Below are 207500 nucleotides of genomic sequence, written 5' to 3'. Positions count from 1 at the left end.
AATGAGAGACATTTTCCATTGTACATTTTAGTACGAGAGATAATTGAAAATTAGTTGTTAAAAGTCTTGTCCACGCCGCGAGAAAGCTACTAAGGGCGAGCGGTGGATGCCTAGGTTGGCAGAGGCGAAGAAGGACGTGCCAGGCTGCGAAAAGCCAGGGGGAGCTGTCAAGGAGCGTTGATCCCTGGATATCCGAATGGGGCAACCCGGCCAGTTGAGAGACTGGTCACCCACGTAAGTGGGGGCGAACCCGGGGAAGTGAAACATCTCAGTACCCGGAGGAGAGGAAATCAAACGAGATTCCCAAAGTAGCGGCGAGCGAAATGGGATTAGCCCGTCTTAGTGTAGCCGGTATTTTAGGGGAGTTACCTGGAAAGGTAAGCCACAGAGGGTGAAAGCCCGGTACCCAAAAAGATACCGGTGGGACTAAGCTAAGACCTTGTGAGTAGCTCGGGACACGTGTTATCCTGAGTGAAGATGGGAGGACCACCTTCCAAGGCTAAATACTCCTGTCAGACCGATAGTGCACAAGTACCGTGAGGGAAAGGTGAAAAGAACCCCAGTGAGGGGAGTGAAATAGAACCTGAAACCGTTTGCCTACAATCATTCGGAGCCCTATTGTCTTCGGACAAGGGTGACGGACTGCCTTTTGCATAATGAGCCTGCGAGTTGTGGTTACTGGCGAGGTTAACCCGAGAGGGGGAGCCGAAGCGAAAGCGAGTCTTAATAGGGCGATATAGTCAGTAGCTGCAGACCCGAAGCTGAGTGATCTATCCATGGGCAGGTTGAAGCGGGTGTAAGAGCCCGTGGAGGACCGAACCGGTAGGCGTTGAAAAGCCTTCGGATGACCTGTGGATAGGGGTGAAAGGCCAATCAAACTCAGTGATAGCTGGTTCTCTCCGAAATGCATTTAGGTGCAGCGTTAAGAGGTAGCCATAGGGGGTAGAGCACTGATAGGGCTAGGGCGGCCCACAGCTGTACCAAACCCTGTCAAACTCCGAATACCTATGGTGTAATCTTAGCAGTGAGGCGTAGGGTGATAAAATCCTATGTCGAGAGGGGAACAACCCAGACTACCGACTAAGGTCCCAAAGTTAAACTTAAGTGGAAAAGGAGGTTTTCCTGCTTAAACAACCAGGAGGTTGGCTTAGAAGCAGCCATCCTTTAAAGAAAGCGTAACAGCTCACTGGTCGAGCGGGGAGGCGCCGAAAATATAACGGGGCTAAAAGTTTACACCGAAGTCGTAGATTCTTACTTTGTAAGAGTGGTAGGAGAGCGTTGATGAGAGCGTAGAAGCCGTACCGGTAAGGAGCGGTGGAGCGTCATCAAGTGAGCATGCAGGCATGAGTAGCGATAAAATGGGTGAGAATCCCATTCGCCGAAAGCCCAAGGTTTCCTACACGATGTTCGTCAGTGTAGGGTTAGTCGGGGCCTAAGATGAGGCCGAAAGGCGTAGTCGATGGGGAAACGGTTAATATTCCGTTACCTACTAACAATGAGCCGAAGGGGGGACGCTTGGGGTTAACCGAGGTCACTGATGGAATAGTGGTTCGAAGGGTGTAGGGTGAAGAGTAGGCAAATCCGCTCTTCAATAGCCCGAGACCCGACAGGCCTCCAAAGCTCTTCGGAGCGGAGGGGGAATCGGAGATGCCCTGAGCCGAGAAAAGCCTCTAAGGCGATTGAGTTGTTAGTAGCCCGTACCGTAAACCGACACAGGTGGGCGGGATGAGTATTCTAAGGCGCGTGGAAGAACCCTCTCTAAGGAACTCGGCAAACTGACACCGTAACTTCGGGATAAGGTGTGCCCCGAGTAGGTGAAGCTCCTTGCGAGTGGAGCCGAAAGGGGTCGCAGCACAGCGCTCTTGTCGACTGTTTACCAAAAACACAGCACTCTGCTAACTCGTAAGAGGAGGTATAGGGTGTGACGCCTGCCCGGTGCCGGAAGGTTAAGGGGATCCGTTAGCCATAAGGCGAAGCGGTGAACTGAAGCCCCGGTAAACGGCGGCCGTAACTATAACGGTCCTAAGGTAGCGAAATTCCTTGTCGGTTAAATACCGACCTGCATGAATGGCGTAACGAATGAGGGGCTGTCTCAGAGAGGGATCCAGTGAAATTGTAGTGGAGGTGAAAATTCCTCCTACCCGCGGCAAGACGGAAAGACCCCGTGGACCTTTACTACAGCTTGGCATTGTAGGTGGGATATCCATGTGCAGGATAGGTGGGAGGCTGAGAAGCCAGGGCGCCAGCTCTGGTGGAGCCGATCTTGAGATACCACCCTTGGATATCCTGCCTACTAACCCGCAGGAGTAATCCTTCTGGGGGACAGTGCCTGGCGGGTAGTTTGACTGGGGCGGTCGCCTCCTAAAGAGTAACGGAGGCTCACAAAGGTTGGCTCAAGGCGGTTGGAAATCGTCTGAAGAGTGTAAAGGCACAAGCCAGCCTGACTGCGAGAGAGACACCTCGAGCAGAGACGAAAGTCGGTCTTAGTGATCCGGTGGTTCTGAGTGGAAGGGCCATCGCTCAAAGGATAAAAGGTACCCCGGGGATAACAGGCTGATCTCCCCCGAGAGCTCACATCGACGGGGAGGTTTGGCACCTCGATGTCGGCTCATCGCATCCTGGGGCTGGAGCAGGTCCCAAGGGTATGGCTGTTCGCCATTTAAAGCGGTACGCGAGCTGGGTTCAGAACGTCGTGAGACAGTTCGGTCCCTATCTGCCGTGGGCGCAGGAAGGTTGAGGAGAGCTAACCCTAGTACGAGAGGACCGGGTTGGACGAGCCACTGGTGTACCAGTTGTCCTGCCAAGGGCAGCGCTGGGTAGCCAAGCTCGGAAGGGATAACCGCTGAAAGCATCTAAGCGGGAAGCCCACTCCAAGATGAGCCTTCCCATGAGGGTGCAGGAAGACTACCTGCTTGATAGGCTGGGGGTGTAAGCCCTGCGAGGGGTTGAGCTGACCAGTACTAATAACCCGAATGGCTTTTAAGCGGACGTGAGACAAGACTTTTAACAGCTAATTTTTAATTTATAAGATAATATATTTAAGCTTAGTGGGCAAAGCGGAGGGGAAACACCCTGTCCCATTCCGAACCAGGAAGTTAAGCCCTCCAGCGCTGATGATACTGCACCCTGCGGGTGTGGGAAAGTAGGTCCCCGCTAAGCTTTAATATGTTATCTTCTTTATCGTTAATCCTTTTTTATTATTTACTATCATTTTGGGTCTGGCACCTTTGATATGCAGAGTCTAATATTCATTATCTCATTTATTTCCAACTTTCCAGGACAGTATTTTAATTTATTTATATTAATTAATTTATGTTTTATTTTCCTTTATGTTTAGGTACTGACTAAATAACAAAAAAGTTAAAATATAACAGAGTTGCGGAATTTAACAAAATTTGAGTGGTGCTTTAGCAAAATGAAGCATTGAGCTGTAATATTTTTATCTTTGAAGTTATTTTAAAATATTTACATTTAGTCAGTCCCTATGTTTATAATGATTTTATATAATTAATTAAATTTGATAAAATTCTTTAAAAAAGGACAAATTTTGGTAAATTTATTGGTAGGTTTATTTGGTCTTTATATTTTTGTAAAAATTATTATAGAAATAAAAGAAGTTTTTTATATTAAAAAAGTTTTTCCTGAAATTGTTTCATTTATGAATGTAGAAGAGTATAAAAATTCTGCATTTTATGCTATTTATAAACACACTCTTAATATTTTTAACGCATTAATAAGTATGTTTTTGGTTGTATTTTGGATGAGTGGGGGATTGTTTATTATAAATTTTTTACTTTACAAAAATACATTGCTTAGTGAACTGGAAATTTTATTTGTTTTTTTTGTGGTAAATTATCTTTTAACACTTCCTATAAATATATGGGAAAAACATATTGATAAAAAATTTGGATTTAACGTGGCTCCATGGAAACTTTTTTTTGTGGATGAAGTTAAAAAAATAGTCCTGTTTTTAATTTTAGGCGGGGCATTTTTTGCAGGGTTGATTTATTTTATAGAACATTTTAAAAACTGGTGGATTATAGGGTTTGGTTTTACATTTTTGGTAGTGATTTTAATAAATGTTTTATATCCTATATTTGCAAGTATTTTTAATAAATTTGAGCCGTTACAAGACGAAGAACTTAAAACCGATATTGAAAATATGATGGAAAAAGTCGGGTTTAAAAGCAACGGTATTTTTGTAATGGATGCAAGCAAAAGAGATACAAGACTTAATGCCTATTTTGCAGGGCTTGGCAAAAGTAAAAGAGTTGTTTTATTTGATACGCTTTTAAAAAAACTGAATAAAAATGAAATTTTGGCAGTGCTCGGGCATGAACTTGGGCATTTTAAACACAAAGATATATTAAAAAATATTGCGGTTGTCGGAGTTATGCTTTTTATAATTTTTGCAGTTTTTGGAAATTTACCTGATAATCTGTTTAAAGAGATTCATGTACCTAAAAACGGGGTAAATATAATTATTTTGGCATTGTTATTTATGGATATGATTATGTTTATATTGCAGCCTTTTGTTAATTTAATAAGCAGACAAAATGAATTTGGTGCAGATGAAATGGGAAGTGAATTGGTCAGCAAAAAAGACTTGGCAAGCGCTCTTAAAAAGCTCGTAGCAGAAAACAAACATTTTCCTCATGTAAGCAAACTATATTCATTTATTTATTATTCACATCCACCGATTTTAGAGAGGTTAGAGAAACTTGAAAAGGAAGATAAAGTATGAGTTTTTCATATAAAACTATAAAAGGTAAAATGTTTTGTGAAGATTTTTTTTCTTTATATGATAATTTTTTAAAACAAAACTATAAAAATAAATTTCAATTAATTATTACTTCTCCTCCTTTTCCTTTAAATAATAAAAAAAAGTATGGAAATTTAAAAGGGGAAAAATATTTAAATTGGTTTGAATCTCTTGCACCTATTTTTGAAGATTTGTTAAAGGAAGATGGTTCTTTAGTAATTGAAATTGGAAATTCGTGGGAAGAGAAAAGACCAGTTCATTCTTTATTACCTTTTGAAGCTTTATTAAGATTAGTAAAAAATGAAAAAGCAAATTTAAGGCTTATTCAGGAATTTATAGTATATAATCCTTCAAGATTACCATCTCCAGCACAATGGGTAACAGTAAATAGAATTCGCACTATTGATAGTTATACAAGAATTTGGTGGATAGCAAAAAGCGATTTTCCAAAAGCAGATAATAGAAAAGTTTTAAGACCTTATAGTAAAAGTATGAAAAATTTATTAAAAAGAAAAAATTATAATTCAGGAAAAAGACCATCAGAACATAATATAAGCGAAAAAAGTTTTCTTAAAAATAATGGGGGAAGTATTTCTCATAATTTGTTTGAATTAGAGCCATTGGATGAAAATAGAGAAGTTAGATTGCCTTATAATGTATTAAGTTTTTCTAATACATCGTCTAATGATTCTTTTTTAAAAAAATGTAGAGAACTTGGCATTACACCTCATCCAGCCAGAATGCATCCAGGTATAGTTTCTTTTTTTGTAGAATTTTTGACTGATGAAGAAGATTTGATATTAGATCCATTTGCAGGCAGTAATACTACAGGATTTGTAGCAGAAAAGCTTAATAGAAGATGGATAAGTTGTGAGTTAAAAAAGGAATATGTTGAGCAATCTAAACTAAGGTTTGAAAACATAATAAAGGAATAAACAATGAGTATAAGTAGTTTATTTGATAAATTAGATGAAATTGTTTCAATTGACATTTTAAAAGAGGGCAATAAAGAAGAATTTTTTGTTGGAAATCCATTTTATATAGACTATGAAACTATTAAATTATTAACTTGTGATTTTTGGAAATGTAATGTAAAAGGTATTCCAAAAGGGTGTTTTCTTTTAGCTTTTTATAAAGGTGAAGCAGAAAAAGAAAATAAAGAGGCTTTATTATTAAGAGTTATAAATCCAACAAAATTGCCGATGGATAATGATATTATCACTACTATGATAGCATATTATAAAGAAGATAAAGATATAACAGGTAGAGAAGGTTCAAAAAAAGAGAGTAAATTAGACCCATATACAAGATATGAATTAAGTTTTTCTGGTATTGAATGTCGCATATTAGGAGTTTTTTATAAAGATAAAAAAGGAAAAGTAAGATTTGGAGCTGATATTGAGAATTATTATTCTCCAAATAATTATAAAGTTTATAAAGCTAATAGTGAGATTTTAAAGTTTATAGTAAATCAAGGAATGAAAGAATTTATTTATAATGAGAGTGAATCAGGAATATTTAAAATAGGTAATGTAAGATATTCTTCTACACAAAGGTTTCAACAAGAAGAATCAAAAGTTCCTGCTTATATTTCTTCTAAGGATTTTCTTGGAACAAGAACTGCTTTATTTGGTATGACTAGAACCGGTAAGTCGAATACGGTAAAAATGATTATAAAAGCAGTAAAAGAAATTTCTGAAAAAGCTATAAATAAGTATTTACCTAATGCTCCTATAGATTTATCAAAAGATGATGCTAAATCTTTTAATAATGAAGGTAAACCAAAATATAAAGTAGGTCAAATAATTTTTGACATAAATGGAGAATATGCAAATCCTAATTTACAGGATGAAGGAACAGCAATTTATGATGTATATAAAGAAGATGTTATAAGATATAGTGTTGTTGATAAGCCAAATTTTAAAGTATTAAAAATTAACTTTTTTGAAAATGTAAGATACCGCTTCAAAATTTGTGTAAGATAAATTAGAATAAGAAAAAAATAAAATGAAAGGATATATTATGAGAAAAGAAGCGGTATTAAATAATATAGATTTTAAAGAATTAAGCAAACAATGTAAAACTCAAGAAGATATATCAAAATTAACAAAAGAATTTATGAAGAATATGATAGAGAATATGCTAAAAGCAGAGATTGAAGAGTTCGTAGAGAATAATGATATTTCAAAGAATGGTTATTACTCAAAAACAGTTCGTAGTGACAGTGGAGAGATTAGGTTAAATATTCCAAGCCTCAAGTAGTAAAAAAAGGCCAAAGGACTATCAGTGGGATAGATGATAAGATAATAGCAATGTATGCGAGAGGGATGAGTTTAAGAGATATAGAAAAACAGGTAAAAGAGATGTATGATGTAGAAATGAGTGATAGCTTAATTTCAAGAATAATAGATAAAATAACTCCTGAAATAAGAGAGTGGCAAAATAGGACATTAGACCCCATATATCCAATAGTATATATGGATGCTATGGTGTTTAAAATAAAAGATGATAACGGTTTTTATAAAAACAAAGCATTACATTTTGTAATAGGAATAAATTTAGAAGGCAAAAAAGATTTACTTGGTATGTGGATAACAGAGAATGAAGGTGCAAAATTTTGGTTAAACATTGTAACAGAGCTTAAAAACAGAGGAGTAAAAGATATTTTAATAGCTTCGGTTGATGGATTAAAAGGGTTTAGTGAAGCAATAAACTCTGTTTTTCCTCAAACTATAGTACAAAGGTGTATTATTCATCAAATTAGATATTCAATGAAATATGTTGGTTCTAAGTACCAAAAAGAGTTTATGGCTGATTTAAAAAAAGTATATAAAGCTCCAACAAAAGATGCAGCTGAAATTGCATTACTTGAACTTGAAGAAAAATGGGGAGAAAAATACCCATTAGCTGTTAATTCTTGGAAAAACAACTGGGAAGAATTATCAACTTACTTTGAGTATTCAGAACCTATTAGAAGGATTATTTACACTACCAATACTGTTGAAGGATTTAACAGACAAGTTAGAAAAATAACTAAAACGAAAGGAGGATTTAATGATGATGATTCGTTAAAAAGACTGGTATATTTAATATATAAGGATATTTCAAAAAAATGGCTAAAATCCATATCAAATTGGGCTGAAATTATCTCTCAATTTGGTATAATTTTTGAAAACAGACTAAAACCTTATTTAAAATGATTTTTATGCTTTACACAAAAAATGAAGCGGTCTCAAATGTAAAAGAGGGTTTTTCTTTAATTAAAAAATTTCTTGAAGAAAGTGGTGATAATAGTGATTATGTTAGAAGTTTTTTGTCAATAGATTTAACGAAACCAGATGATTATGATGAAAATCATAGTATAAAAACAAGATATGATAGAAAAATAGCAGCATATAAATGTATGTTGTATAAAGCAGGTTTTAAACCTTATAAAAATAAAATTAAGTTTCCAGGAAAGGAAAAAATTAATGAACTTGTAAAACCTAATAGTCCAATAAATCCATATAAAGAAATTTCATATGAAGAAGCTTGTATTTGGTTTGAAGAAGCTTGGAAAAATTATAATAAATGGGAGTTTTTTTCTAACTATAAGAAAAAAGAAGGAAAAGAATATTTTGATGAAGATATTCAATCGATTTTAAGAATGCTGACAAAGATTAATAAACCTGGTTCTAATAATTCAATTAGTGGTTTTTTAAAAATTAGACCAATGGCAAAATATCATACAAATACTTTGAAAGAATCTTTTGAATTAGAGATTCTAAAAAATCTTAGAAAAGGAAAAATAGTTATAATTGATTTATCGCAAGGAGATGAAGAAATTCAAAAAGTCTATTCTGAAAGGATTTGTGAATATATCTTTAATGATTCTATGAAAAGATTTACAGAATTAAAACCAAATAATTTTATTCAATTCTATTTTGAAGAAGCTCATAATTTGTTTCCAAAAAAAGAAGATAAAGATTTAACTCAAATTTATAATAGAATAGCAAAAGAGGGTGCTAAATTAAATCTTGGTATGATATATGCTACACAAGAAGTTAGTTCAATTAGTTCAAATATATTAAAAAATACGCAAAATTGGTTTATAGCACATTTAAATAATGAAGATGAGTTAAAAGAAATAAAAAAATTTTATGATTTTGAAGATTTTTTAAATTCTTTAAAAAAATTTAGTGTTGATACTGATAAAGGATTTGTAAGAATGAAATTATTATCTAATCCTTTTGTAATACCTGTGCAAATAGATAAATTTAAAAAAGAAAATCAAAATGGGTTATAAATGGGTTATAATAGTAGTGGAAAAAAACCTATAGAATTTGCAGGTAAAACAGGACATAGTGAATTTATAGATGAAGAAAGTAAAAAATTTTTATCACACTGTTATATACCTCAGCAAAAATTTGATTTAAATAATTTCAGTAATTTATTTAATGCTTTAGATGAAAAAGATAGCAATATAAAATATGTAATTGCAATAGATGGTGGATTGTCTTCCATAACAGCAAAAAAATTTCCAAGTTCAAAGTTAGTAGCTATAAAAATAGGGGCTTTATTTTTAGATTTAAAAAAAATTGAAAATTTAAAAGATAAAGAATTTATTTCACCAAAAGAAATAAATACCATAAAAGATGCTGCTAAATCAAAATTTATTTTACCTGTAAAGAATATAATGAATGATAATTATGAAAGTTTTACACATTTTGTTAGAAGTACAATTTTTAATTTTTTTAGTAAAGAAAATTTTAATCTTGCATCAGCTTTAAAGTGGTTAATTTTTAGAGAGTTTCGTGATATTCCTGAAAATGAGTGGAATTTAGCTACTCATCCTATAAATCCTAATATTAAAAATATAAAATTAAAAAGGTCAGAATTTGTAAATTTTGTAACAAATAATAATGGTGAAATTTATATTACAGATATTTTAAGACTTCATGAATTAATTGATGAAGATACCGGGGCGGAAGGAATTGTTAATTATCTTTTATCCGCTATTGAGCAATTATTAATGATATTTATTATTAAAGAAATATATACAAGAAATCCATCTAAGTTATCCGAATTTTTATTTATACTTGATAGACCTTTAGCATTTTTTGGACAGACTGCAAATTTACATAAACCTATGAGAGAGATGATAGTATATTTTTTATTAAAAGGAATTGAGTTAAATATTATAGGAATTGAAAAAAGTGGAGCTTTTGTTGAGCATGCAAAAATTTTAAGTGAAGAAAATGTTTTAAAAAAAGGAGAGTATATTTTACTTAGTAATGATTATATTTATAAAAATATATTGCCAAGATTATATAATGATGAAAATTTGTATGGAAGAACAACTTACTATGGAGGCAAAGTAATATTTAATTCTAAATATGAAAATATAAATGTATGTACTATACCAATTAAAAACTATGATAAAATAAAAAATCCTAATGTTGAAGATTTTGTTAATTTAAATGAGATATTGAATATAATACAAACTTTAAAATGCAATATGTATGAAAATTCAATTTTACCTATTGCATTAATAAATAATGCGGTATCAATTTCTAAATATCCTGGAGAAATTTCATTAAAAAGATTTTTTAAATCTATATTGAATTAATTTAGGGGCAAATATGAAAGTTTTAATTACAGGAATAAGTAGGGGAATTGGCGCTGGTTTAGTTAAAGAATATTTAAATAGAGGTGATGAAGTTTATGGAATTGGGAGAAGCTGCCCTTTTGACATTCCTTTTTATAAAATTGATTTAACAAATATTGAAAATTTATATAAAGCAGTTGAAGCATTTAACACTGATTTTGATTTAGTTATTTTAAATGCGGGGATATTGGGTGAAATTAAATTAATGAAAGAATGGAGTGTAAAAGAACTTAATGACATTTTCATGGTAAATGTGTGGGCTAATAAAGTTTTAATAGATTTGCTTGAAAAATGGGCTAAAAAAATTGTCATTATCAGCAGCGGTGCTGCAGTAAACGGAAATCCCGGGTGGGGAGGATACGCTCTTAGTAAGTGTGTTTTAAATATGATGGTAAGTATATATTCAAAAGAAATTAATACTCCTATTTTTGCCGTAGCTCCAGGGGTAATTGATACAGATATGGTAAGAAAAGTAATTTCAGCTGAGAGGGAAAAATTTAGCTCAGTTGAGAGAGTTGATAAAAGTAAAATTGAATTAAATGAAGGTGTGAGAAAACTTGTTAAACTTTTTGATAATTTAGATAAATTTGAAAGCGGTAGTTTTATAGATATAAGAAATGTCGAGATTGATTGATACTGCAATTTTAGGAGGAGGGGCAAGTGGTCTTTTTCTGGGAAGTCTTTTAAAAAAGAATTATTTAGTTATTGAGCATAATAAAGAAATCGGAGCTAAAATACGAATCAGCGGCGGTGGAAAATGCAATATTACCAATAAAATAGTAACCGAAAATAATTACAGAGGCGATAAAGAGTTAGTTAGAAAAGTTTTAAAAAAATTTTCAAATAAAGATTTACTTAGTTGGCTGAAAAGAAATAATTTAGAAGTAGTTGAAGCTAAAAAAAATCAATATTTTTTTAAAAGCAGTGAAATATTACTTAATTTTTTTAAAAGAAATGTAAAAAAGATACTCAAAGCAGAAATTATTGAGGTTAAATTTGAAAAGGACAGATTTAAAATTATTACTGATAAACAGTTTTTTTATGCTAAAAATGTGGTTGTAGCGACAGGGGGGATAAGCTATAAAAAACTTGGTGCAAGCGATATTGGATATAAAATAGCAAAAAATTTTGGACATACAATTACTCCTCTGCGTCCGGCGCTTGTAGGACTTACAGTGCAAAAAAGTGAAAGTTGGTTTAAGAATTTAAGCGGTATTTCATTTGAATCTGTTGTAAAAGCAAGTGAGAAAAAATTTAGGCAAAATATTCTTTTTTCCCACAGGGGAATTACCGGTCCTGCAGTATTAAATGTATCTTTATGGTGGGATAAAGGTAAAATAAGTATCGGTTTTTTAAAAAAAGATGTATTTACTTTTCTTAAAAACCCAAATAAACAAATTTCTACTCAGCTCCCACTCCCAAAGAGATTTGTAAAAGAGTTTTTAAACGCCCAAAATTTAGAAGATAAAAAAGTTAAATTATTAAGCAATGCTGAAAAAGAAAAACTTAAACTTTTAAATAATTATGAATTTGCCCCGGCCGGAACTTTTGGATTTGAGAGAGCTGAAGTTACAAAAGGTGGAGTTGATACAAATGATTTAAATGAATTTTTGGAAAGTAAATTTCAAAAAAGACTTTATTTCGTAGGGGAGGTTTTAGATGTGACAGGTGAGCTTGGGGGTTATAATTTTCAATGGGCTTTTAGCAGTGCTTACAGTGTTTATTTAAACTTAATAAAAAGGTTAACAATTGAGGATTAAAGATGTTATAAAATTTCCTGAGAGTGTTTATATTTTAGAAAAACTTTTAAACAAAGATAAAGCATGGCTTTTTTTGAATGATGATTTGAAAGTACCAGAAGAATTTTTTGAAATTCAGAAAAAAGTAAAAAACGGGTATCCGATTGAATATATTTTTGAAGAGGTTTATTTTTACGGAGATAAATTTTATATCAGTGAGGGGGTTTTAATTCCAAGGGATGATACGGAAGTTGTGGTTGATAGGGCGATAGAATTTATAAAAAGTTGCCAAGTTGCCAAGTACCGAGTACCAAGTACCAAGTTTAAAGTAATTGACTGCTGCTCTGGAAGCGGGGTAATTGCAATTGAGATTAAAAAACACACAGGGGCTGAAGTGATAGCAACTGATATAAATGAAATCGCCATAGAAATTGCTAAAAAAAATGCAAAGCTACATAATGTAGAAATTGAGTTTAAAAAATGTGATTTATTTAATGAAAAAGCCGATTTACTTATTGCTAATCCTCCTTATGTGGAAAATTCTTATCCTAAACCAAATAAATTTGAACCTGATGAGGCATTTTATGGTGGGAGTGACGGGCTTGATATTATAAAAAAACTTATTAATAAAGCAATAGAATTTAAAATCCCTTATGCAATAATTGAGACAGGGTACAATCAAAAAGAACTTTTAAGTAAATTTTTAAAAGAAAAAGGGATAAAAAAATATGAGTTTTTTAAAGATTTAGCGAGGAATATTAGAGGGGTTGAAATTATTTTAAATGTAGATAATTAGCTATTCCATCAAGTAACATTTGAACTGAAAGGGCGATTAACAACATTCCCATAAGTTTTTCTGCAGCATTAAAAAATTTATATGGAATAAATTCAGCCAAATAGGTAAAAAATATAATTATAAATGATGTTAAAGCCCATGAGATGATAGAAGCAGTAAATAAAATATGAAAATTGTAACTGTTTGATAACAATAAAAGAACGGCAAGCAGTGACGGCCCGGCAATCATCGGAATGGCAATCGGTACTATTAATAAATCGGTTTTATCCGTATTTTCTGTTTCATTTGATGGAAAAATCATTTTTAATGCTATTAAGAATAAAATTATTCCGCCTGCAATTGAAACAGACGCTTCACTGAGTCCAAAAAGCTCTAAAATTTGCTTTCCAAATAATATGAAAATAAAAATTAAAAACAGTGATATTAATAATTCTCTTATAAGAATTTTAATTTTTATTTTTTTATCATAATTTTTTAATAAAGATATTAAAACCGGTAAATTGCCAAAAGGGTCCATTATTAAAAAAAGTGTAAGGGTTATTTTTACAATCATTTTATTATTTTTTTATTTAATTTTATATATTCAGGTTTTGTTTCAACACACTGCATAGCAGGTGATGTGCTTGTATTGTCTCTGAAAATAACAATACAATGCATTTTTGGAAATCCCTGAGTGTCAAATTCATAAACTCTCGGGTTGGCGCCGGTTGTTTCAATTGTATAAGAGATAGTATTAACAGTTTTTTTAAAAACCCCTACTATTGTGTTCCAGTTTATTGCCAAGGCAAAATTTGCAAAAATAATAATAGAAATTAATTTTTTCATAAAATTCCTTTTTGATATAATTATATATAAAAAAGGTAATAATGGATATTAATAAATTCCTTAATAAAAAAGGAAAACTTTTAACTGAAATATATTTTGAACTTCAAAAATATTATGATAATTTGTATCCAAATGCCGTTGTTTTAATGGAAGTCGGAACTTTTTTTGAAACATATGAAACAGATGGAATTGGAAAAGCAAGAGAAATAGCAAATATTTTAAATATTCAACTTACAAAAAAAAATAAATCAATACCCAATATTGATGTGAAAAATCCTTTAATGGCAGGTTTTCCAAATCATGCGCTTGACAGATATTTAGAAAAATTAATAGAAGAAAATAAATACACTCTGATTCTTATAAAACAAAAAGGCACACCTCCTAATGTAAAAAGATATCTTTCTGAAATAATTTCACCAGGGGTAAATTTAGAATATTCAAAAACGTATGAAAATTATGTAACTTCCATAATTGTCGAAAAATACAATGCTTTTCATGTGGGATATGCAAATATTGATATAAATACAGGAAAAAGTTACATATACGAAAACTATTCTACAAAAGATGATGTTAGCTTTGCCCTGGATGAACTGTTTAGACTTCTTCAGACATATAAATCAAACGAAATTATTTTAACTTTAAAAAATGTTGATTGTGATGAAATTGTGAATTATTTGGAACTTGACGGTAAAAATATAATTATAAACAGAACAAGAATGAACATAAATTATCAAAATGAAATTTTTAAAAGAGTTTATAAAATACATTCGCTTTTAACTCCCATTGAAATTATGAATTTGGAAAAATATCCGTTAATTACAGAATCTTTGGGTATTTTGCTTGAATTTGTCATTTCCCACAATAAAGATTTGATTAAACACATTAAATTTCCTGAACTTATAGAAGATGAAAAATTTGTATATTTAGGAAACAATCCCATCAAACAGCTTGAAATAGGTAAAGTCTTAAAATTAATAGATAAAACTAAAACCCCAATGGGAAAAAGGCTAATTAAAGAGAGGCTTTTTAATCCCATAAAAGATGAAGAAGAATTAAAAAAAAGGTATAAAGCCGTAAATTTTATGCTTAACAGGTTTAAGAAATTTGAAGAATTACTTAAAGACATATATGATCTGGAAAAAATAGACAGAAAAATAAAATTAAAACGACTTCATCCGTTTGAGCTAAGTTTTTTAGTGAGTTCCCTCAAATCATGCAGCGAAATTTATCTTCTGCTTAAAAAGAAATCTTTAAAAATCGATAATTTTTTAAATTATATTGAAAGGCATTTTGATTTAAACAAAATAAATGTAAAAATTGAAGATATAAAAGAAAATTTTTTTAACGAGGGTATAAATAAAGAGCTTGATGAATTGAATAAAGAAAAAAAACATTATATTAATGAACTTGTAAAAATCAAAGAAGAAATAGAAAAATTGGGTGATGTAAAAGTAGAACTTTCTCAATTGGAGAAAGAAGGTTATTATTTGAGCCTGACAAAAACAAGATTTAATTTAATAAAAGATAAATTTTTAAATACGTTTACACAAATAAACGGTAAAAATGTTTTTTTTAAAGATTTTAGGATTAAAAATTTAACTAACAGTGTGAAAATTTCAGGAGAGATTATAGAAGAAATAAGTGATAAAATTATAACTCTTGATAATAAAATAATAAAAAAAACTACAAAATTATATTTAAAAAAATTGGATGAAATATCAAGGGAATTTGATGTTTTACAATCTCTTTCGGATGAAATCGCACAAATAGACGTAGCGGTCAGCAGTGCCAAGGTTGCAAAACAATTTAATTATTTTATGCCTAAAATTTCAAATATTAGACCAATTTTTAGGGATTTAAGGCATCCGTTAATAGAAGTGAATCAGGAAAACGGAATTTATATTCCAAACGATATAGATTTCAATGAATATGACGGAATGCTTTTGTATGGAATTAACAGCTCTGGAAAAAGCTCTCTTATGAAAAGTGTAGGAATAGCCATTTTTTTGGCTCAAAGCGGTTTTTTTGTCCCTGCCAAAATGGAATTTAAACCGATAAACGGAATTTTTACAAGAATTGAAGCAAAAGATAATCTCTCAAAAGGACTTTCTACATTTGCGGTAGAAATGCTTGAACTTAAAAATATTTTCAACAGAGCCGATTCTAATTCCATTGTTTTAGGTGATGAGATAGCACATGGAACAGAAACTTTATCTGCTATGTCCATTGTCGCAAGTGCTGTAATTAAGCTTGCAAAAAAGAATATAAATTTTTTATTTGCAACACATCTGCATCAGTTGATGGATTTAGAAGAAATAAAAAATTTGCCCAATGTCGTCGCCAGGCATTTGGAAGTTTATTTTGACGGTGAAAAATTAATATACGACAGAAAACTAAAAGAGGGGAGCGGTAGCAGCGTATACGGGCTTGAATTTGCAAAATCAATTTATTTGGACAGTGAATTTTTAAAAACTGCAGAAAATATAAGAAAAAAATTAAATGAAGAATACAGCGAACTTGAACTTTTAATAAAAAAAAGAAAAAGCAGATATAATAAAAAAGTAATTGTTACAACATGCGCAATATGCGGGGCACCGGTTGATGATGTACATCATATTTTCCCAAAAGAACAGGCAGAAAAAGGATTTATTGACCATGTCCCCGTAAATCATAAATTTAATTTAATTCCTCTTTGTAAAAAGCATCATAAAATGGTTCATGAAGGAAAAATAATAATAACCGGATTTGTAACCACTTCAAAAGGAATAGAACTTCATTGGGAAGAAAAAAATTAACCGTTGAAAATCTCAACGGCTTTTAGCATAAGTAAGCCTGCTTCGTTTACGCTGTTTCTTCCTAAATATTTGGCTTCTCTTGCAGCAATATATGCTTTTTCAAAGCTTTCTTTGCCAAGATTTGATTTTTTAACAGCTTCTTTTATATTTTCAGGAAGAATTCTTATTTTTTTCTCTTTTACATACATACTGCCAGTTTCAGCTATAGCTTTTACAACTCTGTAAATTGTCGGATTAATAGGCGCTCCAAATCCTTCAGGAACTGAGCTTATAGCTTCATCCATCATTTTTCCATATTCAGTTTCTATAATATGTCCATCAGGCAATACTTCAACAAATCCTTTTGCTTCTAATTTATCTATTGCTTCAAAAATTCTTGTTTTTTCTTCTTCACTTTTTCCTTTTAAAATATCTTCACATGCAATTCCGTTATTTGGAATTATTTTGAAAATATCCATTTCATATTTTGTCATAAATGGTAACTTTTTATGAGTTGCAATTTCTTCATACATCAAACCGGATTTTGTAGGTTCATATGTACCTAAAATTCTTTCACGTCTAGCCTCTTCAACCCATTCTCTGTTTGGTGCACTAAACATTTTATTTGAAATTGCCAAAGTTTTAACCGACCAGCTGTGGATCGCTCTTTCATCTTTTTGGTCTTGCAGTACTTTTTTGCCATCTTCTGTAACAAAATATACTGCTTTTCCTTTTTCATCAACACCTTCTTCTATTAATCCGAAAGCTTCCAATGAATATAAATATTCTCTTAAATCAAAATTTTCTTCAAACCATTTTTTCTCATTTTCTAAATCTGTAAATTTTTTGACAATTTCTTGTTTTTTCTTTGGCATTTCATCAAGTCTTCTGCCATATTTTTCAATCAATTTTTTATATTCTTTAATTTTTCTTTCTAATAATTGTGCTTTTATTTCATCAAATGTAGGTGTTTCTTCAGGATTTTCAGGGACTTTTTCCTCCCAGATTTTTTGAATTGTTTTTAGAGTTTGGATTTCTTCTTTTTCAATAGCAAATGTTTTTAGCGGTTTTTGAGTTTTATCTCTATAAATTCTATAAACTTTAAGTGCTTTTTCTCCAGCTTTTGTTAATTCGTCTATATTTGTAACATATCCAAGGGATTCAAGGTCTGTAAGTGAATCAATGTCAATTTCTTCGCCGTCAGCCACTTTTGCAATGTCTTCTAAAATTGATAAATCAAGTACACTTCCTTCACTTGCCCAACCACCGTAAGTTAATGTCTCTTTTACAGCCTGGCCAAGTTCTGTAAATGTAAAATATTCTCCAACTGGAATTGAATATGCTATAAGTCTCATAGCTTCAAGTAAATCTTTGTTATTCTCTTCAACAGGTAAAAAATGAGCGTCTGTTGGTCCTATAGGTGTTTTTCTGATATATTCAGCAAGTTTTGCATCTATTGCAAGTTCTGGGTTAATTACTTTGTATGCTTCATATAAATCTATTGCCTCCTGGGTTAATTCTCCGTTTTTGGCAAACCCTCTTTTTTCTAGTTCTTCATTAGTTATTTTTGTAGTTTTGTTTTTATTTTTAATACTTGCATCTATCATTGCAATTACTTCACTGCTAATCCATTTAAAATCATCTTTCCATTCATCAGTTGCTTGAATATTTTTTATTTTATTTAATACTTCAGCTACTATTGAACCTCCATATGTAAATTCTGCAACCGCCGGCATTGGAAATCTTATAATTCCGCTTAAGGTTAACTCTTTTAATGCTTCATTATTAAGTGTTTCATTTTTTATTGTTTTTGTATCTGATTTTAATAACTCTAAGATAATTTTTGCCGCATCTTTTTTATAATCATCTTTGCGCCTCCTGTTTTAATTTTTATAATTAAAGCAAATCAAAAAAACTTAGTCAATAATACTAAACTTAGATATAGATTTATACTTATGATTTTTATTAATCTAAATATTTATATGTTTTATAACTGTTTGTTTTTTTTAAATAATATTGCAGAAAAAGAAAAAAATTAATTTTCTTCTTTATAAGGATTTACAGCTTTTACTATCCAGATGGATAATCCGTAAAGAATTAAAAGAGGTGTGGCCATTGCAAGTTGGGAAAACAAGTCGGGAGGAGTTAAAACTGCCGCTACTATAAATATTATAACAACAGCATATCTGAAAAAATCCTTTAGCGTTTTATCTGTAATAAGTTCCAGTTTTGCCAGGAAATACGAAAGTACGGGAAGTTCAAACGCTATCCCAAAACCAATCATTATTTTAAGCGCGACACTCACATATTCGCTTATTTTTAGCATTGCAACAAAATTTTTACCGCCAAAATTGATTAATACCTTAAATCCGATAGGAAAAACTACAAAATATGCAAATGCAGCCCCCAAATAAAACATTATCGTACCGAATACAACAAACGGTAAAACCAGTTTTTTTTCATTGTCATAAAGTCCCGGGGCTATAAATTTCCATAATTGGTAAAGAATGACAGGTAAAGATGCAAAAAAAGCCGTATAGAGTGACACTCTTACTGCCGTCATAAATGGTTCCACCAGGTTGGTGAATATCATTTCTGAATTGCTGGAAGTATGTAAAACATCTGTTGCAGGTTTTGCCAAAATAACAAAAATATCTTTCCAAAAAAGAAAAGATAAAATAAAAAGTATGAAAAATACAACAACTATTTTAATAAGCCGGCTTCTAAGCTCAGCTATGTGAGGTGTTAATTCTTCAAGCATTTACATCTTTTTTTTCTGTTGTTTCAACCGTAGCGTCTTTAACATCAGCGTCTTTCTCTTCTATTTTTTCTACATCCTGATTTTCTTCTTTACCTTCACCTTCTTTTACCGCGTCTTTAAAATTTTTAATACCTTTGCCAAGACCGCTTGCCAGTTCCGGAATTTTTTTACCTCCAAAAAGCAGTAAAACAATTATTAAAATTACAATTATTTGCCAAGTTCCGATTCCCATAATAAATCCTTTTTGCAAAATTTTAGCATAAATTTACAAAAGTTTGATAAAATTTTGTAAAAATAAAGGAAAATTATGAAATTAGCTGTTTTTGATTTTGATTCAACATTGATGGACGGGGAAACAATAGATTTTTTGGCCGAACCGCTTGGGCTTAAAGATAAAGTGGCAGCAATTACCGAAATGGCTATGAAAGGTGAGCTTGATTTTTTTGAAAGTCTTGTAATGAGGGTAAAACTGCTTGAAGGTCTGGAAGAGCTAAAAGTTAATGAAATATGTCATAATCTTCCTTTTATGCCGGGGGCTGAAGAAACTATAAAAGCTTTAAAAAAAGACGATATTATAATAGTTGTTTTCAGCGGAGGTTTTAGAAATGCTACAAGTTATGCAAAAAAAGTTTTGGGATTTGATGCCGATTTTAGCAATACTCTTCATTCTAAAAACGGTATATTAACCGGTCTTGTTGGGGGAGAAATGATGTTTTCCCATTCAAAAGGGGAAATATTAAAGAGGATACAAAACATTTTAGGGGTTTCTTCTGATGAAACAATGGTTGTAGGGGATGGTGCGAATGATTTGAGTATGTTTAAATACGCAAAAACAAAAATTGCATTTTGTGCAAAAGAAATTTTGAAAAAAGAAGCAAATATTATAATAGAAGAAAAAGATTTAACAAAAATTTTGGAATTTATTTAAGGAGAGAATATGACGAGTATATGGGTGGATTATTTAGACAGGGAATTTTTGGAGAGTGAATTTAAAGAAATGGTTGAGAGCGGCTTGGTAAACGGTCTTACAAGCAATCCTTCGATTTTTGCAAATGCCATGAAAAAAAATATCTACAAAAATGATATAGAAAATTTAAAAGAGAACTCTTCAAAAGAAATTTATGAAGAAAACGCCGTTAAAGATATACAAAAAGCCTGCGATATATTAAAAGAAAATTTTGAAAATGATAACGACGGTTTTGCAAGTATTGAAGTTGACCCGAGACTTATTAACAATACAAAAGGCACAATAGATGAGGCTTTAAGACTGTATGATAAAATTGAGAGGGAAAATGTAATGATAAAAATTCCGGCAAATGAAACCGGATATAAAGCGATGGAAGAACTTGCAAAAAAAAATATAAATATAAACGCTACTCTTGTTTTTTCCCCGAATCAGGCGATGAGAGCTTTTGAAGCTATTGATAAAGGGAATGTAAAAGGGGTAATATCCGTTTTTGTAAGCAGATTTGACAGAAAATTAAATCCCGTTCTTGCTTCTTTAAATTTGGCGCAGGACAGAATCGGTTTTTTTAACGCTATAAAAATATATAATATGATAGAAAATGAAAAAAGTGAAAACATTAAAACACTTTTTGCATCAACAGGTGTAAAACAAAGCTATTTGCCTAAGGATTATTATGTGCAAAATTTATTTTTGCCAAATTCAGTATTAACATTGCCTCTTGATGTAATAGAAGCCATTAAGGATAAAGAACTTGAAGAATCATTTCATTTTCAGACAAAACATATAGATGCGTTTTTTGGGTTTTTGACACCTGCTGGAATTAATATGCAAAAAATTTATCAGGAATTATTTAACGAGGGTGTTGAAGCTTTTGAAAATGCATTTAATAGTATGCTTGATTCTATAAAGGAATAATATGACAAGAGAAGAACTGGTAAAATATCTTAATCTTTTGGTTTCAAAAGAAGGAAGTGATTTACATATCAAAGCGGGGGATGGGATAAGAATGAGAATTCAGGGAAAACTTGTTCCCGTTGAGAGTCCAAAACTAACAAGGGAAAGTATTGTTGAATTATTAAAAGAAATCTTAAGAAGCAGATTTGAGGAAATGGTTAGAAAAAAAGAGATAGATTTTAACTATAAATTGGATGAAAATTACCGTTTTAGGGGGAACGCTTTTTTTCAAATAGACGGACCGAGTCTTGTTTTTAGAACAATTCCAATAAATATACCGACCATTGAAGAGCTTAAACTTCCTCCTATCATAAAAAAATTTACTGAATCTGAAAGAGGTCTTGTTTTGGTAACAGGTGTTACAGGAAGCGGTAAATCCACTACACTTGCCGCAATGATAGACGAAATAAACCATAAAAAAGCAAAACATATTATTACTATAGAAGACCCTGTTGAATTTGTCCATAAAGATAAAAAATGTCTGATAAACCAAAGAAGTCTGGGTGAGGATACATTAAGCTTTTCCAATGCCCTAAGGGCTGCTTTAAGGGAAGACCCCGATATTATTTTGGTGGGGGAAATGAGGGATTTGGAAACTATGGAAATAGCACTTCATGCAGCTGAAACGGGCCATTTGGTTTTTTCGACACTTCATACACTGGATGCAAAAGAGACAATAAACAGGGTTATAGGTGTTTTTCCGCCAAGCGAACAGCATAGAATTAGAATGACGCTTGGAAGCGTACTTGAAGGGGTCATATCTCAAAGGCTTGTTCCTACTGTTGACGGAAAAAGAACGGCTGCAATGGAAATAATGATAAAAACCCCGAGGGTAAAAGAACTTATTTTCCAAGGAAGGGATGAAGAAATCAAGGACACTATTGAAGAAGGTAAAAATATTTACGGTACTCAGAGTTTTGACCAACATCTTGTTGATTTGGTTATCGAAGGAAGAGTTGATGAAAAAACGGCAATAGAATATGCATCAAGCAGGGATGATTTTCTTCTTAAACTCAGAAAAGCAAAACTTGAAAAAGGTTTAGAAGTGGTAAATGACGCGAAAATAGGTTTAAAAGATAGCAATTAATTGAATTTTTTGTTATAATTTCCCTTCAAAAAATTTAAGGAGTTAAAATGTTACAAGGAATTATCAGAGAGAGTACCTCAAAAAAAGAAACCAAAAAACTTAAGAGGGATGGTTATCTGATTGCAAACATTTATGGAAAAGGAATTGAAAACATAAATGCTGCATTCAAAATGGGTGATTTTATTAAATATATGAAAAATAAAGAACATTTAATTTTTCCTGTCAAATTAGGAGATAAAGAATTAAAAGTTGTTGTTCAGGAATATCAGAAACATCCTGTAACAGGCGAATTTTTACATGTTGATTTGTTGGTTGCGCAAGAAGGTGTAAAATCATATTACCATGTTCCTATCAAAGTAAAAGGAACACCTGTAGGTTTAAAAAACAAAGGTGTTTTAATTTATCACAGAAGAAGAATCAAAGTTAAAGCGGCACCAGAAAATTTACCGGATTTTTTTGAGCTTGATATAAGCAATCTTGATGTTGGGGACAATATTTTAATAAGAGATATTAAAATGCCTGATGGAGTTGAATGTTTCTTAAATCCTTCTATTCCGGTAGTTGGAGTTATTAAAGCCAAATAATCTTCTTCCCTTTAGGGGAATAAAAAATAAAAGAAAAGTAAAAAATGAAACTTATTGTAGGACTTGGAAATCCCGGTAAAAAATATGAGCTTAATCGTCACAATGTTGGTTTTTTGGCGGTTGATTATCTTATAAACGAATTTAACGCCTACAAAAACGGTAATTTTAAGGGTGAACTTTTTAAATCAGAAGATTTTCTTTTTTTAAAACCCGCGACATATATGAATTTAAGCGGTGAAAGCGTAGTTTTGGTTAAAAACTTTTATAAATTGGACAATAAAAATATAATTGTCGTTCATGATGATCTGGATTTGAAACTGGGTGCGCTTAAATTTAAAAGAGCCGGTGGCAACGGCGGTCATAACGGATTAAAATCCATTGATAAATTTATAGGAAATGATTATTACAGAGTAAGAATTGGTATAGGCAGGCCTGAGAGAAAAGAAGAAGTTGTAAACTACGTGCTTAGCGATTTTAAAAATGATGAAGTAGAATGTGTTAAAAAGCTTTTTCCCGTGATTAAAGAAGCCGTAAAAGATATTGAAAATGCCGCTTCAAAATATACAAGGAAATCCTGTTAATGTTTTTTTTATATATTCTGAAAAAATTTTCCAAAAATTTTTTTCTGTTTTTATTCAGTCTTTCTTTTTTGTATCTTTTACTGGATTTAATAGGTAATTTTTCAAAACTGCCTCATTCTTCAAATTTGCTGATATTATATAGCGTGTATGTTATCAGTTACTCATTTGAAAATTTTTATCCTTTGGCTCTGATTTTTTCTTTTTTATATACTGTTTATCATTTTATAAAATTCAATACATTGGTTTCTTTTTATTCTTTGGGATTTTCTAAAAATAAAATATTGTTTGTGTTTTTAATTTTTTCTTTATCTGTTTATTTTATATTTATTGCTTTAGATAATACAAATTATGTTTATTTTAATCAAAAAGCTCAAAATATTCTGTTGAATAAAAAATTAAAAAAAGAAAATCTTTTTTTAAAATATAAAAACAGTATTGTGTATATAAAAGAATTAAAACCTCTTTTGAAAAAAGCTTACTGTGTTAAAATATTTACTTTGGAGGGGACGAAAGTAAAAAAAATTATAAATATAAAAGAAGCCGAATATAAAAACAATAAATGGATGGGAAACAATGTGACAATTGAAATGTTTGATAAAAACAGACTGATTATAAAAAAAGAAAACCATTTAAATGTTTTGACAGATTTTGAACCTCTTGTATTATCAAATTTGAAAAAACTGGAATCAATTTCGATAAAAGATGCTCTCTTGGCTATGAAAATTTTCAAAAGTATAAAATTAAATAAAATAATATCAATATTAATGTTCAAAATATTGACCCCCCTCAGTTTAATACTGTTTTTGATATATTTAATGTATAGTGCGCCTGTGCATCAGAGAATTTCTTCAATTTCATTTTTTTTGATAAAATCAGTTTTCTTTTCCGTATTTTTATGGGGGGCAAATTTACTTCTTTATAAATTTGTAAAACAGGGTGTGATAAACCCTTTTATTTTGACTTTGCCTCTGTTTTTTGTGTTAGTATTGGATATTTATGTTATTAAAAAGGAGAATTAATGAATTTTAAATATTTGGCAAAAAAATATAATACACCTGTGTATGTATATGATTTTAATTATTTTGGCGAGCAGTTCAACAAATTAAAAAAAGTTTTTAAAGCAAGAAAAAGTATTATAGCCTATGCTGTTAAAGCCAATTCGAACTTAAGTGTAATAAATCATTTTGCTTCTCTTGGAAGCGGGGCGGACTGTGTCAGTATAGGCGAAGTTAAAAGAGCTTTGCTTGCGGGAATAGATAAATACAAAATAATTTTCAGCGGCGTGGGAAAAAGGGATGATGAAATTGAGGAAGCACTAAATAAAGATATTTTGATGCTCAATATTGAAAGCGAGGCGGAATTAAAAAGAATTGAACAAATAGCAAAAAAACTTGGAAAAATTGCAAGAATTTCTATAAGGGTTAATCCGAATATAGACCCCAAAACACATCCATATATATCAACCGGCCTTCATGAAAATAAATTCGGTGTAGATATAGAAAGTGCCAAAAAACTTTATCTTTATGCCAAAAAAAGCAAATATTTAAATCCTGTGGGAATTCATTTTCATATAGGAAGCCAGCTTACCGATATTAATCCCATTAAAGAAGCAGCTGTTATTGTGTCTGATTTGCTCAGAAGCCTGAAAGCCGTAAATATAGATATTAAATTTTTTGATGTTGGAGGAGGACTTGGCATAAAATATAAAAATGAAAATTTAATAGAGCCTTACGATTATGCCCAGGCGGTTCTTTCTACCCTTAGCGGACTTGATGTAACTATTATATGCGAGCCTGGAAGATTTTTAGTTGGAAACGGGGGATGGTTTTTAACAAAAGTTTTATATGAAAAAAGAAATGGGGATAAAAGATTTGTAATTGTTGACGGGGCTATGAATGATTTAATAAGACCGAGCCTGTACGGGGCATATCATAAAATTGAGGTTTTAAATGAAAATAAAGAAAAAAGCAAGGCTAACATTGTGGGCCCGATTTGTGAGAGCGGAGATTTTTTTGCAAAAGATATAGAAATTGCCAAAACGGATCCCGGGGATTTGGTTTTAATACATTCTGCCGGGGCATATGGTTTTTCAATGAGCAGTAATTACAATACAAGACCCAGAGCAGCGGAAGTTGCGGTGATTAATGGGAAAGACAGGCTTATTAGAAGAAGGGAAACTTTTGAGGATTTAATAGCATGTGAAATTGATTATTTGAAGAAGTGAAAAATAGTGAATAGTAAGTGGTGAGCCTGCCCGGCCGCTTGCAAAGCGGCGGGGTTGTGAGTTTATAAGCGGCAGTATTGCTCCTTTTGGTAACAGTGAATTTGTTAAAATAATGAAAAAAAAATTTTAAAATTGATTTTGATAATCCTGATAATGTAATTTTGGGAATAAAAGTCTATTCTTCAGATGAAATTACAGATATTATTGAATATTTGATAAGAGGGGCCAATTTAATAGGAATGCATAAAACTTCACTTTACCGTAAAAACAATAAGCGTTATCCGGGACTCGGGGCAATTTTGGAAATGCTGAAATATGCCACAAACAAAAATTATGAGGTTGTTGGAAAACCAAGTTTAAATTTTTTTGAAGCTGCAAGAATTAAAATTTCTTTAAATTATGATAAAATTACCATAATTAGTGATGATTTGATAGGGGATTTGCTGCCGGCCGGTAAACTTGGTATGAAAACGGCTTTGGTTTTAAGCAGTAAAATTAAAAAGTCAGATGAAATAAATCAAAAAGTGGATTTTATAGCCGAAAATATTGGAGAATTTTTAAAAAGGAAAGAATTTTGGACTTAAAAAAATTAAGAGAAGAAATAGATAAAATTGATGATAACGTTTTAAAACTTCTTAATAAAAGAATGGAAATTGTCAAAAAAGTGGGAGAGATTAAAAATTCTTCCAATACCCCAGTATACAGGCCGGAAAGAGAAAAGGAAATAATAGAAAGATTAAACAGATTAAGCCAAGCACAAAACGGAATATTAAAAAAAGAACATATAGAGGCGATATTTTTGGAAATTTTTGCAATAAGCAGAACGCTTGAAAGAAGTGAAAGAATTGCTTTTTTAGGCCCTGTCGGCACATATACACATCAGGCGGCGGAACATAAATTCGGGGCGAACGCCAAATACCTGCCTTTGCTTAATATAGAAGCCGTATTTAAAGCCGTTCACAATAAAGAGGCTAAATACGGGGTTGTGCCTATCGAAAACAATACAGAAGGTGTTGTGGGTATAACTCTTGATTCACTTAAAAAATATAATGTAAAAATAGTTTCAGAGGTTTGTCTTGACATTCATCACTCTTTTGCTTCTGTTCAGGACGAACTTGCAAATATAAAAAGAGTGTATTCACATCCGCAGGGTTATAATCAGTGTCTTAATTTTCTTGAAACGCACGGACTTTTGGATGTTGAATTTATTCCAACCGAGTCAACGGCAAAAGCTGCTGAACTTGCAAGCAAAGATGAAAAAAGTGCTGCTATATGTTCAAAAATAGCGGCTAAACTTTATAATGTTCCTTTACTTTTTGAAAAAATAGAAGACAATCTGGCGAACAGAACAAGATTCATAATAATAAGCGATTTTAAAACTCAAAAAAGTGGAAATGACAAAACAAGTGTAATTGCAAAAACTTCCCATAAAACAGGGGCTTTGTTTAATTTGCTTAAAAAATTTAAAGATAAGAACATAAACCTTTTAAAAATAGAAAGCAGACCTAATAAAGACGATACATTTAATACATGGTTTTATATAGATTTTGAAGGGCATATAGAAGACGAAGCTGTTAAAAAATTAATAGAAGAGGAAAATATGCTTTGGCTTGGCAGTTATCTTAAGGAATGCTAAAATAGTGAGTGGTGAGCCTGTCCGCCGCTTGCAAAGCGGCGGGGTGGTGAGTTGTGAATAGGAAATATTGATAATAAAGGAAGAAAATGTTTGAAAATTTAAATAATTTAAAAACATATGAAGCTGGAAAGCCTATAGAATTGGTGGTGAGGGAATACGGTATAAAGCCTTCGGAAATAATAAAACTTGCAAGTAATGAAAATCCGTACGGTCCTCCCCCTATGGCGATAGAAGCTGTAAAAAAGACAGCTAAAAATATGCACAGATATCCTGATGACAGTTATTATGAATTAAAAGACGCTTTATCTGAAAGATTTGATATAAAAAATGAAAATATAATTATAGGGGCAGGAAGCGATCAAATCTTGGAATTTGCAATTCATGCGATACTGCCAAAAAAAGTTTTAATGGCGGGAATTACTTTTGCGATGTATGAAATTTATTCAAAACAGTTCGGGGCTGAAATATTAAAAACAAAATCAGATAAACATAATTTAGAAGAGTTTTATGAAATCTATAAACAACAAAATCCGGAAATTATATTTCTATGTATTCCTAATAATCCTTTGGGGGAATGTATAGATGCCAAAGATGTTTTTAGTTTTATAGAAAAAATAGATGATGATACTTTAATAATAATAGACGGGGCATATCAGGAATATGCCTCTTTCAAAGATAAAAACAAAGAAATAAAACCAAAAGAAATTTTAAAATATAAAAATGTACTATACACCGGAACTTTTTCAAAAGCCTACGGACTTGGCGGTATGAGGGTTGGATACGGAATTGCCAATGAATTTATTATAAAAAATCTTCATAAATTAAGACCCCCTTTTAATATTACCACGCTTTCGCTTAAAGCTGCCATAGAAGCTTTGAAAGATAAAGAATTTGTGAAAATGGGAATTGAGCTTAATTTTGAAGAAATGAAAAGATATGAAATTTTCGCAAAAGAAAATAATTTGAATTTTATTGAAAGTTATACAAACTTTATTGTTTTATTTATAAAAAATTCTACATCAGTTGCAAATAATCTGCTAAAAAAAGGTATAATTGTAAGAGATATGGTCAGTTATGGCTTTGATGCAATAAGGATTACGATAGGTAAAAAAGAAGAAAATGAAAAAGTTTTAAATTTATTAAAAGGTTTGATTAATTGAATTTTGAAGAATTATTTAAACAAATAATTGCTTTTAGCAAAAATTTAAATAAAAAACAGAAAATTGTTATCGGTATAACAATAGGCGCTTTTGTTTTATTGATTTCTTTTTTGGTTGTTTATAATTCTTCGACTTCTTTAAAAAAAGATAATTACAGTGTTCTTTTTGAAAATTTAAAACCAAAAGACGCTGCTTTAATTGCCCAATATTTAGATAAGAAAAAAATTTCATATGTTATTCCAAGCGACGGAATTATAGAAGTTCCGAAAGACAAAGTGGAAAAACTAAGAATTGAAATTGCAGCCCAGGGTCTTCCAAAGGCAAGTAATGTAGGTTTTGAACTGTTTAATAAAAACAGTTTTGGGGCAACTGCTTTTGAAGAAAAGATTAAATATTTGAGAGCCCTTGAAGGGGAGCTTGCCAATACTGTTGAAGCAATAGATGCGGTGGAAGAGGCAAAAGTAAATATTGCACTTCCAAAAGAAAGTGTTTTTGTTTCCAAACAGACTCCTCCGAGTGCATCTGTAATGATTAAATTAAAGCCGAATATGATATTAACCCCTAAACAGATTAAAGGTATTAAATATTTAGTTGCCGCCGCAGTTCCTAAACTAAAGCCTGAAAATGTAAAAATTATAGACCAATACGGGAATTTACTTGGTGAAAATGATGAATTAAGCTCTAATAATGAGCTTTTGAGAACAGAAATATTATATAAAAAAAGACTTGAAAAAGAACTTGAAGATAAAATAACTTCCATTCTTGCCCCAATTGTGGGAGGAGATGATAAAATTGTGGCAAAAGTCAATCTGGATATTGATTTTTCCAAAGTAAAATCGCATTCGACCATTTATTCCCCGGACAATGTTGTAAGAAGCGAACAGACTGTAGATGAAGAAAAAACAGGATACGGAGAAAAAAAAGTAGGGGGAGTTCCCGGGGCAGTAAGTAATATCGGGCCGGTTCAGGGAAGTAAATCCAATCAGATCAAAAATAAATATACAAAAAGCGAAGACACAACCAATTATGAAATATCAACCACTATAAAAGACACAATAGCACCTCTTGCAAAGATAAAAAGGGTTACCGCAGCCGTAGTGGTGGACGGAAATTATAAAAAAGACAAAAACGGCAAAATTGTGTTTGTACCGTTGGATAAAATAGAACTGGCAAATATTAATAATCTGGTTAAAAATACTATAGGCTTTGATTCAAAAAGAGGGGATAGTGTAAGCGTCAGCTGTTTTCAGTTTAATCATCTGAATTCTCAAAAAAAATCATCAGTGGAAAATATAATGGACAATGTGCAAGTATATTTAGGACCCGTTGAAAATATAATAAAATATTTAATTTTGTTAATTATATTGTTTGTTTTTTATAAAAAGGTCATTGCTCCTTTTTCCCAAAAAATGTTAGAAGTCAAATCGGGAGAAGAAATTAAAAAACCTAAAAAAACACTTGAAATTGAAGAAGAGGAAGAAGAGAATACATATGATAAAATAAAAGAACTCAAAGAAAAAGTTGAAACACAGCTTGGAATATCTTCAAATGTTGATGAAGAAGAATTAAAATATGATGTTTTGCTTGAAAGAATTACAAAAATGGTGGAGGATAAAACGCAAGATGTGGCTAAAGTACTTGAAAATTTATTAAAAGAGGAAGAACATCAAAAAGGAATATAAATGGCTTTAACACCCCAGCAGCAGGCGATTTTAGATGAATTATCAATGCCAGAAAAAATAGCTATTTTATTGATTCAACTGGGCGAAGATTTAACAGCGCAGATTTTTTCTTATATGGATGTTAATTCAATTACTGAAATTAGTAAATATATAGCAACAGCGAAAGCTATTGATAAAGCAGTTGCCGCCGCTGTTTTAGAAGAATTTTATGTAATCTTTCAATCCAATCAATACATTGCAAGCGGCGGTCTTGAGTATGCAAAAGAAATTCTTTATAAAGCTTTAGGCCCTGAAGAAGCCAAAAAAGTTTTGGATAAGCTTTCCAAATCCCTTCAAAGTGAGCAGACATTTGGTTTTTTACAAAAAGTAAAACCGCAGCAGCTTGCAGATTTTATTGTAAATGAACATCCTCAGACGATTGCTTTGATTTTGGCTCATATGGATCCAACCAGTGCGGCTGAAACTCTAAGTTATTTCCCTGATGAATTAAGAGCAGAAGTATTAATCAGAATGAGTAATTTAGGTGATATTTCTCCTCAGATAATTAAAAAAGTAAGTGCTATTCTTGAAACCAAACTTGAATCGCTTACAGGATACAAAGTGGAAATCGGAGGTGTAAGGTTTGTTGCTGAAATATTCAACAGGCTCGGTCAGAAAGCGGCTAAAGAAACATTAAAATATATTGAACAGATTAATTCTGATCTGGCTGAAAAGATAAAAGAAAAAATGTTTACATTCGAAGATATACTTAAACTCGATAATACCGCTATAAGGGAAATTTTAAAAGAGGCAGATAAAAATACATTGATGATTGCCCTAAAAGGTGCACCTGAAGAGCTTAAGCAAAAATTTTTGTCCAATATGTCTCAACGTGCTTCCCAGGCTTTCGAAGAAGAGATGCAGTTTTTGGGGCCAGTCAAGGTAAAAGATGTTGAAGCAGCTCAAAGAAAAATAGTTGAAATTGTACAAAAACTTGCTGAAGAAGGTAAAATAGCAGTGGGTGCCGAGGAGGAGGTAATTGAGTAAAATAATTTCTAACGAAAATTCTAATAAACATATTGTCAAACCTTATAAATTTAAAGAATTAAATAATAATGAATCTGAAAAAACAACAATTGAAAAAAAAGATGAGCAAATTGAAAAAGAAGAAAATAATATGCAAAAAAACACGGAATCAAGCAATGAATTGATAGAAAGACTGCTCGCTAAAATTGAAGAGATGAGCAATAATATTGTAAATATTGAAAACAGTTTTCAAAATCAGTTAAATGAATGTAAAAAACAGACAGATATTGAAAAACAAAAAGCTTTTGAAGAAGGGTACAAAAAAGGAATCCAGGAGGGTAAAAAAGAGATTGAAGATACTTTTAGCGAAAAAATGAAATTATTGGAAACTTCAATCGAAAAAATAGACAAAATAAATGAAACGTTTGAAGAGAAAATAGTGTCTATTGAAAAAGAGCTTATTTCTGTAGCACTCGATATTGCAAAAGAGGTAATCCAAAAAGAAATCAGTGAAAATTCCAAAGAAATAGCATATAACTTGGCCAAATCTTTAATGGATGAGGTAAAAGATGCTACAAAAATAAAAATAAAAGTTAATCCAAAAGATGCCGAATTTCTAAAAAACAAAGATTTAAAAAATGTTGAAATTATTGAAGACCCTGCTATAAAAGAAGGCGGGGTTGTTATAATAAGCGATATAGGAAATATTGACGCAGAAATAATTAACAGGTTTAAAGCTATAAAAGAGTCGATTTTAGAGGAGAGAAACAGTGAAAATTGATGTTAAAAAAATGAGTGTAGAAGAATTGAATGAATTAGCCAAGAAAATAAGAGAGAGGATACTTGATGTTGTTTCAAGAAAAGGGGGTCATTTAAGCTCCACACTTGGGGCTGTAGATTTAATTATAGGAATGCATTATGTTTTTGACGTTGAAAAAGACCCTTTTATTTTTGATGTTTCACATCAGGCATATGCACATAAACTTTTAACCGGCAGATGGGAAGAATTTGAGAGTTTAAGGCAGTTTGGGGGAATAAGCGGGTATACAAAACCAAGAGAAAGCAGATATGATTATTTCAGTGCCGGGCATTCGTCTACATCTATTTCAGTGGCACTTGGAGCTGCAAAAGCCATAAAATTAAAAAAAGAAGAAAGAATTCCTGTAGTATTAATTGGCGACGGTGCTATGGGTGCTGGAATGGTGTATGAAGCAATGAATGAACTTGGCGATTTGAAACTTCCTGTTGTTATTATTTTAAATGACAATGAAATGAGCATAGGAAGACCTATAGGGGCAGTAAGTAAATATCTGACAAAGTTAAAAGCTAAAAAACATTATCAGAATTTTAAAGACAAATTTAAAAAAATACTCAATTTTATGCCCGAAGATGTAAAATTTACTGCTAAAAAAATGGAAGAGTTTTTCAGTGTTAACGGTATCTTTTTTGAAGAAATGGGGCTTGAATATATCGGCCCTATTGACGGGCACAATATTGAAGAAATAATAGAAACGTTAAAAATTGCAAAAGAGCTTAAAAAACCTGTTGTTGTCCATGCCAAAACGGTAAAAGGCAAGGGTTATAAACAGGCTGAAGGCTATTATGAACACTGGCACGGCGTATCTCCTTTTGATATAGCGACCGGGGAGCCTCTTAAAAAAAGCTCTCTTAACGCTACCAAGGTTTTTGCCGATGCTTTGCTTGAAATAGCCAAAAATGATGAAAAAGTGGTCGGTGTTACCGCCGCAATGCCGAGTGGGACAGGAATGAAAGAGTTAATGAAAGAATTTCCCGAAAGGTTTTGGGATGTGGGAATTGCAGAGCAGCATGCGGTAACTTCAATGGCTCCTATGGCAAAAGAAGGTTTTATTCCTTTTGTTGCAATTTATTCAACATTCTTACAAAGAGGATATGATCAGGTGATTCATGATGTTTGTCTTGATAATTATCCGGTTAGGTTCGCAATAGACAGGGCGGGAATTGTAGGAGCCGACGGGGAAACACATCAGGGTGTTTTTGATGTGGGGTATTTAAGAATAATTCCAAACATGACCCTTTTTGCACCGAGGGATTTTAATACATTAAGAAAGGCCGTGGAATTTGCCTATAAATTTAACAGCTCTCCTTGTGCGTTTAGATATCCGAGGGGGGCGTTTGAACTTGAAGATAAGATATTTGAACCGAAAGATTTTGAACTTGGAAAAGGCGAAATTCTAATAGACAGTAAAAATATTATGCTGATTGCTTATGGAAACGGTGTGGGGAAAGCTTATAGGGTTTATAAACTGTTAAAAGAAAAAGGAATAGACAGTGGAATAGTTGATTTAAGATTTGTAAAACCGTTTGATAAAGAGCTTTTAAGAAGTTTAGAAGCTAAAAAGTGGTATGTAATCAGTGATAATGCAAAAGAAGGCGGAATTGCCGAAATGCTCAGTGAATTTGTAAATGAACAAAATTTGGATGTTGAAATTGAAAGTTTTGAATATCCGGATATTTTTATTCCTCATGGGAATGTTAAAGAAGTTGAGAAATTTTTAGGTGTGGATGAAAATTCTATTGCTAATGAAATTTTAAAAAAATGTAGTATAATAAAAATGTAATATAATAAATAAAAAAAAGGAGGGATGTATGAATATTCAGGATTTAGTTAAAATTGGTATAGGAAGTGTTTTTTTGGCAAAAGAGAAAATGGAAGAATTAATTGAAGAAGCTAAAAAGAGGGGAGAACTTAGCGAAAAAGAAGCCAGTGAACTTATAAATGAGATGAAAAAAGAATCCGAGCAAAAAATGGAAGAAATAAAAAGATTGATAAAAGAAGAAGTAAAAAAAGAATTATCCGAAATCGGAGTTGCAACAAAAGAGGATATTAAAAGAATTGAAGAAAAACTTGATAATTTGAATGTTAAAAAATAGTATTTATGAATTAAAAAGAACAAAAGATATAATTTTTGTTCTTGCAAAGTATGGATTTGGAGATATAATAGAGAGTTTAGGTGTTCCTGTCCCTTTCAAAAAAAACAAGTCGAAATTATCCAGAAATGAAAGAATCAGAAAAGCAATAGAAGAGCTGGGCCCTACTTTTATAAAAATGGCCCAGCTTCTTTCTTTGCGCCCGGATTTAATACCCATAGATTTAGCCAAAGAGTTTGAAAAACTTCAGGATAATGTCTCTCCTATGCCTTTTGAAAAAATAAAAAGTGTTATTGAAGAGGCATTAAATAAAAAAATAGAAGATTATTTTATAGGAGATTTTACTTTATTAGCCAGTGCATCAATTGGTCAGGTTTATAAAGCTGCTTTAAGAACAGGTGAAATTGTAGCTGTAAAAGTATTAAAACCTGGTATTGAGGATAAAATTTTATTAGATATTGCCATTTTGCAGAGACTGGCTGAAATTATAAGAAGCCGGCTTTTAATTTATGGAATAGACAGTGTCAGAATAGTGGAAGAATTTGCAAAATCTATAAAAAAAGAACTTGATTTTAATTTAGAATCTCTTAATATGAAAAGATTCAGCGCTAATTTTAAGGGCAATAATGATATAAAGATTCCAAAGCTCTATTTTTCTTCAAAAAAACTACTCGTTATGGAATATATTGATGGAATTAAAATTTCAGATATAAAAAAATTAAAAGAATCCGGTTATGATTTAAAAGAAATTACAAAAAAAGGTTTTGATTTAATATGTGAGCAGATTTTTTTACACAGATTTTTTCATGCCGACCCGCATCCGGGAAATTTAATGGTGTATAAGAATAAAATTGTATTTTTAGATTTTGGAATTATGGGAAGGCTGAGCGTTGAGGACAGGAAATATTTTATAGAACTTATTTACTATGTAATAAAAAATGAGGAAGAAAAAGCGGCTGAATATGTTTTAAAACTCTCTAAAGTTCCAAAAGAAATTGATGTCTCATCTTTTAAAAAAGAGGCGGCTGACATAATATCCACATATTTTTATTCTTCTTTGAAAAATATAGAATTAAAATCTTTAATGGAAGATTTGCTTAGAATTATGAACAGATATAAAATTTTTTTAAAAGAAGACAATTATTTACTTTTAAAATCTTTGGTGACGATGGAGGGGGTAGGTAAAAAATTATATCCTGAATTTAACGCCGCCGAGGAAATTAAGCCGTTTGTAATAAAAACATACAAAAAAATTTTTTCTGTTTTTAATATTTTTAAAAAATCACATGAATTAAATCTTTCTATAATGGAGTTTTTCCAAAAAACCCCTTCCAATATAAATGAAATAATAGATAAAATTAAAAACGGCGAGTTAAAAATAGAATTTGAACATGTCGGTTTAGATGAAATAGAAGAGAGTATGAAGAATTCTTTCAACAGACTCTCTTTAGCAGTTATTATAGCTTCTATTTTAATAGGCTCTTCAATGCTTTTATCTTTTTATGTTCCGCCTATGATGGGACATATTTCTATTTTAGGGCTTGGAGGATTTGTTTTTGCATTTGTTTTGGGGGTATTGCTGATTCTTGCCATTATAAAACAAAAATAATTTTGAAAAGTATAAATTATTAAAATGGTACCGGCGGTGGGACTCGAACCCACATGAGCAGAGCTCATCGGATTTTGAGTCCGACGCGTCTACCAGTTCCGCCACGCCGGCTTGGAGTGAAATTATATCAAAAAAAAGAAAAAAAAGAATTATTTGTTTAATAATTCTTTTAGTTTTTTCCCTACTTTGAATTTTACAGATTTAGTTTCAGGAATTTTGATTTCTTTTCCTGTTCCCGGCACCCTTGCTGTTCTTGGAGCTCTTGTGACACTCTCAAAGCTTCCAAATCCTATAAAACTAACTTTTTTTCCAGCTTTTAACGCTTCTTCAATTGTTTGAATAGTTGAATCTATTACTGCGTTAGTATCTTTTTTGCTCAAACCTGTTTTTTCAGCAACAGCTGCGATAAGTTCTGATTTTTTCATTTTTCCTCCTTAAATTAGTCTACAAAAAAATTTTACTCTTTTTTTTTATTAAAAATCAAGTGTTTAGGGCTTTTTTTGATATAATTTTGTAAAAAAAGGTAAAAAATGCTCTCTTGTGAGTTACCTACGGCAAAAAATGCCGATAAATCTATTTGCAGTGTATTAAAAAATTCAAAGGTTATTGTTGTGGTCGGTCTTTCTCCAAAGCCTCACAGGGCTTCAAATCAGGTGGCAAAATATATGCAGGAAAACGGATATAAGATTATTCCTGTTTATCCCAGAGAAGATGAAATATTGGGAGAAAAAGTTTATAAAAGTTTGGAAGAGATAGATTTTGAGATTGATATTGTCGATATTTTCAGAAAAAGTGAAGACACCCCGCCGATAGTGGAAAAAGCCATCAAGCTTCCCGGAGTAAAATGTGTTTTTTTACAAGAAGGCATAAAAAATGAAAATTCAAAAAAAATAGCTGAGAATGCGGGAATTTTTTATGTGGAAGATAAATGTATTATGGTTGAACACAAAAGATGTAAAAATGAAGGATTATTATGATTGAACTCGGTAAAATAAAAGAAGCCCAAAAGAGGGTGAATAAGGTAATTTACAAAACGCCTTTTGCCTATGCCCCCACTCTTTCACAAAAAGTGGGAAACGAAATATATTTAAAAAAAGAAAACCTGCAAATTACAGGTGCGTTTAAGTTAAGAGGCGCATTTAATAAAATTGCCGCACTTGGGGATGAAAAGAGAAAAAAAGGAGTAATTGCCGCCAGTGCCGGGAATCATGCACAAGGGGTGGCGTATTCGGCGAGTTATTTTAATGTTCCTTCGGTTATAGTAATGCCTGAAGCCACCCCTCTTACAAAAGTCAGCGGTGTCAAAGAATACGGTGGTGAGGTTGTTTTAGCCGGAAACAATTATGATGAAGCATATGAATATGCCGTAAATTTGGCAAAAGAAAAAGGAGTTGAATTTATTCACCCGTTTGCAGATTTTGATGTAATGGCGGGTCAGGGGACAATAGCCCTTGAAATGCTTGAAGAAATTCCGGATTTGGATTATATATTGGTTCCTGTAGGAGGAGGAGGGTTAATCAGCGGTATAGCCTCTGCGGCAAAACAGATTAATCCTAAAATAAAAGTAATAGGCGTTACAGCGGCGGGTGCACCTGCCATGAGGCTCAGTTTTCTCAGCGGTTCAGTTCAGGACAGTGCTTTTGTAAAAACCATTGCAGACGGCATAGCCGTCAGAGACACTTCCCCTGTAACCTATAATATAATAAAAGAAGTGGTTGATGATATTGTGGAAGTGGATGATGAAGAAATAGCCAATGCAATTTTATTTTTGATGGAAAGACAAAAAGTAGTTGTGGAAGGTGCGGGGGCAGTCGGTGTGGCTGCATTGTTACATCATAAAATAAATTTTAGTGCTCCAAAAAAAGTCGGAGTTGTAATAAGCGGCGGAAATATTGATGTAACAATGGTTAACTTAATTATAGAAAAAGGTCTTTTAAAATCACACAGAAAAATGAAATTGATAGTTACTTTAATAGATAAACCGGGTTCACTTATGAAACTGACTGAAATCTTAACCGAGCAAAAAGCAAATATTGTTCAAATAGGATACGACAGAACAGATTTAAATCTGGCAATTGGTGATGCAAATGTGACAATAGCACTTGAAACAAGAGGATTTGAACATCAGGAAGCCATTAAAAGGGCGCTTCACAAAAATAAATATAAATTTGTAATTCAATAAGGAGAATTAATGAAATATGAAGTAGTAATAGGATTGGAAGTTCACGTGCAGTTGAATACAAAAACCAAAATTTTCTGCAGTTGTGCAACAAGTTTCGGAGATGAACCTAATATAAATACTTGCCCCGTATGTCTCGGACTTCCGGGGGCTTTGCCTGTAATGAACAAAGAAGCCGTTAAAAAGGCTGTAATGTTTGGTAAAGCTGTTAATGCGACTATTAATAAAAAAAGTATTTTTGCAAGAAAAAATTATTTTTACCCTGATTTGCCAAAAGGATACCAAATAAGCCAGTTTGAAATTCCCATTGTTGAACATGGCGAATTATTTATTGAAGCGGACGGAAAAACCAAAAGAATAGGAATAACAAGGGCTCACCTGGAAGAAGATGCAGGTAAAAACATCCATGAAGGCGAATATTCTAAAGTAGATTTAAACAGATGCTCCACACCTCTTCTTGAAATTGTAAGCGAACCGGATATGAGAAGCAGCGATGAAGCCATTGCATATCTTAAAAAACTCCATTCTGTTGTTAAATATTTAGGAATCAGCGATGCCAATATGCAAGAGGGAAGTTTCAGGTGTGATGCAAATGTATCAGTTAGACCTTTTGGGCAAAAAGAATTCGGCACAAGGGTTGAACTTAAAAATATAAACTCTTTCAGATTTGTAAAGCAGGCGATTGAATATGAAATTGATAGGCAAATAGAAGCTTATGAATATAATGAATATGAAAAAGAAGTTGTTCAGGAAACCAGGCTTTTTGATTCTAAAACTGGTAAAACAAGAAGTATGAGAGGAAAAGAGGAAAGTGCGGATTACAGATATTTTCCAGACCCTGATTTACTTCCGCTTGAAGTGCCTGATGAGTTTTTTGATATTGAAATTCCAGAACTTCCGGATGAAAAGAAAGAGCGTTATATTAAAGAATTTAACTTAAAAGAATATGATGCGGGAGTACTTACAAGTGAGCCTGAACTTGCCAAATTTTTTGAAGAAATGGTTCAAAGGGGGGTTGAACCAAATGCTGCAAACAGATGGCTTGCAATTGAACTTTTGGGAAGACTTAATAAATTAAATATATCAATTGAAAATTCTCCTGTGCCTGCCGAAAAACTTTCACTTATTGCCATTAGGGAAAAAGAAGCTGTTATCAGTGGGGCAGGGGGTAAAAAAGTGCTTGATTTGTTAATGGAAGAAGATTTGGAAGTTGACGAGGCAATTGAAAAATTGGGACTTAAACAGGTAAGTGACGAAGGCGCTATTGAAAAAATAGTGGATGATGTTTTGGGCGCCAATGAAGATAAAGTTGCTGAATATAAAGGCGGAAAAGAAAAATTATTCGGCTTTTTTGTGGGACAGGTTATGAAAGCAAGTCGCGGTAAAGCAAATCCTCAGGTTGTAAATAAATTACTAAAAAGTAAGCTTTCTTGAAGAAAGAATCTAAGATAGTAAAAGCATTAGTTGCTTTTGCTTTTTATTTAGATGGCAGTGAAAAATATATAAAATTTAAAAGAAAAATTGACAGGCTTCTTAATGACACTTCTTATATAGGTAACAGAATATTTGATATTTTTATGCTAATTATGGTAAGTTTAAGCGTTGCCATACTCCTTTATGATATAAAACACAATGTAAATCCGTTTTTTGAAAAATTTGATTTTTATGTAATTACCACTATTTTTGTAATTGAATATATTTTTAGGGTCTGGGTTTATAATGATATTCATAAAATAATTTTGGAAGAATATGAGGAATCTAATTTCTTAGGCAGAAATTTTCATTTAAAAAATGTGTTAATAAAAATTATTAAAACAAAACTTGAATATATGAGCACACCTTTTGCAATTATAGATTTACTTGCCATTTTACCTGCTTTCAGAACCCTTAGAATCCTTAGAATTTTTGTAATATTCAGACTTATTAAAATATTAAGATATACAAAAAACGTCAATATATTTTTAGATGTTTTAAGAAGTAAAAAATTTGAATTGTTAATTGTATTATTGGCTGTTGTTTTTATTGTCTTTATCGGAGGCTCGGTTATCTATGTGTTTGAAGCTCATACAAATCCTGAAATAAAAAATCTGTTTGATTCATATTATTGGGCTTTAATTACTATATCTACCGTTGGTTACGGGGACATAACGCCGGTAACAAATGAAGGTAAAACTCTTACAATGCTATTAATTATTACTGGAGTCGGTATTATTTCATTTACCACTTCTATTATTGCAAGTGCATTTACCGAGAAATTACATGAATTAAAAAGTGAAAAAGTTTTCAGGGAGATTGAGCATTTTAATGAAATTTATTTAATCTGCGGTTTTTCGGATGAAGCAGAAATTTTAGGAGAAAAATTAATAAAAGAAAAAAAAGATTTTTTAATCGTCGATACTGATGAAAGCAGGGTTGAAAAAGCTGCATTAAAAGGATATGAGGCAGTTAAAGGAGATATTACCCAAAAAATTTTTTTGAAAAATCTCCATTTTAAAAAAATTACCAAAATTTTTGTATTGACAAACTCGGATGTTACAAACACATTTATAACCCTGACTTTAAGGGCATATTCAAAAGGGGCAAAAATTATTGCCCTTGCCAATGATGAAAAAAATATTTCCAAATTGGAAAAAGTCGGGGCTGATTATGTTGTTGTCCCTACCAAGGCCACTGCACTTCTTGCAAGTGTTTATATAGGGAGCCCCATTACATTTGCCGTAATTGATGCAATTTTAAGTGAAAAGAAAAATGCAATTATTGATGAAATAAAGGTTATAGAAAATTCAATACTTGATGGAAAACTGATAGGAGAGATTGATTTTGACAAATATAAAATATTGCTTTTCGGCGTTTTAAAAGACAAAGAATCCCAAATGCTTGAAAAAACTTTTTCTTTAACTAAAGGCCATTTTTATTTTAACCCGCCTTTTGATTTAAGACTTGAAGCCGGAGACATTATTGTTGTAATGGGATACAGTGTAAGTATAAATTATTTTAGATATCATATAGAAAAGAGTAGTTTATGAAAATAGCTATTTTCGGATTTGACAAATACGGGGAAAAAATCGCAGCCACATTAAAAAAATCCAATGTTATAATTGTTGTTTTTGATGAAAATGAAGAACAAAAAGCAAAAGAAAAATTTTTTGACGTAATTAAACTTAACGAAATCAATGATGAAGAGTTGCAAAAGATAGAAAATATAGAATATGCAATTTGTACATTAAAAGATGAGGAAAAAAATCTGTTTTTGGTGTTGTCTCTTAGAGAATTGTTTCCTGAATTAAAAATTGTTGTTAAAATAAGCAATAAAGAAAACGAATATAAATATAAATTGGCCGGTGCAAATAAATTATTGAACCCTTTTGATATTATAGCAAACAGAATAATGACTATTTTGAAAAAACCTTTAACATTAAAAGTTATAGAAGAAATTATTTTTAAAGATAATAAGCTCTCTTTTGCAGAAATTGAAATTCCGGAAAATTCTTTTTTGGAAGGTAAAGCAATAAAGGATGTGTATAAAGAGATAACAAGCATATATAATTTACTGATTATTGGAATAGTGGATAAAGAAATAAGTGAAAATGTTATATTTATAGTTAGAGGTATAAATCATATTTTAAACAAAGGCGATATTTTGGTGGCTGTGGGTGATACAGATGAAATAGATAGGTTTAAAAGAGATTTGGAAATATTTAAAGGGAGACAATGATAGGAATAATAGGAGCGGGAAGCTGGGGAAGCGCTTTGTATCATGCCATAAAACAAAAATATAAAGATGCTGTAATTACTTCGAGAAGAAAAAGAAATATAGAAAACTTTGTAAATATTGAAAAAGTTTTAGAAAATGAATATATAATTATTGTTATTGCAGCGCAGGCTATAAAAGATTTTTTAAAAAAATATGATTTGAGGGGTAAAAAAATTTTAGTTGCAAGTAAGGGAATAGATAAAGATGAGCTTAAATTTTTGAATGAAATTTTCGAACAATATATTGAAACTGAAAATTTAGCGTTTATATCAGGCCCCTCATTTGCAAAAGAGGTAAAGGAAAACAAACCTACCGCCCTTGTTATTGCTTCTAAAAATTTAAATTTGGCAAATGAATTTAAAAAATTTTTTCCGGATTTTTTAAAAATTTATATTGATGATGATGTTGAAGGCGTTGAGGTTGCAGGTGCATATAAAAATGTAATAGCAATTGCCGCAGGAATCTGCGAAGGGCTCAATCTCGGAAACAATGCAAAAGCCGCATTAATCAGCAGGGGTCTTGTTGAAATGGACAGATTTGGGGAGTTTTTCGGGGCCAGAAAAGACACCTTTTTAGGCGTTGCGGGGGCTGGGGATCTGTTTTTGAGTGCAAATTCCACAATGAGCAGAAACTACAGGGTAGGGCTTAATCTTGCTAAAAATAAACTGCTTAAAGATATTTTGGATGAACTCGGAGAAGTAGCCGAAGGAGTTTACACTACCGAAGCCATTTATAAATTAGCCCAAAAACATAATATTTACACACCTATTGCGAATGAAGTTTATAAAATAATTTATACCGGTAAAAAACCGGTGGAATCTTTAAAAGATTTGCTTATTTAGCTTTTTTTGCTGCATCTAATGCAATATAAAGCATAGCCCCTGTTGCCACTACACATAATACTAAAGCCATAAATCCGCTGAATCCCATAACGTCTCCTTTTTTTGTTTTAAAAATTATAACAAATTTAATATAATTATCAAAAAGGTTTTATGTGAGAGCAGATAAATTTTTGGTTTTAAAAGGATTTGTAACCTCACGAAACAAAGCAAGGGAGTTAATCAAAAACAATAAAATCAAAATAAATGGTAAAACAGTAAATAAAACTTCTTTTGAAGTAGATGAAAAGGATAAAATTGAAATTTTGGAAGAAAAGATTTATGTAAGCAGGGCAGCCCGGAAGCTTAAAAATTATTTGGAAAAATATAATATAACGTTTGACGGAAAAACAGTTTTGGATATAGGGGCAAGTACCGGGGGGTTTAGTGAGGTAAGTTTGGAAAAAGGTGCCCGAAAAATTGTAGCGGTTGATGTCGGGAGCAATCAGCTTGATAAAAAATTAAAACAAAATCCTAAAATTATTTGTTATGAAAAAACAGATTTCAGAAATTTTGAATATCCGGAAAAATTTGATTATATTGTAAGCGATGTAAGTTTTATTTCTTTAAATAAACTTATTGATAAAATAGATAAATATGCCAAAAAAGATATTATTTTGTTATTTAAGCCCCAATTTGAAGTTGGAATAGGAATAAAAAGAGATAAAAAAGGTGTTGTTTTGGATACAATTGCAATAGAAAAAGCAAGAAGAAAATTTGAAATCAATTGTAAGAATACAGGGTGGAAATTATTAAGAAGTGAAGAGAGTTCCGTTAGGGGAAAAGAAGGAAATATTGAATATATTTACCATTTTATAAAGGAAAATAATGATTAAAAGATATCCCACAAGAAAAATAAAAATAAGAGATGTTGAAATAGGAGGAGGTGCCCCGATTAGCGTTCAGTCAATGACTTATTCAAAAACAAAAGATATAAACTCAACACTTGAGCAGATAAACAGGCTCTATTTTGCAGGGGCCGATTTGGTAAGGGTTGCAGTGCTTGATGAAGAAGATGCAAAAGCCCTTAAAACTATTGTGGAAAAATCACCGCTTCCGGTTATTGCCGATATACATTTTAATTATAAATTAGGTCTTATAGCCTCAGAATATGTGGATGCTCTCAGGATTAATCCTGGAAATATAGGGGGAAAGACAAAAATAAAAGAAATTGTAAAAGCGTGTAAGCAAAGGAATCTGCCCATAAGAATAGGGGTAAATTCCGGCTCTTTGGAAGAACATCTGGAAAAAAAATACGGACAGAGTCCTAAAGCAATGGTTGAAAGTGCGCTTTGGCATATTAAATTTTTGGAAGATTTGGATTTTTTTGATATAAAAGTTTCACTTAAAGCAAGCGATGTTATAAGAACGGTCGAGGCTTATCGAATGTTAAGACCTTTAGTGGATTATCCTTTTCATTTGGGAGTGACGGAAGCAGGGACTAAATTCCATGCTACTATTAAAAGCGCTGCGGCATTTGGAGCACTTTTACTTGAAGGAATAGGGGATACATTAAGGGTTTCCATTACGGGTGAACTTGAAGAAGAGATTAGGGTGGGCCGTGCAATTTTACAGGATTTGGGACTTATTAAAGGAGTTAATATAGTTTCATGTCCTACGTGCGGAAGAATAGAAGTTGACCTGCCTCCTATTGTCGAAGAGGTTGAAAAAGCAACGAAAAATATAAAAGTGCCTCTTAATCTCTCTGTTATGGGCTGTGTTGTAAACGCTCTCGGTGAGGCAAAAGAAGCTGATTTGGCAATAGCCTGCGGAAAAGGATACGGTCTTATACTTAAAAAAGGTGAAATAATAGGGAAATATAAAGAAAAAGAACTGCTTCCTAAATTTTTGGAGGAGATAAATAAATATGTAAAGGAATGCAAATGAATACACCCGCTTTAATTTATGCAGTCGCTTTAACTATTGTTTCTTTGGCGGTTATTTTTATGATTATGGTAATTAAACCAAATAAGGTAACTAAAGAAAAGCTTGAAAAAATATTGAAAAAAGAAATAATTGAAAAACTAAAAAATGCTGAAAATGAAAAAGAAATGAAAGAAATTATAAGAAGTTTGGACAATAAAACAAAAATGAAATTAAAAACGCTTTTTGAATCTCAGGATGTAAGAGATGTTATAAACGGTGTAAAAGAACATTTTAAGGTTTAAATTTTTTTCTAAGCTCCGGATCCATTAATACATCGGCAATTTCAATATGTAAATCTGCTTTTTGGGGATTTGTAATTTTGTATTTTTCTTCGTTTTCAGATAAAATAATACCAATTTCGACAGGATTGTTTGTTGTTTTTAACTGATGAACCAAATCTGTATCGTGGGTTTGTATATAAATATCTTTTAACTGGATTGAACCCGGTGTGTCTTTGAAAGGATATGTGATTTTTACAACCATTTATAACCTTTTTTATAATTATAACATAAGGAGTAAAATTGGATTTATATAATTTGGATATTGAGAGGGGAATATTGAGTGCTGTTATTTTTGACGGAAAAGTATATGAAGATGTGGCGGCTATTTTAAGCCCTAAAGATTTTTACCTTCCTTTTCATCAATATCTTTTCGAAGCTATGGAAGAGTTGTATCATAAAGATATGCCTATTGATGAAATTTTTTTAAGGGATGTTTTAAATAAAAAAAACAAATTTGATGAAGAGCTTTTTTTAGAAATTTTGGGAACCGCCCCGATAGAAGCGGTAGAAATTTATGCAAAAGAGATAAAAGATTTATCGGTAAAAAGAGAGCTTATACATCTTTCAACAGAAATTAAAAAAACAGTTTTGCAAGAAGACAAAAGGGCTGTTGAAGAGGTTGAAGAGATTCAAAGTAAACTTTTCAGCATCGCAACATCCAATCTTTCCGGGGATTTTAAAGATTCAAACAAAATAATAAACGAAACTTTGGATTATATTAAAAAACAGGTATCAAAGCAAAATAAAATTGTAACAGGGCTTGATACCGGATTTGTTGAACTTAACAGAAAAACAAGCGGATTCGGAGAAGGCGATTTGATAATAATTGCCGCAAGGCCTTCTATGGGTAAAACGGCTTTTGCACTGAACCTGGCATTTAATGTATTAAGGCAGGATAGGGGGGTGGCAATTTTTTCTCTTGAAATGCCGGCGGAGCAGCTGATGCTTAGAATGATAAGTTCGGCAAGCGATATTCCCCTTCAGGATTTAAGAAGGGGGAATTTAAATGATGAAGAATGGTCCAAACTTACCGAGGTAAGTGATTATTTAAGCGAAAAACCTCTTTTTGTGGATGACGAGGGAAGTGTCAATATTCATACAATAAGGGCAAAACTCAGAAAATTAAAAGCTCAAAACAGAGATATTTCCCTTGCAATTGTAGATTATCTTCAGTTGATAAATTCAGATATTAAAGAAAGGCATTTGGCTATTGCGGAAATTAGCAGAAGTCTTAAACTTTTAGCGCGCGAACTTCAAATACCCATAATTGCCCTTTCCCAGCTAAACAGGGCACTTGAAAGCAGGCCTAACAAAAGACCGATGCTGAGTGATCTTAGAGAATCAGGCGCAATAGAACAGGACGCAGATATTATAATGTTTATTTATCGTGATGACGTATATAAAGCATTGGAAGCCAGACAGAAACAAAAAGAAGCAATTCAAAAAGGAAAAGCTGCGGAAGTGACATATAATGAAAAGGAAATAGAAGATGCGGAAATAATCATCGGAAAACAGAGAAACGGACCGACTGGCACCGTTGAAATGCTGTTTCATAAAAAATACACCAAATTTAGCGATAAATTAAGTAAGGTTAAAGAAGTTGAGCATACAGAAGCTCATATTGACATTCCTGCTATTTAGTTTTTTATTGTGTTTAAGAGGGGCTTTTTCTTATATTTTATATAAAAATTTTATTTCAAAAAAAGTGGTTAAAATAGACGGGTTTGTCGCAAATCAGTATAAAAAGAAAAATTACTATGTATTGAAGATAAAATCAAAAAATTTAACTTTTTATACAATAAACAGGGATGATTTAAAAAATCTTTTGAATGAAGATGTCTCTGTTAAAATTTTTACCAAACATATCTCTTTTAAAAATTATCTTTTCGGATTTTTTGCCCCAAGTTTTGATTTGAAATTAAAAGAACCTTCAAAAATTGAAAAATATGTTGAAAATCAGCATAAAAATATAAAAATAACAAATTTATACAAAGCTTTGTATTTTGGCAAATCTATTGATTTTAGCACAAGAAAAGACCTTTCGACTCTTGGAATAAGTCATCTTTTTGCCCTTAGCGGATTGCATCTGGGGTTTTTAAGCGCAATTTTGTTTTTTATGTTAAATCCTGTTTATAAATTTTTTCAAAGCCGTTTTTTTCCGTATAGAAACAGATATTTTGATTTGGGTATTTTTATTTTAACAACAGAATTTTTATATCTTTATTTTACTAATTTTCCTTCATCGCTTGTCAGGGCTTTTGTTATGGAAACGGTTATTTTTATAAGTCTTATTTATCTGGAAAAAGAGCCTTTGAGTGTTTTAATATGGACATTTTTAATAAGTGTTTTAATATTTTTTGAAAAAGTTTTCAGTATCGGATATTTTTTAAGCTTTATGGGTGTATATTATATATTTTTATTTTTTAAATATTTTAAACCGACTTTTGTCAATTCTTTGATTTTGAGCTTTTATATGTATTTGGTTATGTTTATATTGGGGCATTATTTTTTTTATAATTTCAATTTTTATTCATTTTTTTCACCTGTTGTAAACATATTGTTTTCTGTTTTTTATCCTGTAAGTATATTTTTGCATTTAACAGGGTTTGGCGGATTGTTTGATAAAGTTTTACAGTGGTATCTTAATATGGGAGAGAAAAATTATTATGTTAATGTAGATTTTTGGATACTTTTATTTTTTTTATCTTTAAGTTTTTTTGCTTATTACAGAAAGTGGGCTTTTTATGGTATAAATTTATTTGCATTGATAGTTATTTTAATAAAAATTTAAAAAGGTTATATTAAATGAAAATAATGTATAAATTTGAAAATATTGAAGAGTATAAAAAATATTTTAGTGAGTTAATTGAAAAAGAAAGAAAAGCAGAAAAAGAATTTTATTTAAATGAAATAAAAAAACTAACGCCACAAGAGAGACAAAAAAAAGGCAGGGCACTGCTCGGGCTTAAAATGAAATATATAGGAGAGTTTTTAGATTTTAAAATATACATGTTCAACAGAAATAATATGCCCGAACACCAAATTAAAGTAGGGGATATTGTATTAGTGAGCAGGGGGGAGCCTTTAAAATTTTCCAAAGAAGCAACCGTTAGCAGTGTTGGCAAAAATTTTATAGAAGTTTATTCAAAAGAAGCAATATTCAGAAGTAAATTATACAGACTTGATTTGTATGTTAATGATATTACATTTAAAAGAATGATAAAAGCGTTAGATGAAATGAAAAATGGAAAATGTAAAATGAAAAATTGTATTGATGTATTAATAGGTAAAAAAGCCCCAAAAATTATTGAAGTTGATGAAAGAAGCGATATTTTAAATGAAAGTCAAAATGCAGCTCTTAGAAAGTGTATTAACTCAGATGTTTTTTTAATTCATGGTCCTCCGGGAACAGGAAAAACTACCACTTTGGCTGAAGTTATAAAAAAGCACATAGGAAAAAGAATTTTAGTTACGGCAGACAGTAACGTGGCGGTTGATAATGTTATGGAAAAAATGGGTGAATTTAATATTGTAAGAATCGGTCATCCTGCAAAAATTGATTCCAAACTTATGAAATTTTCTCTGGATGTAAGAATAAGAAGGGATAAAAGATATAAAGAAATTGAAAAAATTAATAAAAAAATAGATGATTTAAAACATATGCAGGAAAAAAGATGCAAAAAACCGACTCCCGGCAGAAGAAGAGGGATGAGCGATGAGGAGATTTTACAATTAGCAAAAGAAGGAAAAGCAAAAAGAGGTATTAAGGCCGAGTGGATAAAAGAGATGGCCGAATGGCTTAAACTGCAAAAAAATATCAGTAAGTTATATGACGAAAAAAATAAAAAAATAGAAATTATTATGAATGATATTTTAAATAATGCTGATATTATTTTTGCAACCAATTCAGGTACCGGCGGTGAATTTTTGGAAACAAAAGAATTTGATGTTGTTTTTATAGACGAAGCAGCCCAGGCAATGGAGCCATCAACGCTTATTCCTTTAATAAAAGCAAAGCAGGCTGTTTTTGCGGGTGACCATAAACAGTTGCCTCCAACAATTTTAAGTAATGATAAAAGGCTTATGGTTTCACTTTTTGAGAGACTTACATATTTGTATAAAGATATTTATTATACCCTGGGTATTCAATACAGAATGAATGAAAAAATAAATAATTTTTCAAGCTCGGAGTTTTATGAATGCAGGGTAAAAACATATGAAAAAATTAAAAATATAACTATAAAAGATTTAAAAATTAAAGAAAATGAAATGTATGGGGGATATGCGCCGATTGTTTTTATAGATACATTGGGTAAATTTATAGAAAAATCAAAAAGCGGAAGTTTTTCAAAATATAATCCACTTGAAGCCGAGTATGTAAAAAAAATAGTTGAAAAATTAATAAAAAACGGGGCTAAAGAAGAATATATCGGAGTAATTACCCCTTATAAAGACCATGAAGAATATATAAAAAAAATAATGAAAAACTCAGTTGAAGTGAAATCTGTGGACGGTTTTCAGGGCAGGGAAAAAGAAATAATTATTTTAAGTCTTGTTAGGGCAAATGAAAATGAAGAAATCGGGTTTTTAAAGGATATAAGAAGACTGAATGTATCAATAACACGGGCTAAAAGAAAACTTGTTATAATAGGTGATGCTAAAACATTAAGAATAAATAAAACTTATAAAAATTTGATTGAATATATAAAAAAAGAAGGGATTTATAAAACTATTTAGCGGCTTCTTTTAGTGCATTTAGAGCTGCTTCATAGTTTGGTTCTTCAGTGATTTCAGGAACTAATTCTTTATAAGTTACTTTTCCTTCTTTGTTTACTACAAATATTGCTCTAGCACTAAGACCTCTAAGTGGACCTTCAGCAATTAAAGTTCCATAATTTACACTAAAACATTTTTCTCTGTAATCACTTAATACTTGAAGATTTTCAATTCCTTCAGTTGAACAAAATCTTTTTGCAGCAAAAGGTAAATCCATACTTACTACACATACTACCGCTCCATCAACTGCAGCAGCTTGTTCATTGAATTTTCTAGTTTCAGTTGCGCAAACAGGTGTATCAAGACTTGGTACAGCAATAATTAACTGAGCTTTTCCCTGAGCTCCACCAATTGTTATTTCTTCAAGTGCGTTATTTGGCAGGGTTACAACAGGAGCTTTATCTCCAACATTTACTTGATTCCCATAAAGTGCTACATCATTTCCTTTTAATTTTGTTGTTACAGGCATATTGTCTCCTTTTTTTATTGGAGTATATCAAAAAGTATGAAAATAAAAAAGATAAAAATAGTCTTATTTTTGTAATGTAACAAAAAGTTACACATACTAAAATTAAATTTTAATATGAAATTCTTTTGGAGAAAAATTTATAGAAGGATAGTGGTGCGGCGGAGGTGCGTAGTTTTTTAGTTTTTCTCAGTTTCAGATTGTATCACTTCTTTTGAAATATTACCATAAAATCGGGATATTGTTGTTTTTATTAGTTTTAGTTTGTATCATATTAGCACAAAAAAAAGTGGGGTCAGTAGTGGGGTCGGTTTTTTAACCGCACCATATTTCATTAAAAAGGAGTTTAATATGAGTATAGTTTTAACTCAAACAGCAATTAATTCTTTTTTAATAGATGATAAAAGAAAGAAGTAATCAGATGGAATGGTAAAAGGTTTGAGACTTGTTAAAAAAAATAAAAGTATAGTTTGGGAGTTTAGATATAAAAAGATTGGAACTAAAAAAGACACAAGCCTTAAAATAGGAAATTATCCTGATATTACTTTAAAGACAGCCAGAGATATTGCAAGAGGTTATAAGGAACTTTTAGCAAAAGGTATTGACCCAGTAGAGCATAAGAGAGAAAAAGAAGAAGCCGTTAAAAGGGAGCAAGAAAAAAAAGACTTTTAAGACAATAGCTTATGAGTTTTTAGAATTAAAAAAAGGAAGTGTTAGCAATAAAAGATTTAAGAGCAATTATTTAAGAGCTTTTGAAAAATATGCTATTCCTTTTATGGGTTATAAGAAGATAGACAAAATTACAAGATATGATTTAATAGACTTTATAAAATGGATACCAAAAGTAAATCTTCCAAATGCTACCAGAACAAGAGAAAAATCTACACAGCAAAAGAAGTATTTAATTATGTAAAAAACTGCCTTGATTATGCGTTAAATTTAGGACTTATAGAATATAATCCAGCTTACGGAATAGATCCAAGCAAAATATTACCAAGAGAACAAAAAGAGAAAATGAAAGCCGTTATTAATGAAACTAAAATCAAAGAAGTATATCAAAAAATCCTCTCTTACGATTATGAAGCAAGCCGTTACATAATGCAGTTTCAAGCACTTACAGCTTTAAGAAATGTAGGACTTTACCGCTTAAAGTGGGAGTATATTGATTTTAAAAGAAAGATTATTATTTATCCTCCAAATACATATAAGGATAATAAAGAGCCTTTTAGACTTCCTTTAACGGATAACACTGCTTAATATACTTCAATACTTTAAAAAAATTGAGACATACCATTAATTTTGTGTCTGTGATATTATAACAAATATTTTTCATTCATCAACTCCATGTTCAAAATTCATAACAAACATTTGATTTAATTCATATCTTTTAGATTTAATTAAAGGGTTAATTTTCCAAGTTTTATGTAATTTATCAGTTACAATAAAAAGAGCAACATTTAAAATATCCATAGATTGAAAAAAAACACCTTTTTTAAGTCTCTGTTTTTCAAATGTAGAATGAACGGATTCCACAGCATTTGTTGAATTGATAAGTTTTCTAATAGTTTCGGGATATTTTAAAAAAGCTAAAAATTCTTCTTTTTTTGAATTAAGATATTTGATATAAGTCGGATAGTGATTTTTAAATTTTTCAATTATTTCAGTCTGAAAAATAGATAATCCTTTTTCAAAAGTATCACAAGAATATTTAATTTCTTTGATTTTTTTATTAACGAAAGAAGCATCTTCTTTTTTCATATGTTTATAAATATTTCTTGAAAGATGAACTGTGCATTTCTGAATGTCAGAATAAGGAAAATAAGCTTTTAAAGAGGGGAAAATAAAAAGACCATTAGTTACAAGACTTTTTAATGCAATGTATCAAAAAAATATCATAGCTCAAAAACTATTAGAGGAATTAAAAGCAATTGACCCAGAGTTTTTAAGCGATAAAAATTTACTTACTATTAAAGGCATTAAATATATTATCCTTCCTTAAACTCTTATCAATTTATTCTGCTTAAAAATCAATAAAGGGGGTAAACCTATTTTTACAGGGTGTAAAGACATAAACATATCAAAATCCCCTATTTATGAGAGTTTTAGAGTATTTAATAAATAATTAGGGTGTAAGTAAGTGTAAGCATTTCAAGGGTTTACACCCCAAGAAAATGCCGAAATTATGGGCTTTTCAGGGCGTTAGGGTGTATCAGTCGGCTGCCCAGTCACGAAAAAACAAAAACTAATTTCAGGGGGGTGGGGGTATGATTGCTTTTATATCCCAAATGGTGTATAATAAACAAAAAAAAAGGATTGATATGAAAACTCAAACAAGTATCAGAATTGAAAAAGAATATTTTGAAGAAGCAAAAGAGATTTTAAGACAAGTAGGTTTGAGCTATTCAGAAGCAGTTAACATTTTCACTGCAATGATAGTAAAGCATAAGGGACTTCCTTTTGAAGTAAAAATTCCAAATGAAACTACTCAAAAAGCTATTAAAGAAGCAAGAACTGGTAAAAATGTGGAAAAAACAAGTATAGATGAGCTTAAAAGATTTGCTAATGCTTAAACTCAAAAGACATAAGCAATTCATAAAAGATATGAAGAAAATTAAAATAAGTGATACTCAGTTTCAAAAATTTATCAATTATATTTCTCTGCTATTAAATAATGAAGAACTTCCAGCAGAAGCAAAAGACCATTCATTAACAGGTGAATGGAGTGATACAAGAGAATTTCATATAGGAGGCGATTTATTAGTTATATACATCAAAACAGACGAAGAATTAATCCTCGTTAGAATTGGAACTCACTCACAGCTTTTTAAATAGCAACATTTATGCAACAGGTAAAAAACTTCATTAGCTCCCTTTTACAGGTGATTTAAGAACTTGTAAAAATAAAAAAGCAACACTTTTTTTTAAAAAAATACCTTGATTTTTTTTATCACGCTAATAGAGAAAATTGAAAAGGAAACAAAAGGAAACAAGTCTTAAAAGTTTCTTTTTTGAAGTTTCTAAAAGTTTACAAGTAATTTAAAAAGTAAACAAAAGTTAACAAACTAAACAAAACTAAACAGCTTTTAAAAAGTCAACAGATAAAATTTAAAACTATATAGAAGCTTTATTAAGAGGAAAATTAATACATCTTCTTTATTACAATAAAAAAGGAAATGCTCTGTTTCAAAAGCCGGATAAAATTCTTTTAGATAATCCAAATCTCTTTAATGTTTTATGTTCAAATCAAAATAAAGGAGCAATAAGAGAATCGTTTTTTGTATCACAACTTTTTAAACATACAATCAGATATTCAAAACAGGGGGATTATATAGTGGATGAAAATTACGTATTTGAAATAGGAGGGAAAAATAAAACTAAAAGACAAATAAAAAACCTTGAAAATGCATATATTATAAAAGATGATATTGAAATAGGATTTGATGAAATTCCACTTTGGCTGTTTGGGTTTTTGTTTTGATTAAACAAAATCCCTCAAATCTATTTTTTCTTTAAAAGCTATTTGTTTTAATTTTTTAATAGCGTTGCTTTCTAACTGTCTGACTCTTTCTCTTGTAATTCCTAAAACATAGCCTATTTCTTCAAGGGTAAGCCCTTTTACTTCTCTTATATCTTCTATTATTCCTTCTTCTAACATTTTTTGGGTAGCTTTGTCATAGCTTTTATATTTATCGTAATATTGTTTTAGAATTTCAATTTTTGGGTTATGTTTTTTCATCTTTTTTTCCTTTTTTTTGAGATTATTATTAGCAAATATATTAGAGATTTTTTATATTAATAATATTTTAACACAAATACTTGATATAATAATCATAATGACAGAAAAAACTATATGAGAAATAGAAAAAACAATAAACAATAATAGAAAATCATTACAATGAAAATTTATCTCTAAGAACATTTAGAGAATATATAATAATAGAAAAGGAATTTAAAGCAGAATAAATGGAAATAATTTATTTTTGGATTGAAGAATATAAAAATATCAAAAATCAAGGTTTTAATCTCTCCTCAAAATATAACTGTAACTATAATTTTGAAAAAGAAGAATTAACAATTAAAGAAAAAACAAACTATATAAATATCTTTCCTGAAAATATAAATGTTAAGGCTATTATTGGAAAAAATGGAAGCGGGAAAAGTAATCTTGTAAAAGTAATTTTTGAGTTAATTTATTTGTATTTTTTTAAGGAAGAACAATCTGTTTGGTGTGAAAATGATAAAGCAAAAGAAGATGATATTATAAATAAAAAAACTACATTATTTATTGATAATTATATAAATCATAAATTCTTTTTAATAATAAAAGATAAAAATGAATTTTTTAAAATTGATAGTGAATATATAAAAAAATTGTTCCAAAAAAAAGGATTTAAATTTATTAATATTAAAAAATCTGGTCATTCATTGGATGAATTTAAATTAAAAAATATATCAAATTATGAGAATAAAATAACATCATTTTCAATTTATTATAATTTTTCAACGGATTCATGGTTTGATGAGCAAAGTCCTTGGGTTAACGAAATTTATCACAGAAAAGATAATTATAATATTCCATTATTAATTGAACCGTATAAAAAAGATAATAAATTAGATTTAAATTTAATAAAAACACTAACAAATCAAAGAATTTTGCTTTTTTATGCTTTGTTAAACAATAAATTAAATAAATACAAAATCACTTCATTTTTTAATCCAGATAGAATTAAAATAAAATATGCTAAAAATTTAATTAATACACAAATTTTGAATGATTTAAAGTATGAAAATGAAGATTTATGGACTGATAAGGATACCGCACAATATGCATCAAAAAATGAATCTATAATTGAAAAATTAAATACTAATTATTATAAAATAATTCATAAATATATAATTTTTTTTGAAAAATTAGCTTTTAAAGAAGATATATATTACGCAATAAATTTGGATCATTTGAATATTATCAATACTATATATAATTATTATGAAAACTATAATTATAAAAACTTAAATTTACTCTATTTATTATTTAAACTTATTGAAAAAAGAGAATATATAAAACAAAGAAAAAATTTAGGAAATGAGATAATTGATAAGATTGAAAATTTTGAAAATAAGATTAAAAATATTAAAATTGAAAAGGAATTTAAAAATTTATTAGCTGAATTTAAAGATTATATAAATGATACAAATTTTAATTTTAACGATAAAGATTATAATTTAATAAAAATTGAAATAGCTTTTGAATTTCATAAAAATAAATATTACGATAAATTAAAAAAAATTTTTAATAATGAAAAAAATGAAATTTTTTTAAATAAATTAGATAATACAGAAAATATTATCTATTATTTTCCTGGGTGGCTTGAAGCTGAATTTTTTGAAGGGGAAAAATCATTAAATTCATTAAGTAGTGGTGAAAAAATAAAATTTGAATTTTTAATAGGACTTTTATATCAATTAAATAATTTAAATACAAAAGAGTATGATTCAGTTAATATATTTTTAGATGAAATTGAATTAGGACTTCATCCAGAGTGGCAAAGAAAATATTTAAAAGATATAATTTTTACTTTTGAACAATTTAAAAAATATACAAATTTCAATAAAAAGATAAATCTATTTTTTCTTACACACTCACCTTTTTTACTTTCAGACATCCCAAAAGAAAATATTATTTTTTTAAAAGATGGGAAGAATATTAGTGATGAAGTGAATATCAATACTTTTGGTTCAAATATTCATACTTTACTTTCGCATGCATTTTTTATGGAAGATGGACTTATTGGCGATTTTGCAAAAGAAAAGATAGATGATGTAATTAAATATCTTAATAATGAAAAATCAAAAATTGATTCAGATGAAAAAGCTCAGCAAATAATTAATATAATTGGTGAGCCGATTATAAAAAAACAGCTTCAAAATATGCTTGACAGTAAAAGATTATCAAAAGTTAATGAAATAGATGAAATTAAAAAAGAAATGGAATTATTGAAACATAGATTGGAAATACTAAGGAAAAATTCTTGAAAAGAATTAAAATTACTGAGAAGATTGAAAAAGAATTTCTAAAATGTTTTATTGATGGTAAATGTAAAATCAAAAATTACTCAATATCCAATATTTTAATTGATAATGAGACAATTGTCTTCCATGAAAAGAAGTGCAAATTATTAAAGAATATAAAAGAATATTTTGAATATTTACAAAATAAAATTAATGATTCTATAGATTTTAAAGAAATCTTATTGTCTACAAATTTGGATGAAATAATAAAAAAATATTCAAAATATTTTAAAAACATAGACGATAAAAAGAAACTTACTGACATTGTAAATAAAGCTTATAATTCATTACGAAAAAAATGGGGTTATAAAATTGTTAAATTAGCTGAAGCTAATGTATGTCTTTATTGTAATAGAAATTTTACTTTAAATTTTAATGAAAAAGAAACAACTGTCGAATTAGACCATTATTATCCAAAAGAAAAATATCCTTTTTTAGCTTTAAATTTATATAATTTAGTCCCTTCATGTCATACTTGTAATCATAAAAAAAGTAATTCTGAAAAAAATCATTTACATCCTTTTTTTGATGATATAGATAAAGAAATAAAATTTTCTTTAAAATTAAAAGATACAAGTTTTTATCATTCGATAGACGGATTTAATATTGAAATAGAGACTAAGTCTTTAAAAGCACAAAATCATATAGAAGTCTTTAATTTAGAAAATTTATATAATGAACATAAAGACATAATTTTAGAACTCATCCAAAAAACATACATGTATGACGAAAGTTATCTTGATGAACTTTTCAAAAAATATGAAGGGACATTTTTTAGAAACAAAGAAGATTTGACAAGGCTTATAAGCGGTGGATATATCAGTGAAGATGAAATAAACAAACGCCCACTTTCAAAATTAATTAAAGATATGTTAGAATACTTAAATTTATATTAATTTATAACGAAGGCAATAATTGAAATTATTAGAAATTGGAGAAGTAAATTATAAACAACTAAATAATCTAATTAAAAATAGATACTTTGTTTATAGCAAAGATTGGGAATTTATAGATTATGATGATATGGATGAATATGATTTACCTACTAAAAAATATTGGTTAAAAGAAGATATTAATGATTTAAAAGAATTATCTGATAAATACCTTATTGTTAAATGCTTAAATTTTGAAAAGTTGAATTTAGATGAAAAAAATTTAATTAAATATATTCAAAATGTATTGAATTATAATTTGATTTTTTTTGATATTGATACAATTAATGGTGAAAAAAGAGCAGGAGTTCAGCCAGGAAGTCATTTATTTACTCTTGATAAATTTACTGAATTTTTAAAAAATCAAAATATAAATTTTATAGGTGGACATAATATTGTAAATTATGATATACCTCAATTACTATATAATCAAGGAAACAACACATATGAATATATTAAAAAAATAAACTTCATTGATACTTTATATTTATCAATTTTATTAAATAGAAAATCATCTCATGCCTTAGAAAAAGAATATAAAAAAGAAGAAAAACAAAATAATCCAATAAAAGATGCAGAAGAATCGTTAACTATTTTTTCAGAATTATGTACTAATTTTAAAGTATTACCTAAAAATATTAAATGCTCATTGTTTTATCTTTTAAAAAATAATGAATATTATAAAGGTTTTTTCAAATATATTGGTTTAGATTTAATTTATTGTAATGAAACAGAAATTTTTAACACAATAAATCAATGTTTTAATTTAGATAAAGATTATATAAATAAATATCCTCTTGAAATAGCAATTATTTTTTTATCAAAATATTTCAACAAGTCTGTTCCCTTATTTGCTTATAAAAATATTGAAAATTTAAAAAAAGTAAAAAATGATTTAATTTTAAAATCTAAACAAATTTCATTGAAATCATATATAAAAACCTTATCAAATAATGATGAATTTGAATTTAGAAAATTTAAGCCTTTAGAAGATGATTTATTTAATGATGATATTTCCCAAGAAGACATTATAAAATATTCATTAGACCGGGAAAATATATTAGCTATATTGCCTACAGGTGGTGGTAAAAGTCTTTGTTATCAAATACCAGCAATCTTTGATGCAGAACATTATAATCAGTTAACATTAATCATTTCTCCTTTAAGAAGTTTAATGAAAGACCAGATAGATGGATTTAATTCAAAATACAATACATCAATAAAAGCTGGAGCTTTGAGCGGTTTTTTGACTCCTAATGAAAGAATAAAACTTATAGAAGATGCAAAAAATGGGAAAGTTAGTTTATTATATATAGCACCTGAATCTTTGAGATTTAAAACAATAAGAAATATTTTAAAAAATAGAGACATATCAAGAGTAGTAATTGATGAAGCCCACTGTATATCCATGTGGGGGCATGATTTTAGGCCTGATTACAGATATATTGGAGATTTTTTAAAAGAAATGTATCAAGATGATATACCACCAATTTCTTTATTTAGTGCAACAGCATCTAAAGAAGTTATTGAAGATATTAAAACATATTTTTATGATAAATTAAAGATCAAATTTAAAGAATTTATTGCGGATAATAAAAGAAAAAATTTAATTTATAAAGTTATAAAAGTAAATGCAAATAAAAATAATGTATTTGAAGAAAAATATAAAAAACTTTTAAATCTTGTAAAACCAAAACAAATTATTTATATTCCCAATTCTATTAAAGATTGTGATGAAGTAGCTAATAAATTAAATATTGAAACTGGTTATAGGGTTGAGAGTTTTCATTCAAAAAAAGAAAATAGAGAAGAAATTTTGCAAAATTTTATTAATAATTATATTGATATTATTGTTTCTACTACTGCATTTGGTATGGGAGTTGATAAGCCTGATATTGAAAGTGTTATTCATTTTACTTCTTCTCAAAATATTGAAGATTATATGCAAGAATCTGGAAGGGCAGGAAGAGATGAAAAGATTGTTCCAAAAGCAGAGTGTATAACTCTTTATTACGAAGGAGATTTTGACAAATATTTGCATAAGTTAAAAAATAGCATTATTACTAGAGATGAAATTCAGGCTGTTTATCAAGCTTTGAAAGATTTCAAAAAAGATAAAATTTATATAACCCCAGTAGATTTAGCTATAAAATCGAAACTTAGTATTGATGTTAATAATAATGAATATAAGCATAAACTTGATGATATTATTGCTGAATTAGTCGAAGAAGGTTTAATTGAAAGAGAAACAAATAATTATACTATTTATGCAAATTCTATAGAAATTAATGATCTTCAAAAAGTTAAAGAATTATTAGAAATTAGTGATGAAAAAATAAATTTAGCTTTTGAAGTTTATAGATTTATAAAAAAGAAATCAAGAAAGTCATTAGATATATCTGAAGCTGCTTATGTATTAGGTAAAAATGAAAAAGATATTATTCAAGCTATTAGAGAATTAAAAGAAAAAGGAATAATTAGTGAAGATAAAAAAATTCATTTTCAAGTTAATAAACCAATTCAATGGATGTATTTTACTTTAGAGAGATTTTTAATTACTGAAATTATCAATAACGAGAAAGAAATATTAAAGCTTCGTGAAATTGCTGAAAAATTTAAACAATCTACAAATAAAAATTTTCAAAGATATAATAAGCAAAACAATAAAAAACTTATTGAAACTTTAGAAAGAATTTTAAATAATTGGAAAGAATTTGTAGAAGTTAAAAGATTAGATAAAAAATTAAGTTTATGGTCTATAAGAATACAAAACCTTACTTCCTTTCAAGATTTAATTAATAAAAGATTAAATAATACATATAAAATATATAAAGAATGTTTAAAGGATAAAAATGAAATAAAATTATCGGAAATACGAAATACAATTCCCGAACTGAAAGAAAAAGAAATAAATGATTATCTTGTATATATGCATTATTCAAAATTTATTACTTTAATTGATGGAGTTATAATTTATTATCCTCAATATGTTTTAAAAATTAAAAGATTTGTAAATCAATATACTAATGAGATGTATAATAAGCGTAAAAAATTATATTATGAAAATAAAAGAAAAAAAATACATATAATGAATGAATTTTTAATAAGGCAAATTAATTCTAATAATGAAGAATTTTTAAAAACTTATTTTATAATGCCAATAGATGATTTCATAAAACATTATGTTAAATTTGTAAAAAAATATATAAATTATTTTATAACAAAAACAAAATATAAAGAAATATTTGAAAATTTAACTTCAGAACAAAAAGAAATTGTTAAAAGTAAGAAAAAACAGATTTTAATTTTAGCTGGTCCTGGAAGCGGAAAGACAAAAACCCTTGTTAATAAAATAGCCAATCTAATTTTAAATAACGAAAAAGTTAATCCTGAATTGTTTTTAATGTTAACCTACACAAGAACAGCTATGATTGAGTTTAAAGATAGATTATATAATTTAATAGGGAGTGATATTTACAAATTGGATATTCATACATTTCATTCCTATTTGTATTATATTTTAGGAGAAAATAATAAAGATTTGATTAAAAATAGAGAAAGAGAAAGTGATTATATATTTGATAAATTTTTAAGTTTAGATGAACATATAAAAAAAGAAATTGTTCCTAGAAAAACAGTATTATATTTAGATGAGTATCAAGATATTACTCCTAAAACTTTTGAAATAATAAAAGAACTAATAAAATACGGAGAAATTAAAGAAATTGTTGCTGTTGGAGATGATGACCAAATGATAATGGAATTTACAGGTTCAGATTTAATTTATTTTGATGAATTTTGGAACTTGTTAAGTATAAACGAAAAAGAAAAAGTGAGTTTTACTTTAAGTAAGAATTTTAGAAGTTTTAAAAATATAGTTTATTTTGCTAATGAATTTATTAAACAATTAAAAAAAAGGAAAAAACAAATAGAAATAACTCCTGTAAAACAAGATAAAGGGATTCTTGAAATAATAAAATTTTCTTCTTCAAATCTTTATGATCCAGTAATTAAAAAAATAATAGAAATTGGGGAAATTGACAATGAAATTGCTGTTTTAACTCATAATAATGATGATGCATTAACGTTGAAAGCCTTATTAAAAAAATATGATATCGAATCAAAACTAATACTCGATATAAAAAAATTTAAATGGTATGATTTATTTGAAATTCGAGAATTTGATAATGCAATTTTAAATAATTTATTAGAGGATGATGATATTTTAACTAAGGATGTTATTAATAAAGCTTATAAAAAAATTTCATATTTATCTAAATCAAAAAATTTTTATTGTATAGAAGAATTGATAAATTATATAAGAAATAAAGAAAATTTTACTTATGAAGCTTGGAGAAGCTTATTAGATGATTTAGATGACGAGTTTTGCAATCAATCTAATTCAAAAATTATTATAAGTACTTTTCATAAATCTAAAGGAAAAGAATTTGATAATGTAATAATTATGGACAAAGAAAATAATCACAATAATATCTTAAATGAAAAATTGATAAGAAGATATTATGTAGGAATAACAAGGGCTAAAAAAAATCTATTTATTTATACAAATCATGATTATTTTTTTAATAAGTTTGCGAAAAATAATGAATTATACAAATTCAATAAAAATTCATATAAAGAGCCGAATGAAATGATTTTGGAACTAGGATTAAGTGATATAAATCTAGGTGCTTCTTTTGATTTTCAAGATAAATTAAAAGGAGTTTATTTAAAAGACAAATCATTAATTTTAAGCTATAAAAATATTATATATAATAATACTCCTATAGCTAAACTTTCAAATAAAGGATATGAAAAAGTAGTAAAAATTTTAAAAAAAGCTTATAAAATACACAATATAAAATTAAGTAATTTAGTATATTACTTTACTGAAAATTATGACACAAATAATAAAAAAGAAATATTGCAAGGTATTTTTAATATAAATTTAAAGAAAAAATAGAAACAATAATGTAACTTGAAAAATGAATTCTATTAAAAAATATTTATTTAAAACCTTGCAAAGATATTATAAACAAAGAACCAAGAGCAATTAAAAATCTTTTCAAAAAAAATAAAAATCTTATATTTTGGGATAGGAGCAAAGAACGAATTGAAAATTTTAAAGAAAGAAATTCTTTTTTATTTAAATAACAAGGATATGCTATGACCATCTATAACTACATAAAATCAAAATTCCACAATTACAAAAACAAAATAAATATTCAAAAAGCACAAGAGTGGCTCTCTAATAATATAAATAAAATTTCAGCTCTGTTTGAAGATGTAAAATTAAGAGATTTTATATTTGAACCTTTTAAAGAAGTATTTTATTATCCTGATAAAACTTTAAATAAAGATATTTATAATGTAATTACACAAGTGGCAATAATAAATGCAATTTTAGCAGGCCTTCCAGGACAGCTCGGAGTCGGGGTTTATGTATCTATTGCATTTGAGGCTTGGATGGGATATGTTATAGCAAGACATGTAGGCATAAGTATTTTAAGACCTACTGAAATTTTTAAATATATTGGAATTATAGGAAGTGGATTATTTATTTTTAAAACAATTCTCAGTTTTTCTTTTTCTCTTTTTTCTATAATTCCAGGTCTTAATCCTTTGATATTAGCAGAAATATTTACTACCAATCTTATTGGAATAGCCTTTTGGGTGGGTTTTGAAGAGGTAAAAAAAAGCGGAAGTTTTAAAATACCTAAAAGATTGTGGTTTGAAATTTTTAATAAATCAAAAAATTTGTATATTCATCAATTAAGTATTTTAAAAAATACTTTTAATACTGAAAACTTAAAAAAAGTAGCCAATAGACTTAAAATGTGGCTTAATGGCGATATTTACGACACTAAAGAAATAAGAGACGAAATTTTTGCATCAGCTGCTATGGCTTATCTTTTAAGCGGTCATTATGATAAATTACAAGGGCCTTTGGGAAAAATTTTTGAAGAGGCTATAAGACTTAGATGGTCTTCTCAATTTGATGAAAATACCCCAATTGAAGAAATTGCAAAAAAATTTTCCGAATATTCCCCAGAGCAGTTAGAAGGGGCTATCAATACAATAAAAGGTAAAATGTTTGAAATTTTAGTAACAGATTTAGAAAACAGTGATAATGATAATATTAAAGCCCATATGTTTACAAATGAATCTCATCCTGATTCTGATATAATTTTTACAAATACAGATACAGGAGAAAAAATTGCACTCTCCCTAAAAGCTACACAGAATCCAGAAATTATTGAACATGCATTATTAAATTATCCAGATACCCCCATCTTAACTACAAAAGAAATTTCAGACTATTTTGAACATAATCCTGAATATGCCCATAAAGTATTTGGGACTGATATATCAAATGAAATGCTTGAAAATATTACAAAAGAAAATGTAGATAAACTAATAGAGAGTATAGAGCCTGTAAATGAAACTGAAGTAGTAGTTTCCGGAGTTACAATGAGTTCAGTTGCATTAGTTTGGCCATTGTTAATGGCATATCACAAAAACAAAATAACATATTCTCAATTTGAAAAAGCAATGAAAAAAATATTTCAAAAACAGGGAGTTAGACTTGCTTCAAGATTAGCTTACGGAATAATGTTCGGCCCTCTTTTTGCCTGGTATTTATTGGCAAGAAGCATTAAGCTTATCAGTAATAAAGCGATGTAAAATAAAATTTAATTTTTGGACTGTTAGATGGACTATCAAAGAAACTTAATTTTAAGCTATGAATTTAAGGGATTTTATTAAAATATACTGGTGCGGCGGGGGAGCATAATCAATATATTTCAATGTGTTTCAGTATGTATCACAAAATAAAGAATTTATGGGCTTTTATAAAAATTTATTGTCTCAATCTTTCTCTTATGTTATCCTTGTAACTCATAATTTAGTGGGTAAACAAGTGGGTAAATTTTGAAAGGAGCACCGAACGTGAAAATAATATCACCTTTAACTCAAAAAGCAATTAATGCTGCAATAAAAAAGCAAAAGAAAAAAATCACCGATGGATATGTTAAGGGTTTAACTTTAATGTTAGTCAGACAAAGCTATAAATGGCGTTTAAGGTATAAACTTGGTAAAAAAGACAGTTATTATACTATTGGAGATTATCCAACTATTGGATTATCAGAAGCAAGGAAAATAGCACAAGAAATAAGAAATCTTCTTTTAAAAGGCATTGATCCAAATGAATATAAAAGACAAAAGCAAATAGAATTAAAAATAAAACAAGAAACAAAAACATTTAATCATTTTGCAAATCAATTTTTAGAATTAAAGAAAAAAGAAGTTACAGAATCAAGATTTAAACGGAATTATTTAGGGACATATATTCATTATATTCAACCATTTATAGGCAATAAAAAAATTAATGAAATAACAAGAACTGATATTATTGAAATCATTAAACAAGTCCCTAAAATTAAATTACCTAATGCAACAAGAAGCACAAATAAAACTTATAAAGCAAAAGAAGTATTACAGGTTATAAAAAAAATATTTGACTATATTATTAATTTAGGACTGCTTGAATATAATCCAGCTTTTACTATTGATGTTAAGCATTTATTACCAAAAGAAGAAAAAACAAAAATGAAAGCCATTTTAAAACCTAATAAAGCAAGAGAATTATATAAAAAGATTTTAAATATCAAAACACCTACAGTAAAGAAACTTTTGCAATTTCAAGCATTAACAGGATTAAGAAACGTAGGACTTTATCGTCTAAAATGGGATTATGTAGATTTTGAAAAAAAACTTATAATATATCCTCCAAAAACATATAAAGATAATCAAGAACCATTTAGAATGCCTTTAACTGATACTTTAATTGAAATACTTATTTATTTTAAACAAATTTATCCAGTATATACCTTTAAAGAAGAAAAATTGCAAGAAGACAGTTTTTCAAGTAAATTAAGTAAATATTACAGGGAATATTTAACCAAAGAACATAATCCCCACGGATGGAGAGCTACATTTTCAACACTTGCTTATGAAAATCAAAAACTGCATAATATATCAGTTGAAGCAATAGAACTTCAATTAAATCATAAAGTTGGTAACAAAGTAACAAGAGCTTATATGAGAAGCGATTTTTTAAAAGAGAGAAGAAAATTGCTTGAATGGTGGGAAGAGTTTTTAATTAATTTTTAATTTTGCCTTTTAAAAGGAATATTTTTATTTATGAAAAAAAATAATTTTTTTTATTTTTTTTATGTCGATTTGTCGGAAAAAGAAAAAAAAGCCCATAAATACGATGTTTTAGTGTCGACATTTCTTTTAAAAAATGTCGGCTTTTTGTAGTAAGTTTTGTCGCATCATTGACACCAAAATTACGCTTTCATAAAAAAAGTATAAATTTGTAAAATATTTCTCAAAAATTCATTTTCTCTTTTAAAGGCATTATATGTTATAATATGTATATCTAAATACACATCAAAGGTTATATTATGATAAATGTAGTTGATTTAAGAAAAAGAGGAATTAAAGCCGTTGAAGAAGAGATAAAAAAAGAAAACAAAGCTATTATTACCTTTAAAGGCAAACCAGCTTATGTAATGCTACCTATTGAAGAATATGAAAAAATTATGCTTGATAAAGCTTATAATGAACTAAAAGCAAAAAAAGAAAAAAATGAGGCTTTTGTATCTAATGCTGATGAGCTTATTAAGAGAATAGAGAATGAGTTATAAGTTAGTATATGATGATAAATTTATAAAAAAGAGTGTTAAATTTTTAAAAAAGCACCCAGATTTAAAAGAGAGGTATTATAAGATTTTATCTATTTTAGAAGAAAATCCGTTTCACCCATCTTTAAGACTTCATAAACTTCAAGGAACAGACTATCACTCAGTTTCAATTACAATGAATTACAGGATACTTTTATACTTTTTAGTAGTAGATAATGAAATATACCTGCTTGATATAGACAATCACGATAATATTTATAAACACATTTAATAATTTTTATTTTTTTGCCTTTTAAAAGGAATATTTTTATTTATGAAAAAAATAATTTTTTTTTTAAAAGTTTTTACATTTTTACATTTTAAGATTAAAATCCCCTATTTATGGGACTTTTAGTGATGTAAAATGTTTCAAGATTTTACACCTTTTTTACACCAGTTTTTACACCCCATTGACATCAAAATTAAACTTTTTCCTTTAAAAGGCAAATAAATATTAAATTTTTACAAAAATAATTTTTTAGCAAATTTTTTGCACCTTTTGCACCCTAAATTAATTAAAACCCCTAAATTACGGTATTTCTTTAAGGTGTAAAATTATTAAATTTTTTGCACCTAAAAAATAAAAAAATATAATATAAATATAAAGAAAATACCGGTAAAATGGGAATTTTCTCAAGGGTGCAAAATTTTACACCCAGTTTGCACCCAGTTCACTTAGTCTCAATGTGCTATAATTGTATTACTAAAAAACAGGAGCGTGAAAAAATGCAAGCAGTATTGAATAATAGTTTTTTTACATATCAAAGTATAAATTTAATAGACCTTTTTAAAGATTTTTTAAAAAGTGTAATTGATAATTATCAAAAAGCAAATAATTATAACCTTGAAAAAAGGATAAAAGCTATTAGAAAAAATATAAAAATACTTAATGATAATTTAGAAGAACTTATAAAAAATAAAAATTTTGAAAAATTAGAAGATGAAATAATCGAGCTTAAATTTTATATTGAAAAACTTTTAAATACTTCTTTACCTGCAAATATTAAAAAAGAGCTTAATTTATTATATGAAGATTTAGTTACATTTGACTTCAATACTTCAATGCTTGAAATGAGAAAAGAAGTTGAAGATATTAGAAACCAAAAAATTTAAAAAACTTCTTAAATATATTATAAAATCTTCTTCAATAACAAAAGAACGATACCAAGAGCTTAAAAATATTGTTAAAAAAGATATTTATTCAAATCATATTATAAGACCACATAAAATAAAATGCGGCAAAGATGAGATAATATCTCTCTCAATTCCAAATACTCAATACCGCATATTATGTTATTTAACTTGTAATCCTAAAATAGCAATTTTTGGGTGGATAGGAACTCACAGAGAATATGAAATAATTTTAAAAAATAAGAAAAATTGCAAAAATTATCTTTTTAAATGCGAAGAGTTAGAAAAATTAATTACTGATTAATCCTCTTTTATAATCCCTGCATCAGATATAAAGACCCCATTTCTTAAAGGCAAAATTATTCTTATCCGTTTATTTTAGTATCATTTAGTATAATTATTTTTAATGATTTGGAAAAGGAAAAGGATGAAAGAGATTCAAAGCAATTATAGCGAAAATATATTAAATGAAGATTTTCATTTGAAAATTAATAATATTAATAAAATCTTAAAAAATAATAATTTAAAAACAATTAATATTACATTTGAAGATAAATTAAATAATATGAAAAAAACATTAGATAATACTATAAATCTTTTAAATAGTATAGGAATAAAAACACAAGAACAGAGATTAAAAGAATTAGCAACGGAATATAATAAAAAGCACCAAGAAAAACTTAAAAATTTGATAAATATTCATACAAAATCTATAAAAAAACTTTTAAAAAATGATTTTTCATATTTTTTAAAAAGATATTTTCCAAATGAAATATTAGAAGAGCCTAAGTTAGAAATTAATAAAACAAAATATGAAACTGTAAAAAATACATTTATTAAAGAAACTTTTAAAATTGATAAAAATTTAACTTTAGAAGAAAAAATTAATTTTTTATTTAATACAGCAAAAACTATTTATGAGGAATTAGAAAATAAACTTCAAACTGAAAAAGCTAAAAATTTGCTTAATATTATTTACTACAATTTGGATTTTATGAATTGCATTAATTTAGAAGATTTTAGGATAACAAAGCCAAAAAAATTTTTTGAAGATTTAGAGCATAACTTATTAAATTTTATTGATGATGAAAAAAGGACTTATATTTTAATAGAAAAAATAATAATTAATTTTTTACTTTATTATGATAAATTTTATCAAATATACGATTTTGCACTGCAAATTAAAAATATTAAATTTAATGATATAGTTTATAGATGTAAAAATGAAGATGAATTAAAAAAAGTTTTCTATATCACAAAAAATACTCCAGCATATAATTATAAAAAATACACATTATTTAACAATTTAATTTATTTAATAACAAATGAATTTAATCTTAATTTTGATACTTTTAAAAATTTTTTTATAAATTTATTAGTAAAGCAGCAAAAGCAAAAAATATATTATGCAAAAAAACAAATAGAAATTTTTCAACCTGATAAAAATTTTAAAGAAATTTTTAAAAATTTTGACTACATAAAACACCCATAAAATCGTTATTTTTCCTTACTTTTTTATTTGGTAAAAAAAGCTATCTATGATAGAAATTTTTACCTTAATTTTTTCTTTTCCCCTCATAATTGCATTGTATCAAATTAAATCAATTAATAAAGGAGGAACACAATGCAAAACTTACAAGCAAAAACAAAGGCATTAAAAAATTTAGACACAAAAGAATATCTAAGACCAAATGAAATTTATGCAGTATTTGGAATTGATAGAGCCACTCTTTATAGATGGATAAAAGATAAAGAATTCCCAAAGCCACTTAAACCAAGTCCGAAAATAACTTTAATCAACAAAAAAGCATTTGAGGAATATTTAGCAAAAAGAACAGCAGAACTTGAAAATGGAAATTAAGTCAATGCTTGGTAAAAGTATAAAAAGAGAACTTTTACCTTTAAAAGCAGGATTGACTTATTACGAGTTAGTGCAGTTATGGATATTTGACAATACTAATTATTTCAAAGAAGCAAAAGATGAATTTTTAAAAACTGATAAAAAGATTAATTTTCAAGAAGCCAATGAGGTAAAGCCTTATAAAAGAAAAACAAGTCCATCTTCTTTTACAAGGCAATAAAAATAAAGTGATTCAATAGCATTTAAAAGGTTTAGCAATATGATTATACTTAAAATAGAAAAAAATGCAACAGCGTTAAGATATAAAAGAATTAGAGATAAAAATTTAATCGTTGGTAGTATCAGAAAAATTATTCTCACAAAGAGCTTTTTTTGCAGTTTCAAACTTTTTGGCTTTTATGTAATTTTCAATGAAAGGTTTTACCCAGCTGGGAACTTTTCTATCTATACCCCACATTTTAACAGTATTATAAGGGACTTTGCTAAGTTCAGCAAATTCTTTTCTATTAAGACCAATTTTTTGAAGCAAATTATTAAATTCTTCTTTTTCTTTTTTCATAAATTTACCTTTAATAAAATAATAATTTTAATTATATCAAAAATTATAAATGATACAAAATATTTGACAAATACTGGTATTTGATATATAATTAAATGAAATTAATATCTAAACGATAAAAAGGAGATACCAAATGAAAACAAAGAAACTAATTCCATTAAGAGAAAAAGCATTAAAAAATAAAAGACTTCAAGATTATTTAAAGGAGCATAAATTGACTTTTAGTGATGTGAATATTTTAGAACTTACAGATAAAGGCTGGGAAGTATTGCAAAAAGGTTTAGCACAGATTGAGATTTTAATCATAAGCGGAACATTAAACTTAATACTTCCACTTTAAAGGCAAAAAAAATGAAAGCAAGAGAAATACAAATAACAAAAATCAGAGACAAGGTATATCAAATTATCATTGGAAAAGTTGGAATTGTAATCAGTGCAAAAGATGAAATTGAGGCAAAAGTTAAAGCGTGCAGACTGCTTGGACTTAATTGCAGCAAATTATTTCAAAAAAGACTTTTCAATGCTTAAACAGATTAAAAATTACAAATTAAAAATAAAAAAAAGGAACTCTATTATTTCTAAAAGGCAAATTGCAAAAATAAAAAAACATTTGCAAAGGATGAAAAATGCAAATTGCAGCAATTAAACAATATTTAACCAAAGAAGAGGTTATATCAATACTTCAAGCAGTTGGATTTGAGGTAAAAACTAATCGAAATTTCAGATTAAGAGATGATGACAAAAATCCAAGTGCAAGTATATATCAGGCAAAAGACGGGAGCATTAGAATCAAAGATTTTGGAACTGGATTCAATGGAGATGTGTTTGATGTGTTAGTTGAATATGTGGGAATGAATATTAAAGAGGCCAAAAATTTTGTAATGAATCATTTAGGGTTAAGCGATAGCGAGGTAAAAATACCAAAGATTGAAATCAAAATTCAAGAGCCAGCATATAGAACACAAGAGGAATTAAGAAAAATTTGGGATTCTTTTATTCCTCTTTATGCGTTAGATAGTAAAAAAGCCAGTGAAATTATATCAAGAATTATTCCGATTGAATATTTCAAAACAGCAAGAGAGGAAGATAGAGATGAATTTTTAGAAGTAGTCAGATATGATAAAAAATTGGATGAATTAGTTGCACTCACTAAAACACCAAAAGGCGAAATTTTATCAATCAGACACAGAAGAAAAGGAGGTATAAAATGGAAAGCATTATCCAAAACACAAGCTAATAAATATTCCCAAATAAGAATCACAGATGAGAGTGACCCAGTTTTTATAATAGAAGGCACACACGATTATTTAACCGCAATATTGCTTGGAATAAACTTTATTGCATTACCAAGTAAGAATTACAAAACCTTCAAAGTGGATGAACTCTCACTTTTAAAGGGCAATAAATGGGATTTTATTGTATTACCAGATTTAGATTATAAAAACGAACAAGATGAAAGTTATAAAAAATTAAAAAAAGAACTGCAGCAAAATATCATTAATTTGATTCAGCAATTAGAGCCAGTGGGAAGAAGTATATCAGTATGGGATTTGAGAAAAAAATTTTCACATTTTAAAGATATAGAAAAAGTTAAAGATTTAAGTGATTTATGCAGTATATCAGATTTATATGACAGCGTTTATTTAAAAGTATTTCATTTATTAGCTTGCTTTATTGCTTTACAATCAAATGAAGAAGCTACACAAGATATAAAGAAAGGAGTTTAAATGATGATTTATCGAAATGAAATGAGCGATTTTGATGTTAACCTTAAAAAGATTATACCATATGAAAGCGATGTGAATCAAGTAAATGAAAAGGAAAATAATGAAAATTTAGAAAATGTTAATGCAGCAGACGAAGTAATGGAACATAAAAGCAAAGAAGACAAAATAAGCAAAGAAAAAAAAGAATTAATAAGCAGCCTTTTAGCAAATGTAGAAAAAATTAATATTATTGATTATGCAAAAGAGAAACTTGGATATATTCCAAGTTATAATAAAGATGGAGAACCATTGCCTCTTAAACAAAAACATTTAAAAGTCGCACTAATTGAATATTTCAACGATATTGCAAATTCTAATAATTGGAAAATCACAAAAGATAAAAGCGAGACAATTTATCTTTTTAATGGTGCTTATTGGATACCTTTTTATAAAGATGATATTGTTTATCTATTGAGAGAATTTATTATTAAAACAGGAATACCTCTTATTGAAGCAAAAGACGAACTTTTCAAAGAAAAACTATATAAACAATTTTTAAGCGAAATAGAGCCGTTTTATAAGAAATCTAATAATTTAAGTGTGATTAATCTTTTAAATGGAACATTAGACCTTGAAAATATGCAGTTAAAAAAATTTGATTATAAAGATTTTTTAACCTACCAGTTACCATTTGCTTATGATGAAAAAGCAGTTAATGAATTATGGCTTCAATTCCTTGATGAAGTATTACCAGATAAAGAGACGCAAAGAACACTGCAAGAAGTAATTGGAAGTATTTTTGTAAAAGGCATAAAGTTAGAGTATGCAACTTTTTTATATGGGAGCGGTGCAAATGGTAAAAGCGTAGTAATGGAAGTAATTGCGGGAGTATTGGGGCGTGAGAATGTCAGCTTTTATTCATTAGATGATTTAATGCAGGAGCATTACAGAGCACTGATAAAAGATAAATTGCTTAATTTTGGAAGTGAAAACAATACTAAAAAACTTCAAAGCGATACATTTAAAAAATTAGCAAGTGGAGAACCGATTGGGGCAAGGCAAAAATACGGCAAACCATTCACAATGGAAAATTATGCGAGGTTAATATTTGCGGTTAATCAAATGAAACTTAAAGAAATTGAATATACTGACGGCTTTTTTAGAAGATTTTTAATCATTCCTTTTAAAAGGACAATACCAAGAGAAAAAAGAGATAAAAAGCTGCATTTAAAGATTTTGCAAAATCCAGCGGGCGTGCTTAACTGGATAATAGACGGAGCTAAAAGAGTATTAATAAATGAAGATGTTTTTATTTCTAATGAATGCAAAGAAGCAAGAAAACAATTTATAAAAGATATTGACAGCGTTTTACAATTTTTAGATGAAAATAATTATAAAAAATCAGACTATTTTAGAAAATATATTAAAGATTTTTATAATGAATATAAAGAGTGGAGTTTTGAAAGTGGTATTAGACCAGTAGGGAAAAGGGAATTTTCTAAAAGACTTGAAGCATTAGGGTATATAAAAAGAAAAGATAAAAACTGGTATTTTCTTATTGAAAAAAAATAATTTTTTCTATTTTTTATGCCGAAATATTGGAAAAATAAAAAAAAGTGTCAATGAGCCGACTTTTTGTCGACTTTTTTACGACATTTCTTTTTAGAATTGTCGACACTCAAACCTCCATAAATACGGGCTTTTAATAGGGTTGTCGACAAATCGACAAAAAAAACAAAAAAAATTTTTTTTAAAACTTTTAAGGAGCAGAAATGAGTTATAAAATCAGATACAGACCTTATTTAGATATGGACGATGTGATTGTATTAGAAAGAATAAAAGAAGCAACAGGTATATCTCACGGGGCTATTTTGCAAAAATTATTATATGAATCAGAAACATTTTTAAAAATTAAAGAAATTTATAAAGATTGTGATAAAGAAACCATAAAAAAGGCCTATTTAGGACTTATAAAATGATTTTAAAAATGAGATAATTTATAAAAATTATAAAAGGAGTTTTAATGATTCACCCAGAAATTATTGATTTGTTTAATTTTATTGTGGAATATAACGGGTTTATTGCTAAAAAGAAAAAAGAGGTTAATGGGTATTTTGGGAAAAATAAAGTAAAAAGTATTGCTGATTTAAAAAGAATTTTGATTGGTGATGAATTAAATGAGTTATATCAATATTTTTCAAAATTAAATAAACTATTGATTAATTCAAAATTTGATTTTCCAATTACACTAAATATCTCTTATTGGAAAGAAATGAAAAAAATAATTAGGGATAACCCAAGAGCTGATTTACAAATTATCTCTTATGAGGCAAATGAATTGATTAATAAGATTAAAAGAGATATTGAGGTTATTGATAATGATGAATTTATCCAAGAAGTCCAAAATATAAGAAAAAAATTAATAGAATTTGAGCCTTGGAAAACAGAAGCCCCAAGTGCTTAAAAAGGAGTGGAAATGAAAAAAGAAGAAGCATTATCACTTGCAAAATTAAGATACATTGAAATGAAACAAAAAATAACAAGTAGAATTAAAAAAGATGAAAACTTCAAAGCAAAAACAAAAAAAGATTTTGAAGAATTAAAAAATTATTTAAAAAAACACAATTTAATAAAGGAGAGAAAATGAATATATATCAAGCAGTTAATATGATGTCTCAAATCACAAATAAAAGTAAAAAGGCTATAAAAGAAGAAATTAGGCCAATAATAGAAACTTTTGAGGAATTGGGACTTGATTCATTTGCAAAAAATATTCCGACAAATATTATTGATCTTTACTTATATGGTGTAGAATTAAGCAATAAAGATTATTATTTCAGTTTATTCAAAGTTAGAGAATTTTTAATGAAAGAATTCAATTTAAGAGGAATTCAAGCTGATAATATTATTTTTATGAATGGAAAAGTAGACCATTGGATATTATTGAAATTAGCGGCTTATAGAATACTTGGCGAGAAATATCCAGAAGATGAATATAATACTTTAAAGACTCTTATTAATTATTATGTCAGTAGAGAAAAAGAACAAAAAGAAAACTATTTGAATGAATATAAAAAAGCTATTGCGGCTTGGAAAGCACAAATAAAAGAATTAGAACAGTTATTAAATAAAACAAAACAAAAATATGATAAATCAAAAATATATGGATTTGATAAACAGGAAATTGACATTATAGAAAATCAAATAATCACTTTATGCGAGACAATAAAAAATTTAAATGATGATATTGCTTTTAGTAGTTTAAATACAAGATATTTTACAGTAATTATGTAACTGTATATCTAATAACGGGAGGGGCGGGTTTGAAATTTTTTAGGCAAAAGCGGTCAGTCGGCGGCCAAGTCGCAAAAAAACAAAAACTAATTTCAAACCTTTTGATTAATTTGCAAGGAGTATAAATGAGAGGTGGAGCAAGACCAGGAGCTGGAAGGGCAAAAGTTAATGACCCAAAATTAAAAAAGATTTTTAATAGAGTTAATGGATTAGCTAAATTGAATAAAATTGGTAAAAAAGAAGAGCAAAGAATTGTTAATTTATTGGAAGAAAATGGCGTATTGAGCGATTTTGATTTTGCATTGATAAGAGCTTATGCACTTGCTTTTCAAGAATGGAATGAAGCAGAAGCTGCTTTAATAGAGCAAGGAAGAGTTATTGAAAATTCAAGCGGAAATCCAATTGCAAATCCTTATCTAAGGATAAGAGATAATGCCTTTAAAAGAATGTTTGAAATTGCAAAAGAAATGGGATTTAGCATAAAAAGCCGCGAAAAAATGAAAGATTGGCTGCAAAAAGAAGAAGATGAGTTTGCTAAATTTTTATTTGATAATTAAGACTAATTATTACTTCAATTCACTTCTATTTTTCCTCTTTATAAGGCTACAAGATATTCAATAAAAAATAAATTTCCAAACCAAAACCAAACAGAACTAAACAAATAAATCTTAAAAAATTATATAAACTGATAATAAAATACATATAGTTTAATTCAGATTCAAAAAGTTATTGTTAATCAATTTAGTGGGTAAACAAGTGGGTAAATTTTAATTAAATATTTTGATAAATATTGATTTATGGGGTTTTTAGGCTATTAAGTGGTGCGGCGGGGGGGACTCGGACCCCCACGGGCTTATTCGCCCACAAGACCCTCAATCTTGCGCGTCTACCAGTTCCGCCACCGCCGCGTGGAGTGTAATTATATCAAATTTTTAGATAATTTTTAATTCTTTTTAGAGCTTTTTTTAAATCTTTTATATCTTTTGTATAAGCTATTCTTATATAATTTTTAAATTCACCGAAATCTATTCCAGGTGTAACGGCTACTTTTGCTTTTTTTAAAAGTTCATTTGCAAATTCAAAAGAATTATCTGAATATTTTGAAACATCGCACCATAAATAAAAAGCCCCGTCAGGTTTTGCTATTTTAAAAACATCTTTTAATTCATTATATAAAAAATCCCTTCTTTTTTTAAATTCAGTTTTTGTATTTTCAAGATATTCATAATTAAAAGCTTCAAGTGCGGCATACTGAGAAACAGTAGGGGCTGAAATCAGGATGTTTTGGGCGATTATTTCGGCAGTTCTTACTAAATTATCAGGCAAAATTATCCATCCGATTCTAAAGCCTGGCATACAGAAATATTTACTGAATCCATTAATAACAATTGCATTTTTATTGAATTTTAAGGCTGTTGTATAATCTTTCTCATAAACAAGTCCGTGATATAGTTCGTCGCTTATTAAAAGTTTGTTGTTATTTTCACAAAATTCACAGATTTCTTTTAGTTTTTTAGATTCAATTACGCTTCCTGTAGGATTATTTGGGCTTGAAATCATTAATGTGTCAAAGCCCATATTTTTTAATGCTTTTAAATCAATTTCATAGTTGGGAAATTTAGTAGGTATTTTTATAAATTTTTTATTTTCAAGCTTAGCAAAATTTTCATAGCAAGGATATCCGGGAGTAGGGGTTGCAATAATTTTGCTGAAATAAAAAGCAATTAAAAATGCGGTGGAAGTTCCGGTGGTAATAATTATATTTTCAGGATTTACCTCAACATTGTAAAAATATTTATAATAGTCTGCAATTTTTTCTCTTAATTTTTTTAATCCTTTAGACTCTGTATAAAAAAATTTGTTCTCCTCGATAGCTTTCAATGCGGCATTTTTAATTTTAGGTGAGGGCAGTATATCAGGCTCTCCAATTTCCAAATGAATAACATTCTCATATTTTTGGGCTTCTTTTACAATATCCATTACAATAAACGGTTTCATTTGACCTCTTTTTTTATATAATTTTATCAAAAAGGAATTTGTTGGAATATTTAATTTTAGCAAGTATTGGATTTGTTGCTGCATTAACTCCCGGACCGGATATATTTTATGTAATAAGGCAGGGACTCTGTCATGGTCTTAAAAGTTCACTAACGGCGGTTGCCGGAATACTTACAGGAAATATTGTTTATTTAACGCTTGTGGCCGTTGGGCTTAGCAGCATAGGTAAAAATATATATTTCCAAATAATTGTGGGAATATCAGGTAGTATTTATCTGTTTAGAATCTCTATAATTATTTTTAAGGAAAAAGTTCATTTAAATTTAGTCTGTAAAAATTCAAAAGATATCTATAAAGAAGCACTTTTGCTTAATCTCTCAAACCCGAAAGCTATGATATTTTTTGCGGTTATTATTACCCCTTTTATGAGTAAAAATATTATGTTAAGTTGTGGAAGTCTTTTTTTAGGAATCATTGCTGCATTTGTTTTTGGGGCAGTAATAAGCTCTAAAATTAAAATAAAAGATAAATGGCTAAATATAATAAATAAAATAGCAGCTGTATTATTTTTCTTTTTTGGAGTAAAATTATTTTTGTTTGCTTTAAAAGATTTTGAAATTATTTTATCAATTTTGAATTAACAGCAAATTTTAAAAGTATTTAAAATGTACATTATTTCAACATTTTTATCATTATAGCTGCTTTTCAAGCAGCCAGATGGGCAAAACCCATTTTACATTTTCCATTTATTGTAAAGGTGCGTGAGGCTCGGCATATTTTTGTTTTGCATTTACCTGAATAATTGAATATTTTATCTTTACACTATCTTCGATAATTGCTGCTGTGAGCTTGTTTCCATAGACGCAGCCTGTATCTATTCCAATGGCGTGTTTATTGATTTTTGGATTTAAAAAAGGATTGTGTCCATATACCACAAATCCTTCGTGTCCATTGTATGTATCTGCCCAGTATCTTGCATTTGGATTATTATTGTCTAAAGGTAAAAATTTATCGTTTTCATCCACTTCCCTTAAAAATAAAAGCAGTGTCATAATATTTAAAGGTGGATTGTTTAGATAAATTCTGTTTGTAATGCCCGCATGAAGAATTGTTAAATGATTTAATTTTAAAAAAAACGGCATAGAAGAAATAAAATCAAAATCTTTTTGTTTAAGCTTTGGATAAATTTTTTGCTGGTCTTCATCCAAATGAACTTTTCTCCCCCAAAATTTTCTTAAATGTTTGTATTCGTGGTTTCCCATAATTGTAAAAATTTTGTTTTTTTTAGCATAACGCAAAGCTTCAACAGGATAGGGACCTTTATCAAGTATGTCTCCAACACTTATTTCAAAAGCCCCTTTTGCTGTTTCTTTTCTAAGCTCTTCCCATTCTTCCAGACATCCGTGAATATCGCCGTAAATGACGTATTTCATTTTATATTGGCAATTTCTTTTAAATAATTGCATGCGTCTTTTGAATGGTTGTTGCACGCTTTTTTAAGTAAAGTTACAGCTTTGTTTAAATCTTTTTTTACACCAATTCCTTTATAATAGTAATATCCCAAAATAGTGCAACTGTCATTGTCGTTTAGGGCACATCCTTTTGTATAATAATCAATTGCGGCTTTAAGGTCTTTTTTTACCCCCAAACCTTTGTCGTAAAAATATGCAACCATTCCGCAGGCATATCCGTCATTTTCACTGCATCTTTTATCAAACATTCTAAATGCTTTTATGTAATGTCCCTGAAGTGCTTCCTGAAGGGCAGGGTCGTTAGTCTGGCCATGTTTTGCGAAGGCAAAAACAGCTATTAAAACCAATATTAATTTTTTCATTTTTCTTCCTTTTATTTGATTTTGTGAAATGTTTTGGCTTCAACGAAGCCCTGATTATCCTCCTCAGGCTATACAGCCAAATCCGTCGTCGTCTTCAAATTCTTCACGAATGTTTTCGTGTGTCTGTCCTGACAATATGCTTTCTTTAAAAGCTATGGTTTCTCCATTGTGTTTGATAGTATAATAAATTTTACTTGTATTTCGAACGGTATTTATAGTTGAACAGTATGTTTCAAGTGAACTTAATACCCATCTTCTTGCCGTCATATTATCCGCTTTTGAATTAAAACTGTAAATAAAATGAAATTCGGTAAAAATTTTGGGATAAGTTTCTTTTCTTTTATATTCAACTTCCAAAGTAAAATTTTCTATTTCTCCTTTTGCTTTTGAAAGTTCTACAACATCATATGCCGAACAGTTTGCAAGACCTGTTACAAACATATCTACAGGGGTGTATTTTTTAGGATCAATTATTATTATATCTTTTCCATTTGTGGCTTCGTAAATATGATTATTTATATGTCTAATTTTTATCATTATGCTCCTTTAAAAACTTTTCAAAATACTTAATTTGTTTTTTTACACTCTCAGGGGCTGTGCCTCCAAAACTTTTTCTGGAATTCATTGAATTTTCAAGGCTTAAATCTAAATCTTTATCTATTCTTTCATCTATTTGTTTTAATTCTTCAATACTTAAATCGCTTAAATCAACTCCCTTGCTCTCCGCTAATGCTACTGCTTTTCCTGTTATGTGGTGTGCTTCTCTAAACGGAATTCCTTTTTTTACTAAATAATCTGCTAAATCAGTGGCAGTTAAATGACCTTTTTTACACGCTTTATACATATTTCCTTTATTTACATTCATGGTTTTTAGTGTTTCTTTTAATATTTCAATAGAAATTAATGCATTTTTTACGCTGTCGAACACTCCCTCTTTATCTTCCTGGGTGTCTTTATTATATGCAAGCGGAAGCCCTTTCATAACAGTTAAAAGTGCCATTAAATTCCCATAAGCCCTTCCTGTCTTTCCTCTTATAAGTTCTGGCACATCCGGATTTTTTTTCTGTGGCATTATGGAACTTCCGGTTGAGTATTCATCGCTCAGAGTAATAAATCTAAATTCGCTTGTTGACCATAAAACCATCTCTTCGCTTATTCTGCTTGCATGCATCATAAGCATTGAAATATTAAACAATATTTCCAACGCAAAATCCCTGTCACTTACGCTGTCTAAGCAGTTAATTGTAGGTTCATCAAACCCGAGAGCTTTTGTTGTATTAAACCTGTCAATTTGATGGGGCGTACCTGCAAGTGCCGCACATCCAAGCGGGTTTTTATTATTTCTTTTGTAACTCTCAATAAACCTTTCATAATCTCTTTTAAACATAGAGGCGTATGCCAGCATATGATAAGCAAAGCTAATTGGCTGAGCGTGTTGAAGGTGTGTCATCCCGGGCATTATTGTGTCAATATTTTCTTTTGCTAATTTAATAAAAACTTCAATAAGCTCTTTTATTTTTTCAGAAAATTCTATGTTTCTTTTTAATACCCATCTTCTAAAATCAACCGCCACCTGGTCGTTTCTGCTTCTTGCAGTATGCAGTTTTTTTCCTGTATCACCAATTAATTCAATAAGTCTTTTTTCAATAGCCATATGTATATCTTCATCGGATATATCCCAGTGAAATTTACCTTCTTCTATTTCTTTTTTTATCTGAAGTAAACCTTTTTTTATTTTTTCAGCTTCATCTTGTGTAATAATTCCCTGACTTGCCAGCATTTGAGAATGTGCTATTGAGCCTTCTATATCTTCGAGATAAAGCTTTTTATCAAAAGGAAGTGATGCGTTAAATTCATCAAGTATTTTTGCAGCCTGTTTGGAAAATCTTCCGCCCCAAAGTTTCATTATTTACCTTTTTTGTGAAATTATAACAAAAGTGGTATAATAAAATTATGAATTATGAATGTTGAATACAAAAAGGAATATTATGAGAATAAATGCAAATATAAGTGCCATGAATTATTATGCAGATAAATTTAATAAAAATGCTGAAAATATTGCCAAAAATAAAGATTTAGCCAAAAATTTAATAGAAGAAAATGTAAATGCAAAAGCTTTTGAAGCCCAAAGTAAACCCATAAAAACAGAGGATGAAATGTTTAAAAGTCTGCTTGATATAAAGGCATAAAATGAATGCCGAAATTATTAGACTTATTTTTACCGCATTTACAATTGAAAGATGGAACGACCTGCCACGTCCTGTCAAATTTATTGAACTTGACAAACAGGCACACAAATTTATAATAGCTTATTTAATCAGTTTTTTTGAAAAAGATATAGATTATTACAAATTTATAAATTTAGGAATTGCCAATCTTTTATACAGGGCGGTTCTTACCGATTTAAAGTCTCCCGTTTATCATTTTTTAAGAAAAAAAAGAGGAAAAGAACTTGACGAGTTTGTAATAAATCAGCTTAGGGGAAAAATCAGTGATGAACTGATAGAATATATAAAAATTTTAAAAAAAGATGATTCAATAGAAAACAGACTTCACTCAGCCTCAAGTTTTATTGCCACAAAATGGGAATTTGACATTATTTACAACACAGCCCCTTTTATATATGGAATGGATGAGATTAAAAACAATATAGAAAACGAACTTGAGGATTTTTATGACTTAGAGGGTGTGAGGATACTTAGTCTTAAAAGAAAAAGTTATGATTTTATCTCTTTATGCGGAAATATGAGATTTCAAAAAAGATGGGCAAATACTCCGAGGGTTCCTGAAACTTCAGTTCTTGGGCATATGCTTTTTGTGGCAGTTGTTACATATTTTCTATCAAAAGAGGCCGGGCTTATTAAAGAAAAGATAATTAACAATTTCTTTACAGCCCTTTTTCATGACCTGCCGGAAGCCCTTACGAGAGATATTATTGCCCCTGTTAAACACAAGGTAAAAGGGCTTGATGAAATACTTAAAAGTTATGAGCATTTTTTAATAGATGAGAAAATTTTGCCGCTTCTTCCAAAAAATATGCAAAAAATAATGAATATCTATTTAAAAGATGAATTTAAAAATAAAATTATTAAAAATGGGTGTTATAAAATTGTTGAAAATATTGAAGAAATTAAAAATATTGCAAATTCAGTGGACGGAAATTTTATTAAAGCGGCCGATCATTTCGGAGCTTTTGTGGAAAGTTATATGAGTATTCATTATGGTATAAAATCTCATGAGCTTGAAATTGCAATAACAGAACTTGAAAAAATGTATAAAAATAAAAAAATTTACGGGATTGATTTAGGAAAATATTTTAATAAGAATTATTTTGATTAATTAAATTTAGATTTATTTTATTTTTAAATAAATGAATAATCACTCTTAGTAAAAAAAAGTTTTTTTGCTAATATTACTGAAAAAAGGTTTTTTATGAAACTGTCAAAACAATTTAAAATAGTGACATATGGAATTTTTTTTGTAACTATTTTTGTTTTTTTAATAGTTAATATTTTTCAGCAATTTAATATATACAAAGAGGAAGTCAGTAAAGAGACAAAGAAATATATTCAAATCGAAAAAAGTAAATTAAAAGAAAAAGTAGATTTATTTGCCGAACAGTTTGAATATATTTTAAATAATGTAAATGCCCCTAAAAAACATAAAATAGAAGCTTTTAAGAAAATCATAGAAAATTACAATAAACATCATTTGGACAAATATATTTTTATAGACAGTGAAAAAGGAGGGATTTTAGTTTATCCAGACAGTAAACTTTTGGGAATTAATCTTTTAAAATCAAATAATGAAAAATTAAGAAAATTAAAAGAGATGCTGATAAAAGCTTCCCATTCAAAAGAGCATTTTATTGTTTATGAATGGATAAATCCAAAAACAGGCAAAAAAGAATTAAAAATTTCTTATGTAAGGCATATTAAACATTCTCCCTATTTTATAGGCTCCGGGATATTTTTAAATGATATTAATAAAATAAAAAATGAAATAAAAAATTATTATTTAAATGAGTTTTTAGATTCAATGGTTCTGTTTTTATTATTAATTTTATTATTAACAGCTCTCTTTTATGTTTTATTGAAAAATATTGAAAATAAATTGAAAAATGATTTAACTGTTTTTGAAAAATATGTAAAAAAAGAAAAAATATATAAAAATAAAATCTATTTTGAAGAATTTAGAAATTTAGCAGTTAAAATAATAAAACTTTTAAAAGAAAAATCAAAATTATTAAAAAATATAGAATATAAAACATATTTTGATGAATTAACATCCCTTCCAAACAAGCTTAAACTTGAAAAAGATTTAAAGAAGCTAAATCCAAAAGGTTCAATGATTGTAGATATTAAAAATTTTTCTTTGATAAACGATTATTATTCAATAGAAGTTGGTGATATGGTATTAAAAAATTTAGCTAAAAATTTAAAAAATTTGCTGCCTGATAATTGTAAATTATACAGATACAGCGCGGACGAATTTATAGTATTAAATTTTGGGGAGATTTTATGTAAAGAATTGGTTGAGAAAATATTTTCTTATTTTAAATATAAAATAATTGATATTAAATATAAAAATGAGGAAATCCCCATTAATATAGAATTAATTATGGCAATAATTAAGGATGGCAACAAAGAAAATATAATTAAAAAACTTCATTTAGCTTTATTATATGCTAAAAAAAATGATTTAAATATAGTTTTTTATAATGAAAAAATGGATATTGAAGAAAAAGTAATTAAAAAATTTGAATCAATAGAAATGGTTAAAAAAGCTTTAACTGAAGACAGGATAATACCAGTATTTCAAAAAATAATTAAACCTGATAAAATCAGTTATGAATGTCTGGTTAGAATAAAAGAAAAAGATAGGTTAATAAGTCCGTTTTTCTTTTTGGATAATGTTAAAAATACCGCATTATATTTTGAAATAACTAAAACAATGATAAGAAAAAGCTGCGAAGTTTTTAAAAACAGAAGAGAAGATTTTTCAATTAATTTTTCATACAAAGATTTACATAACGATAAAATTAAACGGTATTTAAAAGAACATATTGAAAAATATAACCTGCAAGGCAGGGTAATAATAGAACTTCTTGAAACAGAGGCAATGGAAGATTTCAAAGAAGTTATCAAATTTATAAAAGAGATGAAACCGTATGGTATTAAAACAGCAATTGATGATTTTGGCACAGGTTACAGTAATTTTAGTTATTTAGCAGATATTCATCCAGATTACATAAAAATAGACGGAAGTTTGATAAAAACGATTAATAAAAACAAAAGATACTATACTATTGTAAAACATGTGAATTATTTCGCACACGACCTCGGCATAAAAACTATAGCCGAGTTTGTACACAATAAGGAAGTTTATGATGTATTGGTAGAACTCGGAATAGACGGTTTTCAGGGATATTATATTGAAGAGCCAAGAGAGGTGATATAATATGGAACTTAGAAAAAAAATAGCATTAAAATTAAAACATTCAAAAAAAGAAATAATTAAATTGTGGCTTGAGGATAAAGAAGTAAAAGAATTTTTTGATAAAAACAATTTAAGTTTAACAAAATTTAAAAAAGGATTCGCATTAGGTTTTGTAAACAATTTTATAGATTTAATAGAAAATGATGTAAGAAAATGCTCTTATTTACACCGGTTGATGGAAATAACCAAAGACAAGCTTACATTAAAAGATATTATGTTTTTGTGTTCAAAATTTAAAAATGCAGTACTTAATGTATTGGCAGTTAAAGATCTGTGGTTTAGGGAACTTTTGGATTATCCTACAAAAATAATTTTGGAATATTACGAAGAATTATATAAAAGAAAAACAAATTTTTATGAACAGTTATTAGATAATCAAACATTTGCAATTTTTGAAATAGTTGATTTTGAAATTACATATTCAAATAAACTGTTTAAAAAGATTTTTGGAAATGATTTATTTGCGAAAATAGACCAAGCTAATTGTTTTGAGGATTTATTCAAAAAAGATAAAAAAGAGTGGTTTAAGGCATTAATAGATAATAAAATATTAGAATGTATTATAAAAGTAAATAATAAAGATTTTCATCTGGTTTTAAAGATTATTGATGAGAATATAATAACCGGTTCACTTTATCCTGTAATCATTGAAAAAGTTAAAGAAAATAATTTTTATGATGCTCTTACCAATTTGTATACTGATACATTATTTAAAAATAAAGTAGAAGAATATATATCTTTGAATAAAAAATTTTTTATTGTTTGTGTTGAACTTGAAAATTTACTCTTATTAAATTATATTTACGGAAGGTCCAAGGTTGATTTTGCTATTAAAGAATTTGCGAAATTTTTACAGGAACTTAATTTTTTTGCCGCAAGGGTGGACGGAAATAAGTTTTATTTGATTATTGAAGAAAATAATTTTGAAAAGATTAAAAATTTAGCAGAAAATATTTTAAAAAACAATAAATTTTTTTATGAAAATGAACTTATCTCTTTTAAAGAAAAAATTGTAATAATAAAAAAAAGAGAAAAAGATAATTATTTAAAAATTATGCAGAGGATTGAGGATATTCTGGCAAAAGCAGATATTAATGAAATAGAAGATGACAGCGAATATATTTATTTTGAAGAAAAGAGAGAAAAAATTTTAAGAAAATTTTTTAATTCTATCGCCGTAAAAGAAAAATTAACAATAAGGGCGTATTATAATAAATTATCAATCAGTGACAAAGCGGTCATTTATAAGATTGATTATGAAAAAAATAATATTGAAATTAAAACCTCTGAAAAAATAATAAAAATAGTTGAAATTGGAAATTTTATAGATATAGAATTTGAAAATATTTTAATAAGGGGTGTTGTAAAAGATTTTGATATTGAAAACAATACTATATTTTTGACAAATTTTGATGTTGTTTTTTATAAAAAAAAGTTAATATCTTTAGAATTAAACCCTCCGTTAAAAAGTTTTTTAACATGGGATAATATAAAAATTCCAGCAATAATAAAAGAAATTTCATTAATAAATGCTACAGTTCAGACTACTTTTATATATGATTATGAAAAGGATATGGAAATAAATATCGAATTTGATTTAAATGAAAAATTTGATTTAAAATCTAAAATTACATTTGTAAAAAGAATTGTTGACGGATTTATATTATATTTGGAATTTGAAGATAAAAAGAAAGCAGAAGAAAAATTATCACATTTTATTGCCCAAAAACAGCTTGAAATTATTAAGGAAATAAAAGAGAAAATTTAATCTGTTTCAAGTTCAAGGCTCATTAAATACATATCTTCCCCGTCTATTATTTCCAGATTTCCACTGTTGCATTTTGGACAGCGGTATTCGTCTTTTTTAAGCTCTGTTTTATATCCACAATTCTTGCAGCGTACAACAACAGGCTGTATTTTCATTATAAATTCAGCTTCTTCACAGATAGTTCCTTCTTTAAAGGTTTCAAATGCCGTTTGTAATAAATCCGGTTCAACTCCGCTGAGTATTCCGATTTTTATTTCCAGTTTTGTAACTTTTTTTGCATTGTTTTTTCTTGCATGTTCATCCGCAAGCTGTAAAAGAGAATCTACAATTGAATATTCGTGCATTTTTTTACCTTTTTTGTGAAATTATATTATAATTATAAAAAAAGGCTAAAAAGTGGCAAAAGAGACTAAAAAAACTCAAATAATGAAAACAGCTTTAAAACTTTTTGCTGAACACGGTTTTTATAATACAACTATTGCAGATATTGCAAAAGAGATGGGGATGAGCGTGGGGAATATGTATAATTATTTTCCCTCTAAAGAATCGCTGGCAAAAGAGCTTCTTATTTACACCTCAAACAGATTCGGAGAAAAATTAAAAGAAATTAACGAAATGGATATTCCAGGCAAAGAAAAAATAAAAAAAATTACCGAGTTATATTTTGACATGGCCGAAAGTGAGCCGGAATTAGTGGATTATTTTATGAGGGTTTATCTTTCCAATAAAGAAATATTTGCAAACGGGTGTGAAGGAATGCTTTGTGTTAGTGCATTTGTAACGGAAATTATGATATTTTTAGAAGAGGGTGTAAGAAAAAAAGAACTTAAAAACCAGGATTTTTTCTCAGCATTCGGTCTTTTTATGGGATATTTAGGCGGTCTTGTGTTTTTAAGCAAAGAAAGAATTTTACCCAAACCTTTAAAAGAATATGTTGAAAGTGTAAGTGAGAATATTTACAATGCGCTCAAAGCTTAAAATAATATGGATAGACGCTGTAGGGTGTAACGGCTGTACACATTCTTTTATAAATTATCCGTTTTTAAATGAAATTTATAAAAAATTTGATTTTTTATACCATCCTGTTTTTGATTCTCCTCCGTTTGAATTACAAAAAAGTGACATATTAATTGTAGAAGGTGCTTTAAAAAATAATTTTTCAAGACTCGGGTTTAATCTTAAAGATTTAATAAGAAAACTCTTTTTTAAAGCAGACAAAATAATTGCACTCGGAACCTGTGCCGTATACGGCGGAGTATTTGGGGAAGGCCTGATGTTTAATAAAGAACAAAAAGGGGCTTTTTATAAATGCAGAGACAAAATAATAAATATTCCCGGATGCCCCGCTCATTACGAATGGCTTGCTTATGTGTTGAATATGCTGTATGAAAATAAAAAAATTTTATTGGATGAAGAAAACAGGCCAAAAGAAATTTTCTCATACACTTCCCATAGCGGATGCAGCAGGAATGAATATTTTGAATGGAAAATAGATGCTGATGCTTTCGGAACAAAAGAAGGGTGTCTTTTTTACGAACAGGGATGTCAGGGGCCGTATACACACAGTAACTGTAATAAAATTTTATGGAATGAAGTAAATTCAAAACCGAGAGCCGGAACTCCATGTTTTGGCTGTACAGAAAACAGTTTTCCAAAAACAGGGCTTTTTAAGACAGAAACTTTTATGGGAATTCCTGCAAAAATTCCTCTTGGAGTCAGTAAAAGGGCATATCTTACTATCAGCGGAATGGCTAAAAGTTTAAAAAACGAAAGACTTTCAAAAAAATTAATAGACGGATGTGAGAATGAAAATAACAAAAAAAATTGTTAACAAAATAGAAGGTGAAGCAAGCTTAAAAATTTACGGTGAAGAAAAAGTGGATTTTGTTGAAATAGAATTTTGGCAATACAGGAGTGTTGAAAGTTATTTAATAAACAGGCCCGTAATGGATGCTTTGGTTATTAACCCGAGAATTTGTGGGATTTGCGGCCATTCCCATCTGTTTGCCACCGTAAAAGCAATTGAGAATGCTGTAAATGCAAAAGTTTCAAAGAAAGCTGAAATTTTAAGAGATATTACTGTTGGGCTTGAAATTGTGGAAAATCATATCAAATGGTTTTATATTACACTTTTCCCAACACAGATAAAAGATAAAAAATATATTTTTAAAGCAGGCGAATTTGCCGCGTTGATTTCAAAGGCAATAGCTCTTATTGCGGGGCAGTATCCACATAATTCCTATATGGTTCCCGGAGGTGTTACCTCAGACCCCACAAATTTGGAAATAATAAAATTAAAAGATTTATTAAATAAAATTTATGAAAAATATCAAGAGAAAATTATGGATTTGAACTTAAATTCAGAGGATATTGAGCTTTTTTTTGAAAATCTGCCTAAAGATATTGGTAAAAGTATTAACAGGTTTTTGGTTTTGGGAGATAATCTTTTTTTTAAAAAAAACGGTGATGTCAATTTGGTTAAAGAAGTTGAAAATTCGTCTTTAAGCAAAAATGTTTTATATAACGGGGAGTTTGTGGAAGTAGGTCCTCTTGCAAGAAATATAAACAATGAAAATATAAGAAAAATTTATAATAATTACAAAAACAGTATATTTACGAGAATTCTTACAAGGGTATATGAAGGTTTACTCATTTTAGAATATTTAATTAATAAAATAAAAGAAATAGATATATGCGAGCCTTCATATATAAAATGTGGAATGAGTAATTCAAAAGGGATTGCCGCTGTCGAAGCGCCCAGAGGAAGCCTGATTCATGAGATAGAAATAAAAAACGGAAAAATCGCTTATTACAATATTATAGTTCCCACACAGTTTAACCTTTCCTCTTCAAAGGATAAAAATAAATTATCCGCCGCCCAGTCTGCAATGATAAATGAAAAAAAAGAATATATTGACTCCATATTTAAATGTTTTGATATTTGTGCCGTATGTGTAAGCCATTAAATTAATAAAATTTTAATAAAATTTGATAAATTTTGCTTATAACTATTGAAAATGAACATTTATTTAGTATATAATAATGTTGAACAAAAAAATTGGAGGGATAAAATGAATGAAGCAACTATCCAAAAAATTAAAGAGAGATTAGCAACTCTCAAAAAACTTCCAGGAATTGGACAAAAAAGTGTAGCTGAGGTTTTGGAAGAACATGGATTTACAAGAAGGGATTTTCTAAAATGGTCTGCAGCAATGGCTGTAATGCTCGGTCTTCCGACAAAATTTTCTCCGTTAATTGCCGAAGCGGCGGAAGTTAGCGACAGATTGCCTGTTGTTTGGCTTCATTTGGCTGAATGTACAGGATGTAGTGAAAGTTTAATCAGAACTGATTCACCTACAATTGATAATTTGATCTTTAATTATATAAATTTAGAATATCATGATACAATCATGGCTGCAGCCGGATGGCAGGCAGAAGAAAATTTTGAAGAAGCTATGAAAAAATTTGCAGGTAGATTTGTATTATGCGTTGAAGGCGGAGTGCCTACAAAAGGCGGTGGAGAAGATTTAACAATAGGTCCATTTGCAGAAACCGGGCTTGAAAAATTAAAAAGAACTGCCGATAAAGCGGCTGCAATTATCAGTGTCGGTACTTGTAGCAGTTTTGGCGGTATTCAGGCTGCCGCTCCGAATCCAACAGGGGCAAAAGGTGTTTATCAGGTAATCAACAAACCTGTAATTAATGTGCCTGGATGTCCTCCAAGTGCAAATAATATTGTTGGAACTATATTATATGTAATATTATTCGGAGCGCTTCCGGCAGTTGATAATTTCAACAGACCAAAATTTGCATACGGACTCAGAATTCACGATTTATGTGAAAGAAGAGGGCATTTTGATGCCGGTGAATTTGTTGAAGAGTTCGGTGATCACGGTGCAGAAAACGGATTTTGTTTATATAAAGTAGGTTGTAAAGGACCTTATACATTTAATAACTGTTCTCGTGAGAGATTTAACCAACATACATCTTGGCCGGTTCAGGCGGGGCACGGTTGTATAGGATGTTCTGAACCAGATTTCTGGGATTCTATGGCTCCATATGAAGAACCGCTTGCAAATCATAAATTTGCTTCAGCTACAGTAGATGCTACAGCAGATAAAATCGGTGCAACTATTTTAGTAGTGGCAGGTGTCGCAATTGTAGCTCACGCAGCACTTAGTGCAATTAAAAATCCTAAGGAGTAGAGAATGGCAAAAAGAGTAGTAATAGACCCGATTACAAGAATTGAAGGGCATTTAAGGGTAGAAGTAGTATTGGATGATAACAATGTAATTAAAGATGCTTATTCTTCTGCAACACTTTGGAGGGGAATAGAAGTTATTTTAAAAGGAAGAGATCCAAGAGATGCAGGATTTATGACACAAAGAATATGCGGTGTTTGTACATATTCTCATTATAAAGCCGGAATTATGGCTGTAGAAGATGCGTTGGGGATAGAACCTCCTCTAAATGCAAAACTTACAAGAGAATTGATGAATATAGCACTTTTTTTCCATGACCACATGGTTCATTTCTATCAATTGCACGGGCTTGACTGGGTGGATATTATAAGTGCACTTAAAGCAGATCCTAAAAAAGCAAGTGAAGAAGCGTTTAAATATGTTCCAAAAGGATATGAGCCAATTGCTACCGGTGCTGATGAATTAGCAGAAGTTCAAAAAAGAGTAGAAAAATTTGCTGAGAGGGGTGATTTGGGCCCATTTAAAAACGGATATTGGGGTCATCCTACAATGAAGTTTACACCTGAGCAAAATTTAATTGCACTTAGCCATTATTTAAAAACACTTGAAATTCAAAGAATTGCAGCTCAGGCAATGGCAATTTTCGGCGGTAAAAATCCACATCCGCAAAGTTTAACAGTCGGCGGTGTTACATGTGCTATGGATTTGGAAAATCCGAGCAGACTTGGAGAATATTTGCAAAAATTCCAAGATTTGGCTGATTATGCAAACAGGGCATATTATGCAGATATAGTAATGGCCGCTGCTGCTTTTGGAAATGAACCGAGTGTTGTTCAACCTACTAATCTTGGTAATTTTTTGACATACAGAGAACATCAGGTGGGTGCAAATGAATGGCTGTTTGATGCAAGCGGATATATTAAAAACCATGATTTAAGTAAATTTTATGAAATTGACGAAAGTAAAATAGCAGAAGACGTAACTCACAGCTGGTATAAAGATACAGGATTTTTACAACCATATAACGGAGAAACTGTTCCTAATTATACCGGATATGTTGACGGTAAATCCGTTGACGGTAAAGGTAATGAAGTTAATGTAAAAGTTGTTAATCCACAAGGAAAATATTCATGGGTTAAATCTCCAAGATATAACAGAGAACCTATGGAAGTGGGACCTCTCGCATGTATGGTGGTTAATTATGCAAAAGGAAATCCAAGGGTTAAAAAAGTAGTAGATGAATTCTTAGCTCAAACAGGACTTCCTGCTAAAGCATTGTTTACTGTTCTTGGAAGAACAGCGGCAAGAATGTTACAGACTAAAGTTATTGCAGATTATGGAATTGCGGCATTTAATAATTTGGTTGAAAATTTAAAATCTGACAAATCAACAATCACACCATATAAAATTGATACTAATAAAAAATATAAAGGAAGATACATCGGGGATGTTCCAAGAGGAATGTTAAGTCACTGGTGTAGAATTAAAGACGGAAAAATCGAAAACTGGCAGGCAGTTGTTCCATCAACCTGGAATGCTGGTCCTGTAGACGGAAACGGTAAAAAAGGCGCTTACGAAGCAAACTTAATTGGTATGAAATTGGCTGATCCAAGCAAACCTTTGGAAGTCATAAGAAGTATTCACAGCTATGACCCATGTATTGCATGTGCAGTTCATGTAATGGATGTAAAAGGTAAAAAATTAGGTGAATTTAAAGTAGACCCGCAATACGGTGCATGCTAAGGAGGCACAAATGAAATTTTTAAAAGTAATGGGAAATTATTTAGGCGGAATAGAGTTTTCCGCCGGTTATAGATGGCAACACTGGATTAGAGCCATCTCTATTTTTGTTCTTATTGCAACCGGGTTTTATATTGCTAATCCATATATAACTTATGCTGATGCTTCAGTAGATCCTACCAGGTTTACACAGGGATATTTTAGGGAATTACATATTATTTTCGGTTTTGCAATGACTGGCGCAGTTTTGTATAAAACTTTTTATTTCTTCTTTTTTAGAGAGGGAAAATATGAAAGAGCTTCATTAAAAGATGCGTTTAATATAAAAGTGGCTCTCCAACAAGTCGGATATTATTTATTGGTTTCTAAACATCCACATACAAAAGGTGTTTATAATCCATTGCAATTTTGGGCATATTTTGCACTTTATCTGTTTTTTTACGGTATTATAATTACAGGGCTTGCTTTATATGCAGAAGTTTATCATCAAGGACTTGGTGCAATGTTGTATCCATTTGCAAAATGGATTGAAACATTAGTTGGAGGACTTGCTTATGTAAGACTTTGGCATCATATATTTATGTGGGGAATTATTATTATTGTAGCTATTCATATTTATATGGCAGTATTTAACGGTGTATTTAATAAAAACGGTTCAATGGATGCAATATTCTCAGGTATGAAATGGGAAAAAGAAGAAGAATAACCTTCTTTTTCTCTTTTATATAGTAAGTAGTGAACAGAGCCCTGTTTTCTACCTACTATATTAAAAATCAAAAGGCAATAAATGAAAATATTAATTTTGGGAATAGGTAATATATTATTCGGTGATGAGGGAATCGGAGTCCATCTTACAAATTATATTGATGAAAAATATGATTTTATTGGTCCTCATGAAATTGATATAATTGACGGAGGAACGTTGGCACAAAGGCTTATTCCTATAATTGTTGAATATGACAGGGTTTTTGTATTTGACTGTGTGGATGTTGACGAGGCAAAAATAGGAGATGTTTATTTCTTTGATTTCAGAGCTGTTCCTGAATGTGTAAGCTGGCAGGGAAGCGCACATGAGGTTGAAATGCTTCAAACCCTTCAAATGATTGATATAATGGGTGATTTGCCTGAAACAAAGATAATAGGTGTTGTGCCTTATGTAATCGGTGAAGATACCACTTTTAGTATAACCCCCGAGGTTCAGGAAGCCGCAAAATTAATGGAAAAGATTTTAATTACTGAACTCAATAAATTAGGAATTGAGGCAAAAATTAAAAATCCTAATATTAAACTTACAGAAATTGCAAAAGAATCTTTTAAAAAGGGAGTGCCAGAGGAAGCTTTAAAAGGATATGAAATATGATTATAAAATTTATTTTAAAACAGAGTGGAGATTTGCTGGAGAGATTTTTTATAAGAGTTGCAAAAGAGATAAATTTATCAATCGGTATTAAAAAAGAAAATGAATATTTATATGTATATGTAAAAGGTAGTGAAAAAGAAATTGAGCAATATTCCTCAAAATTAGCCCATGAACTTCCTATGTCTATTTTTTTAAATTCTTTAAATGCGGAAGTTACAGAAGAATTTAGTGAATTTTTACCAAATGAATTTCCCAAAAGAAACCTGCCTCCGTGCCCGAGATGTTTAAGTGAGGTAAAAGATGTAAATAATAAAAATTATTATAATCCAATGCATCATTGTGAAATATGCGGATATCAGTTAAATGAAGAATTGAAAATTGATAATGAAAAATTAAATGATAAAAACGAAAGAAAAAAATATTTTGAAGAAATTGCCGAGAAACTGAAAAAAGACGGTGAAGTTTCTGTTGGTACGTTTAACGGTAAATATAAATTAACAACAAATTTAGAAAATGTTGATGCAATATTGGCGGTTGATTTAAGTGCTGTTGCAAATTATTTTATGAGCTTTGATGGAGATGCGAAGGCTTTGGCAAGTATTGAAAAGCCTTTTATTAAATTAAAAACCAATATAGATTTTAAAAAAACGTTTGGACTTTCAACTCCTGCATATTATGTAAAACTGCCTGATGATATGATACTTGAACTTTTATGCGAAGAAATTAAAAACGATATTAAACTTATAGGATTAAAAGCTGTGAAGGAAGCTGAATTTTTTAATTTTGATGTTAAAAAAGATGAAGAAATATTGGCTGTTGTAACAGATACAAAAGAGCATGTAATTATCCCTGTAAGAGGGGACAGGGGGTTGATTCCCAAATTTGAAAAATCACTTGGTAATTCTGCAGGAATTAATGATAAATATGCCGCTTATTCCACAGAAGAAAAAACTGTTTTAGATTTAAAAGTAAATTTTCCGGAAATTAAGGCAAAAGAAAATCCTAAATATCTTGCCGGTTTTTACGGTGTTGTAGATATGTGGAATTTAGAAGATAAAATTACGCTTGGATATATTTTGTATAAAAGCGATGAAAGTAAAATTTTATTAAATTCTCCAAAATTCGGACTTGTTGAATATATTTCGTTTGAGTTTAAATTTAATTCTTTTGAAGAAATTTTTGCATCAATTGCCGCAATGAACGATACAGGCAAAAAACTTGTAAAGAATTTTTCGGAAAAAAGAAATGATTTGTTTTTAAATGCAATGAAAGCAAATTTAAACACCGATAAAAAAGGGGTTTATTATTTGTGGGGCCTTATAGGTATAGTTTTGGGATTTAGTGATAATATTGACGAAGCTGCCGAAAAAATAATGGAATTTTCAAGTTCTGCTATGACTAAAAAAGGTCCAAGAATTGATTATAAAATGGATGAGAGGAATTTAAATCCTCTCTGGGCAATCAGAACCGCTATGAGCTTCAGGCTTGCCGGTGTTGACGATTACTTGTTAAGTTATGGTGTGGTTGAGAGTTTTGCGGAATTTTTGAATAATATTTATGAAACTCTAAATAAAGAAATGGTACTAAGCGGAGCTGTTTTGGCGGGTGACATGTTTGAAGGTGAATTTTTAAATAAAATTTATACTTATATTTCTAAAAACTATCCTGTTTTTGTGCCAAAAGCGCTTCCTATGAGCGGTGCAATAGAAGCATACGGAAATGCAGTTATTAATTCAAAATCTTAACGATAGTTTAATAACATTTTTGTATAATTTTATTTGTAAGTCGCTTTTTTCATTTTTTCTCCTTTTTTCTTCTTTAAATAAGGTATTTTATGAGAATAAGATATAAAATAAACGGAATAGTACAGGGTGTAGGGTTTAGACCCACAGTATATAAAATTGCTAAAAAATTAAATCTCAGAGGATATGTTTTAAACAGTTCTGACGGTGTTGTTATTGAAATAGAGGGTAATAACAAAGATAAATTTATAGATACCCTGCAAAAAAATCTACCTCCTCTTGCAAGAATTGATTCTATTCAAAAAGAAATTTTACCCATTCAAGGATATAAAAATTTTATAATAAAAGAATCAAAAGAAACAACAAAAACCACATCCATATCTCCGGACATCTGTGTATGTGACGAGTGTTTGAAAGAAATGTATGATAAAAACAACAGAAGGTTTTTGTATCCGTTTATTAACTGCACAAACTGCGGTCCTAGATATACGATTATAGAAAATATTCCTTATGACAGAAAAAACACTTCCATGAAAAAATTTAAAATGTGTGAAAAATGTTACAGGGAATATACAAATCCGATGGACAGAAGATATCATGCCCAGCCGATAAGCTGTTATGACTGCGGACCAAAATTAAGTGTAAAGTGTAAAGTTAAAAATGAAAAATATAGAGAAATTGAGTTTAATAAAGAAATAGAAAAAATCGAGTTTATTGCTAAAAAAATAAAAGAAGGGAAAATTGTTGCAATAAAAGGACTTGGAGGTTTTCATTTAGTATGTGATGCGACAAACGAAAAAGCGGTTTTGGAATTGAGAGAAAGAAAAAGAAGACCTTCCAAACCTTTTGCCATTATGTTTAAGAATATTGAATGTATAAAAAAATACTGTGAAATAAATGAAAATGATGAAAAATTAATTATTTCAAAAGAAAAACCTATAGTAATTGTAAAAAAGAAAAAAGAGCTAACCGGTATTGCCCCGGATATCGGTAAATACGGTGTGTTTTTGCCTTATACCCCCGTGCATTTTTTACTTTTTGATTTTATTGATTTTCCAATTGTGGCAACAAGTGCAAATATAAGCAACGATCCAATTATAAGAGATAGTGATGAGTTAATTAAAAAACTTGGAAATGTTGTAGATTATATACTTGATTATAACAGGGATATTGTAAACGCATGCGATGATTCGGTTGTACAAAGTGTTAAAAATAAGTTTATCACTATGAGACTCTCACGTGGATATGCTCCAAAATCATTTAGTATTAAACAAAATATAAAACCAAATATACTTGCAGTTGGAGCTAATCAGAAAAATACTATAACCCTTGCCTTTAATAATAAAATGATACTATCGCCTCATATTGGGGATTTAGGCACAATTGACAGTATTGAGTATTTTGAAAGGACAATTGAGACTTTTAGAAGACTTTATGATTTTAAAGAAGATATTATAATCTGTGATAAACATCCGTATTATGAATCTACAAAATGGGCAAAAAATCAAAAAAAAGAAATTATTCAAATTCAACATCACTTCGCACATGCATTAAGCGGGCTTTTTGAATTTGATTTAAATGAAGCTTTGGTGTTTGCATGGGACGGGACCGGATACGGAGACGACGGGGCTATTTGGGGAGGTGAAGTTTTTATAGCAAACAGAAAAAATTTTGAAAGAGTACATCATTTTAAATATTTTAAATTAATAGGGGGAGAAAAAGCTGTTAAATATCCTGCTAATATGGCGGTCAGTCTTTTAAATGATGAAATTGGAAAAAAATATTCAAATTATAAATTGGCCTCTTCCTTAAAAAACGGAAATTTTCCTCTAACTTCATCTGTAGGAAGAATATTTGATATGGTCGCATTTTTAGGCGGAATGATAGAAAGAAATGAATATGAGGGGTTTTCCGGAATGCTGATTGAAAAATATTACAATCCTTTAATAAAAGAATATATTGATTTAAAAATCAATAAAAAAATAAATTTTTATCCTTTAATTGAATTTGTGGCAAAAAACAGGGGAAATTTTGAATTAATCTCTTCTGTTTTTTTAAACTCCCTTGCCAATTTAATAAAAAAGATTTCAAAAAATTATAATCTGCCTGTATTATTGACAGGCGGTGTTTTTCAAAATAAAACCATGTTATCTTTAGTAGATGGTTTTTATTTTAATCAGAAAATTCCCGTTAACGACGGGGGTATCAGCGTTGGGCAGGCAGCATACGGAGTTTGGAATTTATAGATGAATCTCATAATTTACGAGTTCACTTACGCTTAGTTTAAAATTGTTAAATCTGAATTCGGCTTCTTTTAAATAATATATAAAATTTTTTTCCTTGATACCTTTATATTTGGTAATAAATGTTTCAAAATATTCCCAAAACTGATATATTAAAATCTGTTTTTGTATTTTAATCAACTGCGATTGCCTTAGAAGAGATTTAATTTCCTCATAACTTAAATTTTTGTATTTTTGCATATCGCTTAGCAGTATATTGTATATTTTCCCTCCATAATCGATAGTTAAAAAATTTTGCGCTTTATAAATGGAATTTTTATTTTTTCTGTTTGTTTTGGGTATATATAAATATTCATTAAACTCTTTTAAATCCTGCTTTTTTAAAAATTCCTCTTCACAAATATTTACAACTATTTTTCTTATGTTTTGTATTTCTTTTACCACCGTTGCGTATGAAATATTATATTTTTCAGCAATTTCCGTGGGATTTAATTCATCTAAAAATCCTTTTAATATTTTTGCTTTCCGCTCAATTTTTTTCGGTGAAAATTTTCTTTTGCATTTTGCGCATTTGTAATATCCGTTTTTTAATTTGTATAAAATATAATGATTACAATAGATGCAGCTCATTTTTTAGACCTTTTAACTCTTATTTAATAAAAATGAATTATAATTCACTTGAACCTTTTAGAAAGTTCCTTCTTTTTCTTCTTTTTAAAAATCTGTTCTATAATTATACAAGAAAAAAGTTTTTTTAAGTAATTTTTAAGTTTGTATTATATAATTTCTTTGACCATCTTAGAAAATTCCTCCTTTTTTTTGGTTCAATTTATTTAAAGGATTTGTTATGTTAAAAAAAATTTTATTAATTGCTGTTTGTTTTGTATCAGTTTTTGCTTTGAGTGTTAAAGATTCACTGGGTAGGGTTGTAAACGTTTCAGATAATGTGAAAAGGGTTATTGCCATAGGCCCCGGTGCTTTGAGACTGGTTGTTTATATGCAGGGCGGAGATAAAGTTGTTGGTATTGAAAAAAAAGAAAAATCTCCTTTTTATTCTAAAAAACCTTATATGTTAACACATCCTAATCTTTTAAAACTTCCGGTAATCGGAATGGGCGGGCCAAATCCTAATCCTGATTTGGAAAAAATTATTGCTTTAAAACCCGATGTTATTTTTGCAGGATATATTAACGCTTCTCAGGCTGATAACATTCAAAACAAAACAAATATTCCGGTAGTTGTATTAAGTTACGGAAAAATAGGAACATTCGCAAATGATAAACTGTTTTATTCTTTAAATCTTATCGGAAAAATTATTCATAATGAAAAAAGAGCCGAGAAGTTAAAAGAATTTTTAACTGAAACAGACAAAGATTTGAGAAAAAGGGCGTCAAAAACAGATAAAAAAATTTATATCGGAGCTGTTGCATTTAAAGGAATTCACGGTATAACCTCTACAATGCCAAAATTTCCTCCTTTTGAGTTAATCGGAATAAATAATGTAATTAAATCCAATGCAAAATCTCAGGTTTTTATTTCTAAAGAGGCTTTATATAAAGCAAATCCGGATATTATATTCTTAGACGAATCAGGTTTTAAAATTGTAAAAAAAGAAATGAGTAATTTTAAAAATTTAAAGGCTGTAAAAAATAACGAGGTTTATGGCATACTTCCGTATAATTTATATATGACAAACATAGCAACTGCATATGCAGATACTTATTATATAGGAAAAGTCGTATTTCCGGATAAATTTAAAGATGTAAATCCTGTAAAAAAAGCAGACGAATTATATAAATTTTTACTTGGAAAAGCGTGCTACAAACAAATGGCTAAATTTTTTGGCGGATTTAAAAAATTGGAGATGAATGAAAAGTAAAATTTTTTTCTTTTTTCTCCTTTTATTGGGGATAGCTTTTATATCCCTGAAAATAGGAGATTTCAGTATATCTTTAAAAGATTTATTCTTAAATAATCAAAATCATTTTATCCTTTTTAATATAAGACTTCCGAGAATTTTAAGTGCCTTGCTTTGCGGTGCAAGTTTGGGAATTGCCGGTACTGTTATGCAAACAGTTTTAAAAAACCCTTTGGCGTCTCCGTTTACTTTGGGTATTTCCCACGGGGCGCTGTTTGGGGTTAGTATAGCGGTTGTTTTCTTTAATAATATGTTTTTAATTGAAAGTGCTTTTTTGGGCGCACTGAGTGTTATGGTTTTTATACTGCTTTTTGGAATAATGAAAAATTTTGCAGCCGAATCGCTTATTTTGGCCGGTGTTGCCTTTAGTGCCCTTTTTTCTTCAGGTAGTATGTTTTTGCAGTATTTTTCCGATGAAACCCAGCTTTCTGCAATAATTAACTGGAGTTTCGGGGATTTGGGAAGAGCTAATTTTCAAGAATTAATTGTTTTAGGAACTGTGTTTTTAATTTTTTTTATATTTTTTTATTTAAAATCGTGGGATTTTAATGCTCTTAATATAAAAGAATCAGAAAATATAGGGGTTAATAAAAATAAAATATTGTTTGTTTCTTTAATTTTGGTAACAATCTTGACTTCAATATGTGTGGCATATTTTGGAATTATAGGTTTTATAGGTTTAATAGCTCCCCATATTTCAAAAATAATATTAAATAATTCGAATTTTAAATATATTTTTCCTTTGAGTGCCGTTATAGGTGCTGTTTTATTGCTTATTGCGGATGATGTTTCAAGAACAGTTCTTTCTCCTGTGATTATTCCGGTGGGAATTTTTACTTCTTTTATAGGTGCCCCTATGTTTTTATATTTGCTCTTTAAACTTCACAGGGGTTAAAATGAAATTAAAAATAAATAATCTTGAATTTTCTTATAAAAGTTCAAAAATATTACAAGATATTACTTTTGAGGCTAAAAAAGGGGAAATTGTTTCTATTTCAGGAAAGAACGGAGCAGGGAAATCCACATTGCTTAAAAATATAGCAAAAATATTAAAACCTTTAAAAGGCACTGTTTATTTAAATGAGAAAAACTTAAACAAATTAAAAATAAACGAGTTTGCCAAAACAATCGGTTATGTATCACAAAAAAACGATATTACCGATTTGAATACATATGATTATTTAATGCTTGGAAGAAAGCCTTATTTTAAGTTCTTTCCCAAAAAAGAAGATATTGATAAAGTAAATGAAATAATAGAAAAACTGAATTTAAATGAATTAAAAAATAAACAGATAAATGAAATAAGCGGAGGGGAATTTCAAAAAATTGCAATAGCGAGAGCTATTGTACAGGAGAGCAAAATATTATTGCTTGACGAGCCCACAAATAATCTTGATTTAAAAAATCAGTTGGAAATTCTTAATTTTATAAAAAAAATTACAAAAGAAAAAGAATTAATAACTATAATTATTATACATGATATAAATCTTTCTTTGAAATATTCGGATAAGCTGATATTTATGAAAAACGGAATAATTAAATATCAGTGTAAAAAGAATGAAATTAATAAAAATATTTTAAAAGATATTTATGAAATTAATATTGATATCTGTTTTTATAAAGATTATCCTGTGATTATTTATTAAATTCAGTCTTAAAAATATACAAGAATGATTGTGATTTAAGTTTCTCTTAAGTACGTGAGTTATAATTCATTTTGTATTTATATTACAAATATGAAAGGAGTATTAGTGAAAAAAATTTTAACATGTTCACTGATTTTATCTACATTATTATGCGCTAATGAATTTGATAATGCGCTTAAAAACGGGAAGTTTAAAGGTGATTTTGCTTTGCATTTTGAAAGATATCATAATAAAAATGCGCAAGACAGCGGTTACAGTATGTATTCAGTTGGTTTTATGTATAGAAGCGCAAAATTTGATAATTTTAATATTAATTTAGGTTTCAGGGCAAATGACAAAATAAACGAATTGCATGACGGAGATTTTGACAATTCTACAAAAGCTATTCTTCATACCGCAAATATTACATATTACGGTAAAAATTTTAAATTTATAGCAGGTAGAAACAAAGAAACTTACCAATGGATACACGGGTTTCAGGAAGAATTGAAACTAAGCGGAAATATTGATAATTTTCAGTATACAATATTGCATGAATTCAGACACGGCAGGGCAAACAATCATGAGGAACTGAAAGCATTTAGCACTTTAAATAACGGAAAAGGGTTGAATTTATTGGATGTAGAATGTAAACAGGATTTTTTAAATACAAATGTTTATTTTTACAATGCTCCTACATTGGCTAACTGGTATGGCGTTACTTTAAATGCCGATAAAGATATTTACAGTGGCAAATTAGTATTTTCCAAAAGTAACGAAATGACAAACAAACCAAACGGAAGTTATTTTAATATTGAAGGCGGGGTTGATTTTGAAGTTGCTGCTTTAAATATAGGGTTTATAAAAACTGATAAAAAAGGTGGGCTTGGCTCTATGAAAATAGACAGAAACGTATATGACAATATGAATCCATTAGAAGAGGGAAATCATATTTTTGATAAGGATGCAAAAACAATTTATTCCAATATTTCAGTCCCTGTTAATGACAAATTATCTTTATCAGCAAATTATGGCCATATTGATTTTCAAAATAAAAAAGCAAATGAAATTGATTTATATATAGATTATGATGTTTCAAAAGCAATGAGCACAGAAATTTGTCTGGATAAATATAACTCAGATAATAATGATGAAGATTCAAATGCCATAAAAGCACAAATTGCTTATAAATTTTAGTTCTGAAACAATACAAGAACCAATATAATTTAAGTTTTTTTTAAGATAATGAGTTATAATTCACTGTAAAAAATTAAAAGGAGATTAAAATGCATATACCTGATGGTTATCTTTCACCAACAACTGTTGCTGTGAGTTATGCGGTAATGGTGCCTTTGTGGGCATACGGATTTAAAAAATTAAAAGAAAGACTGGATGAAAAAACTCTTCCTCTGCTTGGAACATTAAGCGCTTTAAGCTTTTTAATTATGATGTTTAATGTTCCTGTGCCGGGGGGAACAAGCGGCCACGCAATAGGAACGGCCCTGATTGCTATTATGTTTGACCCGTGGATTGCCTTTATTTCTGTATCGTTTGTTTTGTTGACTCAGGCGGTAGTGTTTGGGGACGGGGGAATAAGCACCTGGGCCGTAAATTCGTTTGATATGGCTTTTATTGCCGCATTTGTTGGTTATTATGTTTTTCAATGGTTAAAAGATAAAACTAGATTTGCTCCGTTTTTAGCTGGATATATATCAATTAACGTTGCTGCTTTGTCAGATTCAATAATACTTGGGATTCAGCCAATTTTCTGGCATACTGCTAATGGACATCCATTATATTTCCCATTTGGACTTAGTGTTTCAATTCCTGCAATGATGGCTGCGCATTTGGGAGTTTTCGGTGTAGTTGACGGTGTATTTACTCAAATAGTATACAGTTTTCTTAAAAGAAGAGAAAAAAATTCTCAGGAGGTTGCGGCATGAATAAGAAAGTTAAAACTGCTTTGATTATAATGGTTATTATGATTGCGGCTGTTCCAGTTGGCTTATTAACAAGTGCACCCGCTTTTGGAGAATGGGACAATGATTATTATCAAAAAGTATTAGGATTTATTCCAAAAGGACTGGCTAATTTTCCACAGTTGGCCCATCCTCTGCTTCCGGATTATTCTCTTCCGGGGACAAATGATGTTTTGGGATATTATGTCAGTGCGGTAGTTGGAAGCGCAGTAGTTTTTATAATCTTATATTTGATAGGAAAATTTTTTGCCAAAAAAAATACTCATAGTTAGAATATTTTTTATTCTGACTTTTTTTCTTTTACTTAGTTTAAAGCATATTGAATTTATATCAGTTGGTATACTGTTCTTATGGATTGTTTCTTTCAAAAAAATTTTAAAACTTAATATAAGAGTGATAAAATCAATTATTGTTTTTAATTTAGGTGTCAGTTTGGGTTATATTATAATGGCTTTTATTAAACATCTTTCTCCATGGCACTATATTTTGTATATCAATCTTAAAGTTTATTCCCTTACATATTTTGTCTTCTGGTTTTTTGCTATAATTTCTCCCGTACAGTTTATGGCTTTTTCAAAAGATTTGGGATATTTAACGACAATTACACTCTCTCAGATTTTTTCTTATAAAAAAACATTCGAAGATTTTAAATTGGCATTTAAAAGCAGGGTTTTAAAACTCACAGACAAAGATCCGAAATTTATAACAAGAACATTTGAATTTTTTTTAAATAAAGCATTACATGATGCAAATGAAAGGACGCTGGCTATGAAAGCAAGGGGATTTTTTGATAATGGATAACGGAGAATGTAAAATGGAAAATATTATTGAACTTGAAAATGTGGAATTTTTTTATGATGAAAAAGTACTTGATAATATAAATTTAAAAATTAAAAAAAATGAAAAAATTTCTTTACTTGGATGCAACGGAAGCGGCAAATCCACACTTCTTAGAATTTTGGCTGCTCTTTATTTCCCCAAAAAAGGAAACTATTTTTTTGAAGGTAAGAAAGTAAATAAAAAATTATCCAAACAATTAAGAAAAAAAATAGGTATACTTTTTCAAAATCCGGATTCGATGATTTTTAACCCTACTGTATTTGACGAAATTTCATTTTCACTCAAAGAATTTGGATTTGAAGATATTGAAGAGAGGGTGTTTAATATTTCAAAAGAATTTGGAATAGAAAAATATCTTAAAAAACCCCCGATTAATTTAAGCGGAGGTGAAAAACAAAAAGTAATGTTGGCTTCTATTTTAGCTTACGAACCTGAAATTTTACTTTTGGACGAGCCGACAACAGCCATGGATCCAAAAACAACAGGCTGGTTTATAGATTTTTTGCTTGAAATTGATAAAACCGTTGTTTTGGCTACTCATGATTTGAGTGTGGCTTATGAAACAACCGAGAGGGCCGTGGTTATGAATGAGGAACATAAAATTATTTATGACGGAGATATGGAAGAACTTATGAAAGATTTGGATGTTTTATTAAAAGCCAATCTTATTCACAAACATAAACATAAACACAAAAATTTTGCACATTCTCATTATCATTTACATTTTTAGTCTTTTTTTTGTATAAGAAAAGTTTATTTTTACTTTTTTTTAATAAATATAAGATATAATACAACAAAATAAAATGAATTATCATTTATAAAGGAGTAAATATGTGTACAGAATGCGGATGCGGAACACATGAGCATGAACATAATCATGAGCATGAACATCATCATGAACACAGGCATGATCATAAAGAGGAATTAATAAATGAAGATATTAAAAACAATCCTCAGTTGAATCATAAAGTTAAAGTTATAGAAAAAATTTTAAGTAAAAATAATGCAATGGCTGATGAAATCAGGGAAAAATTCAATGAACATAAAATTACATGTTTTAATATGATGAGTTCCCCGGGAAGCGGTAAAACAACGACACTTGAAAATCTTTCCGATAAACTTCCTTTTAAATTTGCCGTAATTGAAGGGGATTTGGAAACAAGCAGGGATGCCGACAGAATAAGAAACAAAGGTATCTGGTCGTTCCAATTACAAACAGGAAGAGCCTGCCATTTGGACGCGGGTATGGTAAAAAACGCTATGCCCCATTTTCCATATGAAGATACAGAAATCGCTTTTATTGAAAATGTGGGGAATTTGGTCTGTCCGGCGAGTTATGATGTGGGAGCACATTATAATATGGTGTTTGTCAGCGTTCCGGAAGGTGACGATAAAATTGAAAAATACCCTGTTATGTTCAGAAGGGCCGATATTGTAGTAATTACAAAATGCGATATGCTTGATTTTTTTGATTTTGATATTGAGAAGGCAAAAGTTGCCGCCGATAAACTAAAACCGGGAGTGCCTGTAGTTCTGCTAAACAATAAAACAGGTGAAGGTCTTGATGAAATAATAAACTGGATCAGTGAAAAGAGAAAAGAGCACTTAAGTAAATTATGAATGTTAAATTATGAATGTTGAATATGAGAAAAATATAAAATGAGGAGTAAATATGTGTTTGGCAATACCGAGTAAAGTTTTAAAAGTTGATGAAAAAAATATGGCTGAGGTTGATACATTGGGGGTTAAAAGAAAAGTAAGCCTTGATTTAATCCAGGAAGAGGTAAAACCGGGCGACTATGTATTAATTCATGTCGGATATGCTATGAGTAAAATTGATGAAAAATTTGCACTTGAAAGTATTGAAGTGTATAAACAGCTGGCTGAAGCTTCGATGGGGGATGAAAATCCGATTGCACCTGAAGATTTGGTAAAAGAAGAAGGCCCGCTTTTATATAAACCGGAGGAGGCTGAGAATGAGTGAACTCAGTTTAAAAGATTTATATTTTAAATTCAGAGACCCAAACACCATAAAAGCTTTAAGTAAAGAAATCCACAGGCTTGCCAAAGATCTTGACGAGCCTATGAGGGTTATGGAAATTTGCGGAGGACATACTCATACCATCATGAAATACGGAATAAAACAGCTTTTGCCTGAAAATATAGAATTTATCCACGGTCCCGGATGCCCCGTATGTGTAATGCCAAAAGAAAGAATAGACCATGCAATCACCTTGGCAAAACAGCCGGACGTTATACTTGCAACTCTCGGGGATATGATAAGGGTTCCGGGAAGCAAATCAAGTCTTGCAAAAACAAGGGCGGAGGGTTATGATATAAGAGCACTCCATTCCACTTTTGATGTTTTAAATATTGCAAAAGAAAATCCTGATAAAAAGGTTGTTTTTTTTGCAATAGGATTTGAGACAACAACACCTATGACCGCCGCACTTATGAAAAGAGCTTTTGATGAGGGAGTTAAAAATATTTATTATCATATAAATCATGTTTTGGTTCCGCCTCCGATGAGGGTCATTATGGACAGCGGGGAAGCAAGAATTAACGCTTTTATCGGTCCCAGTCACGTAAGTGTTATAATAGGGACTAAAAGTTATCAGTTTTTAGTGGATGAATATAATACACCTGTTGTTGTTGCCGGGTTTGAACCGGTTGATGTAATGGAAAGTATTTTAATGCTGTTAAAACAAAAACTTGAAAAAAAACCCCGTGTTGAAAATCAGTATAAAAGAGCGACTACCTGGGATGGAAATGTGCTGGCTCAAAAAATGATTGATGAGTTTATGGAAGTGAGGGAAACTTTTAGATGGAGGGGGCTTGGAGACATACCTTTTTCCGCCCTTAAATTAAAAGATGAATATGCCGAGTTTGATGCTGAAAAAATATATGCGAATGTATTGCCAAATGAACCTATTGACGACCATAAATTATGTATCTGTGGAAAAATTTTAAGAGGTCTTGCAAAACCGACCGACTGTAAACTTTTCGGCAAGGCCTGTACTCCTTCAACCCCTTACGGAAGCTGTATGGTAAGTGATGAGGGCGCATGCAATGCTTATTACAGATATGCAAGATAATTAAAAATGGTGAAAATAGTGAATGGTGAGTAGTGAGTGGTGAGTGGTGAGCAGTGAGTTGTAATATTAGTATAAAGGAGATAAAAATGAATAAAATAACTCTTGCATACGGCGGAGGAGGAGAAGAAACCAATAAACTCATAAATGAACTTTTTTATAAATATTTCAATAACGATATTCTGACAAGCGCCGAAGACGCCGCTGTTTTAAATGCAGACGGAAAAATAGCTTTTACGACAGATTCTTTTACCGTCAGCCCTCTTTTTTTTAACGGAGGAAATATAGGAAAACTTGCAGTTGCCGGAACCTGTAACGACTTGGCTATGATGGGTGCGAAACCTGAATATTTAAGCTGCGGTTTTATGATAGAAGAAGGTTTAGATTTTGAAACACTCGAAAAAATTGTTAAAACAATGAGTGAAGAGTTGAACAAAATAGGGGCGAAAATAGTCTGCGGTGATACAAAAGTCGTTCCTGCCGGAAGTGTTGATAAAATTTTTATAAACACCAGCGGAGTGGGGCATATACAAAAAGAAAATATTTCAGCCCATAATCTTACACCCGGAGATATTGTATTGGTTAGCAGAGATATTGGAAAACACGGCAGTATCATTATGGCCCACAGATACGGTGTGGATACCGAAGCAAAAACCGACTGTAAAATATTATGGAATGAAATAGAATCTCTTATAAATGAAGGTATAGATATAAAAGCTTTGCGTGATGCAACAAGAGGCGGATTAAGCGCTGTTTTGAACGAATGGGCAAATGCAAGTAACATTGGTATTGAAATAAATGAGGAAAAAATCCCTGTCAGTAATGATGTTGCGGGTCTTTGTGAAATTTTTGGATTTGAACCTATGGATTTGGCAAATGAAGGAACCTTTATTGTAGCCGTAAGTGAAAAAGATGCCGAAAAAGCCGAGGAAATATTAAAAAAATTTAATCCGAACGCTTCTGTTATAGGAAAAGTAACACAGGGAAATAAAGTTGTATTAAAATCACCATGGGGTTCAAGCAGATATATTGAACTTCCAAAAGGTGAACTGCTGCCGAGAATTTGTTAAGGAGAAATTGTGCAGAAAAAAATAGTTGAAATGTTTGATTCCATCGCTCCCAAATATGATGTTGCAAACAGAATATTAAGTTTGGGGATTGATAAAAAATGGAGAAAAGAAGCGGTAAAGGAAGCTGTTAGTAAAATTGACAAAAAAAATTTAAAAATACTGGATGTTGCCTGCGGTACGGGCGATATGATTGATATATGGAAAAATACGATTAAAAATAAAAAACTGAAAATATGCGGTTTGGACCCAAGCAAAGGAATGCTTGAAGTAGCGAAAAAAAGGTTTCCGGAAATTAATTTTTATAACTCATATGCAACCGATGTTCCCTGTGAAAACAGTTCCGTTGACGTTATTTCCATTTCTTTTGGTATAAGAAATGTGCTTGAAATTGAAAAAGCCCTGAGAGAATTTAACAGAATTTTAAAAGAAAACGGCAAACTTTTAATTTTGGAATTTGTAAAATCGGATAAAGAAAAAAAATTTAGAAAATGTATAGATTTTTATACAAATAAATTTTTACCTAAAATAGGGGGAATTATTACTAAAAACAAAGAGGCGTATGAATACCTGCCTAAATCCATTGAAAATTTTTATACGGTAAATGAACTGAGTGATTTATTAAAAAAAGCAGGTTTTGAGGTTGAAAAAGTTAAATTGTTTAATTTTTCACAGGTTGCCATGATTATTGCTGAGAAAGCAGGAAAACCTGCTAATTAAAGTTCGCAGGTGTTAACTATTGCGATAATTTCTTCAACAACCTGAGGATTTTCAAGAGTTGAAGTATCCTGCGTAATTTCTTCGCCTTTTGCAATGGCTCTGAGTATTCTTCTCATAACTTTACCGCTTCTTGTTTTTGGAAGTCCCGGAACAAATGCAAAATTGTCAACTGTTGCAATTGCTCCGATTTCTCTTTTGATAATTTCATTTACTTCTTTAATGAATTCAAGCTCTTCTGCAATATTTTCAGGATTTTTAAGTACAATATATGCGAATACACTTTCACCTTTTATTTCGTCGGGTTTTCCTACAACCGCAACTTCGGCAACTTCAGGATGGAATTTAACGGCATCTTCTATTTCTGCGGTTCCGAGTCTGTGTCCTGAGACATTGATAACATCGTCCACCCTTCCTGTAATCCAGATATAACCGTCTTTATCATAAATTGCACCGTCTCCGGAGAAATATACAGCTTTTCCGTTCTTTTTGGCAGTGGAGAAATAACTTTTTACAAATCTCTCAGGATCGCCCCAGATAGTTCTTATCATACTTGGCCACGGTTTGGTTATACATAAAAGACCTTTTTCGTTTTCAGGCATTTTATTACCGTTTTCATCTATAATTTCGGCAAAAATTCCAGGAAGAGGAAATGTTGCACTTCCCGGTTTAATAGGTGTTGCCGCAGGAAGAGGGGAAATCATATGACCTCCTGTTTCCGTCTGCCACCATGTATCAACAATTGAACATCTATTATTTCCTACTACTTCATAATACCATTTCCATGCAGCAGGGTCTATCGGTTCTCCCACGGTTCCTAATATTCTAAGAGAGCTTAAATCGTATTTTTTTGGTTCATCCGCACCGATTTTGTGGAGAAGTCTTATTGCCGTAGGGGCTGTGTAAAATTGGTTGATTTTATAATTTTCTACCATTTTCCAGGCTCTTCCCGCATCCGGATAAGTGGCAACCCCCTCAAACATAACCGTTGTTGCCCCGGCCGCAAGAGGTCCGTAAACTATGTATGTATGACCTGTAATCCATCCTATATCGGCTGTACACCAGAAAGTGTCGTTATCTTTGATGTCAAATACCCATTCCATTGTAAGCTGTGAGTGGAGGATATATCCGGCCTGGGAGTGTTGTACACCTTTCGGTTTACCAGTTGAGCCTGATGTATAAAGTAAAAACAACGGATCTTCGCTGTCCATCACTTCCGGATCGCATTTGCTTGATTGATTTTGAATAAGTTCATTATAGCTTACATCTCTTCCCTCTATCCAATCTATATCTTCATTGTTTCTTTCCACTACAATTACTTTTTCTACAAAATCTATTCCTTCAAGAGCTTTGTCAACGGTAGGTTTTAACATATAAGGAGCCCCTTTTCTAAATGCCCCGTCGGCTGTTATCACTATTTTGGCATTTGCATCTATGATTCTGTCTTTCAATGCCTCTGCGGAAAATCCTCCGAACACTACGCTGTGAATTGCTCCTATTCTTGCACACGCAAGCATTGCATATGCGGCTTCCGGAATCATAGGCATATAAATTACGACCCTGTCCCCTTTTTGAACACCGAAATTTTTTAACAGATTAGCAAATTTATTAACTTCTTTATAAAGCTGAAGATATGTGATTGTTTTATTTTCTCCGTTGTCGCCTTCCCAGATAATAGCGGCTTTGTTTTTTTTATCTTCAAGGTGTCTGTCTATGCACTGAAAAGTAACATTTAATTTTCCTCCGACAAACCATTTGTAAAAAGGTGCGTTGCTTTCATCCAGAACCTGTTCAAACTCTTTAAACCATGTAATTTTTTCTTTTGCAAGTTTTGCCCATGTCCCTTCGAAATCTTTTTCAAATTTTTCCACCATTTCTCTATAATCATCCATACTTTTAAAAACAGGGTTTTTGAATAATTCTTTATGAGGATAATAAATTTCACTTGTCATTGAAACTCCTTTTTTTATTTATTGTAATGCAAATATAAATCAATGATGTTAAAATAAAAAAAAGAATAGACAAGTCAATTAAATATTGTGAAGATTGGTAACAAAAAAAGAGAAAAAGAGTTTATTTGTTATAGTTTTGGATAGCTTTATTTATAAGCTCCATCGCTTTTTCTTTTCCTTCAAAGCCTGTAACTTTAACCCATTTGCCAGGCTCAAGGTCTTTATATGTTTCAAAAAAATGTTTGATTTGATTTAGTTTAATTTCAGGCAAATCTTCCAAAGAATTAATTTTTGCCATTTGAGGGTCCAGTTTAGTAACAGGAACGGCTACTATTTTTTCATCCTGCCCGTTTTCGTCTTCCATTATTAAAACACCGATTACCTTTGATTTAATAACGCATCCCGGAACAACGCTTTCGGTTGAGAGAACCAATATATCAATCGGGTCACCGTCATCTGCAAGAGTATTGGGAATAAATCCGTAATTTGCAGGATAAAACTGGCTTCCGTAAAGAATTCTGTCTAAACATACGGCACCGCTAACTTTATCTATTTCATATTTTATATTGCTTCTTTGTGGAATTTCTATAACAGCATTTACTGCTTCATCTTCGGTTGGTTTAATTTTTGAAATATCCATAATTTCTCCTTTTTTTCTGTAATTATATCTAAATATTTAATTAAGTAAATTCCGCCTATATAGATTATCCAGTTAATATAAATCCATAAAAACACAAACATTAAAGTGGCAATGGAGCCGTAAATAGATGTATATGTTTTATTGATTAACACATAATAAATAAATGTGTTTTTAGCTGTAAAAAAGGCGATTGTTACAATAAATGAGGAAATTAGCGTTGATGTTGTTTTTTCGTTTATTAAAACTATTTTATATGATAAAAAAAATGTTATCCATATAAGTAAAAAAGGAAGAATTTTCCCTAATTTTATCCATGAGGTTAAAGTGGATTTGTCAAGAAAAAACTGAAATTTTATAGACAGATACATAGCAACTCCGAAAAGAATCGGAAAAAGCGTAATCATTGTCCAGTAAAGTTTTATTCTCTCCCAGATATTCTTTTTGTTCTGTTTAAAAATTTTTGAGACTATTTCCTCGAAGTTGTTAAAAAACAGAATGGATGTTACCACTATATAAATACCTCCGATTATTCCCATTTTGGATGAATTTGTTAAAAAATTTTGAAGATAAGATGAGATTATTTCTTTATTTGTAGGAAGCAGGTTTGAAGATATAAAACCTTCCAATTTATCATATATATCCGAAAAAAATGGAGAGCCTGCTATAAAAGAAAGAATGATAAGAAGAATAGGGACAAGAGAAAAAATTGTATAAAAACTCATAGCTGCGGCATATAGTGTAATTTCATCCAAAATATCTTCTTTTAAATGTTTAAGAAAAATATAAGAATTTTTGATAGATTTTTTTGTATCCATTTTTTATCCTTGTATAAGGGATTCTTTTTTTTCTTCGAGTTCAAGATATCTTTCCACTTTTTCATCATAAAGTTTTTTAATCTCTTCCAATTCCCCGGTTAGGTTAACAAGACCTTTTTCATTATAACAATCAGGATTGCTTAAACATTCTTCAATTTCCGCAATGCTTGCTTCAAGCTCTTCTAAAAGTACAGGCAGTTCTTCAAGCTCACGCTGTTCTTTGTAAGAAAGTTTTGTCTGTTTTCTTTTTGGCTTTTCTTTTTTTTCATTTTCTATTTTTAATTTTTCGTTTTCGATTAATTTTAGCTCTTTTTCAATTTCGAGAAAATCCGTATAAGGTATGAAACTCTCTTCCACAATACCGTTTCCTTTGAAAATAAACAGCTTTTTTGCAATTTTATCCACAAAATATCTGTCATGGCTTACAAAAATTACACTTCCTTCATAATCCATCAGATATTCTTCCAAAATATTAATAGTCGGAATATCCAAATCGTTTGTCGGTTCGTCTAAAATCAATACATTAAAATCTTTGGTAAAAAGAAGTGCAAGTGCAACTCTTGTTTTTTCACCCCCGCTTAGAACACCTATTTTTTTTGTTAGATATTCGGGCGGGAATAAAAATTCTCTTAAATATCCGTAAACATGCATATTTCTGCCTCTGACATTTACCCTGTCTCCTCCTTTCGGGCAAAAAGTTTCTATTAAATCTTTGCTGTCGTTAAGCATTGATTTTCTCTGGTCCAGATAACCTATTTTTATATTTTCCCCGATTTTTATTATTCCCTCATCGGGTGTTTCCTCTTTTGTTAGAAGCTTTAAAAACGTAGATTTTCCGCTCCCGTTTTTACCGACTATTGCAATTTTGTCTTTTTGTAAAATTCTTGTGCCAAAATCTTTTATTAATAATTTATTTCCAAGGCTTTTGCTTAAATTTTCAATTTCGAACATAACCTTTTTTTTATTGATTTTGTCTTCTTCTTTTGCCAAAAGTTCCCGCTTTAGCTGCATTTCAATCTGTCTTATTTCCATTTTGTCATATTTTACTTTCTCTTTAAGTTCCAATACCCTTTTTTTTCTCCCTTCGTTTCTTTTAAGTCTGGCTTTAACGCCTCTGCTCAGCCATTCCTCTTCTCTTTTAAGAAGTCTTATTTCGTTTTCAAATTCTTTTTCTTTTGCTTTTAGAAGTTCCTCTTTTTGTTTTAAATAACTTGCATATCCGCCTTTGAAACTTCTGAGGCGGCAGTTTTCAAGTTCTATTACCCTTGTGGCGACTCTGTCTATAAAATATCTGTCGTGGCTTACCACTAAAAAGGTATATTTTTCTTTAAGAAGCATTTCTTCCAAAAATTCAGTCATATACACATCAAGATGGTTGGTCGGTTCATCCAAAAGCAAAACATCCGGTTTTTGAAGCAAAAGACTTGCAAGCGCCACTCTCCTCTGTTCGCCCCCGCTGAGAAGTGATATATCTTTAAATTCATATTTTTTTAAATCAAATTCCTGTAAAATTCGCTCAATCCTGTCATCCAAATTCCATGCATTGTGGAAATCAAGGAATTTTGAAATTTTGTCCATTTCCATTTGAATTTGAGGGTTATCCGGGTTTTTTGCAAATGCTTGCGCAAAATGCATGTATTTTTGATAAGCTTCTTTGAATTCGGTAAGTTCATTTTCGATGGCCTCTCTCACACTAAGACCTGTGGGAAATGTTGGGGTTTGTTTTAATCTTTTTATTTTTATGCCGTTTTTTGTAATTATTTCTCCCTCATCGGCTTCTACAGTGGCGTCAATTATTTTCATAAGAGTAGATTTACCGCTTCCGTTTTTACCTATAAGCGCTACTCTTTCGCCCTCGTCAAGATGAAATTCTATATTGCATAATATTTTTTGAGCTTCAAATTTTTTGCTTATATTTAATAAATCTATTAGTGCCAATTTTGCCCTTTGTTATCTTTTTGTAATTTTACCTTGTTATCCTTTTATTGCAAAATAACAAAGGAGGTGAAAATGAAAGTAGATATTTTGGTGTTAATAGCAACATTTTTGCTTATTGCTACTTCATTGGCAATAGCTGCCGTTTAAATTTTCAATATCTTCTAAAATCTGTCTTTTTAAATCAGATAAAGTATCAAATTTTTTGTTTTCCCTTAAAAAATCAATAAATTCAATTTCTATAAATCCATTTTCACTACTCACCATTTTTACATTGTCACTTATTATGTGCGTCTCAATTGAAAAATTTCCATCGGTTGAGCGCTTTCCAATAAAAGTAAGCGATTGAAAATTATTTGTTTTGGTTATGTAAACCCCTTCTTTAGGAATTACATACGGCTTAAAGAGTTCTATATTAATTGTTGGGACCAACTCTTTTTTTCCAAGCCCCTGACCTTTTATTGGTGTTCCTTTGATTTTATAACTTCTTCCTAAAAATTTATTTGCTTTTTTTATATCGTTTTTTATAAAGTTTCTGATGATATGGGCATGCACCCCGATTTCTTCTATTTTAATCTCTTTTATTACCTCAACTTCAAAATATTTTTTTAATAAATTAATATCTCCACTTCTGTTTTTGCCGAATTTAAAATCATCACCAACCACAATTTTTTTTACATTCATTTTTTTTAATATTTTTATAAATTCAACAGGTTTTAAATGTTTTATTTTTTCCAAAAACATAAATTCACACCCTAAATTAGTATATTCGCATCTGTCAAACCCCGGTGTGATTGAGCTTCCTTTTTCTATAACAATAAAAAAATCCACTTTTTTTAAAATTTTCTGATGTGCGATGTGCATTCCGTCAAAACCTCCAATTGCCACTGTTTTCATTTTTTTCTTTATAAAAATTATATATAATCAATGCATCTTTTTTATTTAAAACCTTTTCCAAATCTTTTAAAGATGCGTTTTTAATATTTTCAAATGTTCCAAAATAGTTTATCAGTTTTGTCATTTTTGCTTTTCCTATGCCTTTGATGTTTAAAAGTTCAATCTGTGTGTCATTTTTTCTTTTGGTAATTCTGTGAAATTCTATTGCGAATCTGTGCGCTTCATCCCTTAAATTCTGCAAAAACATAAGCCTTTTGTCATTTTCGTTTAAATTAATTTTATCAATTTTCCATTTTCCGTTTTCCATTTTCCATTGAAAATAGAGTGTATCCTTTGCCTTGCCTTTGGCTCTGTGAGCTTTAGCGTCAATTTTTTCTTTTGCAATTCCTAAAATATCAATGTTTGCACCAGTTGAGTCAATTATTTCCTTTGTTATATTTATCTGGGCAGGCCCCCCGTCAATGAGCCAAAGCTCCGGCGGGGGTGTTTTATCAAAACTTTTTGCCCTTCTTGTTAAAAGCTCTCTCATTTGGGAATATTCGTCTTTTCCTTCTAAATGATAGTGTCTGTATTCAGACTTTTTGAATTTTTCATTTTCCCAAACCACCATTGCCCCGACTGTTGCCTCTCCATGCATATGGGAAGTGTCGAATACTTCTATTTTATATGGTATGTTTTGTAAATTAAACAGCTTTTTTATTTCAAATAGAATATTGTTTTCTTTTTGGTTTTTCATAATTTCATTTGCATTAATTTTAGCCAAATTTATTAAATTTTTTCTCTCTTTTGTGGTCGGTGTAACTATTGAAATTTTTTTTTTGAATTTTTCACTTAAAAATTTGCTTAAAGCAGTTCTTTCCTCAAAATCTTCACCCACTAAAATTTTTGAGGATGTAAAAGGAGTTTCTCTGTTATAAAATTCTAAAATAGCTCTTTTATAGGTTTCATTTTTATCTATTTCAGTTTGAGCATTTATTATATTGTGAGTGCCGGAGACTACTTTTCCCTCCCTTACAAATATTCTGATTATTACAGCCTTATTATTAAATGTTTCTACAACAAAAATGTCCAAATCTTCAAGTTTTGCCAAATCTACATTAGAATAAATTTCGGCATTTTCTATAGATTTTATTCTGTCTCTGATTTCAGCCGCTTCTTCAAACTGTAATTTTTTTGCAAATTTTTCCATTTTTTTATAAAGAATATTTAGAATTTTTTCTTTGTCATGGATTAGTTCAATTGCTTTATTTATATATTTTTTATATTCTTCCGGGTTAATCTTACCAACGCATGGCGCCAGACATTTTCCTATCTGATGATAAAGGCATGCTTTTTTATTTTTCAAACAGCTTTTTGACTGAACAAGGGGAATTTCTTCATATATTGTTTTTAAAATCGCACCCGCACCGCTGCTGAACGGTCCGAAATATTTTATATTTTTGCCTTTTATTATTTTTCTTGTTATTTCAAGTCTCGGGAAAAGCTCATCCATATCCACATAAATATAAGGATATGTTTTATCATCCCTTAAAAGAATATTATATTTGGGTTTTAACTGTTTAATTAAAGAATTTTCAAGTATAAGTGCGTCACTTTCACTTTCCACGACTATATAATTAAGCTCTTTTGCCTCATTTATCATTTTATATATTCTCGGGGCTAAATTATCCGCCGCTCTGAAAGGATTAAATCTAAAATAGCTTTTTACTCTTTTTTTCAGGTTTTTTGCTTTTCCCACATATAACAGTTTGCCGTTTTTATCAAAATACTGATAAACTCCCGGTTTAGGCGGTAAATTTTTTATTTTTTTTGCAATATTCTCCTTTTTGATAAAATTATACTAAAAAAGGTTAAAATGAAGCTTGAAATAGAGAGTCTGGTGGTAGTGGCATTAATAATAATTGCCGGAATTATTGCACTTGAGATTAGTTTTTCCCCCGCTATTTTTGAAATTATAGCGGGAAGTATAGCCGCTAATTTTTTCCATATGAGCGATTTAAAATGGGCGGAATTTCTGGCAAACGTGGGACTTTTGGGGCTTATGTTTTTTGCGGGGCTTGAGAGCGATTTAAAACTTCTTAAGAAAAATTTTATAAAAGCCGTTTTTATAGGGGTGTCTTCTTTTTTATTGCCGTTTGTTTCAATATTTCTGATTAGCAAATTTATTTTACTTTATTCCCTTAAAGCGTCTTTGCTAATAAGCATAGCGCTTTCCACCACCTCTCTGGCACTCGTGTATCCGCTTTTGAAAGATAAAAATATGCTTCATCTTAATTCCGGTCAGACGCTTCTGGCCGGGGCTATGATTGTGGATATAATCAGTATGTTTTCACTGAGCTTTTTGTTTGAAGGAATAAATTATCAGAATATTATTTTTTTAGGCGTACTGTTAATAGTAATGTTTGTTTTGCCTAAATTCGGTGAAAAATTATTTGCCAGATACACAGGCAATCATATAGAATTTCCTATAAGGTTTATTATTGCAATTTTAATTTCAATCGGTTTTCTCTCAAAAGAGATACATATTAACGAAGCTGTTTTAGCGTTTGCCCTGGGAATATTTTTTTCTGAATTTTTAAAAGAACATGAAATGATAGAAAAAAAATTAAGGGCTATAATATTTGGATTCGTGGCTCCTTTTTTCTTTTTTAAAGCGGGTTATTCAATTAAACTTGACGTTATTAATTTTAAGATTTTATTTTTGAGTATAATACTTGGAATTATAGCGTTTGGCACAAAATATCTGGCGACCGTAATTGCGACAAAACCGTTTTTTAAAAAAAGTGTTTATAAAATTGCCGGGCTTTTTTTTAATATGAGACTTACATTTGGAATAGTGGCGAGTGTTTTCGGACTCGAATTTAAAATTATTGATGTAAATACTTATGTTTCTCTGTTATTAATTATAATTTCAACATCTTTGGCCGCCTCTGTTTTAATGAAAAGAATGCCGAGTGAAATTACAGAGGAAGAGCTGGAAGATTTTATCCTCTAACGCCAAAAGCTTTTTTTATCGTTTTTGTGTCAGGTTTTGTAATCATTGTAACTATTATCAAAGTTATTGTTGAAAGAGGAAGGGCGATAACCATGGCATCTACAAAAGCCCATTTGCTGTGGCCCAAAATAGAATTTACACCAAAAAGCGCCTTGGCAATGCCCAAAGCTTTTGCTTCTTTGAAATGGCAAAACAACAGCCAGAATAAAGATACAAAAAATCCGGCAAACATACTTGAAATTGCCGCTGTTTTAGTGATTCTTTTTGAAAAAAGTCCAAAAATAAAAGAAGGTAAAAATACAGATGCACAAAGCGCAAAGAAAATAGCCGTACTTCTCGCAATAATTGCCGGGGCCTTTTGAAATTTAAAAGCTAAAAATACTGAAAACAGAATAACAATGACAATTCCGATTTTTGTCCATAAAGTGGTTTTGTTTTTATCAGCCCCGAGTGTTTCAAAAATGTCCCTGCCGACAGCCGTCCCCATTGTGTGAAACTGACTTGATAAAGTGGACATTGCTGCTGAGATAAGAGCAAAAAGGAAAATAAATCCAAACCAGTGCGGCATCGCCGTATTTATAAAATGGGGGATTACTTTTCCAATTGCCCCCGCCGCTTCAAGGGCGTTTTTACCTCCGTAATTTTCAAAATACCATGCATTGCTTAAACTTCCCACAACAAAAATAACACCTGTCATTGCCAAAATGAAAATCCCTCCTATTAATACAGCCCTGTTTAGTTCTTTTTTGCTTTTTACGGTCATAAATCTCACTATAAGCTGTGGCTGGGCAAGTACTCCGATCCCGACACCAAGAGTAATCGTGGTTATTACAAAAAGCCAACCAGGAGATAAAAATGACGGCATTTTATTCCAGCCCTGAAATCCCCATATCTGAGATAATTTCATCATAAAATCGCCGCTTCCCGGAACTAAATCTTTTAAACCGGTATTTGAAAGCTTGTCTATTACCGTAATTTGCCAAACGTTATCAAGTTTTGCGAATGCTTCGTTTATTCCCCCCAGTGAATAAAACACCATTACTATTAAAACAATCATAGCTAAAAACATTATTGAACCCTGAAGGGCATCGGTATACATAACCCCTTTAAGCCCGCCGGCTAAAACATAAGCAGTGATTATCAGTGAAAATATTAATAATGCTATGTGATAATCCACATGAAAATAGATACTGATAAACTGAACACCTCCGATTAGAACAGCCGTGGCATATAACGGCATAAAAAATAAAATTATAAGTGCGGCAAAAATCTGAATAAATTTTGAATCATATCTTTTGCCCAAAAACTCAGGAAAAGTGTGGGCGTCGAGCCTTAAGCCCATTTTTCTTGTGGGGTTTCCTATAAATACAAAAGCAATAAAAATTCCGACAAAAATATTTAAAAAAGTAAGCCACAAAAGCGAATTTCCAAGCCATGCCGCCACTCCGCCGAATCCGACAATTGCAGCAGTTGAGATAAATGTGGCACCGTAACTAAGAGACATTACAAACGGATGTGCCTCACGGCCCGCTAAAAGATAATCTGTTGAATTTTTTGTTTTTGAATATCCCATCCATCCAAGATATGTCAAAGCGAACAGATAAAGAATAATTAGTGCAATTTCCCAAAAGCTCATAGTAACTCCTCGTTAAGCTCTTTTTCTTCATCGGCCCATTTTTTTAGAAGCATTTCATTGCTTTCCTCATCACCTTTGTTCCAATTAATCAAACCGTAAATCACACAAAGCAGGGCACTTAGTATTGTCAGCCAAAAAGCTGAGCAGACGCCTATATCAAAATGGCTCATTTTTTTCCTTTTTTTTAAATTTTAATATAAAATTAATTGATATTTAAACTTTTTTGATATTATTATAAAAATTGATAAATAAAAGGGAAAAAATGAAACAGACATTAATGGGTAATGAGGCAATTGCATATGGACTAATGCACAGCAATACTCAAATTCTAAGCGGGTATCCCGGTACCCCCTCGAGTGAAATATTAACGACTTTTGAAAAAATTTCTAAAAATCTGCCTGTTTATGCAAAGTGGGCGACTAATGAAAAAGTGGGATTTGAAGTGGCTTTTTCCGGTGCAATAGCAGGACTGAACAGTGCTGCCACAATGAAACAGGTAGGGCTTAATGTGGCAAGTGATGCCTTAATGAGCGCAAGTTTTATAGGCAATATTGGCGGGTTTGTTTTAATTGTTGCGGACGACCCCGGCTTTCATTCATCCCAGACAGAACAGGACAGCCGTGAATTTGCTAGGTTTGCAAGAATTCCCGTTATCGATCCGGCAACCCCTGCCGAAGCATATGAATTTACCATAAAGGCAGGTGAATTATCAAAAAAATTTCAAATACCTGTGATGCTAAGAAGCGTAATGAGGGTTTCACATTCAAGGGAAATAGTGGAACTGAAAGAGCATAAATTTGAAGCGAAGGAAGGAAATTTCCAAAGGGATATACCGAGATGGGCTGCAGTCCCAAGGGCTGGAAGACTGGCTCAGGCATATGAGAGGGAAGAAAAATTAGAAAAAATTAAAAAATATAATTATGAGGTATTTATAAAACCAAAAATCAATAAGCTCAAAGGTACAAAAAATTTAATCATCTCTAGCGGAGCGGCTTTTGGATATGTAAAAGAGGTAATTGATGAATTAAATTTAGATATCGATATATTAAAAATTGAAATGCCTTATCCTCTGCCGCTAAATCAGCTTAAAGATTTAATTAAAAAATATGAAAAAGTATTGGTAATTGAAGAGACCTATCCGGTAATTGAAGAAGAAATTAGAAGCCATAATGTTTACGGAAAAATGACAAATGATGTGCATTCAATTGACGAGATGACAAAAGAGAGAGTTTTAAAGGCTTTAAAAAATGTAGGTTTATATAATGGGGAAAATATTTATAAACCTGTATTTACCCAGAATTTTGAAGTGAAGCATAGAAAACCGAATTTGTGTCCCGGATGTCCTCACAGAGATATCTTTTTTGCAATAAAAAAAGTCTTTCGGCCTAAAAAATCGATATATCCTTCAGACATAGGGTGTTATACGCTTGGAATCAATCAAAAAGCAATCGATACGGTTTTATGTATGGGGGCCAGTGTATCAATGGCGCACGGCTTCAGTATTGCCGATAAAGAAAAAACGGTAATTGCAACAATAGGTGATTCAACGTTTTTTCACTCAGGTGTTGCACCTCTTATTAATGCAGTTTATCAAAAAGCTAAATTTATACTTGTGATTTTGGATAATTCAACCGTTGCAATGACGGGAAGACAGGCTACACCCGAGAGGGCTGCCCCCGGGAAAGTTGATTTGAAAAAAGTTGCTGAGGGGTGCGGTGCTGAGGTAATGGAGTATTTTTACGAGCCTGATATTAATAAAACCATAAACTTTTTTAAAGATGTAAAGAAAAAATTTGAAAATGTTGAAGTCCCTTTGGTTGTAATTAGCAGACAATTCTGTGTGTTGGATAAAGAAAAAGCAAAAGAAAACTTAAAAGGCATTTTTGCTACAGTGGATGAAGATAAATGTGTTGCTTGTGATGTATGCACCACCCAGTTTGTATGTCCTCCAATGGCATATAATGAAAGGGGAAAAATAGAAATAGACCCGCTTTTATGTGTTGGATGCGGTGTGTGTATCAGCGGGGTTTGTCCTACGGATGCCTTCATAAGGAGAGATAAATGAAATATCAGATACTTTTAGCAGGATTTGGCGGGCAGGGCGTTGTATTTTTAGTAAAGGTACTCAGTATTTGTGCCGCTAAAAAAGGGTATAAATTTTTAGGGACGGAAAATCACGGAATGAGTCAGAGAGGCGGAAGTGTGAGTTCTCATATTAAAATAGGCGAATTTTATAACCCGTTGATTGATTACGGACAGGCTGATTTATTAATCGGGCTTGATCGGGATGAAGCACTTATAAATCTTACATATTTAAAAAAAGGCGGGGACTTGGTTGTAAATGCGCCTGATTTTCCTGAAATAGAAGCAAATGAATATATAGTTGATGCAAACAGACTGGTGGAAGTTGGTCTGTTTGATGCTAAAGGGCTTAATGTGTTTATGCTGGGAGTTGCATTAAAAAATGTTAAAAATTTTCCTTTCAGCGCTGATGAGGTAAAAGAAGCCATAAAAGATATTAATCCAAAATTTGCCAAAGCTAATTTTGAAATATTGGATAAAGCGATGAATTATGGAGAAAATTAAATTATATTTTAATGAAAATGCCGAATTTGGCAAAAATATAGGCATTGGACTAATAGATGTAAAATACGGATATGCAAAGGCAAAAATGAAAGTATCCACATTTCATTTGAATCTGGCAGGTGTTTGTCACGGAGGTGCTATTTTTACACTGGCTGATTTTGCGTTTGCCGTGGCAAGCAACTCTTTTGGGAAAATTGCCCTGGCAATCGATACGAGCATATCTTTTATAAATGCTGCAAAAGAAGGTGATGAATTAATTGCCGAGGCAAAACTTATTGCCGAGAGTAACCGTTTGGGCACATATGAAGTTAAAATAACTAATAAAGATAAAATTATTGCTTTTTTTAAAGGAACTGTTTATAAAACAAAAAAAGATTTAAAGGAGATAAAATGATTTATAATAAAATAGAAAGTGCAGGCAGGGAAGAGATCGAAAAAGTTCAGCTTAAAAGATTAAAAGAAGTGGTAAGCAGGGTTTATCATTTAAGCCCTTTTTATAAGAAAAAATTTGATGAATTAAACATAACTCCTGATGATATAAAATCACTTGAAGATATACAAAAACTTCCATTTACTAAAAAACAGGATTTAAGGGACAATTATCCGTTCGGACTTTTTACTGTGCCGATGAGTGAGGTTGTGAGAATTCATTCATCTTCCGGAACTACCGGAAAACCTACTGTTGTGGGATATACAGCTCATGATATGGATGTATGGAACGAAGTGATGATAAGATGTTATTATATGGCGGATGTCGCAAGTAAAGATATAGTTCATAACGCTTACGGATACGGGCTTTTTACAGGCGGACTCGGATTTCACGAAGCGGCTCAAAAAATCGGGGCTGCAATAGTGCCTGCAAGCGGTGGATTTACCCAAAGACAGTTAATGTTAATGCGTGATTTTGGGGCTACAATTCTTTGCGCAACTCCTAGTTTTGCTTTGCATTTGGCAGAAGAGGCCAAAAAAGAGGGGCCTGAATTTAGGAAAAATTATAAGCTTAGAGCCGGTTTTTTCGGAGCGGAACCGACAAGCAAAGGACTTAGGGAAGAAGTTGCAAAAGCGTGGCGGATAGATTATTACGAGGTTTACGGACTCAGTGAAATAATCGGGCCCGGGGTCAGCTGCAGCTGTAACATGGGAGAAGGGCTTCATATAAACGAAGACCATTTTTATCCTGAAATAATAGACCCGAAAACAGGGGAAGTCTTACCTGAGGGTGAAGAGGGCGAACTTGTTTTAACCACTCTTACCAAACATGCACTTCCGATAATAAGATACAGAACAGGCGATATTACAAGACTTGATAGAACTCCTTGTGCATGCGGCAGAACGTTTGTAAGGATGGAGAGTGTAAGGGGAAGGGCAGACGATATGCTGATAGTAAACGGCGTAAATGTGTTTCCTTCCCAGGTTGAGCATGTAATAGCAAATACTGAAGGGGTCAGTTTAAATTATCAGATAGTTGTGGATAAAAAAGGTTATTTGGATAAGTTGGAATTGATGGTTGAAGTTGATGAGCGTATTATGTTTGATGATGTTGCAAAACTTGAAAAAATTAAAAAAGAACTCCAACAGGCACTTTTGAATAATTTATACATTAATGCCATTGTTCATCTGGTTGAGCCAAAAAGCATAGAAAGAAGTATGGGTAAAGCAAAAAGAATAGTAGATAAAAGGAAATAAAATGAAACAGATTTCAGTGTTTTTGGAAAGGAAAACAGGAAGGCTTAAAGAAATTACCGAGGCTTTGGCAAAAGAGAATGTCAGTATTAAGGCTATTACACTGGTTGAAGCAAGTGATTTTGGAATACTCAGAATTTTGACAAAAGATGTTGTAAAAGCTACCGAAGCAATAGAAAAAAGCGGTTTTTCTCTAACTCTTAGCGATGTGTTAATAGTTGAAGTTGATGATGAAATAGGGGCTCTAAACAAAATTGTTTCAACATTAAATGAAAACGGTATTGATATAAATTATTGTTATACAGTTAATTCGGATAGAAAAGGTTCTTTTGCATTTAAAGTTTCGGATATAAACAAAGCGAAAAAAGTTTTAACCGGGTTTAGAGTTTATTAAATTTTTTATTTCTTCAAATTTTTTTCTTAAATTTTCTTTTTTTGCTTTTATTTTAAATTTTCCCGCCTCTTTAATATAAAATTTTATTTCTTTTGGAGGTGTTAAAGGTTTTTGGTATTTATAAAATGTAACTATTTTTTTTGGATTTATACTGTTGCACTGATTTGCCTTGTGGAGTGTTTTTATAATAGAAAAAATTATATTTTTATTATAAAAAATCTCCTGCCTTAAAGCGGGATGTGATACTTTTATATACAAAATCTCTCCTTTTAAAGAATAAGAAGTTATATATTTATTGTATTTACGGGGCATTAGTGCTATAATTTTTTTTAAACAACGTTTTTCTTGTAATTTATCATTAAAGGGATTAAATAAATGTTTAAGTATATCTTTTGCTTTTTTCATATTATAATTATATCTGTTTTTTTAGGATGTGGCTATAAGGCAGACCCTGTTTGGCCAGGTAAAGAACAAAATATAACCAAAGAAATTAATTCAAGTGAACTTAAAATTATAGAAATAAACAATACTATGGAGATAAAATGAAATTTGACGTAGTTATAATAGGAAGCGGAATCGCCGGACTTTGGGCAGCAAAATATATAAATGACTATTCTGATTTGTCAACTTTAATAATTACAAAAAAAGAAGTGTGGGATGCAAACAGTTTCTATGCACAAGGCGGAGTTACAATGGCTCTTGATAAAGAGGATGTGCCTGCTCATATAGAAGATACTATTAGGGCGGGGAGTTTTCACAACAATAAAGAAATGGTTGAAATTTTATCGCGTTCGTCTCTTAAATTAAAAGAGGATTTAAAAAATTACGGCTTTAAATTCGAAGGTGTTACAAGAGAAGCGGCACATTCAGTCCCGAGGGTTTATCATGCCGGAGGAGACGCTACAGGAAGGGAACTTCACAGGTTTTTAATAAAAAAAGACAAAAGTTATTTATTAGATAATGCAGTAGTTTTTGATTTATTAATAGAAGGTGGTGTCTGTTACGGTGTGAGTCTGCTTAAAAACAATAAAAAATATAATGTTTATGCAAATAATATAATACTTGCAAGCGGGGGAATAGGCGCTTTATATAAATATGACACAAACGCAAGAACTATTTCGGGGGATATTCAGGGAATTGCAATAGAAAAGGGAATGGAAATAAACGATATGGAATTTACACAGTTTCATCCTACTGTTTTCATAGAAAGTAAATTTTCTCAAAAACTTCTTTTAACCGAAGCTTTAAGAGGAGAAGGTGCTTATGTTGTTGATGAAAAAGGAGAGAGATTTTTATTTGAATATGATGAAAGAGGGGAGCTTGCAAGCAGAGATATTGTAAGCAGAGCTATTTTTATGCATCAGCAAAAAGGCCATAAAGTGTTTTTGGACGTAAGTATGTTTGAGGAGGAATATTTTAAAAACCGTTTTCCTACAATTTTTAACAAACTGAGGGATTATGATATAAAGGTGCCTTTTGAAAAAATTCCTATTTCTCCTGCATTTCATTATTTTATGGGTGGAATTGTGGTTGATGTGAATGCTAAAATAAAAAATTTTAAAAACCTTTATGCTGCCGGGGAAGTGGCAAATACGGGAGTTCACGGTGCTAACAGGCTTGCAAGCAATTCTACGCTTGAATGTTTTGTATTCGGCAGAAAAGCCGCAAGGGATATATTAAAAAACAGATTTAAAACTGATGAAAGAATATTCGATATAAATGATGAAATATTATTTAAAGAAAATGATAAAAAATATAAAAATATGTTAAGGGAAATAATGTGGAAAAATGTTGGTATAATTAGAACAAAAAACGGTTTAAGTGAGGCGTTGGATTTCGTTGAAAAACATATTGATAAGCTCGGGCGGCTTACAAAGTTGAGATTTCTAACGGCAAGGGAAATAATAAAAGCGGCTATTAAAAGAAAAGAGTCTCTCGGGGCTCATTACAGAAAGGATTAAAATGCATGAAGAAATTGTAAATTACACTCATACATGGGTAGGAATAGCTGTTTTGGCTATTTTTGTTGTTGGATATTATTTTATTGCAACAGAAGAAAAATTTGAAATAAATAAATCAAAACCGGCACTTTTTATAGGTACTTTTTCTTTTTTGCTTATAGGTACATATTTTTGGTTAAACCATCTTGACCCTTCACCGCTGCACGAAGAGCTTAAACATCTGATTGAAGAAATAGCGGAGATTTTCTTTTTCTTAATGGTTGCCATGACATATATAGAAAGCCTGATAGAAAGAGGTGTGTTTGACGCTTTGAAATACCGTTTGATTTCAAGAGGCTATACTTATAAAAAAATATTTTGGATAACGGGAACACTTTCATTTTGGATAAGCCCTTTTGCCGATAATTTAACTACAGCGCTTATTCTTTCAACAGTACTGATTACTATAGATAAACATAATATCAATTTTTTGGTTCCAGGTGCCATAAATATAGTGGTGGCTGCAAATGCCGGGGGTGCATGGTCTCCTTTCGGGGATATTACGACACTTATGGCTTGGACTGCAGGAAAAGGCGAAATAATAGATTTTTTAGCACTGTTTCCGGCTGTATTTATAGGATGGCTTTTAAGTGCTTGGCTTTTAAGTCTTTTTGTACCAAAAGGCAAGCCTCATTTTGATGCTTTGACCACCCCTAAAGCTGAAATAAAAAACGGTGGAAAAGTTATTATATTTTTAGGCGCTCTTACCATTGCCATTGCGGTATTTGGCCACATAGTGATGCATTTTCCGGCAATGTGGGGAATGATGTTCGGTTTGGCATTATTGGAAATTTACAGTTTTTATCATAAAAGGAAATATAAAGAAAAAATAGATGTGTTTGTTAATATGACCAAAATAGAACATGATACACTGCTTTTCTTTTTCGGTATTCTTTCGGCGGTAGGCGCGCTGTATTTTCTTGGATGGCTTTTTTATGTTACCAAACTTTATGAAATAATAGGCCCAACATGGGGAAATATCGGTGTTGGATTTATAAGTTCTATTATAGATAACGTTCCTGTAATGGCGGCTATCTTAAAAGCCGACCCTCCAATGGATGCAGCCCAGTGGATGCTTGTTACAATGACAGCCGGGATCGGTGGAAGCTTAATCAGTTTTGGAAGTGCCGCCGGTGTTGGAGTTATGGGTAGAATGAGAGGGATTTATACATTTAATACACATATAAAATATGGTTGGGCCGTATTAATCGGATATCTCCTAAGCTGTGCCATCTGGTATGTTCAGTTCGAAATTCTTCACTGGTATTAATTTTCCCTTTCTTTTTGTTACAATTTCATTAAAAAGGATATAAATGCAAGTAGAAATACTAATACTTGATTTTGGAAGTCAATATACCCAGTTAATAGCCAGAAGATTAAGGGAAGTCGGAATATACAGCGAAATAGTGCCTTATTTTGACGGATTAAAAGTAGCAAAAGAAAAAAAGCCAAAAGGAATAATTTTCAGTGGCGGGCCCGCAAGTGTTTATGATAAAGACGCTTACAGAGTAGATAAAGAAATATATGATTTAGGTTTGCCGATTCTTGGAATTTGTTATGGAATGCAGCTAATTACCGTTGATTTCGGTGGTGAGGTAGTAAGAGCTCACCATCACGAATATGGTAAAGCAGAGCTGTTTATAGATGAACCTCATAAACTTTTTAAAGATGTCAGCAATCCCACAGTTGTCTGGATGAGCCATTCAGACAGGGTTGAAAAACTGCCTAACGGATTTAAAAGAATAGCTCATACCTCAAATGCTCCATATGCTGCAATTGTAAATGAAGAAAAAGAAATTTATGCAATTCAGTTTCACCCGGAAGTAGCCCATTCAGATGAAGGAAGTAAAATTTTAAAAAATTTTGCAAAAGAAGTCTGCTCTGTAACAAGTAAATGGGATATGGCTCATTTTGCAAAAGAACAAATCAAAAAAATTAAAGAACAGGTAGGGGAAAACAAAGTAATATGTGCATTAAGCGGTGGAGTTGACAGTTCGGTTACAGCGGCACTTTTACATGAAGCCATTAAAGATAAATTAATTCCTATTTTTGTGGACACAGGTCTGCTTAGAAAAAATGAGAGAGAAGAAGTTGAACATGCTTTTAAAAATGTATTACACGTGCCTTTAATTACTGTTGATGCAAGGGAAAAGTTTTTAGGAAGGTTAAAAGGTGTAACTGACCCGGAAGAAAAAAGAAAAATTATAGGGCATACTTTTATTGAGGTTTTTGAGGAAGCGGCCAAAAAACATAAAGACGCAAAATTTTTAGCGCAGGGGACTCTGTATCCTGATGTAATTGAATCTGTTTCTGTAAAAGGGCCGTCAAAAACAATAAAATCACATCATAATGTAGGAGGACTTCCCGAGTGGATGAAATTTGAACTTATTGAACCCTTAAGAGAGCTTTTTAAAGATGAAGTCAGAAAATTAGGGTTAGAGCTTGGGCTGCCTAAAGACTTGGTATACCGTCATCCGTTTCCAGGACCGGGACTTGCTATTAGAATAATGGGTGAAGTTAATGAAAAAGATTTAGATATTTTAAGAGAAGCTGATTACATTTTAATTCAAGAGCTTAAAGCGTGGGGGCTTTATAATGAAGTTTGGCAGGCCTTTGCGGTACTTCTTAATGTAAAAAGCGTTGGGGTAATGGGAGATAACAGGACATATGACAATGCGGTTGCAATAAGATGTGTCAGCTCAACTGACGGTATGACGGCAACTTTTTCCCATTTGCCGCATGAATTTTTAGAAAAGGTTTCAACAAGAATTATCAATGAAGTCGACGGTATCAACAGAGTGGTTTATGACATTTCAAGCAAACCTCCTGCAACAATTGAGTGGGAGTAAAATCAAAAATTAAAAATGAAAAGTTAAAAGTGAAAAATTTAAGGTTACCTATTTATTTATTAAATAACGATAAATATGAAGGGGTAATAAATTATCCTGTTATAAAAATAAATTTTCTATCCTCTTCTATTTCTTTTGATGGAATTGATTATCTGATTTTTACTTCTAAAAACGGGGTTAGGGCGATAAATAAATTAACTGATAAATGGAAAAATTTTCCAAGTCTGGCAATAGGAAAAGCAACTGCAAAAGAAATAGAAAAATTAGGAGGAATTGTTGAATTTGTTTCATCTAATGCCTATGGGGATGAATTTGCAAAAGAAATAAATAAAAAATATAAAAATAAAAAATTTCTTTTTTTAAGGGCAAAAGAAATAATATCAAATATAAAAGAAATTTTTGATAAATCTGATAATTCTTTAAAAGAAATTATAGTGTATGAAACTGTTTGCGCTAAACTTGATAAATTTATTAAAAAACCGGCTATTGTAATTTTTACTTCGCCTTCCACTGTTAAATGTTTTTCAAAAATCAATGATTTTGAAAATATTTTACCGATTGCAATAGGAAATAAAACGAAAAATGCTCTTTTGGAATTTACCAAAAATTCTATTTTAACTCCGCAAAATCCTTATATTAAAGAATGCGTCCTGCTTGCAAAAAATGTAAAATTAAGATAAAATTGTAATATAACTTCTTTATTGCTTATAAAGTGCTCTTTAAAAATCTTGATTGACAAAAGCTCAAGTTTTTGTTATAATTTTAATGCCTGGGAGGAGCGCTACCCGTACATTTTGGGGCCCTACAACCTTTTTTTTAGGGGAGACGGTAGCTTCGGGGTGTGCGGCGAGATGGACTCGCCCCTAAACCGATGCTCCCATCCCCACACTGTGACTTGGCGGAGCCCAAAGTCACTACGTGAACGCCCTCTCGGGCAAAATAATGAAAAATTTAAAATGTATAATGTAGAATGAATAAATGAAAAAAGTATTTACAATTAATAATAATTTTAGTATAATAAGTGACAGACACTTATAAATCATAATTTTGAGAATAATCTAAATTTTTTAGATTGATTATTTTAGCTTTGATTTTATTTGTTAATTTTTTTTATAATAATTTTTATTAATATTTTAAATATAATCTTATATTATAACTTCTTAAATAAAAAACAATTTTCTACATATGAAAAAATATAAAAAATCCTTAATTAAAAGTCATTAATTTATTCTGTAATCACATTTTATATATGAATTTATCTATTAAAATTTAATTTAGTCCTAAATTTATATAAGAAAAATTAAATTTTAAGTTATTTTTAAGAATTAATATTATAATTTAACGAAAATTAATCTTAAAAATTTTTATGAAAGGAGTTTTTAATGAAAAAAACAGCCAAGGTTAAAATTTTTTCTCCTACAGAGAAAAATTATGTAAATATAGCAACCGGTACATACAGAGCGGGAGAATTAAAAGGTATTATTAAAATAAATTCTCAAAGCTGTGTAGGCTGCGACACCTGCAGACATGTATGTCCAGCAGATGCGATAAACGGTGCTATTGGTGTTGCCCACTCAATTGATGAAATGAAATGCATTGCTTGTGGTCAATGTTTAATTAACTGCCCATTCGGTGCAATAGAACAATTAAGTTTTGTAGAAGAGGTAATGAAAAATCTGGAAAATAAAGAAAAAACTGTTGTGGCGGTAATAGCCCCTTCGGTCCGTGTGGCAATAGCCGAAGAATTTGGAGCACCTCCCGGTACTTTAACAGTTGGAAAACTTCATAATGCATTAAAAAAAGCTGGTTTTAAAATTTATGAAAACAATTTAGCGGCCGATCAAACAATTATGGAAGAAGGAAGCGAATTTATAGCAAAAGTAAAATACTGGCTGTTAGGAGAAAGAAGCGAAAAATTAAATGAAATGGCAAATCATCCTTTACCACATTTTACATCTTGCTGTTCGGGTTGGGTTAGATATGCAGAAATATATTATCCAGAACTAATCCCTCACATATCCGGTGCAAAATCCCCTATGCAAATGGCAGGTCCTTCTGCAAAAACTTGGGCTGCTTTAGACATTTGGAAAGTGGATCCGAGAAACGTTTACACTGTCGGAATAATGCCGTGTACCGCTAAAATATTTGAAGCAAGCAGACCGGAATTCAACTCTTCTTGGAAATTTTTAAAAGAAAAAGGTTATATTCCAGAAGACACCCCTCCATTCCCTGATACAGATGCAGTGCTTACAACAAGGGATTTAGCCACATTACTTAAAATGAAAGGAATCAATCCTCTTGAGTTACCGGAAAAAGAAAATGAAACGGAAACGGAAATTTACACGGGAGCTGCCACAATATTTGGTAACAGCGGAGGCGTTACGGAAGCTGCTCTTAGAACAGTTTATTATATTCTCTCTGGAAAAGAACCGCCCAAATGGGATTTTTATGAAGTAAGGGGACATACTGACGGATTAAGAGAAGCAGAAATTCCTATTACTCTTAAATCCGGAAAAACAATTGTGGTAAAAGCCGCTGTAGTTAACGGGATAAAAAATCATCTTGATAAAATTGTTAAAGATGTAATAAAAGGCACTTCACCTTACCATATAATTGAAGTAATGAATTGTCCCGGAGGTTGTATTGACGGAGGAGGACAGCCTGTTAATCCAATGGGTACTTCATGGATAGACCCGTTATTACCTTTAAGATTAAATGCTTAAAATAAAAAAGGAGAATAAAATGAATGAAAAATTATCTTATCAATATGAAGAAAAACCTGCCACCACTTTAATAGACAGAAGAACTTTTCTTAAAGTTACAGGGGTTATAGTATCGGTTATCGCTGTTGGAGGTTATGTAATTACAGATCTTTTCAAAAAAAGGAATAAATATATAAAAATGAGGCAAACAGGTTTATATAAAGATGATATAAGATTACAGCAAAAAGGATTGGCAGCTTCTCACGAAAATCCTACTGTTCAGGAATTTTATAAAAAATTTGCGAACCATCCGATGAGTGAAATATCAGAAGAACTTTTACATACAAAAGGATATGTTGTTAGAACCAACTTAAATTTAAAAGGAGGAAAACATGCTTGCTGAAAATGAAAGGGTATTGAGATTTCCTGTTTATGAAAAAATGTTTCATAACATCAATGCAATTACATGGTATATATTGGCCTTTACCGGAATGGCTGTATATTTTAAATGGGCATCAGGTGAAAGTGCTAAGTTTTTAATGGAAGTTCACATCTGGACGGCAATTGTTTTTACTTTGAATTTTATTTCTTTTATTTTAATAGCACCGGACAGGTTTTATATTATAATGAAAAATTTATTACAATGGGATAAAGACACATTTGCATGGTTTAAAAATTTAGGCGGATATCCCAGAATGTTCGGTATTCCTTTCGGTCCTGAAAAAACTGCTCCACAAGGAAAATATAATGCTGGACAAAAAGTCGCTTATTTAATTTTTATATTTATGATTTTCGGATTGATAGTAACAGGATGGGCGCTTTATTTTGCAAAACAAGGGCTTGGCAAAGAACTTATGCTTTATTTCTTTTATTTCCATGTTTGGGGTTCTATAATAACTACAGCCCTTGTAACGTTTGTTCATTTGCCTCTTTCAATAATAAATATGGAAGATTTTAAAGCAATGTGGAGACTGGACAGCGGTTATATGCCTTTTGATGCCGCCGAACATCATTCCCCTAAATGGGTTGAAGACGATTTAGTTCAAATCAACTCTATAAAACAATAAAAAGAGCTGTTCAGCTCTTTTTATTTCAAGTAAAATCACGGAGGTTACTTAGTTGTTTAGAGAAGAAAAAGACAGTTTAGGTGTAGTAAAGATTCCATCTGATAGATATTACGGTATAAATACCGCAAGAGCCTATAATAATTTTCAAATATCCGGATATAAAGTGCCAAATGAGTTGATTAAAGCATATGCATTGGTTAAAAAAGCCTGTGCAACAACAAATGCTAAATTAAATTATCTCAGCAAAGAATATGCTAATGCAATATGTAATGCCTGTGACGAAATAATCGATGGAAAATTTCAGGAAGATTTTATAGTGGACGCATTGCAAGGTGGCGCTGGCACATCAACAAATATGAATATAAATGAAGTGATAGCTAACAGGGCAAATGAAATATTAGGATATCCAAAAGGTAAACATTATCCGATACATCCGCTTGAACATGTAAATCTTCATCAATCAACCAATGACACATATCCAAGCGCATTAAAAATAGCGGCGCTTTTTTTATTGGAAAAATTAAGCGAAGTTATAGCAGATTTTCAAAATATTCTACAAAAAAAAGAAAAAGAATTTGCTTCCATTTTAAAAATCGGGAGGACAGAACTTCAAGAAGCAGTCCCTTTTACTCTCGGCAGGGAATTTTCGGCTTTTGCCGAAGCTATATCCAGAGACAGATGGAGAATATGGAAATGCAAAGAGAGAATAAGGGTCTTAAATATTGGTTCTACTGCAATAGGAACGGGTTTAACCGCCCCTAGGGAATATATTTTTTTGGTTATTGAAATTTTAAGAGATTTAACTGGATTAAATATTTCCCGTGCTGAAAATCCTGTAAGTGTAACCGCTTTTGCAGATGATATTGTGGAAGTTGTAGGTATTCTTGATGCTTATTCTTCAAATTTATTTAAAATTTCTAATGATATCCGTCTTATGAATTTTTTAAAAGAAATAAAATTAAAGCCAGTTCAAGCCGGTTCTTCTATAATGCCTGGCAAAATAAATCCCGTAATACTTGAATCTGCAATACAAACAGCAATAAAAGTTAAATCCGATTTTAATGTAATAAGAGACTGTGTTTCTTTGTCATCTTTTCAAATTGTTGAATTTATGCCTTTAATAGCATTTAGTTTTATAGAATCTTTAAAACTGCTTTTGAATATAACTGTAAACTTGAAAGAACATATTAAAGAAATTAAAGCAAATGAAAAAATATGTAATAAATATTTTGAAGAAAGCTTTTCAATTTTAACCGTTTTACTCCCTTTGATAGGTTATGAGAAAACATTAAAAATTGTAAAAGAAATACAAAATAAAAACATAACGAATATAAAAGAATTTTTAAAAAATAGATTTGGCGAAAAAATTCTTGAATTATTTTTTCCTGAAAATCTTAATTCTCTTGGATATGATAAGAATAAATTAAAGGAGCTGTTTAATGATATCAACACCTAAAGGTTTAAGATTACATATCGGTGTTTTTGGAAGAACAAATGTCGGAAAATCGTCTTTTTTAAATATGATTACAGGACAAAATATTTCGATTGTTTCCCCTGTTGCCGGAACTACAACAGATATTGTCGAAAAAACAATGGAATTATTGCCAATAGGACCGGTTGTTTTTTTAGATACAGCTGGATTTGATGATAATTCAGTTTTGGGAAACTTAAGAATAGAAAAAACTTTAAATGTTCTTAAAAAAACTGATATTTGTTTATTAATTTTAGAGCCTGATAAATGGACTGATTATGAAGAAAATATAATTCAGATAATAAAAGAAAAAAAATTCCTTTAATTGCTGTTATTAATAAAATCGATTTACAAAAGCCTTCGGATGAATTTATAAATAAACTTGAATCAATTTTTGGAAAAAACATTATTAAAGTTTCAAGTTTAGACAGTGATAATAAAGAAAAATATATTAATGCTTTAAAAAAACACATTATTGATATTTGCCCATCTGATTTTTTACAACCGCCGGCGTTAATAGGTGATTTAATCCCCTCAGGGGGATTGGCTGTTTTGGTTGTTCCTATTGATTTAGAAGCTCCTAAAGGCAGATTGATACTTCCCCAGGTTCAAACTATAAGAGACACTTTGGATAACGATTCCATGGCACTGATTGTTAAAGAAAGAGAACTTTCATATGCAATGTCTATTTTAAATCAAAAACCCGATATTGTAGTATGTGACTCACAGGGGGTATTAAAAATGGTTGCGGATATTCCAAAAGATATAAAAGCGACAACCTTTTCGATACTTTTCTCCCGTTATAAAGGAGATTTACTGGAACAAGCCAGGGGCACCGCACATATAGATGCTCTTAAGCCGGGAGATAAAGTTTTAATAGCTGAAGCATGCACTCATCATGCTTTGGAGGATGACATAGGAAGGGTTAAAATTCCAAGATGGCTTAAACAGTATGTAGGGGGGGATTTGCAAATTGATGTTTATGCCGGAAAAGATTACCCTGATAATGTATCGGATTATAAACTTATTATCCATTGCGGCGGATGTGTATTAAATAGAAGAGGAATGCTTTCACGCATACAAATGGCAAAAGAAGTTAACGTTCCTATTACAAATTATGGTATGGCGATTTCTTTTTTACAGGGAGTTATTAAGAGAACTTTGAGCCCTTTCCCCGCTGCTTTAATGATGTTTGAAAATGAAAGAAAAAAGTTGAAAAATGATGTTAAATAAAACTGAAATTATTCTATCGTTAATAAAAAACGATAATAAAATTTTTGAAAGAGCAACAGAAATCAGAAATAAACACTGTGGTAATGAAGCTCATATAAGGGGAGTTATACATTTTTCCAATTATTGTATCAGTGATTGTTTATATTGCGGTTTAAGAAAAAGTAATAAAGAAATGAAACGTTTTAGGATGGATGAAGAAACTATAATTAAAATAGCCGGTGAAATTGCCCAAAAAGGGATAAAAACCATAGTTTTACAATCAGGGGAAGACCCTTTTTTTACAAGAGAAAAAATCTGCAGCATTATCCGACAAATCAAAAAAAATATGATGTAGCCATTACATTGAGCTTGGGAGAGTTGTCTTTTGATGATTATAAAGCATTCAAAGATGCCGGAGCCGATAGGTATTTAATGAAACATGAAACAATGAATGAAAAATTATATGAAAAAATGAGACCCGGCAGAAAATTAAAAGACAGAATAAAAGCGTTAGAATTTTTAAGAAAAACAGGTTTCCAGGTAGGAGCTGGCAATATTGTGGGTTTACCAAAACAAACTTTCAATGATTTGGCAGACGATATCCTGTTTTTTCAGGATTTTCAACCCGATATGATAAATATAGGTCCTTTTATTCCGCATCCGCAAACACCTTTAAAAAAGTTTTCTTCCGGAAATTTTAATCTTATGTTGAGAGTTTTTGCATTAACAAGAATTGTAACTAAAAACACGCATATTGCAGCCGCAAATACAGTTGCAACACTTAATCCTGAAAATGGGCAATTTTTATGTTTTACTAAAGGTGGATGTAACGTTTTGATGCCAAATTGCAACCCTTCTTTCGAAAGTAAAAATAAAAAAATTGAATTTGAATTTCAATGTGCACCTAAAAAACGTTATGTAGATATAAATGAAGCTACAAATGTAATTACAAAAGCGGGTATTAAAATTTCAAGAACTAAAGGGAATTCATTAAAAATAAAGGAATACCAATGAAAAAAATAGCAATATATGGTAAAGGCGGTATTGGAAAATCAACAATTACATCCAATTTATCCGCTGCTATTGCAACAATGGGGAAAAGGGTCATACAAATAGGCTGCGATCCAAAAGCAGATTCTACAATAAATCTTTTAGGAGGAGTGCCTCCTAAAACAATACTTAGTTATATTGAAGAAAATGGTATGCCAAAATCAATCGAAGAAATAGTAAAAACAGGTTTTGCAAATACTGTGACTTTTGAAGTTGGCGGTCCAACACCCGGCCAAGGATGCGCGGGCAGAGGTATTGTAACGGCACTCGAACTTTTAAAAGAATTGAATGCTTATGAAATATATAAACCCGAAGTTGTTTTTTATGATGTTTTGGGAGACGTTGTATGCGGCGGTTTTGCGGTTCCAATGAGAAAAGGATATGCCGAAAAAGTAATTGTAGTGACATCCGGAGAAAAACTGTCTCTTTTTGCGGCAGAAAATATTATAAAAGCTGTTAGAAATTTTAAAAACAAAGGATATGCATCTTTATTGGGAATTATTGTCAATTTAAGAAATATACCTAATGAATTGGAAAAAGTACAAAATTTTGCAAAAGAAATGAATGTTGATATATTGGGAGTTTTACCAAGGGATGAATCTATTAATAAGGCGGAACTTTTAGGAAAAACTGTAATAGAATATGACAAAAATGCTCAAATAAGTAAAAATTTTTATTCAATTGCAAAAAGGATTTTAGATGCTTATTGAACAGACAAGAGTTAAAATTTCTGAATTAAATGAAAAAAATTTTCCTTTTGCACCCCTGGAGTCCATGGGTCCGAATCTTGCAGGATGGGGAGTGGTTGAAACCACTTTACTTTTGCCTAACAGTATTTGCCTGATGGTGGGACCTTTGGCCTGTCTTAGACACTCCTCTTTTATGTCCCATGCAAGAAACTTTTACGGGCGTTTTTATATGCTGAATATTGACGAAATAGATATTATAATGGGAAAACATTTTTCAAAAGTGGAAGAAGCTATTTTAAAAATTTCAAAAAAAGAAAAGCCAGAAATACTTATATTGGCGGGAACATGTTGCGATTATTTATTAGAAAGCGATTATACAGATGTAGTTGAAAATATGAAAAAAAAATTAAATATTGAAATAATATATACAGTAATGGCACCTTTAACGATAGGATTAAAACCTTCCCCTTTTGAATTGGCATATCAATCTTTAATTGATATTTTAAAAGATAAAAAAACAGAAATAAATAAAAACAGTGTTAATATTTTAGGAACTTTTATACCATTGAAAGAAGATTCAGAATTATTGGTTTTTCTTAAAAAGTTGGGTTATGAAAATATCTATCAAATTCCTACACTTAAAAATGTCCATGATTTGTATAAATTATCTTCTGCTTCATTAAATATCGTGATTCATCCTTTAGGCTTACTTTTAGCAAAAAAAATGTATAATGAGTTAGATATTCCTTATATATTCGCACCGGTAAGTTACGATATTTTGGAAATAAAAAAACAATATTCTAAAATTGAAGAAATAACAAATAAAAAAATTAATATAAAAGAGAAAAATAATGAAAATTTAATAAGTAAAAACAAATTTATAAAAAATAAAAATATTGCTGTTGGAAGCAGTGTTTACGGCAATCCTTTGGAATTGGCACTGGCTTTAACAAAATTAGGAGGAAATGTTAAAGCAGTTTTTTTGAGAAATTCTCCAAAACTTCATGAAAAAGAATACATTAATGAATTGTCTAAAATATCCCCTGAAACCTATATTTATAACGTTTCACATCCATATTTAAATGAAAATATAAATTTTTTTAACGATATAGAATTAGCGTTTGGGGTTGATGCCGGTATATTTTGCCAAAATGCTGTCAATATCCCTCTTTCAAGATATCAACACTCTTTTTACGGATATGAAAATTTAAAAAATTTATTAGATTCAATACAAGAAAATATTAAAAATCCAATCAGCAATTATGATTGGATATATAAATATAACTATCTTATATAGGAGTAAATATGAAATTAATAGATAATCTTTTACCTCTTGCTTCAGGATATTTTGGGGTTGCTTCAGCACTATATGAACTTGGAGGATTGATGATTACATACGGTCCGGCAGGAGGTGCATGGCATATAAATATCGGAGATGAATACAGATGGTATAGAAATAAAACAAAATTAGTAGGTGCGGGACTTTTAGAAATGGATGCAGTATTCGGAAATGATGCTAAATTTATCGATAGAATTATAAATGTTGCAAAAAACTTAAAACCGAAATTTTTAGTATTAATGGGCACCCCTGTTTCCGCAATTATAGGAACTGATTTAAACGGTTTATCTGAAACTATTCAAAAAGAATTAAATATCCCTCTTTTTTATATTAATACAAAAGGAACTGAAACATATAGTGAAGGCGCTTCAAGAGCTTTTTTAGAATTGGCTAAAACTGTTTTAAAACCTCAAAAAAAAGAGGAAAAAACTGTAAACATTCTCGGGGCTGTACATCTCGATATAGGGCATCATACGCATTTAAATCCATTAATTAATTTACTGAAAAATTTAAATTATAAAATCATCAGTATCTGGGGAATGGAAAAAAATTTTGAAAACTTAATTGAAAGTTCAAAAGCAGCTCTGAATATTGTAATTACTTCAAGCGGATTAAAATTAGCTGAATATATGCATAAGAATTTTGATATCCCATATATTGTAGGTTTTCCTGTGGGAGAAACAATAAAAAATTTAATTAATAAAAAATCTGTAAATAATAAAAAAGTATTGATAATTCACGAGCCAATTATAGCTTTGAGTATAAAAGAATATTTTGAAAAAAATTTAGGTATTGAAGCATTTGCCGCTTCCCCAATAAAAAATGATTTATTGAATAATAACTGCTGTTTTTTTGAAAATAAAAATTTCAGTTTCACAGAAACTGAAGAGGGTTTTAAAAAGTTTAATGATGAATTTTATTATATAATTGCTGATCCAATTTATCAAAAATTTATAAAATCTAAAAAATTTATCCCATTACCCCATTTAGCATTAAGCGGGAGACTTTATATGAATTTAAATTATGATTTTATTGGAAAAGAAGGAGAGATATATTTTAAAAAATTTTTGTGAAAATTATAAAAGTTTAATATTATTTTGTATTTTGTGCAAAAAAATTTAATTATTATAATTTATTTGTAAAATTCTAAAATCTTGGCGTCCCCGGCGCGATTCGAACGCACGGCCTCCACCTCCGCAGGGTGGCGCTCTATCCGGCTGAGCTACGGGGACAGGAATGAAATTATATCAAATTTATCTGGAAATTATAACAGCGGCGATGGCGAATCCTCCGTCATGGGAAATTGAAAGGTCGGCATTTTTTAAATTAAATTTTTTAATTGTTTTTTCTGAAAAATAGGGCTTATTTTTTGAATTTTTTAGAATAATAATATCCTTGAAATTACACTCTTTTCCAATACCCGTTCCAATAGCCTTTGAAAATGCTTCTTTGGCCGCATATGCCCCCGCAACGGAAGAGGGGGTTAAAAAAAATTTCTGTTCTTCTTCATTTAAAAATTTATCTTTTGCTTTTTTACCGAATTTATCAATCATATTTTCAATTCTTGAAATTACTACAATATCTATGCCTATCACTGAATAACAAACTCCGTAAAATAAACATGCCTGATTTCGCCTGTTGTAAGCATTTCATTCAGCTTTCTTTTAATTTCCTCTTTTAATTTTTCTTTTCCTTTTGCCGTTTGAATTTCTTCTACTGTTTTACTGGAAAGAATATTTATTATGGTGTCTCTTACAGCGGGCAGTTTTTTATCAATTTCGTTTTGAAGATCCGGTGAATCCAGTTCCAGGGAAACCTTGCATTTTAAATATCTGTCTGCATTGTTGCTTACTAAATTTACTATAAACTGATCAAGCGGATAAATCGGACCAATTTGAGCCATATCACTGACTTTCTTTTTTAGAGTTTTTTCTTGTGTCTGCGGATTTGTGTTTTGCTCAGATGTGTTTGTAAGTAAAAAATATGCAACCAATCCACCTATAATCAATAATATCAGCAATAATGCAATAATAATAATTAATAATAATTTACTTCCGCTTTTTTCTTTTTTTTCTTCCCCAATTTCCTGATTTTCTTTTTCTTCCGCCATTTTATTCCTTTTTTGTTATAATTTTATCAAAAAAGGGCTTAATTGATAAACCGCTTCTTTTATAATATCGGGAAAAACACAATAAATTTTATCAATATATTGGGCGATTTTTTTATTTTCCAAATAAAAATATTTTTTTAAACCTCCGTATAGAATTAAAAATTTGTTGGATCAGATTACATTTATCGGTTACGGCTCAATCGGTGTTATCTTTTTAACCGGTTTTTTTACAGGTCTTGTTGAAGCTGTAAATTTATACGATGCGTTTCATAAATTCGGGATAGATGATTTTATGGGTTATACAATATTTATATCTGTAATTAAAGAACTCGGTCCTGTATTTGCCGCATTAATGGTGGTAAGCAGGGGAATGAGTGCTTATGCAGCGGAACTTGGAAGTATGAGAGTAACCGAGCAGATAGACGCGCTTGATGTAATGGCTGTGGATTCCAGACATTTCCTGATAGTTCCAAGAATTATTGCTACAATTATTTCACTTCCTTTATTGATTTTGTTTTTTGATGCGGTGGCCAATGTGGGGTCTTATTTGATTTCCATATATTCTCTTGATGTAAACGGTTATGCGTATCTGGATAAAATAAGACAGTTTGGAGAATTAAGCGATTTTAACGAAGGTATTACAAAGGGAATTGTATTTGGCTATTTGATAAGTGCAATTTCAACATATATAGGTTATCATACAAGAGGGGGTGCCAAAGGAGTGGGGATCAGTACCACAAGGGCTGTTGTTGTTTCTTCTGTTGTGGTATTTGCGGCTGATTATGTGATATCAGCCTTTTATTTAATTTTTTAATCTTTCATTCTTCTCATATATGCCGGAATATCAAGCTCATCCACATCAAGTTCTATTCCGCCGACTACTTTTTCTTTTCCTACCAACATTGTTTCAATATTTTTTTTGATATCTTCTTTATTTGCCGCATCATTTTTTTCAAAGCCTGTTGCGACAATAGTCACTTTTATTTCGTCAGGTGCCAATGAGTTATCTGTTGAAGTACCGAAAATTATATCGGCATCATCATGGGCTTTTTCTTCAATTATATTCATACCCTCATAAATTTCATCAAGAGAATAATCCTCATGCATAGTAAAATGAACAAGCACACCCATAGCCCCTTCAATTGAAATGTTATCAAGTAAAGGAGATTCAATTGCTTTTTTTATGGAATTAAATGCGGCTGATTCACCTTTGTCCTCACCCACACCCATAAGGGCCAATCCCTGATGTGACATTACTGTTTTTAAATCGTTAAAGTCAACGTTTATGTCATTTTCACCATATGAAATTACCATATTTGAAATTCCATGAACAGCTTTAAACAATACATCGTCCACAAGAGAGAATGCTTCTCTTCTTCCTACTTTTCTGTCTATTATTGTTAAAAGTTTGTCATTGGGTATTACAACTATTGAATTTGCCTCTTTTTTAAGCTCATTTGTACCGATTTCAGCCAATTTACCTCTTCTGTTGCCTTCAAATCTGAAAGGTTTGGTAACAACTCCTACTGTTAAGGCGCCTAATTCCTTTGCCGCTTTAGCAATGATACTTGCCGCTCCTGTACCAGTTCCGCCTCCCATTCCTGCTGAAATAAATACTAAATCTGCCCCTTCAAGGCTTTCTTTTATTTCATCAAAACTCTCTTCGGCAGCTTTTGCTCCTATTTCAGGCCTCATTCCAGCACCCAGCCCGTTTGTAAGTTTTACACCAAGCTGTATTTTTTTATGGGCTTTGCTTGTTTTTAAAGCCTGAATATCGGTATTGGCAGCTATTAATTCAACATCTTTTATCCCTCTGTTCGCCATATAGTTTATCATATTGTTTCCACCGCCGCCGACACCGATTACTTTAATTTTTGGTCCGTCGATTTCTTCTTTTATTGTGAAAAGATTGGTAGTCGCATTTTCCATTTTTTCCCCTTTAAAATAGATTATTTATCCAGTTGATAAATTTTTTGAATGGATTTGTTTTTTGTTTACTTTTTTAACAATATCGGCTAATTCTTGTTTTTCATCTTTTTCATTTTTTTTGTTAAACAATTCTTCACTTTCTACTTTATTTGTTTTTTCGAGATCCAGGGAGTTGAAATTTTGATTTGAATCTTTTTCATATTTGTTATTTCCCCCGTTGGCATATAACAGCAGTCCGATTGCCGTAGAAAATTCTGGTGTTTTTAAATTTTTTACAAGACCTTCTATTTCTTTGGGATATCCTATTCTTACAGGCAAACCGTCAAAAAAGTTTGAAGCAATTTCTTTTACATTGTAAAAATTTGTAAACCCCCCGGTTAAAACAATACCTGTACCGATTTTGTCCTTGAGTTTCGAATCATCAATTTTTTTATTTAATAAAAGAAATGTTTCTTCAACCCTTGCGGAAATAACCTGGGTTATGGTTGAAATAGAGGCTTTTTGTTTTTCGTTTTCGTTTCCTATTACAGATATTTCTATTAAATCCTCCGAATTATTTACATAATCTTCAAAATCAAGTTTAATTTTTTCCGCATCTTTTAGTGTTGTATGAAGTGCGATGGATAAATCGTGGGTTATATGATGGCTTCCTATCGGAAGATAATCGGTGTAACTTAACGCCTTATTTACAAATACGGCTATATCACATGTTGCAGCCCCTATATCTATAACTCCCACACCCAGTTCTTTTTCGTCTTCTTTCAAAACTGCAAGAGAGCTTGCATAAGCGGAATTAACAATTTTATCAATTTTTAAACCGGCCAATTTAAATGTTTTTTTAAGATTATCAAGTCCGCTTTTTTGTGCTATTATAATATGAAGGGTTACTTCAAGCCTGCTTCCGCTCATTCCTATAGGATCTTCTATTTCACTTGAATCGTCCAATTTAAAATTATACGGAATAGCCTGAATAGGAACATAATCACTCGGAACAGCTGCATTTATCATTGCGCTGTTGATTGCCCTGTTAATTTCTTTTAATGTTACTTCTTTATTTGGAACATTGACTATGCCGTAACTTTTTATGCTTTTTGTGTATGCTCCGGATATAGATATTACAGCACTTGAAAGCTCTATGCCGGCAACTCTTTTTGCATCGTTTACCGCATTTTTAATTGCTTTACTGGCTTCTTCAATATTAGTGATAATACCTTTTTTTATACCGTTTGATTTAGATATTCCAACACCGCTGACGGTTAAATTACCGTTGTTTTCAGCTATTATTGCCGTTGTTTTAGAACTTCCCACATCTACAGCAAGTATCGCCAATTTAATTCCTTTATTTTACATAGCTTTTTATATGATATTTTTGCATTAATTCGTTAATTAAATCCTGAATAGCCTGAGTGTTAATCAGATTATCCGCGAATATTTTAACCTGTGCTTTGTTTTTTTCAAATTTAATTTTATCCAGCAACTTTTGTTCCAAAATTTTATAAACAACTGCTTTTTTAGGATTTTGGGACGGTATTAAAAAATATCCTTCAGGCTTTTTTGATAAAAAGAGATTAAATAAAAATTCTGTAGCTTCATCCGGTTTTAAACCTTTTATTTTAACGGCATCGTATTTTGTAACATATCCTATATTCCTGCCTTTAAAGTTTTTAAGTCTGTTTTTAGCTGTTTGAAGAAGTGCTTTTTTTGTTTTTATGTTCAATAATTCTTTTAAAACATAAGCTCTTGCTTTTATATACGGCATAGGGGAGGGTTTTATTTCTTCTATTAATAAAGCGCTGATATAAAAACTATTTTTTATAAACGGTTTTAAATATCCTGTTTTAATAAGTTCCTGCATTTTTTGCGGGGGAATTAAATTATTATTTATGCCCAATGTGTATAATTTATAATTGTTTGCCCCTTCTTTAAGTTTTTTATAAGCCAATATAGCTTCTCTTTTGGATTTTTGGGCCAAAAGTGCCTGTTTGACCTGGCTTTTTGCTTTTTCAAACGGCAATATTTCACCTTTTTCGTTTTTAAAATCATTTTTGTTGTTTTTATAATAATCTTTTAATTCTTTTTCGCTGACTTCGCCGGTGATAGGCGTTTTGACTATTGCAATTTTATACATTGGGGGTGTTTTGTATTTGTCTTTGTTTTTTTAAAAAGCTCTTAACTCATCTTCACTTATATCCACTTTTATATTATTTTTATTTATTATTTGTATTGAAATATTGTCTGCATTATAAAGTGCGCTTGCGAGTGTCAGCAGTTCTGTATCTGAAGGTTTTAAATGTAATGCACTCATAAGCTTTCGGATTAAAAGTTTTTTTCTCAAATTATTTTCAAATTCTTTTGCTTTCAATCCGTTAATTTGAAGATATTTTTTATAAGTGTTGGTGTTTTTGAAGGTATCAATTATCGCTTTTGCCACTTCTTCATCTGTTACATAAAGTCCCAGATTTTTTGCATACGCCCTCAGAATTCCCTGCTCAAGCGCCATTTTAAAAGCCTGCTGTTTCAGACCCAATTTTTCGGCTGTTGCATCATCAAGTTTTCCCCCAAGCTGTTTATTTAAATCCATAAAAAGATTATTGTAAATTTCCTGGACATCCTGAATGTTAACTTTGGTATTTCCGTTTATTTCCGCAACCGTAGAAGATTTTGAACTTAAATTAAACTGTCCCCATCCTACAAATCCGGCCCCTATAAAAGCAATGGTGGCTATCCAGATGGTAATTACCAGCCATTTTCTGTGTGTCTGCATCCATTCAATCATTAACTGCCTTTTGTTTTTTGATATTATAATAAAAAAAACATCCGAAAAAAGGGATTTTTAATGAAAAACAGAGAAATTATGAAAAAAGACTTAAAATACAACTGGCATCCGTGCACTCAAATGAAAGATCACGAATTTTTGCCGTTAATACCGATAAAAAAAGGTGAGGGTGTTTATTTGGAGGATTTCGAAGGAAACAGATATATTGACGCCATAAGCAGCTGGTGGGTTAATCTTTTTGGCCACAGCAATAATTATATTAACAAAAAAATTCAAAAACAGCTTGAAACGCTTGAACATGTAATTTTTGCAGGATTTACCCATCCCCAGGCCATAAGGCTCAGCGAAAGGCTTTGCAAACTGAGTGGGTTTGATAAGGTTTTTTATGCCGATAACGGAAGCTCTGCCGTGGAGGTTGCCATAAAAATGAGCTTTCATTACTGGAAAAACAGAGGTAAAACCAGACCTCTTTTTTTCTCTCTTGAGAATTCCTATCACGGTGAGACAATAGGAGCTTTAAGTGTGGGTGATGTGGGTCTTTACAAAGACACATATAAAGAAATTTTAATAAAAAACATGACTGTTCCGATTCCGAAAGACAAAAGCGAAGAGGAAACTAAAAAAGCTTTAGATAAAGCCAGAATAATTTTTGAAAAATATCATAAAAAAGTAAGTGCTTTAATTATAGAGCCTCTTATACAGTGTGCCGGATATATGAAAATGCATTCTCCTTCTTTTGTAAAAGGGCTTAAAAAACTGTGTGAAGAATTTAATATTCATTTTATTGCCGATGAAATTGCAGTCGGGTTTGGAAGAAGCGGGAACATGTTTGCCTGTGAGCAGGCCGGGATAAAGCCAGATTTTATGTGCTTAAGCAAGGGGCTTACAGGTGGCTATCTGCCTTTAAGCGTTGTACTTATTACCGATAAAATATATTCGGCTTTTTATTGTGACTATCAGGAATTAAAAGCATTTTTACATTCGCATTCGTATACTGCCAATGCCCTCGGGTGTGCGGCCGCCAATGCAACACTCGATATATTTGAGAACGGAAAGTGGATTGAAAGTAATGGAGAATGGGAACTTATAATGAAAAATGAAAAATGGAAAATGGAAAATGAGCTTTGCTCATCTGGCTACTTGAAGAGTTGCCATGATGAAAAATGGGAATTTGATGTTAAAAGTGAAAAGTGTAAAGTGAAAAATGAAAATTTGAGTATTTTAGAATACAATGAAATGATAAGCAAATATATATGGGATAGAATGCAGGAATTTAAAAAATTAAAAAATGTAAAAGAAATCCGTCAGACCGGGATGATTGGCGCAATAGAAATGATTGATTATCCATGGGAGAGGAGAATGGGCCTTAAAGTATATGAATACGGGTTAAAAAACGGAGTTTTACTCAGACCTCTTGGAAATGTAATATATTTTATGCCGCCTTATATTATAAAAAAAGAGGAAATAGACAAAATAATAAAAACCGCTTATGAAGGGATAAAAAATTTAGAGTAATATTATTATGTTAAAATAAGTCTTTAATGTTGTTTTTATAAACTTTAATTTTTAATATTATTTTAATTTTAATATGGTAATACTGTTTTTATTTTATGAAAAAGAGGGGGCTCAAATTTTCAATGAATTTCAATATAAAAATATCTGAATATAGAATTATTGCCGAACACTTTTTTTTAATTACTGTTTTATTAATAAACGCTTTTGTTTTTACACATAACAGAATTTCTTTTTTTATACAATTGTCTGTTGTGTTTATTATTATAATTCATCATTTTATAGGCTTGAAATTCACTAAGCAACTTTCCGGTCTTGCCCATTATGATATGTTAACCATGCTGCCTAACAGATATAAATTTATGTATGATGTGGAAAAATTGTTTTCCGTTGCTAAAAGAGGAAAATTATCATTCGCTTTAATTTTTTTTGATTTAGACGGTTTTAAAAATATTAATGACACTTTTGGGCATAAATATGGTGATGAAATATTAAAAAAAGTTGCTGATATTGTAAAACAGACCTTTTTACGATCAAACGATGCATACTGCAGATTGGGAGGGGATGAATTTTTAATTTTTACAATACCGTCTAATTTTGAATATTTTGAAAAATTTTTAAATATTCTTTTAGAAAAAATCAACAATATTAAGATAAAAGATAATTTTAAAATAGGAGCAAGTATAGGAGCCGTTTATGTAAGGAAACCTGCAAAAAATTTAAAACTTGAAAATTTTATTAAAACTGCGGATAAAATTATGTACGAGGTCAAAAAAACAGGCAAAAACGGTTATCTGATTAAAATTATCTGATTACAATTATATAATCACCTTTGAAATTTATTATATCCCCTTGGATTATTTCAACCATTTTCAACCTTTTTTATTATAATTATATTTAAAAAGGCCGATATTGATAAATATTAAAAATGCAATAAAAAAATCCCTTTTAAATCCTATCAGACATTTTAGAATTAAATATCTTCCTTTGCTTATGGTTTATTTTGCATACGGGGCTAGCGGAATAAGCGGGGTTGCCGAAACTTTCTGGGTAAAAGAGCAGCTGCATCTTTCAGCCGCTTCCTTAATTTCCCTTGGTGTTTGGCTCAGTATTCCCTGGACTATAAAAATGGTTTTCGGGCAGCTTGTGGACAGTATTTCGATTTTCGGCTCACAAAGAAGGGCTTATGTGTATATCGGCGCCGGTTTTATTGCAATGGGTACTGTTTTGTTAATAGGCCTTGCGGGAAATCACAGCTGGGCACAATTTAGCTCTAAAGACAATGTGTATATTATAGCTTCATTTTTAAGCGTTATAGGATTTGTCCTTCAGGATGTTGTGGCGGATACAATGAGCACCGAGGTTGTGGACAGAAACCAGCCTGAAGAAAAAGTGGAGGAAGAGCTCGCATATGTTCAGATTTTAGGAAGGCTTGCAATATCTTTGGCTGCAGTTTTGGTAGCGGGATTAAGCGGATGGCTTGCCGAGATTCTTCCTTATGAAAAAGTGTTTGAAATTGCTCTTTTAATACCTTTAATTTCGGTTACAGGAGTTACATTGGTCAAACTTGATGTTGCAAAACCGAGTCCGGTTAACTGTAAAATTTTATGCGGGGGGCTTATTTTTGCGGTGTTTGTTGTTTTAATGGGATATGCCGAATATCAAAAATGGGATAATAAAGTATTGGCTTTTCTTTTTAAACATTCCCAGGATATTATTTTTATTGTAAGTTTGGCTGTTATAAGTTATATGCTGAGTCTGGTTTTAAAAGACATAGATGAAATAAAAAGAAAATTTATTATAAAAACGGCAATTGTTATTTTTATTTACCGTGCAATGCCGAGTGTCGGTCCGGGGCTTCAGTGGTGGGAAATTGACGTATTACATTTTGATAAGGCTTTTTTTGGTACACTTGCGCAAATAGGCGCAATACTTTCAATATTGGGAATGTGGCTTTTCAGCGATTTTATTGCTAAAAAACCTGCCCATTACACGCTTTTGTGGCTTACAATTGTAACCACCATACTGTTTTTACCTATAATCGGACTTTATTATGGAATTCCCCAGGCAATGGGATTGGCTCCAAAAACTGTTGCAATTATAGATACCGCTGTTGAATCTCCGTTTGATCAGCTTAGTATGATACCCCTTTTGACACTGATTGCAATACATGCACCCGAAGGGAAAAGGGCAACATGGTTTGCGCTTATGGCAAGTCTTATGAATTTAGCTTTAACGGCTGGGGGAATACTCACGAAGTATTTGAATCAAATTTTTGTCGTAAGCAGGGAAGTAATTCAAAACGGTAAAGTCATAGTGCCGCAAGATTATTCGCAGCTTGGAATTTTAATGATAATAGTAACAGTTTTAAATGTTACAATTCCTACAGTTACTATCTATTATTTGATGATTAGAAAATCATTCAAAATTAACTGAATTTTTGTATAATTTAAAAAATTAAGGAGGAGAAATGGCAATTTTAATGCTTATTATTATGAACCTTGCCGTTATGGCTTCAATATATTTAACAATATTTATCATAGAAGCTGTTTTTCATATCAGGTTAGACCCGGGAACTGTGAGCGGACTCGCAGTTTTGGCGGTAATTGTTGGATTTAGCGGTAGTATAATTTCACTAATGCTATCTAAATGGCTTGCTAAAATGAGTGCTGGTGTTAGGGTGATTGAATCTCCTTCAAATGAAGCAGAGCAGTGGCTAATTAGCACTGTAGCAAAATTAGCAAATAAAGCAGGAATTCCGATGCCGGAAGTTGGTGTATTTGATGGACCTCCAAATGCATTTGCAACGGGACCCTCTAAAAGTAATGCTTTAGTAGCAGTTTCTACAAGTCTATTTGATATGATGGATACAAAAGAGATTGAAGGTGTATTAGCACACGAAATCAATCATATAAAAAACGGTGATATGGTTACTATGACGATAGTCCAGGGTGTTTTAAACTCAATTGTATTTTTCATTTCACGCCTGATAGCAAATATTGTTGCACCTAAAGATGAGGAAGGGAATGTAAATCCTTTTACATACATGGTGATTTCTTTTGCACTCGAGATGGTTTTAAGCATATTTGCCACAATGATTGCCATGTGGTTTAGCAGATACAGGGAATATAAAGCCGATGCCGGGGCAGTAAAAATAGACGGGCCGGAGGGAATTTATTATGCCTTAGCAAAACTCGGTGAAATTCCAAAAGAAAAAGTTGCGCTTCCTGCCGAAATGAAAGCTTTTGGAATTGTTGGGTTTTTAGGAGAACTTTTTGCTTCTCATCCCCCGATTGTGAAAAGGCTTGAGAATATAAAAAGGGTGGCAAGGGAACTCGGTTATAACGTATAATTTTTCTCTTGTTTACTTTCATTTACTTTCTATTTATTTTTTATTTACTTTAAAGGGTTATAATTTTTTTGTAAAAAAATAAAAAGGAGTTTTCAATGAAAACAAAAAAACTAATTTCAGTGTTGGCAGCCGCTTTAATTACCTCATCAGCTTTTGCATTTGGACCTCAAAGTATGCAAAATCAAATGCAACCGATGCCTCCAAAACATAATATAAAAGACGGTAAAAAACATAAAAGAGGCAATTCTGTTATAGCAATGGTTATGAAACTCGATTTATCAAAAGAGCAAAGAACGAAAATAAGAGATATTATAAAAAATGCAAGATGCAACAGTGAAAATGTAAGTGATGCATTTACAAAAACATCTTTTAATAAAAGCAAATTTATTCAGATTTTGGAAAATAAAAAACAAAATGGAATAAAACAATATGCAGAACTTATTGAAAAAATTTATAACGTGTTAAACGATAATCAAAAAGAGCAGTTAAAACTTATGCTTGAAATGAGAAAATTAAAACAGTGCAGATAAAAATGATAAATGTTTTAATGATAGAAGACGACCCTGAATTTGCAGAATTTTTAGGGGAGTTTTTAGAAAAATACAATATTAAAATAACAAATTACCAAGACCCTTATATGGGCCTTGTTACTAATTTTTCAAATTATGATTTAGTGATTTTGGATTTGACTCTTCCCGGAATGGACGGTTTGGAAGTTTGTAAAGAAATAAGGAAAAAAAGTGATATTCCTATAATTATTTCAAGTGCAAGAAGCGATGTTGCCGATAAAGTTTTGGGGCTGGAGAGAGGAGCTGATTATTATCTTCCAAAACCGTACGACCCAAAAGAAATGTATGCCGTTATCATGAGTCTTTTAAGGAGAAGCGAAAAGAAAGAAATTATTAAAAAAAGTCTCTTTGATTACGATGAAAAAAAACAGATTATAAAATTTAAAGATAAAATACTGAATTTAACATATGCGGAATATGAAATATTACTCGTTTTAATTAAAAACAAAAACACCACACTCTCAAGAGAATATATCATTGAAAATTGTGAAACTTTAAACGACCCTTGCGGTAAAAGTTTGGATGTTATTATAGGAAGACTTAGAAAAAAATTAAATGACAATGCAAAAAATCCCAAATATATCTTTTCAATAAGAGGTATGGGATACAGGCTTAGCGAATGAAAATTAATCTTTCTTTAGAAAATAAATTACATATTTTTTTATAATAATTTTAATTGTTATATCAACAGGCTTTTTTTTATTCAAAAAGAGATAAAGCATAAAAACTATATAAAAACTATCAGGCGATATACACCCATAATAAAATATATACACAAGAATAGATTAAATTATAAAGAAAGTCTGGAATTATTGAACAGTATTGGATTTAAACAGGTAAAAAATTGTAGAAAATTTTTAAAAAAATATAATTTTAAAATTCACAGAAGAAATTTTAATCTCTTTTTTTATAAAGATAAAATTTATCTTTTTATTAGAACACCTTTTTTTGAAATTTGTGTACAAAAACCTTCTAATATACGAAAAACGGGTTATTTTTTATATGCGGTTTTTTTATGTTTTTAATTATATTAATTTTTATATATTTTTTAATAATTAAAAATATAAGAGAAAAAGAGTTATTGCTTAATTCGCGCAATCTGTTTTTGAGAACAATAATGCATGAGCTTAAAACCCCTATTGCAAAAGGAAAAATAGTAAGCGAGTTGGTAAATGATGAAAAACAGAAAAAACGTTTAATTAAAATATTTGACAAATTAAATTATTTAATTAACGATTTTGCAAAAGCGGAACAGGTTATTTCAAAAAATTATCATTTAAATAAAACTAATTTTACATTAAAAGAGTTATCAGAAAAAGCTTTTTCGGTATATCTACTTGAAAAAAAAGAGATTGAAAATATAACAGTTTCAATAGATGAGAATACTAAAATAGAAGGAGATATAGAACTTTTGTCTTTGGCTTTAAAGAATCTTATTGATAACGGTTTAAAATATTCAAAAGACCATAAAATAATTATTAAACAGGTTAAAAACCGGCTATTGTTTATTTCAAAAGGGAATAGACTTCCAAAACCTTTAAAAAGTTATTTTAATCCCTTTCATAATGATATAAAAACGCATAATCACGGAATGGGGTTAGGGTTGTATATAGTTTTTTCAATTTTGAAGTTTCATAATATGAAATTAGATTACAGATATGAAAATGGACAAAATATTTTTATTATAGAGTTTTAGTTATGAATTAAAATATATTTTCATTTTCTTTTCATTCCCCCCGTTAAAATTCCTTAAAAAGGGAATTTAATGGGTATTAACAAAGAGTGGTTTTTAGATATTAATTCATTGGCGGGACATAATCATCTGTTAGATGAAATTATGATTTTAAGTGCTAAAATCACACCATTTATTTTTGCACTTATTTTAATTTATCTATGGTTTAGTAAAAGAAAAAACGAAGCTTTGTTTGGTTTTTATGCAGGAATGCTTGGACTTTTTATAAATTGGCTTATAAGTCTTGTTTATTTTCATCCAAGACCTTTTATGGTGCATTTAGGTACTATGCTTATACATCATAAACCTGAAAATTCTTTTCCATCAGACCATGCAACACTAACTTTTTCAATTGCATTTATGCTTTTAATGTTCAAATCTACAAGAATTATAGGAATTTTTGCTTTTTTAATGGCTTTTCTTTGTGGAATTGCAAGGGTATATGTCGGTGTTCACTGGCCTTTTGATATAATTGGGGGATTTTTTGTAGGATTAATTTCTGCAGTAATAATTTATTCATTAAAAGACAAACTGCAGAAATTAAATGATATTGCTATGTTTATATGGAATAAAATTTTAGGAGTTAAAAATTAAGAAAATAAAAAAATTTTTAGAATATCTTTTTTCTTTTTATGGTTTTTATTTGAAGAAGTAGTTGTAAATTCGGCAAAAAAGCTTCTTTTATTTATAAAAAATTTTCATTTTTATGAAAGAATAATGCGATTTATTGAAAACAGCAATGATTTGGTTTTGCTTTTTTCTTTTGTATTTATAGTAATTCTTGCTGAAACCTCGGCTACAATAGGTGTTTTTTTAGCTGCCAAGGGCTTTGTAATTACAGGAAGTCTGTTTTATATTTTAAAAATAATTATTTATATTCCGAGTGTTGATATTTTTAAAAGAAATAAAGACAGGCTTATGAAATATAAAATTATTCAGTTTGGATATTTTCTGTATGAAAAGATAGAAAAAAATCCTCTGTTTTTAGAATTAAAAGAAAAATTCAAACAGCTTAAAGAAAAAATTGCTTTTTTTATAAAACCTTATAAAGAAAAATTTAAAAGTTTTTGGAGGAAAATGTGGAAGCAATAGTTCATTTTTTAGTTACAACCATCGGAAATTGGGGATATATTGGAATTTTTATATTAATGTTTTTAGAGAGCTCTTTTTTTCCCTTTCCAAGTGAAGTTGTTATGATACCTGCCGGGTATCTGGCTTACAAGGGGGATATGAATCTGTTTTTGGTTATTATTTCAGGAGTTTTAGGCTCGCTCAGCGGAGCGTGGTTTAATTATTTATTGGCAAGTAAGTTTGGCAGAAAATTTTTAGAAAAATTCATAAGCAAAGAAAAACTAAATAAACTTGATTATTTTTTTGAAAAACACGGTCATATTTCCACTTTTTCCGGAAGACTGATACCGGGTGTGAGGCAGTATATTTCTTTTCCTGCAGGACTTGCTAATATGAACGGAATTATTTTTAGTTTTTTTACAGCACTAGGAAGTCTTATTTGGATTTTGGTTTTAGTGGGACTTGGATATTTTATAGGTCAAAACCAGGAGCTTATTCATAAATATTTAAGAGAAATCACTGCCATTACACTGGTAATATTAGCAGTAATTATTTTTATTTATTATAAATATCAAAAGGCTAAAAATGAAAATTCTTTTGGTTGAAGATGATGAAAAAATTGTTTCTTTTTTAAAAAGGGGGCTTGAAGAAGAAGGTAAAAAAGTAGATTTTGCCCTTGACGGGGAAGAAGGGGAATATTTGGCAGAAATTAATAATTATGATTTGATTATTATAGACTGGATGTTGCCTAAAATGTCAGGAATTGAAATAATTGAGCATTTGAGAAAAGAAAAAATAAATACCCCGATTTTAATGCTTACTGCTAAAGGTGAACTCAGTGATAAAATAAAAGGTTTTAAAAGCGGGGCAGATGATTATTTAACAAAGCCTTTTGAATTTGAAGAATTATTAGTCAGAATAGAAGCACTTATCAGAAGAAATTTAAAAACATATCAAAATATATTAAAAATTAAAGATTTGGAAATAGATTTAAATACTAAGGAAGTTAAAAAAGACAATAAAATTATTAAGCTTACCGCAAAAGAGTATGAACTTCTTTTATTTATGATAAAAAACAAAAATGCTTATATATCAAATGAAAAAATAAAAGATGAACTATGGAGAGAAAAAGAATATATTGATAATAATGTAATTGCCGTTACAATGTATCATCTTAGAAAAAAAGTAGGGGATATTATCAAAAATTACAGAGGTTTAGGATACAGGCTTGAAGTTTAATTCTTTAAAAATAAAAATACTGTTATGGTTTGGGGCAGTTTTAATTATTATTATTTTTATTTTCAGCTTTTTGGCTGTATATTTTTTTAATAAATCCATTAAAGAATCAATTAAAAACAGGCTTTATAAAGAAGCAGTTTATATTGAAAATCACTTAAAAAATTTTTCTTATAACGAAAAGCTTACAAATCTTGAAGTTTTAATTTATCAAAATAACAAAATTATTTTTAAAAGCAAAAATTTTGATAAAAATATTGATTTTAATAAAACTTTTCAAGTTATAGATGAGGGAGAAAAATTAAGAGCTGTTTTTGTCTATAAAAACGGTGAGGATAAAATTATTTTAATAAAAAAGAATATTATTGATAAAGTTGAAAATTTAGAAGATACACTTTTAGTATTAGACCCTCTTTTAATTATAATTCTTTTGTTTTTTGCAAATAAAATGATTAATAAAATATTAGAGCCCGTTGAAAAAACAACCGAACTTGCAAAAAAAATCACTATTCAAAATTTAAATGAAACTCTGCCTATACCTAAAAATTATACAGAACTTCAAAATTTAGCCCTTGCGTTCAATGAAATGATAAAAAGATTAAATGAAGGAGCTAAAAAAATAGAAAGGTTTAATTCCGACGTTTCACATGAACTTAAAACTCCTTTGACAATAATAAAAGGTGAAATTGATTTAGCTTTAAGAAAAGAAAGAAATATTGATTATTATAAAAATGCATTAAAAAAATAAATAATGAAATTTCAAATTTGCAAAAAATAATAAATTCGTTACTTTTACTTACAAAAAATTTAAATAATCAAAATAATAAGTTAATAGAACTTGATGATGTGTTATTGCAGGTATTAGAAAGATTTGAGGGTAAATTAAAAGAGAAAAATTTAAAACTTCATATTGAAAATTTTGAAAAAGTGCTTTTTACGGGTGATAAAAATTTAATATATGTAGTTTTTTCAAACCTTATAGAAAATGCAATTAAATATACACCTGAAAATAAAAATATTTATGTATCTTTATACCAAGATTCAAACATTCATTTTATTGTTGAAGATGAAGGAATAGGCATAAAAAAAGAAGAAATTTCAAAAATAACAGATGAATTTTACAGAATTGAAAAAAGCAGAAACAAAAAAACAGAAGGTTTTGGACTCGGGCTTTCGATTGTCAAAAAAATTGTTGAATTTTATAACGGAAAAATTATTATCAGCTCTGAAGTAAATAAAGACACCAAAGTAGAGGTTGTTTTTTAAAATATAAAATTAAAATATCTTATTTATTAAAAACAATAATTTTTTCATTAATTTAATTAATTTTACTAATTATTAAATTTTATATATTATTACAAAAAAAAGGATATGAAAATGAATTTAAAACCTTTACAAAATAAAGGCTTATCAGAAGTAATTAGAGACTTCACACCAAACTGGTTTACTCTTAATATGGGTACCGGTATTGCTTTTTTGACATTACATAATATAAATACAAATATATTTTACGGCCAAACACAAATTGGTATTGGATTTTGGATAGTCGATATTCTTTTCTTTTTACTGTTTTCATTTTTAATGATTGCCAGGATAATTTTATATCCTGAAGCTATTGCTCTTATGTTAAAGCACCCCGTTCAATCTATGTTTTTAGGAGCTATACCTATGGCATTAGTCCCAATATTAGAAGGATTTGCTATATTTGGTCCACCAATAATGGGTGATAAAGCTTTGGATATAGCATTATATTTATGGTGGATTGATGTTATTTTAGCAGTAGGTGTAGGATGGTTAGTGCCTTATTTAATGTTTACAGTTCAAAAAGAACATAAATTGGAAAATATGACAGCTGTATGGCTTTTACCAATTGTAGCTTCTGAAGTTACCGCATCTGCAGGTGGAATGTTGGCTCCATATTTTCCAAATTCTATGGGTGAGACTATGCTTATATTAAGTTACATTTTATGGACATTTTCTGTACCATTGGCATTTTCAATATTGGTGATTTTATTTTTAAGGCTTGCAACTCATAAACTTCCTGATAAAGCAATGGCTGTTACCAGCTGGCTGACGTTGGGACCATTAGGAACAGGTGCACTTGGACTTTTATTACTTGGAAACAGTGCTAAAAGTGCATTAGCTGGTACAGGCTTAGAAGGAATATCTTCATTTTTATACGATTTTGGATTAATTATGGGATTGTTAATATGGGGATATGCATTATGGTGGTTTTTTATGGCTTGGTTTATAACATTAAAGTTTTTCAAAGAAGGACTGCCTTTTAATATGGGATGGTGGGGATTTACTTTCCCGGTAGGAGTTTTTACAGCGTCAACTTTTCAACTTTGGAAAGAAACAGGCATAAATGCATTTGAATATTTCGGAATGCTTTTAAGCGTACAGTTAATGGTGTTTTGGTTAATTATATTTGTAAAAACTATAAAAGGAATGTGGAGCGGATATCTATTCCATGCTCCTTGTTTATCTCCTGAAACCGGATTGCCAAAAGAAGAAGAGGAGTGTAAAAAGTTTGAACAAAATAAAAAAAATATACATAAAAAGGATAATACTATGAAACAAGAAAAATGGGTAATGCAATTATTGGAACCGAGTCATTATGTGCATTTATTCAATATGTTACATGCAAATATGGAAGAAGTTGATATTAAGGTTGTAGTTGTTGGCGGGGCAGTGTTACCTGCATTTGCACACGGGCATTTAAAAGAAAAAATTGAAGAATTTGCAGCTAAGGGAGTAGATTTTAATTTTTGTATAAACAGTATGCATTTACTCGGATTAGATAGTAAAGATTTGCCTGAAGGGACATCAATTGCAAGTGAAGGCGGACTACAAGCCATTAATGCTTATAGAAAAGCCGGTTATACTTATTTTGTAGTGGCATAAAATCAAGAAATCTTTATGACTGATATTATTTTAGCATTAATAGGAGGTTTAATCTCAGGAGTTGCTTTAGGTTTAACAGGTGGAGGAGGGTCTATAATTGCTGTTCCTTTACTTGTATATTTAGTAGGGGAAGATATTCATTTAGCCATTATTACTTCGCTTATAGCTGTAGGTATAACCTCTCTTATTGCTTCTTTTTCTTATATTAAAGAGTTTCTTGTAAATTTTAAAATAGCATTTTTAATGGCAACACCAGGAATTATCAGTATATATCTTGGTTCATTGGCAAATAAAGTTCTAAAAGGACCTGATCTTTTAATTAGTTTTGCAATATTAATGATTTTTATAGGTTTTAAAATGACCAAACCAAAAAATCAAAAGATAAATAAAAAACAACAGGAATTGATTATAAAAAGATATTAATTCTTGGTTTTATAACCGGTTTTGCCAGTGGTTTTTTTGGTGTAGGAGGAGGATTTTTACTTGTACCGGCATTATATATGGGAGCTAATTTAAAAATAAAAGAAGCTATTGCAACTTCATTGTTTATTATATTTTTGTTTGGAGTTTTTGGATTATTAAGTTATTTAATTCAAGGCAGAGAAATTGATTATAATATAAGTGCAGTTTTTGCAATAGGAGGTGCTTTAGGCGGATTTATCGGTGCATATTTTGCTAAAAAAATCAATCAGAATAGATTGCGTTTTATTTTTGCAGTTTTTACAATTATTATGGGTATAGGAATTTTTATTGAGAATATTATAAAGCTAACAAACATCTAAGTTTTATTTAATGTTTTATAAAAAAATATTAATTTTACTTAATGATTTATTGTACAGAAGAAGATGTTTTTTAGTAAAGAAATACAGAAGTTCTTTATTAAATTTTATGTATAATTATATCAAAAATAAAATTATACATTAGAGGGCTAAAAGATGAAAATAAATAATATTGACATATTAAATATATTGTCTGATAAAAAAGTTTTATATGCGGAAGATGAAGATGGAATACGAAATAAAGTTATTGATATTTTAGAGATATTTTTTGAAAGGGTGGTAGCTGTTTGTAATGGCAAAGAAGCTGTCGAGGAAATGAGTTTTGGAAATTATGATGTTTTAATATTTGATATTTGTATGCCAAATATGGATGGATTAGATGCTGTTAAAAAAATAAGAAAAAAAAACAAAAAAATTCCTGTCATTATATTATCTGCTCATACTGAACAAAATTATTTGTGGAGAGCAATTGAACTTAAAATTACAAAATTTTTAATAAAACCTTTCGATAAAAATAATTTCTTAAAAGCATTGGAAAAAGTAGCTTTAGAACTAGTTGATTACAATATGAACATAAAATTAAAAAATGGCTGTATTTATAATCCTGCAAAAAAAACAGTATCTTATGGTAATAAAAACATAAACTTATCTAAAAAAGAAAGCAGACTTTTGGAGTTTTTGATTCAAAATGCAAATAAAGTTGTGTCTTTTGATGAAATTTCCAATTATGTTTGGGAATATGAATATCCAAGCAAAGAAGCTGTCAAATCTCTTGTTAAAGAGATTAGAAGAAAGATAGGTTCCCAAAATATAAAAAATATATACAGCATAGGATATATATTTGAAATTTAAAAATTTATCAAGCTCCGTATCGGTAAAAACAAAAACCATTATACTTGTCCTGTTCGTTATCATTACCCTGTCCGTCATATTTTTTTCCATACGATATATAGATATAAAGAATTTTGCCAAAGCCAACCAGCAAATGGAGCTTAAAAAAGTAACGCACGTTTATAATGAAATATTAAAAAGAGTAAGAAAGTTTTATACGACAAGAGGATATGCCAACATAAATTCTTACGGGATAAAAAAAGCATTTGAAAAAAAAGATATAAAAGCGTTGCATGATTTAAGTCTTCCAAGATGGAAAATTATAACAAAAGAGAACAGATACTTAACAACTTTTGCTTTTTATGATAATAATGGAAAACTTTTGACATATTTTGGTCAAAAAGCACAGTTAAAACTTCCTTATATCAAAGGTAAAAAATTTCCATATGACGGCTTTTGGTATGGGGAGGGAAAGTTTTTTTATCATACCGTGTCTGAGGCAAGAGATAAAAACTCCAATATAATAGGATATGTTGTTTTTGTAATAGATCCCAGATATTTTCTATCTCAAATTAGAAAACTTATAGATATGGATGCATATATATATTATGACGGTTACGGGCAAAACCTCATTTTTTCATTACATGGAAACGATTATGTTAAAAAATTGATAAAAAATAAGAAACTATCCAATTTTAAAGAGATTAAGTTTAAAAAGAGAGATTATCTGACTTATATCATTAAAGGAAGAGGTATAAATAAAAAAAATGATTTTAAGATCATTTTTTTTCAGGATATTTCCAATTGGAGAATGATATTAAATAAAGCGATTTTACAAGGTGTTATAGGAATAATATTATTTATTATAGTTACTGCTGTAGTTATAAATTATGGTTTTGATATCATTTTAAGGCAACTCGATGAAGTAAATACAAAACTTGTAAATAGTCAAAAAGAGTTGCAAAAGTTAAATAAAAATTTACAGATTAGAGTGGAAAAGGAGATAAAAGAGAGGCTAAAAAAAGAGAGAGAAGTAAATGAAAAAGAGAGAATATTACTTCATCAAAGTAAATTAGCCAGTATGGGTGAAATGATAGGAAATATAGCTCACCAATGGAGGCAGCCTTTAACTGAACTGTCTTTAATTCTAATAAGTATGGAACTTCATTCTGAAAGAAACAATCTTACAAAAGAAAAATTTAAGTTAAAAATACAAGAAGCAAATGAAGCAATTGCATTTATGTCTAAAACAATAGATGATTTTAGAAATTTTTTTGTATCAAATCTTATAGAAAAATAAAAAAACTTATAATAGCTTCACTGAAAAATAATAATATTAAGCTTGATATAGAAATAAAAGATGATTTTACATTAAACGGTTATCCAAATGAAATGGCTCAAGCGGTTTTAAATATCATTGTTAATGCTAAAGATGTAATTGTTCAAAGAGGTATACGAAATGGTAAAATACATGTAAAAACTTTCACAGAAAATTCAAACAAAATAATTCTTATTTCGGATAACGCAGGAGGAATAAAAGTTATTCCTATAGATAAAATTTTTGAACCATACTTTAGTACAAAGCACGCTAAAAGCGGTATTGGTATAGGATTATATATGACAAAGACTATTATTGAGAAAAACAATAATGGAAAACTTGAAGTTAAAAATGAAGATAAGGGAGCAGTTTTTACTATAATTTTTTAATAATGATTTAATTTTTCCCCCTGTTTTCCCCCTTTTTTGTTTTATAATTGTTTGAATTCTTAAAAAGGAGTAAATATGCCTAAAGAAAAATCAAGAAGGGATTTTATTAAAAAAGGAATTGCTTCAACAGCGGTTGCTATGGTAGCAGCATCTGACGCAAATGCTTTTTCTTTAAAAATCCCTGGTAGAGATAAAGATGACCCAAAATATATTGGTCAAAAAGGTAAACATTTTGTAATGGTTATAGATCTTAGAAAATGCATAGGTTGTCAAGCTTGTACAGCAGCATGTATGGTGGAAAATCAAGTTCCTAAAGGACAGCATAGAACGTATGTTCCCGAGATGGAGATTGGAGAATTTCCAGATGTTAGGAAAGGATTTTTGCCTCAACTATGTAATCATTGCGATGAGCCTTCTTGTGTAAGTGTTTGCCCAACAGGAGCAACATTTAAACGAGAAGATGGAATTGTTGTCGTTGATAATACTGTTTGTTGGGGGTGCGGATACTGTGTAGAAGCTTGTCCTTATGATAAACGATTTATCAATACAGAGACAAAAGTAGTAGATAAATGTAATTTTTGTGCACAAAGAGTTGATAAAGGGCTATTACCGGCATGTGTTGAAACATGTGTGGGGGGAGCAAGAATTTTTGGTGATTTGAATGATAAAAATTCAGAAGTTTCAAAGCTTTTTAATACTTATTCACACGATGTTTTAAAACCTGAACAAGGCAATAAACCCCAGGTGTTTTATATTGGTTTGGATGATCGACTTGTAGAAGTTTTGGATGCGACGCCTGTCCTTGATGATTGGGTGCGTTCTAAATTAAAAATTTTAGAAAAAGAATGGGTTATTTATCCAGAAAAAGGAGTGTAAAATGGAAACACAAATAATAACCACATTAGCTTCAGTTACTCCTGACAGAGCTTGGGGGTTTGATATTCCTAACTATTTTTGGTTTACGAGTACTTCAGCCGCTGCTTTTATTATTTTTAGCTTGGCTATTGTATTTGGTATAAAAAAGTATCGTCCCATTGCCGGATTTTCATTGTTGATAGCATTTGCATTTATTGTGGCGGCTCCATTGAATCTTATTGATGATTTAAAGCAACCCGGCCGTTTGATAAATTTTTTCCTTTATGGATGGGGACACTTTCCTACATCACCAATGAAATGGGGAGTATTGATACTTATGTCTTATACTGGACTCATTATTTTAACAATACTGACATTTTATCGTCCATATTTTCTTAAAAGAATGGAAAACTCTGGTGCAGCAGGCAGAATGTTTTATAAAATTTTAACTTTGGGCAGAGTTTCACAAAACATAGATAATAAGGATAATAAGATTTTATATTTTCTTGCTGCTGCGGGTATTCCATTAGCTATGGCTTTGGAAATTTATACCGGCTATATTATAGGAGTTGTTCATGCTGTTCCATTATGGCATACGCCATTGATGCCTGTTTTATTTCTTACTTCTGCGCTGGTAGAAGGTATAGGCGTTTTGATTATTTTGTTAATAATTTTTCAAAAATTCTTTTCAGAGAAAATGAAAGTTGACAGAAAGATGATCGAAAGTCTTGCCAACCTTTTAGCCTGGTTTATTTTAATAGAACTTCTTGTACACGTATTTTGGTTAAGTTTTGCAATGCCGTTTAATGGATCAAACAAATATATACTTTTTAAATATTTTGATTTACATTTAAGCAAGGTAGTTGGCGAATATATTATATGTTATATTATACCTGCAATTATAGGATTAACTTTATTAAGAAAGTCACTATTTTTAGTTTCATTAGCAGCAATTGCTTCAGCTGTTGGAGGATGGATGTTTAGGGAAACTTTAGTCATAGGAGGACAAGAGCTACCAAAAACAGTGCCCGGATTTATGGAGTATATATCTCCAGTTTTTGGACCGGATAGCATAATGTCAGTTGCATCAAATTTTGCATTTGTTATTGCAGCGATTTCAATATTTGCAGTGATTTTTCCATGGGATGAAGAAATGAGAGATAGTTATAAAGGAGTGCAAAATGGATAAAAAAAGAAGAAATTTTTTAATTGGAACATCTGCTGTAGCAGCTTCTGCTTCTATTGTGGGCTATAAAAAGACTTTAAAACAAGCTGTGACAATGTCAACGGATGGTGAAAAAGCAAAAGATCCTATTTATGGAAATTCTTACAAGCCAGAGTACAGTTATGTAAATGATCAGTTCGTGCCTAATGATGATTTTAAAATCTGTTCCACGACTTGTATAGGTTGTGTAACTCAGTGCGGTGTTAGAGTAAAAATAGATAAAAAAACTGATAAAGTACTCAGAGTTTTTGGCAACCCTTATAATCTTCTCTCAAGTGATCCTTGGTTACCGTATAATACAAGTATAAAAGAAAGTTATGAAATATTGTCCCAAAATGGTAAATTTGAAAAATATAGATCCAATGTATGCGCCAGAGGTAATGCAGTCTTTGATAAAATAGATGATAAATTTAGAGTTTTAAAACCCTTAAAAAGAGTTGGAAAAAGGGGTGAAAACAAATGGAAAGAGATTGAAATTGAGCAACTTATAGATGAAATAGTAAATGGTGGTAATCTTTTTGGAGAAGGACATGTGAAGGGATTGAAAGATGTAAGAGACATTAAAACTCCTATCAATCCTGATGAGCCTGTATTTGGACCCAAATCAAACGGGTTATGTTTTATTGGCACTACTCATGAAGGAAGATTTAAAGTAGTTGTAAATAGATTTTTAAAATCTTTCGGTACCTGTAATTGGGCGGGTCATGGTGCAACTTGCGGTTTATCCATGAGAGCCGGAGAAGCAGCATATCTTGGTAATTTTAAAAAATATCCACATTTAAAGCCTGATTTTGAAAATACCGAGTATCTGCTTAGTATTGGAACACCTCCGGGGCAAGCAGGCAATCCTTTTAAAAGACAAGGTAAGCTTTTAGCTCGTGCTAGAAGTGAAGGCAATATAGACTATACTATAGTATCTCCGATGCAAGGCAATAGTGATATGATATCAGCCGGATCAAGAAGTCATTGGATACCTATAAAGCCCGGAACTGATTTGGCATTTGTAATGGGAGTTTTACAAATTATTATAAATAATAAAATGTATAATAAAAAATATCTATCTATGCCTTCAGCAAAAGCTATGAAAGCATTGAATGATGTTTCCTGGACAAATGCTGCACATTTAATAATTCAAGATAAAGATGGGTTTGGAAAAATACTAAAAGATGGCAAAATTCCTTTGGTTTTAGATGCAACTGACAATACTTTAAAATCTTCAAATGATGTGATTCAGGCAGTGCTTGATTTTAAAGGCAGTGTTGAATACAAAGGAAAAACATACAGTGTAAGAACTTCTTTTAATGAGTTAAAAGAAAATGTAAATGAATTAAGTTTGCAAGAGTATTCCAAAGAGTGCGGAGTTAGTATAGAAACTATGCAGGAAGTAGCGAAAAAACTTGTTACTCATGGCAGAAAAGCAAGTGTTGACTGTCATGGAGGCACAATGCATACTACAGGTTTTTATACAGCTTATGCTGTAATGTTGTTAGGTGCAATGGTGGGAAGCTTAAACTATAAAGGCGGAATGAGTGCAGGCGGAGGAGCTTATAAAGATTTTATAGGTAAAAAATATAATCTTTTTGCATATAAAGGAAAACCGAATATAAAAGCTACAAGAATAGATAGAGCAAGAATGTCATATGAAAAAACAAATGAGTATAAAAATAAATTAGCCAAAGGTGAAAATCCATATCCTGCAAAAGGGAATTGGTTTCCATTTACAAGCCAGCTTTCACATCATATATTAAATAATAGTGCCGAAGGTTATCCTTATAAGTTGGATGTATTAATAACTAATAGTTCTGACTTTTTATATGGGACAAGTGGTTCAGAAAGTAAAATGAAAGAGCTTTTAGCTGATCCAAAAAAATCTATTCCTCTTTTTATTGCAGTTGACCCATTTATAAATGACACATCCAAATATGCTGATTATATCGTGCCGGATTCTGTCCTTTATGAGACTTGGGGAATTGTGCATGTATGGAATGGTTATTTAACTAAATGTAATACGTTGAGGTTTCCTGTTGTAAAGCCAAAACAAGCTACTTTTAAAAACGGGGAACCAATAGAAATGATTAGCTTTATGATAGCTCTTGGTAAAAAGTTAAAACTTCCCGGTTTTGGAGAAAAAGCCATAAAAGGAAATGATGGTAACTGGTATCCGTTAAATAAAGCTGAGGATATATATTTAAGGGCGTTTGAAAATATTGCAATGGATGGTACACCAGTACCAGATGCAACTGATGAGGATATAAAGCTCAGTGGTATAGAAGATTATGTCCCTTCACTTAAAAGAATCTGTGGAAAAAACTGGAGAAAAACAGCATATGTGATGGCTAGAGGGGGAAGATATGAAGATGTAGAAGACAGTTATAAAGGTGAATTTCTCGCTCATCAATATAAAAAACCTGTACAAATATATAATGAAACAGTTGGTACTACAAGAAATTCACTAACAGGTGAAAGATATAGCGGAACTATCAAATTTTTTAAGCAAAGACAAGTTGGGGGAAAAACATATGACGAAATATATCCTAAAGACAAGTATCCGTTAACAGCTTTTTCTTTTAAATCAAATGTGTTGGCAACTCCTGATGCAAACAGCAATAATCTGGCCGAAATAAGATTTACAACATATATAGATCTAAATCCAAAAACTGCCAAAGAGTTTGGTCTGAATCTTGGTGATTTGGTAGAAGTTGCATCAGAATATGGAAAAGTAAAGGGATATCTGAGATACAGAAATGGGGTAATGCCTGGATGCATAGGTGTTGAACATGGCCTTGGAAGAGATGCTAGCGGAGCTGAAAATATTGTTATAAATGGCAAAACGATAAAAGCTATAATAAGAAGAAAAAGCGGTGTAGACATAAACAAGATTGGTCTTTTAGATCCGACTGCTGGTATGCAAACTGCAAGCGACTTTGTATGCGGTTCAAATGCAAGACATGCGATTCCAGTAAAAATAAAAAAGTAAAAGGAGTATAAAAATGAAATTAAAAAATATAAGTTTAAGCTTAGTGGTTTTGGCAACATTGGCTATGAGTGCAAATGCGGGAGACTCTTTAAGTGATGCGTTTAAAAATGGAAAAATTAAAGGCCAGTTAAAAGCTATAAATTATAATGTAGATAAAGGCTCAAAAGGTAAAGAAAGTATTTTGAGTCTTGGTGTTATGCTAAATTATGTAACTGGTGATTTTTATGGATTTAGTGCCGGCTTTAGATTTCAAAGCAGTGATTCCCCTTGGGCTAGCTCAGAAGCAAAAAACTTTTATAAGGCAGATCTTTATGGTCCGGGAGCTGTCTTGGAAGAGGCTTATTTGAAATATAAATATAAAAAAAGTTCGCTTAAAATAGGAAGACAATTTATTCAAACTCCTCTTCTTGCAGGTAACGGTTCAAGAATAATCCACGAATCTTTTGAAGGTTATACTGCTACTACAAAAGAGTTGCCGAAAACTAAAATATTTGTCGGTTACGTTGATAAATATTTAACAAGAACAAACTTTAAAGGTGCAAATGGGGGAGGTGTAGGTAAATTCGATAAAAAGATTTTTATGTACGGAGCAAAATATAAGTATACTTTGGGTGATGGTATATGGACTGCATTAGTACAAAATCAAACTATAAAAGGTTTAAAACTAACAGGACAATATTTAAAAATAAAAAATGCAACCATAGCCAAAACAGGTGATAATATGGGTGATATCTCCGTAGCTCTTGCTCAAGCTGAATATAAATTTAAAGCAGCCGGTCTTGGTATGCTTGCAGGAATCCAATACGGCTCAAGTAATGTTGACAATGATAACAGTGTAAGTGGAGATCTTTTAGGATTTAAATTGGCGACAAAATACAATGGTTTTATTACAAGTTTAGGCTATACGATAGCCAATAAGGACAAAGGTATGGTCTCAGGTGTAGGTATTTCATCAAATTGGGCATACGCAGGTGACATCATAGGTCTTGAAAATTATCAAAAAGATGTAAATGCTTTATCTTTAAATTTAAAATATAAATTTGCTAAAAAAATAATGCTTTTGGGAAGATATACTGATTACATGGTAGGTTCAAACGGAACATTAAACGGTGGAAAAGATCTAAATGCTTATGATTTAATTGCTTCATATAAATTTAAAAATGTTCTAAAAGGTCTTGGAGTAAAATTCCACTTTGAAGATGTTGAATATGATAAAAATCCAGTTAAAAACTATAGATTATATTTGACTTATAATTTCTAAAACTTTCCGATTGTCTGTTTTTATGATATTAAAAGCAGACAATCAACTTCATACTAATAGCATTCATTATAATAATTTCTTGCTCTGGGGCTTTTAAATTTTTGAATAACCTCCTCTACTGAAGGAAAATATTTTAAAAGCTACTACTTTGAATGGAATAAGCCTTCATATTCTGTTTTTTTTAACGAAATTTAAAGATTCTATTAAATTAGTGCTAAATGATTCTTGTTTATAAGAAAAACTCAAATAAAAATTATTTTTTATTTTTGATTTATTTAGAAGATATATAATTTGGCTGCAATAAAAAAAACATTAAAGGATTTGACATGAAAAAAAATTCATATTTTGTTAAAAGTATGGTAATATTAGGTTTAGTTGGAAGTGTAGCAATGGCGGGAGACATTGAAACAAATGATGATGGTGGAAAAGATGTAGTAATAAAAAGTTCCATTCAAATTGCAGGTTCAGAAATCAGTGAAAAAAAAGATGCAAAAATAGGTGCTTTAGATGTAGCTAAAAAAATTAAAAACAGTTTTCATAACGGTAAAATAACTGGTATTAAGCTTGAGGATATAGATGGAAACTTAGTGTATAAAGCAGAAGTTTTTAGTAATAATAAAACTACAGATATATATGTGGACTCAGGTAATGGTAAAATACTAAGTGTTGTTTCTGATAAAGTTGATGATTCTGATCAAATGGACAATAAAGAAAATATCAACAACAGTGACGAAAGTGAAAATGATAACGGAAATGACAATAATGACAATTAGGAAACAATAATGAAAATTTTAATTGTAGAGGATGATTTAAACATCCTCTCTTTATTAAAAGAACATTTAAAGGAGGAAGGCTTTATTATTGATATTGCGCAAAATGGAGCAGATGGTGAATATTTGGCAATACTAAATCAATATGATGTTATTATTTTAGATTGGATGCTGCCTGAAAAGAGCGGTATTGATGTTTTAAAAACATTAAGAGAAAAAAATATTACAACACCCGTTATAATGCTTACGGCAAAAGGTGATATTGAAGATAAAATAAAAGGATTGAAAACAGGTGCTGATGATTATTTGCCCAAACCTTTTAGCCTTCAGGAATTGCAGGCAAGAATAGAAGCTATTTATAGAAGAATGGTTTTAAACGGACAAAATATTATTAGCATAAAAGATATTGTTATTGATACAGATAAGAAAATTGTTAAAAAAAAATCTTCAATTATTGATTTGACGGCACAGGAATACGAACTTTTAATGTTACTTGTAAAAAGAAAAAACTCTTATGTTTCTAAAATGATGATAGAAGAATATTTATGGAATAATGAAAAAATTAATGAAAGTAATTTAGTACCTGTAATAATTTACCATTTAAGAAAAAACTTGGTAAAAATTTTATAAAAAGTATAAAAGGTTTAGGTTATAAAATTGAAACATAAAAGTATAAAAATAAAAATACTGTTGTATTTTGGATTAGTTTCATTTATATTATTTACAATATTTACAATTTCTTTTTATATCCTTTTAAAACAAAAAAATATTTCAAATATCAAAAATGAATTATATACACAAGCATCAAAAATTGAAAACTCTGAAAACTATCAAAACAGAAAATTTAAATATCCTTTTTTAATTGTAAAAAACAATAAAGTAATTTATAAATTTGGGAAGTTTGAAATAAAAGATAAAATTTTGTTAACTCGTATAAAAAATAAAAAAAATTTTTTTGCCCTGCATACAAATGGTCATGAAGATGTGTTTTATGCTTTAAAAGATGATAACCGTTATATTTTAATTGCTAAGAATAATTTTGATGATAATATGGAAAGCTTTATCTCTATTTTAATTTTTCTTGAAGTGTTATTATTAATTCTTTTTATTTTTTTAGCAAATAATATTTTAAATAAAATTTTAAATCCTATAAAACAAATTAATAAAACAGTAAGAAAAATAAATATAAATAATTTGAATTCTTATATAAATTTTTCAAATAACGGTAAAGAAATAGATGAACTTGTTGATAATTTTAATAATATGATAGAAAGATTAAAAAACGGTATTGAAAGAATTGAAAAATTCAATAGCGATGTTTCTCATGAGCTTAAAACTCCTTTAACTGTAATTGATATGAGCATTGAATTAGCGTTAAAAAAAGAAAGAAACATTGAATATTATAAAAATACTTTAAAAACATTACAAACTGAAATACAAAAAATTGAAACGATAATTAACGAATTATTGTTAATAACAAAATATGACAAATATAGTGTAAAAAAAACATTTTCAATATGCGATTTTAACAGTATTTTACTTGATGTAATAGAAAAATATGCTTCAACAGCTCAAAGAAAAAATATAAATATTGAATTATTGAAGTTTGAAAAAATTGAAAAAGAAACAAATTGCTTTTTAATTAAAACTATTTTTAAAAATATTATTGATAATGCTGTTAAATATACTCCAAGTGGGAAAAATATTTACATTTCATTATATTTAAAAACTAAAAAAGTATATTTTATTGTTAAGGATGAAGGGATTGGAATACCTGGTGATAAAATAGATAAAATAACAGAAAGATTTTACAGAACTGATGAAAGCAGAAATAAAAAAATAGAAGGTTATGGACTCGGGCTTTCTATTGTTAAAAACTTCTTAAATTTAATTGACGGTAATCTTCAAATTGTTTCACAACTCAATAAAGGCACTATAGTAACAGTAATTTTATGAAAAAAATTATTATTTATTTTTGATTTATTTTACCCTTGTAAACTTTTATTGAAAATAATCTAATCAAGGAGTGAATAAATGAATAATGCAAGTACAACAATTAACAGAGTTGCCGGTTTAACGGTATTTTTCTGGATAGTTAAAATACTATCTACAACAGTTGGAGAGACTGTTGCTGATTTTGTTAATGTGGATTTAGGTGTTGGACTGGTAGGAACGACTATTTTAATGGGTGTTATTACAATAGGTTCTGTTATTTGGGATTTGAAATTAAAAAAATATTATGCACCTGCATACTGGTTTTTGATAGTTATGATGAGTATTGAAGGGACTTTAATCTCAGATTTACTTGTTGATGGATTAGGCGTTAGTTTAATTACGCTTGATGTGGTATTTACTATTGCTATGTTGGCAGGATTTTATTTGTGGTACAAAGAAGAAGGAACTCTTTCTATTCATAAAATCACAAATGACAGAAGAGAGATTTTTTACTGGCTTATAGTTCTTATAACTTTTGCACTTGGAACTGCTGTAGGCGATACTGTATCTGAACATTTAAATTTTGGTTACTTAAATTCTTTAATGTTATTTGGCGGTATTTTTGTATTGGCTGGTATTTTATTTTATATGAAAATGTTAGACGGTGTTACAGCATTTTGGCTTGCATTTATAGTTACAAGACCAGTTGGAGCATCATTAGGTGATTTATTAATTCAAGCACCGGTAGATGGAGGTTTTGGTATTAGTGCAGGAGTTGTAAATACTATATTCTTAAGCATTATCATAGCAGTAGTTGCTTATTTAACTGTTAGCAAAGTGGATGTAATACCGGCTGAGGATTAAAATATAAAAGGAAATATTATGGATGCAATCAATATTAGAAACTTACATAAATCTTACGGAATCAGTGAAGTTCTAAAAGGTTTAAATATGAGTATCAAGCAGGGTGAAATTTATGGTCTTCTTGGACCAAACGGAGCAGGTAAAAGTACACTCATTCGAGTAATTCTTGGCTTGCTTCCATATGAAAAAGGAGAGGTGTCTCTTTATGGAGAAACATTAGAAAAAAATATACATAAGTTAAGTAAGGAGATTAATGCATTACCTGAGTTTTTTGAAGCATATAACTGGATGAAAAATGTAGAGTATCTTCAGTTTTTTGCAGATTTATATGGTGTTGATACAAGCACTCAAAAAATAAAGAGCTTACTCGAAAGTGTCGGTCTTGATCCTGAAGATAATAAAATTGTTGGTGAATATTCTCAGGGAATGCGTAAAAGGCTGGGGCTTGCCAGGGCTTTAGTAAACAATCCTAAACTTCTTATTCTTGATGAACCGACCAATGGACTTGACCCAAAAGGCCGCAGAGAAATTCATAATCTGCTTTTAAAGATTAATTGTAACAACAAGACTACTGTTATACTTTCAACACATATATTGGATGATGTTGAGCGTTTATGTAATCGTATAGGAATTTTGGCTAATGGTGTTTTACAATATGAGGGTGCTTTACATGAGCGCACACAACAGAAGCACTATAGATTTCGTTATGAAATATCGGATGCGGATTTTAACCCCAAAGAGTGTGAAAGTGAAAATATTCATTTTATAAATAAAAAAGAGTCATGGATAGAATGTGAAATTAACAATATTACTCCTGATACCGCTTTAAAAAATTTATTAAGTAAAGGTATAAAAATCAATCAAGCAATTGCTTTGGAAGGTTCTTTGGAGTATCTTTATTTTAAAGTAACAGGGGGTGTAAAATGATGTCTTTTTCAAAAACTTTAATTAAAAAAGAGTTTGGGGAACTGTTTTTTTCAGTAAAGGGTCTTTTTTATTTCTTAGCGGTATCTGTTATACTGTCTCTCTTTTCTATACTTTTGGTTACCAATACGGAATTGAGTCTTTTAGACAATGCACAGGCATTATATATGATAAGCGGAATTGTACTGGCTTTAATGATGCTTATATCTTCCGTTTACGGCAGTGATGCTATTGCAGGTGAAAGAGAGCGCAGAACACTTGAAACATTACTAATAACCCCTATTGACGCTAAACAGATTATTCTTTCTAAGCTTGCTTTTTCATCATTTCTTTACTTTTTACTGTTTTTTATAGGATTACCATATTTTGTAGCTGTTGGAAGTAGCGGGCAAAATGTTGTGGTTGGACTTGTATATCTTTTTTTATTGGTTGGATGCTTAGTATTATTTATACATCTGTTGCTATTTTAATATCTCAATTTATAAACAGTATGAAAAACAGTTTGATGATTATGCTTGCTATAGTGCTTATTTCATCTACTCCGTTACTTATTTCCCCGGTAATGAGAAAAGCAGGGCTTGGTAAAATTATGGATTATGTAAATCCGTTTGGTGATGCGATAAATATATTAGATTCTGTAATTATTGATAGTGAACCATTTTCTGTTCAGGCAATCCGAATGGGAATTATTCTAATATATGCAATTGTATCTATTGTTATTGTCGTTAAAACCACTAAAAAGGAGAGATTATTATGAAAAAAATTATTTTATTTCTTTTAATTATGTCATTTTCCCTGTATGCTCAAAGTGTTTCTATTGATTTTAAAGCGGAAAAATTGTCTAAAACATTACAAATGGGGGATAAACCAACATTTTATTCCACTATTACAAATAACTCAAAAAGTGAGCTAAAAGGTGTGGTTCTTTATTTATCATTGGTAAATTTAGATAAAGGGAAAGAACATCCTGTAGATTTGGAAGATTGGGCTGCACAAAAGGCTGTTCATATCTCCAGTTTACCTATTAAAGGGGTATATCAAACTAACTGGACTATTCGTTTGATTAATTCAGGTCATTACGGACTTTTTGTTACAGCTGTTTTGCCTGATAGCAACAAACCATTAACAAGTAGTATTGTGCATTTTTATGTAGCACCTAAAAAAACAGTTGTCCCATCAAGAATATTACCTGTAGCTATAGGTGTTCCTTTTATTATTATTTTTGTTATGATAATATTGTGGTGGCGCAGACGCAAAATCAAATAACTGCATTAAAAGCATTTTCAAAAATCGTTTCTCTTTGATGAATAAATCATTCTCAAAGAGAAACGAAATAAATATTATCTAAATTTTTTAATCAGTTTGATATTATCTTTTAATTTCAATGAAGAATCTATCACAATTACATATTTACCTTTTTTACCATCAATAATACCGCTTTTATTTAATATTTTGTCCAAATTAGAACTAATTCTAATACATCCCCTTGAAGCTTTGTGACCCAATAATTTAGTATCTATAGGATTTGTAGAATGTATTGCCAAATGCACTTCTCTAAAAATATGCGAATTATCATCTATAGGTATATTGTGTTTTCCCAAATAAAAAATTCTATTATTTTTTGCTCCATATTCTTGAAAATTTGTTTTATCTGTCTTCCAGTCACCTCTGAGATATTTTTTTCTATTGATAATCATAATGGGTGTTTGAAAATATCTGTCATTTCTGCTGTTTAATCTCGGATTTCCTGTTGATACTTTTGAAGAGCCTATATAGCTAATATTATTATATTTTTTGTTATAATTAAAAATAAAGGCTTTTTGAATTCCTCTATCTACCAAAAATATAAACTCTTTGTTTTTTAGGTATATTAATCTATCATTGATTAATTTTCTAATTATATTTCTATAAAAAAGAAAATTTTTATAAGATATAGAATGATATAAAAATTTAGAATGAATCAAATAATTTTTTAATTTTTTGGTTGTAAAATTTCTTAAATCAGGAATGTCATCATTTTTATTTGTAAAATTAATTTTTGATATCAAGTATATTGTTTTGGGTTTTAGAATTAATGGTTTATTATCTAATATATTTATATAAGAATGAAATCTATTATTCCAATTATATAGTCCTAAATTATGAAAGTTTTCTTTTACAAAAATAGTGTGAATATGTAAATAAGGAGCTTTTTTTGTATAATATGTTCTTATTTTTAAAATACTTTTATCCATTAAAACAGGCGATAAAAATTTTTCTACTACATAATCTTTGACTTTATAATGTTTTGACATTGTTTGTGAGTAATTAAATGCATGCAAGTTATTAAACGTAAAAGCCGGTATAAAAAGCGTTTTAATAAAGGTAAATTTTAATGAATTATTTTTGTTAATTAAATTCATTTTGCTATCATTTAAACAAAAATTTTTTATAAAATTTTATAGTTGCAAAATAAATTAAATATAAATTTTGTAATAAAAAACGTTAAAAAAGATGAAAAAGGAGTAATTATTTGTGAAGAAATTGTAAAAAATTTTCTAAAAGTAAATAAATTATAAATTGTATCTAAAGCTATTTACAAAAATTTGTAACTCTTTAGACAACAATAAATTTTTCTCTTTTTTTCTGTTTTTATGCAGATACCATTTTTTGAACTGATTCTCTTCAAATTCTTTCGCTTCTTCTTCTGAAATATATCCGGGATGAAGTAATATTTCTATATTATTGGAATTTTTTGCATTATTTATCTCTTTTTTGATAGTTTTCAGTTTCATATCTCCACAAAACAGGGTATTAACGAATTTATCATTATGTTTTATATTTTCTTTTTGAAATTTTTTAATCATTTTGTTTGATAATTTATTTAATAACAAAAATACAAAAACAGGTATTCCCAAATATTTTACCAAATCATCAAATGAACTAATAGATATTACGAAATCACTTTTGGGAACTCTTATATTTAAAATCTTTATATCCATTTCATTTTTTAATTCAATTAAAATATCTGTAATAAAAGGGATTGTGTGAAAATGCTGATGAGAATCAATATTTATATCTTTTGTATTTAGCTTTTGACAATACAATATTATCTGATTTTTAAACTCTTCTTTTATCTCCTCTTTTATAGCTTTTCTTTTATCTTCATTCCATAAAAAATAGTATTCAAAAAAAAGTCTTTGCCAACTTCTAAAAAAACATCCTTTGTTATCGGTTAAATAATGAAAATTTTGTTTTGAAAGCTGTTTGCCTTCTGTGATGTTTAGATGAAGCACTTTTCTGATGTTTTTATTTTTAATTAATTGCAGTGAATAATCTAATGCATCACTGTTTACAATAATACTTACAGAATTTAATACCCCCTCATCTATACATTTACATATAACTTCTGATATATGTTTTGTATTGCCATAGTCATCTGCGTGGATAAATATCTGTTTCATTTTATATTACACTCCAAAATTTTACCGTCTGTATAAAACATCTGCTCTTCACTTGCTTCATTGTCGCCTTTTATCTCTTTTATTTTGCATTTTGTCTGAATATATTTACAACTAACATTTAAATCTTTTCTTGATTTTAGATATTTATAGAAAAAATCCCTGCTTTTATCGATATTTTTAGATATTTTATGAATAGGAGTGAAAAAATAATGATAAAAAGTAAAATCATATCCGTTATCAAATGAAATTGTTGCATAATATTTTTTAAATGAACTGTTTTTATCTTTAAAAATCCAAAATCTTATATGCTCTCTTTTAGAAAGTGAATTACTTTTATACTGATAAGCAAAATTTTGAGACACACCTAAAAAATATAATGAACTTACTGGCGGTACTTTATCTTTTAAAAGATTAATATATTCTCTAAAAGAGATATGATTATGACCGAAAATATCGTTTTTTATCCAGTCATGATTTAGAATTTCACTTAAAGATAATTTAGAGATTAAAATAATATTTATAGGCTGTATTATATGTTTTGGATTATCAATGTAATATGTACCGAGATTTTTGCAAGATTTTATTTTTTTAAGTAATTTAGTATTATACGGATGGGGGTTGTAATGTGTTTTATGCGGCTGGTTAATAAAAAATATAAAAAAGAGAAAAGAAAAATAAATTATTGTGGAAATAATTAAAAAAACTGTAGAATGTGTTGTTAAATATTTGATTAAATATTTTTATGTTTTTTTAAATTATGAAAAAATTTTTTTTAAATAATAAAATAATAACAGACAAATCAATAAGATAAAAACAACAAATATAAAATATCCTGAAACAAAGCTCAGAATTTTTTCAAAATGTCTGCCGAAAAGATAGCCTATTATAATAAACTGGCCTATACCTATTATCACTCCTGCTGTTTCAAAAGGAAGAAATTTTTTATAATCAAGTTTATAAACACCTAAAATAAAAGGCGTCACCCATGAAAGAGGTCCTAAAAGCCTTCCTATAAATGCACTGAAAGCTCCATAACGCCTAAATATTTTGAGACCTTTTTTATAATTTTTTTGTTTATAAAATATTTAAAAAGTATAACTGCATTCCATATTTTCTGCCTAAAAAATAGCTTATATTATCTCCAACTATCCCTCCAAGATATAAAACAAATGTTACAATCCAGATATTTAGTATTCCCATTCCGGCCAAAATTGCGCCGCTTAAAAAAACAATTTCTCCGTAAATAAAAAACGAAAAACCTATAACGGTCTCAAGCATAGAACCGAAAAATAAAATAAAATACGCTATTTCTTTGTATTCAATTAATATTTTTATAAAATGATTTATTAATTCGCTCATCTGTAAATTGTATATTCTTTATTTCTTTTTTTGCTTTTAGGCATAACTGCCTGTAAAATCCATTCAAAAACAGTTTTAAAATATCCGTTTTTTATAAAACGTCTTGTTGATGAATAAACTTTATCTGTATTTACAAAGAAAAAATCACCGTAGATCAATAAATATTTTATAAATTTTAAATCTTCGGAAAAATTAAGTTCTTCATCAAACCCGATTTTTTTAGCAATATCGCTTTTTGCAATTTGAATAGAATATGAAGTTTTAGTAAATTTATGAAAAATGTCAAAAATTTTAAACCATAATTTATCATAAATTGAATTACTATCAGACGGTTTTATTGAAGTGGTTCCTATATAATAAGGTTTATTACTGTTTTTATTTAAAAAATTATTAAGCTCATTTAAAAAATCTTTTTCAAAATATGTGTCGCAGTCTAAAAAAATAACATAATCGCTGTTTTGAGAAATATGTTTCAAACCTTCGTTTTTTGCAATAGATATGCCTTTTTTGCTTTTATAAACTTTAAATTTATTATTTTTTTGTTCGTATTCTTTTAAAAGTTTATAGCTGTTATCTGTTGAGCCGTTTTCAACTGCAATAATTTCGTAATTTTCATATTCAATTTCTGATAATTTTTCAAAAACTTTTGGCAGATATTTTTCTTCATTATGCACTGGGATAATAATTGAAAAAAAATTTTTTTTAAAATACGATTTAACGGTTTTATCTATTAAATTAATGGCTTCTTTTGTTTTTGATGGAAAATCAAAAGGTTTTATGTTTTGAGTCTGTGCGTCAAGTTCTGTTAAATCAAAATTATCTTCATCTCCAATAACAAAATATCCTTTATGTTTATGATATCTGGCCAGATATTCCTGTTCGGATGAGTTTTTTGTAGGAAACAGAATTGCTTTTTTTTCAATTTCAACCAAATCCATAATAGTTGTATAGCCTGTTCTTGAAATTATTTTTTTAGCTCTGTTGAAAAGTTCAAGTCTAAGTTCTTTAGTTACATTTGGATAAATTGTTATATTATGCTCTTTTATTTGCCTAATTTGATTTTTTCTAAGATCACCTAAAACAAAAACCTTTTTACCTTCAAGTTTTTTAGCTTCTTCAATAAGTTTTGATATAAAATGTTCTTTTTTCTCTAACAGATATCCGCTTATAACAAACAGATAGTCTATGTCTTTTTCCAAGTCCATTTTTTTATAAGAAGAGAGTATACCTATGTATTTATGATTAAAAAATTTGGTTAGATAATTGTGGGAAAGTCTGCCGGCTAATGAAAATTTGATATCTTCAAAATCAGGTATAAAAACTGTATTAAAATTCCTGAAATATAAAATATTACCTATATCACTTAAAAATTTAAAATATTTAAAAAAATTATCAACTGCAAATGATATTTGATGAGAAAGTAAAAACGATGGTATTTCTTTTGAATAAATTCCGTATCTTCCGTCACTGAAAATAAAATCATAATTTTGCGAAGAGGTTTTTACAAAATTGTTTTCTTTTTTTATTATTAAATTTGTTTTTATCAAATCTTGTATTAAATAAAGGTAATAACAAATTCCATCACCTCTTTCAAGCGGAGGGTAATCCTCAATTTCAATAAAATTAATATTATTATATTCTTTTAGTTCCTCTTTTAAGAAATTCAAAGCATTTGCATAGCTTATAATATCAATTTTATACTCTTTTGCAAAATGTTTTATAACAGGAAGTGTTCTTGTTGCATGTCCAAGTCCAAGTGAACTTATTGCAAAAAGCGCTTTTTTCATTTTTTACCTTTTTTTTGTTTATTATAAATAGAGCCAATGAAATGATAATGAAAAAAATTTCATTTTCATTTCAGTATAAACTATTAATATTTTAAAAATAAGGTACAAAGGAGATTTATGATTGAAATATTTATAAAATCTATAAAAGATTTGTTTGATAAAAAAATATTATTAACTTCGCTTATTCCAATAATTATTGCGGCATTTTTTTGGGGAGTTGTGTTTTTTGTGTTTCACACTCAAATACATAATTTTATACTTTTTATAATTTCTCATATTCCTTTTATAGGAACTAATAATTTTATAGCCAATTTGGTTGAAGCAATAGGTGGAATACTGCTTTATTATGAGCTTTTAATTATAACATCTGTTATGATTGCAGGTATTATAGCAGATAAAATTGTTGAGAGAATAAATGAAAAATATTATCATCTAAAAACAAACGGCTTTGGAAGATTTATAGGAAGTGTTGTTGTTTCATTAAAATATAATATTATATTTATTATATTGTTTATTATTGCACTGCCTTTAATGTTTGTACCTGGATTAAATATGTTGGTACATCTTATTTTATGGGTAATTTTAATTAAAGAACCCCTTTTTTATGATTCACTAGCGATGATAGCTGATAAAAAAGAATATTTTACTATTAAAAAAAGATATAAATTTTCTATTTTGGTTTTATCATTTATTTTGGCTGCTTTATTTTTAATTCCCCTTTTTGGTGTTTTTGTTTATATTATCCAATTAATTTTATTTACACATTTCAATTTAAATAAATTAAAGGAAATCAGAAATGAATCTGCATCAGCTTATTGAACAATTTTTTAATTACATGTCTGTTTTCCCAAAAGATACAGTTAATTTAATACTGCTTAGTGTTTTATTTGTCGGTTCAATTATTGAATCCCTGCCGGTTTTGGGAATGTTTTTTCCAATGGAAACTTATACTGTTATTTTAGGGATTTTCGCATACAAAGGGATTGTAGATTTAAAAATAGCTATTTTAACTGCATTTTTAGGCTTGCTTATAGGTGATATAATAGGGTTTTATTTAGGCAGGAAATTAGGAGAAGAATATATAAAAAGTCATGCTAAAAAATTAAAAATTACACCCCAAAAATATAACAAAATAAAATTTTTAATAAACGATAATTTAATTAAAGCCCTCTTTATAGGAAGGACTACCAGTATAACCCGCTGGATTGTCCCATTTTTAGCCGGTGCAAATAAGGCTAATTTTAAAAAATTTGTTCTTGCAAATATTTTAACAGGAGTTTTCTGGGCGTCTGTTTTTATTTTGGGCGGATATTTCTTAGGCGATATATTTGAAATTTATGGAAAATATTTCGGTCTTGGGGTTTTAGCCGCCACAATTATTGCTTATTTTATATATAAATTTTACAAACATTATCAAAAATTTTTTCAAAAAGAAGATACAAAACTTTTAATTTTAAACATTTTCGGGCTTTATCTTTTTTTTAAAATGCTTGAAGATGTAACCGATTTGGAATTAATTACAAAATGGGATTTTTACATAAGTTCACATATTCATGAAATTTACAATCCTTTACTTAATAAAATAATGATTTTTATAACATCTCTTGATAATCCTTTGGAAGTTACGATGATTATAATTTTAATAGTTTTATTTTTAATTTTTAAAAAATTATATTATAAAGCTTTGTTCTTTATTTCGTCAGTTTCAGGTGCGGCGGTATTATTTGAAATTATTAAAAATATAGTAAAAAGACCGAGGCCCCCGCATTATTTAATAGAAGTAGGAGGTTATTCTTTCCCATCAGGTCACGCCACATTAAGTACAGCACTTGCTTTTAGTTTATATTTAATTTTTAAAGATAAAGTGAATAAAAAAATACTGCTTATTTTGTGTATAATTTATCCTCTGTTAATTTCATTTACAAGAGTTTATTTAAATGTTCATTATCTAAGTGATGTAATAGCAGGAATTGGACTTGGGCTTTTTTGGGTCAGTTTAATGGCAATGGTTTTTAAATTGGTAATGAATAAATTAAAATAAGTAATATTTTTAAGTTTTATAGTAAAAACTGTATAATTTCTTAAAAAGGTTTCTTATGGAAAAATTTATTCAAATAATAAAAGAGGCGGGAGAGATATTTAAAAAAGGGTTTTATTCGGCTAAAGAAGTAAGTCTAAAAGGTAAAAAAGATTTAGTTACAAATTACGATATAAAAATAGAAGAGTTTTTAAAAGAAAAATTTTCAAAATTTAATTATTCCATTATTGCGGAAGAATCGACAAAAGAAGAGTTTAACAATTCAATAATAATAGATCCGATTGACGGAACTACCAATTTTTTTCATCAAATTCCTCACTGTGCAATAAGTGTGGGCGTTTATGAAGAAAAAAAACCAAGATTCGGTATTGTTTATAATCCTGTTTTGGATGAACTTTTTTATGCCGAGGCTGGAGGCGGCGCATATAAAAACGGTAAAAAAATAGAAGTCAGTAAATTCAGTGATTTTGGGAGGGCATTGATTGCAACAGGTTTTCCATATTCGGGTGCTGAAAACAGGGATGATTTAAACTGGGTGATTGAAAAACTCTCAAAAATTTTGCCAAAATGCCAGGATATTAGACGATTTGGAAGTGCGGCTTTAGATTTATGTTATGTGGCTGAAGGGAAATTTGACGGATATTATGAAACAAATCTGAAGCCCTGGGATGTAAGTGCAGGGATTATTATTTTAAGTGAAGCCGGAGGCAAGGTTAGTAATGAAAAAGGAAGCGAATATAATATGTTTGAAGATAAATGCATAATTGCAAGTAATGGAATTATTCATATAAAATTTTTAAAGTATTTCTGATGCTTCAGGCTCTGGCAGGTCTTGGACTTTTTTTATTCGGAATATATCTGTTTGAAGATATTTTAAGAAAACTTTCATCAAAATCCTTTAAAGAAATTATTAATAAACTCACAGGCGGTAAAATAAAAGCGTTTTTTTCTTCAATATTTTTTACAGCTCTTTTTCAAAGCTCGTCTTTTATAACTTTAATAATTCTTTCTTTAATCGGTGTCGGGTTAATTAATCTGGAAAATGCTGTTGCAGTGATTTTCGGGGCGAATATAGGGACGACATTTACAGCATGGATAGTTGCTGTTTTTGGATTTGAAGTTAATTTAACACCTCTTTTTTATTTTTTTATTGGTCTTGGCGGATTTAGTATTTTGATAGAAAATGAAAAAATAAAAAGAATTTTGCTTTTAGTGTTTGCTGTAGGACTTTTGTTTTACGGACTTGAAATTATGAAAGATGCAATGGAGGGTTTTTCTAAAAATATTGATATAAACGAATTTAAGAATTATCCTTTAATTGTTTTTTTACTGGTCGGTTTTATAATAACAGGAATTATTCAATCAAGTTCTGCTTCTATTGCAATAATCCAGAGTGCGCTTTTTAGCGGTGTGGTTGATTTTAAAATGGCAGCCGCTTTTGTAATAGGTGCGAATATTGGTACTACTGTTACCGCTGTAATAGGTTCTATTGAAGGAAATTCAGATAAAAAAAGGCTTGCTTTAGCTCATGTTTTATTTAATATAAGTGTAGGGGTGGTTGCTTTTATTTTTATTAAATATCTGGTTGAAATTACCCTTTATTTTACGAACGGGCTGGACAATGTTTTAAAAATAGCATTTTTTCATACGTTATTTAATGTTTTGGGCGTAATTATATGGTTTCCTTTTATTGATTTTTATTCAAAATTACTTAAAAAAATAATAAAAGATAAAAAAAGAAGTGTTGTTAAGTATATAAATGCAGTTGACATTAATATTTTAAATTTAGCTCTCGACGCTTTGAACAAAGAAATAAACAGGCTTGCCAAAAAAGTCAGCAATTTCGCTCTTCTTGCGATATTTGTCCCTCCTTCTAAAACAGATAAGTCTATAGATAAAATTTTAGAAGAAAACAGCGAATTAATTGATGTCGATTTTAATAAACTGTATAATGAAATCAGGGAAATAGAAGGGGAAATTTATAAATTTATATCACAGCTGAATCAGGATGAAAATATTGTAAAACTGTTTAAAAAAACAATGTATCTAGCTACCGCTGTAAAATCCATAAAAGATATGCTGGGAGATATTGAAAAAATTTATGAAGAAGAAGGGCTTGAAGAATTTTTACAAAATATTAGATATCAGATTTTAAAAGCCACAATTTTATTCAGAAAATATTTAAACGGGGAAAATGTGTATGAGGAAATAGAAAATATATATGACCAGATTGCCAAATCATATAAAAGGGCAAGCGATATAATCAAACTGATTTCCAAAACTTCAAAAGTAAGTGCCGAAATTAACGCAATAATGATAAATATGCTGCATTTATCCAAAAGTTACATTAAATCGCTTAGGAATATAATGCTTCTTAATTCTGATAAATAAAATCAATATCTTTTGGAAAATTAAGCGGTGGAATAGAAATGTTTTTATTTGTTTTTTTAAAATAAATTTCAACCTTGTTTCCGATATCATCCGTATACCATGCTTTTTTAAGAGTTTTATCATAAATAAAATATATCTCTTTTTTGTTATTAATTGCAACATATAAATTTTTATCAAGTTTTTTAGCATTTTTTAATATCTTAAAAAGATTTAATTTCGCTTTTTTTGAAATAGTAACCTGCATTAAATCAGGCTCATAAATATAAACTTTATCTTTAATCCATATCTCTTTAATATTAGGATATGTGTATTTCCAGTAAATTTCATTGTTTTTAAGTATAACTATTCCTTTATAAGTCAGTTTTTTGTCTTTAGAATATATATACTGGGTGAATTTGGCTTTAAATTCTTTTGGTAAATTTAAGGAAAATAAATTACAAATTAATAAAAAAGAGATAAAAATGTATTTCATAAAAACACCTTTAATTTTTCACTTTTCATTTTTAACTTTTCACTTAAGAATATGTTATTATAACAAAAAACTTTGCAAAGGCTTTTTTAATGGTAAAACATGTGTTCAGGAAAATATTCGGTACAAAAAACGACAGGGAACTAAAAAAATATTTTAAAAGAGTAAAAGATATAAATGCATTAGAAGATAAATATCAAAAGATGAGTGATGAAGAAATAAAAAACGAATTTAATAAAATAAGAGAAAATGCGTTAAAAGAGGTGGAAAAAGAAGATAAAAATATTGTGCTTGATAAATATTTAAATGATGTATTTGCAATGGTGCGGGAGGCAAGTAAAAGAGTACTTAATATGAGACATTTCGATGTGCAGCTTGTAGGGGGAATGGTATTGCATGAAGGAAGAATTGCCGAAATGAAAACAGGGGAGGGTAAAACCCTTGTGGCCACTCTTCCCGTTGTGCTTAATGCAATGCTTGGAAGGGGAGTTCATGTGGTAACCGTAAATGATTATCTGGCAAAAAGGGACGCCACCCAGATGGGAGAGCTTTATTCATTTTTCGGATTAACTACAGGTGTTGTAATTTCAGGAATGGAGGAAAGTGAAAGAAAAAAGGCCTATGAATGTGATGTTACTTACGGCACCAATTCGGAATTCGGATTTGATTATTTAAGAGACAATATGGCTTTTGATATAAACGATAAAGTCCAAAGAGGACATTTTTATGCCATAGTGGATGAGGTTGATTCCATTTTAATCGATGAGGCAAGAACCCCTCTTATTATTTCAGGACCGGCTAATAAAAGGGTTGAAGATTATTTAAAAGCAGACGAGGTTGCCAAAAAAATGGTAAAAGATAAGCATTTTAAAGTTGATGAAAAAGACAAGGTTGTATTACTTACGGAAGAGGGAATAAGGGAAGCTGAGAGACTTTTCGGAGTGGAAAATTTATATACTCCTGAGAATGCCATTCTGGCCCATCATCTTGACCAGGCCCTAAAGGCTAATTATCTTTTTCAAAACGGAAAAGATTATATTGTAAGAAAAGGCGAGGTGTTAATAGTTGACGAATTTACAGGAAGAATTGCCGAAGGCAGAAGATTTAGCGAAGGGCTTCATCAGGCTCTTGAAGCAAAAGAGGGTGTGGAAATACAGGAAGAATCACAAACATTTGCGGAAACCACATATCAAAATTATTTCAGGCTTTATGAAAAACTGGCAGGCATGACAGGAACAGCCCAGACAGAAGCCACCGAGTTTATAGAAATTTACGGACTTGAGGTTATTTCAATACCGACTAATATGCCGGTAATCAGAAAAGATTTAAACGATTTGGTTTATAAAACGGCAGAAGAAAAATTTGAATCCGTTGTAAAAACAATAAAAAAACTTCATACAAAAGGTCAGCCCGTACTTGTAGGAACTACAAGCGTAGAAAAGAGCGAATATTTAAGCAGGCTCTTGAAAAAAGAAAAAATACCTCATACTGTGCTTAATGCAAAACATCATGAAAAAGAAGCTGAAATTATTGCACAGGCAGGTAGAAAGGGGGCCGTTACCGTTGCTACAAATATGGCAGGTAGGGGAGTTGATATCAAAATAGACGATGAGGTGAAAAAACTCGGAGGATTATATATTATAGGCACCGAAAGACATGAAAGCAGAAGAATTGACAATCAGCTCAGAGGCCGTTCAGGACGTCAGGGAGACCCGGGGGCAAGCCAGTTTTATCTTTCACTTGAAGATGATTTACTTAGAATTTTCGGAAGTGACAGAATAAAAAGAATTATGGAAAGACTCGGTATTGAGAGAGGTGAGCATATTGACAGCAAATTAGTCTCCCGTGCCATAGAAAATGCTCAGAAAAAAGTTGAAAGTATGCATTTTGAAGCAAGAAAGCACATTTTAAAATATGATGATGTCGCAAATGAACAGAGAAAAGTTATTTATAAATTCAGAGACCAGATACTTGATACAAATTTTGATATTGAAAATAAAATAAAAGAAATGAGAGAGGATTTTGTAGAATATATTTTAAATGAGAGTGAAGTTTTTCCGGAAATGCAGGAAGACGACATCAATTATGAAAATTTGATTTCTCATTTGAAAGAATATACGGGAATTGATTTTTCTTTGGAAGAGCTTAAAAATAAAGATTATGATTCATTAAAAAATTATATAACAGAAAAACTACAAAACAAATTCGAAGAAAAATTTAAAGAAGCAAGCAAAGAAGACAGGCAAAGGATTTTAAGACAGGTATTACTTCAGGTACTTGATGAAAGCTGGAGAGACCATTTATATATGATGGATATATTAAAAACAGGAATAGGGCTTAGAGGATATAATCAAAAAGATCCTCTTGTTGAATATAAAAAAGAGAGTTTTACCTTGTTTGAAGAATTAATTCAAAGAATAAAAGTTGAAAGTTCCAAATTACTGCACAATCTTCAAATTGAATACCAAATGCCTGAAATTGACCCTGATATCGCAGAATTTATAAAAGCAGTGGAAGGTAAAAAGGTTGAAGATATTTTAAATAAAATACCTGAAATACCTGAAAATATGGAAGAAAAAGATGTTGATGAAATATTAAACGAATTAGATGAAGAGACCAAAAAACTTAAAGCTGAATTTGAGGCCAAACAGGCTAAAAAAAAGGTAAAAAGAAATGACCCCTGCCCCTGCGGAAGCGGTAAAAAATATAAAGACTGCTGTGGAAAAAGCCCGAGATTTTAAATAGTGAGTAGTGAGTGGTGAGTAGTGAGTGGTGAGAGAAAGTGAATAAAAAATTTGTTAATTTTATAATTAAAAGATATTTAAGATTTGATAAAAAGCATCCTTTTATATATATAAGTTTTATTTTAGCTTTTCTTGGGATTTTAACAGGTGTTGCGACTTTAATGATAGCTATGGGGATTATGAACGGAATGGACAGGGAGTTTGAAAAAAAACTGAAAGTTATGAATTATCCCATAACCGTTTATTCATCATTAGTGAATGTTGATGATTCAACATTAAAACTTTTAAAAAAACACTTTCCTGAGTTTAAATATTCCCCATATATCGAAACATCGGCAGTTGTTCAAAACGGTAGCAATTTAAACGGGGTGCTTCTTTATGGTGTGGATTTTAAAAAAGAAGCAAATATTAATTATATTTTTAAAAATGCTATAAATGGAATTGATAAAACAGGACTTTTTGATGTAGTACTTGGAAAAAGGCTTTTTTCTGACCTTGGTATAAGTAAAGGTGAAAAAATTATAATGATTTTTTCAAAAATAACTCCTATGGGTTTTGGAATATCTCCGATTATAAAAAAAGTTAAAGTAATATCTTATTTTAACAGCGGCCTTGTGGCATATGACAAAGGAATTGCTTATATGAATATAGAAGGTCTTAAAAGAATATTACATCAGAATTTTTACAGTGGCATTCATATTTATTCTCCAAACCCTTTTAAGGATATAGAGAAAATAAAAAAAATCTTGCCTCCCGGAATCGGTATAATAGGTTGGTGGCAACAAAATGGGAATTTTTTTGCAGCTTTAAAAATGGAAAAAAGAGCTTTGTTTTTAGTGTTAATGCTTATAATTATTGTGGCTTCACTTAATATTATCAGTTCACTTCTTATGATGATTATGAGTAAAAGAAAAGAAATTGCTTTAATGATGAGTCTGGGTGCCGGAAAAAAAGAGATTAAAGCTGTTTTTTTAAGACTTGGACTTATTGTAGGGCTTATAGGTATAATAAGCGGGGCTTTGGTAGGAGGAGTTGGTATTTGGGTTTTGAAGACATTTGATATAATCAAACTTCCGGCAGATGTTTACGGGGTCAGTAAATTACCGATTAATCTCAGTTTTACAGATTTTAATTTGATTATTTTTGGAGCTTTTGTAATTGTCCTTTTTGCATCATTTTATCCTGCGCTTAAGGCCAGTAAAACCGATGTGCTTGAAACATTAAGATATGAATAAAGTTTGGGCACTGACTAAATAACGAAAAAATAAAAATATGACAGCGTAGCGGAATTTAGCGAAAATTTTGCGTTTAAAAAATTGCACTCAACCCGTAAGGGCGCTTGCGTTTGCAATTTTTAGCAAAATTTGAGCGGTGCATTAGCAAAATGAAGCTCTGAAGCTGTTATATTTTTAGCTTTGTAGTTATTCTTATATATTTTACCATTTAGTCATTGATAAAGTTTGATATAATTGCAAAAAAAAGGAATAAAATGCAAGGCGCAATGACTGCTTTAATCACTCCGTTAAAAAACGGAAAAGTTGATGAAGAAACTTATGCAAAACTGATTGAAAGGCAGATAGTTAACGGAATAGACTGTGTTGTACCTGTGGGTACCACAGGGGAGAGTGCCACTTTAACACATGATGAACACAAAAGATGTATTGAAATAGCGGTTGAAGTGTGTAAAGGTAGGGCAAAAGTAATAGCAGGGGCGGGAAGCAATTCCACTCATGAAGCGATAGATTTAGCTAAATTTGCTGAAAGTAAAGGAGCTGATGCAATTTTGAGTGTAGCCCCTTATTATAACAAGCCTACCCAAAAAGGTCTTTATGAGCATTATAAAGAACTGGCAAACAGTATTTCTATTCCTGTGATTTTATATAATGTTCCGGGCAGAACCTGCTCTAATATCGAAGTTGACACGGCTGTAAAACTGTTTAATGATGTTGAAAACATTGTGGCAATTAAAGAGGCAACTGGAAAAATTGAAAATGTAGTGGCCTTGAAAACGAAATCAGGTATAAGCGTAATAAGCGGGGAAGATGCAATAAATTATCCCATTATGGCAACAGGGGGAAGCGGATGCATATCTGTAACATCAAATTTGCTTCCTGATAAAATTTCAAAACTTATCCATCTTGCCTTAAAAGATGAATATGAAAAATCCAGAGAAATAAATGAGGAACTTTACGAACTTAACAAGGTTTTATTTATTGAAAGTAATCCAATTCCTATAAAATTTGCAATGTATGAAGCAGGGCTTATTCCATCTCTTGAATACAGACTGCCTTTAACATCACCTTCTAAAGAATCACAGGCAAAAATTAAAGAAGTAATTAAAAAGTATTTATAGTAAAAATATTATGTTAAGGAGATGATTTGAATAAAAAAACTTTAGTAATTAGTGGAGGAACAAGGGGTATAGGAAAAGCTATTGCCGAAAGGTTTGCTAAAGAAAATATAAATATAGCTTTTACATACAATTCAAATAAAGAAATTGCAGAGAATTTAGCGAATGAGTGGAGTGAAAAATATAAAATTAAAGCTAAAGCATATAAATTAAATATACTTGAACCTGAGACATATAAGGATTTATTTAAAGAAATTGATGAAGATTTTGATAGAGTGGATTTCTTTGTATCAAATGCGATTATCAGCGGAAGGGCGGTTGTCGGAGGTTTCGGACCTTTTATGAGATTAAAGCCAAAAGGAATTTGTAATATTTTTACTGCAACTGTTAACGCTTTTGTGGTCGGTGCCCAGGAAGCGGCAAAAAGAATGAAAGAAAGAGGGGGGAGTATAATAACTCTCAGTTCAACCGGAAATTTGGTTTATACCCCCAATTATGCAGGACACGGTTCGAGCAAAGCGGCGGTTGAAACCATGGTAAAATACGCTGCCGCAGAGCTTGGAGAATGGGGCATAAGAGTAAATGCCGTTAGCGGCGGACCGATTGATACAGATGCTCTTAGGGCATTTCCGAATTATGAAGAGGTAAAAAAAGCGGTAGAAATAAGAAGTCCTCTTAACAGAATGGGAACACCCGAAGATTTGGCCGGAATTGTCTATTTCTTATGCAGTGATGAGGCAAGCTGGATAACAGGAGAAACCGTTATTGTTGACGGAGGCACAACGTTTGGAGGGAAAATAGGTTGATTACGGAAGATAATATAAATTTTCAAAAAAATCTGAGATGGGAAAAAAAATTTAAACATATCCCGAATTTACTGGCTTTTTCAAGAGTTTTTTTAGCTCTTTTAATGTATTTCTTTTTAGTAAACAGAAATTTATTCAGTGAAATTGATTCAAGCTGGTTTGATTATTTTGCAGCTCTTTTGTTTGTTGTCGCTTCCATAACCGATTTTTTTGACGGTTTTATTGCAAGAAATTTTAATGCGGTCAGCAAACTTGGTGAAATATTAGACCCTCTTGCCGATAAAATGCTTGTTTTGGGTGCTTTTTTAGGCTTGTTGTTTTTACACAGGGCAAATTCCTGGGCAATATATTTAATACTTCTTAGAGAATTTTTTATTACAGGTCTTAGAATTGCTATGGTTGAAGAAGGGATGAGTGTAAAAGCCTCATTTGCTGGAAAAATAAAAACAGTTTTTCAAATGATTGCAATAGGCTTTTTAATTATGAACTGGCCTTTTGCGAATTTATTGCTTTGGATTGCCGTCATATTAACATTATACAGCGGAATGGATTATGTTTTAGCATATATAAAGAATCAAAATGATTAGTGCTTTACTTATATTATCTTTTTTAATATTTTTTCATGAATTTGGTCATTTTTTAATGGCAAAATTAGTAGGTGTAAAAGTTGAAGTTTTTTCCATAGGATTTGGGAAAAAACTGATTTGTAAAAAAATAGGGGAAACCAACTGGTGTTTAAGTGCTGTTCCTTTGGGCGGTTATGTTCAGATGAAAGGTCAGGATGATTCAAATCCGGCTTTGAAATCAAATGATCCGGATTCATACACTTCTAAAAATCCATGGCAGAGAATTTTAATTCTTTTGGGCGGGCCTGGGTTTAATTTTCTGCTTGCTTATTTGATTTATTTGTCTGTTGCAGTTGCAGGATGGCCAAAACTTGCACCTGTGGTTGGAAATGTAATGAAAGACACACCGGCTTTTTATGTATTGAAAAAAGGTGATAAAATTATTGAAGTAAACGGGGTAAAAATAAAATCGTGGGATGAAATTCCGGTGTTGATACAAAACAGTGATAAAGTTAATTTGGAAGTAAAAAGAAATAGTAAAATTATTATGTTAACTATTCAGCCCAAAATAATTTTTACTAAAAATATTTTTAACGAACCTGTAAAAAGAAAAATTATAGGAATCTCCCCCAGCGGGAAAATTATAAAAATTCATTATTCTATAATAAAAGCCCCTGTTGTTGCATGGCAAAAATTTTTAAATGATGCAGGGCTTATTTTCAAAAGTATTGAAAAACTGATAACCGGTGCGATAGGGTTAAATACAATAAGCGGACCGATAGGAATAGTGGATGTGACGGCTAAAGTTGCAAATATGGGAATAATTCCCCTTCTGTTTTTAACGGCGCTTTTGAGTGTGAATCTGGGAGTTTTAAATTTGCTGCCTATTCCGGCACTTGACGGTGGTCATATTATGTTCAATTTATATGAGGCCTTGTTTAAAAAAGAAATAAGCGAAGAAATTATGATAAAACTCACAATAGGAGGCTGGGCTGTTTTAGGCGCTCTTATGATAATTGGAATATTTAACGATATTATGAGAATAGTTCATTAAGGAGAAATAATGACATTGGATGAATTGATACAAAAAGTTGAAGCTGCAAGGCTCAAAAGAAGCGAGCATTTAATTGTTCAGATTGTAGCCGTTACAAAATATACGGATAAAATTGAACCACTTCTTAAATTATATAACGAAGGACAAAGAGCGTTTGGAGAAAATAGAGTACAGGATATGGAAAAAAAAGTAAAAGCTTTAGAAGAATACCCAATTGAATGGCATTTTATAGGTAATTTACAAAAAAATAAAATTAATAAACTACTTTCACTTGACCCTTTTATGATTCAGTCAATTAATTCTTATGAATTAGCCGAAGCAATTGATAAAAGAGCTGAAAAACCTGTTAAGTGCCTGCTTGAAATTAATTCTTCAGGGGAGCCTACAAAACACGGCTTAGAACCTGAAAAAGCAATTGAAACATATTTAAAAATTAAAGAAAATTTAAAAAATATAGAGCTTAAAGGCATTATGACAATAGGTGCTCACAGCGATGATGAAAAAGAGATTAGAAAAAGTTTTAAACTGACTTATAATATTTTTGAAAAATTAATGCCATACGGGGCAAAAATATGCTCAATGGGTATGAGCAATGATTTCGAAATAGCAATAGAAGAGGGGAGCAATATGATAAGGGTCGGAAGCGCTTTGTTAAACAGCTATTTATAAGTACTGATATGGATAAGAACAATCTAAAAATTTATTTTAATCAATTATTAGAAAAAGCTTATGATAATTTAATTGAAAAATTAAAAAGTGACTATTACACTAAAAGATTTTTTAATAATAAAGATTTTTTGCTTTTGATAGAGGAATATAAAAATAATTTAGAAATAAATTTTGAGTTTTTTTTAAATGAAAAAAATGAAGAAATAAAAGATAGAATAAAAACATTCGTAAAAAAACTGGACCGTTTTGGAATAGATTATTATACATATTTAGAAAATGTAAATTTTTTGGAGCTTTCTTTTTTAAAAAATATTTTTAAAAATAGAGATAAATTTGATTTTTGTGATATTGAAAAACTTTTTATACAAACAAACAATTTTTTTAATTTACTTAGGAATTATTCGGCACTTAGTTATTTGCAAGATTATATTGACAGAGAAAAAATTTTGTTTAGTGATTATATTTTAAATACATTAAAAAACAGTGATAGGGAACTTTTTAAATATGTAAATTATTTTTTAAATTTGACTGAAAACTTTTTAAACTATTTAACTGACAGTGATAATAAATTCCAGGAAAAAGTTTTTTTGGCAAATATTGAAAACAGAATAGAAACAATTGATAAAAAATATAAAAAAGAAAAAATTTTAAAACTTTTAAATGATTTAAATGAAATAATTGAACAAATAGTTGTTTTAAAAGAGGAAGAAAATTATTTGTTATTAATTGAAAAATATAACGAATTTATAAAAAATTCTTTAATGTTTTTATCTTTTTTGATAACAAATATAACTGCAATGGAAATTAAAAAATTAAAATTAGACCCTCTTACAAAAACGTTAACAAGAGCAAGTTTGGAAAATTTAATTTTAGGTATCGAAGATGTCTCTATTGTATCACAAAAACCCTTTGCAATAGCTTTTATTGATATTGATAATTTTAAAAAAGTAAATGATACTTATGGCCATTTAGCTGGTGATGAAGTATTAAAAAATGTTGCAAATACTGTTAAAAACAAAATAAGACTTTCAGATTATTTATTCAGATATGGAGGAGAAGAATTTGTTATTGTTTTTTCCGCAATAAAAGATATCAATACTTTAAAAAATAAATTGGAAGAAATTAGAGAAGCTGTAGCTTCTAAAGAAATTAATTTTGAAAATTTTACAATAAACGTAACAATTAGCATTGGAGGCCTTTTTGTAAAATTAAAAAATAGAGTGCCTGTAAAAAATTTAATAGAAAAAGCAGATAAATTAATGTATATGGCAAAAAAGAGTGGGAAAAATAGAGTTATAGTTGATAAATATATTGATAATTAAGAATGTAAAATAACACTAACCCCTTTTTCAAAATATTTTTTTATTTCTTCGAAATCTTTAATATTTAATTTGGATATATTTTCTTCATAATTAAGAAGAGGATTGATGTCCCCTTTTGCAAAATAATCTCCAAATATATTACTAATTCCGCCGCTGCTTTCCATAGATGTTATAAAATCGAGTTTTGTGGCGTTTTTTATTTTGTTTAAGAGTTTTTTAGTCGGTTTTGTATTTAATAAAATTTTTTTAATTTCTTTAACGACCTTTTGAGGATTAACCCCAGGGTTACAGACAGCCAGGGTTAAAAATATGCCTTTATCAATCAGCTCCATATTATATGCATATATTTCACTGACCAATTCTTTTTTATATTGAAGTTTTTCTTTTAAAACAGCACTTTTCCCCCCGCTTAATATTTCTGAATATGCACTTAAAATTATCTGGTCTTTATGATTAAATTCAGGTATATGAAAAGCAAGGGCTACGATATTTACTTCGGTTTGTCTTTTTATTTCAATAAATTTGTCTCCGTCAAGTTCCGGTTCTTTATAATGAAAACTTGGAATTTCTTTTGTATTTTCTATTTTTGAAAAATATTTTTGCGCTTCTTTAAATACGCTTTTTGGTGTAATGTCTCCCGCAACAAGTAAAACAGCGTTTTTAGGCTGGTAATATGTTGAATGAAAATCTCTTATATCGTCTATTGTCCAGCTTAATATATCTTCTTTAAAACCGATAGGTGTCCAGTGATACGGATGATAAACAAATGCATTGTTAAAAAGTCTGAAATAAAGATATCCCACCGGATTATTATCGACCCTCCAGAGTCTTTCTTCATAAACAACTTTTCTTTCTCTTTGAAATTCATCATCATTTAAATTCAAATTTTGCATGACTTCACTGAAAAGGAAAAATGTTTTGTCAAGATAATTTGAAGACGTTTTAATATAATAATGTGTATAATCAAAACCTGTCGAAGCGTTATCTACACCTCCTATGGATTTTACAATTTTATCAAATTCGCCTTCTTTTAAATTTTTGCTTGATTTAAAATTCATATGTTCCAACATATGGGCTATTCCCGTTTTTCCCAAAACTTCGTTTCTGCTTCCGACTTTATAAAATATATTGCTTGTAATTACATTACTTCCTTTGTTGCAAGGTATTGCTATAATTTCCAAATCGTTTTTTAATTTATGAGAATAAAATTTTGGAAGCATTTTTATCCTTTAATTTTTTTTGGAATATCTATACCTGTTGCTTCAGAAATATGATTGAACCCGTCTTTTTTCAAAAGTTCAATCAATCCTTTATTTATTTCCCTTACAATTCCGGGGCCTTTGTAAATTATTGCCGTATAAATCTGAAGAAGACTTGCTCCCATTCTTATTCTTTTATAGGCTTCTTCGGCACTGTCTATGCCTCCCACACTGATAATTGGTACTTTTCCAAAAACTTCGTTTGCAATAATTCTTAAAACCTCAAAACTTCTTTTTGCCAGCGGTTTTCCAGAAATTCCACCTCTTTTTATAGGGGAATTTATAATATCGTAATTTATTGTGGTGTTTGTGGCAATTATACCATCAGCCCCGGCTTCCACGCTTATGTTTGCCAGATTTACAATATCAGCATCTTCCATATCCGGAGAAAATTTAATAAGAATCGGTTTTTTAGTAAGCGGTTTTAATTCATTAAAAATATTATTTATAAATTCTTCGTTTAATAAATTCCTGAGATTTGGCGTGTTTGGAGATGAAATATTGATTACAAAAAAATCGACTACATCTTTAAGTTCTTTTACCAAAATTTTATAATCCTCTATCGCCTTATCTTCAGGTGTGGTTTTATTTTTGCCTATATTTGCCGCTATCGGTAAAATAAAAGGATATATCTTGGAAAGTCTTTTTTTTATAACTTCAACTCCTTCGTTGTTAAATCCGAAAGCGTTTTGAACCGCCTCATGTTCGACATGCCTCCATGAACGGGGTTTTTCATTGCCAGGCTGTGGCAGAGGTGTTACAGCACCGATTTCTCCCCATCCGAAACCAAGTGCGGGCCAGGCTGAAACCATAGTTGCATTTTTGTCAAATCCCGCCGCAACACCTACGGGGTTTTTAAATTCCAAATCCCATATTTTTTGATTTAATATAGGGTTATCAATAAAATTTCTTTTTGTTAAAGGATTAAAAAAAAGAGGGCAGCGTCTTGCAGTTTTGAAAATTGCCTCAACTGCATCATGTGCAAATTCCGGGTCGGTTCTATAAATTAAAGGCTTTATCATATCAAATAATTTTCCATTTTCCATTATCCATTCTCCATTGTTAATTTTTTTCCCAGACAGTTCCGTTTGGAGTATCCTGGATTTGAATATCCAATTTATTTAGTTGATCTCTTATTTTATCGGCAAGGGTAAAATCTCTGTTTTTTCTGGCATATTCCCTTTTTTGAATTAATTCTTCAATTTTTGTTTTTAAATTTTCATCTATGCCACTTTGAAAATATTTATAAGCATCGCTTCCGCCGACACCGAGGAGTTTATCAATAAAATCAATATTGCTTATAATTTTTTGTTTTAATGTTTTATCTTTTGGATTTTTATCCAGTTTTTCATTTGAGAGCTTAACAAATTCGTCTATAGCAGCCAGGGCTTTTGAAATATTTAAATCGTCCTCCATTGCAAGAAGCAGATTTTTTTCAAACTCTTCATCTTTTTGTTTTTTAACTATTGCGTAAACCCTTTTTTTAAGTCTGTATAATTTATCCAGTCTTTTTTTGCTGGCAATTAAATCCTCTTCAGAGAAATTAAGAGGTGCCCTGTAGTGAGTACTCATCAAATAAAATCTTAAAACTTCCCCGGGATAATGCTTTAGGGCGTCTTTTACAAAGAAACTGTTTCCAAGAGATTTGCTCATTTTTTCACCGTTAATTGTTACAAAACCGTTGTGCATCCAGTATTTTGCCAAATGCTGATTGTATGCGCACCAGCTCTGCGCTTCTTCGTTTTCATGATGGGGAAAAAACAGATCCGCTCCCCCTCCGTGTAAATCAATCTGATATTCACCCTCAGGATAAGCAATATGTTTTTTAATCATAGCGGAGCATTCCAAATGCCATCCGGGTCTTCCTTTACCGAAAGGAGAATCAAAACAGACATCATCTTCTCCTTTGCATGCTTTCCACAGGGCAAAATCTCTTGGGTTTTTTTTGCCTTCGGTTTTTATTCTTTGAATATTTTCTTCACTGTCCTGGCATTTGTTCGAAAGAGAACAGTATTGGGGGTCTTTGGATGTATCAAAATATATATCCCCGTTAGGAAGTGTATAGGTACATCCGTTTTTTACAAGCTTTTCAATCAAATCAAACATTTCTTCAAGTGTTTCGGTCGCTTTTGGCTCTATATCCGCTCTTAGTATATTAAGCTCATCCATGTCTCTCAAATAAGAATTTATGTAATATTCGGTTAATTCTTTTAAACTCTTAGAAGTGGCTTTCATTTTATTTATGATTTTATCGTCAATATCAGTAAAATTTTTTACAAAAGTTACTTTGTATCCAAGTGTTAAAAGAGTTCTTCTTAATAAATCAAAACTGATGGAACTTCTAGCATGTCCTAAGTGTGCATCATCATATACTGTGGGACCACATACATAAATTCTAACTTCATTATTTTTTATTGGTTTAAATTCAACTTTTTCTTTTAAATGTGAATCATATATTTTCATTTTGCTCCTTTAAAATAATAAAAGAATTTTTTTAAAAATTATAGCAGCAATTATACTTGCTATTACAGATAATATCAAATAAAGCAAATACTTTTTTTCAAAAAACTTAAAAAAAAGTTTAAATGAAAACTCTTTTATGTATAAATAAAGCATAATAAACCCGGATAATGAACTTGCAAGAGCTAAGCCGTAAACTTTAAGTGGAAAAATTAAAATAATTGAAAAAATAATATTTCCTCCAAGTGCAATAGCAGAAATTTTTGCCGCTTTTAAATGTTTATGCACAGCATATAGATAACTTGAAAAAAGTTTGCTAATTCCATAAGGAATAAGTCCTATTAAATACATAATTAAAACATTTGCTGTAAAAAAAGTATCTTTACTTGTAAATGCACCTCTTTCAAATAAAACTTTAACAATATCTTTTGAATCCATTATTCCCACAATTGTTGCGAGTATTAGTAAATAAAGAAGTATCCAAAATATTTTTTTCATCATCGCAATTGCTTTATCCTCTTTTTTACTATGTAAAAGTTTAGTGATTTTTGGGAAAAACACAGTTGAAGTTGCAATAACAAACAGAGCAAAAGGAAGCTGAAAAAGTCTGTTTGCATAATATAAATAACTTATACTTCCGGATACTAAAAAAGTGGCAAGCCATGTATCCAAAAATGCTGAAATATGTGCGGTGGAATTTCCAAATACAGAAGGTAAAAAATGTCTTTTGAATTCACTTATGTCAATTTTTTCCTCTCTTTTACATCCGATAAGAAGCAGTCTTAAAATTTTTTTCTTTTTGGCCATTATCAAATGAGCTATTAACTGGGCAAATCCTCCTATTAAAACTCCGAAACTTAAATACCAGATAATCTCTTTTTTAGGCAGATTTTTTGAAATGATTAAAGCCGCTATCAACGAAATATTAAGAAGAGCGGTTGAAAAAGCACTAACCGCAAAATGATTTTTATATTGAAGTAAACTCGCAAGAAAAGTTACTACAAATATAAAATCCAAATACCAAAAATTAACGGCAATAAGAGGGGAAGCTATTTTTTTTGCCTCATTGCTAAAACCGTATGCTAAAATATCGGTGACAAAATCTCTGAAAATAGTTACAAACAGGCTTAAAATAAGTATAATTATAAAAAACTTGATAAAAATTACATATGCAAACCGTGCTTTGTTTTTAGTTTTTGCAAATGTCGGCAGAAAACTTTGGCTGAAGGCTCCTTCGGCAAAAATTCTTCTAAAAAGGTTGGGAAATTTGAAAGCGACAAAAAAGATATCGGAATACATATTTGCCCCGAGTATAGAGGCACTCAGCAAATCCCTGATAAATCCGAGAATTCTCGAATTGAAAATACCTAAAAAATTTATAATTATTGCTTTAATCATAAGCGGTATTATATCAAAAAAGGTCTAATGTGGGTCTGTTTGATTTTTTTAAAAAAGAAAATGTGGGAAAAAAAGAGATACAAGTTTTGCCTCTGGTTGTAAGAACTGAAAATGTTAATGACACTCTTGCCAAAATTTCCTCCAAATACAATATTCCTCTTTCAAATCTTGATTTTGAAGTAATGGAAGTTAAAACTTTTATAAAAACAGAAAACGACCATGAGTTTATAGAAATTGATGAAAATTCAAAAATGTTACTTAAAAACGAAAACTTTTTGAGAAATGAAAAAAACGAGATAAAGCAGGTGTATGAGATAAAAATAATAAAATATGAAGTAAGTGACTTTGAATTAACAGGGAAAATGGAAATAAATGAAAAATTTACCGAAGCAAAATTTATTCTTTCGCCAAAATCACTTATTGTATACAGTGACATTCTGCTTGAAAAATTTAAAGCCGAACTTAACAAGAAAAAAATAAAAAACTCTTTATTAATAGATTTGTTTGATGAAAAAATGGATGAATCGGTTGAAAAAATAGTTGCAAAATTAAGGATAATAGGTTCTTTGGAAAGTGAAGAAGAAATATTGTTATGTAAAGGGATAGATGAAATTCCCACTGTTCAGGGAGAAGTGGTTTATCATTATAAAAAGAATGAAACTGCTGTAAAAAAAGAGCTTATTTATCCAGTAAAAGAAGGAGAGGTTTTAATAGAGATAAAAAAACCCAAACCTGGTAAAAACGGCAGAAACTGCAGGGGAAAAATAATTTTGGCCGAAAAAGTTAAAGATTTTGAAATTCCGAGTATTGGATATGATCAAAAAACAATAAAAAAAGAGGAAGATAATGAAAAAATAGTTTTTATAGCATTAAAAAACGGATATTTGTATAATGATTCCGGAGTGTTCATAATAAAAGATGAAATGGAGATAAAACAGATTAATATAAAAACAGGTGATGTTACAGGTGCCAAAGAAAGTGATATTAAAATTGACGTAAAAGAATCTGATGCGCTCAAAGAGGCCATAGGGGACAACACCACGGTTGAAACAACAACATTAATTGTAAGGGGAAACGTCGGAAATTCCGCATTGATTAAATGTAAAGATTTAAAAATAATGGGGCAGACTCATCAAAAGAGTAAAATTTATACCCAAAAAGGTGAAATAAATATTCATAAAGGATATGTTGAAGCAGATGAAATAAAAATAACAAGGCTTGAAAACGGAATAGTAAGAGCCAATAAGGCGGTAATTTCCCAGGTGGTGGGAGGGGAAATTTTTGCTAAAAAAGTAGAAATAGAAATTTTGGGTTCCCATTTAAAATGTTATGCATTGGAAGAGATTAAAATACATACTTTAAAAGGAAGTGAAAATAAATTAATTATTTCTCCTGCCGAGGTATTGGGTGAAAACATTGATACAGACAAATTACAAAAAAAACTGGAAGAAATAAAAAGGGATTTAAGAATAAATATAGAAGTATATAATAAAAGATTAAGGGTTTTGAAAGAAAATAAAAGTTCTGTTGATGAACTGAAAAAATTATACTTACAAAATAAAACAAAAGGTATAAAAACTTCACCCGCTATAATAAAAAAATTAAAAGAATTTAATTCTTTTAAACAAAAAACGGTTGAATTAAAAGAAAAAATCGAGGGATTAAAACAGGAAATAAAAGAGATGGAAGAAACAATCGATAAATTACAAAATGCCATAATATATGCAAAAATTATTTCTTTAAGCCCGTGGACACCTTATAACAGAATAGAATTTGATTTTGTAGAACCCCCGATAAAACTGACATATGACACTAAAGGCAACGAAGGAGTTTGCGGATTTAAACTTAAAGATTTTGGAAATATAAAAAAAATAGTAAAAATAAAAATAAAGGAAAATAATGATAGCGGCTCTTAAGGGCAGGATTTTTGAAAAAGAGGGCGGTAAAATTTTTTTGGAAGTAAACGGGGTAATTTATGAACTGAATGTCAGTATGCTGACTTTTTCAAATGCATCAGACGGAATATATTATATTACTGAAATTATCAAAGAAAACGAATACAGCTTATATGGGTTTTCAGATAAAAATGAAAAAAAACTTTTTGAGCGGCTTATAAAATTAAACGGAGTCGGCCCAAAAGTAGCTCTTGCAATCTGCTCAACCTACACTCCCGAAACTTTTATGGATATAATTTCAACCAAAAATATCGAAGCACTTAAAAAAGTCCCTGGAATAGGCCCTAAGAGTGCTAAAAGAATATTAATGGAAATGAGCGAATTTGAAATAGAAAATGTAAATCCCGTTTTTAATCAGGCTTTAACAGCCCTTGAAAATTTGGGCTTTAATAAAAAAGATATTTTAAAAGCACTTAACGGGATAGAAGGCGGCAGTGTTGAAGAAATGATTAAAGAAGGACTTAAAAGACTTAGCAAAGGAGTAAAATAAATGACTTTTCTTATTATATTCGGAGGGCAGAGTTTTGAACATGAAATTTCAATTGTAAGTGCAATAACACTGAAAGAGAAAATAAAAAACAATAATCTAAAATTCGTTTTTATAGATCAGACAAGAGATTTTTACTTAATAGAAAAAGAAAATATGAAAAGTAAGTTTTTTGCAAGCGGTGAATATAAAAAATCACAAAAATTGGAAATAAAAAAGGGCGGATTTTTTTACAAAAAAGGATTTTTGAAAAAAGAAGAAAAATTGAGTTTTGATATTGTGATTAATCTTGTACACGGGCGAGACGGTGAAGACGGGAAAATACCGGCAATGCTTGAATTCTTTGGTATAAAAGCCATATCTCCGAATATTGAGGCAAGTGCAATAAGTTATAACAAAGTTTTAACTAAAGCTTATGCTAAAGAAATAGGTGTCGAAGTAATTGAATATGAAATAATAAATTCGCCAAAGACAAAGTTTAATTTTCCTGTAATTGTAAAACCGGCAAGACTTGGCAGCAGCATAGGGGTCGGCGTTGCAAAAAATCAGAATGAACTTGATTATGCGTTCGATGTTGCAAGGGAATTTGATGATTTAATTATAGCAGAGCCGTTTATAGAAGGGATTAATGAATATAATCTTGCCGGTTTTTTGTCAGATGAAGAATTTATATTCTCAAAAATAGAAAAAGTTGAAAAAAAAGAATATCTTGATTTTGAAAAAAAATATTTAGATTTCAGTAGAAAAAATATTATGTTAAGTAATATTGAACAAAACTTCGAAATAAAAATAAAAGAAAAATTTACAAAAATTTACAACAGCACCTTTAAAAACGCACTGATTAGATGTGACTTTTTTGAGAAAGACGGAATTATATATTTAAATGAAATAAATCCAATTCCTGGAAGTATGGCTAATTATCTGTTTGACAATTTTGAAAACAAATTGGAAATGCTTGCAAAAAGTGTAACTTTGGAAGAAAAAATAATAATTGATTATCAGTATATTAACAAAATTCAAATGGCAAAAGGAAAATAAATGACTTATAAATTTTTAATTTCAGGCAGGGTTCAGGGTGTCTGGTATAGAAAATTTGTAAGTGAGAGGGCAAGAAAGAGAGGATTTAAAGGATATGTGAAAAATCTTCCTGACGGAATGGTTGAAGCAGTTGCAAATATTGAAAATGAGAAAAGTTTAAAAGAATTTTTAGAAATATTAAAGGAAGGCTCTCCTTATTCTATTGTAGAGAATATCGAATATCAGGAAATACCTGAAATTAAATTTAGTGATTTTGAAATCAGATATTAAGGAAATCTATGTTTGAATTGATTGTTAATTTTATAACTGCTTATGTTTTGGGATTTTATTTAATTACCACGCTTCAATGGTATAACTATAAAGTTAAAAGAATTATATTTCATTTTCATAAACCTCTTTGGCATTTGATATATTTTATTGTTCCTGTTGTTACTTATATTGCAGCTTATAAATTTTTTTGGATATATCTTTTTTTCGGTTTAATTCCCGCAGTATTTTTATGGACCAGAAGAACCAAAGGTTTAAATGTTACAAAAAGGGCAAAAAGATTTTTTTTAATTTTAGGGCTGCTTGAAACAATAAATCTGCTTTTTATATATAAACTTAAAATAAATCCGGGTATCGGTGTTTTGTGTGTTTTAATATTAAGTGTAATGTTTTCTGAATTGATTGAATATATTCTTTTTTTAGCATACAAAAGAAAGGCAAAAGAAAAATTAAATAAAATAAATCCGGCAATTATTACAATAACTGCAAGTTACGGAAAAACTTCAATAAAAAATTTTTTATATCAGTTATTAAAAAATGATTATAAAACTTATAAAACTCCGAGAAGTGTAAATACAATAAAAGGTATTGTTTTAGATATAAACAGAGATCTGCCTGAAAATACGGGAATTTATATAGCTGAAGCCGGGGCAAGGGAAAAAGGAGATATTAAAGAGATAGTGACATTTTTGGAAAATGAATATTCGATTCTTGGAAAAATAGGGCCTCAGCATATAGAATATTTTAAAACAATGGAAAATATTAAAAAAACAAAACTTGAAATATTTGAATCCCCAAAATTAAAAAAAGGTTTTTCGTACGAAGAAGTAAACAATAAAAAAGTAATCGTAATAAAAAATAAAATTAAAAATGTGAAATCCTCTCTAAATGGAATAGAATGGGATATTGAAATAAACGGAGAACTTCATCATTTTAAATCACAAATTTTAGGTGAATTCAATGCCGTAAATGTAACACTTGCTGTTTTTTGTGCATTGGATTTTATAAAAAATATTGAAAAAATAAAAAACAAAGTGCTAAAATTAGAAAGCGTACCCCACAGACTTCAAAAAATAGAAGTAAGTGGAAAAATTATTATTGATGACAGTTTTAACGGTAATATCGAAGGAATGTTGAGCTCATATGATTTGGTAAAAGAATTTAAAGGCAGAAAAATTATTGTGACCCCCGGAATTATAGAGGGCACAAAAGAGATGAATGAAAAAATTGCAAAAAAAATTAATCAGGTTTTTGATATTGCAATTATTACGGGAGAAGCTAACAGAAAAACGCTTTGTGAAAATTTAACAATAAAAAAAATAATTCTTAAAGATAAAAATAATCTTGAAAAAATATTGGCTGATGTTACAAAAACGGGGGATTTAATTCTTTTTAGCAATGATTTGCCCGAATACCTATAAAAGTTAAAAGTTAAAAATGAAAAGTTAAAAGTTAAAGGAAAAAAATGGATTTTTTATTAAATTTAAGTAATCACATCGATTTAAGTATTATCGGTGTAGCAACAGCTGTAATTATTCTTTCTTTTGTTCCCAAAATTGATTTAATGGCTGAAAATTTAAGCAAATTTTTTATGATTATTTCTATAATTGCTCTTATAGCGATGGCTCTAATCGTAAGTTATGATGTAATTGCAAGGAAATTGTGGCATGGCGGAAGCATTGCTATGCAGGAGCTTGAATGGCATCTGTTTGATATAACATTTCTTTTTTCCATAGCTTATACTTTAGCTAGAGATAAGCACGTAAGGGTAGATATATTTTATGACAAGTTTCCGATAAAAATTAAGGCGGTAATTCAAATAATTACAATTATTTTTTTTGTAATCCCCCTATCTACTTTAATAGTGATTGAAGCTATTCCTTTTGTTCAAATGAGTTATTCTATGCATGAACAATCAGGTGACCCGGGCGGGCTTTGCTGCAGATGGATTATTAAATCGGCGATAATATGGGCTTTTTTAGTGGTAATAATACAATGTGTAGCCGAACTTAGAAAAGCATATTATAAATTAAAAGGTGTAAAATGACAGGTATAATTCTTTTTGCAGCGGCATTTGTTTTATTAATGCTCGGTATTCCAGTTGCTTTTGCTTTTGGCGCAAGTGCGATTTTTGTTGCATTTATCGATCCAAACATAGGACTTGACGTTTTTGGACTTTTGCCTTATAGAATATACGGTGTTATGCAGAATTTTACACTTATGGCCGTTCCTTTGTTTATTTTTATGGGATTTATTTTGGAAAAAAGCAAAATTGCCGAAAATATGCTTGAATCAATTGGAAAATTATTTGGACCCGTAAGGGGAGGGCTTGCAATAGCAATTGTCGTGGTCGGTGCAATTTTAGCCGCATCTACGGGAATTGTAGGTGCAAGCGTCGTGATGATGACGGTTATATCACTTCCTTTAATGATTAGACACGGATATTCTCCACGTCTTGCAAGCGGTGTAATTGCGGCAAGCGGTACTCTTGGTCAGATTATTCCTCCAAGCATTGTTTTAATTATTTTAGGGGCGGTTATGCAGATAAGTGTGGGTGATTTATTTAAAGCGGCCGTAATTCCGGGATTAATTATAGTCGGACTTTATATTATATATGTTTTAATTCTGGCTTTTATAAAACCTGAAATTGCTCCGGCCATTGAGACAGACGAAAAATATTCAAAAGTAATAATTAATGCTCTAAAATCATTAATCGCCCCTTCTATTTTGATTATTTTAGTATTGGGAAGCATATTTGCAGGTTTTGCAACACCTACGGAATCAGCGGCAATAGGTGCTCTTGGTTCAATTATTTTGGCAATTGTATATAAAACATTTAATTGGCAACTTTTGAGATATTCAAGCGTTGAAACAGTAAAAACCACCGCTATGGTATTTATGATATTAATCGGCGCAAGGGCATTTTCATTGGTATTTAACGAAAGCGGGGCAGGGGATTTAATTACACAGTTTTTTACCCAGGACATTTCAAATCCGGATATATTTGTCGCAATTACAATGCTGGTTATTTTTATTTTAGGATTTTTTGTAGATTTTGTTGAAATTACATTTATTGTTATTCCTATCTTAATTCCTATTGTTCAACAGTTTGGAATAGACCCTCTTTGGTTTGCACTGCTTATAGCTGTCAACTTACAGACATCCTTTTTAACACCGCCTTTCGGATTCAGCCTGTTTTATTTGAAAGGGGCAGCCGGGGATAAAATTCAGACAAAGGATTTATATATAGGTGTAATTCCTTTTATTATTTTTCAGGTTATTGCCCTTTTGATACTGATTTTTTATCCGCATTTGGTACATATAATGGTTAAGTAATGGTATATACAGGAACAAGCGGTTATTTTTACCGTAACTGGCAGGGGGATTTTTATCCCCCTGAGCTTCCAACTTCTAAATGGTTTGATTATTATAAACAGTTTTTTAATTCACTTGAACTTAATTCAACTTTTTACAGGTTTCCTAAAACTACAACAATAAAAAACTGGAAATATAAAATAAAAAATGATTTTAAAATTTCGATTAAAGCAAATAAAACAATAACCCATACATCAAGATTAAAAAATACGGATAAATTAAAAGGGTTTTTAGATGTTGTTTCTGTTTTGGAAAATAAATTAGGGGTGATTCTCTTTCAGCTTCCTCCGAGCTTAAAATATAAAAAAGAACTTTTGTTAAATTTTGTAAATGCTTTGGATAAAAATTTAAAATATGCAATAGAATGCAGAAATAAAACCTGGTATAACGATGAAGTATATGAAATTATGAAGAACGCTAATATTTGTTTGGTTTGGCACGATTTTAATCAGGATTTTATTTTTGAGTATACTGCTGATTTTAATTATGTAAGATTTCACGGATTTAGCGGAAAATATGTAGGCTCTTATCCTGATGATATTTTAAAAAGTATTAAATTAAAACTTTTAGATGAATCTTTTGTTTATTTTAATAACACTGATGATAACAGTGCATTTAAAGATGCACAGAGGTTTATTAAGCTGTAAAATAATTTTTAAGAGAATATACATTATGTTAACTAAATAATAAATTAAATTTTTATTTCTATAAAAGTACATAAAAATTATAAATATTTAATTATTCTAAATTTTTTATTATTTTTGTAAAAGATACAAAACAAATATACAAAACTATGCTAATATTATTACAAAGATATTGAAAATTAGGAAAACTATATGTCTAAATTTGAAAATTTTAAAGAAAAAATCAAATCGGATATAGCAAAAAACCGTGAAAGAATTAAAGAATTAGGCCCTGGCATTATTACAGGAGGCGCAGGTGATGATCCTGCGGGTATTGTAACTTATACGATGGTGGGAGCTACTACCGGATTTTCTCAGCTGTGGCTACTTTTATTATCAACTCCTATGATGATTGGTGTTCAAAATACAATTGTAAGAATTGCTCTTGTAACGGGTAAAAGTTTACCTGAACTTACAAATGCGTTTTATAATAAAAAAGTTACAATATTTATGATTTTGATATTATCTGTTGCTAATATTTTAACAATAGGGGCAGATTTAGACGCATTAGCTGCTATTTTAGGCATTATTACAGGTAAAAATCAACTTTATTTTCTTATTCCAATAACGGCATTTATTGGATATCTTGTAATTTATCATTCGTATAAAACTATTAAAAAAGTTCTTATTGGTTTTACTTTAATATTATCGGTATATATTATAAATGCTATTATTGCCCATCCAAACATTAAAGAAGTTCTTTTAAATACTTTTATTCCTCATATTGAAATGAAAACAGCTTGGATTATAGCGGCACTTGGGCTTTTAGGAACTACAATTTCCCCTTATTTATTATTTTGGCAAGCTGCAGAAGAAAAAGAAGAACATAAAACAGTCGTTCAAGCAAAAACTGCTACAATAGATACAATTATTGGGATGATATATTCTAATCTTTTATCGTATGCAATGATAATTAGTGGAGCGGTAATGCTTTTTGGTCATAACAATATAGATACAATTCAAAGTATAGCTGAAGCTTTAAAACCGGTAGCCGGGAAATATGCTTTTGCCCTATTTTCTATTGGCGTAATTGTCTCAGGACTTCTTGCCATTCCGGTTTTAGCAGGTTCTACTGCTTATGCTGTAGCAGATGCTTTCGGATGGCGTGAAGGAATGGATTATAAAGTAAGTGACGCAAAAGGATTTTATATTGTGTTTTTAGGTGCTATGCTTTTTGGAGATATTATTGTTATTTCACCTTTATCAGTAGTTGACGCCCTTTATTATTCACAGGTTTTAGACGGTGTTTTATTGCCGATTTTACTTATAATAATTTTAATGCTTTCTAATAATAAAGAAATAATGGGAGAATATAAAAATACGTTTTTTAATAATGCTTTTACCCTGTTTACTTTAGTAGTAACAATAATTTTAAGTCTAATTATGTTTTATAATTTAATTTAGTTCTGATTTGATATAATTTTGCTTAAAAAAGGAAATAAATGAACGAAAAAGAAATCTTTAATAGAGCTAACAATAAATGTGAATTATGTGAAAGTGATAATAACCTTTCTATATACGAAGTCTTTAAAAGTGATAATAATGACGGATATGTTGTACTTTGCGAAACCTGTAGAAATCAAATAGAATCAGAAAATTATGATGAAAGTCACTTCAATTGTTTAAATAATGCAATGTGGAGTGAAGTTCCAGCTGTAAAAATTTTGAGTTACAAAATTTTAAATATACTTGGAAGAAACGATTTAACAGATATGATGTATCTAACAGATGAAGAAATGGCAATTGCTAATAAAAAAGAAGAAAAAATTTTAGATGCAAATGGAAATGAATTAAAAAATGGAGATAATGTAACAGTTATAAAAGATTTGGATGTAAAAGGCGCTGGAAAAACTATAAAAAGAGGAACAGTTATAAAAAATATAAGAATGTGTGATGTACCTGGGCATGTATCTTGCAGAGTTGATGGAATCGGACAGGTATATTTAAAAGCGGAGTTTTTGAGCCCATCAAATTAACTGTGTAAATAAAAACCAAAGACTAAAACTTTAAAGATATTTTACTAAAATATCTTGGAAATATATCACAAGTTGAGGATAAATTTCCGACCAGTTTCTAATCCTACTGTTTTTCCATTTTTGCATAACCTCCTGTGTTGAAGTAAAAAGGACTTTAAAAGCTGCTTCTTTTGAAGGGAATGAGCCTTTAGATTTTGTTTTGCTTTTTATGATAGAATTTAAAGATTCAATTGGATTTGTTGTATAAATAAGCTTTCTAAGTTCTTTTGGATACTTAAAAAAAGTAGCAAGCTCATCCCAGTTTCTTTTCCATAAATCATAAATATGAGGGTATCTTTTGCCCCATTTTTCATTGAAATATTCAAGATTTTGAATGGCTAAATCCTCAGTATCAGCTTGATATACTGATTTTAAATCCTTTGCAATTTCTTTTCTGTCTTTGTAAGAGACAAATTTTAAAGAGTTTCTTATCTGATGAACTACA

The 207500-nt window shown here is 30.1% G+C and carries 207 protein-coding genes, 3 tRNA genes, 2 rRNA genes and 3 pseudogenes; 168 read left to right on the top strand and 47 right to left on the bottom strand.

Translation table 11 applies throughout. The annotated features are described in order from the left end of the window. Positions 1 to 79: 79 nt before the first annotated feature. The 11 genes and pseudogenes from DZ68_RS0101095 (at position 80) to DZ68_RS0101045 (ending at position 12944) form a co-directional block, all read left to right on the top strand. Positions 80 to 2985 (top strand): 23S ribosomal RNA (locus tag DZ68_RS0101095). Positions 2986 to 3043: 58 nt separating this feature from the next. Further along, positions 3044 to 3159 (top strand): 5S ribosomal RNA (gene rrf / locus DZ68_RS0101090). A gap of 388 nt (positions 3160 to 3547) precedes the next feature. Then, positions 3548 to 4744 (top strand): M48 family metallopeptidase, encoded by a 1197-nt coding sequence (locus DZ68_RS0101085; protein WP_024790515.1) that lies wholly within the window; start codon positions 3548 to 3550, stop codon positions 4742 to 4744. Next, the gene (locus DZ68_RS0101080) at positions 4741 to 5697 is read left to right on the top strand and encodes a site-specific DNA-methyltransferase (protein ID WP_024786857.1); all 957 of its coding nucleotides are present in this window, start codon (positions 4741 to 4743) and stop codon (positions 5695 to 5697) included. Before DZ68_RS0101085 ends, DZ68_RS0101080 begins: the two co-directional genes overlap by 4 nt. Positions 5698 to 5700: 3 nt before the next feature. Continuing rightward, positions 5701 to 6747, top strand: coding sequence for a helicase HerA domain-containing protein (locus tag DZ68_RS0101075; RefSeq protein WP_024790514.1), 1047 nt, complete (start codon positions 5701 to 5703; stop codon positions 6745 to 6747). A 37-nt stretch (positions 6748 to 6784) separates the two neighbouring features. After that, positions 6785 to 7962 (top strand): annotated as a pseudogene (locus tag DZ68_RS09830) (IS256 family transposase). Further along, complete coding sequence (locus DZ68_RS0101065) at positions 7959 to 9047, top strand: ATP-binding protein (protein WP_201768529.1); 1089 nt, start codon at positions 7959 to 7961, stop codon at positions 9045 to 9047. The pseudogene DZ68_RS09830 and the gene DZ68_RS0101065 overlap by 4 nt, the downstream one beginning before the upstream one ends. Continuing rightward, a complete protein-coding gene (locus tag DZ68_RS0101060) occupies positions 9048 to 10370 on the top strand; it encodes a hypothetical protein (protein WP_024786853.1) in 1323 nt (440 codons plus the stop codon). 13 nt (positions 10371 to 10383) lie between these two features. After that, the gene (locus DZ68_RS0101055) at positions 10384 to 11043 is read left to right on the top strand and encodes an SDR family NAD(P)-dependent oxidoreductase (RefSeq protein WP_024790512.1); all 660 of its coding nucleotides are present in this window, start codon (positions 10384 to 10386) and stop codon (positions 11041 to 11043) included. Continuing rightward, entirely contained in the window at positions 11027 to 12169 is a 1143-nt protein-coding gene (locus tag DZ68_RS0101050) for an aminoacetone oxidase family FAD-binding enzyme (RefSeq protein ID WP_051428152.1), read from the top strand. Before DZ68_RS0101055 ends, DZ68_RS0101050 begins: the two co-directional genes overlap by 17 nt. Continuing rightward, complete coding sequence (locus DZ68_RS0101045; protein WP_024790510.1) at positions 12159 to 12944, top strand: peptide chain release factor N(5)-glutamine methyltransferase; 786 nt, start codon at positions 12159 to 12161, stop codon at positions 12942 to 12944. The genes DZ68_RS0101050 and DZ68_RS0101045 overlap by 11 nt, the downstream gene beginning before the upstream one ends. Here DZ68_RS0101045 and DZ68_RS0101040 read toward each other — a convergent pair. Continuing rightward, complete coding sequence (locus tag DZ68_RS0101040) at positions 12922 to 13497, bottom strand: MarC family protein (protein WP_024790509.1); 576 nt, start codon at positions 13495 to 13497, stop codon at positions 12922 to 12924. The genes DZ68_RS0101045 and DZ68_RS0101040 overlap by 23 nt on opposite strands. After that, a complete protein-coding gene (locus DZ68_RS0101035; protein WP_024786848.1) occupies positions 13494 to 13769 on the bottom strand; it encodes a hypothetical protein in 276 nt (91 codons plus the stop codon). The genes DZ68_RS0101040 and DZ68_RS0101035 overlap by 4 nt, the downstream gene beginning before the upstream one ends. Before the next feature lie 41 nt (positions 13770 to 13810). On the opposite strand from DZ68_RS0101035, the gene DZ68_RS0101030 reads away from it, so the two are divergent. Further along, positions 13811 to 16564, top strand: a complete 2754-nt coding sequence (locus tag DZ68_RS0101030; RefSeq protein WP_024790508.1) for an HNH endonuclease — start codon at positions 13811 to 13813, stop codon at positions 16562 to 16564. On the opposite strand, the pseudogene DZ68_RS0101025 reads toward DZ68_RS0101030, so the two are convergent. The 3 genes and pseudogenes from DZ68_RS0101025 to tatA all read right to left on the bottom strand — a co-directional run. Continuing rightward, positions 16561 to 18390: pseudogene (locus tag DZ68_RS0101025) on the bottom strand (DUF505 domain-containing protein); the annotation flags it as partial. The gene DZ68_RS0101030 and the pseudogene DZ68_RS0101025 sit on opposite strands and share 4 nt — an antisense overlap. A 188-nt stretch (positions 18391 to 18578) precedes the next feature. Next, on the bottom strand, positions 18579 to 19304 hold the full coding sequence (gene tatC, locus DZ68_RS0101020; RefSeq protein ID WP_024786846.1) for a twin-arginine translocase subunit TatC: 726 nt from the start codon (positions 19302 to 19304) through the stop codon (positions 18579 to 18581). After that, positions 19297 to 19536, bottom strand: a complete 240-nt coding sequence (tatA, locus tag DZ68_RS0101015) for a twin-arginine translocase TatA/TatE family subunit (RefSeq protein WP_024786845.1) — start codon at positions 19534 to 19536, stop codon at positions 19297 to 19299. Before tatA ends, tatC begins: the two co-directional genes overlap by 8 nt. Positions 19537 to 19611: 75 nt before the next feature. Between tatA and serB the strand changes: the two genes are divergently transcribed. From serB to DZ68_RS0100935, 16 genes are all read left to right on the top strand, one after another. After that, entirely contained in the window at positions 19612 to 20232 is a 621-nt protein-coding gene (gene serB / locus DZ68_RS0101010) for a phosphoserine phosphatase SerB (RefSeq protein ID WP_024786844.1), read from the top strand. Positions 20233 to 20241: 9 nt separating this feature from the next. Continuing rightward, positions 20242 to 21186, top strand: coding sequence for a transaldolase (locus DZ68_RS0101005; protein ID WP_024786843.1), 945 nt, complete (start codon positions 20242 to 20244; stop codon positions 21184 to 21186). A 1-nt stretch (position 21187) separates the two neighbouring features. Continuing rightward, a complete protein-coding gene (locus DZ68_RS0101000) occupies positions 21188 to 22312 on the top strand; it encodes a type IV pilus twitching motility protein PilT (RefSeq protein WP_024790507.1) in 1125 nt (374 codons plus the stop codon). A 47-nt stretch (positions 22313 to 22359) separates the two neighbouring features. Continuing rightward, complete coding sequence (locus DZ68_RS0100995; RefSeq protein WP_024790506.1) at positions 22360 to 22896, top strand: 50S ribosomal protein L25/general stress protein Ctc; 537 nt, start codon at positions 22360 to 22362, stop codon at positions 22894 to 22896. Between the two features lie 44 nt (positions 22897 to 22940). Then, positions 22941 to 23477 carry an aminoacyl-tRNA hydrolase gene (pth, locus tag DZ68_RS0100990; RefSeq protein ID WP_024786840.1) on the top strand — a complete coding sequence of 179 codons (537 nt, stop codon included), beginning with the start codon at positions 22941 to 22943 and terminating at the stop codon, positions 23475 to 23477. Continuing rightward, on the top strand, positions 23477 to 24496 hold the full coding sequence (locus DZ68_RS0100985) for an LptF/LptG family permease (RefSeq protein ID WP_024790505.1): 1020 nt from the start codon (positions 23477 to 23479) through the stop codon (positions 24494 to 24496). Before pth ends, DZ68_RS0100985 begins: the two co-directional genes overlap by 1 nt. After that, complete coding sequence (lysA, locus tag DZ68_RS0100980; protein ID WP_024790504.1) at positions 24496 to 25701, top strand: diaminopimelate decarboxylase; 1206 nt, start codon at positions 24496 to 24498, stop codon at positions 25699 to 25701. Before DZ68_RS0100985 ends, lysA begins: the two co-directional genes overlap by 1 nt. Positions 25702 to 25862: 161 nt before the next feature. Beyond that, the gene (locus DZ68_RS09825) at positions 25863 to 26285 is read left to right on the top strand and encodes an HAD hydrolase-like protein (RefSeq protein ID WP_051428150.1); all 423 of its coding nucleotides are present in this window, start codon (positions 25863 to 25865) and stop codon (positions 26283 to 26285) included. Further along, positions 26273 to 27337, top strand: a complete 1065-nt coding sequence (gene pheA / locus DZ68_RS0100970) for a prephenate dehydratase (RefSeq protein ID WP_024790503.1) — start codon at positions 26273 to 26275, stop codon at positions 27335 to 27337. The genes DZ68_RS09825 and pheA overlap by 13 nt, the downstream gene beginning before the upstream one ends. Positions 27338 to 27423: 86 nt before the next feature. Further along, positions 27424 to 28497 (top strand): histidinol-phosphate transaminase, encoded by a 1074-nt coding sequence (hisC, locus tag DZ68_RS0100965; protein ID WP_024790502.1) that lies wholly within the window; start codon positions 27424 to 27426, stop codon positions 28495 to 28497. After that, positions 28494 to 30179, top strand: coding sequence for a flagellar basal-body MS-ring/collar protein FliF (gene fliF / locus DZ68_RS0100960; protein ID WP_024786834.1), 1686 nt, complete (start codon positions 28494 to 28496; stop codon positions 30177 to 30179). The genes hisC and fliF overlap by 4 nt, the downstream gene beginning before the upstream one ends. Next, a complete protein-coding gene (gene fliG / locus DZ68_RS0100955; RefSeq protein WP_024786833.1) occupies positions 30180 to 31205 on the top strand; it encodes a flagellar motor switch protein FliG in 1026 nt (341 codons plus the stop codon). After that, positions 31198 to 31965, top strand: a complete 768-nt coding sequence (gene fliH, locus DZ68_RS0100950) for a flagellar assembly protein FliH (RefSeq protein WP_024790501.1) — start codon at positions 31198 to 31200, stop codon at positions 31963 to 31965. The genes fliG and fliH overlap by 8 nt, the downstream gene beginning before the upstream one ends. Beyond that, on the top strand, positions 31961 to 33784 hold the full coding sequence (gene dxs, locus DZ68_RS0100945; RefSeq protein ID WP_024790500.1) for a 1-deoxy-D-xylulose-5-phosphate synthase: 1824 nt from the start codon (positions 31961 to 31963) through the stop codon (positions 33782 to 33784). Before fliH ends, dxs begins: the two co-directional genes overlap by 5 nt. A 28-nt stretch (positions 33785 to 33812) precedes the next feature. After that, entirely contained in the window at positions 33813 to 34097 is a 285-nt protein-coding gene (locus DZ68_RS0100940) for a phasin family protein (RefSeq protein ID WP_024786830.1), read from the top strand. Beyond that, on the top strand, positions 34084 to 35703 hold the full coding sequence (locus DZ68_RS0100935; protein ID WP_024786829.1) for an AarF/ABC1/UbiB kinase family protein: 1620 nt from the start codon (positions 34084 to 34086) through the stop codon (positions 35701 to 35703). The genes DZ68_RS0100940 and DZ68_RS0100935 overlap by 14 nt, the downstream gene beginning before the upstream one ends. Positions 35704 to 35728: 25 nt before the next feature. Here DZ68_RS0100935 and DZ68_RS0100930 read toward each other — a convergent pair. Further along, a tRNA-Leu gene (locus tag DZ68_RS0100930) sits at positions 35729 to 35814 on the bottom strand. Positions 35815 to 35852: 38 nt separating this feature from the next. After that, positions 35853 to 36128 carry an HU family DNA-binding protein gene (locus tag DZ68_RS0100925; protein ID WP_024786828.1) on the bottom strand — a complete coding sequence of 92 codons (276 nt, stop codon included), beginning with the start codon at positions 36126 to 36128 and terminating at the stop codon, positions 35853 to 35855. Positions 36129 to 36233: 105 nt separating this feature from the next. Here DZ68_RS0100925 and DZ68_RS0100920 point away from each other — a divergent pair, with 105 nt between their 5' ends. The 9 genes from DZ68_RS0100920 (at position 36234) to DZ68_RS0100875 (ending at position 44682) form a co-directional block, all read left to right on the top strand. Next, positions 36234 to 36680 (top strand): CoA-binding protein, encoded by a 447-nt coding sequence (locus DZ68_RS0100920; protein WP_024790499.1) that lies wholly within the window; start codon positions 36234 to 36236, stop codon positions 36678 to 36680. Further along, a complete protein-coding gene (gene ilvA / locus DZ68_RS0100915; RefSeq protein ID WP_024786826.1) occupies positions 36677 to 37885 on the top strand; it encodes a threonine ammonia-lyase in 1209 nt (402 codons plus the stop codon). Before DZ68_RS0100920 ends, ilvA begins: the two co-directional genes overlap by 4 nt. Positions 37886 to 37894: 9 nt before the next feature. After that, entirely contained in the window at positions 37895 to 39316 is a 1422-nt protein-coding gene (gene gatB, locus DZ68_RS0100910; protein ID WP_024786825.1) for an Asp-tRNA(Asn)/Glu-tRNA(Gln) amidotransferase subunit GatB, read from the top strand. Continuing rightward, positions 39313 to 40908, top strand: a complete 1596-nt coding sequence (locus tag DZ68_RS0100905; protein WP_024790498.1) for an NAD-binding protein — start codon at positions 39313 to 39315, stop codon at positions 40906 to 40908. The genes gatB and DZ68_RS0100905 overlap by 4 nt, the downstream gene beginning before the upstream one ends. Beyond that, complete coding sequence (locus DZ68_RS0100900) at positions 40905 to 41597, top strand: TrkA family potassium uptake protein (protein WP_024790497.1); 693 nt, start codon at positions 40905 to 40907, stop codon at positions 41595 to 41597. The genes DZ68_RS0100905 and DZ68_RS0100900 overlap by 4 nt, the downstream gene beginning before the upstream one ends. After that, complete coding sequence (locus tag DZ68_RS0100895; RefSeq protein ID WP_024790496.1) at positions 41594 to 42478, top strand: NAD(P)H-dependent glycerol-3-phosphate dehydrogenase; 885 nt, start codon at positions 41594 to 41596, stop codon at positions 42476 to 42478. The genes DZ68_RS0100900 and DZ68_RS0100895 overlap by 4 nt, the downstream gene beginning before the upstream one ends. Before the next feature lie 152 nt (positions 42479 to 42630). Then, complete coding sequence (locus tag DZ68_RS0100885) at positions 42631 to 43350, top strand: TlyA family RNA methyltransferase (protein WP_024786821.1); 720 nt, start codon at positions 42631 to 42633, stop codon at positions 43348 to 43350. Continuing rightward, positions 43343 to 44401: a flavodoxin-dependent (E)-4-hydroxy-3-methylbut-2-enyl-diphosphate synthase gene (gene ispG / locus DZ68_RS0100880; protein WP_035907671.1), complete on the top strand. Its 1059-nt coding sequence runs from the start codon at positions 43343 to 43345 to the stop codon at positions 44399 to 44401. The genes DZ68_RS0100885 and ispG overlap by 8 nt, the downstream gene beginning before the upstream one ends. After that, positions 44398 to 44682, top strand: a complete 285-nt coding sequence (locus DZ68_RS0100875; protein WP_024786819.1) for a hypothetical protein — start codon at positions 44398 to 44400, stop codon at positions 44680 to 44682. The genes ispG and DZ68_RS0100875 overlap by 4 nt, the downstream gene beginning before the upstream one ends. Here DZ68_RS0100875 and DZ68_RS0100870 read toward each other — a convergent pair. Next, a complete protein-coding gene (locus DZ68_RS0100870) occupies positions 44672 to 44923 on the bottom strand; it encodes a hypothetical protein (protein WP_024786818.1) in 252 nt (83 codons plus the stop codon). The two genes, DZ68_RS0100875 and DZ68_RS0100870, sit on opposite strands and share 11 nt — an antisense overlap. 38 nt (positions 44924 to 44961) lie before the next feature. Between DZ68_RS0100870 and DZ68_RS0100865 the strand changes: the two genes are divergently transcribed. Genes DZ68_RS0100865 through DZ68_RS0100855 form a run of 3 tightly spaced genes read left to right on the top strand, consistent with a single transcriptional unit; the run spans position 44962 to position 49458 of the window. After that, positions 44962 to 46362 carry a replicative DNA helicase gene (locus DZ68_RS0100865; protein ID WP_024786817.1) on the top strand — a complete coding sequence of 467 codons (1401 nt, stop codon included), beginning with the start codon at positions 44962 to 44964 and terminating at the stop codon, positions 46360 to 46362. 7 nt (positions 46363 to 46369) lie between these two features. After that, complete coding sequence (locus DZ68_RS0100860; RefSeq protein ID WP_162147223.1) at positions 46370 to 47512, top strand: ComEC/Rec2 family competence protein; 1143 nt, start codon at positions 46370 to 46372, stop codon at positions 47510 to 47512. A gap of 14 nt (positions 47513 to 47526) precedes the next feature. Next, complete coding sequence (locus DZ68_RS0100855) at positions 47527 to 49458, top strand: IGHMBP2 family helicase (RefSeq protein ID WP_051428149.1); 1932 nt, start codon at positions 47527 to 47529, stop codon at positions 49456 to 49458. On the opposite strand, the gene tpx is transcribed toward DZ68_RS0100855, so the two are convergent. Further along, entirely contained in the window at positions 49451 to 49966 is a 516-nt protein-coding gene (gene tpx / locus DZ68_RS0100850) for a thiol peroxidase (RefSeq protein ID WP_024786813.1), read from the bottom strand. The genes DZ68_RS0100855 and tpx overlap by 8 nt on opposite strands. A 423-nt stretch (positions 49967 to 50389) precedes the next feature. On the opposite strand from tpx, the gene DZ68_RS0100845 reads away from it, so the two are divergent. From DZ68_RS0100845 to DZ68_RS0100840, 3 genes are read left to right on the top strand one after another with little or no spacing between them, the layout of a single operon-like run. Next, on the top strand, positions 50390 to 50635 hold the full coding sequence (locus tag DZ68_RS0100845) for an integrase arm-type DNA-binding domain-containing protein (RefSeq protein WP_024786812.1): 246 nt from the start codon (positions 50390 to 50392) through the stop codon (positions 50633 to 50635). Further along, positions 50580 to 50876 (top strand): hypothetical protein, encoded by a 297-nt coding sequence (locus DZ68_RS11315; protein ID WP_156919590.1) that lies wholly within the window; start codon positions 50580 to 50582, stop codon positions 50874 to 50876. The genes DZ68_RS0100845 and DZ68_RS11315 overlap by 56 nt, the downstream gene beginning before the upstream one ends. Continuing rightward, positions 50795 to 51220 carry a hypothetical protein gene (locus tag DZ68_RS0100840; protein ID WP_024786811.1) on the top strand — a complete coding sequence of 142 codons (426 nt, stop codon included), beginning with the start codon at positions 50795 to 50797 and terminating at the stop codon, positions 51218 to 51220. Before DZ68_RS11315 ends, DZ68_RS0100840 begins: the two co-directional genes overlap by 82 nt. Positions 51221 to 51292: 72 nt before the next feature. Here the strand turns inward: DZ68_RS0100840 and DZ68_RS0100835 are convergent, their stop codons facing one another. Further along, positions 51293 to 51805, bottom strand: a complete 513-nt coding sequence (locus tag DZ68_RS0100835) for a transposase (RefSeq protein WP_255327392.1) — start codon at positions 51803 to 51805, stop codon at positions 51293 to 51295. 476 nt (positions 51806 to 52281) lie between these two features. On the opposite strand from DZ68_RS0100835, the gene DZ68_RS0100830 reads away from it, so the two are divergent. The 3 genes from DZ68_RS0100830 (at position 52282) to DZ68_RS10680 (ending at position 53441) form a co-directional block, all read left to right on the top strand. Further along, positions 52282 to 52533, top strand: a complete 252-nt coding sequence (locus DZ68_RS0100830; RefSeq protein WP_024786809.1) for a type II toxin-antitoxin system RelB/DinJ family antitoxin — start codon at positions 52282 to 52284, stop codon at positions 52531 to 52533. Then, a complete protein-coding gene (locus tag DZ68_RS0100825) occupies positions 52526 to 52795 on the top strand; it encodes a type II toxin-antitoxin system YafQ family toxin (RefSeq protein ID WP_024786808.1) in 270 nt (89 codons plus the stop codon). The genes DZ68_RS0100830 and DZ68_RS0100825 overlap by 8 nt, the downstream gene beginning before the upstream one ends. Before the next feature lie 499 nt (positions 52796 to 53294). Further along, a complete protein-coding gene (locus DZ68_RS10680; RefSeq protein WP_156920202.1) occupies positions 53295 to 53441 on the top strand; it encodes a hypothetical protein in 147 nt (48 codons plus the stop codon). Here DZ68_RS10680 and DZ68_RS0100815 read toward each other — a convergent pair whose 3' ends face one another. After that, positions 53442 to 53699: a sigma factor-like helix-turn-helix DNA-binding protein gene (locus tag DZ68_RS0100815; RefSeq protein WP_024786807.1), complete on the bottom strand. Its 258-nt coding sequence runs from the start codon at positions 53697 to 53699 to the stop codon at positions 53442 to 53444. It abuts the gene before it with no gap. Between the two features lie 227 nt (positions 53700 to 53926). On the opposite strand from DZ68_RS0100815, the gene DZ68_RS10395 reads away from it, so the two are divergent. The 12 genes from DZ68_RS10395 to DZ68_RS0100750 all read left to right on the top strand — a co-directional run bounded on the left by DZ68_RS10395 (position 53927) and on the right by DZ68_RS0100750 (position 68923). After that, a complete protein-coding gene (locus DZ68_RS10395; RefSeq protein ID WP_024790493.1) occupies positions 53927 to 55996 on the top strand; it encodes an ATP-binding protein in 2070 nt (689 codons plus the stop codon). Next, positions 55993 to 56928 carry an HNH endonuclease gene (locus DZ68_RS0100805; RefSeq protein WP_024786805.1) on the top strand — a complete coding sequence of 312 codons (936 nt, stop codon included), beginning with the start codon at positions 55993 to 55995 and terminating at the stop codon, positions 56926 to 56928. The genes DZ68_RS10395 and DZ68_RS0100805 overlap by 4 nt, the downstream gene beginning before the upstream one ends. A 19-nt stretch (positions 56929 to 56947) precedes the next feature. Then, positions 56948 to 61927 (top strand): RecQ family ATP-dependent DNA helicase, encoded by a 4980-nt coding sequence (locus tag DZ68_RS0100800; protein ID WP_024790492.1) that lies wholly within the window; start codon positions 56948 to 56950, stop codon positions 61925 to 61927. A 203-nt stretch (positions 61928 to 62130) separates the two neighbouring features. Continuing rightward, positions 62131 to 63648 carry a hypothetical protein gene (locus tag DZ68_RS0100795; protein WP_024786803.1) on the top strand — a complete coding sequence of 506 codons (1518 nt, stop codon included), beginning with the start codon at positions 62131 to 62133 and terminating at the stop codon, positions 63646 to 63648. Between the two features lie 264 nt (positions 63649 to 63912). After that, positions 63913 to 65136: an integrase arm-type DNA-binding domain-containing protein gene (locus DZ68_RS0100790; RefSeq protein WP_024790491.1), complete on the top strand. Its 1224-nt coding sequence runs from the start codon at positions 63913 to 63915 to the stop codon at positions 65134 to 65136. 296 nt (positions 65137 to 65432) lie between these two features. Then, positions 65433 to 65675: a hypothetical protein gene (locus tag DZ68_RS0100780; protein WP_035907669.1), complete on the top strand. Its 243-nt coding sequence runs from the start codon at positions 65433 to 65435 to the stop codon at positions 65673 to 65675. Further along, the gene (locus tag DZ68_RS0100775) at positions 65665 to 65943 is read left to right on the top strand and encodes a plasmid stabilization protein (RefSeq protein ID WP_024786800.1); all 279 of its coding nucleotides are present in this window, start codon (positions 65665 to 65667) and stop codon (positions 65941 to 65943) included. Before DZ68_RS0100780 ends, DZ68_RS0100775 begins: the two co-directional genes overlap by 11 nt. 494 nt (positions 65944 to 66437) lie before the next feature. Then, a complete protein-coding gene (locus DZ68_RS0100770; protein ID WP_024790490.1) occupies positions 66438 to 66824 on the top strand; it encodes a hypothetical protein in 387 nt (128 codons plus the stop codon). Next, a complete protein-coding gene (locus DZ68_RS0100765) occupies positions 66796 to 67146 on the top strand; it encodes a hypothetical protein (protein ID WP_024786798.1) in 351 nt (116 codons plus the stop codon). The genes DZ68_RS0100770 and DZ68_RS0100765 overlap by 29 nt, the downstream gene beginning before the upstream one ends. 123 nt (positions 67147 to 67269) lie before the next feature. Then, complete coding sequence (locus DZ68_RS0100760) at positions 67270 to 68334, top strand: hypothetical protein (RefSeq protein ID WP_024786797.1); 1065 nt, start codon at positions 67270 to 67272, stop codon at positions 68332 to 68334. A 132-nt stretch (positions 68335 to 68466) separates the two neighbouring features. Then, on the top strand, positions 68467 to 68703 hold the full coding sequence (locus DZ68_RS0100755) for an AlpA family transcriptional regulator (RefSeq protein WP_024790489.1): 237 nt from the start codon (positions 68467 to 68469) through the stop codon (positions 68701 to 68703). Next, entirely contained in the window at positions 68693 to 68923 is a 231-nt protein-coding gene (locus DZ68_RS0100750) for a hypothetical protein (protein ID WP_024786795.1), read from the top strand. Before DZ68_RS0100755 ends, DZ68_RS0100750 begins: the two co-directional genes overlap by 11 nt. Before the next feature lie 105 nt (positions 68924 to 69028). On the opposite strand, the gene DZ68_RS0100745 is transcribed toward DZ68_RS0100750, so the two are convergent. Beyond that, entirely contained in the window at positions 69029 to 69262 is a 234-nt protein-coding gene (locus tag DZ68_RS0100745; protein WP_024786794.1) for a hypothetical protein, read from the bottom strand. 133 nt (positions 69263 to 69395) lie between these two features. Here DZ68_RS0100745 and DZ68_RS0100740 point away from each other — a divergent pair, with 133 nt between their 5' ends. The 9 genes from DZ68_RS0100740 (at position 69396) to DZ68_RS0100695 (ending at position 74819) form a co-directional block, all read left to right on the top strand. Beyond that, positions 69396 to 69602 (top strand): hypothetical protein, encoded by a 207-nt coding sequence (locus tag DZ68_RS0100740; RefSeq protein ID WP_024786793.1) that lies wholly within the window; start codon positions 69396 to 69398, stop codon positions 69600 to 69602. Between the two features lie 11 nt (positions 69603 to 69613). Further along, on the top strand, positions 69614 to 69790 hold the full coding sequence (locus DZ68_RS10675; RefSeq protein WP_156920200.1) for a hypothetical protein: 177 nt from the start codon (positions 69614 to 69616) through the stop codon (positions 69788 to 69790). Between the two features lie 98 nt (positions 69791 to 69888). Further along, positions 69889 to 70989 carry a hypothetical protein gene (locus tag DZ68_RS10390; protein WP_024786792.1) on the top strand — a complete coding sequence of 367 codons (1101 nt, stop codon included), beginning with the start codon at positions 69889 to 69891 and terminating at the stop codon, positions 70987 to 70989. Further along, on the top strand, positions 70990 to 72540 hold the full coding sequence (locus DZ68_RS09810; RefSeq protein ID WP_024786791.1) for a phage/plasmid primase, P4 family: 1551 nt from the start codon (positions 70990 to 70992) through the stop codon (positions 72538 to 72540). A gap of 200 nt (positions 72541 to 72740) precedes the next feature. Further along, on the top strand, positions 72741 to 72947 hold the full coding sequence (locus tag DZ68_RS0100715; protein ID WP_024786790.1) for a hypothetical protein: 207 nt from the start codon (positions 72741 to 72743) through the stop codon (positions 72945 to 72947). A 44-nt stretch (positions 72948 to 72991) separates the two neighbouring features. Further along, positions 72992 to 73432 (top strand): hypothetical protein, encoded by a 441-nt coding sequence (locus DZ68_RS0100710; protein WP_024786789.1) that lies wholly within the window; start codon positions 72992 to 72994, stop codon positions 73430 to 73432. 12 nt (positions 73433 to 73444) lie between these two features. Then, on the top strand, positions 73445 to 73615 hold the full coding sequence (locus tag DZ68_RS10670) for a hypothetical protein (protein WP_156920199.1): 171 nt from the start codon (positions 73445 to 73447) through the stop codon (positions 73613 to 73615). Further along, positions 73612 to 74262 carry a hypothetical protein gene (locus tag DZ68_RS0100700; RefSeq protein ID WP_024790488.1) on the top strand — a complete coding sequence of 217 codons (651 nt, stop codon included), beginning with the start codon at positions 73612 to 73614 and terminating at the stop codon, positions 74260 to 74262. Before DZ68_RS10670 ends, DZ68_RS0100700 begins: the two co-directional genes overlap by 4 nt. Positions 74263 to 74387: 125 nt before the next feature. Further along, complete coding sequence (locus DZ68_RS0100695; protein ID WP_024786787.1) at positions 74388 to 74819, top strand: phage terminase small subunit P27 family; 432 nt, start codon at positions 74388 to 74390, stop codon at positions 74817 to 74819. 262 nt (positions 74820 to 75081) lie between these two features. On the opposite strand, the gene DZ68_RS0100690 is transcribed toward DZ68_RS0100695, so the two are convergent. Then, positions 75082 to 75170 (bottom strand) — tRNA-Leu (locus DZ68_RS0100690). 16 nt (positions 75171 to 75186) lie between these two features. Next, positions 75187 to 76260, bottom strand: a complete 1074-nt coding sequence (locus DZ68_RS0100685) for a pyridoxal phosphate-dependent aminotransferase (protein WP_024786786.1) — start codon at positions 76258 to 76260, stop codon at positions 75187 to 75189. Between the two features lie 41 nt (positions 76261 to 76301). Here DZ68_RS0100685 and DZ68_RS0100680 point away from each other — a divergent pair, with 41 nt between their 5' ends. Next, positions 76302 to 76901, top strand: coding sequence for a LysE family translocator (locus tag DZ68_RS0100680; RefSeq protein WP_024786785.1), 600 nt, complete (start codon positions 76302 to 76304; stop codon positions 76899 to 76901). A gap of 105 nt (positions 76902 to 77006) precedes the next feature. On the opposite strand, the gene DZ68_RS0100675 is transcribed toward DZ68_RS0100680, so the two are convergent. From DZ68_RS0100675 to argH, 4 genes are all read right to left on the bottom strand, one after another. Further along, positions 77007 to 77693: a metallophosphoesterase gene (locus DZ68_RS0100675; protein ID WP_024786784.1), complete on the bottom strand. Its 687-nt coding sequence runs from the start codon at positions 77691 to 77693 to the stop codon at positions 77007 to 77009. After that, positions 77690 to 78094 (bottom strand): cysteine-rich Sel1 repeat protein, encoded by a 405-nt coding sequence (locus DZ68_RS0100670; protein ID WP_024786783.1) that lies wholly within the window; start codon positions 78092 to 78094, stop codon positions 77690 to 77692. The genes DZ68_RS0100675 and DZ68_RS0100670 overlap by 4 nt, the downstream gene beginning before the upstream one ends. Positions 78095 to 78157: 63 nt before the next feature. Then, on the bottom strand, positions 78158 to 78631 hold the full coding sequence (locus DZ68_RS0100665; RefSeq protein WP_051428147.1) for an OsmC family protein: 474 nt from the start codon (positions 78629 to 78631) through the stop codon (positions 78158 to 78160). Continuing rightward, positions 78618 to 80000 carry an argininosuccinate lyase gene (gene argH / locus DZ68_RS0100660; RefSeq protein ID WP_201767403.1) on the bottom strand — a complete coding sequence of 461 codons (1383 nt, stop codon included), beginning with the start codon at positions 79998 to 80000 and terminating at the stop codon, positions 78618 to 78620. Before argH ends, DZ68_RS0100665 begins: the two co-directional genes overlap by 14 nt. Before the next feature lie 82 nt (positions 80001 to 80082). Here argH and DZ68_RS0100655 point away from each other — a divergent pair, with 82 nt between their 5' ends. The 4 genes from DZ68_RS0100655 to DZ68_RS0100640 all read left to right on the top strand — a co-directional run bounded on the left by DZ68_RS0100655 (position 80083) and on the right by DZ68_RS0100640 (position 85361). Further along, the gene (locus tag DZ68_RS0100655) at positions 80083 to 80283 is read left to right on the top strand and encodes a hypothetical protein (protein ID WP_024786780.1); all 201 of its coding nucleotides are present in this window, start codon (positions 80083 to 80085) and stop codon (positions 80281 to 80283) included. 1 nt (position 80284) lies between these two features. Next, a complete protein-coding gene (locus tag DZ68_RS0100650; protein ID WP_024786779.1) occupies positions 80285 to 81433 on the top strand; it encodes an HD domain-containing protein in 1149 nt (382 codons plus the stop codon). 93 nt (positions 81434 to 81526) lie between these two features. Beyond that, positions 81527 to 83554 carry an EAL domain-containing protein gene (locus DZ68_RS0100645; RefSeq protein ID WP_024790487.1) on the top strand — a complete coding sequence of 676 codons (2028 nt, stop codon included), beginning with the start codon at positions 81527 to 81529 and terminating at the stop codon, positions 83552 to 83554. 1 nt (position 83555) lies between these two features. Next, positions 83556 to 85361: a diguanylate cyclase domain-containing protein gene (locus tag DZ68_RS0100640; protein ID WP_024786776.1), complete on the top strand. Its 1806-nt coding sequence runs from the start codon at positions 83556 to 83558 to the stop codon at positions 85359 to 85361. On the opposite strand, the gene hypA is transcribed toward DZ68_RS0100640, so the two are convergent. Continuing rightward, positions 85358 to 85705 (bottom strand): hydrogenase/urease nickel incorporation protein HypA, encoded by a 348-nt coding sequence (hypA, locus tag DZ68_RS0100635; RefSeq protein ID WP_024786775.1) that lies wholly within the window; start codon positions 85703 to 85705, stop codon positions 85358 to 85360. The two genes, DZ68_RS0100640 and hypA, sit on opposite strands and share 4 nt — an antisense overlap. Positions 85706 to 85787: 82 nt before the next feature. Here hypA and DZ68_RS09805 point away from each other — a divergent pair, with 82 nt between their 5' ends. The 9 genes from DZ68_RS09805 to hypF all read left to right on the top strand — a co-directional run bounded on the left by DZ68_RS09805 (position 85788) and on the right by hypF (position 96651). Next, a complete protein-coding gene (locus DZ68_RS09805) occupies positions 85788 to 86339 on the top strand; it encodes a TetR/AcrR family transcriptional regulator (protein WP_051428229.1) in 552 nt (183 codons plus the stop codon). Then, positions 86323 to 87192, top strand: coding sequence for a hydrogenase (locus DZ68_RS0100625; RefSeq protein ID WP_024786774.1), 870 nt, complete (start codon positions 86323 to 86325; stop codon positions 87190 to 87192). Before DZ68_RS09805 ends, DZ68_RS0100625 begins: the two co-directional genes overlap by 17 nt. Beyond that, positions 87167 to 88327, top strand: coding sequence for a nickel-dependent hydrogenase large subunit (locus DZ68_RS0100620; protein WP_024790486.1), 1161 nt, complete (start codon positions 87167 to 87169; stop codon positions 88325 to 88327). The genes DZ68_RS0100625 and DZ68_RS0100620 overlap by 26 nt, the downstream gene beginning before the upstream one ends. 105 nt (positions 88328 to 88432) lie before the next feature. After that, positions 88433 to 89566, top strand: coding sequence for a hydrogenase small subunit (locus DZ68_RS0100615; RefSeq protein WP_024786772.1), 1134 nt, complete (start codon positions 88433 to 88435; stop codon positions 89564 to 89566). Positions 89567 to 89569: 3 nt separating this feature from the next. Continuing rightward, positions 89570 to 91306 carry a nickel-dependent hydrogenase large subunit gene (locus DZ68_RS0100610; protein ID WP_024786771.1) on the top strand — a complete coding sequence of 579 codons (1737 nt, stop codon included), beginning with the start codon at positions 89570 to 89572 and terminating at the stop codon, positions 91304 to 91306. Between the two features lie 10 nt (positions 91307 to 91316). Further along, positions 91317 to 92009: a Ni/Fe-hydrogenase, b-type cytochrome subunit gene (gene cybH, locus DZ68_RS0100605; protein ID WP_024786770.1), complete on the top strand. Its 693-nt coding sequence runs from the start codon at positions 91317 to 91319 to the stop codon at positions 92007 to 92009. A gap of 81 nt (positions 92010 to 92090) precedes the next feature. Continuing rightward, entirely contained in the window at positions 92091 to 92663 is a 573-nt protein-coding gene (locus DZ68_RS0100600; RefSeq protein WP_024786769.1) for a HyaD/HybD family hydrogenase maturation endopeptidase, read from the top strand. Further along, a complete protein-coding gene (locus DZ68_RS0100595) occupies positions 92660 to 94408 on the top strand; it encodes a hypothetical protein (RefSeq protein ID WP_024790485.1) in 1749 nt (582 codons plus the stop codon). The genes DZ68_RS0100600 and DZ68_RS0100595 overlap by 4 nt, the downstream gene beginning before the upstream one ends. An 89-nt stretch (positions 94409 to 94497) precedes the next feature. Then, positions 94498 to 96651: a carbamoyltransferase HypF gene (gene hypF, locus DZ68_RS0100590; RefSeq protein WP_024786768.1), complete on the top strand. Its 2154-nt coding sequence runs from the start codon at positions 94498 to 94500 to the stop codon at positions 96649 to 96651. Here hypF and DZ68_RS0100585 read toward each other — a convergent pair. Continuing rightward, positions 96646 to 97278, bottom strand: coding sequence for a helix-turn-helix domain-containing protein (locus tag DZ68_RS0100585; RefSeq protein WP_024789017.1), 633 nt, complete (start codon positions 97276 to 97278; stop codon positions 96646 to 96648). The two genes, hypF and DZ68_RS0100585, sit on opposite strands and share 6 nt — an antisense overlap. Positions 97279 to 97495: 217 nt before the next feature. On the opposite strand from DZ68_RS0100585, the gene DZ68_RS0100580 reads away from it, so the two are divergent. From DZ68_RS0100580 to ubiE, 13 genes are all read left to right on the top strand, one after another. Beyond that, complete coding sequence (locus DZ68_RS0100580; RefSeq protein ID WP_024786767.1) at positions 97496 to 98527, top strand: iron ABC transporter substrate-binding protein; 1032 nt, start codon at positions 97496 to 97498, stop codon at positions 98525 to 98527. After that, positions 98517 to 99461, top strand: a complete 945-nt coding sequence (locus DZ68_RS09800; RefSeq protein WP_035002992.1) for an iron ABC transporter permease — start codon at positions 98517 to 98519, stop codon at positions 99459 to 99461. The genes DZ68_RS0100580 and DZ68_RS09800 overlap by 11 nt, the downstream gene beginning before the upstream one ends. A 1-nt stretch (position 99462) precedes the next feature. Next, the gene (locus DZ68_RS0100570) at positions 99463 to 100212 is read left to right on the top strand and encodes an ABC transporter ATP-binding protein (protein ID WP_024790484.1); all 750 of its coding nucleotides are present in this window, start codon (positions 99463 to 99465) and stop codon (positions 100210 to 100212) included. A gap of 105 nt (positions 100213 to 100317) precedes the next feature. Then, positions 100318 to 101388 (top strand): Opr family porin, encoded by a 1071-nt coding sequence (locus tag DZ68_RS0100565; RefSeq protein ID WP_024786765.1) that lies wholly within the window; start codon positions 100318 to 100320, stop codon positions 101386 to 101388. An 89-nt stretch (positions 101389 to 101477) separates the two neighbouring features. Next, positions 101478 to 102134 (top strand): cobalt transporter CbiM, encoded by a 657-nt coding sequence (cbiM, locus tag DZ68_RS0100560; RefSeq protein WP_024786764.1) that lies wholly within the window; start codon positions 101478 to 101480, stop codon positions 102132 to 102134. Then, positions 102131 to 102442, top strand: a complete 312-nt coding sequence (locus tag DZ68_RS0100555) for a PDGLE domain-containing protein (RefSeq protein WP_024786763.1) — start codon at positions 102131 to 102133, stop codon at positions 102440 to 102442. Before cbiM ends, DZ68_RS0100555 begins: the two co-directional genes overlap by 4 nt. 121 nt (positions 102443 to 102563) lie before the next feature. Continuing rightward, positions 102564 to 102971: an energy-coupling factor transporter transmembrane protein EcfT gene (locus tag DZ68_RS0100550; RefSeq protein ID WP_236617778.1), complete on the top strand. Its 408-nt coding sequence runs from the start codon at positions 102564 to 102566 to the stop codon at positions 102969 to 102971. Next, entirely contained in the window at positions 102964 to 103740 is a 777-nt protein-coding gene (locus tag DZ68_RS0100545; protein ID WP_236617324.1) for an energy-coupling factor ABC transporter ATP-binding protein, read from the top strand. The genes DZ68_RS0100550 and DZ68_RS0100545 overlap by 8 nt, the downstream gene beginning before the upstream one ends. Positions 103741 to 103841: 101 nt before the next feature. After that, entirely contained in the window at positions 103842 to 104630 is a 789-nt protein-coding gene (gene hypB / locus DZ68_RS0100540; RefSeq protein WP_024786760.1) for a hydrogenase nickel incorporation protein HypB, read from the top strand. A 52-nt stretch (positions 104631 to 104682) separates the two neighbouring features. Then, positions 104683 to 104994, top strand: a complete 312-nt coding sequence (locus DZ68_RS0100535) for a HypC/HybG/HupF family hydrogenase formation chaperone (protein WP_024786759.1) — start codon at positions 104683 to 104685, stop codon at positions 104992 to 104994. Continuing rightward, complete coding sequence (gene hypD, locus DZ68_RS0100530; protein WP_024786758.1) at positions 104987 to 106105, top strand: hydrogenase formation protein HypD; 1119 nt, start codon at positions 104987 to 104989, stop codon at positions 106103 to 106105. The genes DZ68_RS0100535 and hypD overlap by 8 nt, the downstream gene beginning before the upstream one ends. Positions 106106 to 106191: 86 nt before the next feature. Beyond that, a complete protein-coding gene (gene hypE / locus DZ68_RS0100525; RefSeq protein ID WP_024786757.1) occupies positions 106192 to 107172 on the top strand; it encodes a hydrogenase expression/formation protein HypE in 981 nt (326 codons plus the stop codon). Positions 107173 to 107178: 6 nt separating this feature from the next. Further along, complete coding sequence (ubiE, locus tag DZ68_RS0100520; RefSeq protein WP_369792203.1) at positions 107179 to 107889, top strand: bifunctional demethylmenaquinone methyltransferase/2-methoxy-6-polyprenyl-1,4-benzoquinol methylase UbiE; 711 nt, start codon at positions 107179 to 107181, stop codon at positions 107887 to 107889. Here the strand turns inward: ubiE and acs are convergent. The 6 genes from acs to uvrC form a co-directional block, all read right to left on the bottom strand. Continuing rightward, entirely contained in the window at positions 107886 to 109838 is a 1953-nt protein-coding gene (gene acs, locus DZ68_RS0100515; protein ID WP_024786755.1) for an acetate--CoA ligase, read from the bottom strand. The two genes, ubiE and acs, sit on opposite strands and share 4 nt — an antisense overlap. A gap of 121 nt (positions 109839 to 109959) precedes the next feature. Beyond that, positions 109960 to 110478 carry an inorganic diphosphatase gene (gene ppa / locus DZ68_RS0100510; RefSeq protein WP_024786754.1) on the bottom strand — a complete coding sequence of 173 codons (519 nt, stop codon included), beginning with the start codon at positions 110476 to 110478 and terminating at the stop codon, positions 109960 to 109962. Continuing rightward, complete coding sequence (locus tag DZ68_RS0100505; protein ID WP_024790483.1) at positions 110436 to 111293, bottom strand: YihY family inner membrane protein; 858 nt, start codon at positions 111291 to 111293, stop codon at positions 110436 to 110438. Before DZ68_RS0100505 ends, ppa begins: the two co-directional genes overlap by 43 nt. Positions 111294 to 111296: 3 nt before the next feature. After that, positions 111297 to 113231 carry a ribosomal protection-like ABC-F family protein gene (gene abc-f, locus DZ68_RS0100500; protein WP_024790482.1) on the bottom strand — a complete coding sequence of 645 codons (1935 nt, stop codon included), beginning with the start codon at positions 113229 to 113231 and terminating at the stop codon, positions 111297 to 111299. Between the two features lie 123 nt (positions 113232 to 113354). Continuing rightward, positions 113355 to 114125: a bifunctional riboflavin kinase/FAD synthetase gene (locus DZ68_RS0100495; RefSeq protein ID WP_024789002.1), complete on the bottom strand. Its 771-nt coding sequence runs from the start codon at positions 114123 to 114125 to the stop codon at positions 113355 to 113357. Beyond that, on the bottom strand, positions 114097 to 115956 hold the full coding sequence (uvrC, locus tag DZ68_RS0100490; protein ID WP_035908475.1) for an excinuclease ABC subunit UvrC: 1860 nt from the start codon (positions 115954 to 115956) through the stop codon (positions 114097 to 114099). Before uvrC ends, DZ68_RS0100495 begins: the two co-directional genes overlap by 29 nt. Positions 115957 to 115980: 24 nt before the next feature. Between uvrC and DZ68_RS0100485 the strand changes: the two genes are divergently transcribed. Further along, on the top strand, positions 115981 to 117120 hold the full coding sequence (locus tag DZ68_RS0100485; protein WP_024786749.1) for a cation:proton antiporter: 1140 nt from the start codon (positions 115981 to 115983) through the stop codon (positions 117118 to 117120). Here the strand turns inward: DZ68_RS0100485 and DZ68_RS0100480 are convergent. Together DZ68_RS0100480 and DZ68_RS10790 are read right to left on the bottom strand one after the other, a co-directional pair. Then, the gene (locus tag DZ68_RS0100480) at positions 117110 to 118756 is read right to left on the bottom strand and encodes a sodium:solute symporter (RefSeq protein WP_024790480.1); all 1647 of its coding nucleotides are present in this window, start codon (positions 118754 to 118756) and stop codon (positions 117110 to 117112) included. The genes DZ68_RS0100485 and DZ68_RS0100480 overlap by 11 nt on opposite strands. Further along, positions 118753 to 118926, bottom strand: coding sequence for a symporter small accessory protein (locus DZ68_RS10790; protein ID WP_173391317.1), 174 nt, complete (start codon positions 118924 to 118926; stop codon positions 118753 to 118755). The genes DZ68_RS0100480 and DZ68_RS10790 overlap by 4 nt, the downstream gene beginning before the upstream one ends. A gap of 92 nt (positions 118927 to 119018) precedes the next feature. Between DZ68_RS10790 and DZ68_RS0100470 the strand changes: the two genes are divergently transcribed. Genes DZ68_RS0100470 through DZ68_RS0100450 form a run of 5 tightly spaced genes read left to right on the top strand, consistent with a single transcriptional unit; the run spans position 119019 to position 123419 of the window. Then, positions 119019 to 120821 (top strand): thiamine pyrophosphate-dependent enzyme, encoded by a 1803-nt coding sequence (locus DZ68_RS0100470; RefSeq protein WP_024786747.1) that lies wholly within the window; start codon positions 119019 to 119021, stop codon positions 120819 to 120821. After that, the gene (locus tag DZ68_RS0100465; protein WP_024786746.1) at positions 120818 to 121342 is read left to right on the top strand and encodes a 2-oxoacid:acceptor oxidoreductase family protein; all 525 of its coding nucleotides are present in this window, start codon (positions 120818 to 120820) and stop codon (positions 121340 to 121342) included. The genes DZ68_RS0100470 and DZ68_RS0100465 overlap by 4 nt, the downstream gene beginning before the upstream one ends. After that, a complete protein-coding gene (locus DZ68_RS0100460) occupies positions 121329 to 121736 on the top strand; it encodes a PaaI family thioesterase (protein WP_024786745.1) in 408 nt (135 codons plus the stop codon). Before DZ68_RS0100465 ends, DZ68_RS0100460 begins: the two co-directional genes overlap by 14 nt. Next, positions 121733 to 123028, top strand: a complete 1296-nt coding sequence (locus DZ68_RS0100455) for a phenylacetate--CoA ligase family protein (RefSeq protein WP_024790479.1) — start codon at positions 121733 to 121735, stop codon at positions 123026 to 123028. Before DZ68_RS0100460 ends, DZ68_RS0100455 begins: the two co-directional genes overlap by 4 nt. A 1-nt stretch (position 123029) precedes the next feature. Continuing rightward, positions 123030 to 123419 (top strand): hypothetical protein, encoded by a 390-nt coding sequence (locus DZ68_RS0100450; protein WP_024786743.1) that lies wholly within the window; start codon positions 123030 to 123032, stop codon positions 123417 to 123419. On the opposite strand, the gene DZ68_RS0100445 is transcribed toward DZ68_RS0100450, so the two are convergent. After that, positions 123396 to 123824 carry a DciA family protein gene (locus tag DZ68_RS0100445; RefSeq protein WP_024786742.1) on the bottom strand — a complete coding sequence of 143 codons (429 nt, stop codon included), beginning with the start codon at positions 123822 to 123824 and terminating at the stop codon, positions 123396 to 123398. The two genes, DZ68_RS0100450 and DZ68_RS0100445, sit on opposite strands and share 24 nt — an antisense overlap. 137 nt (positions 123825 to 123961) lie before the next feature. Between DZ68_RS0100445 and nadB the strand changes: the two genes are divergently transcribed. From nadB to DZ68_RS0100375, 14 genes and pseudogenes are all read left to right on the top strand, one after another. Continuing rightward, entirely contained in the window at positions 123962 to 125380 is a 1419-nt protein-coding gene (gene nadB, locus DZ68_RS0100435) for an L-aspartate oxidase (protein ID WP_024786741.1), read from the top strand. Position 125381: 1 nt separating this feature from the next. Continuing rightward, positions 125382 to 126689, top strand: coding sequence for a sodium:proton antiporter NhaD (gene nhaD, locus DZ68_RS0100430; RefSeq protein ID WP_024786740.1), 1308 nt, complete (start codon positions 125382 to 125384; stop codon positions 126687 to 126689). A 43-nt stretch (positions 126690 to 126732) separates the two neighbouring features. Further along, on the top strand, positions 126733 to 128268 hold the full coding sequence (gene guaA, locus DZ68_RS0100425) for a glutamine-hydrolyzing GMP synthase (protein ID WP_024786739.1): 1536 nt from the start codon (positions 126733 to 126735) through the stop codon (positions 128266 to 128268). A 29-nt stretch (positions 128269 to 128297) separates the two neighbouring features. Next, positions 128298 to 128948: a uroporphyrinogen-III synthase gene (locus DZ68_RS0100420; RefSeq protein ID WP_024790478.1), complete on the top strand. Its 651-nt coding sequence runs from the start codon at positions 128298 to 128300 to the stop codon at positions 128946 to 128948. A 702-nt stretch (positions 128949 to 129650) separates the two neighbouring features. Continuing rightward, positions 129651 to 130991 (top strand): [Fe-Fe] hydrogenase large subunit C-terminal domain-containing protein, encoded by a 1341-nt coding sequence (locus DZ68_RS0100415; RefSeq protein ID WP_024786737.1) that lies wholly within the window; start codon positions 129651 to 129653, stop codon positions 130989 to 130991. A gap of 19 nt (positions 130992 to 131010) precedes the next feature. Continuing rightward, the gene (locus DZ68_RS0100410) at positions 131011 to 131373 is read left to right on the top strand and encodes an iron hydrogenase small subunit (RefSeq protein WP_024786736.1); all 363 of its coding nucleotides are present in this window, start codon (positions 131011 to 131013) and stop codon (positions 131371 to 131373) included. Continuing rightward, positions 131363 to 132037: a cytochrome b/b6 domain-containing protein gene (locus DZ68_RS0100405; RefSeq protein WP_024786735.1), complete on the top strand. Its 675-nt coding sequence runs from the start codon at positions 131363 to 131365 to the stop codon at positions 132035 to 132037. The genes DZ68_RS0100410 and DZ68_RS0100405 overlap by 11 nt, the downstream gene beginning before the upstream one ends. Before the next feature lie 52 nt (positions 132038 to 132089). Next, positions 132090 to 133493: an aspartate ammonia-lyase gene (locus tag DZ68_RS0100400; RefSeq protein WP_024786734.1), complete on the top strand. Its 1404-nt coding sequence runs from the start codon at positions 132090 to 132092 to the stop codon at positions 133491 to 133493. Further along, positions 133477 to 134741, top strand: a pseudogene (gene hydF, locus DZ68_RS09795) ([FeFe] hydrogenase H-cluster maturation GTPase HydF). Before DZ68_RS0100400 ends, hydF begins: the two are co-directional and overlap by 17 nt. After that, on the top strand, positions 134728 to 135075 hold the full coding sequence (locus tag DZ68_RS10805; protein WP_051428145.1) for a 4Fe-4S cluster-binding domain-containing protein: 348 nt from the start codon (positions 134728 to 134730) through the stop codon (positions 135073 to 135075). Before hydF ends, DZ68_RS10805 begins: the two are co-directional and overlap by 14 nt. Before the next feature lie 8 nt (positions 135076 to 135083). Then, on the top strand, positions 135084 to 135734 hold the full coding sequence (locus DZ68_RS10380) for a radical SAM protein (RefSeq protein WP_369792400.1): 651 nt from the start codon (positions 135084 to 135086) through the stop codon (positions 135732 to 135734). Further along, positions 135731 to 136480 (top strand): AAA family ATPase, encoded by a 750-nt coding sequence (locus DZ68_RS0100385; protein WP_024786731.1) that lies wholly within the window; start codon positions 135731 to 135733, stop codon positions 136478 to 136480. The genes DZ68_RS10380 and DZ68_RS0100385 overlap by 4 nt, the downstream gene beginning before the upstream one ends. Further along, entirely contained in the window at positions 136470 to 137756 is a 1287-nt protein-coding gene (locus DZ68_RS0100380; RefSeq protein ID WP_024786730.1) for a nitrogenase component 1, read from the top strand. Before DZ68_RS0100385 ends, DZ68_RS0100380 begins: the two co-directional genes overlap by 11 nt. Positions 137757 to 137764: 8 nt before the next feature. Beyond that, positions 137765 to 138871: a nitrogenase component 1 gene (locus DZ68_RS0100375; protein ID WP_024786729.1), complete on the top strand. Its 1107-nt coding sequence runs from the start codon at positions 137765 to 137767 to the stop codon at positions 138869 to 138871. An 82-nt stretch (positions 138872 to 138953) separates the two neighbouring features. Here the strand turns inward: DZ68_RS0100375 and DZ68_RS0100370 are convergent. The 3 genes from DZ68_RS0100370 to fliL all read right to left on the bottom strand — a co-directional run bounded on the left by DZ68_RS0100370 (position 138954) and on the right by fliL (position 139908). Beyond that, positions 138954 to 139030 (bottom strand) — tRNA-Arg (locus DZ68_RS0100370). Between the two features lie 21 nt (positions 139031 to 139051). Beyond that, positions 139052 to 139393: a holo-ACP synthase gene (acpS, locus tag DZ68_RS0100365; RefSeq protein ID WP_024788986.1), complete on the bottom strand. Its 342-nt coding sequence runs from the start codon at positions 139391 to 139393 to the stop codon at positions 139052 to 139054. Further along, on the bottom strand, positions 139390 to 139908 hold the full coding sequence (gene fliL / locus DZ68_RS0100360; protein WP_024786727.1) for a flagellar basal body-associated protein FliL: 519 nt from the start codon (positions 139906 to 139908) through the stop codon (positions 139390 to 139392). Before fliL ends, acpS begins: the two co-directional genes overlap by 4 nt. 166 nt (positions 139909 to 140074) lie before the next feature. Between fliL and DZ68_RS09785 the strand changes: the two genes are divergently transcribed. Further along, on the top strand, positions 140075 to 140722 hold the full coding sequence (locus tag DZ68_RS09785; RefSeq protein ID WP_236619480.1) for an ABC transporter permease: 648 nt from the start codon (positions 140075 to 140077) through the stop codon (positions 140720 to 140722). Here the strand turns inward: DZ68_RS09785 and ftsZ are convergent. Genes ftsZ through DZ68_RS10915 form a run of 4 tightly spaced genes read right to left on the bottom strand, consistent with a single transcriptional unit; the run spans position 140719 to position 144613 of the window. Further along, the gene (gene ftsZ / locus DZ68_RS0100350; protein ID WP_024790477.1) at positions 140719 to 141837 is read right to left on the bottom strand and encodes a cell division protein FtsZ; all 1119 of its coding nucleotides are present in this window, start codon (positions 141835 to 141837) and stop codon (positions 140719 to 140721) included. The two genes, DZ68_RS09785 and ftsZ, sit on opposite strands and share 4 nt — an antisense overlap. Before the next feature lie 24 nt (positions 141838 to 141861). Further along, the gene (ftsA, locus tag DZ68_RS0100345) at positions 141862 to 143166 is read right to left on the bottom strand and encodes a cell division protein FtsA (RefSeq protein WP_051428141.1); all 1305 of its coding nucleotides are present in this window, start codon (positions 143164 to 143166) and stop codon (positions 141862 to 141864) included. A gap of 10 nt (positions 143167 to 143176) precedes the next feature. Next, a complete protein-coding gene (locus tag DZ68_RS10920; RefSeq protein ID WP_236619692.1) occupies positions 143177 to 143965 on the bottom strand; it encodes a peptidyl-prolyl cis-trans isomerase in 789 nt (262 codons plus the stop codon). A gap of 30 nt (positions 143966 to 143995) precedes the next feature. Next, positions 143996 to 144613, bottom strand: a complete 618-nt coding sequence (locus DZ68_RS10915) for a SurA N-terminal domain-containing protein (RefSeq protein ID WP_236619691.1) — start codon at positions 144611 to 144613, stop codon at positions 143996 to 143998. Positions 144614 to 144673: 60 nt separating this feature from the next. Between DZ68_RS10915 and bioA the strand changes: the two genes are divergently transcribed. The 31 genes from bioA (at position 144674) to DZ68_RS0100185 (ending at position 172386) form a co-directional block, all read left to right on the top strand. Then, complete coding sequence (gene bioA / locus DZ68_RS0100335) at positions 144674 to 146128, top strand: adenosylmethionine--8-amino-7-oxononanoate transaminase (RefSeq protein ID WP_024786723.1); 1455 nt, start codon at positions 144674 to 144676, stop codon at positions 146126 to 146128. 122 nt (positions 146129 to 146250) lie between these two features. After that, positions 146251 to 146937 carry a GGDEF domain-containing protein gene (locus tag DZ68_RS09775; protein ID WP_024786722.1) on the top strand — a complete coding sequence of 229 codons (687 nt, stop codon included), beginning with the start codon at positions 146251 to 146253 and terminating at the stop codon, positions 146935 to 146937. Positions 146938 to 147037: 100 nt separating this feature from the next. Beyond that, positions 147038 to 148561: a hypothetical protein gene (locus DZ68_RS0100325; RefSeq protein ID WP_024786721.1), complete on the top strand. Its 1524-nt coding sequence runs from the start codon at positions 147038 to 147040 to the stop codon at positions 148559 to 148561. Between the two features lie 34 nt (positions 148562 to 148595). After that, positions 148596 to 149477 carry a protease HtpX gene (gene htpX, locus DZ68_RS0100320; RefSeq protein WP_024786720.1) on the top strand — a complete coding sequence of 294 codons (882 nt, stop codon included), beginning with the start codon at positions 148596 to 148598 and terminating at the stop codon, positions 149475 to 149477. 95 nt (positions 149478 to 149572) lie between these two features. Beyond that, complete coding sequence (locus tag DZ68_RS0100315) at positions 149573 to 150007, top strand: Spy/CpxP family protein refolding chaperone (protein WP_024786719.1); 435 nt, start codon at positions 149573 to 149575, stop codon at positions 150005 to 150007. A gap of 2 nt (positions 150008 to 150009) precedes the next feature. Further along, complete coding sequence (locus tag DZ68_RS0100310) at positions 150010 to 150669, top strand: response regulator transcription factor (RefSeq protein ID WP_024790475.1); 660 nt, start codon at positions 150010 to 150012, stop codon at positions 150667 to 150669. A 392-nt stretch (positions 150670 to 151061) separates the two neighbouring features. Next, complete coding sequence (locus tag DZ68_RS0100300) at positions 151062 to 151742, top strand: ArsS family sensor histidine kinase (RefSeq protein ID WP_024790473.1); 681 nt, start codon at positions 151062 to 151064, stop codon at positions 151740 to 151742. Positions 151743 to 151811: 69 nt separating this feature from the next. Continuing rightward, positions 151812 to 152372, top strand: coding sequence for an undecaprenyl-diphosphatase (locus DZ68_RS0100295; protein WP_024786716.1), 561 nt, complete (start codon positions 151812 to 151814; stop codon positions 152370 to 152372). 123 nt (positions 152373 to 152495) lie between these two features. Continuing rightward, a complete protein-coding gene (locus DZ68_RS0100290; protein ID WP_024786715.1) occupies positions 152496 to 152870 on the top strand; it encodes a hypothetical protein in 375 nt (124 codons plus the stop codon). Beyond that, positions 152858 to 153454 (top strand): DedA family protein, encoded by a 597-nt coding sequence (locus tag DZ68_RS0100285; protein ID WP_024786714.1) that lies wholly within the window; start codon positions 152858 to 152860, stop codon positions 153452 to 153454. The genes DZ68_RS0100290 and DZ68_RS0100285 overlap by 13 nt, the downstream gene beginning before the upstream one ends. Continuing rightward, the gene (locus tag DZ68_RS0100280; RefSeq protein ID WP_024786713.1) at positions 153435 to 154088 is read left to right on the top strand and encodes a response regulator transcription factor; all 654 of its coding nucleotides are present in this window, start codon (positions 153435 to 153437) and stop codon (positions 154086 to 154088) included. Before DZ68_RS0100285 ends, DZ68_RS0100280 begins: the two co-directional genes overlap by 20 nt. After that, positions 154078 to 154833, top strand: coding sequence for a histidine kinase dimerization/phospho-acceptor domain-containing protein (locus tag DZ68_RS10370; protein WP_024790472.1), 756 nt, complete (start codon positions 154078 to 154080; stop codon positions 154831 to 154833). The genes DZ68_RS0100280 and DZ68_RS10370 overlap by 11 nt, the downstream gene beginning before the upstream one ends. Positions 154834 to 154850: 17 nt before the next feature. Continuing rightward, a complete protein-coding gene (locus DZ68_RS09770; protein WP_024790471.1) occupies positions 154851 to 155351 on the top strand; it encodes a cell wall metabolism sensor histidine kinase WalK in 501 nt (166 codons plus the stop codon). A 105-nt stretch (positions 155352 to 155456) separates the two neighbouring features. Further along, positions 155457 to 156992, top strand: a complete 1536-nt coding sequence (locus tag DZ68_RS09765; RefSeq protein WP_024790470.1) for a hypothetical protein — start codon at positions 155457 to 155459, stop codon at positions 156990 to 156992. A gap of 15 nt (positions 156993 to 157007) precedes the next feature. Further along, on the top strand, positions 157008 to 157415 hold the full coding sequence (locus tag DZ68_RS11175) for a sulfite exporter TauE/SafE family protein (RefSeq protein ID WP_035908472.1): 408 nt from the start codon (positions 157008 to 157010) through the stop codon (positions 157413 to 157415). Continuing rightward, complete coding sequence (locus DZ68_RS11170; RefSeq protein ID WP_035908470.1) at positions 157394 to 157774, top strand: sulfite exporter TauE/SafE family protein; 381 nt, start codon at positions 157394 to 157396, stop codon at positions 157772 to 157774. The genes DZ68_RS11175 and DZ68_RS11170 overlap by 22 nt, the downstream gene beginning before the upstream one ends. Positions 157775 to 157927: 153 nt before the next feature. Then, the gene (locus DZ68_RS0100255; RefSeq protein WP_051428137.1) at positions 157928 to 158623 is read left to right on the top strand and encodes a response regulator transcription factor; all 696 of its coding nucleotides are present in this window, start codon (positions 157928 to 157930) and stop codon (positions 158621 to 158623) included. A gap of 133 nt (positions 158624 to 158756) precedes the next feature. Further along, on the top strand, positions 158757 to 159902 hold the full coding sequence (locus DZ68_RS10365) for a cache domain-containing protein (protein WP_051428126.1): 1146 nt from the start codon (positions 158757 to 158759) through the stop codon (positions 159900 to 159902). A 92-nt stretch (positions 159903 to 159994) separates the two neighbouring features. After that, positions 159995 to 160309: an ATP-binding protein gene (locus DZ68_RS10360; RefSeq protein ID WP_024790467.1), complete on the top strand. Its 315-nt coding sequence runs from the start codon at positions 159995 to 159997 to the stop codon at positions 160307 to 160309. Positions 160310 to 160384: 75 nt separating this feature from the next. Further along, positions 160385 to 161185: a sulfate reduction electron transfer complex DsrMKJOP subunit DsrO gene (gene dsrO / locus DZ68_RS0100240; RefSeq protein ID WP_024786707.1), complete on the top strand. Its 801-nt coding sequence runs from the start codon at positions 160385 to 160387 to the stop codon at positions 161183 to 161185. 1 nt (position 161186) lies between these two features. Beyond that, the gene (gene nrfD / locus DZ68_RS0100235) at positions 161187 to 162353 is read left to right on the top strand and encodes an NrfD/PsrC family molybdoenzyme membrane anchor subunit (protein ID WP_024786706.1); all 1167 of its coding nucleotides are present in this window, start codon (positions 161187 to 161189) and stop codon (positions 162351 to 162353) included. Continuing rightward, positions 162346 to 165366: a molybdopterin dinucleotide binding domain-containing protein gene (locus tag DZ68_RS0100230; RefSeq protein ID WP_024790466.1), complete on the top strand. Its 3021-nt coding sequence runs from the start codon at positions 162346 to 162348 to the stop codon at positions 165364 to 165366. The genes nrfD and DZ68_RS0100230 overlap by 8 nt, the downstream gene beginning before the upstream one ends. Positions 165367 to 165379: 13 nt before the next feature. Further along, positions 165380 to 166627 carry an OprD family outer membrane porin gene (locus tag DZ68_RS10355; RefSeq protein WP_024786704.1) on the top strand — a complete coding sequence of 416 codons (1248 nt, stop codon included), beginning with the start codon at positions 165380 to 165382 and terminating at the stop codon, positions 166625 to 166627. A gap of 326 nt (positions 166628 to 166953) precedes the next feature. Then, positions 166954 to 167400 (top strand): PepSY domain-containing protein, encoded by a 447-nt coding sequence (locus tag DZ68_RS0100220; protein ID WP_024786703.1) that lies wholly within the window; start codon positions 166954 to 166956, stop codon positions 167398 to 167400. Between the two features lie 9 nt (positions 167401 to 167409). Then, a complete protein-coding gene (locus tag DZ68_RS09740) occupies positions 167410 to 168027 on the top strand; it encodes a response regulator transcription factor (protein ID WP_201768528.1) in 618 nt (205 codons plus the stop codon). A gap of 27 nt (positions 168028 to 168054) precedes the next feature. After that, positions 168055 to 169353 (top strand): cell wall metabolism sensor histidine kinase WalK, encoded by a 1299-nt coding sequence (locus DZ68_RS0100210; RefSeq protein WP_024790465.1) that lies wholly within the window; start codon positions 168055 to 168057, stop codon positions 169351 to 169353. A gap of 78 nt (positions 169354 to 169431) precedes the next feature. After that, on the top strand, positions 169432 to 170196 hold the full coding sequence (locus DZ68_RS0100205) for a membrane protein (protein ID WP_024788971.1): 765 nt from the start codon (positions 169432 to 169434) through the stop codon (positions 170194 to 170196). Positions 170197 to 170214: 18 nt separating this feature from the next. Continuing rightward, positions 170215 to 171123 (top strand): ABC transporter ATP-binding protein, encoded by a 909-nt coding sequence (locus DZ68_RS0100200; protein ID WP_024790464.1) that lies wholly within the window; start codon positions 170215 to 170217, stop codon positions 171121 to 171123. Further along, positions 171120 to 171590 carry an ABC transporter permease gene (locus DZ68_RS0100195; RefSeq protein ID WP_024790463.1) on the top strand — a complete coding sequence of 157 codons (471 nt, stop codon included), beginning with the start codon at positions 171120 to 171122 and terminating at the stop codon, positions 171588 to 171590. The genes DZ68_RS0100200 and DZ68_RS0100195 overlap by 4 nt, the downstream gene beginning before the upstream one ends. Continuing rightward, positions 171554 to 171877: a hypothetical protein gene (locus DZ68_RS0100190; RefSeq protein ID WP_024790462.1), complete on the top strand. Its 324-nt coding sequence runs from the start codon at positions 171554 to 171556 to the stop codon at positions 171875 to 171877. The genes DZ68_RS0100195 and DZ68_RS0100190 overlap by 37 nt, the downstream gene beginning before the upstream one ends. Then, positions 171874 to 172386: a hypothetical protein gene (locus DZ68_RS0100185; RefSeq protein ID WP_024788970.1), complete on the top strand. Its 513-nt coding sequence runs from the start codon at positions 171874 to 171876 to the stop codon at positions 172384 to 172386. Before DZ68_RS0100190 ends, DZ68_RS0100185 begins: the two co-directional genes overlap by 4 nt. Positions 172387 to 172460: 74 nt before the next feature. Here the strand turns inward: DZ68_RS0100185 and DZ68_RS0100180 are convergent, their stop codons facing one another. From DZ68_RS0100180 to DZ68_RS10350, 5 genes are all read right to left on the bottom strand, one after another. Further along, on the bottom strand, positions 172461 to 173522 hold the full coding sequence (locus DZ68_RS0100180) for a L,D-transpeptidase (protein WP_024786696.1): 1062 nt from the start codon (positions 173520 to 173522) through the stop codon (positions 172461 to 172463). Between the two features lie 150 nt (positions 173523 to 173672). Beyond that, a complete protein-coding gene (locus tag DZ68_RS0100170) occupies positions 173673 to 174563 on the bottom strand; it encodes a ChbG/HpnK family deacetylase (protein ID WP_024786695.1) in 891 nt (296 codons plus the stop codon). Next, positions 174560 to 175114: an LssY C-terminal domain-containing protein gene (locus DZ68_RS10585; RefSeq protein WP_255327390.1), complete on the bottom strand. Its 555-nt coding sequence runs from the start codon at positions 175112 to 175114 to the stop codon at positions 174560 to 174562. Before DZ68_RS10585 ends, DZ68_RS0100170 begins: the two co-directional genes overlap by 4 nt. 523 nt (positions 175115 to 175637) lie before the next feature. Next, positions 175638 to 175922, bottom strand: a complete 285-nt coding sequence (locus DZ68_RS0100150; RefSeq protein WP_024786692.1) for a DedA family protein — start codon at positions 175920 to 175922, stop codon at positions 175638 to 175640. After that, on the bottom strand, positions 175919 to 177709 hold the full coding sequence (locus tag DZ68_RS10350; protein ID WP_024790460.1) for a glycosyltransferase: 1791 nt from the start codon (positions 177707 to 177709) through the stop codon (positions 175919 to 175921). Before DZ68_RS10350 ends, DZ68_RS0100150 begins: the two co-directional genes overlap by 4 nt. Positions 177710 to 177826: 117 nt before the next feature. Here DZ68_RS10350 and DZ68_RS0100140 point away from each other — a divergent pair, with 117 nt between their 5' ends. The 4 genes from DZ68_RS0100140 to DZ68_RS0100125 are packed head-to-tail and all read left to right on the top strand — an operon-like array spanning position 177827 to position 182138. Next, positions 177827 to 178528 (top strand): EI24 domain-containing protein, encoded by a 702-nt coding sequence (locus DZ68_RS0100140; protein ID WP_024786690.1) that lies wholly within the window; start codon positions 177827 to 177829, stop codon positions 178526 to 178528. After that, on the top strand, positions 178506 to 179750 hold the full coding sequence (locus DZ68_RS0100135) for a bifunctional DedA family/phosphatase PAP2 family protein (RefSeq protein ID WP_024786689.1): 1245 nt from the start codon (positions 178506 to 178508) through the stop codon (positions 179748 to 179750). The genes DZ68_RS0100140 and DZ68_RS0100135 overlap by 23 nt, the downstream gene beginning before the upstream one ends. 55 nt (positions 179751 to 179805) lie before the next feature. After that, positions 179806 to 180558, top strand: coding sequence for an inositol monophosphatase family protein (locus DZ68_RS0100130; protein ID WP_024788967.1), 753 nt, complete (start codon positions 179806 to 179808; stop codon positions 180556 to 180558). After that, a complete protein-coding gene (locus DZ68_RS0100125) occupies positions 180558 to 182138 on the top strand; it encodes a Na/Pi cotransporter family protein (protein WP_024786688.1) in 1581 nt (526 codons plus the stop codon). The genes DZ68_RS0100130 and DZ68_RS0100125 overlap by 1 nt, the downstream gene beginning before the upstream one ends. Here the strand turns inward: DZ68_RS0100125 and lolA are convergent. Beyond that, on the bottom strand, positions 182122 to 182610 hold the full coding sequence (gene lolA, locus DZ68_RS0100120) for a LolA-like outer membrane lipoprotein chaperone (protein WP_024786687.1): 489 nt from the start codon (positions 182608 to 182610) through the stop codon (positions 182122 to 182124). The two genes, DZ68_RS0100125 and lolA, sit on opposite strands and share 17 nt — an antisense overlap. Positions 182611 to 182699: 89 nt before the next feature. On the opposite strand from lolA, the gene secA reads away from it, so the two are divergent. The 8 genes from secA to DZ68_RS0100080 all read left to right on the top strand — a co-directional run bounded on the left by secA (position 182700) and on the right by DZ68_RS0100080 (position 192118). Beyond that, entirely contained in the window at positions 182700 to 185348 is a 2649-nt protein-coding gene (gene secA, locus DZ68_RS0100115; RefSeq protein WP_024790459.1) for a preprotein translocase subunit SecA, read from the top strand. Positions 185349 to 185389: 41 nt separating this feature from the next. Continuing rightward, positions 185390 to 186586 (top strand): ABC transporter permease, encoded by a 1197-nt coding sequence (locus tag DZ68_RS0100110; protein ID WP_024786686.1) that lies wholly within the window; start codon positions 185390 to 185392, stop codon positions 186584 to 186586. Between the two features lie 254 nt (positions 186587 to 186840). Next, positions 186841 to 187704, top strand: coding sequence for a 4-hydroxy-tetrahydrodipicolinate synthase (dapA, locus tag DZ68_RS0100105; RefSeq protein ID WP_024786685.1), 864 nt, complete (start codon positions 186841 to 186843; stop codon positions 187702 to 187704). Positions 187705 to 187730: 26 nt separating this feature from the next. Then, positions 187731 to 188507: an enoyl-ACP reductase gene (locus tag DZ68_RS0100100; protein WP_024786684.1), complete on the top strand. Its 777-nt coding sequence runs from the start codon at positions 187731 to 187733 to the stop codon at positions 188505 to 188507. Continuing rightward, on the top strand, positions 188504 to 189094 hold the full coding sequence (gene pgsA, locus DZ68_RS0100095; RefSeq protein ID WP_024786683.1) for a CDP-diacylglycerol--glycerol-3-phosphate 3-phosphatidyltransferase: 591 nt from the start codon (positions 188504 to 188506) through the stop codon (positions 189092 to 189094). The genes DZ68_RS0100100 and pgsA overlap by 4 nt, the downstream gene beginning before the upstream one ends. Beyond that, positions 189087 to 190127, top strand: a complete 1041-nt coding sequence (rseP, locus tag DZ68_RS0100090) for an RIP metalloprotease RseP (protein WP_035906970.1) — start codon at positions 189087 to 189089, stop codon at positions 190125 to 190127. The genes pgsA and rseP overlap by 8 nt, the downstream gene beginning before the upstream one ends. Positions 190128 to 190136: 9 nt before the next feature. Beyond that, positions 190137 to 190796 (top strand): YggS family pyridoxal phosphate-dependent enzyme, encoded by a 660-nt coding sequence (locus DZ68_RS0100085; protein WP_024790458.1) that lies wholly within the window; start codon positions 190137 to 190139, stop codon positions 190794 to 190796. Between the two features lie 8 nt (positions 190797 to 190804). Further along, entirely contained in the window at positions 190805 to 192118 is a 1314-nt protein-coding gene (locus DZ68_RS0100080; RefSeq protein ID WP_024786680.1) for a GGDEF domain-containing protein, read from the top strand. On the opposite strand, the gene DZ68_RS0100075 is transcribed toward DZ68_RS0100080, so the two are convergent. From DZ68_RS0100075 to murJ, 4 genes are read right to left on the bottom strand one after another with little or no spacing between them, the layout of a single operon-like run. Next, positions 192115 to 193338 (bottom strand): pitrilysin family protein, encoded by a 1224-nt coding sequence (locus DZ68_RS0100075; protein ID WP_024790457.1) that lies wholly within the window; start codon positions 193336 to 193338, stop codon positions 192115 to 192117. The genes DZ68_RS0100080 and DZ68_RS0100075 overlap by 4 nt on opposite strands. 2 nt (positions 193339 to 193340) lie before the next feature. Further along, positions 193341 to 194423, bottom strand: coding sequence for a quinone-dependent dihydroorotate dehydrogenase (locus tag DZ68_RS0100070; protein WP_024786678.1), 1083 nt, complete (start codon positions 194421 to 194423; stop codon positions 193341 to 193343). Positions 194424 to 194439: 16 nt separating this feature from the next. After that, positions 194440 to 195840 (bottom strand): cysteine--tRNA ligase, encoded by a 1401-nt coding sequence (cysS, locus tag DZ68_RS0100065; RefSeq protein ID WP_024790456.1) that lies wholly within the window; start codon positions 195838 to 195840, stop codon positions 194440 to 194442. A 9-nt stretch (positions 195841 to 195849) separates the two neighbouring features. Then, positions 195850 to 197235 (bottom strand): murein biosynthesis integral membrane protein MurJ, encoded by a 1386-nt coding sequence (gene murJ / locus DZ68_RS0100060; RefSeq protein WP_024786676.1) that lies wholly within the window; start codon positions 197233 to 197235, stop codon positions 195850 to 195852. A gap of 29 nt (positions 197236 to 197264) precedes the next feature. Between murJ and DZ68_RS0100055 the strand changes: the two genes are divergently transcribed. The 10 genes from DZ68_RS0100055 (at position 197265) to DZ68_RS0100010 (ending at position 207016) form a co-directional block, all read left to right on the top strand. After that, entirely contained in the window at positions 197265 to 199151 is a 1887-nt protein-coding gene (locus tag DZ68_RS0100055) for a flagellar assembly protein A (protein ID WP_024790455.1), read from the top strand. Continuing rightward, complete coding sequence (gene ruvA / locus DZ68_RS0100050; protein WP_024786674.1) at positions 199135 to 199680, top strand: Holliday junction branch migration protein RuvA; 546 nt, start codon at positions 199135 to 199137, stop codon at positions 199678 to 199680. Before DZ68_RS0100055 ends, ruvA begins: the two co-directional genes overlap by 17 nt. After that, a complete protein-coding gene (locus DZ68_RS0100045) occupies positions 199681 to 200715 on the top strand; it encodes a D-alanine--D-alanine ligase (RefSeq protein ID WP_024790454.1) in 1035 nt (344 codons plus the stop codon). Then, entirely contained in the window at positions 200716 to 200985 is a 270-nt protein-coding gene (locus tag DZ68_RS0100040; protein WP_024786672.1) for an acylphosphatase, read from the top strand. Positions 200986 to 200993: 8 nt separating this feature from the next. Then, positions 200994 to 202403 carry a UDP-N-acetylmuramoyl-tripeptide--D-alanyl-D-alanine ligase gene (locus DZ68_RS0100035; RefSeq protein WP_024790453.1) on the top strand — a complete coding sequence of 470 codons (1410 nt, stop codon included), beginning with the start codon at positions 200994 to 200996 and terminating at the stop codon, positions 202401 to 202403. Between the two features lie 44 nt (positions 202404 to 202447). After that, entirely contained in the window at positions 202448 to 203029 is a 582-nt protein-coding gene (locus tag DZ68_RS0100030) for a TRAP transporter small permease subunit (RefSeq protein ID WP_024786671.1), read from the top strand. After that, complete coding sequence (locus DZ68_RS0100025) at positions 203026 to 204318, top strand: TRAP transporter large permease subunit (RefSeq protein WP_024786670.1); 1293 nt, start codon at positions 203026 to 203028, stop codon at positions 204316 to 204318. The genes DZ68_RS0100030 and DZ68_RS0100025 overlap by 4 nt, the downstream gene beginning before the upstream one ends. Beyond that, positions 204318 to 205004 (top strand): DUF72 domain-containing protein, encoded by a 687-nt coding sequence (locus tag DZ68_RS09730; protein ID WP_035906968.1) that lies wholly within the window; start codon positions 204318 to 204320, stop codon positions 205002 to 205004. The genes DZ68_RS0100025 and DZ68_RS09730 overlap by 1 nt, the downstream gene beginning before the upstream one ends. Positions 205005 to 205193: 189 nt before the next feature. Beyond that, positions 205194 to 206444: an Nramp family divalent metal transporter gene (locus DZ68_RS0100015; RefSeq protein ID WP_024786669.1), complete on the top strand. Its 1251-nt coding sequence runs from the start codon at positions 205194 to 205196 to the stop codon at positions 206442 to 206444. A 38-nt stretch (positions 206445 to 206482) separates the two neighbouring features. Then, positions 206483 to 207016: an alkylphosphonate utilization protein gene (locus DZ68_RS0100010; RefSeq protein ID WP_024786668.1), complete on the top strand. Its 534-nt coding sequence runs from the start codon at positions 206483 to 206485 to the stop codon at positions 207014 to 207016. A 30-nt stretch (positions 207017 to 207046) separates the two neighbouring features. Here DZ68_RS0100010 and DZ68_RS0100005 read toward each other — a convergent pair. Next, positions 207047 to 207500, bottom strand: a 454-nt coding sequence (locus DZ68_RS0100005) for an IS256 family transposase (protein WP_024786667.1), incomplete at its 5' end; no start/stop codon positions are given.

Source organism: Lebetimonas sp. JS085 (genome assembly GCF_000523295.1).
In the GTDB taxonomy this organism is placed as follows: Bacteria; Campylobacterota; Campylobacteria; order Campylobacterales; family Nautiliaceae; genus Lebetimonas.
The sequence above is the reverse complement of the archived record's forward strand: the minus strand, read 5'-3'. Positions and strand labels throughout refer to the sequence as shown.

Bases quoted from the DNA above. Each gene is read 5' to 3' on its own strand.
- DZ68_RS0101080 (WP_024786857.1), top strand. From the start codon at position 4,741: ATGAGTTTTTCATATAAAACTATAAAAGGTAAAATGTTTTGTGAAGAT.
- DZ68_RS0101075 (WP_024790514.1), top strand. From the start codon at position 5,701: ATGAGTATAAGTAGTTTATTTGATAAATTAGATGAAATTGTTTCAATT.
- DZ68_RS0101065 (WP_201768529.1), top strand. From the start codon at position 7,959: ATGATTTTTATGCTTTACACAAAAAATGAAGCGGTCTCAAATGTAAAA.
- DZ68_RS0101060 (WP_024786853.1), top strand. From the start codon at position 9,048: ATGGGTTATAATAGTAGTGGAAAAAAACCTATAGAATTTGCAGGTAAA.
- DZ68_RS0101055 (WP_024790512.1), top strand. From the start codon at position 10,384: ATGAAAGTTTTAATTACAGGAATAAGTAGGGGAATTGGCGCTGGTTTA.
- DZ68_RS0101050 (WP_051428152.1), top strand. From the start codon at position 11,027: ATGTCGAGATTGATTGATACTGCAATTTTAGGAGGAGGGGCAAGTGGT.
- DZ68_RS0101040 (WP_024790509.1), bottom strand. From the start codon at position 13,497: ATGATTGTAAAAATAACCCTTACACTTTTTTTAATAATGGACCCTTTT.
- DZ68_RS0101035 (WP_024786848.1), bottom strand. From the start codon at position 13,769: ATGAAAAAATTAATTTCTATTATTATTTTTGCAAATTTTGCCTTGGCA.
- DZ68_RS0101030 (WP_024790508.1), top strand. From the start codon at position 13,811: ATGGATATTAATAAATTCCTTAATAAAAAAGGAAAACTTTTAACTGAA.
- tatC (WP_024786846.1), bottom strand. From the start codon at position 19,304: ATGCTTGAAGAATTAACACCTCACATAGCTGAGCTTAGAAGCCGGCTT.
- tatA (WP_024786845.1), bottom strand. From the start codon at position 19,536: ATGGGAATCGGAACTTGGCAAATAATTGTAATTTTAATAATTGTTTTA.
- serB (WP_024786844.1), top strand. From the start codon at position 19,612: ATGAAATTAGCTGTTTTTGATTTTGATTCAACATTGATGGACGGGGAA.
- DZ68_RS0101005 (WP_024786843.1), top strand. From the start codon at position 20,242: ATGACGAGTATATGGGTGGATTATTTAGACAGGGAATTTTTGGAGAGT.
- DZ68_RS0101000 (WP_024790507.1), top strand. From the start codon at position 21,188: ATGACAAGAGAAGAACTGGTAAAATATCTTAATCTTTTGGTTTCAAAA.
- DZ68_RS0100995 (WP_024790506.1), top strand. From the start codon at position 22,360: ATGTTACAAGGAATTATCAGAGAGAGTACCTCAAAAAAAGAAACCAAA.
- pth (WP_024786840.1), top strand. From the start codon at position 22,941: ATGAAACTTATTGTAGGACTTGGAAATCCCGGTAAAAAATATGAGCTT.
- DZ68_RS0100985 (WP_024790505.1), top strand. From the start codon at position 23,477: ATGTTTTTTTTATATATTCTGAAAAAATTTTCCAAAAATTTTTTTCTG.
- lysA (WP_024790504.1), top strand. From the start codon at position 24,496: ATGAATTTTAAATATTTGGCAAAAAAATATAATACACCTGTGTATGTA.
- hisC (WP_024790502.1), top strand. From the start codon at position 27,424: ATGTTTGAAAATTTAAATAATTTAAAAACATATGAAGCTGGAAAGCCT.
- fliG (WP_024786833.1), top strand. From the start codon at position 30,180: ATGGCTTTAACACCCCAGCAGCAGGCGATTTTAGATGAATTATCAATG.
- DZ68_RS0100940 (WP_024786830.1), top strand. From the start codon at position 33,813: ATGAATATTCAGGATTTAGTTAAAATTGGTATAGGAAGTGTTTTTTTG.
- DZ68_RS0100935 (WP_024786829.1), top strand. From the start codon at position 34,084: ATGTTAAAAAATAGTATTTATGAATTAAAAAGAACAAAAGATATAATT.
- DZ68_RS0100925 (WP_024786828.1), bottom strand. From the start codon at position 36,128: ATGAAAAAATCAGAACTTATCGCAGCTGTTGCTGAAAAAACAGGTTTG.
- DZ68_RS0100920 (WP_024790499.1), top strand. From the start codon at position 36,234: ATGCTCTCTTGTGAGTTACCTACGGCAAAAAATGCCGATAAATCTATT.
- ilvA (WP_024786826.1), top strand. From the start codon at position 36,677: ATGATTGAACTCGGTAAAATAAAAGAAGCCCAAAAGAGGGTGAATAAG.
- gatB (WP_024786825.1), top strand. From the start codon at position 37,895: ATGAAATATGAAGTAGTAATAGGATTGGAAGTTCACGTGCAGTTGAAT.
- DZ68_RS0100900 (WP_024790497.1), top strand. From the start codon at position 40,905: ATGAAAATAGCTATTTTCGGATTTGACAAATACGGGGAAAAAATCGCA.
- DZ68_RS0100895 (WP_024790496.1), top strand. From the start codon at position 41,594: ATGATAGGAATAATAGGAGCGGGAAGCTGGGGAAGCGCTTTGTATCAT.
- ispG (WP_035907671.1), top strand. From the start codon at position 43,343: ATGATTAAAAGATATCCCACAAGAAAAATAAAAATAAGAGATGTTGAA.
- DZ68_RS0100875 (WP_024786819.1), top strand. From the start codon at position 44,398: ATGAATACACCCGCTTTAATTTATGCAGTCGCTTTAACTATTGTTTCT.
- DZ68_RS0100870 (WP_024786818.1), bottom strand. From the start codon at position 44,923: ATGGTTGTAAAAATCACATATCCTTTCAAAGACACACCGGGTTCAATC.
- DZ68_RS0100855 (WP_051428149.1), top strand. From the start codon at position 47,527: ATGAAAATAATGTATAAATTTGAAAATATTGAAGAGTATAAAAAATAT.
- tpx (WP_024786813.1), bottom strand. From the start codon at position 49,966: ATGCCTGTAACAACAAAATTAAAAGGAAATGATGTAGCACTTTATGGG.
- DZ68_RS0100845 (WP_024786812.1), top strand. From the start codon at position 50,390: ATGGTAAAAGGTTTGAGACTTGTTAAAAAAAATAAAAGTATAGTTTGG.
- DZ68_RS0100840 (WP_024786811.1), top strand. From the start codon at position 50,795: ATGGATACCAAAAGTAAATCTTCCAAATGCTACCAGAACAAGAGAAAA.
- DZ68_RS0100830 (WP_024786809.1), top strand. From the start codon at position 52,282: ATGAAAACTCAAACAAGTATCAGAATTGAAAAAGAATATTTTGAAGAA.
- DZ68_RS0100825 (WP_024786808.1), top strand. From the start codon at position 52,526: ATGCTTAAACTCAAAAGACATAAGCAATTCATAAAAGATATGAAGAAA.
- DZ68_RS0100815 (WP_024786807.1), bottom strand. From the start codon at position 53,699: ATGAAAAAACATAACCCAAAAATTGAAATTCTAAAACAATATTACGAT.
- DZ68_RS10395 (WP_024790493.1), top strand. From the start codon at position 53,927: ATGGAAATAATTTATTTTTGGATTGAAGAATATAAAAATATCAAAAAT.
- DZ68_RS0100795 (WP_024786803.1), top strand. From the start codon at position 62,131: ATGACCATCTATAACTACATAAAATCAAAATTCCACAATTACAAAAAC.
- DZ68_RS0100780 (WP_035907669.1), top strand. From the start codon at position 65,433: ATGATAAATGTAGTTGATTTAAGAAAAAGAGGAATTAAAGCCGTTGAA.
- DZ68_RS0100775 (WP_024786800.1), top strand. From the start codon at position 65,665: ATGAGTTATAAGTTAGTATATGATGATAAATTTATAAAAAAGAGTGTT.
- DZ68_RS0100770 (WP_024790490.1), top strand. From the start codon at position 66,438: ATGCAAGCAGTATTGAATAATAGTTTTTTTACATATCAAAGTATAAAT.
- DZ68_RS0100760 (WP_024786797.1), top strand. From the start codon at position 67,270: ATGAAAGAGATTCAAAGCAATTATAGCGAAAATATATTAAATGAAGAT.
- DZ68_RS0100755 (WP_024790489.1), top strand. From the start codon at position 68,467: ATGCAAAACTTACAAGCAAAAACAAAGGCATTAAAAAATTTAGACACA.
- DZ68_RS0100750 (WP_024786795.1), top strand. From the start codon at position 68,693: ATGGAAATTAAGTCAATGCTTGGTAAAAGTATAAAAAGAGAACTTTTA.
- DZ68_RS0100745 (WP_024786794.1), bottom strand. From the start codon at position 69,262: ATGAAAAAAGAAAAAGAAGAATTTAATAATTTGCTTCAAAAAATTGGT.
- DZ68_RS0100740 (WP_024786793.1), top strand. From the start codon at position 69,396: ATGAAAACAAAGAAACTAATTCCATTAAGAGAAAAAGCATTAAAAAAT.
- DZ68_RS10675 (WP_156920200.1), top strand. From the start codon at position 69,614: ATGAAAGCAAGAGAAATACAAATAACAAAAATCAGAGACAAGGTATAT.
- DZ68_RS10390 (WP_024786792.1), top strand. From the start codon at position 69,889: ATGCAAATTGCAGCAATTAAACAATATTTAACCAAAGAAGAGGTTATA.
- DZ68_RS09810 (WP_024786791.1), top strand. From the start codon at position 70,990: ATGATGATTTATCGAAATGAAATGAGCGATTTTGATGTTAACCTTAAA.
- DZ68_RS0100715 (WP_024786790.1), top strand. From the start codon at position 72,741: ATGAGTTATAAAATCAGATACAGACCTTATTTAGATATGGACGATGTG.
- DZ68_RS0100710 (WP_024786789.1), top strand. From the start codon at position 72,992: ATGATTCACCCAGAAATTATTGATTTGTTTAATTTTATTGTGGAATAT.
- DZ68_RS10670 (WP_156920199.1), top strand. From the start codon at position 73,445: ATGAAAAAAGAAGAAGCATTATCACTTGCAAAATTAAGATACATTGAA.
- DZ68_RS0100700 (WP_024790488.1), top strand. From the start codon at position 73,612: ATGAATATATATCAAGCAGTTAATATGATGTCTCAAATCACAAATAAA.
- DZ68_RS0100695 (WP_024786787.1), top strand. From the start codon at position 74,388: ATGAGAGGTGGAGCAAGACCAGGAGCTGGAAGGGCAAAAGTTAATGAC.
- DZ68_RS0100685 (WP_024786786.1), bottom strand. From the start codon at position 76,260: ATGAAACCGTTTATTGTAATGGATATTGTAAAAGAAGCCCAAAAATAT.
- DZ68_RS0100675 (WP_024786784.1), bottom strand. From the start codon at position 77,693: ATGAAATACGTCATTTACGGCGATATTCACGGATGTCTGGAAGAATGG.
- DZ68_RS0100670 (WP_024786783.1), bottom strand. From the start codon at position 78,094: ATGAAAAAATTAATATTGGTTTTAATAGCTGTTTTTGCCTTCGCAAAA.
- DZ68_RS0100665 (WP_051428147.1), bottom strand. From the start codon at position 78,631: ATGATAAAAATTAGACATATAAATAATCATATTTACGAAGCCACAAAT.
- argH (WP_201767403.1), bottom strand. From the start codon at position 80,000: ATGAAACTTTGGGGCGGAAGATTTTCCAAACAGGCTGCAAAAATACTT.
- DZ68_RS0100655 (WP_024786780.1), top strand. From the start codon at position 80,083: ATGAGAATAAATGCAAATATAAGTGCCATGAATTATTATGCAGATAAA.
- DZ68_RS0100650 (WP_024786779.1), top strand. From the start codon at position 80,285: ATGAATGCCGAAATTATTAGACTTATTTTTACCGCATTTACAATTGAA.
- DZ68_RS0100645 (WP_024790487.1), top strand. From the start codon at position 81,527: ATGAAACTGTCAAAACAATTTAAAATAGTGACATATGGAATTTTTTTT.
- DZ68_RS0100640 (WP_024786776.1), top strand. From the start codon at position 83,556: ATGGAACTTAGAAAAAAAATAGCATTAAAATTAAAACATTCAAAAAAA.
- hypA (WP_024786775.1), bottom strand. From the start codon at position 85,705: ATGCACGAATATTCAATTGTAGATTCTCTTTTACAGCTTGCGGATGAA.
- DZ68_RS09805 (WP_051428229.1), top strand. From the start codon at position 85,788: ATGAAAACAGCTTTAAAACTTTTTGCTGAACACGGTTTTTATAATACA.
- DZ68_RS0100625 (WP_024786774.1), top strand. From the start codon at position 86,323: ATGCGCTCAAAGCTTAAAATAATATGGATAGACGCTGTAGGGTGTAAC.
- DZ68_RS0100620 (WP_024790486.1), top strand. From the start codon at position 87,167: ATGAAAATAACAAAAAAAATTGTTAACAAAATAGAAGGTGAAGCAAGC.
- DZ68_RS0100615 (WP_024786772.1), top strand. From the start codon at position 88,433: ATGAATGAAGCAACTATCCAAAAAATTAAAGAGAGATTAGCAACTCTC.
- DZ68_RS0100610 (WP_024786771.1), top strand. From the start codon at position 89,570: ATGGCAAAAAGAGTAGTAATAGACCCGATTACAAGAATTGAAGGGCAT.
- cybH (WP_024786770.1), top strand. From the start codon at position 91,317: ATGAAATTTTTAAAAGTAATGGGAAATTATTTAGGCGGAATAGAGTTT.
- DZ68_RS0100600 (WP_024786769.1), top strand. From the start codon at position 92,091: ATGAAAATATTAATTTTGGGAATAGGTAATATATTATTCGGTGATGAG.
- DZ68_RS0100595 (WP_024790485.1), top strand. From the start codon at position 92,660: ATGATTATAAAATTTATTTTAAAACAGAGTGGAGATTTGCTGGAGAGA.
- hypF (WP_024786768.1), top strand. From the start codon at position 94,498: ATGAGAATAAGATATAAAATAAACGGAATAGTACAGGGTGTAGGGTTT.
- DZ68_RS0100585 (WP_024789017.1), bottom strand. From the start codon at position 97,278: ATGAGCTGCATCTATTGTAATCATTATATTTTATACAAATTAAAAAAC.
- DZ68_RS0100580 (WP_024786767.1), top strand. From the start codon at position 97,496: ATGTTAAAAAAAATTTTATTAATTGCTGTTTGTTTTGTATCAGTTTTT.
- DZ68_RS09800 (WP_035002992.1), top strand. From the start codon at position 98,517: ATGAAAAGTAAAATTTTTTTCTTTTTTCTCCTTTTATTGGGGATAGCT.
- DZ68_RS0100570 (WP_024790484.1), top strand. From the start codon at position 99,463: ATGAAATTAAAAATAAATAATCTTGAATTTTCTTATAAAAGTTCAAAA.
- cbiM (WP_024786764.1), top strand. From the start codon at position 101,478: ATGCATATACCTGATGGTTATCTTTCACCAACAACTGTTGCTGTGAGT.
- DZ68_RS0100555 (WP_024786763.1), top strand. From the start codon at position 102,131: ATGAATAAGAAAGTTAAAACTGCTTTGATTATAATGGTTATTATGATT.
- DZ68_RS0100545 (WP_236617324.1), top strand. From the start codon at position 102,964: ATGGATAACGGAGAATGTAAAATGGAAAATATTATTGAACTTGAAAAT.
- hypB (WP_024786760.1), top strand. From the start codon at position 103,842: ATGTGTACAGAATGCGGATGCGGAACACATGAGCATGAACATAATCAT.
- DZ68_RS0100535 (WP_024786759.1), top strand. From the start codon at position 104,683: ATGTGTTTGGCAATACCGAGTAAAGTTTTAAAAGTTGATGAAAAAAAT.
- hypD (WP_024786758.1), top strand. From the start codon at position 104,987: ATGAGTGAACTCAGTTTAAAAGATTTATATTTTAAATTCAGAGACCCA.
- hypE (WP_024786757.1), top strand. From the start codon at position 106,192: ATGAATAAAATAACTCTTGCATACGGCGGAGGAGGAGAAGAAACCAAT.
- acs (WP_024786755.1), bottom strand. From the start codon at position 109,838: ATGACAAGTGAAATTTATTATCCTCATAAAGAATTATTCAAAAACCCT.
- ppa (WP_024786754.1), bottom strand. From the start codon at position 110,478: ATGGATATTTCAAAAATTAAACCAACCGAAGATGAAGCAGTAAATGCT.
- DZ68_RS0100505 (WP_024790483.1), bottom strand. From the start codon at position 111,293: ATGGATACAAAAAAATCTATCAAAAATTCTTATATTTTTCTTAAACAT.
- DZ68_RS0100495 (WP_024789002.1), bottom strand. From the start codon at position 114,125: ATGAAAACAGTGGCAATTGGAGGTTTTGACGGAATGCACATCGCACAT.
- DZ68_RS0100485 (WP_024786749.1), top strand. From the start codon at position 115,981: ATGAAGCTTGAAATAGAGAGTCTGGTGGTAGTGGCATTAATAATAATT.
- DZ68_RS0100480 (WP_024790480.1), bottom strand. From the start codon at position 118,756: ATGAGCTTTTGGGAAATTGCACTAATTATTCTTTATCTGTTCGCTTTG.
- DZ68_RS10790 (WP_173391317.1), bottom strand. From the start codon at position 118,926: ATGAGCCATTTTGATATAGGCGTCTGCTCAGCTTTTTGGCTGACAATA.
- DZ68_RS0100470 (WP_024786747.1), top strand. From the start codon at position 119,019: ATGAAACAGACATTAATGGGTAATGAGGCAATTGCATATGGACTAATG.
- DZ68_RS0100465 (WP_024786746.1), top strand. From the start codon at position 120,818: ATGAAATATCAGATACTTTTAGCAGGATTTGGCGGGCAGGGCGTTGTA.
- DZ68_RS0100460 (WP_024786745.1), top strand. From the start codon at position 121,329: ATGGAGAAAATTAAATTATATTTTAATGAAAATGCCGAATTTGGCAAA.
- DZ68_RS0100455 (WP_024790479.1), top strand. From the start codon at position 121,733: ATGATTTATAATAAAATAGAAAGTGCAGGCAGGGAAGAGATCGAAAAA.
- DZ68_RS0100450 (WP_024786743.1), top strand. From the start codon at position 123,030: ATGAAACAGATTTCAGTGTTTTTGGAAAGGAAAACAGGAAGGCTTAAA.
- DZ68_RS0100445 (WP_024786742.1), bottom strand. From the start codon at position 123,824: ATGAAAAAAGCAAAAGATATACTTAAACATTTATTTAATCCCTTTAAT.
- nadB (WP_024786741.1), top strand. From the start codon at position 123,962: ATGAAATTTGACGTAGTTATAATAGGAAGCGGAATCGCCGGACTTTGG.
- nhaD (WP_024786740.1), top strand. From the start codon at position 125,382: ATGCATGAAGAAATTGTAAATTACACTCATACATGGGTAGGAATAGCT.
- guaA (WP_024786739.1), top strand. From the start codon at position 126,733: ATGCAAGTAGAAATACTAATACTTGATTTTGGAAGTCAATATACCCAG.
- DZ68_RS0100415 (WP_024786737.1), top strand. From the start codon at position 129,651: ATGAAAAAAACAGCCAAGGTTAAAATTTTTTCTCCTACAGAGAAAAAT.
- DZ68_RS0100410 (WP_024786736.1), top strand. From the start codon at position 131,011: ATGAATGAAAAATTATCTTATCAATATGAAGAAAAACCTGCCACCACT.
- DZ68_RS0100405 (WP_024786735.1), top strand. From the start codon at position 131,363: ATGCTTGCTGAAAATGAAAGGGTATTGAGATTTCCTGTTTATGAAAAA.
- DZ68_RS10805 (WP_051428145.1), top strand. From the start codon at position 134,728: ATGATGTTAAATAAAACTGAAATTATTCTATCGTTAATAAAAAACGAT.
- DZ68_RS0100385 (WP_024786731.1), top strand. From the start codon at position 135,731: ATGAAAAAAATAGCAATATATGGTAAAGGCGGTATTGGAAAATCAACA.
- DZ68_RS0100380 (WP_024786730.1), top strand. From the start codon at position 136,470: ATGCTTATTGAACAGACAAGAGTTAAAATTTCTGAATTAAATGAAAAA.
- DZ68_RS0100375 (WP_024786729.1), top strand. From the start codon at position 137,765: ATGAAATTAATAGATAATCTTTTACCTCTTGCTTCAGGATATTTTGGG.
- fliL (WP_024786727.1), bottom strand. From the start codon at position 139,908: ATGGCGGAAGAAAAAGAAAATCAGGAAATTGGGGAAGAAAAAAAAGAA.
- ftsZ (WP_024790477.1), bottom strand. From the start codon at position 141,837: ATGGAAAATGCGACTACCAATCTTTTCACAATAAAAGAAGAAATCGAC.
- DZ68_RS10920 (WP_236619692.1), bottom strand. From the start codon at position 143,965: ATGTATAAAATTGCAATAGTCAAAACGCCTATCACCGGCGAAGTCAGC.
- DZ68_RS10915 (WP_236619691.1), bottom strand. From the start codon at position 144,613: ATGATTGAATGGATGCAGACACACAGAAAATGGCTGGTAATTACCATC.
- bioA (WP_024786723.1), top strand. From the start codon at position 144,674: ATGAAAAACAGAGAAATTATGAAAAAAGACTTAAAATACAACTGGCAT.
- DZ68_RS09775 (WP_024786722.1), top strand. From the start codon at position 146,251: ATGAATTTCAATATAAAAATATCTGAATATAGAATTATTGCCGAACAC.
- htpX (WP_024786720.1), top strand. From the start codon at position 148,596: ATGGCAATTTTAATGCTTATTATTATGAACCTTGCCGTTATGGCTTCA.
- DZ68_RS0100315 (WP_024786719.1), top strand. From the start codon at position 149,573: ATGAAAACAAAAAAACTAATTTCAGTGTTGGCAGCCGCTTTAATTACC.
- DZ68_RS0100310 (WP_024790475.1), top strand. From the start codon at position 150,010: ATGATAAATGTTTTAATGATAGAAGACGACCCTGAATTTGCAGAATTT.
- DZ68_RS0100300 (WP_024790473.1), top strand. From the start codon at position 151,062: ATGTTTTTAATTATATTAATTTTTATATATTTTTTAATAATTAAAAAT.
- DZ68_RS0100295 (WP_024786716.1), top strand. From the start codon at position 151,812: ATGGGTATTAACAAAGAGTGGTTTTTAGATATTAATTCATTGGCGGGA.
- DZ68_RS0100290 (WP_024786715.1), top strand. From the start codon at position 152,496: ATGCGATTTATTGAAAACAGCAATGATTTGGTTTTGCTTTTTTCTTTT.
- DZ68_RS0100280 (WP_024786713.1), top strand. From the start codon at position 153,435: ATGAAAATTCTTTTGGTTGAAGATGATGAAAAAATTGTTTCTTTTTTA.
- DZ68_RS09765 (WP_024790470.1), top strand. From the start codon at position 155,457: ATGAAAATGAATTTAAAACCTTTACAAAATAAAGGCTTATCAGAAGTA.
- DZ68_RS11175 (WP_035908472.1), top strand. From the start codon at position 157,008: ATGACTGATATTATTTTAGCATTAATAGGAGGTTTAATCTCAGGAGTT.
- DZ68_RS0100255 (WP_051428137.1), top strand. From the start codon at position 157,928: ATGAAAATAAATAATATTGACATATTAAATATATTGTCTGATAAAAAA.
- DZ68_RS10365 (WP_051428126.1), top strand. From the start codon at position 158,757: ATGGAGCTTAAAAAAGTAACGCACGTTTATAATGAAATATTAAAAAGA.
- DZ68_RS10360 (WP_024790467.1), top strand. From the start codon at position 159,995: ATGGCTCAAGCGGTTTTAAATATCATTGTTAATGCTAAAGATGTAATT.
- dsrO (WP_024786707.1), top strand. From the start codon at position 160,385: ATGCCTAAAGAAAAATCAAGAAGGGATTTTATTAAAAAAGGAATTGCT.
- nrfD (WP_024786706.1), top strand. From the start codon at position 161,187: ATGGAAACACAAATAATAACCACATTAGCTTCAGTTACTCCTGACAGA.
- DZ68_RS0100230 (WP_024790466.1), top strand. From the start codon at position 162,346: ATGGATAAAAAAAGAAGAAATTTTTTAATTGGAACATCTGCTGTAGCA.
- DZ68_RS10355 (WP_024786704.1), top strand. From the start codon at position 165,380: ATGAAATTAAAAAATATAAGTTTAAGCTTAGTGGTTTTGGCAACATTG.
- DZ68_RS0100220 (WP_024786703.1), top strand. From the start codon at position 166,954: ATGAAAAAAAATTCATATTTTGTTAAAAGTATGGTAATATTAGGTTTA.
- DZ68_RS09740 (WP_201768528.1), top strand. From the start codon at position 167,410: ATGAAAATTTTAATTGTAGAGGATGATTTAAACATCCTCTCTTTATTA.
- DZ68_RS0100205 (WP_024788971.1), top strand. From the start codon at position 169,432: ATGAATAATGCAAGTACAACAATTAACAGAGTTGCCGGTTTAACGGTA.
- DZ68_RS0100200 (WP_024790464.1), top strand. From the start codon at position 170,215: ATGGATGCAATCAATATTAGAAACTTACATAAATCTTACGGAATCAGT.
- DZ68_RS0100195 (WP_024790463.1), top strand. From the start codon at position 171,120: ATGATGTCTTTTTCAAAAACTTTAATTAAAAAAGAGTTTGGGGAACTG.
- DZ68_RS0100190 (WP_024790462.1), top strand. From the start codon at position 171,554: ATGCTTAGTATTATTTATACATCTGTTGCTATTTTAATATCTCAATTT.
- DZ68_RS0100185 (WP_024788970.1), top strand. From the start codon at position 171,874: ATGAAAAAAATTATTTTATTTCTTTTAATTATGTCATTTTCCCTGTAT.
- DZ68_RS0100180 (WP_024786696.1), bottom strand. From the start codon at position 173,522: ATGAATTTAATTAACAAAAATAATTCATTAAAATTTACCTTTATTAAA.
- DZ68_RS0100170 (WP_024786695.1), bottom strand. From the start codon at position 174,563: ATGAAACAGATATTTATCCACGCAGATGACTATGGCAATACAAAACAT.
- DZ68_RS0100150 (WP_024786692.1), bottom strand. From the start codon at position 175,922: ATGAGCGAATTAATAAATCATTTTATAAAAATATTAATTGAATACAAA.
- DZ68_RS10350 (WP_024790460.1), bottom strand. From the start codon at position 177,709: ATGAAAAAAGCGCTTTTTGCAATAAGTTCACTTGGACTTGGACATGCA.
- DZ68_RS0100140 (WP_024786690.1), top strand. From the start codon at position 177,827: ATGATTGAAATATTTATAAAATCTATAAAAGATTTGTTTGATAAAAAA.
- DZ68_RS0100135 (WP_024786689.1), top strand. From the start codon at position 178,506: ATGAATCTGCATCAGCTTATTGAACAATTTTTTAATTACATGTCTGTT.
- DZ68_RS0100130 (WP_024788967.1), top strand. From the start codon at position 179,806: ATGGAAAAATTTATTCAAATAATAAAAGAGGCGGGAGAGATATTTAAA.
- DZ68_RS0100125 (WP_024786688.1), top strand. From the start codon at position 180,558: ATGCTTCAGGCTCTGGCAGGTCTTGGACTTTTTTTATTCGGAATATAT.
- lolA (WP_024786687.1), bottom strand. From the start codon at position 182,610: ATGAAATACATTTTTATCTCTTTTTTATTAATTTGTAATTTATTTTCC.
- secA (WP_024790459.1), top strand. From the start codon at position 182,700: ATGGTAAAACATGTGTTCAGGAAAATATTCGGTACAAAAAACGACAGG.
- dapA (WP_024786685.1), top strand. From the start codon at position 186,841: ATGCAAGGCGCAATGACTGCTTTAATCACTCCGTTAAAAAACGGAAAA.
- rseP (WP_035906970.1), top strand. From the start codon at position 189,087: ATGATTAGTGCTTTACTTATATTATCTTTTTTAATATTTTTTCATGAA.
- DZ68_RS0100085 (WP_024790458.1), top strand. From the start codon at position 190,137: ATGACATTGGATGAATTGATACAAAAAGTTGAAGCTGCAAGGCTCAAA.
- DZ68_RS0100080 (WP_024786680.1), top strand. From the start codon at position 190,805: ATGGATAAGAACAATCTAAAAATTTATTTTAATCAATTATTAGAAAAA.
- DZ68_RS0100075 (WP_024790457.1), bottom strand. From the start codon at position 193,338: ATGCTTCCAAAATTTTATTCTCATAAATTAAAAAACGATTTGGAAATT.
- DZ68_RS0100070 (WP_024786678.1), bottom strand. From the start codon at position 194,423: ATGGAAAATGGAAAATTATTTGATATGATAAAGCCTTTAATTTATAGA.
- cysS (WP_024790456.1), bottom strand. From the start codon at position 195,840: ATGAAAATATATGATTCACATTTAAAAGAAAAAGTTGAATTTAAACCA.
- murJ (WP_024786676.1), bottom strand. From the start codon at position 197,235: ATGATTAAAGCAATAATTATAAATTTTTTAGGTATTTTCAATTCGAGA.
- ruvA (WP_024786674.1), top strand. From the start codon at position 199,135: ATGATAGCGGCTCTTAAGGGCAGGATTTTTGAAAAAGAGGGCGGTAAA.
- DZ68_RS0100045 (WP_024790454.1), top strand. From the start codon at position 199,681: ATGACTTTTCTTATTATATTCGGAGGGCAGAGTTTTGAACATGAAATT.
- DZ68_RS0100040 (WP_024786672.1), top strand. From the start codon at position 200,716: ATGACTTATAAATTTTTAATTTCAGGCAGGGTTCAGGGTGTCTGGTAT.
- DZ68_RS0100035 (WP_024790453.1), top strand. From the start codon at position 200,994: ATGTTTGAATTGATTGTTAATTTTATAACTGCTTATGTTTTGGGATTT.
- DZ68_RS0100030 (WP_024786671.1), top strand. From the start codon at position 202,448: ATGGATTTTTTATTAAATTTAAGTAATCACATCGATTTAAGTATTATC.
- DZ68_RS0100025 (WP_024786670.1), top strand. From the start codon at position 203,026: ATGACAGGTATAATTCTTTTTGCAGCGGCATTTGTTTTATTAATGCTC.
- DZ68_RS09730 (WP_035906968.1), top strand. From the start codon at position 204,318: ATGGTATATACAGGAACAAGCGGTTATTTTTACCGTAACTGGCAGGGG.
- DZ68_RS0100015 (WP_024786669.1), top strand. From the start codon at position 205,194: ATGTCTAAATTTGAAAATTTTAAAGAAAAAATCAAATCGGATATAGCA.
- DZ68_RS0100010 (WP_024786668.1), top strand. From the start codon at position 206,483: ATGAACGAAAAAGAAATCTTTAATAGAGCTAACAATAAATGTGAATTA.